The 230,686-nt window shown below is 72.7% G+C and carries 154 protein-coding genes, 2 tRNA genes, 3 pseudogenes and 1 riboswitch (1 of these 160 running past the window's edge); of the genes and pseudogenes, 59 read left to right on the plus strand and 100 right to left on the minus strand.

What is annotated here, in order from left to right; genetic code table 11:
* The 6 genes from P2424_RS28185 to P2424_RS28210 all read left to right on the plus strand — a co-directional run.
* Window positions 1-1,063, plus strand: partial view of a PH domain-containing protein gene (locus tag P2424_RS28185; RefSeq protein ID WP_276478484.1) — the 3' portion only. It extends 311 nt beyond the left edge of the window; only the last 1,063 of its 1,374 coding nucleotides appear in the window; its start codon lies beyond the left edge, outside the window; its stop codon occupies window positions 1,061-1,063.
* An 88-nt stretch (window positions 1,064-1,151) separates the two neighbouring features.
* Entirely contained in the window at window positions 1,152-2,081 is a 930-nt protein-coding gene (folP, locus tag P2424_RS28190) for a dihydropteroate synthase (RefSeq protein ID WP_276478485.1), read from the plus strand.
* Window positions 2,078-2,608, plus strand: coding sequence for a nuclear transport factor 2 family protein (locus tag P2424_RS28195; RefSeq protein ID WP_276478486.1), 531 nt, complete (start codon window positions 2,078-2,080; stop codon window positions 2,606-2,608). Before folP ends, P2424_RS28195 begins: the two co-directional genes overlap by 4 nt.
* A gap of 291 nt (window positions 2,609-2,899) precedes the next feature.
* On the plus strand, window positions 2,900-3,259 hold the full coding sequence (gene folB, locus P2424_RS28200; RefSeq protein ID WP_019355644.1) for a dihydroneopterin aldolase: 360 nt from the start codon (window positions 2,900-2,902) through the stop codon (window positions 3,257-3,259).
* Window positions 3,256-3,852, plus strand: a complete 597-nt coding sequence (gene folK, locus P2424_RS28205) for a 2-amino-4-hydroxy-6-hydroxymethyldihydropteridine diphosphokinase (protein WP_276478487.1) — start codon at window positions 3,256-3,258, stop codon at window positions 3,850-3,852. The genes folB and folK overlap by 4 nt, the downstream gene beginning before the upstream one ends.
* A 113-nt stretch (window positions 3,853-3,965) precedes the next feature.
* Window positions 3,966-4,454: a DUF3180 domain-containing protein gene (locus P2424_RS28210; RefSeq protein WP_276478488.1), complete on the plus strand. Its 489-nt coding sequence runs from the start codon at window positions 3,966-3,968 to the stop codon at window positions 4,452-4,454.
* A 146-nt stretch (window positions 4,455-4,600) separates the two neighbouring features.
* Here the strand turns inward: P2424_RS28210 and folE are convergent, their stop codons facing one another.
* The 6 genes from folE to dacB form a co-directional block, all read right to left on the minus strand.
* The gene (gene folE, locus P2424_RS28215) at window positions 4,601-5,206 is read right to left on the minus strand and encodes a GTP cyclohydrolase I FolE (protein WP_276478489.1); all 606 of its coding nucleotides are present in this window, start codon (window positions 5,204-5,206) and stop codon (window positions 4,601-4,603) included.
* Between the two features lie 158 nt (window positions 5,207-5,364).
* Window positions 5,365-7,386 carry an ATP-dependent zinc metalloprotease FtsH gene (ftsH, locus tag P2424_RS28220; RefSeq protein ID WP_020699826.1) on the minus strand — a complete coding sequence of 674 codons (2,022 nt, stop codon included), beginning with the start codon at window positions 7,384-7,386 and terminating at the stop codon, window positions 5,365-5,367.
* 182 nt (window positions 7,387-7,568) lie between these two features.
* On the minus strand, window positions 7,569-8,108 hold the full coding sequence (gene hpt, locus P2424_RS28225; protein WP_019355637.1) for a hypoxanthine phosphoribosyltransferase: 540 nt from the start codon (window positions 8,106-8,108) through the stop codon (window positions 7,569-7,571).
* 98 nt (window positions 8,109-8,206) lie between these two features.
* Window positions 8,207-9,436 (minus strand): tRNA lysidine(34) synthetase TilS, encoded by a 1,230-nt coding sequence (gene tilS / locus P2424_RS28230; protein ID WP_276478490.1) that lies wholly within the window; start codon window positions 9,434-9,436, stop codon window positions 8,207-8,209.
* 211 nt (window positions 9,437-9,647) lie between these two features.
* Complete coding sequence (locus P2424_RS28235; protein ID WP_276478491.1) at window positions 9,648-10,787, minus strand: zinc-dependent metalloprotease; 1,140 nt, start codon at window positions 10,785-10,787, stop codon at window positions 9,648-9,650.
* Between the two features lie 69 nt (window positions 10,788-10,856).
* The gene (gene dacB / locus P2424_RS28240; protein ID WP_276478492.1) at window positions 10,857-12,536 is read right to left on the minus strand and encodes a D-alanyl-D-alanine carboxypeptidase/D-alanyl-D-alanine-endopeptidase; all 1,680 of its coding nucleotides are present in this window, start codon (window positions 12,534-12,536) and stop codon (window positions 10,857-10,859) included.
* 153 nt (window positions 12,537-12,689) lie between these two features.
* Between dacB and P2424_RS28245 the strand changes: the two genes are divergently transcribed.
* Window positions 12,690-13,181, plus strand: coding sequence for an inorganic diphosphatase (locus P2424_RS28245; RefSeq protein ID WP_019355633.1), 492 nt, complete (start codon window positions 12,690-12,692; stop codon window positions 13,179-13,181).
* An 84-nt stretch (window positions 13,182-13,265) separates the two neighbouring features.
* On the opposite strand, the gene P2424_RS28250 is transcribed toward P2424_RS28245, so the two are convergent.
* The 6 genes from P2424_RS28250 to P2424_RS28275 form a co-directional block, all read right to left on the minus strand.
* Window positions 13,266-14,918: a threonine/serine exporter family protein gene (locus tag P2424_RS28250; protein ID WP_276478493.1), complete on the minus strand. Its 1,653-nt coding sequence runs from the start codon at window positions 14,916-14,918 to the stop codon at window positions 13,266-13,268.
* Between the two features lie 218 nt (window positions 14,919-15,136).
* On the minus strand, window positions 15,137-15,964 hold the full coding sequence (locus P2424_RS28255; RefSeq protein ID WP_276478494.1) for a MerR family transcriptional regulator: 828 nt from the start codon (window positions 15,962-15,964) through the stop codon (window positions 15,137-15,139).
* A gap of 93 nt (window positions 15,965-16,057) precedes the next feature.
* Window positions 16,058-16,663 carry a PadR family transcriptional regulator gene (locus P2424_RS28260; RefSeq protein ID WP_276478495.1) on the minus strand — a complete coding sequence of 202 codons (606 nt, stop codon included), beginning with the start codon at window positions 16,661-16,663 and terminating at the stop codon, window positions 16,058-16,060.
* A gap of 82 nt (window positions 16,664-16,745) precedes the next feature.
* Window positions 16,746-17,342 (minus strand): DinB family protein, encoded by a 597-nt coding sequence (locus tag P2424_RS28265; RefSeq protein ID WP_276478496.1) that lies wholly within the window; start codon window positions 17,340-17,342, stop codon window positions 16,746-16,748.
* 194 nt (window positions 17,343-17,536) lie between these two features.
* A complete protein-coding gene (locus P2424_RS28270; RefSeq protein WP_276478497.1) occupies window positions 17,537-18,994 on the minus strand; it encodes an aldehyde dehydrogenase family protein in 1,458 nt (485 codons plus the stop codon).
* A 56-nt stretch (window positions 18,995-19,050) separates the two neighbouring features.
* Entirely contained in the window at window positions 19,051-19,956 is a 906-nt protein-coding gene (locus P2424_RS28275; protein WP_276478498.1) for a helix-turn-helix transcriptional regulator, read from the minus strand.
* Window positions 19,957-20,233: 277 nt separating this feature from the next.
* On the opposite strand from P2424_RS28275, the gene P2424_RS31060 reads away from it, so the two are divergent.
* The gene (locus P2424_RS31060) at window positions 20,234-21,121 is read left to right on the plus strand and encodes an ATP-binding protein (protein WP_346660120.1); all 888 of its coding nucleotides are present in this window, start codon (window positions 20,234-20,236) and stop codon (window positions 21,119-21,121) included.
* On the opposite strand, the gene P2424_RS28290 is transcribed toward P2424_RS31060, so the two are convergent.
* Window positions 21,084-21,323 (minus strand): DUF397 domain-containing protein, encoded by a 240-nt coding sequence (locus P2424_RS28290; protein ID WP_019355625.1) that lies wholly within the window; start codon window positions 21,321-21,323, stop codon window positions 21,084-21,086. The genes P2424_RS31060 and P2424_RS28290 overlap by 38 nt on opposite strands.
* A gap of 190 nt (window positions 21,324-21,513) precedes the next feature.
* Between P2424_RS28290 and P2424_RS28295 the strand changes: the two genes are divergently transcribed.
* Together P2424_RS28295 and P2424_RS28300 are read left to right on the plus strand one after the other, a co-directional pair.
* Window positions 21,514-23,454: an ABC transporter ATP-binding protein gene (locus P2424_RS28295; RefSeq protein ID WP_276478499.1), complete on the plus strand. Its 1,941-nt coding sequence runs from the start codon at window positions 21,514-21,516 to the stop codon at window positions 23,452-23,454.
* A 218-nt stretch (window positions 23,455-23,672) separates the two neighbouring features.
* Complete coding sequence (locus tag P2424_RS28300) at window positions 23,673-24,806, plus strand: rod shape-determining protein (protein ID WP_276478500.1); 1,134 nt, start codon at window positions 23,673-23,675, stop codon at window positions 24,804-24,806.
* Between the two features lie 77 nt (window positions 24,807-24,883).
* Here P2424_RS28300 and P2424_RS28305 read toward each other — a convergent pair whose 3' ends face one another.
* A complete protein-coding gene (locus P2424_RS28305) occupies window positions 24,884-25,354 on the minus strand; it encodes a cyclic nucleotide-binding domain-containing protein (RefSeq protein ID WP_276478502.1) in 471 nt (156 codons plus the stop codon).
* A gap of 115 nt (window positions 25,355-25,469) precedes the next feature.
* Between P2424_RS28305 and P2424_RS28310 the strand changes: the two genes are divergently transcribed.
* A complete protein-coding gene (locus tag P2424_RS28310; RefSeq protein ID WP_019355620.1) occupies window positions 25,470-25,682 on the plus strand; it encodes a DUF2277 domain-containing protein in 213 nt (70 codons plus the stop codon).
* Window positions 25,683-25,706: 24 nt separating this feature from the next.
* Here P2424_RS28310 and P2424_RS28315 read toward each other — a convergent pair whose 3' ends face one another.
* From P2424_RS28315 to P2424_RS28325, 3 genes are all read right to left on the minus strand, one after another.
* Complete coding sequence (locus tag P2424_RS28315) at window positions 25,707-26,201, minus strand: MarR family transcriptional regulator (protein WP_276479161.1); 495 nt, start codon at window positions 26,199-26,201, stop codon at window positions 25,707-25,709.
* Window positions 26,202-26,558: 357 nt separating this feature from the next.
* On the minus strand, window positions 26,559-27,947 hold the full coding sequence (locus tag P2424_RS28320) for a carbohydrate-binding protein (RefSeq protein ID WP_276478503.1): 1,389 nt from the start codon (window positions 27,945-27,947) through the stop codon (window positions 26,559-26,561).
* A 227-nt stretch (window positions 27,948-28,174) separates the two neighbouring features.
* Window positions 28,175-29,146 (minus strand): LysR family transcriptional regulator, encoded by a 972-nt coding sequence (locus P2424_RS28325; protein ID WP_276478504.1) that lies wholly within the window; start codon window positions 29,144-29,146, stop codon window positions 28,175-28,177.
* 148 nt (window positions 29,147-29,294) lie between these two features.
* On the opposite strand from P2424_RS28325, the gene P2424_RS28330 reads away from it, so the two are divergent.
* Both P2424_RS28330 and P2424_RS28335 read left to right on the plus strand, forming a co-directional pair.
* Window positions 29,295-30,641 carry an ANTAR domain-containing protein gene (locus tag P2424_RS28330; protein ID WP_276478505.1) on the plus strand — a complete coding sequence of 449 codons (1,347 nt, stop codon included), beginning with the start codon at window positions 29,295-29,297 and terminating at the stop codon, window positions 30,639-30,641.
* A 590-nt stretch (window positions 30,642-31,231) separates the two neighbouring features.
* Window positions 31,232-31,636, plus strand: coding sequence for an SseB family protein (locus P2424_RS28335; RefSeq protein ID WP_276478506.1), 405 nt, complete (start codon window positions 31,232-31,234; stop codon window positions 31,634-31,636).
* Between the two features lie 100 nt (window positions 31,637-31,736).
* On the opposite strand, the gene P2424_RS28340 is transcribed toward P2424_RS28335, so the two are convergent.
* From P2424_RS28340 to P2424_RS28350, 3 genes are all read right to left on the minus strand, one after another.
* The gene (locus tag P2424_RS28340) at window positions 31,737-32,426 is read right to left on the minus strand and encodes a response regulator (RefSeq protein WP_276478507.1); all 690 of its coding nucleotides are present in this window, start codon (window positions 32,424-32,426) and stop codon (window positions 31,737-31,739) included.
* Entirely contained in the window at window positions 32,423-34,144 is a 1,722-nt protein-coding gene (locus P2424_RS28345) for a sensor histidine kinase (protein WP_276478508.1), read from the minus strand. The genes P2424_RS28340 and P2424_RS28345 overlap by 4 nt, the downstream gene beginning before the upstream one ends.
* A 251-nt stretch (window positions 34,145-34,395) precedes the next feature.
* Entirely contained in the window at window positions 34,396-35,904 is a 1,509-nt protein-coding gene (locus P2424_RS28350) for a citrate:proton symporter (RefSeq protein WP_276478509.1), read from the minus strand.
* 397 nt (window positions 35,905-36,301) lie between these two features.
* Between P2424_RS28350 and P2424_RS28355 the strand changes: the two genes are divergently transcribed.
* Window positions 36,302-36,955 (plus strand): alpha/beta family hydrolase, encoded by a 654-nt coding sequence (locus tag P2424_RS28355; protein WP_276479162.1) that lies wholly within the window; start codon window positions 36,302-36,304, stop codon window positions 36,953-36,955.
* Between the two features lie 76 nt (window positions 36,956-37,031).
* A complete protein-coding gene (locus tag P2424_RS28360; protein ID WP_276478510.1) occupies window positions 37,032-37,682 on the plus strand; it encodes a phosphoribosyltransferase family protein in 651 nt (216 codons plus the stop codon).
* A 158-nt stretch (window positions 37,683-37,840) separates the two neighbouring features.
* Here P2424_RS28360 and P2424_RS28365 read toward each other — a convergent pair whose 3' ends face one another.
* On the minus strand, window positions 37,841-38,779 hold the full coding sequence (locus P2424_RS28365) for a SigB/SigF/SigG family RNA polymerase sigma factor (protein ID WP_276478511.1): 939 nt from the start codon (window positions 38,777-38,779) through the stop codon (window positions 37,841-37,843).
* Between the two features lie 408 nt (window positions 38,780-39,187).
* Between P2424_RS28365 and P2424_RS28370 the strand changes: the two genes are divergently transcribed.
* Window positions 39,188-39,532 (plus strand): hypothetical protein, encoded by a 345-nt coding sequence (locus tag P2424_RS28370; RefSeq protein WP_276478512.1) that lies wholly within the window; start codon window positions 39,188-39,190, stop codon window positions 39,530-39,532.
* Window positions 39,533-39,700: 168 nt separating this feature from the next.
* Here P2424_RS28370 and P2424_RS28375 read toward each other — a convergent pair whose 3' ends face one another.
* Both P2424_RS28375 and P2424_RS28380 read right to left on the minus strand, forming a co-directional pair.
* Complete coding sequence (locus P2424_RS28375) at window positions 39,701-40,246, minus strand: ANTAR domain-containing protein (RefSeq protein ID WP_276478513.1); 546 nt, start codon at window positions 40,244-40,246, stop codon at window positions 39,701-39,703.
* A gap of 321 nt (window positions 40,247-40,567) precedes the next feature.
* Window positions 40,568-42,001, minus strand: a complete 1,434-nt coding sequence (locus P2424_RS28380) for a hypothetical protein (RefSeq protein WP_276478514.1) — start codon at window positions 41,999-42,001, stop codon at window positions 40,568-40,570.
* Between the two features lie 505 nt (window positions 42,002-42,506).
* On the opposite strand from P2424_RS28380, the gene P2424_RS28385 reads away from it, so the two are divergent.
* Entirely contained in the window at window positions 42,507-43,235 is a 729-nt protein-coding gene (locus P2424_RS28385) for an ABC transporter ATP-binding protein (protein WP_276478515.1), read from the plus strand.
* Window positions 43,232-45,604: an ABC transporter permease gene (locus P2424_RS28390; RefSeq protein WP_276478516.1), complete on the plus strand. Its 2,373-nt coding sequence runs from the start codon at window positions 43,232-43,234 to the stop codon at window positions 45,602-45,604. The genes P2424_RS28385 and P2424_RS28390 overlap by 4 nt, the downstream gene beginning before the upstream one ends.
* Window positions 45,605-45,626: 22 nt before the next feature.
* Here the strand turns inward: P2424_RS28390 and P2424_RS28395 are convergent, their stop codons facing one another.
* Both P2424_RS28395 and P2424_RS28400 read right to left on the minus strand, forming a co-directional pair.
* A complete protein-coding gene (locus tag P2424_RS28395) occupies window positions 45,627-46,811 on the minus strand; it encodes a GDSL-type esterase/lipase family protein (RefSeq protein ID WP_276478517.1) in 1,185 nt (394 codons plus the stop codon).
* 92 nt (window positions 46,812-46,903) lie between these two features.
* The gene (locus P2424_RS28400; RefSeq protein WP_276478518.1) at window positions 46,904-47,479 is read right to left on the minus strand and encodes a TetR/AcrR family transcriptional regulator; all 576 of its coding nucleotides are present in this window, start codon (window positions 47,477-47,479) and stop codon (window positions 46,904-46,906) included.
* Between the two features lie 71 nt (window positions 47,480-47,550).
* Here P2424_RS28400 and P2424_RS28405 point away from each other — a divergent pair, with 71 nt between their 5' ends.
* Window positions 47,551-48,042 (plus strand): FBP domain-containing protein, encoded by a 492-nt coding sequence (locus P2424_RS28405; RefSeq protein ID WP_276478519.1) that lies wholly within the window; start codon window positions 47,551-47,553, stop codon window positions 48,040-48,042.
* A 96-nt stretch (window positions 48,043-48,138) separates the two neighbouring features.
* Here the strand turns inward: P2424_RS28405 and P2424_RS28410 are convergent, their stop codons facing one another.
* A complete protein-coding gene (locus P2424_RS28410) occupies window positions 48,139-56,676 on the minus strand; it encodes an SDR family NAD(P)-dependent oxidoreductase (RefSeq protein ID WP_276478520.1) in 8,538 nt (2,845 codons plus the stop codon).
* A 725-nt stretch (window positions 56,677-57,401) separates the two neighbouring features.
* On the opposite strand from P2424_RS28410, the gene P2424_RS28415 reads away from it, so the two are divergent.
* Window positions 57,402-58,178, plus strand: a complete 777-nt coding sequence (locus P2424_RS28415; protein WP_276478521.1) for an SDR family NAD(P)-dependent oxidoreductase — start codon at window positions 57,402-57,404, stop codon at window positions 58,176-58,178.
* Window positions 58,179-58,312: 134 nt separating this feature from the next.
* On the opposite strand, the gene P2424_RS28420 is transcribed toward P2424_RS28415, so the two are convergent.
* The 13 genes from P2424_RS28420 to P2424_RS28480 all read right to left on the minus strand — a co-directional run bounded on the left by P2424_RS28420 (window position 58,313) and on the right by P2424_RS28480 (window position 117,287).
* The gene (locus P2424_RS28420; protein ID WP_276478522.1) at window positions 58,313-59,422 is read right to left on the minus strand and encodes an acyl-CoA dehydrogenase family protein; all 1,110 of its coding nucleotides are present in this window, start codon (window positions 59,420-59,422) and stop codon (window positions 58,313-58,315) included.
* Window positions 59,415-59,705 carry an acyl carrier protein gene (locus P2424_RS28425; RefSeq protein ID WP_276478523.1) on the minus strand — a complete coding sequence of 97 codons (291 nt, stop codon included), beginning with the start codon at window positions 59,703-59,705 and terminating at the stop codon, window positions 59,415-59,417. The genes P2424_RS28420 and P2424_RS28425 overlap by 8 nt, the downstream gene beginning before the upstream one ends.
* Complete coding sequence (locus P2424_RS28430; protein ID WP_276478524.1) at window positions 59,702-60,568, minus strand: 3-hydroxyacyl-CoA dehydrogenase family protein; 867 nt, start codon at window positions 60,566-60,568, stop codon at window positions 59,702-59,704. The genes P2424_RS28425 and P2424_RS28430 overlap by 4 nt, the downstream gene beginning before the upstream one ends.
* A gap of 127 nt (window positions 60,569-60,695) precedes the next feature.
* The gene (locus tag P2424_RS28435) at window positions 60,696-61,919 is read right to left on the minus strand and encodes a cytochrome P450 (protein WP_276478525.1); all 1,224 of its coding nucleotides are present in this window, start codon (window positions 61,917-61,919) and stop codon (window positions 60,696-60,698) included.
* Complete coding sequence (fabD, locus tag P2424_RS28440; RefSeq protein WP_276478526.1) at window positions 61,916-65,266, minus strand: ACP S-malonyltransferase; 3,351 nt, start codon at window positions 65,264-65,266, stop codon at window positions 61,916-61,918. Before fabD ends, P2424_RS28435 begins: the two co-directional genes overlap by 4 nt.
* Window positions 65,263-87,384 carry a non-ribosomal peptide synthetase/type I polyketide synthase gene (locus P2424_RS28445; RefSeq protein WP_276478527.1) on the minus strand — a complete coding sequence of 7,374 codons (22,122 nt, stop codon included), beginning with the start codon at window positions 87,382-87,384 and terminating at the stop codon, window positions 65,263-65,265. Before P2424_RS28445 ends, fabD begins: the two co-directional genes overlap by 4 nt.
* A 1-nt stretch (window position 87,385) precedes the next feature.
* Complete coding sequence (locus P2424_RS28450; protein ID WP_276478528.1) at window positions 87,386-95,821, minus strand: type I polyketide synthase; 8,436 nt, start codon at window positions 95,819-95,821, stop codon at window positions 87,386-87,388.
* A gap of 724 nt (window positions 95,822-96,545) precedes the next feature.
* The gene (locus tag P2424_RS28455) at window positions 96,546-97,667 is read right to left on the minus strand and encodes a DUF6421 family protein (protein WP_276478529.1); all 1,122 of its coding nucleotides are present in this window, start codon (window positions 97,665-97,667) and stop codon (window positions 96,546-96,548) included.
* A gap of 175 nt (window positions 97,668-97,842) precedes the next feature.
* Complete coding sequence (locus tag P2424_RS28460; RefSeq protein WP_276478530.1) at window positions 97,843-99,333, minus strand: tryptophan 7-halogenase; 1,491 nt, start codon at window positions 99,331-99,333, stop codon at window positions 97,843-97,845.
* 157 nt (window positions 99,334-99,490) lie between these two features.
* Window positions 99,491-108,832, minus strand: coding sequence for a non-ribosomal peptide synthetase (locus tag P2424_RS28465; RefSeq protein ID WP_276478531.1), 9,342 nt, complete (start codon window positions 108,830-108,832; stop codon window positions 99,491-99,493).
* A 15-nt stretch (window positions 108,833-108,847) separates the two neighbouring features.
* Window positions 108,848-114,598 carry a non-ribosomal peptide synthetase gene (locus tag P2424_RS28470; protein ID WP_276478532.1) on the minus strand — a complete coding sequence of 1,917 codons (5,751 nt, stop codon included), beginning with the start codon at window positions 114,596-114,598 and terminating at the stop codon, window positions 108,848-108,850.
* Window positions 114,599-115,824: 1,226 nt separating this feature from the next.
* On the minus strand, window positions 115,825-116,082 hold the full coding sequence (locus P2424_RS28475) for a hypothetical protein (RefSeq protein WP_276478533.1): 258 nt from the start codon (window positions 116,080-116,082) through the stop codon (window positions 115,825-115,827).
* A gap of 230 nt (window positions 116,083-116,312) precedes the next feature.
* Entirely contained in the window at window positions 116,313-117,287 is a 975-nt protein-coding gene (locus P2424_RS28480; protein ID WP_276478534.1) for an alpha/beta hydrolase, read from the minus strand.
* A gap of 266 nt (window positions 117,288-117,553) precedes the next feature.
* Between P2424_RS28480 and P2424_RS28485 the strand changes: the two are divergent.
* Window positions 117,554-118,138: pseudogene (locus P2424_RS28485) on the plus strand (TetR/AcrR family transcriptional regulator).
* Between the two features lie 262 nt (window positions 118,139-118,400).
* Here P2424_RS28485 and P2424_RS28490 read toward each other — a convergent pair.
* The 5 genes from P2424_RS28490 to topA form a co-directional block, all read right to left on the minus strand.
* Window positions 118,401-118,477: transfer RNA gene (locus tag P2424_RS28490), tRNA-Thr, on the minus strand.
* A gap of 81 nt (window positions 118,478-118,558) precedes the next feature.
* Window positions 118,559-120,124 carry an alpha/beta fold hydrolase gene (locus tag P2424_RS28495; protein WP_276479163.1) on the minus strand — a complete coding sequence of 522 codons (1,566 nt, stop codon included), beginning with the start codon at window positions 120,122-120,124 and terminating at the stop codon, window positions 118,559-118,561.
* A gap of 349 nt (window positions 120,125-120,473) precedes the next feature.
* Window positions 120,474-121,685 (minus strand): DNA polymerase III subunit delta', encoded by a 1,212-nt coding sequence (locus tag P2424_RS28500; protein ID WP_276478535.1) that lies wholly within the window; start codon window positions 121,683-121,685, stop codon window positions 120,474-120,476.
* 159 nt (window positions 121,686-121,844) lie between these two features.
* Complete coding sequence (tmk, locus tag P2424_RS28505) at window positions 121,845-125,156, minus strand: dTMP kinase (RefSeq protein WP_276478536.1); 3,312 nt, start codon at window positions 125,154-125,156, stop codon at window positions 121,845-121,847.
* Window positions 125,157-125,437: 281 nt separating this feature from the next.
* Window positions 125,438-128,356: a type I DNA topoisomerase gene (topA, locus tag P2424_RS28510; protein ID WP_276478538.1), complete on the minus strand. Its 2,919-nt coding sequence runs from the start codon at window positions 128,354-128,356 to the stop codon at window positions 125,438-125,440.
* Window positions 128,357-128,565: 209 nt separating this feature from the next.
* Here topA and P2424_RS28515 point away from each other — a divergent pair, with 209 nt between their 5' ends.
* Both P2424_RS28515 and P2424_RS28520 read left to right on the plus strand, forming a co-directional pair.
* A complete protein-coding gene (locus P2424_RS28515) occupies window positions 128,566-128,955 on the plus strand; it encodes a TM2 domain-containing protein (RefSeq protein ID WP_276478539.1) in 390 nt (129 codons plus the stop codon).
* 55 nt (window positions 128,956-129,010) lie between these two features.
* Window positions 129,011-129,436 (plus strand): DUF2752 domain-containing protein, encoded by a 426-nt coding sequence (locus P2424_RS28520; protein ID WP_276478540.1) that lies wholly within the window; start codon window positions 129,011-129,013, stop codon window positions 129,434-129,436.
* Window positions 129,437-129,569: 133 nt separating this feature from the next.
* Here P2424_RS28520 and P2424_RS28525 read toward each other — a convergent pair whose 3' ends face one another.
* The 5 genes from P2424_RS28525 to bldG all read right to left on the minus strand — a co-directional run bounded on the left by P2424_RS28525 (window position 129,570) and on the right by bldG (window position 136,675).
* Window positions 129,570-131,195: a methyltransferase gene (locus P2424_RS28525; RefSeq protein WP_276478541.1), complete on the minus strand. Its 1,626-nt coding sequence runs from the start codon at window positions 131,193-131,195 to the stop codon at window positions 129,570-129,572.
* Window positions 131,196-131,256: 61 nt separating this feature from the next.
* Window positions 131,257-131,829 (minus strand): small secreted protein, encoded by a 573-nt coding sequence (locus tag P2424_RS28530; protein ID WP_276478542.1) that lies wholly within the window; start codon window positions 131,827-131,829, stop codon window positions 131,257-131,259.
* A 509-nt stretch (window positions 131,830-132,338) separates the two neighbouring features.
* Entirely contained in the window at window positions 132,339-134,774 is a 2,436-nt protein-coding gene (locus P2424_RS28535; RefSeq protein ID WP_276478543.1) for a sodium-translocating pyrophosphatase, read from the minus strand.
* A gap of 846 nt (window positions 134,775-135,620) precedes the next feature.
* On the minus strand, window positions 135,621-136,196 hold the full coding sequence (locus tag P2424_RS28540) for an ATP-binding protein (RefSeq protein WP_276478544.1): 576 nt from the start codon (window positions 136,194-136,196) through the stop codon (window positions 135,621-135,623).
* 137 nt (window positions 136,197-136,333) lie between these two features.
* Complete coding sequence (gene bldG / locus P2424_RS28545) at window positions 136,334-136,675, minus strand: anti-sigma factor antagonist BldG (protein ID WP_016473000.1); 342 nt, start codon at window positions 136,673-136,675, stop codon at window positions 136,334-136,336.
* Window positions 136,676-136,864: 189 nt separating this feature from the next.
* On the opposite strand from bldG, the gene P2424_RS28550 reads away from it, so the two are divergent.
* Window positions 136,865-139,381 (plus strand): DEAD/DEAH box helicase, encoded by a 2,517-nt coding sequence (locus P2424_RS28550; protein ID WP_276478545.1) that lies wholly within the window; start codon window positions 136,865-136,867, stop codon window positions 139,379-139,381.
* A 243-nt stretch (window positions 139,382-139,624) separates the two neighbouring features.
* On the opposite strand, the gene P2424_RS28555 is transcribed toward P2424_RS28550, so the two are convergent.
* From P2424_RS28555 to ssd, 7 genes are all read right to left on the minus strand, one after another.
* Window positions 139,625-140,101: an Rv3654c family TadE-like protein gene (locus P2424_RS28555; RefSeq protein ID WP_276478546.1), complete on the minus strand. Its 477-nt coding sequence runs from the start codon at window positions 140,099-140,101 to the stop codon at window positions 139,625-139,627.
* On the minus strand, window positions 140,082-140,417 hold the full coding sequence (locus P2424_RS28560; RefSeq protein WP_276478547.1) for a TadE family type IV pilus minor pilin: 336 nt from the start codon (window positions 140,415-140,417) through the stop codon (window positions 140,082-140,084). The genes P2424_RS28555 and P2424_RS28560 overlap by 20 nt, the downstream gene beginning before the upstream one ends.
* A 121-nt stretch (window positions 140,418-140,538) precedes the next feature.
* The gene (locus tag P2424_RS28565; protein WP_276479164.1) at window positions 140,539-140,748 is read right to left on the minus strand and encodes a DUF4244 domain-containing protein; all 210 of its coding nucleotides are present in this window, start codon (window positions 140,746-140,748) and stop codon (window positions 140,539-140,541) included.
* A gap of 88 nt (window positions 140,749-140,836) precedes the next feature.
* Complete coding sequence (locus P2424_RS28570; RefSeq protein WP_276478548.1) at window positions 140,837-141,397, minus strand: type II secretion system F family protein; 561 nt, start codon at window positions 141,395-141,397, stop codon at window positions 140,837-140,839.
* A gap of 281 nt (window positions 141,398-141,678) precedes the next feature.
* Complete coding sequence (locus tag P2424_RS28575; protein ID WP_276478549.1) at window positions 141,679-142,689, minus strand: type II secretion system F family protein; 1,011 nt, start codon at window positions 142,687-142,689, stop codon at window positions 141,679-141,681.
* The gene (locus P2424_RS28580) at window positions 142,686-144,071 is read right to left on the minus strand and encodes a TadA family conjugal transfer-associated ATPase (RefSeq protein ID WP_276479165.1); all 1,386 of its coding nucleotides are present in this window, start codon (window positions 144,069-144,071) and stop codon (window positions 142,686-142,688) included. The genes P2424_RS28575 and P2424_RS28580 overlap by 4 nt, the downstream gene beginning before the upstream one ends.
* Before the next feature lie 35 nt (window positions 144,072-144,106).
* The gene (ssd, locus tag P2424_RS28585; protein WP_276478550.1) at window positions 144,107-145,261 is read right to left on the minus strand and encodes a septum site-determining protein Ssd; all 1,155 of its coding nucleotides are present in this window, start codon (window positions 145,259-145,261) and stop codon (window positions 144,107-144,109) included.
* Window positions 145,262-145,714: 453 nt separating this feature from the next.
* Between ssd and P2424_RS28590 the strand changes: the two genes are divergently transcribed.
* Window positions 145,715-146,560, plus strand: a complete 846-nt coding sequence (locus tag P2424_RS28590; RefSeq protein ID WP_276478551.1) for an HAD family hydrolase — start codon at window positions 145,715-145,717, stop codon at window positions 146,558-146,560.
* 502 nt (window positions 146,561-147,062) lie between these two features.
* On the opposite strand, the gene P2424_RS28595 is transcribed toward P2424_RS28590, so the two are convergent.
* Window positions 147,063-147,938 (minus strand): oxidoreductase, encoded by an 876-nt coding sequence (locus tag P2424_RS28595; protein WP_276478552.1) that lies wholly within the window; start codon window positions 147,936-147,938, stop codon window positions 147,063-147,065.
* A 106-nt stretch (window positions 147,939-148,044) separates the two neighbouring features.
* Here P2424_RS28595 and P2424_RS28600 point away from each other — a divergent pair, with 106 nt between their 5' ends.
* On the plus strand, window positions 148,045-149,040 hold the full coding sequence (locus tag P2424_RS28600; RefSeq protein WP_276478553.1) for an ATP-binding protein: 996 nt from the start codon (window positions 148,045-148,047) through the stop codon (window positions 149,038-149,040).
* 81 nt (window positions 149,041-149,121) lie between these two features.
* On the opposite strand, the gene P2424_RS28605 is transcribed toward P2424_RS28600, so the two are convergent.
* A complete protein-coding gene (locus tag P2424_RS28605) occupies window positions 149,122-150,363 on the minus strand; it encodes a hypothetical protein (RefSeq protein ID WP_276478554.1) in 1,242 nt (413 codons plus the stop codon).
* 261 nt (window positions 150,364-150,624) lie between these two features.
* Between P2424_RS28605 and P2424_RS28610 the strand changes: the two genes are divergently transcribed.
* The 6 genes from P2424_RS28610 (at window position 150,625) to P2424_RS28635 (ending at window position 159,197) form a co-directional block, all read left to right on the plus strand.
* Complete coding sequence (locus P2424_RS28610; RefSeq protein WP_276478555.1) at window positions 150,625-153,180, plus strand: SulP family inorganic anion transporter; 2,556 nt, start codon at window positions 150,625-150,627, stop codon at window positions 153,178-153,180.
* A 427-nt stretch (window positions 153,181-153,607) separates the two neighbouring features.
* Window positions 153,608-155,575, plus strand: a complete 1,968-nt coding sequence (gene acs / locus P2424_RS28615) for an acetate--CoA ligase (RefSeq protein WP_276478556.1) — start codon at window positions 153,608-153,610, stop codon at window positions 155,573-155,575.
* Window positions 155,576-155,785: 210 nt separating this feature from the next.
* Window positions 155,786-157,369, plus strand: a complete 1,584-nt coding sequence (nhaA, locus tag P2424_RS28620) for a Na+/H+ antiporter NhaA (RefSeq protein WP_276478557.1) — start codon at window positions 155,786-155,788, stop codon at window positions 157,367-157,369.
* 99 nt (window positions 157,370-157,468) lie between these two features.
* On the plus strand, window positions 157,469-157,939 hold the full coding sequence (locus tag P2424_RS28625; protein WP_019355556.1) for a phage holin family protein: 471 nt from the start codon (window positions 157,469-157,471) through the stop codon (window positions 157,937-157,939).
* Window positions 157,936-158,880, plus strand: coding sequence for an alpha/beta hydrolase (locus P2424_RS28630; protein WP_276478558.1), 945 nt, complete (start codon window positions 157,936-157,938; stop codon window positions 158,878-158,880). Before P2424_RS28625 ends, P2424_RS28630 begins: the two co-directional genes overlap by 4 nt.
* Window positions 158,881-159,011: 131 nt before the next feature.
* Window positions 159,012-159,197: a hypothetical protein gene (locus tag P2424_RS28635; protein WP_276478559.1), complete on the plus strand. Its 186-nt coding sequence runs from the start codon at window positions 159,012-159,014 to the stop codon at window positions 159,195-159,197.
* A gap of 101 nt (window positions 159,198-159,298) precedes the next feature.
* Here P2424_RS28635 and P2424_RS28640 read toward each other — a convergent pair whose 3' ends face one another.
* The 3 genes from P2424_RS28640 to nth all read right to left on the minus strand — a co-directional run bounded on the left by P2424_RS28640 (window position 159,299) and on the right by nth (window position 162,546).
* Complete coding sequence (locus tag P2424_RS28640) at window positions 159,299-160,498, minus strand: MarP family serine protease (protein WP_276478560.1); 1,200 nt, start codon at window positions 160,496-160,498, stop codon at window positions 159,299-159,301.
* Between the two features lie 210 nt (window positions 160,499-160,708).
* Window positions 160,709-161,401 carry a CoA pyrophosphatase gene (locus tag P2424_RS28645; RefSeq protein ID WP_276478561.1) on the minus strand — a complete coding sequence of 231 codons (693 nt, stop codon included), beginning with the start codon at window positions 161,399-161,401 and terminating at the stop codon, window positions 160,709-160,711.
* Between the two features lie 41 nt (window positions 161,402-161,442).
* Window positions 161,443-162,546 carry an endonuclease III gene (nth, locus tag P2424_RS28650; RefSeq protein ID WP_276478562.1) on the minus strand — a complete coding sequence of 368 codons (1,104 nt, stop codon included), beginning with the start codon at window positions 162,544-162,546 and terminating at the stop codon, window positions 161,443-161,445.
* A 265-nt stretch (window positions 162,547-162,811) separates the two neighbouring features.
* Between nth and P2424_RS28655 the strand changes: the two genes are divergently transcribed.
* Entirely contained in the window at window positions 162,812-163,486 is a 675-nt protein-coding gene (locus P2424_RS28655; protein ID WP_019355551.1) for a Crp/Fnr family transcriptional regulator, read from the plus strand.
* Between the two features lie 162 nt (window positions 163,487-163,648).
* Here the strand turns inward: P2424_RS28655 and P2424_RS28660 are convergent, their stop codons facing one another.
* The 4 genes from P2424_RS28660 to P2424_RS28675 all read right to left on the minus strand — a co-directional run bounded on the left by P2424_RS28660 (window position 163,649) and on the right by P2424_RS28675 (window position 166,258).
* A complete protein-coding gene (locus P2424_RS28660; protein WP_276478563.1) occupies window positions 163,649-164,479 on the minus strand; it encodes an MBL fold metallo-hydrolase in 831 nt (276 codons plus the stop codon).
* Complete coding sequence (locus P2424_RS28665; RefSeq protein WP_276478564.1) at window positions 164,476-165,360, minus strand: NUDIX hydrolase; 885 nt, start codon at window positions 165,358-165,360, stop codon at window positions 164,476-164,478. The genes P2424_RS28660 and P2424_RS28665 overlap by 4 nt, the downstream gene beginning before the upstream one ends.
* Window positions 165,361-165,635: 275 nt before the next feature.
* On the minus strand, window positions 165,636-166,100 hold the full coding sequence (locus P2424_RS28670; RefSeq protein WP_276478565.1) for a RidA family protein: 465 nt from the start codon (window positions 166,098-166,100) through the stop codon (window positions 165,636-165,638).
* Entirely contained in the window at window positions 166,097-166,258 is a 162-nt protein-coding gene (locus P2424_RS28675; RefSeq protein WP_019355547.1) for a DUF4177 domain-containing protein, read from the minus strand. Before P2424_RS28675 ends, P2424_RS28670 begins: the two co-directional genes overlap by 4 nt.
* 173 nt (window positions 166,259-166,431) lie before the next feature.
* Here P2424_RS28675 and P2424_RS28680 point away from each other — a divergent pair, with 173 nt between their 5' ends.
* Window positions 166,432-167,430, plus strand: coding sequence for an ArsA-related P-loop ATPase (locus P2424_RS28680; protein ID WP_276478566.1), 999 nt, complete (start codon window positions 166,432-166,434; stop codon window positions 167,428-167,430).
* A gap of 71 nt (window positions 167,431-167,501) precedes the next feature.
* Window positions 167,502-169,106, plus strand: coding sequence for an ArsA family ATPase (locus tag P2424_RS28685; protein WP_276478567.1), 1,605 nt, complete (start codon window positions 167,502-167,504; stop codon window positions 169,104-169,106).
* Between the two features lie 189 nt (window positions 169,107-169,295).
* On the opposite strand, the gene P2424_RS28690 is transcribed toward P2424_RS28685, so the two are convergent.
* Window positions 169,296-169,646 carry a WhiB family transcriptional regulator gene (locus tag P2424_RS28690; RefSeq protein ID WP_276478568.1) on the minus strand — a complete coding sequence of 117 codons (351 nt, stop codon included), beginning with the start codon at window positions 169,644-169,646 and terminating at the stop codon, window positions 169,296-169,298.
* A 479-nt stretch (window positions 169,647-170,125) separates the two neighbouring features.
* On the opposite strand from P2424_RS28690, the gene P2424_RS28695 reads away from it, so the two are divergent.
* The gene (locus P2424_RS28695) at window positions 170,126-172,483 is read left to right on the plus strand and encodes a transglycosylase domain-containing protein (RefSeq protein WP_276478569.1); all 2,358 of its coding nucleotides are present in this window, start codon (window positions 170,126-170,128) and stop codon (window positions 172,481-172,483) included.
* 387 nt (window positions 172,484-172,870) lie between these two features.
* Here P2424_RS28695 and P2424_RS28700 read toward each other — a convergent pair whose 3' ends face one another.
* On the minus strand, window positions 172,871-173,335 hold the full coding sequence (locus P2424_RS28700; protein WP_276478570.1) for a GatB/YqeY domain-containing protein: 465 nt from the start codon (window positions 173,333-173,335) through the stop codon (window positions 172,871-172,873).
* A 188-nt stretch (window positions 173,336-173,523) separates the two neighbouring features.
* Between P2424_RS28700 and P2424_RS28705 the strand changes: the two genes are divergently transcribed.
* Both P2424_RS28705 and P2424_RS28710 read left to right on the plus strand, forming a co-directional pair.
* Window positions 173,524-174,468: a metallophosphoesterase gene (locus P2424_RS28705; protein ID WP_276478571.1), complete on the plus strand. Its 945-nt coding sequence runs from the start codon at window positions 173,524-173,526 to the stop codon at window positions 174,466-174,468.
* Between the two features lie 106 nt (window positions 174,469-174,574).
* Window positions 174,575-174,648 (plus strand) — tRNA-Pro (locus tag P2424_RS28710).
* A gap of 74 nt (window positions 174,649-174,722) precedes the next feature.
* Here P2424_RS28710 and P2424_RS28715 read toward each other — a convergent pair.
* From P2424_RS28715 to P2424_RS28770, 12 genes are all read right to left on the minus strand, one after another.
* Entirely contained in the window at window positions 174,723-176,030 is a 1,308-nt protein-coding gene (locus tag P2424_RS28715; RefSeq protein ID WP_276478572.1) for a tyrosine-type recombinase/integrase, read from the minus strand.
* On the minus strand, window positions 176,018-176,248 hold the full coding sequence (locus tag P2424_RS28720) for an excisionase family DNA-binding protein (RefSeq protein WP_027760576.1): 231 nt from the start codon (window positions 176,246-176,248) through the stop codon (window positions 176,018-176,020). The genes P2424_RS28715 and P2424_RS28720 overlap by 13 nt, the downstream gene beginning before the upstream one ends.
* On the minus strand, window positions 176,245-177,615 hold the full coding sequence (locus P2424_RS28725; protein ID WP_276479166.1) for a replication initiator: 1,371 nt from the start codon (window positions 177,613-177,615) through the stop codon (window positions 176,245-176,247). Before P2424_RS28725 ends, P2424_RS28720 begins: the two co-directional genes overlap by 4 nt.
* 98 nt (window positions 177,616-177,713) lie before the next feature.
* Complete coding sequence (locus P2424_RS28730; RefSeq protein WP_276478573.1) at window positions 177,714-178,001, minus strand: hypothetical protein; 288 nt, start codon at window positions 177,999-178,001, stop codon at window positions 177,714-177,716.
* Window positions 178,002-178,015: 14 nt separating this feature from the next.
* Complete coding sequence (locus P2424_RS28735; RefSeq protein ID WP_027760578.1) at window positions 178,016-178,210, minus strand: hypothetical protein; 195 nt, start codon at window positions 178,208-178,210, stop codon at window positions 178,016-178,018.
* A 14-nt stretch (window positions 178,211-178,224) separates the two neighbouring features.
* On the minus strand, window positions 178,225-178,416 hold the full coding sequence (locus P2424_RS28740) for a mobile element transfer protein (RefSeq protein WP_027760579.1): 192 nt from the start codon (window positions 178,414-178,416) through the stop codon (window positions 178,225-178,227).
* Window positions 178,416-178,604 carry a hypothetical protein gene (locus P2424_RS28745; protein ID WP_276478574.1) on the minus strand — a complete coding sequence of 63 codons (189 nt, stop codon included), beginning with the start codon at window positions 178,602-178,604 and terminating at the stop codon, window positions 178,416-178,418. The genes P2424_RS28740 and P2424_RS28745 overlap by 1 nt, the downstream gene beginning before the upstream one ends.
* A gap of 19 nt (window positions 178,605-178,623) precedes the next feature.
* Complete coding sequence (locus P2424_RS28750) at window positions 178,624-179,247, minus strand: DUF2637 domain-containing protein (RefSeq protein ID WP_276478575.1); 624 nt, start codon at window positions 179,245-179,247, stop codon at window positions 178,624-178,626.
* Window positions 179,248-179,336: 89 nt separating this feature from the next.
* Window positions 179,337-180,659, minus strand: coding sequence for an FtsK/SpoIIIE domain-containing protein (locus P2424_RS28755; protein WP_276478576.1), 1,323 nt, complete (start codon window positions 180,657-180,659; stop codon window positions 179,337-179,339).
* A 2-nt stretch (window positions 180,660-180,661) separates the two neighbouring features.
* Window positions 180,662-181,012: a hypothetical protein gene (locus P2424_RS28760; protein ID WP_276478577.1), complete on the minus strand. Its 351-nt coding sequence runs from the start codon at window positions 181,010-181,012 to the stop codon at window positions 180,662-180,664.
* 313 nt (window positions 181,013-181,325) lie between these two features.
* Window positions 181,326-182,552, minus strand: coding sequence for a helix-turn-helix transcriptional regulator (locus P2424_RS28765; RefSeq protein ID WP_276478578.1), 1,227 nt, complete (start codon window positions 182,550-182,552; stop codon window positions 181,326-181,328).
* A complete protein-coding gene (locus P2424_RS28770; protein WP_276478579.1) occupies window positions 182,542-182,856 on the minus strand; it encodes an antibiotic biosynthesis monooxygenase in 315 nt (104 codons plus the stop codon). Before P2424_RS28770 ends, P2424_RS28765 begins: the two co-directional genes overlap by 11 nt.
* Window positions 182,857-183,086: 230 nt before the next feature.
* Between P2424_RS28770 and P2424_RS28775 the strand changes: the two genes are divergently transcribed.
* Window positions 183,087-183,500, plus strand: a complete 414-nt coding sequence (locus tag P2424_RS28775) for a hypothetical protein (protein ID WP_276478580.1) — start codon at window positions 183,087-183,089, stop codon at window positions 183,498-183,500.
* A 440-nt stretch (window positions 183,501-183,940) separates the two neighbouring features.
* Here P2424_RS28775 and P2424_RS28780 read toward each other — a convergent pair whose 3' ends face one another.
* Window positions 183,941-185,716 (minus strand): IS481 family transposase, encoded by a 1,776-nt coding sequence (locus P2424_RS28780; protein WP_276478962.1) that lies wholly within the window; start codon window positions 185,714-185,716, stop codon window positions 183,941-183,943.
* A gap of 551 nt (window positions 185,717-186,267) precedes the next feature.
* Between P2424_RS28780 and P2424_RS28785 the strand changes: the two genes are divergently transcribed.
* Entirely contained in the window at window positions 186,268-186,606 is a 339-nt protein-coding gene (locus P2424_RS28785; protein WP_276478581.1) for a hypothetical protein, read from the plus strand.
* A gap of 680 nt (window positions 186,607-187,286) precedes the next feature.
* On the opposite strand, the pseudogene P2424_RS28790 reads toward P2424_RS28785, so the two are convergent.
* From P2424_RS28790 to P2424_RS28800, 3 genes and pseudogenes are all read right to left on the minus strand, one after another.
* Window positions 187,287-187,541 (minus strand): annotated as a pseudogene (locus P2424_RS28790) (WbqC family protein); the annotation flags it as partial.
* Between the two features lie 46 nt (window positions 187,542-187,587).
* Window positions 187,588-188,256 carry a YdcF family protein gene (locus tag P2424_RS28795; protein WP_276478582.1) on the minus strand — a complete coding sequence of 223 codons (669 nt, stop codon included), beginning with the start codon at window positions 188,254-188,256 and terminating at the stop codon, window positions 187,588-187,590.
* A complete protein-coding gene (locus tag P2424_RS28800) occupies window positions 188,253-189,377 on the minus strand; it encodes a helix-turn-helix domain-containing protein (RefSeq protein WP_276478583.1) in 1,125 nt (374 codons plus the stop codon). Before P2424_RS28800 ends, P2424_RS28795 begins: the two co-directional genes overlap by 4 nt.
* 154 nt (window positions 189,378-189,531) lie before the next feature.
* On the opposite strand from P2424_RS28800, the gene P2424_RS28805 reads away from it, so the two are divergent.
* The 7 genes and pseudogenes from P2424_RS28805 to P2424_RS28835 all read left to right on the plus strand — a co-directional run bounded on the left by P2424_RS28805 (window position 189,532) and on the right by P2424_RS28835 (window position 196,004).
* Window positions 189,532-189,960, plus strand: coding sequence for a hypothetical protein (locus P2424_RS28805; protein ID WP_276478584.1), 429 nt, complete (start codon window positions 189,532-189,534; stop codon window positions 189,958-189,960).
* 8 nt (window positions 189,961-189,968) lie between these two features.
* Window positions 189,969-190,421, plus strand: a complete 453-nt coding sequence (locus P2424_RS28810; protein WP_276478585.1) for an ATP-binding protein — start codon at window positions 189,969-189,971, stop codon at window positions 190,419-190,421.
* 53 nt (window positions 190,422-190,474) lie between these two features.
* Entirely contained in the window at window positions 190,475-191,578 is a 1,104-nt protein-coding gene (locus P2424_RS28815; protein WP_276478586.1) for a radical SAM protein, read from the plus strand.
* Window positions 191,575-191,787: a hypothetical protein gene (locus tag P2424_RS28820; RefSeq protein ID WP_069735528.1), complete on the plus strand. Its 213-nt coding sequence runs from the start codon at window positions 191,575-191,577 to the stop codon at window positions 191,785-191,787. The genes P2424_RS28815 and P2424_RS28820 overlap by 4 nt, the downstream gene beginning before the upstream one ends.
* A 120-nt stretch (window positions 191,788-191,907) precedes the next feature.
* Complete coding sequence (locus tag P2424_RS28825) at window positions 191,908-192,732, plus strand: aminoglycoside phosphotransferase (RefSeq protein WP_276479167.1); 825 nt, start codon at window positions 191,908-191,910, stop codon at window positions 192,730-192,732.
* 196 nt (window positions 192,733-192,928) lie between these two features.
* Window positions 192,929-194,061, plus strand: a pseudogene (locus P2424_RS28830) (IS3 family transposase); the annotation flags it as partial.
* 485 nt (window positions 194,062-194,546) lie between these two features.
* Complete coding sequence (locus tag P2424_RS28835) at window positions 194,547-196,004, plus strand: hypothetical protein (RefSeq protein WP_276478587.1); 1,458 nt, start codon at window positions 194,547-194,549, stop codon at window positions 196,002-196,004.
* Between the two features lie 820 nt (window positions 196,005-196,824).
* Here the strand turns inward: P2424_RS28835 and P2424_RS28840 are convergent.
* A complete protein-coding gene (locus tag P2424_RS28840; protein ID WP_276478588.1) occupies window positions 196,825-197,700 on the minus strand; it encodes a sigma-70 family RNA polymerase sigma factor in 876 nt (291 codons plus the stop codon).
* 86 nt (window positions 197,701-197,786) lie between these two features.
* On the opposite strand from P2424_RS28840, the gene P2424_RS28845 reads away from it, so the two are divergent.
* The 5 genes from P2424_RS28845 (at window position 197,787) to P2424_RS28865 (ending at window position 204,183) form a co-directional block, all read left to right on the plus strand.
* Window positions 197,787-197,966, plus strand: coding sequence for a hypothetical protein (locus tag P2424_RS28845; RefSeq protein ID WP_276478589.1), 180 nt, complete (start codon window positions 197,787-197,789; stop codon window positions 197,964-197,966).
* Between the two features lie 425 nt (window positions 197,967-198,391).
* Window positions 198,392-199,225 carry a PIG-L family deacetylase gene (locus P2424_RS28850; protein WP_276478590.1) on the plus strand — a complete coding sequence of 278 codons (834 nt, stop codon included), beginning with the start codon at window positions 198,392-198,394 and terminating at the stop codon, window positions 199,223-199,225.
* A 162-nt stretch (window positions 199,226-199,387) separates the two neighbouring features.
* On the plus strand, window positions 199,388-201,124 hold the full coding sequence (locus P2424_RS28855) for a hypothetical protein (protein ID WP_276478591.1): 1,737 nt from the start codon (window positions 199,388-199,390) through the stop codon (window positions 201,122-201,124).
* Window positions 201,125-201,746: 622 nt separating this feature from the next.
* Complete coding sequence (metG, locus tag P2424_RS28860) at window positions 201,747-203,480, plus strand: methionine--tRNA ligase (protein ID WP_276478592.1); 1,734 nt, start codon at window positions 201,747-201,749, stop codon at window positions 203,478-203,480.
* A gap of 46 nt (window positions 203,481-203,526) precedes the next feature.
* Window positions 203,527-204,183, plus strand: coding sequence for a histone deacetylase (locus P2424_RS28865; protein WP_276479168.1), 657 nt, complete (start codon window positions 203,527-203,529; stop codon window positions 204,181-204,183).
* 87 nt (window positions 204,184-204,270) lie between these two features.
* Here the strand turns inward: P2424_RS28865 and cobN are convergent, their stop codons facing one another.
* Window positions 204,271-208,107 carry a cobaltochelatase subunit CobN gene (gene cobN / locus P2424_RS28870; protein ID WP_276479169.1) on the minus strand — a complete coding sequence of 1,279 codons (3,837 nt, stop codon included), beginning with the start codon at window positions 208,105-208,107 and terminating at the stop codon, window positions 204,271-204,273.
* A gap of 124 nt (window positions 208,108-208,231) precedes the next feature.
* Window positions 208,232-208,307: riboswitch (cobalamin riboswitch) on the minus strand.
* A gap of 183 nt (window positions 208,308-208,490) precedes the next feature.
* On the opposite strand from cobN, the gene cobG reads away from it, so the two are divergent.
* Genes cobG through P2424_RS28885 form a run of 3 tightly spaced genes read left to right on the plus strand, consistent with a single transcriptional unit; the run spans window position 208,491 to window position 212,340 of the window.
* Entirely contained in the window at window positions 208,491-210,005 is a 1,515-nt protein-coding gene (cobG, locus tag P2424_RS28875; RefSeq protein WP_276479170.1) for a precorrin-3B synthase, read from the plus strand.
* 17 nt (window positions 210,006-210,022) lie between these two features.
* Window positions 210,023-210,649, plus strand: a complete 627-nt coding sequence (locus P2424_RS28880) for a precorrin-8X methylmutase (protein WP_276479171.1) — start codon at window positions 210,023-210,025, stop codon at window positions 210,647-210,649.
* Complete coding sequence (locus P2424_RS28885; RefSeq protein ID WP_276478593.1) at window positions 210,646-212,340, plus strand: precorrin-2 C(20)-methyltransferase; 1,695 nt, start codon at window positions 210,646-210,648, stop codon at window positions 212,338-212,340. Before P2424_RS28880 ends, P2424_RS28885 begins: the two co-directional genes overlap by 4 nt.
* Window positions 212,341-212,412: 72 nt before the next feature.
* Here P2424_RS28885 and P2424_RS28890 read toward each other — a convergent pair whose 3' ends face one another.
* From P2424_RS28890 to P2424_RS28900, 3 genes are all read right to left on the minus strand, one after another.
* Window positions 212,413-212,907, minus strand: a complete 495-nt coding sequence (locus P2424_RS28890) for a multidrug efflux SMR transporter (RefSeq protein WP_276478594.1) — start codon at window positions 212,905-212,907, stop codon at window positions 212,413-212,415.
* Between the two features lie 90 nt (window positions 212,908-212,997).
* Entirely contained in the window at window positions 212,998-213,318 is a 321-nt protein-coding gene (locus P2424_RS28895; RefSeq protein WP_276478596.1) for a multidrug efflux SMR transporter, read from the minus strand.
* Window positions 213,319-213,483: 165 nt separating this feature from the next.
* Entirely contained in the window at window positions 213,484-214,080 is a 597-nt protein-coding gene (locus tag P2424_RS28900) for a DsbA family protein (protein WP_276478597.1), read from the minus strand.
* Window positions 214,081-214,193: 113 nt separating this feature from the next.
* Between P2424_RS28900 and P2424_RS28905 the strand changes: the two genes are divergently transcribed.
* Together P2424_RS28905 and P2424_RS28910 are read left to right on the plus strand one after the other, a co-directional pair.
* Window positions 214,194-214,553 (plus strand): MerR family transcriptional regulator, encoded by a 360-nt coding sequence (locus P2424_RS28905; RefSeq protein ID WP_276478599.1) that lies wholly within the window; start codon window positions 214,194-214,196, stop codon window positions 214,551-214,553.
* 215 nt (window positions 214,554-214,768) lie between these two features.
* Window positions 214,769-215,458, plus strand: coding sequence for an aspartate/glutamate racemase family protein (locus P2424_RS28910; protein WP_276478600.1), 690 nt, complete (start codon window positions 214,769-214,771; stop codon window positions 215,456-215,458).
* A 73-nt stretch (window positions 215,459-215,531) separates the two neighbouring features.
* On the opposite strand, the gene P2424_RS28915 is transcribed toward P2424_RS28910, so the two are convergent.
* Window positions 215,532-216,278 (minus strand): cobalt-precorrin-6A reductase, encoded by a 747-nt coding sequence (locus P2424_RS28915; protein ID WP_276478601.1) that lies wholly within the window; start codon window positions 216,276-216,278, stop codon window positions 215,532-215,534.
* 17 nt (window positions 216,279-216,295) lie between these two features.
* Here P2424_RS28915 and P2424_RS28920 point away from each other — a divergent pair, with 17 nt between their 5' ends.
* A complete protein-coding gene (locus P2424_RS28920; RefSeq protein WP_276478602.1) occupies window positions 216,296-217,483 on the plus strand; it encodes a cobalt-precorrin-5B (C(1))-methyltransferase in 1,188 nt (395 codons plus the stop codon).
* Window positions 217,484-217,498: 15 nt separating this feature from the next.
* On the opposite strand, the gene cobM is transcribed toward P2424_RS28920, so the two are convergent.
* Together cobM and cbiE are read right to left on the minus strand one after the other, a co-directional pair.
* Window positions 217,499-218,248 (minus strand): precorrin-4 C(11)-methyltransferase, encoded by a 750-nt coding sequence (gene cobM, locus P2424_RS28925; protein WP_276478604.1) that lies wholly within the window; start codon window positions 218,246-218,248, stop codon window positions 217,499-217,501.
* Window positions 218,245-219,552: a precorrin-6y C5,15-methyltransferase (decarboxylating) subunit CbiE gene (cbiE, locus tag P2424_RS28930; RefSeq protein WP_276479172.1), complete on the minus strand. Its 1,308-nt coding sequence runs from the start codon at window positions 219,550-219,552 to the stop codon at window positions 218,245-218,247. The genes cobM and cbiE overlap by 4 nt, the downstream gene beginning before the upstream one ends.
* A 205-nt stretch (window positions 219,553-219,757) precedes the next feature.
* On the opposite strand from cbiE, the gene P2424_RS28935 reads away from it, so the two are divergent.
* On the plus strand, window positions 219,758-221,599 hold the full coding sequence (locus P2424_RS28935) for a prolyl oligopeptidase family serine peptidase (RefSeq protein WP_276478605.1): 1,842 nt from the start codon (window positions 219,758-219,760) through the stop codon (window positions 221,597-221,599).
* Here the strand turns inward: P2424_RS28935 and P2424_RS28940 are convergent.
* The 9 genes from P2424_RS28940 to P2424_RS28980 all read right to left on the minus strand — a co-directional run bounded on the left by P2424_RS28940 (window position 221,505) and on the right by P2424_RS28980 (window position 230,685).
* A complete protein-coding gene (locus tag P2424_RS28940) occupies window positions 221,505-222,350 on the minus strand; it encodes an SURF1 family protein (RefSeq protein ID WP_276478606.1) in 846 nt (281 codons plus the stop codon). The genes P2424_RS28935 and P2424_RS28940 overlap by 95 nt on opposite strands.
* 109 nt (window positions 222,351-222,459) lie before the next feature.
* Window positions 222,460-223,815: a hypothetical protein gene (locus P2424_RS28945; RefSeq protein ID WP_276478607.1), complete on the minus strand. Its 1,356-nt coding sequence runs from the start codon at window positions 223,813-223,815 to the stop codon at window positions 222,460-222,462.
* On the minus strand, window positions 223,812-224,387 hold the full coding sequence (locus P2424_RS28950; RefSeq protein ID WP_063829223.1) for a SigE family RNA polymerase sigma factor: 576 nt from the start codon (window positions 224,385-224,387) through the stop codon (window positions 223,812-223,814). The genes P2424_RS28945 and P2424_RS28950 overlap by 4 nt, the downstream gene beginning before the upstream one ends.
* A gap of 407 nt (window positions 224,388-224,794) precedes the next feature.
* Window positions 224,795-226,075 carry an aspartate kinase gene (locus P2424_RS28955; RefSeq protein ID WP_276478608.1) on the minus strand — a complete coding sequence of 427 codons (1,281 nt, stop codon included), beginning with the start codon at window positions 226,073-226,075 and terminating at the stop codon, window positions 224,795-224,797.
* Window positions 226,076-226,727: 652 nt separating this feature from the next.
* Window positions 226,728-227,306, minus strand: a complete 579-nt coding sequence (locus P2424_RS28960) for a Uma2 family endonuclease (RefSeq protein WP_276478609.1) — start codon at window positions 227,304-227,306, stop codon at window positions 226,728-226,730.
* Window positions 227,307-227,362: 56 nt separating this feature from the next.
* Window positions 227,363-228,412: a hypothetical protein gene (locus P2424_RS28965; RefSeq protein ID WP_276478610.1), complete on the minus strand. Its 1,050-nt coding sequence runs from the start codon at window positions 228,410-228,412 to the stop codon at window positions 227,363-227,365.
* 371 nt (window positions 228,413-228,783) lie between these two features.
* The gene (locus P2424_RS28970) at window positions 228,784-229,452 is read right to left on the minus strand and encodes a DUF5063 domain-containing protein (RefSeq protein WP_276478611.1); all 669 of its coding nucleotides are present in this window, start codon (window positions 229,450-229,452) and stop codon (window positions 228,784-228,786) included.
* Between the two features lie 59 nt (window positions 229,453-229,511).
* Window positions 229,512-230,111 carry a recombination mediator RecR gene (gene recR, locus P2424_RS28975; protein WP_019354764.1) on the minus strand — a complete coding sequence of 200 codons (600 nt, stop codon included), beginning with the start codon at window positions 230,109-230,111 and terminating at the stop codon, window positions 229,512-229,514.
* 238 nt (window positions 230,112-230,349) lie between these two features.
* Complete coding sequence (locus tag P2424_RS28980; RefSeq protein ID WP_074998858.1) at window positions 230,350-230,685, minus strand: YbaB/EbfC family nucleoid-associated protein; 336 nt, start codon at window positions 230,683-230,685, stop codon at window positions 230,350-230,352.
* Window position 230,686: the final 1 nt, after the last annotated feature.

Consider the following 230,686-nt stretch of genomic DNA (forward strand, 5'->3'; position numbering starts at 1 on the left):
CCACATCCGGCTGGACCGCGTCCAGGCCGTCGACATCTCCCGGCCGCTGCCGGCCCGGATCGCCGGGGTGGCCAAGCTGAAGCTGGACGTCGTCGGCACCGAGGACAAGGACGAGCTGGCGTACCTGGGCGAGCGGCAGGCCGTCGCGCTCCGCGCCGAACTGCTCGCCCGCGCCGCCGGAATCGCCCCCGACGCGGCCCACGAGGCAGGCGAGGCGCCCGCCAGGGAGCTGCTGCGGGTGCCGCCGCGCACTCTGGTGGTCAGCGTGCTGCTGCGGGGCTCCGCCTGGGGGACGCTGGCCGCGCTGCTCCTCGTACCGACCCTGCTGTGGCTGGCGACGGAGAGCGTGTGGACGGTCCTGGCGGCGGCGGTGCCGCTCGCGGGCGGCTGCTGGGCGGCGAGCGGCGGGCGGGTCGTCAAGGAGTTCGACTGGACCGTGGCGGAGTCCCCCGACGGGCTGCGCCTGGATGCGGGCCTGCTGGACCGGCAGCACGCCACGGTGCCTCCCGGAAGGGTGCAGGCCCTCCGGATCGCGCAGCCGCTGCTGTGGCGGCGGCGGGACTGGGTGCGGGTCGAGATGGAGGTCGCGGGCACCGGCGGCGGTACCGGGGACGGCGTGCTCGTACCGGTGGCCACCTGGGGGCAGGCCGCCGCCGTGCTCGCACGGGTGCTGCCCGACGTGGACCCGGACGCCGCCCTGGCCGCGTCGACACCCGCACCCCGCCGCGCCCGCTGGTGCGCACCGGTGGTCCGGCGCGGCTACGGGCACGGGGTCACGCCCGGCGTCTTCGTCGCCCGCCAGGGGCTGCTGACCCGCCGCACCACCCTGGTGCCGCACGCGAAGGTGCAGAGCGTGCGGTTCGCCCAGGGGCCGTGGGAGCGCCGCCACCGGCTGGCCGACGTGTGCGTGGACCTCGGCGCCGGAGGCACCGCACGGGCGCGCCTGCGCGACCAGGAGGAGGCCCTGGCGCTGCTGCGCGCCCAGGCCGACCGCTCGCGCACCGGCCGCCGCTCGGCGCTGCCGGAGCGCTGGCTGACGGCGCCCGGGGCGGCCGCGGACTGAGCACCGGCCGCGGCCCCGGCACGGAGCCGGCCCGCGGCGGCACGGTGGCGGTCCCGCCCCGTGGGAGGCGGGCGCCTACCCTGGGCACATGGGTGCGAGAACGCGTGGCCGCGTGGACGGCCTCCCCGAATGGGACCGCTGCGCAGTAATGGGTGTGGTCAACGTGACCCCCGACTCGTTCTCGGACGGGGGGCGGTGGTTCGACACCGAAGCAGCGATCAAGCACGGGCTCGACCTGGTGGCGCAGGGCGCCGACCTGGTGGACGTCGGCGGCGAGTCCACCCGGCCCGGCGCGGCGCGGGTCGGCGAGGACGAGGAACTGCGCCGGGTGCTGCCGGTGGTGCGCGGGCTGACCGGCGAGGGTCTGGTGGTCAGCGTCGACACCATGCGGGCCTCCGTGGCGGCGCAGGCGGTGGCCGCGGGTGCGGTCCTGGTCAACGACGTCAGCGGCGGCCGCGCCGATCCGGAGATGGTGCCCGCGGTCGCCGACGCCGGTGTGCCGTTCGTGGTGATGCACTGGCGGGGCCAGAGCATCGACATGAACAACCGAGCCGTCTACACCGATGTCGTCGGCGAGGTTCTCGACGAACTGCGCACGGCGGTGCGGCAGGCCGTGGCGGGCGGTATCGACCCCGCCCGGATCGTGGTCGACCCCGGGCTGGGCTTCGCCAAGCGTGCCGAGCACGACCTCGCCCTCGTCGCGGCGCTCGCCGAACTGCGGGCCGGACTGCCCCACCCGATGCTGGTGGCCGCCTCCCGGAAGCGGTTCCTGGGCCGGGTGCTGACCGACGAGCAGGGCGCGACCCCGCCGCCCGCCCGCGAACGCGACGCGGCGACAGCCGCCGTCACCGCGCTGGCGGCCCGGGAGGGCGCCTGGGCGGTACGGGTCCACGAGGTGCGGGCCAGCGCGGACGCCGTCCGCGTCGTCCGGGCCGTCGACGCGGCCGGCGCGGCTCTCCCCGACGCACCCCGGGTCCCGGTCACCCCCGGGACGACGAATCCGGAGGCAGCGACATGAGCGGCGCGCGAACCGACAGCGAGGCGGTCGAGGCCGCCAACACCGCCCTCTACGAGGCGGTCGAGCAGGGCGACATCGAGGCCCTCTCCCGGATGTGGCTGGGTGAGGAGGCGGTCGATCCGGACGACCTCGAGGGCGGCGAGGGCGAGCACGGGGTCCGGGTCGTGCACCCCGGCTGGCCGGTGCTGACCGGGCGCGGCGAGGTGCTGCGCTCCTACGCCCTGATCATGGCCAACACCGAGTACGTCCAGTTCTTCCTCACCGATGTCGAGATCTCGGTGCTGGGCGACACCGCGCTGGTCAGCTGCACCGAGAACATCCTCAGCGGCGGCCCGGCCGAGGCGGACGGCTCCGCGGGACCGCTGGTCGGCGGCCTGGTGGTGGCCACCAACGTCTTCCGCCGCAGCGAGCAGGGCGAGTGGAAGCTGTGGTCGCACCACGGTTCGCCGGTCCTGGTGGAGCAGGACGACGAGGACGGGGACGGCGAGGGAGAAGGGGACCTGGGCCAGGGCGACATCGAGCTCTAGGCCGGGTCCGCACGACCCGGTACGCGCCCGGCCTCGGCCGCGCGCCGGGGACTTGATGCCGGTGCTCACCCCTTCCGACCGCACCCGGGCGCCGGGCTCCGGTCGGAAACCGTTACCTGCGGACCACCCGATCCGGCACATGACCGGGAATGCGCGCGTGGCCGCGAACGCTGTGGGGTAGGCGGCGCGGCGAGCCGTCATGCTCACGGGTAGATTTCGATCCGGTGCCGCCAGGGGCCGTCGGTGCCCCGAGAGCCGGTATACGTTCGCACGACCGACGGGAGTGATGAAGTGGATCGCGTCGCACTGCGCGGCCTCGCGGCGCGTGGGCATCACGGCGTGTTCGAGAGGGAACGCGAGCAGGGGCAGACCTTCGTCGTGGATCTCGACATGGGACTCGACACGCGGTCGGCAGCCGAGAGCGACGACCTGTCCCGTACGGTCCATTACGGAGTCGTCGCCGAAGAGGTCGTCGCGGTCGTCGAGGGGGAACCGGTCGACCTGATCGAGACGCTCGCCCAGCGGATCGCCGACACCTGCCTGCGGCACGAGGCCGTACGCGAGGTGGAGGTGGTCGTGCACAAGCCCGACGCCCCGATCGCCGTGCCGTTCGAGGACGTGACCATCACTATCAAGCGGAGCCGCGCATGACGCCGAACAGTGACCCGACCGTACAGCCGGTGCCCGCCTCCGTGGTGCAGCAGGTGGACGCCGCCGACACGACGCTGCACAACCCGAAGACCGCCGTGCTGTCGATCGGCAGCAACCTCGGCAACCGGCTGGAGTCGCTGCAGAGCGCCGTCGACGCGCTGGCGGACACCCCGGGGATGAAGGTGACGGCCGTCTCGCCGGTCTACGAGACCGAGCCGTGGGGCGTCGAGCCCGGCAGCCAGCCCGCCTACTTCAACGCGGTCGTCGTGGTCCGCACCACCCTGCCGCCCGGCTCCCTCCTCGAACGCGGCCACGCCATCGAGGAGGCGCTGGAGCGGGTCCGCGACGAGCGCTGGGAACCGCGCCCCATCGACGTGGACATCGTGGCCTACCAGGGCGTCGTCTCCGACGACCCGCAGCTCACCCTCCCCCACCCCAGGGCGCACGAGCGGGCCTTCGTCCTCGTGCCGTGGCACGACGTGGACCCCGCGGCCGAGGTTCCGGGCCGCGGCAGCGTCGAGGAGCTGCTGCGGACGCTCGGCACGGAGGACGTCACCGCCCGCCCGGACCTGGAACTCATCGTGCACGCCTGAGCGTTGGCTGCGCGTACCCATTGCCGTTCTGCCGTACCCCGTTGCCGTACCTGCCCGGCGTCCCCGGCCGACGCCCCGCACCGCCCGGACCGCACCCGCGAGGTGGAAGCTCGATGAACCAACTCCGTATCCGCACCCTCGCGGCGCTCTTCGTCATCGCGGGAGTGCTCTCGTGGGGCGGAGCGCGGCTGTGGGACGCGCTGGGCACGCTGCCGGGGGTGCCGTTCGCCGCGCCCATCGTGCTAGGCGCCATCGCGGCCGTGCTGCTGGCCACCGCCCTCTCGCTGCGCTCCCGGCTGAAGGCCCAGCGGGAGCGGGAGCCGGGCGCCAAGGGCGTGGACCCGATGATGGCGGCCCGTGCCGTCCTCTTCGGCCAGGCGAGCGCGCTGGTGGCCGGACTGGTCTCGGGCATGTACGGCGGCACGGGGCTGTTCCTGATCACCGAGCGCGCCGAGGTCCCGGCCCGCGCCCAGCAGGCGCTCTATGCGGGCCTCTCCGTGGTGGCGGGCATCGCGGTGATAGCGGCGGCGGTGCTGCTGGAGCGCATCTGCCGACTGCCCGAGGACGAGGACGAGAGCGGCCCCCCGACCGCCGCGGCCTGAGCCCGAACGGACCTCACTCCCGGCGGGCCTGACCTCGGCAGGTGCCTCGGGCCGGGGAACGGGTCGCCCGGAAGGGCCGGAGCACGGCCCGGACCGGCCGTCCCGCAGCCCGGAAGGGGCGGGACGCGTGATGCGGGAGCTCCGGCTCAGCGGGACAGTATCAGGCTCATCGCCTCGGCCCGGGTGGTCGCGTCGCGGAGCTGTCCGCGGACCGCGGAGGTCGTCGTCTTGGCACCGGGCTTCCGGACGCCCCGCACCGACATGCACATGTGTTCGCACTCGATGACCACGATGACCCCGCGGGGCTCCAGAATCCGCATCAGCGAATCGGCGATCTGGGTCGTCAGCCGCTCCTGGACCTGGGGCCGACGGGCGAAGACATCGACCAGCCGGGCCAGCTTGGACAACCCCGTGATCTTGCCGCTGGCGGACGGGATGTAGCCGACGTGCGCCAGACCGTGGAACGGCAGCAGGTGGTGCTCGCACTGGCTGACCACCTCGATGTCCTTGACCAGGACCATCTCGTCGTGACCCAGATCGAACGTCGTCGTCAGCACGTCCTCGGGACGCTGGTTCAAGCCCGCGAACATCTCCCGGTAGGCGCGGGCCACCCGCGCCGGGGTCTCCAGGAGCCCCTCCCGGTCGGGATCCTCGCCCACGGCGATCAGGAGCTCACGTATCGCGTTCTCGGCGCGCTTCTCGTCGAAGGCGCTGTTCGGGCTCTCCCCGTCCAGGGTCACCGGGTCGGTCATCTGGTCCCTCGTTCCTCGACTTCCACAGCCTGCGGACCGTCACCGTGCGTGACCGGTTCCGGCTGTCGCGTACACAGCGAAAAGCCGCGCCCCTCGACAGTAACCCGAGGGGCGCGGCTGACATTCCGTGGCGCGGCTCTCACCGCGCCCACCTGCGGTTATCCGTTGTCCGGATCCACGGGCTCGACGATGGCGTCCGAGTCCCGAGGGCCGATCTCCTTACCCAGGTTCGGGCCGGAGTTCCCGTTGGTCAGCGCCGCGGGCGGAGCCGACACCGGGGGCCGGGTGGAGGGAGTACGCCGCGAGGACCCCGTCCAGGCGGGACGGGCCGGACGCTTGACCACAGGGTTGAAGACCTCGGCGATCTCCTCCTTGTTCAGCGTCTCCTTCTCCAGCAGGGCCAGGACGAGGTTGTCGAGGACGTCGCGGTTCTCCACCAGGATTTCCCAGGCTTCGTTGTGCGCCGTCTCGATCAGCTTCTTGACCTCCTCGTCCACCAGTCCGGCGACCTCCTCGGAGTAGTCCCGCTGATGGGACATCTCCTTGCCCAGGAAGGGCTCGGACTGGTCGGAGCCGAACTTGATGGCGCCCAGCCGCTCGGTCATGCCGTACTGGGTGACCATCGCGCGCGCGGTGGCCGTCGCCTTCTCGATGTCATTGGCCGCGCCCGTGGTCGGGTCGTGGAAGACCAGTTCCTCGGCCGCCCGGCCGCCCATCATGTAGGCGAGCTGGTCGAGCATCTCGTTCCGCGTGGTCGAGTACTTGTCCTCGTCGGGGAGGACCATCGTGTACCCGAGCGCGCGGCCTCTGGAGAGGATAGTGATCTTGTGGACCGGATCGGAGTTGGGTGAGGCCGCCGCGACCAGGGCGTGCCCGCCCTCGTGATACGCGGTGATCTTCTTCTCCTTGTCGCTCATGATCCGGGTCCGCTTCTGCGGTCCGGCCACGACGCGGTCGATCGCCTCGTCCAGATACTTGTTGTCGATCAGCTTCTGGTCGCTGCGCGCGGTGAGCAGCGCCGCCTCGTTCAGCACGTTGCTCAGGTCGGCGCCGGTGAAGCCCGGGGTGCGCCGGGCGACCGCGCTCAAGTCCACGTCGGGCGCCATCGGCTTGCCCTTCTGGTGGACCTGGAGGATCTCCAGGCGGCCCTGCATGTCGGGGCGGTCGACGGCGATCTGCCGGTCGAACCGGCCCGGACGCAGCAGCGCCGGGTCCAGGATGTCCGGCCGGTTGGTGGCGGCGATCAGGATGACGCCGCCCTTGACGTCGAAGCCGTCCATCTCGACCAGGAGCTGGTTGAGGGTCTGCTCCCGCTCGTCGTGACCGCCGCCCATGCCGGCGCCGCGGTGCCGGCCCACGGCGTCGATCTCGTCGACGAAGACGATGGCCGGGGCGTTCGCCTTGGCCTGCTCGAACAGGTCGCGCACCCGGGAGGCGCCGACACCGACGAACATCTCCACGAAGTCCGAACCGGAGATCGAGTAGAACGGCACGCCCGCCTCACCCGCGACCGCGCGGGCGAGCAGCGTCTTACCGGTACCGGGCGGGCCGTAGAGCAGCACGCCCTTCGGGATCTTGGCGCCGACGGCCTGGAACTTGGCGGGTTCCTGGAGGAAGTCCTTGATCTCGTGGAGCTCCTCGACGGCCTCGTCGGAGCCGGCCACGTCGGTGAAGGTCGTCTTCGGGGTGTCCTTGGTGATGAGCTTGGCCTTGGACTTCCCGAAGTTCATCACCCGGGAGCCGCCGCCCTGCATCTGATTCATCAGGAACAGGAAGATGACGATGATCAGCACGAACGGCAGCAGCGAGATCAGCATCCCGACGAACGGGTTCTGCTTCTGCGGCGCGACCGTGTATCCCTTCGGGATCTCCTTCTGGTCGTACTTGCTCTGGAGTTCCTTGGCGATATCGACACCCTGGGAGTCGATGTAGCTCGCCTTGATCTTGTCGCTGTCCTCGACCTTGGCGCCGTCCTTGAGCTCGAGCTTGACGATCTGCTCGTCGCCCGTGGTGAGCTCTGCGGACTTCACCTTGTCCTGTCGGATCGCCTGTACGACCTGGCCGGTGTCCACCGTCTTGAAGCCGCCGGACGAGCCGACGACCTGCATCAACACGACCACGGCAAGGACGGCCAGCACGATCCACATGACCGGCCCGCGGAAGTATCGCTTCACGTCCATCCATACGGAGCGCGTGGGCCCCGTCCCTCCTGCCACAGTGAGTTGAAAAGCCTGACCTTCGGACGGTACCCCAGCATTGTCACCCGGCGCCGCCGAGGACGGTCAACCGCACCGCCCTCCGACCCTGCAACGAGGGACACCGGCCCTGTGTTCCCGGCCCGCACGCGCGTGCGCGACGGATGTCAGCCGCCGTACACGTGCGGGGCAAGCGTGCCGACGAACGGCAGATTGCGGTACCGCTCGGCGTAGTCGAGCCCGTAGCCGACGACGAACTCGTTCGGGATGTCGAAGCCCACCCACTTCACGTCGATCGCCACCTTGGCGGCGTCCGGCTTGCGCAGCAGGGTGCACACGTTGAGGGAGGCGGGCTCGCGGGATCCCAGGTTGGACAGCAGCCAGGAGAGCGTCAGCCCCGAGTCGATGATGTCCTCGACGATCAGGACGTGCTTGCCCTTGATGTCGGTGTCCAGGTCCTTGAGGATCCGGACCACACCCGAGGACTGGGTCCCGGCGCCGTAGGAGGACACCGCCATCCAGTCCATCGTCGCCGGGGTGGACAGGGCCCGCGCCAGGTCCGCCATCACCATGACGGCGCCCTTGAGCACCCCGACCAGCAGCAGTTCCTCGCCCGCGTACTCCGCGTCGATCCGCTCCGCCAGCTCGGCCAGCTTCGCGTCGATCTCTTCCTTGCCGACCAGCACCGACTGCAGGTCGGTGCCCATGTCTTTCTCGTCCACCCGTGCTGCTCTCGCTCGTCGCGGTCCGGTCGCCCCGGCCCGCCGCAGCCCTCCGGACGGCCCGGTGAGTGCCGGGGCGCCGGTCAGCTCGGTGAGCCGTGCCGGATGACCAGTCTGCCACCCTGGCGCGCGACCTCCACACGCCCGGGCAGGTTGAGGGCCCGCTGGCCGCGCCACGCGGTGATGAGCCGGTCCATCTCCTCGATGTGCCGGGCGAACAGCGACCCCGCCGGAGAGCCCGCCTCGATCGCCGCCCGGCGCAGCACCCGCCGCCGCACCGCGGGCGGCAGCGCGTACAGCCGTACCACGTCCAGCTCCACCGCTCCGTCGGCGCCGGGCGCGCCCTCCGTCCGGGCGACGGCCCGGTCGGAGGGCGCCGACCCGTCCGCCTGGTCCGGCACCCCGGCGTCCTGAGGACCGCTGCCGGGGGTGCGCACGACGGCGCGCTCGGCGTCGTCGGTCCACGCGTCCAGCGCGTCCGCGTCGTCCCGGGAGAGCTGCGCCGTACGGGCGAGTGCCTCGATGACGCCCTTGCCGAGCGCCTTCTCCAGGGCGGGGAGCGCCTCGTGGCGGACGCGGGAGCGGGTGTAGGCGGGGTCGGCGTTGTGCGGGTCGTCCCAGACGGGGAGCGACTGGACCATGCACGCCTTGCGGGTGGTCTGCCGGTCGACGGCCAGGAACGGGCGGCGGTAGCGGCCGCCGGGGCCGGAGACCGCCGCCATGCCGGACAGCGAGCGGGTGCCGGAGCCGCGGGCCAGCCCGAGCAGCACCGTCTCCGCCTGGTCGTCGCGGGTGTGGCCGAGCAGCACGGCGGCCGCGCCGTACCGCTCCGCGATCGCGTCCAGCGCGGCGTACCGGCCCTCGCGCGCGGCGGCTTCGGGGCCGGTGTTGGTCCGTCCCACCTGGATGGCGACCGACTCGACCGGCGTCAGGCCGAGCCCGGCGAGCCGGTCGGCCACGTCCTGGGCGCGCTCGGCGGAGCCCGGCTGCAGGCCGTGGTCGACCGTGACGCCGCCGGCCCGCAGGCCGAGGCGGGGGGCTTCGAACGCGAGCGCGGAGGCGAGGGCCATCGAGTCGGCGCCGCCGGAGCAGGCGACGAGGACGAGCGGTGGCGACGACTCGGCGGGGAGGTCGCCGGGGAGGGCAGCGCCGGGCTGGGGAGTCGCCGCGGGCTGGGGGGTCGCCGCGAGCTGTGCGCCGCGCGCGCCGCGCGTGCTCGCGTCGTGGGCGCTGAGGTCGTGGGCGCTGAGCACGTCGTGGAGTGTGCGGCGGACCGCCAGGCGTATCGCGGCGACCGCGGGGTGGGGACCCATGTCCGATTCACTTCCTCGTCAGGAGCTGCGCAGATCGCGGAAGGAGGCTTCCGCGGATCCGGGTGGGGGCGTCGAAGTCGGCAACTGTCGGCACTGCTGTCACGCTGTGTGTGTCGATGGTGACAGAGACGGACTGTGTTCCCCGAGCATCGCACGCGTACCCCGCCCGCACGGTCCCTCGGAAGGGTGATTGGCGAGGCTTCCGGCCGCCCTAATCGGCCTTGCGGTGCACCCTCGAGATCCACTCGGCGGGTTCGGCGATCTCCGCCTTCGTCGGAAGGGTGTTCGGTGACGTCCACACACGGTTGAAACCCTCCATGCCCACCTCGTCCACCACGGTGCGCACGAACCGCTCCCCGTCCCGGTACTGCCGCAGCTTCGCGTCCAGGCCCAGCAGCTTGCGCAGCGCCAGATCGAGCCGCCCGGCACCGGCGGCCCGGCGCTTCTGGAACTTCTCCCGGATCTCGGTGACGGTCGGGACGACCTGCGGGCCCACCCCGTCCATCACGTAGTCGGCGTGCCCCTCCAGCAGCGACATGACGGCGGTCAGCCGGCCCAGCACCTCGCGCTGCGCCGGGCTCTGCACCAGTTCCACGAGGCCGGGCCGCTCCTCCGCGCCGTCCTCCGTGCCGCCCTCGCCCGGCCTGCCGCCGGACAGCGACTGGACGGCCTCCCGCAGCCGCTCCACGAGCGTCGAGGGGTCGATGTCGGTCTGCTCCAGGAAGGACTGGATCTCCATCCGCAGATGGTCGCGCAGCCAGGGAACCGCCGTGAACTGGGTGCGGTGGGTCTCCTCGTGCAGGCACACCCACAGCCGGAAGTCGTGCGGATCCACCTCCAGCTCGCGCTCCACGTGCACGATGTTCGGCGCCACCAGCAGCAGCCGGCCGCCACCGTCGGCACCGCCCGGCAGGTCCCGGCCGGCCGGCGCGAACGTCTCGTACTGACCCAGCACCCGCGAGGAGAGGAAGGAGAGCAGCATGCCGACCTCCACCCCGGTGACCTTGCCGCCGACCGCGCCGAGCACGGCCCCGCCGGGGACGCCGGCGCGGCGCTCGGCCACCTTGCCCAGCAGCGGGGAGAGCAGCTCCCGGAATCCGGCGACGTTGGCCCGCACCCAACCGGGCCGGTCCACCACCAGCACGGGCGTGTCCCCCGCCTCGGCGTCGGCGGGGGACAGCCGGGTGAAGCCGCGTACGTGCTCCTCGGAGACCTTCGCGTGCCGCCGCAGCTCGGCGACGATGCCGCGGGCCTCCTCCCTGCTGACTTCCGGCCCCGGCCGTCCGAGCCGGGTCGCGGTCGTGACCGCGAGATTCCAGTCGACCATCTGCACACCACCGAGGCTCGTCATTCTTTCACCGTACGTGCAGTGCGCGCGGGGCGGGAGGAGAGCGCGAGGACCGTGCGCCCGCCCCGGGGATCAGCCGGCCGAGGGCGAATCCCGGCAGCCGCAGTTGGCCAGGGCCGAGGCGAGCCGGTCCAGGGATTGCTGGGCCGCGTCCCGCGTGGCGGCTCCCGTCGTCATGAACGCGAAGGCCAGCATCCGGCCGTCCGCGTCCACGACGGTGCCCGCCAGCGTGTTCACTCCGGTCAGGGTGCCGGTCTTGGCCCGCACCAGCCCCGCGCCGGGCTCGCCGCGCTCGCCGCCGTACCGGCTGCCGAGGGTGCCGGTGAACCGTGCGACGGGCAGCCCGGTGAGGACGGTGCGCAAGGCGGGCCGGTCCGGATCGGCCGCGAGGGTGAGCAGCCGGGTGAGCAGTGCCGGGGAGACCCGGTCCGCGCGGTCGAGGCCGCTGCCGTCCGCGAAGCGGGCGCCCTTGAGGGGCAGGCCGAGCCGGTCGAGGGTGTGCCGTACGGCGCGGCCCGCGCCGCGGAAGTCGGCGGGCTCGCCCGCGGCGAGGGCCGTCTGGCGGGCGAGCGCCTCGGCGAGGTCGTTGTCGCTGTGGGTGAGCATCCGCTCGACCAGCGCGGAGAGCGGTGCCGAGCGGTGCACGGCCAGCTCGGTGGCCTGCTTTCCGGCGGTGCGCTCCCGGGGTGCGCCCTCGACGGTGACGCCCTTGTCCTCGAGCGCGTCCGCGAACGCGTCGGCCGCTTCCCGGGCGGGGTCGGCGACGCGCGGCGCCGGGCCGTGGTCGCTGCCGTCCGTGCGGCCTTCCTCGACCATCAGCGGGGTGACCCGGGCCAGGTTCTCGTTGGGCCCGATGACGTGCCGCTCGGTGCCGGTGTAGCGGGAGGTGTCGTACCGGAGCCGGACGGTGTGCACCTCGCCCCCGTCCAGGGCCCGGGCGGTCCGCGCGGCCAGGGCCGTCAGGTCCTTCCCGGTGAGCGTGGGGTCGCCGCCGCCGACGAGGGTGACCCGGTCGTCCTCGCGGACCGCGCGGGTGGCGATGCGGTACGTCTCCCCGCGCGCGGTCAGCGCGGCGACGGCGGTGGCCAGCTTGATCGTGGAGGCGGGGGCCGAGACCGCCCGGGCGTCCCGGGAGAACAGCTGCCGTCCGGTGACGGCGTCCACGACGGAGGCGTGCCGTACGGCGCCGAGCGAGCCGTCCTCGATCAGCGGTTCGAGCGTGTCGGCGAGGGCCGAGGCGGTGGGCGGCGGCATCTGCTCCGGCCGGCTGTCGCCGCGGCCGGAGCCCTGCGGGCCGCCCTCCCCCGCGTCCTGCTCCGGGACGGGACCGGCCGCGGCGAGCACCTGGGGGGCGGTGGGGGGCCCGGACGGACGGTCGGGGGTGCCGGGGGTGCCGGGGGTGTGGTCCGCGCCACTTCCGCGTTCCTGACGGGCCGCCCGGACCCGCTCGGCCGTACGCTGACCCGAGTCCCACGGCCCCGCCGCGGCCACCGCCAGCAGCGCGGCCACGAGCCCCAGCGCGGTGGAGGCGGCGGTGAACCGGACCGTCAGCCGCTGCTGCGGAGAGGCCGCCCGCCAACGGCGCCGGGCCCCGTGCACCGTCGCGCGCCCGCGTGTGTTCGCGCGTACGGCGGTCGTACGAACGTGCGCCGCGAGGGCGTGCGCACGGGGCGCGACGGTCCGGGCGTACGCCGCCGCGGAGCGGGTCGCGCGGAGGCCGGAGCGGTATGCCCGGTTCGCGGTGTCACGCACCTTCGATCCGGTGTCATGCACCTCGACCAGCCCCTTTCGCGAGCACACATGTGCGTGGGGGACACTTAATCACCAGACTGGAGTTCTTCTGGGGGACGGCCCCCAGGGCACACGAGTGCTGATCTCATCATGATCTATACGGAGGAGCCTCCCTTGGAGTTCGACGTCACCATCGAGATCCCGAAGGGCTCGCGGAACAAGTACGAGGTGGACCACGAGACGGGCCGCATCCGCCTCGACCGGCACCTGTTCACCTCGACCGTGTACCCGGCGGACTACGGCTTCGTCGACGGCACCCTGGGCGAGGACGGTGACCCGCTCGACGCGCTCGTGCTGCTGGAGGAGCCCACCTTCCCCGGGTGCATCATCAAGTGCCGCGCCATCGGGATGTTCCGGATGACCGACGAGGCGGGCGGCGACGACAAGCTGCTGTGCGTCCCCTCCTCGGACCCGCGGATGGAGCACCTGCGCGACATCCACCACGTGAGCGAGTTCGACCGGCTGGAGATCCAGCACTTCTTCGAGGTCTACAAGGACCTGGAGCCCGGCAAGTCGGTCGAGGGCGCCGACTGGGTGGGCCGTGCCGAGGCCGAGGCCGAGGTCGAGGCGTCCATCAAGCGGCTGGCCGCCGAGGGCGGGCACTGAGAACCGTTTCTGCACGGGGCTGCGCCGCTGCCCCCGTTCGGGTGACGGAGGGGCTGCCCGGACGCCGGGCAGCCCCTCCGCCGTTCAGAAGCCCCTGGTGCGCTTGGCGGCGCGGCGGCCGGGCAGCGGCGTCTCCTGGCCCGGGGTCTTGATGAAGAGGCGGGCCAGCTCGCCGCCCAGGTTGACCCCGATGGCGATGGCCAGGGCCAGCGCGCCGGCCGTGGCCAGGTGCTCGAACCCCTTGTTGACGTCGCCCTGGGCGATGTTCAGCAGCCCGAAGTAGGTGTTGCTACCCGGCAGCAGCGGTCCGATCGCCGCCGTGATGTACGGCAGCGACGAGGCGAACTGGTACCGGGACAGCAGCTGGCCGAAGAGGCCGACGAGCCCGGCGGCCACCACGGTGGCCGGGACGGGTGTGACATCGGCCTTGGTCAGCACGCCGAAGATCAGCCAGGCGACGCCGCCGTTCATGGTGGCCAGCACCACGGTGTGGCGCTCCTGCTGGAGCAGCACGCAGAACGCGAGCGCCAGCAGCATCGCGGCCAGCAGCTGGGTGACCGGCCGGTCGCTGTGGTGCACGATGTCGGGCGTCAGCCGGGCGTTCAGCCGGGCGCCCACGTACAGCACCATCAGCACACCGGAGACGATGCCGACGATGAGGTAGATGACCTCCAGCAGCCGGGCGGCGGCGGTGATGTAGAAGCCGGTGAGTCCGTCGTGCACGGCGGCGACCAGCGCCCGCCCCGGGATCAGCGCGAAGAGCCCACCGGTGATGACCGCGGACGCCTGGATGCGGGTGTCGGTGTGCTGGGCGAGCAGCGCGACGGCCACGCCCATCCCGGCCGGGGGCATGGCGGCGGCCGCGAACTGGTAGAACTCCGGCAGTCCGCGCCCGGCGCACAGCCAGGCCAGCCGGTCGCCGAGCATGGCGCCGACCGCGGCCAGCACGAAGACCAGCCCGTCACCGCCCACCAGCAGCGAGGCCGCGCCGGAGAGGGCGCCGCTGGCCACGGTCAGCGCCCACTTGGTGTAGGGGTGCCGGTTGCGGCGCATCTCCGCGAGCCGCCGGTAGGCCTCCTCCAGCGACACCTCGCCCTGGGTGATGTCGGCGACGAGTGCGAAGACGGCCGACAGCCGGGTGTAGTCGGTACCCCGTCTGCGGACGGTCCTGCTGAGCGTGACCGGGTCGTCCACCAACGACGGCTGGTGGGTGATGGCCAGCAGGGTGAAGGTGACCTCGGGTTCGGTGCGGTCGAGTCCGTAGGCGTGTGCGACGCCGAACATGGCCGCCTCCACGTCCTCGGCGCCCTCTCCGCCCGCGAGCAGCAGCTCGCCGATCCGGAGCGTCAGGTCGAGGACACGGGGAACGGGGGGTCCGCTCTCCGCGCCCTCGTCGCCGCGCGGGGAGCGCTCGGGTACCGGACGCTCGGCGAGCGGCATCCGGACCATGGAGCGCATCCGGTCCTGCCAGGGCGAGCCCGGCTTGGCCAGCGGCCCGACGACGGGGATGCCGTCGGGTGGCGTGAAGGCGCTGCCGGGCTCGTACGACAGCGGGCTGACCAGCCCCTCCGGGATGGTGAACTCGGAGGTCGCGTGCTCCTCCTCCGGGATGGGGGGAAGCGGCACGCCCAAGGGCGCCGTGAAGGCGCTGCGTGACTCGTCGGACGCCGGTTTGGCGTCCTCCGGCTCACCACCCTGCTCCGCGGCGTCGCCGTTTCCCCGGGGCTGCCCCACCACTTTCTGTGCGCTCCTTACCCTCTCGCGCCTGATGCGCGTTACGTCTCAAGTTTCCAGCAGTGCCACACGACCGACGTGGTGTCCAACGGAAATGGTTCCACGAACCGGAAGCGTGCTACCTCACAGTGGAGCATGAGAAGTGATCCTCTCCCCAAAGATCCCCCTGTACAGGGGAATTAAAAGTGAGAGAACACGAGGGAAGGGGGTGCGGAGGGGGCTCAGGAGGCGGAAGAACCGCCCTCGCCCCGCTCCCTTCCTACTGCGTTTGCCGCGCGTGCGCGGGCGCGGTCACGTGCGGCTTCCTCATTGGCCGCGATCGCGTCCCGCAGATACCGGGCCAGCCCCGGCCGGATCGCGTCATAGGTGGCGGTGAAGCGCTCGTCCTGGACGTACATCTCACCGAGCCTGCTGTGCATCCCGTGGTCGCACGGGTAGCTGGTGCGGGAGATGAACAGCCGGTGCCGCTCGGCCAGATCGGTCACTCCGGGCGCGTCCGGCGCATCCCCGGCCGCCATCCGGTCGGCGACCGCGCGGTGGATCCCGTCCAGCTCCCGGGTGAGCGCCTTCCAGTCCTCCTTGGTGCGGGAGGCGGCCCGGCGCTGCGACTCCCGGTACGCCTCGGTGCTGCCCCAGCGGTGCTCCGCCTCCTCGGCGTGCGCCTCCGGGTCGAAGTCCCCGAAGACCTCGAACCGCTCCTCGGGGGTGAGACTGATGCCCATTTTCCGTGCCTCCATGGCGCGTTCCACGGCGGTGGCCATTTCCGTGAGCCGACCGATCCGCGCCGTCAGCACGGCGTGCTGCCGGCGCAGCAGGTCGATCGGGTCCGCAGCGGGGTCGTCCAGCAGGACGGCGACCTCCTCCAGCGGGAAACCCAGTTCCCGGTGGAAGAGGATCTGCTGCAGCCGGTCCAGGTCGGCATCGGTGTAGCGCCGGTGTCCGGCCGCCGTGCGCTCCCCGGGGACCAGCAGGCCGATCTCGTCGTAGTGGTGCAGGGTGCGCACCGTGATCCCGGCGAGAGCGGCGACCTGCCCGACGGAGTGGCTCATATCCGCCTCCTCGTTGGCTTGCGGCATCCACGGTGCGCCCTCACGTCACGTGAGGTGCAAGCCGTTCTTCCGGGCGCCGCTGCGGCGACGGACTCAGAACGGCCGCCGGTCCGTCAGGACGCTGAGGTCCCGCTCGCCCTCGCCCGCCATCACGAAGGCGCCGCCCTCCAGCCGGGAGATCAGGTCGCGGGCCCACGCCGCGTCGCTCTCGGCCGTGTGCACCCACAGCTTCATGATCTCCCCGATGTGCCCCCACTCCGGCGGAGCACCACCGTCCGGGGTCCAGTTCGAGGTGACCTCGTCGCGCCAGGACTCCAGCGCGGCGACCCGCTCCTCCAGCAGCGCGACGGCCTCCGCGCGGGGCAGGTCCACGAGGAACCCGACGGCGGAAGTGAGCAGCTCCTGCTTCTCCCGGGTGGCGGTCAGCGCGTGCCGCAGCAGCCGGAAGAACTCCGCCTCACCGGCCGCGGTGATCTCGTACTCGGTGCGCGGCGGGCCGCCCGCGGTGCTGGGGGCGATGGCGTGGGCGAGCAGCAGGTCCTGCTTGGCGAGCTGCTTGAGCGCGTGGTAGATCGAGCCGGGCTTGGCCGCCGACCACTCGTGCGCGCCCCAGAACTCCAGATCGTTGCGGACCTGGTAGCCGTGCGCCCGCCCCCGCAGGCGCACGTCCCCCAGCACCAGCAGCCGGATCGCCGACATCGCTCCCTGTCCCCGTCACACCGCCGTGGTTCTGTCAAGCACCACCCTATGCGGGGCCGCCGGGGCGGGGGCGGCAGCGGGGTCAGTCCCGCGGGGTGTCGCCCCCGCCGGGCGCGCCGCCGAAGGCCGACCAGTCCGGCTCGGGCATCGCACCCGTCTCGAACACGAGATCGAAGGCACCCTTGCCGTCGAGCGTCTCGCGGATGATGTCGGCGTGCCCCGCGTGCCGCGCGTACTCCTCGATCAGGTGCAGCAGGCCCCAGCGCCAGGAGAACTCGCCGCCCTTGTCCCACGGCGCGGGCGGCACGACGAAGGTCTCGTCCAGCGAGCCCAGCCCGGCGACGGCCCGCTCGGTCTCGGCACCGACCCGCTCGCTCTCGGCGAGCAGCACCTCGACGGTCTCGTCCTCGCCCGGCCTGAAGCTGGTCTCCCACTCCGCGCGCTTGACCTCCTCGGCGACGTCGATCCCACGGAAGGTACGCAGCCAGCTCGCCTCCGTCACGGTCACGTGCTTGAGGACCCCGGCCACCGACAGTTCGCCGGCCGTGGGGGTGCTGCGGGCCTGCTCCTCGGTCAGCCCGTGCACGGCCCGGCGGATGCCGCCGCGCTGCGCCTCCAGGAACGCCAGCAGGGCTCCGCGCTCGTCACCGGGGGCCTCTGCCTGGACGACTACCGGCATGCTGCTCGCCACCTCTCGGGTCGGTCCGGGGCCTCTCCCCGGCCGATGACCACAAGCTATGCGGCCTCGCGGTCAGGGTCTGTCCTCGATCGGGCACGAGGGGTGCGGCATTTCCCGGGGCTCCGCCCCGCCCCGGACGGAGACCGTGACGGGGCCGGGCGGAACGGCCGGAGCGGGCGGAACGGCCGGAGCGATCAGAACGGGAACTCGCTGCGCTCCCGCTGGATGGAGACCCAGCGGGTGGTGGTGAACGCCTCCACCACCTGCGGCCCGTTCAGCCTGCCCAGACCCGAGTGCTTCTCGCCGCCGTACGGCACGATCGGCTCGTCGGCGACCGTGGAGTCGTTCACGTGCACCATGCCCGCCTCGATCCGGCGGGCGACGGCGACACCGCGCTCGATGTCCGCGGTGTGCACCGCGCCGGCGAGTCCGTAGGGGGTGTCGTTGGCGATCCGTACCGCGTCCTCCTCGCCGTCGGCACCGATGATCAGTGCGACCGGCCCGAAGATCTCCTCGTGCCGCAGCGGGGAGTCCGCCGGCAGGTCCGCCAGCACGCTGGGCGAGACGAGGTTGCCGTTCGCCGAACCGTGCAGCAGCGCCGTGGCGCCCTCGGAGAGTGCCTGCTCGACGATGGCCGTCACCCGCTCCGCCTGGCGGGAGTTGATCAGCGGACCGATGTGGGTCTCCGGCTTCGCCGGGTCCCCCACCACCAGTCGGCCGACCCGGTCCACGAACTTCGCGGTGAACTCCCGCTCCAGGCCACGGTCCACGATGATCCGGTTGGCCGCCATGCACAGTTGGCCCTGGTTGACGAAGCGGCTGTAGACCGCGGCGTCCACGGCGTAGTCCACATCGGCGTCGTCCAGCACCACCAGGCCGCTGTTGGAGCCGAGTTGGAGTATCACCCGCTTGAAGTTCCGGCCCGCGACGGTGGCCACATGGCGGCCGACGCGGTCGGAGCCGGTGAAGGAGATGACCTTCGGCACCGGGTGCTCGATCAGCGTGTCACCGATCTCCGCACTGTCGGTGATCACGACGTTCACCAGCCCCGGCGGCAGCCCGGCGTCCTCCAGCACCTTGGCGACCAGGGTGCCCCCGCACACCGGGGTCGACTGGTGCGGCTTGAGGACGGTGGCGTTGCCCAGCGCCAGCGCGGGCGCCACGGACTTGACCGCCAGCAGGAACGGGTAGTTGAAGGGGGAGATGACCCCCACGACCCCCACCGGGTCCCGGTAGACGCGGTTCTCCTTGCCGGGCACCGAGGAGGGCAGGATCTCCCCGAGCGGGTTGAGCGAGAGCTGGAGGGCCTCCCGGAAGAACTCCTTCACCATGTGGATCTCGAAGGCCGCCTTGTGCCGGGTGCCGCCCAGCTCGGCGATGATGGCCTCGGTGATCCGCGGCTCGTTCTCCTCGATGACCCGGATCGCTCGCTCGAAGACCCGTCTGCGGGCGTACGGGTTGGTGGCAGCCCAGTCGCGCTGCGCGCGTTCGGCCGCGCGATACGCCTCGTCGACCTCGTCGCGTGTGGCGACGGTGATGGAGGCGAGCTTCTCCCCGTTGTACGGGTTGAAGTCGATGATGTCCCAGGAGCCGGAGCCGGGACGCCACTCGCCGTCTATGCACTGGAGTGCCAGGTCCGTGAAGTAGGCCATGCCATTCCTTCGGGGGGTTGAAGGAGATGCTGCTGCTTGGTCATCGTACCGACGTGTCACAGGAGTTGACCGATTCGCCACAGGAGATCCCGGGTGTCTTCGGGAGAAAGGCTGATATCCACCAGTCGCCGTAGCGCCTGGTCGTACTGCGCCACCTCGTCCCGCTTGTCCAGGTAGAGGGCACTGGTGAGCTGCTCGAGGTAGACGATGTCGTTGAGGTCGGACTCCGGGAAGCGCAGCAGGGTGAAGGCGCCGGCTTCGGCGGCGTGCCCGCCGACGGCGAACGGCGCCACGTGCAGGTGCACGTTGGGCTGGTGGGAGATCTCGGCGAGGTGGGCGAGCTGGGCCTCCATGACGGCCGTCGAGCCGAACGGCCGGTGCAGCGCGGCCTCGTCCAGCACGCAGACCAACTGCGGGGCGCTCTCGGCCAGGAGCAGTTTCTGCCGTTCCAGCCGGAGCGCGACGCGGCGCTCGGCGTCCTCCTCGGCCAGCGGGGCGCGGTGGCCGGCCGCGACCACGGCCCGGGCGTACTCGCCGGTCTGCAGGAGGCCGTGCACGAACTGCACCTCGAACGTGCTGATGTGCGAAGCGGCACCCTCGAGGCCGACGTAGGTCTGGAACCAGCCGGGCAGCACGTCGCTGAAGTTGTGCCACCAGCCCGCGACGCTGGAGTCCCTGGCCAGCCCCAGGAGGGGGGCGCGCTCGGCGTCGTCGGTGACGCCGTAGAGCGTGAGCAGGTCCTCCACGTCCCGGGCCTTGAAACTGACCCGGCCCAGCTCCATCCGGCTGATTTTGGACTCGGAGGCCCGGATCGAGTACCCGGCGGCCTCGCGGGTGACGCCGCGGGCTTCGCGCAATCTCCTGAGCTGCGATCCGAGCAGGATGCGCCGGACCATCGAGCCGCTGGAACTGTTCACTCCCTTCGCCGCTCCGAGGTCGCTCGCTGCCGATTCTGCTGCCATTTGATCAGCCCTCCACCCCTGCTTGAAGGGAAGTGTGCCATCCCCGCGCTCCGTTGCGTGCGCGGCCGATTACACACGATCGAAAGTCTCTCGTGCACGTGCATCTGCCCTTGCATCTGCTGTGAGCATTGGGAACCATGGGGAGGGCACAAGTGGACTCGCCGGTACGCAAGTTGGCCGCGTGGGTTGCACTGTGGCGCCCGCACCAGGCGGGGTAGCACGGCCGACAGGATCCGCGCAGGATCGAAACTGCCGCTGACGCCAGGAGTGGCCCTTGTTGGGGACCGAAGGATCGACGGTGCTGGAGCCCTTGGAGGGGCTCCGGACGCCGGATGCCGCCTCGGTCTCCGGCTCCGCTTCCTGCGCGCTCCCGCCGCGCCACGAAGCGGTCTCCAGCGCCCGGAACTTCACCCGCAGCACGCTCCGGCACTGGGAACTGGCAGAGAAATTCGACGACGTGGCGCTGGTGGTCTCCGAACTGGTGACCAACGCCATGCGGCACGGCCTCACCCCCGGCGCCGATCACGGGGCGGCGTCGGGGGACGAGGACGGCCTGCCGGTCCGGCTGCATCTGATGCGCTGGTCGGGCCGGCTGGTCTGTGCCGTACGGGACCCCAGCGACCAGCCCCCCGATGTGACGGCCGTGCAGGACGCCGCCGCACACCGGGGGGCGCACGGGGGATTCGACGACCGCGGGACACCCGCCGCCCCCCAGGGCCGGCCGGCACTCGCAGGCTCCATGGAGTACGGGGGCTCCATGGATCGAGGGGGTGCCTCGGCCTTCGGGGCCCCTCTTGAACCCGGGAGGCTCCTCGGCTCCGAGGGGCCTCCCGGGCACGGGGGAAACGGGGGACACGGGGGACACGGGGGCGCCGTGGAAGCCGGTGACGCGTTCGCCGCAGGCGACGCGTCGGGCGTCTCGTACTCCGAGGACGCGGAGTACGAGACGCCCGGCTTCACGGCGGAGTCCGGCCGCGGCCTGCGCCTGGTCGACTCCCTCAGCGACGCCTGGGGCTGGCACCCGCTCTCGGGACTGCTCGCCGGGAAGATCGTCTGGGCGCTCTTCCGGACCGGCCGCGAGGCGCCGGCCCTCGGCGAGGTACCGGCCCTCGGCGGAATACCGGCCGTCAGCGGGCTGTCAGGTCGTCGAACTCACCGTCCTTGACGCCGAGGATCATCGCCTCCAGTTCAGCGGACGTGTAGACGAGCGCGGGCCCGTCGGGGAAGCGCGAGTTGCGCATGGCGATCTCCCCGTTGGGCAGCTTGGCGAACTCCACGCAGGCTCCCTGCGAGTTACTGAAGCGGCTCTTTCTCCACACGACCCCCTGGAGGTCCCTGGCGGCCATGCCGTTGAACGCGTCGGGCACTTGGAACTCCTGAGGTGGTCGAATGTGCAGGACCGGGTCGCGCAGCCGTGAACTGCCAACTTCCCGGGATCATAACTTTGTTCACGTACGGATGCATGTGCCGATGCACGTGCACGACGGCGGGTCGCAAGGCCGTCACAGCTGGTCAGACCCTTGACTTAAACTTGGCTTCAAGTTCTAGCGTCGCGTCATGAGCATGGAGATGACGGCATGGCAGGCGCTCTACAACGCACGCCAGGCCCACCAGGACCAGCACCCCTTCTCCGCGGCCGCGATCGGCCGCATCGTCCGCTTCGCACACCGCCACCACCGCAGAATGCTCGCATTCATGCTGCTCAGCAGCGTGCTCGCGGTGCTCACGGTGGCCACCCCGCTGCTCGCGGGCCGGGTGGTGACCGCGATCGACCAACAGGCCGCCGCAGGCACCGTGCTGGGACTCGCCGGGCTGATCGCGGCCATCGCCCTGGCGGAGGCGGGCGTCGGCCTTCTGACCCGCTGGCTGTCCGCGCGTGTCGGGGAGGGACTCATCCTCGATCTGCGTACCGCCGTCTACGACCATGTGCAGCGGATGCCGGTGGCCTTCTTCACCCGCACCCGGACCGGCGCCCTGGTGAGCCGCCTCAACAACGACGTCATCGGCGCCCAGCGCGCCTTCTCCTCCACGCTCTCGCAGGTCTTCAGCAACGTCGTCACCCTGCTGCTGACCCTGGTGGTGATGTTCAACCTGTCCTGGCGGATCACCCTGCTCGCGCTGGTGCTGCTGCCCCTGTTCGTCCTCCCCGCCCGGCGGATGGGCGCCCGGCTCGCCCGGCTGGAGCGGGAACGGGCCGACCACAACGCGCGGATGAGCACCCAGATGACCGAGCGCTTCTCCGCACCCGGCGCCACCCTGGTCAAGCTGTTCGGACGGCCACGCGAGGAGTCCGAGGAATTCGCCGCCCGCGCCGACCGGGTACGCGCCATCGGAGTGCGCACCGCCATGGTGCAGGAAGTCTTCTTCACCGCGCTGACCCTGGTGGCAGCGCTCGCACTCGCCCTCGTCTACGGACTCGGCGGCTACTACGCGCTGCGCGGCAGCCTGGAGCCGGGCGCCGTCGTCTCCCTCGCCCTGCTGCTCACCCGCCTGTACGCCCCGCTGACCGCACTGGCCAGCGCCCGGGTCGCGGTCATGAGCGCCCTCGTCAGCTTCCAGCGCGTCTTCGAAGTCCTCGACCTCGAACCGCTGATCGACGAGAAGCCGGACGCGGAAGAGGTGCCCGCCGGCCCCGTCTCCGTGGAGTTCGACGACGTCCACTTCAGCTACCCCTCCCCCGACAAGGTCTCCCTCGCGTCCCTGGAGGAGGTCGCCACGCTCGACACCCGGGGCGGCGAGGAGGTGCTGCACGGCATCTCCTTCCGCGCCGAACCAGGACAGATGGTCGCCCTCGTGGGCTCCTCGGGCGCGGGCAAATCCACCCTCGCCTCGCTGCTGCCCCGCCTCTACGACGTGGACAGCGGCGCCGTCCGGCTCGGCGGGACGGACGTGCGCGACCTGAGCGCCGCCACGATCCGGCAGACCCTCGGCATGGTCACCCAGGACGGCCACCTCTTCCACGACACCATCCGCGCCAACCTGCTGCTGCCCCGGCCGGAGGCCACCGACGAAGAGCTGTGGTCCGCGCTGCGCCGGGCCCGCCTCGACGGGCTGGTCGCCGCCCTGCCCGACGGCCTGGACACCCTCGTCGGAGAACGCGGCTACCGGCTCTCCGGCGGCGAGCGGCAGCGGCTGACCATCGCCCGGCTGCTGCTCGCCCGGCCCCGCCTCGTACTGCTGGACGAGGCGACGGCCCACCTGGACTCCACCTCCGAGGCCGCCGTGCAGGAAGCGCTCGCCGAGGCGCTGCAAGGCCGCACCTCCCTCGTCATCGCCCACCGGCTGTCCACCGTGCGAGCCGCCGACCGGATCCTCGTCCTGGAAGAGGGCCGGATCGTCGAGCAGGGCACCCACGAGCAACTGCTGGCCGCGGGCGGCCGCTACGAGGAACTCCACCGCACACAGTTCCTCGCGGGCGACCACCCCGCCGAAGCGCACCCGGCGGAAGCACCGGCCGCGGGCGCACCCGGGAGACCGGAAGCGGTTCCCCACCGGTGAGCGCTCCGCACCGGCACGCACCGCGGACGCCACCGGGACACGGGAGGCCCCGGAGCGCACCCGGACGCGGCACGCGGGCCGGCCCGCGTCACCCCCGCGGACGCGCTCGGCAGGCGCGCCCCCGCGCAGAGGCACAGGCTGAGCCGTGGACCGTCCCACGGCTCCGTCCCGCGGCGGTCCACTGGTACACGCCAGCCTGCCGGAAGGACACGAGCGCCATGAGCTGCTCCAGCCTTGAGTCTCTGACCCGCTGCTCCGTCGCCGTCGACCTGGGAGCGGCCAGGACCCGTGTGTACGCGAAGGGTGCGGGGCTCATCGTCGACCAGCCGTCGGCCGTCGCGGTGAACACCTACTCCGGCAGCCTGATCGCGGTCGGCCAGGCCGCGGAACGGATGGCGGGGCGCACGCCGCAGCACATCGAGGTCATCCGGCCGATCGCCAACGGCCATGTGGTGGACATCGAGATGGCCCGGCGGATGGTGCGGACCCTCATCGGCGAGAAGCTGCCCCGGCTCAAGCGGCGCCGGACGATGCAGCGGGCCGTGGTCACCGTCCCGCACGACGCCGACCCCCTGACGCGCCGCGCCGCCGTCGAGACACTCTCCGGAGTGGGGGCGCGCCACGTCGAACTGGTGGAGGCCCCGATCGCCGCGGCGATCGGCTCCGGACTCCCCGTCGTCCACCCCGAAGGGGCGATGGTGTTGCTGTGCGGGACGACCAGCACCCAGATCGCGGTGGTCTCACTGGGCGCCATCGTGGCGGCGGGCACGGTCGGCCTGGGCGGGGACACCATCCACCACTCCGTGGTGCAGTACCTGCGCAACCGGCACGAGCTGCTGCTGCCCAGCCAGGACGTCCGCCCGCTCCATCTGGCGCTGCTCGGCAGCGGCGGCGTCGGCACCGGCGTCTACACCGGAACCCTCGAGGTCCAGGGCCGGGACGTGGTCTCGGGCCTCGCCCGCACCGTCACCATCGACCCGGAGGAGGTGCGCGGCGCCATCCAGACGCCGCTCACCGGCCTCCTGGACACGATCCGGATCGTGCTGCACCGCTGCCCGCCCGATCTGGTGGCCGACCTCGCCGAGCACGGCATGGTGCTGGCGGGCGGCACCGCGCTGCTGCCGGGCCTCGCCGACCAGCTGCGGGAGCACACCGGGATGGCCGTGCAGGTGGCGGAGGAACCGGAACTGTGCGCGGTCAACGGGCTCGCCGCGATGATGTCCGGCCGGATCACCCCGCACCCCACGGGCTGGGACTCCCCGGCGGCCGAGGGCGCGGCCGTCCCCGCGGGCGCCGGAGCACTCGCCGGGGGCGCGGAGGCCGTGCCGGTGCCGGGACAGGACATCGGCTAGCCGCCGACCGGGCGCACCGCCGCTGCCCGGCGTCCGGTCTCGGATCGCGTCGTGGCGGCACTGTGCGGCGTCCGGGTTCAGATCGGGTCGGTGGCCGCGTCGTGCGGCGCGTAGGGCCCGAACAGGTCCACCAGCCGGGCGCGGCAGCGCTGCAACCTGTCCGCCATCACCGCGGCCACCGATCTGGTCATCGCCAGGCCCAGCGCTTTGTCCTCGTCGCACAGCACCCGGACCGTGAGGGCGTCGAACTCCAGGGCGCGGACGGGACTGTCCGCCTGGGCCGCGAGCGACCACACATACGGCTGGAACATCCAGGACCATCCGAGCAGCTCCCCGTGCCGGACGTGGTCGATGGCCACGTCCCGGTGTCCCGGGATGTGCATGGCCAGGGTCGCCGAACCGGTGTGCAGTATCCAGAACCGGTCGGCTCTCGAACCCTCCTCGAAGATCCGTTCCCCGGCGTCGAAGCGCACTTCGGACCCCAAGGAGCGCACCCGCTCTCGCTGCTCAGGTGTCAGCTCGCCGAGCAGTCCCGTCGTGGTCTGCATGGCCCGCCCTCCCTTCCGGGAACGGAGCGACGTATTCCCACGTCACGGCCATTTCACGGTACCTCTCCTCACTCGAACAGGCGAGCCGGAAGAGACGCGGCGTACCGTCGGCGGTATGTGCAGAAGCATTCGGACCCTGCGTCCGCCCTACGCCGAGGCCGTCACCGAGCAGGACGTACGCGCGGCCGCACTCCAGTACGTCCGCAAGGTGTCCGGGTTCCGTGCCCCGGCAGCACACAACCAGGCCGCTTTCGACCAGGCCGTCGAACGGATCACCGCGGCGACCGAGGACCTCCTGGAGAGCCTGGTGGTCAAGGGCTCCCGGTGAGCGCCGGGCGCGCCGCGGCGCCGCTCAGCCCCGGGCGCCTGCCTCCTCACGGCTCTCCAGCAGCCTCAGCAGCTCGCCCAGCGTGCGGGCGAGCCCGTCGCGCTCCTCCTCGCCCAGCCCCGCCAGCAGCGACCGCTCGAACGCCACCTGCTCCGGCAGAATCCGGTCCACCAGCTCGCGCCCCTGCACGGTCAGCGAGAGATGGGCGACGCGGCGGTCCCGCGCGTCCGGGCGCCGCTCCACCAGACCCCGCTCCTCCAGGGTGCGGACCCGCTTGGTGACCGCCGTCCCCGAGGCGTAGGTCTCCCGCGCCAGCCGCCCGGGGGTCAGATCCCGGTCCTCGCGGCGCAGGGCGCTGAGGATGTCGAACTCGGGGCGCGAGAAGCCCTCCCGGGCCAGCGGCGCGTCCGACGACTGCCGCAGCAGCGCCGCGCACCGGGTGAGCCGGCCGATCACCCCGATCGGCTCGGTGTCCAGGTCGGGCAGCACCTGCCGCCACTGCCCCAGGACCCGCGCCACGACGTCACCCTCGGCCGTCCAGCCGTTCTCCCCCGCCGCTCCCGCTTCGTCGGCTCTTCCCCCGTCGGCTCTATCGCCGGGTGCGCCTTCCGCCGGCACGCGCTGCCCCTCTCACCCGAGCTCGTCTCTCCCGTACACCGCCCAATTCTGCCGCCGGGGGTGGGAGCGGTACGGGAGCGGGGTCCCGCCGGGCGCGCGTGGCGCCCGGCGGGACCCCGGGGAATGGCCGGCGGCCCTGCGGATCCCGCCGGTGACGGGGCCGCCGGCCGGCCACCGCGAGCTGGAGCCGGACGGACTCGCGGTCGGTTCAGGCGCGCCTCCGGGCCGGTTCGGCCCGGCTCCACAGGGACGGCGCCGTCAGGCCCGGCTCCACAGGGACGGCGCGTCCTGCGGGTTCCAGCCCGGCTGCGCGGTGTGGGCCTGGACGCAGCGGTAGGTCACTCCGTTGTAGGTGACCTGGTCGCCCACCCGGTACGCGGTGCCCGCGGCCCAGGTGCCCTGGTCGGGCGGGTCCGTCGGACCACCGCCGCCGCTGGTGACGAGGGTGAGGCCGTACGCCTGGAGCGCCGGGTTGACCGGGTGGAAGAACGTGGTGCCGCCCGAGGTGCAGTCGCCGGAACCGCCCGAGGTCATGCCCTGGGCCTGACTGCCGGAGATGAACGAGCCGCCCGAGTCCCCCGGCTCCGCGCACACCGTGGTCCGCGTCACCCCCGAGACGGTGCCCTGCGGATACGTGACGCTGGTGTTGCGCTGCTGAATGGTGCCGCAATGCCAGCCGGTGGTCGAACCCGAGCGGCACACCGACGAGCCCACCGGCGCCTCGGTGGAGCCGGCCACCGTCACATCACCGCCGCCGTAGCCGTTGACCAGCGGACGCGGCGTCCAGGAGGAGTTCACCGCGACCCAGGCGTAGTCGCGGCCGGGGAACGTCGAGCCCTGGAAGCTGCCCTGGGCCTGCTGGTTGTACCCGGAGGTGGAGGTGCCCGGGGTGCCGCAGTGGCCCGCCGTCACGAATCCGCCCTGGCCGCCGCGGGTGACGGAGAAGCCGATGGAGCACCGGCCGCTGCCGTTCATGTAGTAGGCGTCGCCGCCGCGCAGGTCGGCCAGCGGGCGGGGCTCGGCGGTGGTGCGGCGCACCGTCACCGCGTCCCGGTCCACACCGGCCCGCTTCAGCAGCGCGTGCGCCGCCGAGGTGCTGCGGGCCTCCACGACGACATCGTTGCGGACGGTGTCGATGTACCAGACGGGGACACCCTTCGGCGCGGAGCGGGCTGCCGCGCGGTCGAGGGCCTTCTGGACCCGGTCGAGCGCACCCAGGTCCCGCGCGACGACCCGCGCGGTGGCGCCCGCCCCGGTGATGCGCGACCGCTCGGCCGCGTCCGTGGTCGCGACCGTCAACCGCCCGGCTGTCCGGCCGCTGACATGGGCCCCGGCGAAACTGTCGCCGAGCGCGGTGCGCAGCGCCCGGGACGTGGCAGCCGCCGCTGCCTCGTTGCCGAGCCGGGTCTCGGCCTCGGACGCGGTGAGCCCGAGGTCGCGGCTCATCGCCCGCACCAGGTCGGGATCGGGGGCCGCGTGGGTGCCGGGGGCAGGTGCCCCCTCGGCGGCAGCGGCGGGGGACGGCTCGCTCAGCCCGGCCAGCACCAGGCCCGCGACGGCCAGGACGGCGGCGCCGGCGGCCGCACCCTGCCGCCGCACGGCGCGTGATCCGGGTGGGAGGCTTCCGGAACTCGTGGGTCTCGCCATGGAGTTCTCCTCTGTGGGGCGCTCCCGGCGGGGACGGGGAGCGGGTTGGCGAAACCGTAGACCGGACCACCATTGGTCCGGACCTCTCATCTCTCCCCCTGCCACGGCGTTATGGCGCCCGCGGCATGGCGCGGGCCCGTGCCATGGTCCGGCCCTCCGTGTCATGGCGCGGCCTCCGTGTCATGGTGGCGCCCGCCCCCTCACCCGGCCTCACCCGGCTCCTCACGTCATGTCGGCACCTGCCGCAGCCGGCGCCAGTGGGCATAGCTGGGGCTGAGCGCGGCGGCGCCGGCGTGCACGGCGCGGGCGTGCGCCACAACGCTCTCCGCGGTCTCGGCGGCCCGCGTGTCCGGGTACCAGCCCAGGACGTGCCGCCACATCAGCGGGGAGCCGAGCAGCGGACGCGTCACCAACCCGGGAGTCGGCGGGAACGTCGCCCGGCACAAGCCCACTGCCCGCCCCACCTGCACCAGATGCACACAGGAGGCGGTGTCCGTCTCGTACACCGCCTCCGGGGTGAACCCCACCCGCGCGCAGGCCGCAGCGAAGCACTCGGCGAAACAACCGTCCCCCGGGACGTTCGTCCAGCACGCGTCCGCCAACTCCCCCAGTGGCACCTCCTCGCAGGTCGCGAGTGGATGCCCCTCGGGCAGCATCACGAACACCGGGTCGACCGCCACCTCCCGCCACACCACCGCCACACCGCTCCCGGCGGCCGGCGGACGGCTCGGCCCGCACACCCCCGTCAGCACGTAGTCGATCCGCCCCTCGGCCAGCAGCCCCGCCAGCTCACGGGTCGACCACGAGGTGTACGTCGTCACCGACGCCGCCGGGCAGGCCGAGGCCAGCCGGTCCACCAGGCCGCCCAGCAGTGGTCCATGCGTCCCGCCCAGCCGGTAGCGGGTCCGCCGATCCCGGCCGGCCGCCCGCTTCCGGCTGAAGCTGCGCGCCTCCTCCTGGAGCTCCGCGACCGCCGGCACCAGCACCCGCGCCCGCTCCAGCACCAGCTCCCCCAGTTCGGTCGGCCGCACCCCGTGCGGACCCCGGACGAACAGCTCACCGCCCAGCGCCCGCTCCATCCGCTTGAGCTGCGCGCTCAGGGCCGGCTGCGCCAGCCCCAACCCGGTCGCGGCCCGCGTCAGACTCCCCGCCTCGGCGATGGCCGAGACGACCTTGAGGTGCCGGAGTTCCAGGTCCATTCCCATACGGTGCGGCGCCCGCCGACCGCCGACAAGAGGGCGGCACCCGGCCTTTCCGGCCCGACGGGGGACCGTGCTCCCGCACCTTCCGAGAGGTGAGTACTGTTGTCACACTGCAACTGTTCCGGGGGAGAGAGAAGGACACCCTATGGGCACGACGGGCGGCCTCGGCACCGCACGCGCTGAAGTCGTGCGACTGCCGCACGGAGACGGCCTGTGGGCGGTGCGCGCGGAAGGCGGCGTGACGGACGCCGACCACCCGGCGCTCCGCGCAGCCGTGCGCCCCGCGGTCGGCTGCACCGCCGTGGTGATCGACCTCGCCCTGGTCCCGTATGTGTCCCCGGCGGGCGTCCGGGCGCTGGCCGCCTGCGCGCGTACCCTCGCGGCCGACCACCGCGCACTCCTGCTGGCCGCCCCGAACGAACGGCTCCGCCGCGCACTCTCCGCGGAGGGAGACTTCCCCACAAAGGGCCGCCCGGTTGTGGTCCACTCCGTCGCGGAGGCGGCCGCGGACCGCCTGGCGAAGGCCGGTGCCGCCGCGGGGGCTGTCGAACGCGCCGCAGGGGCTGCCGGTGCCGCCGCGGACTGCGCGATGTCCGCCGCGCAGCCCGCCGCCACGTCCACCGGACCGACCGCGACCGCCGCACCCTCCGCGTTCGCCATCCGGCCGGCGGAGCAGGCCGCCCCACCGGGCGAACTGCTCCGGCTGCGCAAGGAGATACGTCACCTGCGGGCCAAAGCCCGCACCCACCCGCTGGTCTCCCGCGCCCAGGGCATCCTGGAGGAACGCTACCGACTGCCGGACGACCGGGCGGCGTTCTCCCTGCTGGAAGCCAGCTCGCAACGGTTCAACGTACGGCTCCGCACCCTCGCGACCGCCCTCGTCACCACCCCGGGCCCCCGCTCCTACGACAGCGTGTGGTTCCCGGCCCGGGAGCGGCTCACCGCGCCACGGCTGGCCTTCGCCCCAGGACTGCGGACGGCCTCCGCGAACACCGCGGAGGTGCTCTCGGCAGTACTGCGCCGCAGCATGGAGGTCGTCGGCACGGACATGGGCAACGTCCAGCTCGTCGACCCGGTGACCGGCGACCTGCGGATCGAGAAGCACCGCGGACTGGACGAGGACTTCGTGGAGTTCTTCGACCGCGTCGGCGAAGACGGCACCGCCTGCGCGCAGGCTTCGCAGCACGTCGCCCGCGTCACCGTCACAGACGTGGCCACCGACCCCGTGTTCGACGAGCCCGCCCGAGAGGCCATCCTGGCCGCGGGCAGCCGCGGCTGCCACAGCACACCCCTGGTGAAGCAGCCCTCGGACCGGCCCGAGGGAGTCGTCTCCACCCACCACGAACGTCCGGTGCGGGCACTCTCCGCCGCGGAGGCCCGGGCGCTGGACGAGATGGCAGCGCAGTGCGCGCAGTGGCTGGAGTGGTACCGGCACACCGTCGTCCTCGACGCGCTCGAAGACCTCCACTTCGCGGGCAGCACCTGGCGCTGACCCCTGCGGGGTGCCCTCGCGTTTCGGCTGCCGCCGGTGGGGGGTGCCGTGTGGTGGGGGCACGCCCCCTTTGTTTTCCGGCTGCCGCCGAGGGGTCGTGTCGGGGGGCTCCGCCCCCCGACGGCCCCCCGCTAGTGGGCTCCGCCCCCTAGGACCCCCGTCCGCATCTGCGGCACCGTCCGGCTCCGGGCACCGGGCGAGGTGCCTCCGCCTCGGGTTGCGGCCGGTGACAACCCTGCGGGTCGCGTCAGAAGGAAAGCGAACTCGTCTTTTGTGGGATCGGCCCGCGGGGTTGTCACCGGGGGTACCAAGGGCCCGGTGCCGCACGCCGCGGACGGGAGTTGAGGACGGCTCCGTTTCGCGGCCGGGGGTTCTAGGGGGCGAAGCCACCTGGCGGGGGGCGTTGGGGGGCGGAGCCCCCCAACACGGCCTGTCGGCGGCGGCCGAGAACGCCAGGGGGCGTGCCCCCACCACCCGGGAACCCACCACCGGCGGCACGGCTCCGCGGAATGCGGGTGTGTCCCATGGATGTGCGAATATCTGCCGGTCCGGCCGGACGAAGCGGCCGGGCAAGAGGGGGAGGGGGATCCATGTCGTTGCGCGATCTCGTCCACGACACCGCCGTGGCGCGGATGTCCACGTCCGAGCGGCTGGACCGGCTGCGTTCCGCACGTCTGTACTTCCAGCGTCCTGAGAATCCCGGTTTCCTGGTGGCCGAGACGGTGGACGGCCCGGTGGTGCCGGTCTTCACCTCCTGGGAGCGACTGGCCCTGTTCGCCGGAGCGTGCGACTGGGCTTCCACCACGGCGGAGGACTTGGTGGAACTGCTGCCCGACGGTGTCCGGGCACTGGTGGACCCGCTGGGCGAGCACCCCTTCCTGCTGGACGCGGACCGGCTGACGCCGCCGGAGGCGGCCGGGCCGGTACCGACGAAGCCCGGGTCACAGCCCCGGCCCGGCCGGCCACGGACGTCATCGCGTCGGGCACCTCGCTGAGTCCGGCGAAGCTTTCCCCTGCCGCTGGGCGACGTGGGGTTCCAGGTGCGGGACCTCGCGGGGGGGTCGAGTACCGCGGCAGCCCCGGCCGCCCCCGCACTCATCGCGCCGGGCCGCGCCAGCGGTAGAGGTGTACCGGGCGTCCGGTCTCGCCGTGTCTGAGGCGGTGGCGGACCAAGCCGGCGCTCTCCAGGAGTTTGAGGTAGCGCTGTGCGGTCTGGCGGCTGAGGCCGGCGCGGTCGGCGACCTCCTGGGCGGAGAGGGCGTCCGGGGCGCTGTGCAGCACCTCCCGCACCAGGTCGGCCGTCAGGACGGAGTGGCCCTTGGGCAGGGTCTCCGCGGAACCGGGTGGGGTGGGGGCGCCGAAGACGCGGTCCACCGTCTCCTGGGTGGCGCCGGACCGCGGGGCCGTCGCCAGCTCGTGACGGAGAGCGGCGTAGCTGTCGAGCTTGCCGCGCAGATGGGCGAAGGTGAACGGTTTGACCACGTACTGCAGTGCGCCGTGCCGTTGGGCCGCGCGCACGGTTCCGGTGTCGCGGGCGGCGGTCACCATGATGACCTCCGTCTCCACGCCGAGGTCGTGCAGGCGGCGGAGGAGGGTGAGGCCGGACTCGTCCGGGAGGTAGTGGTCGAGCAGCACCAGGTCCACCGGGTGCCGGCGCAGGAAGAGCAACGCGGCGGCCGCGCTGTGCGCGGTTCCGGCGACGCGGAAGCCGGGGACCTTGGCCACATAGGCGGCGTTGATCCGGGCCACGTCCGGGTCGTCGTCGACGACCAGCACGTCGATCATGTCCGGGGTCCCGTGTCGACTTGCGGCCCGGTGCGGGAGGCGGCGCAGTCACCCCCGCGGACGCGGTCGGGCGGCGCGTGGGCGGTGTCCGTCAGCGCCTCGGGCAGGACGACGCGGAACTCGGCGCCGCTTCCGGCCTCCGTGTCGCTCCCGGCGGCCCTGACCCCCACCTCGCCGCCGGCGCGTTCCGCGAACCGGCGGATCAGGGCCAGGCCGAGACCGCGGTGCGCCGTGCCGCCGGCGTCCGTGTCCGCGGCTGCGGCCTTCGTGGACCAGCCCTCCTCGAACACCAGCTCCCGGTGCGCGGCGGGGACGCCCGGGCCGGTGTCGCGTACGGCGAGCACCACCGTGCGGTCGTCCTCGGTGCGCAGTTCGACCTCGACCGCCGGGTCCGCGCTGCCCGCCGCGGCGTCCAGCGCGTTGTCCACCAGGTTGCCGACGACCGTGACCAGGCCGCTCGGGTCGGCCAGCCGGTCGGGCAGCAGGGAGCCGGGGTGGAGGCGGAGCGCGACGCCGCGTTCGGCGGCCACCGCCGCCTTGCCGACCAGCAGCGCCGACACCAGGGGGTCGTGCACGCGCTCGGTGACCTCTTCGGCCGTCGCGCGGTGCACTCCCAGCGCGTCGGTGACGTACCGCGCGGCGTCCTCGTGCAGGCCGAGTTCCAGCAGGCCGAGCAGGGTGTGCAGCCGGTTGGCGTGCTCGTGGTCCTGGGCCCGGAGGGCGTCGAGCAGACCGCGGGTGCCTTCGAGTTCGCGGCCGAGGCGTTCGAGTTCGGTGCGGTCCCGCAGGGTGGCGACGGCGCCGCCGTCCGCGGTGGGCATCCGGTTGGCGACCAGGACGCGGGAGCCGCGCACGGTGACCAGGTCGCGGCCCGCCACCCGGCCGGAGAGCACGTCGGCTGTCCGGCCCGCACCCAGGGCCTCGGTCACCGGGCGGCCGAGCGCGTCGTCACCGAGGCCGAGGAGCCGCCGGGCCTCGTCGTTGACGAGCCGTACCCGGCCGTCCGCGTCCAGCGCCACCACGCCTTCGGCGAGGCCGTGCAGCATGGCCTCGCGCTCGGCGAGCAGTGCCGAGATGTCGGAGAAGGCGAGCGCATGGGTGCGCCGGCGCAGCCGCCGGGCGAGAAGGTAGGCGGCCAGCGCTCCCACGGCCAGTGCGCCGCCCGCGTACGTCAGCAGTTCGGGGACGAGCGCCAGCAGGCTCTCGCGGACGTTCGCGTAGTCGATGCCGACCGAGACCGCGCCGATGATCCGGCCGTCGGCGTTCCGCAGCGGGGCTTTGCCGCGTGCGGTGCGGCCCAGGGTTCCCTCGTCGATCTGGGCGACGTCCCGGCCCGCCAGCACCGGTCCCGGATCGGTGGAGACGTGCCGCCCGAGGGCCGAGGGCGAGGGGTGGGACCAGCGGATGCCGCGCTCGTCCATGATCACCACATATTCGGCGCCGGTGGCGCGCCGGATGCGTTCCGCCTCGGTCTGCAGGGGGCCGCGCGGACTGGGGCGCTCGGCTGCGTGTGCGGCGGCGGTCAGCTCCTGGGCCAGCCCCGGCCGGGCGGCGGTGGTCTGGGCGATCGCGAGGGCGCGGCGGGTGGCCTGCCGGTCGAGCTGATCGCTCAGCGGGGCCAGGAACACTCCGCTGACCAGCGCGGTCACGCCGACGACGAGAGCGAGCTGGGCCGTCAGCACATGCGAGGAGACGCGGCGTGGTGGTCCGACACGCATCCGCCCCGCCTCCTCTCGTCCGTTGTCGTGGTCCGGTCGGGCCGGGTCCCGTCGTGCGTTCGTCCGGTCCGGCGGTCCGGCCTCGCCGTCCGGACCCGTCCGCCGGTGCCCCTGGATCCGTCCGGCCTCGGCTCCGCGATGCCGGGAGCCGTCCGCCGGGGGCGGCCGAGCCTGTCCGGAATCAGGCCTTCCGGTACTTCATGCCAGGAAGAGTAGAGGACGATCGCGGCGGGGCGTCCAGGAGAGTCCGGCTACATGATCCCGAAGAGCAGTCCCGCGCCCAGCACCGTCAGGGAGGTCAGCACCGCCCACTTGATCGTGAACCGGGTGTGCTCCCCGAACTCGACCTTCGCCATCCCGACCAGGACGTAGACCGCCGGGACCAGCGGGCTCGACATGTGCAGCGGCTGGCCGACGAGCGAGGCGCGGGCGATCTCCAGTGAACTGACCCCGTGCGCGGCCCCGGCCTCGGAGAGGATCGGGACGATGCCGAAGTAGAAGCCGTCGTTCGACATCAGGTAGGTGAACGGGATGCTCAGGATCGCGGTGACCACCGCCATGTGCGGTCCCAGCGCGTCGGGGATCGCGCCGACCACGGTGCGCGCCATCTCCTCCACCATGCCGGTACCGGTCAGTACGCCGGTGAAGACGGCCGCGGCGAAGACCATGCCCGCCACGTTGAGCACGTTCTCGGAGTGCGCCGCGATGCGGGCCTTCTGGTCGGCCATGTCCCGGAAGTTGACCGTCAGCGCGACCGCGGCGCCCAGCAGGAACAGGACAGGGATGGGGAGGAGCTGGGTGATCAGCAGGGCCAGGAGGGCGACGGTGAGGGCCGCGTTGAACCAGTAGAGCCTCGGGCGCAGTGTGGACCGGTGCGGGTCGAGCACCGCGGCCCCGCCCGCCGGGCTGCCGGAAGGTGCGGCATCGCCGCCGGTGCCGGGGTGCGCGGTGCCGCCGCTGCCCGTACCGGAGTGTGCGCCGCCGTCCGCGGCCCGGGCACCGGGACCCGCGGCGCCGCCGGGCCGCACCTTGCTCAGCGAGACCCGTCCGGCGCCCGCAGGGGTGCCCGCTCCCGCACCCACCAGCACGGTCTCCGCCTCGGCGCCGGGCCCGGATCCGGCGGTGTCGGCCCCGGTCCCGGACAGCAGGCCGAGGCGGCGGCGCTCCCGCAGGCCGAGGGCGTACGAGAGGACCAGGACGCACAGCAGGCCGACGGCGAGCGCGGGGATCATCGGGACGAAGATGTCGCCGGCGTCCACGTGCAGCGCGGTCGCGGCCCGCGCGGTGGGCCCGCCCCAGGGGAGGGTGTTCATGACGCCGTTGGCGGTGGCGGCGACACCGGTCAGCACGACGACGCTCATGCCCAGCCGCCGGTAGAGCGGCAGCAGCGCGGAGACCGTGATCATGAAGGTGGTCGAGCCGTCCCCGTCCAGCGAGACGATGGCGGCGAGCAGCGCCGTGCCCAGCACGATCCGCAGCGGGTCGGCTCGGCAGAAGCGCAGGATGCCGCGGACGATCGGGTCGAAGAGGCCGACGTCGATCATGACGCCGAAGTAGATGATGGCGAACATCAGCATGGCGGCTGTGGGGGCGAGGTCGCCGACGCCGTCGAGGACGTACTCGCCCAGGTGCGCACCCTGTCCGACCAGCACGCAGAAGAGCGCGGGGATGAGCACGAGCGCGGCGATGGGGGACATCTTCTTGGCCATGATCAGCACCAGGAAGGTGGCGATCATGACAAATCCGAGGATCGTCAGCATGGAAAACCAATCTCTCGCCCGCCGCGACGCGGCGGGGGAAGCCGCCCGCGCCCCTGCCGTGACGCGGCGGGGGCCCGGTGCCCGGTGACGGAGCGCCGGGTGGCGGCCCTGTGACGGGGCCCCGGCGCCCTGCGGTCGCCCGACGGTAAGCAGCGTCGACTCGTCGTCACAAGGGCGTCATCCGCGAGCAATATGCGCGAAACCCCAGCTCACACGGGTGGCTCGGCAATCCCGAGGGCCGGGAGTCCGGGTCCGCGGCCCCGGACTCCCGGCGGCCCCGGTCCGACGTCGGAGCCGTCCGGCCGGGACGGCGCCGACCTGGTTGGACGCGGCGGCGCTGGGCACCCGGGAAGGGCACGCGGTGTGAGGGGAGTGAGAGGGCGTGCCTACGGAAACCATGGAAACCGTCCGGATCAGGACCGGCGGCGGAACGGTGCTCACCGGTGATCTCCAGGTGCCGGACCGGGTGACGGGCGCTGTGCTGTTCGCGCACGGCAGCGGCAGCTCGCGCTTCAGCCCCCGCAACCGCGCGGTCGCCGCCGCGCTGCGCGAGGAGGGGCTGGCCACCCTCCTGCTGGATCTGCTGACCGAGGACGAGGAGCGGATCGACGCCGCGACAGCGGAGCACCGGTTCGACATCCCGCTGCTGGGTCGCCGTCTGGTGGCAGCCGTCGACGAGCTGACCCGCCACGGGCGGACGGCCGGACTGCCGGTGGGCCTGTTCGGGGCGAGCACCGGGGCGGCGGCGGCGCTGACGGCCGCGGCCGAGCGGCCGGGCACCGTGTACGCGGTGGTCTCCCGCGGCGGCCGGCCCGATCTGGCGGGTGACGCCCTCCCGGAGGTGCTGGCTCCGGTGCTGCTGATCGTCGGGGGTGACGACCACCAGGTGCTGCGGCTGAACGAGGCCGCCGCCGAGCGGCTGCGCGCCCCGCACCGGATCCACATCGTCCCGGGCGCCACCCATCTGTTCGAGGAGCCCGGAACCCTGGAGGAGGTCGCGCGGGTGGCGGCCGGGTGGTTCGCGCTCCCGCCCACCACGGACGGCGAATGAGGCGCGGCCCGGTACGGGCCGCACATCGGCCGGTGCCGGCCGGGCGTCGGCCGGATGTCGCGAGAAGGGAGCCGAGATGCGTTTCGCAGACCGCGTCCAGGCGGGCCGCGAACTCGCCGCGGAGGTCAGCCGGTTGCAGCGGACGGAGGAGTTGCGGGACCCGCTGGTGCTGGCGCTGCCGCGGGGCGGGGTACCCGTCGCCGCGGAGGTGGCACGCGCGCTGCACGCGCCGCTGGACGTGCTCGTGGCCCGCAAGATCGGGCTGCCGGGCCGGCCGGAGTACGGTGTCGGAGCCATCGCCGGGGAGGATCCGCCGGTCTACGACGCGACGGCCCTGGAGATGCTCGGGCTCACCGCGGACCGGCTGTCCTCGACCGTGGCGCACGAGCGCGCCGAGATGCACCGCCGCCAGAGCCTCTACCGGGGCGGCCGCCCCGAACCGCGGATCGAGGGCCGCACCGTCCTCGTCGTCGACGACGGGCTGGCGACGGGTGTCACGGCCCGGGCCGCGCTGCGGCATCTGCGGCGGCAGCGACCGGCCCGGCTCATCCTGGCGGTCCCGGTCGGTTCGCCGCAGGCCGTCCGGGAACTCAGCCGCGAGGCGGACACCGTGCTCTGCCCGAACCAGCCGGCCGTCTTCGAGGCGGTTGGCCTGTGGTACGAGAACTTCCCGCAGATCACCGACGCGGAGGTGACCGAGGCCCTGCACACGACAACGGCGGGCTGAGGCCCACCGGCGGGCCCGTACGGGCGGCGCCGACGGTAGGGGTACACCGCCGGCGCCCCGCGGCAGACCCGTGCCGGGGTGCCCGGAACACGCTTCGCGGGCACCCCGGCGGTGAGGCAGGGGGCTGACGGCTCCGGCGCCGAGGACGTTCGACGTCGTCAGGCGGCTGCCGCGGCACCGGGGGCGGCCGCCGAGGTACGGCGCCCGGTCTGGCCGGCACCGGTCGTACGGCGGCTGCCGCGCCCGCTCCGGCCGGTGCGGGCGGAGCCCGTCTCCGCCGGGCGGCGCGCGGCACGGCGCTCGTGTTCGACCTGGCGGCGGACCCGCTCGCAGCTCTTGGACAGCAGCCGGGAGACGTGCATCTGGGAGATGCCCAGCTCCTCGCCGATGCGCGACTGGGTCATGTCGCGGAAGTAGCGCAGATACAGCACCTGCCGCTGGCGCTCGGGCAGTTCACGCAGGCACGGCTTGACCGCCTCCCGCGCCACCACCGTGTCGTACTCGGGCTCCGAGGCCCCGAGCGTGTCGGCGAGCGAGAAGCCGTCGTCGGCGCTGCCCGCGACGGACGCGTCCAACGACAGCGAGCGGAAGCTGTCCAGCGCCTCCATCCCAGCGGCCACGTCCTCCTCGGACATGCCCGTGTGCTCGGCGATCCGCGCCACCGACGGCGGGCCTTCCTCCAGGCCCGCGGTCAATTCCCGGACGGCGTTCCGCACCTTGTTCCGCAGTTCCTGCACCCGCCTGGGGACATGCACGTCCCAGGTGTGGTCCCGGAAGTGCCGCCGGATCTCACCGGTCACGGTCGGCACGGCGAACGGCACGAACGGCGTCCCCTGCGCGGGGTCGTAGCGGTCCACCGCCTTGACCAGGCCGAGCGCGGCGACCTGCTCCAGGTCCTCCAGGGACTCGCCGCGGTTGCGGTACTTGGCGGCCAGCCGATGTGCCATCGGCAGCCACGCCTCCACCAGCCGGCTGCTCAGTTCCTCCCGCTCCGGACCCTCCGGGAGTGTGGCCAGCCGCGCGAAGTCCTCCGCGGTGTCGGGTGCGTCGTCGTGGCTGTGGCGGGTGCGCTGCGGACGGTACTTCACGGGGCACATGGGATCGGGCTCCTCCCGGTGTCGCTGACACGTGGACGATCGCGGGAGAAACGCCCGGGTGACACACCCGGGGGACCCTGGGGTCTCCTCCCGCGATGTGCCTGTACTCCCAAGCACGTGGAGTCTCGTGTATCCGACTCGGACTCCGGTAAACACCCCGACCTGTCAGGTGGACATCCGTTTCCTCCGAGCCGGTACGACTGCTGTCCGGGAGTTCCTGGGACTGTTCGGGGCTGCACGGGAGGGTACGGAGTTTGTGCGGATCTGTGCGGGACGGTCGGAGCCCGCCGCGGCGGCGGGCCCGCGTGGCGGGCCGACCGGGCCGGGGGCGTAAGGTCGGCGTCCGGCCATCTGCATCCCTGTGGATGGCCGGTTGTCTGCCCTTACCCTCACCAGGAGATTCCCCGCATGACGACCGACAGCGCCACCGGTCCGCCCATCTACAGCAGCCTGATCGAGGAGCACGGCGACGTGCCCGGTGATGTACGCCAGGCCGCCGAGGCACTCACGCAGGAAGCCGAGCAGGCGGTGGACTTCTCGCCCGTGCACCACCGCCACCCCAGTACCGGAAGACCGGAGTCAGCAGAGCCTCCGGCGGGTCGTCCCGCGCCTGCTCCTGCTCCTGCTCCTGAGCAGCCGCGCCGTAACGGACCGCCCGCGCCGAAGGCGCCGGCCGGGCCCGCCGGCCCGCGAGCCGGTCAGCTCCCCGGCCCCCCGGCCGGGGAGCGGCCGCAGCAGTACGCGACGGAGTAGTCGGGGCCCGGCGGCCCGGACCGGCACGCCCGCGGACCGGCGCCTTCCACGGAAGCGGTTCCGCGCCGGGACGGACCGCGCGGCTCACGGCGGTGCCGCCACGGTCGTCGGGCCGGTGCCGGTGGCCGGGTGACCCGCCGGTGCGTGCGCCGGGTCACCCGACCGGGGTCAGCGCTGTCCGCGCGACTCGCGGCGGTCCGGTGGGCCGCTTCCGGCGCGTCGGCCGGGCTCCGTCCGCACCTCGCGGAGGGCGGTGGCCAGGTGCTTGCGCACCGGCTTGGGGACGGCGGTGCCCTCGGCGCCGGACACCAGCGCGGCGGCCACGCTCCGCAGCTTGACGTTGGAGTGCTGGGACACCCGCACCAGGACCTGCCAGGCCGTCTCCGCGTCACACGGCGCCAGGGCCATCACCATGCCCCTGGCCTGGTCGATGGCGGGACGGCTCGTCAGCGCCTCCCGGAGCTGCCCGGCCTCCGTCTCGAGTTCGTCGATCCGCGCGGTCAGCTCCGCGCGCTCCCGCGCGGACAGCGGCCCGTCGCCGGGGTCCGCCGAGCCGTCCGGTTCCGCCCCGTCCACGTCGACGGGCTCGCGTTCGGCCTCGGTCCTGTGGGCCGGGGGCGCGGCCGACGTGGTCGCCTCGCCCAGCGGTACGGTTCTGGGCCGCGGGCATCCCGCGAGCGCAGCCGTACGCGCAGACCCGGTTGCGGCACTCATCAAGCTCTCCCAGCGTTCGGACGGCCCTTTCCGCGGAACCGCTGTGACAGCCGACCCGCGTACCGGGCTCCTCCGAGCGTGAACCCACCGGCCCGATACCAGCAACCCTGTGCCAACCGGGCATCGCAGCAGAAAAACGGCACCGGGGGCTGTGTCCCCAACCCGCCGGTGCCTCCGCGAGGCGAGCTCACTCCCGCGTACCGGTGCACGTTACCGCCGATCCGCAAGGGCAAACCCGACTGGGCCCGCGGCGCACCGGAAGTGGCAGCGGCCCACCGGGGGCGCCGGGTCGGAGTTCGGCCGGAAATCGCCCCTCGCCCCTCAGAATCCGCCCCCGAAGTCACCGCCGCCGAAGCCGCCGCCGCCGTCACCGAAGCCGCCGCCGAAGTCGCGCGGATCGGCGCCGCCCCCGGAGAAGTCACCGCCGAAGTCGCCTCCGCCGGAGGGGTCGCCGAGCCCGTCCGGGTACGGCCCGCCGAGCGCGCCGCCCAGCAGGGTGCCCATCAGCAGGCCGGGCAGCAGCCCCCCGCCGAAATACCCGGCGGCCCACGGCGCGTACACCGGTCCGGCTTCCCAGTACGGCCGCGGCCCCTGCGGGGTGCCGACCTCGCGGGTCGCGGGCTCCTCGCCGCCGGCCAGCCGGGCGGCGTCCGCCGCGCAGACGGGGACGGCCCGCTCGGTTCCGCCCGGCGGCGCCCATTGCACGTCCTCGACCGACGGCCCGTGCCGCGGGTCGAAGAAGCACGGGGCCCGGCGCTCGGGCAGGGCCGCGCCGCGCAGCCGGGCTTCCAGGGTGGCGAGGGCGAATCTGCCGTCCGCCAGCGCCCGGCTCACCTCGCGGACGTCCTGGGGGCGGCGCGCGTCGGCCATCCGGGTCTTGGCGTCGTCGTACGCGTCGAGTGCCCGCGCGTAGTCCTCGCGCGCGGCATCCGCTTCCTCGCCGCCCGTCTCGGCCCCGGTCCCGGCGGCAGCGGCGCCGGTGCCGTCCGGACGGGCGCGGGCGGTGGCGGTGGCCGGGTCGAAGCCGATCCGGCTCAGTTCCTCGCCGAACGCGGTGATGTCCTCGTCCACGACCGGGCGCAGCTTCTCCAGTCCGGCCCGCTCCAGCCGCGCCCGCCGCCTGCGGGAACCCCGGCTGACCAGGAAGGCGCCGCCTCCGGCGAGCAGCACCAGGACGCCCAGGGTGACGATCGCCGCGGTGCCGCCTCCGGTGCGGCCGCCGTCCCCGGCGGCACCGTCCCCGTCCCAGGCCGCGGGTGCCGAACCGGAGGCCTGCCGGACCGCCCGGTCGGTGAAGTCGGTGACCATCGCGCCGGGGTCTCCCGGGTGCGCGCGCCGGACCGCGTCGACCGCGTCCCGGACGGCGTCCCGCGACATGATCCGACTGTCGGCGCCCGCGTCGAAGCGGTCGCCGAGCGCGACCGCGTAGACGCCGGGGATGCCGGTCGCGGTGCGCAGCTGACGCAGCAGCGTCTTCCGGTCGAAGTCGCCGTCGGCGGGCAGCACGGCGACGAGGACCGGTTTGTCGGCCCGTTCGACGGTGCTTCGCAGCGCCTTGGCGGCCGCCGGGGGGAGCGCGTCGCGGGCGCGCGGGTCGACGTGTACGGGGCCGTCCCGCAGTGCGGCGGCCGCCGCGGACACTCCGTCGCCGTCCGCGGCGCGCGGCCCGCCGGGGCCCGCGGTCGTCAGCAGCAGCGCGACCAGTGCCGCGGTGAGCACCGACACGAGCCGCGCACCCCTTCGTACGGCGTTCATACGATCACGTTAGCGCATAACAGACATTCCTCACTTTGAGAAATCTCTGCCTCGCAACGGAAAGCCACCCCTGACCCGCCGTGAACTTTTCCACCGGACCCGGCATCCAACGCTGTACCGGCCTCCGGGTCCGGCTCCGGGGCGGAGGCCGGGCACGGAGGCCGGCCCCTGCCGGCCGCGCCTCCCGAGGCGCCGCGGACAGGTATACACCCCGTGTATACACATGATGTAGAGTCGTCGGCATGCCCATCCGCCACCCGTCCCACCGGCCGCCGCTCATCCGGCCGGCCGGCGAACGCCGGTGACCGGCGGCCCACGGCGGCGGACAGCACCGCACACCCACCACGACTCGATCCCGTCCGCTTCCGCCCCGGCGATCCGCGAGGCCACCCGCCGCGGCTTCCCGGAGGTCCCCGAGCGGTTCCGCGGCGGAAGCCGAAACGACCCGCGCCGGCCCCGGGACGGCCGCCGCCCCACCCACGAACCCACCCCGGAGGTGCGCCCCTTGCTCCCCCCACTCAGCACCGGCCAGGGGTCCGACCCGTCGGCCGGACCCCTGCTGCACGCCGAGGGCGTGCACAAGACCTACGGATCGACAGCGGCGCTCTCCGGTGCCGACTTCTCCGTCGCCGCCGGTGAAGTCGTCGCGGTGATGGGCCCCTCGGGCTCCGGCAAGTCCACACTGCTGCACTGCCTGGCGGGAATCGTCCCGCCGGACGCGGGCCGGATCACCTACCGGGGCCGCGAGATGTCGGCGCTCTCGGACGCGGAACGCAGCACGCTCCGCCGCGGTGACTTCGGGTTCATCTTCCAGTTCGGACAACTGGTGCCCGAGCTGACCTGCCTGGAGAACGCGGCCCTCCCGCTGCGGCTGGCGGGCGCACGCCGCAAGGAGGCCGAGGCACAGGCCCAGGAGTGGCTCGCCCGCCTGGAGGTCGACGACATCCGCCACCACCGGCCCGGCCAGGTCTCCGGCGGCCAGGGCCAGCGCGTCGCCGTGGCCCGCGCGCTGGCCGGATCCCCCCGCGTCGTCTTCGCCGACGAGCCGACCGGCGCGCTGGACTCGCTCAACGGTGAGCGGGTCATGCAGCTGCTGACGACCGCCGCCCGCGAGACCGGGGCCGCGGTGGTGCTCGTCACCCACGAGGCGCGGGTGGCCGCCTACTCCGACCGCGAGGTCGTCGTACGGGACGGCACGGCACGGGACATGAGCGGTGTGGTGGGCGCGGTATGAGCGACAGGCCCAGGGCGCACCGGGTGCGCGCGTGGACGCGGGACCTGGCCATGGGCGCCGGATTCGCCTTCTCCGGCCGGCAGGGCCGGCTCCGCACCCTGCTGACCGCCGTCGGGGTGGGGCTCGGGGTGGCCATGCTGCTGCTGGCCGCCGCGGTGCCGTCGATCATGAGCGCGCAGGAGTCCCGCCGGGACGCCCGCGCGGTCAACGGCTCGGCACTGGGGAACGCCACCTCGGCGGACGAGAGCCGGGCCACCGAGCGCACCCTGCTGACGGCCGTCGCGAACACCACCTTCCACGGGCGGGACATCGACGGTCGGCTCCTGCAGGCCGACGGCAGCCACCCGGTGACCCCGCCGGGCACCGAACGGATACCGGGGCCCGGCGAGATGGTGGTCTCGCCCGCGCTCAAGGAGCTGCTCGACTCCGCGGAGGGCGCTGAGCTCGCGAAGCGGCTGAACGCGCGGGTCGTCGGCGTCATCGGCGACGACGGCCTGCTCGGACCGGCCGATCTCTCCTTCTACCTGGGCAGTGACGCGCTGCGGGCGGGGGACGCACAGCGCGTGAAGTACTTCGGCCACGTCGAGGAGCACGGCGAGGTGGACCCGCTGCTGATCCTGCTGGGCGCGGTGGCGTGCGCCGTGCTGCTGATGCCGGTGGCCACCTTCATCGGGACGGCCACCCGGTTCGGCGGCGAGCGGCGGGACCAGCGGCTGGCGGCCCTGCGACTGGTGGGCGCCGACGCGGCCATGACCCGCCGGATCGCCGCCGGTGAGTCGCTGGCCGGAGCGCTGCTGGGGCTGCTGCTCGGCGGCGCGGTCTTCGCGCTCGGGCGCGGACTGGCCGCGGACGTCACCCTCTTCGACGTCAGTGTCTTCCCCGCCGACGTGGTCCCGGACCCGGTGCTGGGCGCGCTGGTGGTGCTCGGGTTGCCGCTGGTGACCGTCGGCGCCGCCGTGTTCGCGCTGCGGGGCGTGACGATCGAGCCGGTGCGGGTGACCCGGGAGAGCACGCCGCGGCCGCGCCGGCTGTGGTGGCGGCTGTTGCCTCCGGTGGTCGGGCTGGCGCTGCTGCTGCCGCTGGCCGGGGCGCTGGGCCCGGGGGGCGGCGAGGTGAACGAGTTCCGGGTCACCGCCGGGGTGGTGGCGCTGCTGAGCGGGGTCGCGCTGATACTGCCCTGGGGGGTGGAGCGGCTGGTCGGCAAGCTGCGCGGAGGGCCGGTCTCCTGGCAGCTCGCGGTGCGCCGGCTCCAGTTGTCCAGCGGCACGGCGACCCGGGCCGTCAGCGGAATCACCGTCGCCGTGGCCGGGGCCGTCGCGCTGCAACTGCTGTTCAGCGGGGTCGAGGCGGAGGCCACACACGACACCGGCCAGGAGAAGTCCGCGCAGCGGCGGGTGAACGTCATCGACCTCACAGCCGACACCGCGGGCGCCCGGAAGCTGGACCGGGCTCTCGCCGCCACCCCGGGCGTCGCCGGGACCGACGGGTTCCTGGAGAGCACCCAGGAGGTCGCGGGAGAGGCGGCGGGCACCGACGCTGCGCAGTACGCGCAGGTCATCGTGGGCGACTGCGCAACGCTGGGGAGGGTGGCGGAGGTCGGCTCCTGCCGCGACGGGCAGGTCTTCCGCGCTGCGGCCGACCCGCGGGACACGGACGAGGAGACCAGCCGTCCCGCCCCGCCGCACGCCGGAGCCGCCCTCCGGGTGGCCGGGCCCGACGGCCGCGGCACCGAGAACTGGCGGATCCCCGACGCCACCCGCACCGTGCCCGCGAAGCCGTCCGGCTGGGGCCCTCCGGTCACCGGGATCCTGGTGACGCCCGGCGCGCTCGCCCCCGACCGTCTCGACCTCCGGTACACCGGCTGGGTGCGGCTCCAGGACGACGAGCCGGAGGCGCTGGAGCACGTCCGCACGACCGTCTACCGGCAGAGCCCGGCGGCCGACGTGTGGCTGTCCCAACCGACGAAGATCTCCGCCGGGTTCGCCGAGCTGAGCCGGGTCATCTTCGCCGCGGCCACCGCGGTGCTGGTGCTCATCGCCGCCAGCATGGTCGTGTCGCAGGCGGAACAGCTGCGCGAACGCAGGCGGCAGTTGGCGGTGCTGGTGGCCTTCGGGACCCGCCGCGGCACGCTGGGCGCCTCCGTGCTCTGGCAGACGGCGATCCCGGTGGCCCTGGGGCTCGTGCTGGCCTCGGCGTTCGGTCTCGGCCTCGGCTGGACCCTGTTGCGGGTCATCTCGCGGTCCGTCGTGGACTGGAGCGTCATCTGGCCGATGTTCGCCGTCGGCGCCGGGCTGGTCGCCGTCGTGACGCTGCTGAGCCTGCCACTGCTGTGGCGCATGATGCGCCCGGCCGGCCTCCGCACGGAGTGACGGAGGCCGGCCGCGGGGCCGCTCACGCGGGCGCGGCGGCGAACGGGCCGCCGTCCGCGAACACGTGCGCGGCGAAGCGTTCGCCGATGCGGCGGTGGGCGGCCGCGTCCGGGTGGAGCGCGTCGGGCAGCGGCAGTTCGGCGGCGTCCGCCTCGCCGTAGAGCTCCAGGCCGTCGAGGTAGTACAGGTTCGGGTCGTCGGACGCGCGGGACCGCACCACCCGGGACAGCTCCTCGCGGATGCTCCGCAGGGTCAGCTTCCCCGCGGCCCGCTCCGCCGGATCGCCCATGGCCACGAACCGCAGCCGACCCTCCCCGAGGGCTTCCAGGTCCGGGAGGCTGGGGCCGGGGGTGTCCTCGTGGATCGGGCACAGGAGGGACGAGACGACCAGCAGCGGCGTGTCCGGGTGCCCCTCGCGGAGGGTGTCGAGGAAGCCGTGCACGGCCGGGGTGAAGGCGCGCAGCCGCATCAGGTCGCTGTTGACCACGTTGATGCCGATCTTGACGCTGATCAGGTCGGCCGGGGTGTCCCGCATCGCGCGGGCGGTGCCCGGGTCGAGCAGCGCCCCGCCGCCCAGCCCCAGGTTGACCAGCTCCACACCGCCGCGCGCGGCGGCGAGCGCGGGCCAGGTCGTGGTGGGGCTCGCCGCGTTGGAGCCCTGGCTGATCGAACTGCCGTGGTGCAGCCACGCCCTGCGGCCCCGGTCGGGCAGCGGATCGACGGGGGCGTCGGTGCGGAGGGCCAGCAGCTCGGTGGTCTCGTTGTGCGGCAGCCAGATCTCGACGTCCTTCATCCGGTCCGGCAGCCCGGTGAAGCGGAGCGTGCCGCCGTGGCCGGACGTGGTCTCGGCGGTCCCGGCCGCCATGTCGACGGTCAGGGTGTTGCCGCCCGGCACCCCGCCCTGGTCGGCCAGGCCGCCGTCCACGACCAGGTCGTACAGCCCGTCGGGGAGGGCCGGGAGGCCGGTGTAGGCCCGCTTGGTGGGCAGGGTGTCGAGTTCGACGGCGGTCGCGGCGGTACGGAAGGCCAGCCGCACCCCGGAGGGCTGGGACTCGGCCATGTGCAGCTGCCCGTCGTCGCACTGGGCCCGGGCCGCGGCGGGCAGCCGGTGCGGCAGCAGGCCGTGCTCGGTGCGCTCCAGTGCGGACGCGCCGCGCACGAGGTCCGCGGTCAGGGGTGTGGTGGTCCAGTCGTCCTCGGCGTGCATGTCCTCAGCCTGTTCGCGTCGTCGGTCGGTCGGATGGGTCCAGGGCGGTCCGGGTGGCTGCGGGTCGGTACGGGTGCGGGCACGGAGGGGCGTCACGGGCGGGGTTCGGGCCAGTTGCGCAGCAGCGCGTCGAGGGAGTCCAGCACCCGCTCCCACGTCTGCTGGGTGTCCGGGGCGCTGTGGCTGAACCCGCCGCCCATCTCCAGGCTCACGTAGCCGTGGAAGACGCTGCCCAGCAGCCGGACCGCGTGCGTCTGGTCCGGCTCCGGCAGGTCGTAGCCGCGCAGCAGCGCCCGGGTCATCCGGGAGTGCCTGATCCCCGCGCCGGCCGCCGCCGTCTCCGGGTCCAGCCTGGTCTGCGCGGCGGCGTAGCGCCCGGGGTGCTCCCGCGCGTAGTCGCGGTAGACGTTCGCGAAGGCCGTCAGCGCGTCCTTGCCCGAGCGTCCGGCGAGCGCCTCGGCGGCCCGGTCCGCCATCTCCTCCAGGGCGAGCAGCGCGATCTTCGTCTTGAGCTCCTGCGAGTTGCGCAGATGCGAGTACAGGCTCGCGACCTTGACGTCGAAGCGCCGGGCCAGCTCCGAGAGGGTCACCTGATCGAAGCCGACCTCGTCGGCCAGCTCCGCGCCCACCCGGATCAGTCGCTCCGTGGTCAGCCCCGCACGCACCATAACGCTCCTCCTGTCGACCTGAGGCCATTATCTATTTGCCTAACACCTTTAGGCAAATTAGCCTCACGTATATGCAACCGTTGACCGAGCGAGAGATCCGGGCCGCGTTCGTGAACTGCACGAAGGGCGAGGCCAAGCGGCTGTCCGTGCCACGCGACCTGGCCGAGCGGCCCTGGGCGGACCTGGACTACCTGGGCTGGCGCGACCCCCAGGCCCCCGACCGCGCCTACCTGGTCACCCGGCGGGGCGACCGCCCCAGAGCCCTCGCACTGCGCTGCCCCGCCCCGGCCCCCTGGCAGACCCGGCGCAGCATGTGCTCGATATGCCTGACCGACCACACGAGCGGGGTCTCGCTGATGGTCGCGCCGATGGCCGGCAAGGCCGGGAAGCAGGGCAACTCGGTGGGCACCTACCTGTGCAGCGACCTGAGCTGCTCGCTCTACGTACGGGGCAAGAAGGACACGGGCCTCGCCGTCCGGTACCGCGAGTCGCTCACCGTCGAGGAGAAGATCCAGCGCGCGGCGGCCAACCTCGACACGTTCCTGGCCCGGGTGACGGCCTGATCCCGGGGCGGCTCCGGGGCCGCCCCGCGGGCACGGCGACGGCGGCGCCCGGGCCGACGGGAGATCGCCGGTCCGGGCGCCGCCGCACTCCGGGTGTCAGCCCTGCCCGGCCGGCGCGGCCGCGGGCCCCGAATGCACCGCGTCCAGTTCCTCCTCACTCATCCCCTCGACGAGGGCGACGACGGCCAGACCCCGCTCGGCCACATCCAGGGGCCCGTCCAGCGGCTCGTCCGGCGAACCGTCCCGCGGGCCGGAAGCCGGTTCCGGCGTGGGCCGCGGCTCGGCAGCCCGGGCCGGAACCGCGGCGGTGTGCGGCGCGTCCTGCCGCGGGGCCTGGCCGGACGGCGCGGGCGTCCGGCCGATCCAGTAACTGCCGCTCTCGAAGGCCGTCGGGGGCAGCGGCGCGAACGGGCGGGGGCCGTCGTGCAGCCGCCGCCAGGGCACCTCGCCGCCCCGCACCCACAGCTCGGCCAGGTGCGCCAGGTTCCGGTCCTCGACCAGGCCGGCGAGGAAGTGCTCACCCTGGCTTCCGGCGAACAGCGCCCCCAGCGGACCGGGGTCCTCCTCGGCGTTGCCCGTGCGGACGGCGGCGCCGCCGGCATCCGCCGCGGGCGTCTCGTCGTCGGCGAGATATCCGGACAGCGCCGTCCGCAGCTCCGCCATCGAACCGGCGACCACGGCGAGCCGCTCGGGCTGGGCCTCACGGCCCAACTGGCAGGTGTAGGCCACATCGGCCAGGCTCACCGGGCAGTCGTCGTCCGCCACATACGCCAGCAGCCGCTCCACCGCCGTGCGCAGCCGCGGACGAGTCCGCGCGGACAGCACCACGAGCTGACTGCCGGAGGCGGACCCGTACTCGCCCGGCTCGGTGCCCGGCGGCGGCTCCTCGACGACGAGACTCACGTGGCTGCCACCCGGGGCGACCGAGTTGACCAGCGCACGGCGCGGAACCACCGCCCCCGCGGAGTCCTCCCCGCCGGCCACCCCATCGGGAGCGCCGCCCCGGGGCGTCCAGGGTGCGGTCCGCTCGCACAGCTCGAGCGGCGCTCCCGCCAGGTCGAGCCGCGGGTTCGGGGCTCCGGACGCGGTGAGGGGCGCGAGCTCGCCGTGCTGCAGTTGCAGGATCACCTTGGTCAACTGGGCGATCCCGGAGGCGGCTTCCGGATGGCCCAGCCCCGAGGCCACCGAACCGACCGGAACCGGCTCGGATACTCCGTCGAACACCTCGCGCAGCGCGCGCAGTTCAGCCTCGTCCGCCGCGGGGACCCCGTTCGCCGACGCCTCCACGCAGCCGATGGAGTCCGCCGCCGCACCGGCCTGCGCCAGCGCCCGCCGTACGACCTTCGCCTGAGCACGGCTGCCCGGCACCGTGAACTCCGCCGACCGGCCCCCGTGCCCGGAGGCGGTGCCTCTGATCACGGCGTACACCCGGTCGCCGTCGTGCAAGGCGGCGTCCAGCGGCTTGAGCAGGACGGCTCCGACCGCCTCGGCGGGCAGGTAGCCGTCCCCGTCGCGGAAGCTGCGGCTGCCCTGGCCGCTGCCCAGCAGCCCCAGCTCGGACAGCGCGAGGTACTTGTCCGTGTGCACCGTGAGGTTGACGCCCCCGGCCACGGCCAGCTCGGCCTCCCCGGACAGCAGATCGGCACAGGCGAGGTGGACGGCCTGCGCGGAGGAGGTGCACCTGCTGTCCACCGCCAGGCTCGGCCCCTCCAGGCCGAAGAACTGCGAGACCCGGTTGGCGATCAGGTTGTACGAGGAGGACGAGGCGAGCGCCGCCGGCACCGGGCCCGCGCCGTCCGCCCGGTAGAGCTGGTAGGACGCCCCCACATAGACCCCCACCCGACGCCGGTAGCGGCGCCCGAGTACCTCCTGGGTCACGCCGGCCTGCTCCAGAAGCAGCCACGCGGTCTCCAGGAACAGCCGCTGCTGCGGGTCCATCTGGGCCGCCTCCCTCGGGGAGACTCCGAACAGCAGCGGATCGAACCGGTCGATGCCGTCGAGGAACCCGCCCCAGGCCGACGCAGCCGTGTCCGGCCCGGCGGCCGCCGCGTCGGACGGCGCTGCGCGGCCCCGGCGCCCGGCGGGCAGTTCGGTGACGCAGTCCGTGCCCGTCCGGAGGTTGGCCCACAGGGTGCCGAGGTCACCGGCCTGCGGATAGCGTCCGCTGACGCCGATGACCGCCACCCCGCCGTCGGCGGGCCGGGCCGTGCCGGCACGCCCGTCCGCTCGCGGGACGGCCTCCGTCGGGACGGCGGCCGACGGGGCGGGCACCGCCGCAGCGGCGTCCGGCCGCGGCGCCTCGGGGGCCGGGTCCGGTGCGCTCGGCGCGTCCGGATCGGGCGCCGGTTCCGGGGTCGGTGCCCCGGCCGGCAGGGCGGTCTCCGGTGCCGGTTCGGTCGGAGGTTCGGTCGGCATACCGAGCAGCGCGCGCAGTTCCGCGGGGTGGTCGGAGACGAAGTACCGGGCCAGCTCCCGCACCGACTCGACCTCCAGCAGCAGCGTCCGGGACAGGCGGCCGAAGGACTCCTCCAACTGGGAGATGACTTCCACCGCGATCACGGAGTCCATGCCGTAGCGGTCCAGTGGCGCGTCCGGTGCCAGCCTCTCGGAGCCGAGCTTGAGCGCCTCGGCCAGTACCCGCCGCAGGTGGTCGACCGCACGGTCCTCCAGAAGGCGGCCCGGGGCGCTGTCCGGAGCCGCCGGAGCCGGAGCCGGAGCCGCCGACGCGCCGGCCCCGACGATGCCGCCCGTCCGGGCCGCGGAGTCCGCATCCGGCCCTGCCCCGCCCGGTGCCTCCGCCGCGGAGCGGAGGAGTTCGCCGAGCAACCGCCCGCGGTCCCCGGCCAGGACGAGCAGCCTGCCCTCCGGCCGGTCGCCGTCCGCGGTCAGGACGTGCCGCAGCACCGCCAGCCCGCGGGCGGTGTCCAGCGGCACGAGGCCGGCGCGGCGCAGCTGCTCCCGTACGGCGTCACCGCCCATGCCGCCCGCTTCCCACAGCGGCCAGCCGATCGACACCGTCCGGCCGGTGCACCGCCCCTCCTCGACCAAGCGGTTGCGGTAGCCGGCGTAGAGGTCCATGAACGCGTTGCCCGCCGCGTAGTCCGCCTGCCCCGCGTTTCCGAAAGCACCCGCGGTGGAGGAGAAGCAACAGAAGAACTCCAGCGGCTGGTCCCGGGTCAGCTCGTCCAGGTTGACCAGCCCCGGCACCTTCGGCCGGAGGACGCGTGCGAGATCTCCGGGGCTCTTGCGCAGCAGCAGTCCGTCCGCCAGCACTCCGGCACTGTGCACGACGCCGGTCAGCGGCCCGTGGTCCTCGGTCACCTGCGCCAGCACGCCCGACAGCGCCCGGCGGTCGGCCACATCGGCGGTCCGGTGGTCGACCGTCAGACCGAAGGCACGCAGCTCCTCCAGTTCGCGCTGCCGTCGCGGATCCAGCGGGGACCTGCCCAGGAGCACCACCGTGGCGTCCTCGACGGTGGCGGCGATGTCCTCCGCCACGAGGCGGCCCAGACCGCCCGCGCCGCCAGTGATCAGATACACGCCGCCGGTCCGCCACGGCGCGGGGCCGGACGGGGCGCCCTCCGCCTCCTCGGCGAGTCGCCGCACCAGCCTGCGGCCCGCCCGGTACCGCACCTCCGGCTCGGGTTCGGGGACGGCCTCGGCGGCCAGCCGGGCGGCCACCGCGGCGGGCCCGGCGCCGTCCAGGCATTCGACGTACTGGGTGCGCAACAGCGGCTGCTCGGCGGTGGCCGACCTCAGCAGCCCCGCCAGACCGCCCGCACACGCCAGGAGTTCCTCTCCGGAGGCGTCGCCGGGCGGTACGACTCCCGCCAGGACCACCTGGAGCAGCACCGGCTGCCGCACCCCCCGCGCCAGGATCTCCCGCACGAGGGCGAACACCCGCTGTGCGGCCTCGCCGTACCAGGCGTCCGCCGGGCCGTCGCCGAGCTGCACGGAGCGGCATTCGGCGCCCGCGGGCAGCGCGGTCCGGAGGGCGTCCCGCTCGTCCTCGGCCCACCGGCCGAGGACCACGACCTGCCGTGCGCGGTACGCCTCGCCCGCGGCATCGGTGGCGCCGTCCCGTCCGGCCACCGCCTCCCGCACCCGCCATTCCGGCCGCAGCAGCAGCACGCCGTCCCGCTCCGCCGGGTCGGTGGCTGCCGGTACAGGGGGTCGTGCCGGCGCGGCCGGGCGGCCCGGGAGCGGCTCCTGTCGCGCCCCGGTGCCATCGAGGGGATCGAGGTCGAACCAGCAGCGCTCCCGTGCGAACGGGTATCCGGGCAGCGCGACGCGTCGCGGGCGCGGGCCGGCGGGAGCCAGCTCCTCCCAGTGCACCGTCGCTCCGCGCGCCCACAGCCGCAGCAGTTCCGCCTGCTCGCCCCGCTCGGTCCAGGCCGCTGCCGCGTCGCGCAGTGCGGCTCCGCCCGCCTCCGCGGCCGCCTGCCGGCCGGGGCCGACACTTCCGCGCACCCAGGCGGCTCCGGACACCGGGTCCTCCGCGCCGGACAGGAACGCCTCCAGTACCGCCGCGGCCTCCTCCGTCGTGGCGGCGGCGAAGGCCAGCCGCTCCTCCAGCGCCATGCGCCCGACCTGGAGCGTCCACGCGACATCGGCCAGCGCGTACCGCGGCGATCCGGCCAACCGGGTACGCAGCCGACGGGCCTGCTCGGCGAGCTGCTCGGGGCTCTTCGCGGAGAGCACCAGCAGCGCGGGACGGTCCGGTGCGACCGGCTGCGCGGGGGGCGGAGCGGTTTGCGGCAGGTACTCGGCCAGCACGACGTGGACGTTCGACCCTCCGGCGCCGAAGCCGGACACCCCTGCCACGCGCGGGATCTCCCGGGTCGCGCCCGTCTCGTCCCGCACGGTGGGCCGGCGCCAGGGCTCGGTGTGCTGCTGGACCCGCAGTGGGGTGCTGTCGAAGTCGATGTGCGGGTTGAGGGTGCCGGAGTGCAGGCTGGGCACCAGCTCGCCGTGCCGCATCTGCAACAGCACCTTGGTGACTCCGGCGACACCGGCCGCGCCCTCGCAGTGCCCGATGTTCGACTTCACCGAGCCGATCGGGCAGGTGCCCGGCGCGCTGTCCGAGGCGGCGAACGCTCTGCTGAGGCCGGTGATCTCCAGCGGGTCGCCCAGGGACGTACCCGTACCGTGCGCCTCCAGATAGCCGACCGTCGCCGGGTCGACGCCCGCCGCGGCGAAGGCTTCGGCGACGACCTCGCCCTGCGCCGCAGGCGAGGGGACCGAGTAACCCGAGGTGCGGCCGCCGTGGTTGAGCGCCGTCCCCTTGACCACCGCGTGGATGTGGTCGCCGTCGGCCACTGCCCGCTCCAGCGGCTTGAGTACGACGACGCCGACGCCCTCGCCGGGAACGTAGCCGTCCCCGCCCTCGCCGAAGCTGCGGCAGCGTCCGTCGCTGGAGAGGAACCGGCGGCGGCTGAGCATGACGAACTTGTTCGGGTGCGAGTGCAGGTTCACCCCGCCCGCCAGCGCCGTCTCGCACTGGCCGCTGCGGATGGCCTCGCAGGCCAGATGGATGGCGGTCAGCGAGGAGGAGCACATGGTGTCCACGGTCATGCTCGGGCCGCGGAAGTCGTAAAGGTAGGAGACCCGGTTGGCGATGCTGGAGGCGCTGCCGGACAGGGCCGTGTACCTGCCCCGGTCCTGCGCCTGGGCACCGTAGAGCTGGTACTCCGCGTACATCGCGCCGACGAAGACCCCGACTCTGCCCGGGGGCGCGACGGCTGCGGCGGCGCCGTGCGGATCGGCCGCGGCACGGGCCAGCAGCTCGCCGGTGTAGCCGCTGTCCTCCAGCGCGTGGTGGGCGCACTGCAGGAACAGCCGCTCCTGCGGATCCAGCAGTTCGGCCTCGTGCAGCGAGATCTGGAAGAAGAGCGGGTCGAACCGGTCGATGTCGTCGAGGAATCCGCCCCACGCGCCGGTGGACGATCCGGTGCCGTCGGCGTACCTGCGGTGGTCCCAGCGCTCCGGGGGGACTTCTGTGATGCAGTCGCGGCCCGACCGCAGGTTCTGCCAGAACTCGTCCAGGTCGGCAGCCTCCGGATAGCGGCCGCTCAGCCCCACGATCGCGATGTCGGTGCCGGTGCGGTCGCCGCTTCCGGTCGACTGCCCGGTCGTTTCCGGGACGGCCGGGACGCCGGCGGGCGCGGCGGCCCGGGCGGGCGCGTACGGCTGCTGCCCGGTGCCCGCGGGAGCGGCCAGGGGGCGGGTGCTCAGCCCGGTCAGCTCGGCGCACACCCCGCCGTCCTCGTCGAGCACGGTGATGTCGACGTCCTCGGTGCTGCCGGGCCGGTACCGCAGCCAGGCATAGGCGTACGCCGGAGCCGCGGCGTACACCTCGACCCGTTCGACCGCGAACGGGAGGGCGGCACGGCCGCGTTCGCCCTGCCGGCCGTCCTGGAACGCCGACAGTCCTGCCACGGCCTGCAGCGCGCCGTCGGCGATGCTCGGGTGGAGCAGGCAACCGACCACCTCACGCGCCTCGGCCGGCAGCCGGAGCCGCGCCAGTACCTCGGGACGCCCGGACGCGCCGGTGCCCACGCCCAGTTCCGTGACCGAACGCTGCGCGGGCCCGTAGTCCATGCCGACGCCGTCGTAGAGGCCGTAGACGTCGGCGGCGGGTACGGTCCGCCGGGAGCACCGCTCCCGCAGCCGAGCCGGCGGCGGGGTCGCGGCAGCGCCCTCCCGCAGGCTCGCGCGGCCGCGTCCGCACAGGTCCGGCTTCCCGTCGCCGACGACGGCGTGCAGGGTGTAGTTCCAGCCGCCGGGGGACTCCCGCACGGCGACCCGCAGCTCCAGTCCCTCCGGCCCGCACAGCGCCGGGCGGAGCCATACGACATCGTCGAGCCGCACGGTGCCGGCTCCGGCCTGCGCCGCGCCCTCGACCGCGGCGCGCGCCATCTCCAACTGCGCGACCGCGGGCAGGATGCGGTCCCCGTGCACCCGGTGATCGCGCAGGAAGGGTTCCGCTCCGGAGAAGCGCGTGCGGTACTCCACCGCGCCGTCCCGGTGGACGAGGTGCTGCAGCAGCGGATGCGCGGAAGCCTCGTCGGACGCGTCGGCGGCCGGACGGACCCGGGCGGTCAACCGGTCGGCGACGGCGTCCACCGTGAGATGGTCGGCGAGCGACTCCGCGGCCGGTACCGCCCCCAGGCGCGCACCGAGCCGCTCCGCGAGCACGGCGCGGGCCGTCAGGTCGAGCCCGTACTCCCCCAGCTCCTGGTCCCCCGCGATCTCGTGGGGCTCCACCTCCAGCACGGCGGCGAGTTCCTCGATCATCGCGGTGTGCGCGGAGAGGTCTCCGCCACCGGGCGTCGCCCACTCCGCGCCGCGTGCGGGAGCGGACGGCTCCGGCGCCGAGCCGGACGCGGCCGGTGCCGGCGCGCCGCGTCGCCCCGCGGTCTGCTCGTCCAGCCAGGCCGCCAGATCCGCCGGGGACCGGTGCTCGAACATCACGGTGGGCGAGAGCGAGAGCGCCAGCCGCTCCTCCAGCTCCGGCACCATGGAGACCAGGTCGGCGGAGGCCAGCCCGAGGTCGTAGAACCCGGCGGCGGTGTCGACCCGCCCCGGTGGCAGCGACAGCCGGGCGCCGACCAGTTCCGCCACCAGTTCCGCGGCAGCCGGCCCGCCGGGGGCGCCCCCGCCCTGCGGCGCGCTCACCGCGTCCCGGCCCGCGACCGCCCCTGCGGTCACGGCCGCTGCGCCGGACGGCTCCCGGGCCGGGTCGGCCACCGCGCGGGCGGCCTCCTGACGCGGCTCTCCCGGCACGTCGAGAGTGGCCGCGGCGCGCACCCGCTTGGCGACGATGTGCCGCAGCTCGGCGACCTGCCGGCCCGTCTCGTCGTAGAACTCGACGGCGAGCCGCATCAGTTCCTCGTCCCGGTGCGCCGACTCCGCAGGCACCCGCACGAAGCAGCGGCTGCCCAGCGGCGCCGTGGCACGGAAGGACTCGAAGACCAGCGGCAGATAGAGGTCCTCGACCGCCCCGCCCTCGTGCAGCATGTGCAGGCCCACCCCGGCGCCCAGTACCCCGGCCTCGAACAGGGCCGGGTGGAAGGGGAATTCCGCGGCGGTGTGCCGGTGCGCCGGATCGAGCTCGACCTCCGCTATCCAGTCATCGGGCCGGTGGTGCACCTGACCGCCGACCTTCATCAGTCCCGAGTGGTGGAGGTTCCGCTCCCGCAGCCACGCGTACAGGTCGGACATCCGGGTGTGCCGGTGCGCGCCGGTGACCGGGGCCGTCAGCCGCCCCTCGAAGGCGGGCAGGGAGTGCCGGTGCGCGGTGACCGTCGCGTGCACCAGGTCGGGTCCGCGCCGGGGGCCGCCGTCCTGCCGGGAGCCGAGGATCTCGATCCGGCACCCGCCGGTGGCAACGGGCCGTCCCCGCACGGTGGTGGCCAGGCGTTCCCCGGGGGCGGCCACCAGCGGGGCGAGGATGGTGAGGTTGCGCAGCTCCACAGAGGAGGGCTGCCAGCCGTGCCGGGAGAGGACTTGCAGCACCAGGTCCACGTAGCCGACGCCCGGAAGCAGATGCCGCCCGTGCACGACATGGCCGCGCAGCAGCGGGTTGTCGGCGGTGACGGTGAAGGTCTCGTCGAAGGTCAGCGATTCGGGCATCGGTATCCGTCCCATGAGTCGATATCCGCCCCCGCAGGGCGATGGACCGGCGGGCGTTCCGCGGCGGCCGATCCGGAAGCCCTTCCTGGCGGGAAGGAAATCAGCGGCTCAGTCCTGTCGTGCTGCGTGACTGAAGAGAAAAGGCGAATCGAATGGCGCGTCATGCGCACAGTTCAAAGACCCTGTCGGACGGAGGGCCACCCGCGGGGTCCTCCGGACTTCGGCGAACAGGATCGAGCAATCGGCGCACCGAGGAGATCGGAGCCGACAGCTGCTACCTGTGAAAAATAGGTGACATCTCCCCGTGGTTCCCCCGTTGCGTTGCTGACGCGTGGTCGCCGGTGCGGAAGCCCGTATTCGATCCGTCTGCCGCGCATTCTCATCCGACCACGACCGTCGGCAACGTTAGCGAAGCCGGGCAAGGGGTGGCAACCCTCCCAGGAGCAGGATCCGGGGACCCGTCCCCGGATACCTCCGCGACGCGAGGCGCGCGCCGACGGGTGATCAGAAAGCAGGGCACGCCCGGACGTTGATTCTGCGCGCGATGCGCTTTCGGCACTCCGCGCCGACAGCGTCCGACCACCTGGTTCCGGAGCGCGGCACGGCGGTCGGGAACTATGCTGAACCGGCCGAGGCGAGCCGCCGCGGCCGCCGGATTCCGTACGGGTGAGTGGCCGTTCCTTTCGCCGCCGCCGTCCCGGCACATCACACAACAGGGGGAATGCGTGAGAATCGAAGGGAGTGTTGCGCTGGTCGCCGGCGGAACATCCGGCCTCGGGCTCGCTGCGGTACGCATGCTGCACGGCAAAGGCGCCTCCGTGGTCGTCATGGGCCGTACCGCCGAACCCGGCGGACAGCTCGCGAAGGAACTGGGTGAGCGAGTGGTGTTCTCGCCCGGAGACGTGACCAAAGAAGACGACGTACTCGCGGCCGTCGAACGCGCCGCACTTCTCGGCCCGCTGCGCATCGCGGTGAACTGTGCCGGAATCGGCAGCGCGGGCCGGACCGTCGGCAGGAACGGCCCCTTCCCGCTTGCCGCTTTCAGCAAAGTCGTCCAGGTCAACCTGGTCGGCAGTTTCAACGTCGCCCGGCTGGCCGCGGCGCAGATGTGCCGGAACACCGACGGCGCCGGTGCCGCCGACCCGGAGGAGCGCGGCGTCCTCATCAACACCGCGTCCGCTGCCGCGTTCGAGGGCCAGATCGGGCAGGCCGCATACGCGGCGTCCAAAGGCGGCGTGGTGGGCATGACCCTGCCGATCGCCCGCGATCTCGCGGAGTGGCGCATCCGGATGGTCACGATCGCGCCCGGACTCTTCCGCACCCCGATGTTCGACCCCCTGCCCGAGCCCGCGCTCGAGGCGCTCGGTCAGCAGGTGCCGCACCCCGCCCGGCTGGGGGACCCGGCGGAGTACGCCTCGATGGTCTGCCACGTCGTGGAGAACCCGATGCTCAACGGCGAGACGATCCGGCTGGACGGCGCCCTGCGGATGCCGCCCAGGTAGCCCGGCGGCCGGCCGGGGGCCGAACGCGCCTCCGGCCGGCCGCCGACGGGCCCGCGGCCGGACGCGCACTCCCGGTGGGCCGGTCCGCCGGCTCCGCGGCCGGTTCCCCGGCCGCGGACCGGCCGCCCGGTGTCTCACTCGGCGGTCGCCACCGCGTGCTCGGCCAGGATGAGCTGGCAGATCTCGCTGCTGCCCTCGATGATCTCCATCAGCTTCGCGTCCCGGTACGCGCGTGCCACGGCGTGTCCGTCCTGCGTCCCGGCGGACGCCAGTACCTGCACCGCCCTGGAGGCACCCTGGGCCGCGTGCCCGGCGCCGACGTGCTTGGCGAGGACGGTGGCGAGCACGAGGCCGGGCGAGCCGGCCTCCCAGCAGTCGCTCGCGTGCCCGCACGCCTGCGTCGCGACCTGCTCGGCGACGAACAGTTCGGCCAGGTGGCGCTGGACGAGCTGGTGTCCGCTCAGCTCCTTGCCGAACTGGGCGCGGGAGGCCGCGTGCCGGGCCGCCGCCCGCCGGCAGGCGCGCAGGATGCCCACGCACCCCCAGGCGACCGAGATCCTCCCGTAGGTGAGCGCGGCGGTGACCAGCAGCGGCAGCGGCAGTCCCGGACCGCCGAGGACGCTGGAGGCCGGGAGCCGCACCCCGTCGAAGCTCACGTGCGCGTGCCCGGCGGCGCGGCAGCCCATCGGGTCGGCGACGCGCTCCACCCGCACGCCGGGCGCCGAGGCGGGCACCACCACGGCGGCCGCGCCGCCCTCGCAGGTGGCGAAGACGACCAGCAGGTCCGCGTAGGACGCGCCGGTGACCCACACCTTCCGACCGGTCAGCACGAACCCGTCGCCGTCGGCGATGAGCGAGGTGCTCATCGCGGACAGGTCGGAGCCGGCGTCCGCCTCGCTGAACCCCACCGCCGCCAGCCGGCCCTCGACCAACTGCGGCAGCAGCGCGGCGGCCTGCTCCGGTGCGGCCAGCCGCTGAATGGTCCAGGCCGCCATGCCCTGCGACGTCATCACACTGCGCAGCGAACTGCACCTGCTGCCGGTGTGCGCGGTGAGCTCCCCGTTGTCATGGCTGGTGAAGCCGGGGCCGCCGGACGCGGTGCCGACCTGTGCGCACAGCAGGCCGCGGGCGCCCAGGTCGCGCAGCAGGGCGACCGGGATCTCCCCGGCGAGGTCCCAGGCCCCGGCCCGGTCGCCGACGAGTTCGTCGACGACCGCGGTCGCGGCGGCGAGCGGTTCAGGCACCGTCCGCCGCCCCGGACCCGCCGCCGAGCCGGAGCACGAGCTCGGTCATGCTCCGCACCGTGCGGAAGTTGTCCAGCCGCAGATCGGTGCCGACGATGGAGATCCCGTACTCCTTCTCCAGTTGGACCACGAGTTCCATCGCGAACATCGAGGAGACCAGGCCGGAGGCGAAGAGCTCCTGCGTCGGCGTGACGGAGGTCTTCGTCCTGGCCTCCAGAAAGCTCAGCAGGTCCCGCTCGACAGCCTGTGCGTCGATGCCGTCGGTGTGCTGTTCCGTCGTCACAGCTCGTCCTTTCCGTATCCGTAGAAGCCACGGCCGGACTTGCGGCCGAGGTCGCCGTCCCGCACCTTGCGCCGCAGCAGGTCGCAGGGCCTGCACTCGTCGGCACCGGTGCGCTCGTACAGGGCGTCGAGCGAGTCGACGAGGTTGTCCAGCCCGATCATGTCCGCGGTGCGCAGCGGGCCCGTCGGGTGCCCGAGGCAGCCCTCCATCAGCTGGTCGACCGCCTCGGCCGAGGCGGTGCCCTCGCCGACGATCCGCGCCGCGGTGTTGATCATCGGGTGGAGCAGTCTGCTGGTCACGAAGCCCGGCGCGTCCCGCACCGGCACCGCGCGCCGCCCCAGGTCGCCGAGGAGCGCGACCAGCGCCTCGACCGTCGCGTCGCCGGTCTGCGGGCCCCGGCTCACCTCCACCATGTCGATCAGGTAGGGCGGGTTCATGAAGTGGGTGCCCAGGAGTTCGGCCGGGCGCGCGGTCGAGGCGGCCAGCTCGCTGATCGGGATGCCGGAGGTGTTGGTGATCAGCGGAGTGCCGGGCCGGACCGCTGCCGACGCCTCCGCGAGCACCCGGGCCTTGGCCTCGGACGACTCGGTGACCGCCTCGATGACAGCGGTCGCCTCCGCCACGTCGGCCGTCGAGGTGCTGGTGGCCAGCTCGCCCGGGGCCCGGCCGGCGGGCAGCACACCCATCAGCTGGGCGTGCCTGAGCTGATGCGCGATCCTGCCGCGGGCGTCCGCGCATCGCGACTCGTCGGTCTCGACGAGTACCACGGGGATGCCGTGCCCGAGCACCAGGGCGGCGATGCCCGAGCCCATCACTCCCCCGCCGACGAGGGCCACCCGGTGGCCGGTCGGTTCTTCCGTCATGGTCGGTGCCACTCCTTCGTGCGCGCCGAGCGGTCGTGCCCGCCGGGCGGTCGTCGTTCGGATGCGGGCGGATACCGGGATACGGTGCCCGGCTCCGGTGCCCGCCCGCCGGCACCGGAGCCGGGACTCACACGCGGATCGGCAGCCGCTCCGCACCCCGGAGGGTGAGCAGGCCGTTCCACTCGACGGGGCCGTCCATCGCGAGTCCGGGGAAGCGGCGGACGAGTTCACCGATCGCCACCCGGCCCTCGATGCGTGCCAGTGCGCCGCCGAGGCAGTAGTGCATCCCGCCGCCGAAGGAGAGCTGCTTGCGCGCGTTCTCCCGCTCCAGCCGCAACTCCTCCGCGTCGGGGCCGAAGAACTCCTCGTCGCGGTTGGCCGCGGCCAGGTTGGCCAGGACCATCGAACCGGCCGGGATCTCGTACCCGCCGACGTGGTACGGCTCGAGTGTGATCCGGCGGCTGCTGTGCGTGGGCGGGTCGTAGCGCAGCATCTCCTCGACCGCGTTCTCGCCGATCTCGGGCTTGGCCCGCAGCAGCGCCAACTGGTCGGGATTGCGCAGCAGCGCCAGGGTGCCGCCGGAGATCAGGTTCACGGTGGTCTCGTAGCCGGCCACGAACAACGTGGTCACCTGGGCGACCAGTTCATCGTGGCTCAGTTTGTCCCCGTCGTCCTCAGCCGCGATGAGGGCGGTGAGCAGATCGTCGTCGGGTTCGCTGCGCTTCCGCGAGACGGCGTCGCTGACCACCTCGAAGATCTCCGCGTCGGCCGCCTCGATGACGCGCATCACCTCCGGGTCGGTGGTCAGTTCGACCGAGCGCATCAGCAGACTGGTGAGCATCCGCAGGTGCTTGGTGTCGATCGGCGGCATGCCGAGCATCCGCGTCATCACGGTGAAGGGCAGCGGGAAGGCCAGTTCCTCGACCAGATCGCCGCCTCCGGCCGCCGCGATGCCGTCGAGCGCTTCGTCGACCAGTTCGCGGACCATCGGCTCCAGTCCGTTGATGGCCCGGACGGTGAACGCCTTGGTGACCAGTTTGCGCAGCCGGGTGTGGTCCGGCGGGTCCAGGTCCAGCAGCGCCAGGCCCTTCAGCCGCGGCTTCTCCGAGACGCCGGCCTTCGCGTAGGCGTCCCGGAACGGTCCCGGGGCGACGTGCCGCTGGTCGACCGAGTGCTTGGAGCGCAGCAACGCGTCCACGTCCGCGTAGCGCGAGAGCATCCAGAAGCCGCCCGGATGCTCGTGCACCGGCACCTGCCGGCGCAGTTCGGCGTAGTGCGGGTAGGGGTCCTCCATGAACTCGGGGGTGAACGGGTAATAGATCAACGGCTGGTCCTGCGGCACGGTGCTCACCGCTGCACCGCCTCCTTCCGAACTGGTCGTCCGCTCGGGTCCGGCCGCTCCTGCCGCATCCCGCCGAAGCTCCGCAGCCGGGCTGCGACGTGTTCCGCCGCGCCGTCCATGAGGACGTCGCAGACGGCCTCGACCGTGCGGGCCCGCCACGGGTGCAGCGCGGTTCCGGCGACGGCCTGGTTGAAGGCGCCCATCGCCGGGCCGCAGTGGACCAGATGATCGGCCCGGTCCGCGGTGTCGCCGCGCACCGCGAGCCGGAAGCCGCGCGCGAAGTAGTTCCGGAACAGGTCCGCGAGTTCCGCCTTGGCGTCCTGGCCGGATGCCGGGGGCGGCGGATGCTCACCGCCCAGCCGGCGGTCGAGGATCCGGGCCCTGGTGGCCTCGTCGAGTTCGCCGAACGAGGCGTGCCGCCGCCACAGCTCGTACAGCTTCGCCGCCCGGGCCGGGAAGAACAGTCCCCGCTTCAGATAGCGTGCCTGGCCGCCCAGTTCGAACAGGTCGGCCCAGGGCGCGGTGGCCACGTCGTACTCGCGTGCCTGCTGCAGCAGATCCTTGACGTGGTCGCCGGTGCCGGCCTCCACCGTGCACTGGTTGACCGATCCGGTCAGGACGAAGTCCGCACCGAGCAGGAACGCCGCCGCGGCCGCTTCCGGGGTGCCGATGCCACCGGCGCAGCCCACATGTACCCGGGGGCCGGGCAGCGCCGCCTCGTCCCGCAGCCGCAGGACCGCGGGCAGCAGCGTGAGCAGATCGGCGCCGACGCACAGCCAGCCGCCGTCCGCCTCGACGCACAGGTCGTCGGCCATCGGTCTGGACGCCGCTGCCGCCGCCTCCGCCGCGGTCACGGCCCCGGTGTCCAGCAGCCGCGCGACCAGCCGCTCGGGAGGCGGCGCGAGGAACGCGGCGGCCATGTCGGTCCTGGACACCTTCGCCAGGACCCGGCCGCCCTTGAGCCGGAAGCGCACCAGGTCCTCGGTGAGCACCGGGAACCCGGAGGCCTCCACCAGGTCGACGCCGTGCCGCAGAAGCTGGTCGACCAGCTCCGCCTCCCGTTCCGGAGCGCCGTGCCGGTAGTGGAGGTTGGCCCCGACGGCGGCCCCCGGCTCCGCCTCACGGAGCTGCCGCTCCAGCTCGGCCCGGGTGAGCCCGCCGGTTCCGAGGAAGCCCAGCAGCCCGGCCTTGGCTGTCGCGCGGAGCAGTTCCGGTCCGGAGACGCCGCCGTGCATCGACCCCACGGCGTAGGCCCGCAGCAGTCCGTACCGTTCGCGGAAGCTCCCGGCTCCGAGGCCGTCCGCGGTGGCCGCGGCCGCCGGGTGCTGCTCCGCGCCTGCCGCCGGTGCCGTGGCGGCCGGCTCCTCGGTGGACGGTGCGCGGACCGGTTCGGGCACTGCGGCACCGCCGGACGGCGCCGGAGCCGGTTCGGCGGCGGTGATGCGCTCGACCAGTTTGGTGAGCACCCGGCCGGGGCCGAGTTCGACGAAGTCGAGGTCGCCGTCTTCCCGCACCGCGCGGACGATGTCGGTCCAGCGGACCGGCGCGGCGATCTGCGCCGTCAGCCGCTCCTTCAGCGTCTCGGGCGTGTACGGGCGGGCGTCGACACCGGCGAGGACCGGGACGACGGGCGGGCGCAGGTCGAAGCCGTCCAGGAACGGTCCGAACCGCTCGGCCACGCCGCGCATGTAGCGGGAGTGCAGCGGCGCGCTGACGTGCAGCCGGACCGCACGGGCCCCTGCCGCCTCGAAAGCGGTGCAGGCCGCGTCGATGCCCTCGGCCGGGCCGGAGATGACGAACTGGTCCGGCGCGTTGTGGTTGGCCAGGTCCAGGGCCGCCAGGGCGGGGTCGGCCAGCATCCGGGTGACGGTCTCCTCGTCGGTCCCCACCACCGCGGCCATGCCGCCGCCGTCGGCGGCGGCCATCAGCTCGCCGCGCCGCGCCACCAGCCGCAGCCCGGTCTCGAAGTCGAGGACCCCGGCCGCGAACAGCGCCGCGTACTCGCCCAGGCTGTGCCCCACCAGGAAATCCGGCGGCTCCGGGTCCCGGGCCACCCGGTCCAGGTAGCTCAGGGCGCTCACCACGTAGACGGCGGGCTGGGTGAACTCGGTGCGCGCGAGGCACCGTTCGGGGTCCCGGACGCACAGCTCCTCGATCGAGTAGCCGAGCACCTCGTCCGCCAGCGCCGTCTGCGCGGGGAACCGGCCGAAGAGGTCCTTGCCCATCCCGCGGCGCTGCGAGCCCTGCCCGGGGAAGCCGTAGACCTTCGTGGGGCGGCCCGCCGGGGGGCGGTCGGTGGTGTCCCGGACCGTCGTGGGGCTGTCCTCGGCGAGCGGGTCCGTGCCGCGAGGAGCCGTGACAGCGGCGGCGGGCTGCCGCCGGGTGACACGAGCGGCACGCGCGCGGACTCCGGCGAGCAGTTCGGTGTCCTTCTCGAACTGGCTGAGCAGCGGCAGCGACGCCGACCGGCCGCCCTCGGGCAGGAGCTGCCGGAGGAAGTTGTGCAGAGTCCCCGCGGGCCCGAGGTCCAGGTAGAGGAAGTCGCCCCGCTCCCGCAGCGCGGCCACCGCGCGCTCGAACTCGATCGGCCGCCGGGCGACCCGCCAGAAGTGGTCAGCGGTCACCTCCCGCACCGGGGCGCCGTCCACGCAGGAGGTCCAGGGGATGCGCGGCGGTGCGAGCGCCACCCCCTCGAACGTCGCCCGGCAGGTGTCCAGCGCCTCGTCCATGAGGCGGGAGTGGAAGGCGTACTCGACCGGCAGCCGGACGTGCAGCACGTCGGCGGCCCGCAGTGCCGCCTCGGCGCGCGCCAGGTCCGCCTCCGGCCCCGACACCACGAAGCTGCCCGGATAGTTGTGCGCCGCGATCTCGCACACCCGCAGTTCCGGTACCCGGTCCAGCACGTCGGTGCCGGTGAGCACGGCGAGCATGCCGCCGGGCGGGCTCGCGCCGACCAGGTCGGCCTGCTGGACCAGCAGCCGCAGGCAGTCCACCGGGTCGAGGCTGCCCGCGACGACGGCCGCGGTGTACTCGCCCAGGCTGCAACCGAGAACATGGTCGGGCTCGACGCCCTCGGCCCGCAGGGTCTCCGTCAGCGCGAGTTCGATCATGACGATGCCCGGATGGGTGACCCGGGTGTCCAGGAGCGGGTGGTTGCGCGGCTTCGCCGGGTCGAAGATCCGGGCGAGCACCGACTCGCCCAACTCCTGCGTCACGACGGCGTCGTAGCGGTCCAGCGCGGTGCGGAACACCGGCTCGGCGTCGTAGAGCTCCTTGCCCATGCCGTAGTACTGGGAACCCTGGCCGGCATACGCGAAGACGAGGGGCTTTCCGGCGGGCGGCTGAGTCGTGTTCATCGGTACTTGTCCCAGAACAGGCCGGTGGCCGCGGCCCCGGGTGCGGTGGTTCCTCGGATGACGGTCCTCCGGTTCAGTACGGGTTCCGGCAGCGGTGGCCGGACGCGGTGGCGGGTCTCGGGCGCGGGCGCCAGCACGACGTGCGCGTTGGTGCCGCCGTCGGCGAAGCAGTTGAGCGCGGCCAGCCGGGCCGACTCGGGCCACGGGCGGGGCCCGCGGGGGAAGTCCAGCGCGGAGGCGGCCAGGTCGAAGTGCTCCAGTGGTTCCTGTCCTGAGCCGAACGGCACCTGCTCGCCGTGGTGCAGCATCAGGACGACCTTGATGAGCGCCGCGATCCCTTCGGCGGCCAGCGGATGGCCGATGTTCGGCTTGACCGAGCCGAGCGAGAGAGGCCGCTGCGCCCCGGCGCCGGTGCCGTAGACCGCCTGCACCGCCTTGAGTTCGAGCAGGTCGGCGACGGTCGACCCGGAGCCGTTGGCCTCGACCCAGCCGACCTCCCGCGGAAGGCGGCCGGCGCGTGCCAGCGCCTCGGCCATCACCTCCTTCTGCGCCTCCAGGCTCGGCGTGGCCGGGCCGGCGGTCCGGCCGTCGTTGTTGATCGCCACGCCCTTGAGGACGGCGAGGACCCGGTCCCCTTCCTCCCGCGCCCGGGCCAGCGGCTTGAGGAGCACGCTTCCGGCGCCCTCGCCGAGGACGAGCCCGGAGGCCCGGCGGTCGAACAGGTGGAAGGCGGCGCCGGTGCTGAGCAGACCGCGCCGGGCGAAGATCCGGTGCGCCCGGTCGTCGGCGAGCAGGCTGACCCCCGCGACCACCGCCGCCTCGAGGCTCCCGGCCCGCAGGGCCTGCGCGGCCATGTCCAGCGCCACCAGCGCGGAGGAGCAGGCGGTGTCGACGACGACGCTGGGCCCGCGGAAGTCGAAGAACTGGGAGACGTTGGCCGACAAATAGTTCTGACCGGTGACCATCACCGGGTTCGCCGACCGGTCCACCAGCTCCTCGTCCGGCGCGCTGGTGGCCCGGCCGCCCACATACACCCCGACGCGCCGCGACTTGAGCTCCTCGGGCCGGTATCCGGCGTGCCGGACGGCCCGGTCGACCTCTTCCAGCAGCAGCAGCGCCTGCGGGTCCATGGCCTCGACGTCCGCCTCCGACAGCAGGAACGCCTCCGGGTCGAAGCGCAGCTCCTCGGGCAGCAGCCCCGCGTGGTAGCCGTGCAGTCCACCGAAGCGCTGCTCGGGAAGCGGCCGCAGCGCGCTGCGGCCCTCCCGCAGCAGCTCCCAGTACGCGTCGGCGGACCCTGCGCCGGGGAAGCGGCAGGAGAGTCCGACCACCGCGATGTCGTCCTGCCCGACGGAGTCCTCTTCGCGCGGTGCGGCCTGCCCGCGAGGGGCGGCCCGGTCCAGGAGTGTCCCGGATGCGGCGTCCGCCGCGGACTGCGGCGCGGCCGGGGCCTCGGGGGCGGCGGGTTCCTGCCGTGCCGCCGGCTCCGGGGCCGCGGTCGCGGAGGGGCCGAAGACCGCGGCGAGCTGCCGGGGGTGTTCCTCGGCGAGGTACGCGGCGAACTCGTCGGCGGTCGGGTACTCCAGCAGCGCCGTCGGGTCGAGCGAGACGTCGAGCTGCTTGCCGAGAGTCTGCACGAGCTGGGTGACCAGGATCGAGTCGATGCCGAAGTCCTGGACGGGTACGTCGGCGGACAGCTTGGCCCGGTCGAAGCGGAGCTCCAGGGCGAGCCGGTCGAGCAGCCAGGAGGCCACCGCCTCCCGCGCCGCCGGGAGGGCGTCCGACTCGGCGGGGGCGGGATCCGCGGCAGCCGACTGCCGGAGTGCTCGGGCACGGCCGGGGGCGTCCCGCCCCCCGGCGGGGGCTGCCGGGTCCGCCGCGGGCGCGGCCGCTCGCGCGGCCGGCGCTGTCGGCCGGCGGCCGGTCAGCAGTTCGGGGCGCCAGTCGGCGTCCGCGCGTACGGCCGCGGGCAGGATCACCCGCTCTCCGGCGGCCAGGGCACGGTCCAGCAGCGCGAGCCCCTGCGCGTCCGGGAGGGCCGCCAGCCCGGAGGCCCGGTAGGCGGCGCTGCGCACCTCTCCCATGCCGGTGTCCCGCCAGCTCGGCCACTGCACACTGATGAGGGGGAGCCCGTACGGCCGCGCCGCGGCGACCTCGTCCAGGTAGGCGTTGGCCAGCGCGTAGTCGCTCTGCCCGACGGCCAGCGCGGGGACCGCCGCGGTGACCGAGGAATACAGCACGAAGAACTCCAGCGGCTCCGCGCGGAAGCACTCCGTCAGCGCGTCGAGACCGAAGACCTTCGGACCGAGCACCCGGGCCATACCCTCGGGAGTCTTGCGGACGAAGGCGGGGTTCTCGGCGTCGGTGACGCCGGCGCAGTGGACCACTCCGCCCACCGGGCCCAGCCTGCGCTTCACGTCGGCCAGGGTCCGGGCGAGCGCCGCCGCGTCCGTCAGCGGAACGGCCGGCACCTCCAGTTGCACGCCCTGGTCGGCGAGGTCGGCCAGCGGGCGGAGCTTGCGGCCCAGCGCGGTGTCCGCGGCGATGTGCGCGGCCCACTCGGCGCGCGGGGGCAGTTCCTCGCGGCCGGTCAGCACGAGCTTGCGCACACCGTGCCGGGCGACGAAGTGCCGGGCGGTCAGCAGCCCGAGCCCGCGGGTGCCGCCGGTCACCCACAGGACGTGGCCCTCGGGGAGGCGCGGCACTGGCCGCGCCGCGGGCGGCAGCGTCCGCAGCGACGTCCGGTGGCGGACGCCCTCGCGGTAGGCGACCTCGGGCTCCTCGCTGTCGAGGGCGAGTTCGTCGGCAACCCGGGCGCACAGCTGCTCGTCCCCGCACCGGCCCACGTCCACGTGCCGGGAGCGCAGCTGCCGGTACTCGCTCTGGAGCATCCGGTACAGGCCCACCCGGGAGGCGCCACCGAGGCCGGAGTCCGGGCCCCGGGACACCAGCACCGCGCGCAGCTCGCGGCTGCCCCGGTCGACCACCTGCTGCAGCCAGCGCAGCCAGGCGTGGAGCGCCGGGCTGTCGACGGGCGGCGCGGACCCGGCGCAGCCCGCCAGGTCGACCACCGCGTCGTACCGGTCCCAGCGGGTGCCGGGATCGGCCAGCTGGGCGTCGAGCCGGGCGGTGCGGAGCACCTCGGCGGCCGGGAGCGCGGCGGCCAGCCGGGCGGCCAGCTCCTCGGTGCCGGGGGCGGCCAGTACCGCGGTGTACGCGGGCGGTGCGTCACGCCCGGCGGGCTCCGCGCGGACCCAGTCCCGGGTCAGCAGTACCTCCTCGGCGACGGGTTCGGCCTCCGGCGTGCCGTCCCCGGCTGCTGGGAGGGCCCGGGTTGTCGCCGACGCGGTGCCGGCCGCGGTCCCGGCACCGGCCGCCGGCGAGGCTCCGGTCGTCGGCGCGGCTCCGGTCGTCGGCGCCGCACCGACGGCGGCGAGTTCGGCGTCCGCCGCGGCCAGCCGGACCCGCTCGCCGCCGAACGGGTAGCCGGGCAGCGCCACCCGTCCCGGCGGCGAACCTCCGTGCAGCACGGCCCAGTCGACCGGCTGCCCGGACGTCCAGGCCGCGGCACAGGCGGCCGGATCGTTCCCCGGCGGTTCGCCCCCGGCGGGCTTGCGCGGGTCGACCACCCCGCTCCAGCTCTCCTCGGGCACCCCTCCGTCGGCGAACTCGGCCAGCCGCTCGGTGAGCTGAGCGAGCGTCTCGAAGCGGATCGCGAGCCGGTGCGCCATGGCCTCGCGTCCGGACTGGAGCGTCCAGGCGACCTCGTGTCCGGCCGATCCGGCGCCCTCGGCGTGCAGATGGGAGGCCAGACGGCGGGCCTGCTCCGTGAGCCGTCCGGAGTCCCGCGCGGAGAGCACCGCGAGCTGCGGACCGGCCGGGGCTGCCGGCCGCTGCTGCGCCGCGGGGGGCTCCTGGAGGATGAGGTGCGCGTTGGTGCCCCCGGCGCCGAAGGAGCTCACCCCGGCGGTCCTCGGTGCCTCGGTGCCGTCCGCACGCAGCCGGCGCGGCCAGGGCTCCCCCTCGCGCTGCACCCGGAACGGGGTCGCCGCGAAGTCGATGTTGGGGTTGAGTTCCTCCGCGTGCAGCGACGGGGCGAACTCGCCGTGCCGCATCTGCAGCAGCACCTTGGTGAGCGCCGCGATGCCCGCCGCCGACTCGGCGTGTCCGATGCCGGACTTGACCGAGCCGATCGGCAGCTCCTCGGGCAGGTCACCGTCGAAGGCCCGCAGCAGGCCGGTGATCTCCACCGGGTCGCCGAGGGCGGTGCCGGTGCCATGTGCCTCGATGTAGTCCAGGTCGGCCGGGCGCATCCGGGCGCGGTCCAGTGCGGTGCGCACCAGATCGCCCTGCGCCTTGGGGCTGGGCACGTTGAAACCGCGGCCGGTGCCGCCGTGGTTGACGGCGGACGACTTGACGACGGCCAGCACCCGGTCGCCGTCGGCCAGCGCCGCGTCGAGGCGCTTGAGCAGCACGGCCCCGGAACCCTCGGACGGGACGTAGCCGGTCCCGCCCTCGCCGAAGCTGCGGCAGCGGCCGTCCTCGGAGAGGAAGCTGCGCCAGGCCAGCTGAAGGTACTTCGCCGGGTGGCTGGAGATGTTGACCCCGCCCGCGACGGCCGTCTCGCAGTCGCCCTCGCGGAGGGCCTGGCACGCCTGGTGGATGGCGACCAGCGCGGAGGAGCACATGGTGTCCACGGCGACGCTGGGGCCGGTGAAGTCGAAGAAGTACGAGACCCGGTTGGCCACCGAGGCGTAGGACGAGTGCGGGGGCGGCCCCTCGCCCCGCAGCGCCTCCTGGACGCCGTAGAGCTGGTACTGGCCGTACATCATGCCCGCGAACACGCCGGTCCGGGAGCCGCGCAGGCTCTCGCGGGTGCATCCCGCGTCCTCCAGCAGGTGCCAGACGGTCTCCAGGAAGACCCGCTCCTGCGGGTCGGTGAGCTCGGCCTCGATCTGCGACATCCGGAAGAAGAGCGGGTCGAACCGGTCGGCGCCACGGAGGAATCCGCCCCACTTGCCGTACGTCCGGCCGACGGCGGACTTGTCCGCGTCGTAGAACGGGGCGTGGTTCCAGCGGTCGGCCGGGATCTCCTCGATGCAGTCCCGGCCGGCCCGCAGATTGCGCCAGAACTCGTCGACGTCATCGGCCTGCGGATAGCGGCCCGCGACGCCGATGATCGCGATGTCACCCCCGGCCCCGCCGTCGTCCGCCGGCCGGACGGCTCCGACCGCGCCCCGCGCCGCCGGTATGGCACCGGCGGTGGCTGTCCCGGCTTCCGGGGCGGCGGCCGGTACCGGCGCCGGGGCGGGCGCGTCCTCGGGCAGTGCCGGCTGCTCGATCCCGGCGAACGCGTCCGGGTGTGCGGTGGCCAGGTGGTCGATCAGCTCGCCTGCCGTCACATACTCGAACAGCAGGGTCTTCGAGAGCGGGCCGCAGTGCGCTTCGAGCCGCTGGGTCACGCTCATGGTCAGCAGCGAGTCCACGCCGTAGTGGTCGAAGGAGTCGGCGAGGTCGATCTCCTCCGCGGGGAGCCGCAGTTCCTCCGCCAGGATCCCCAGCACCACCCGCTCGGCCTGCTCCCGTACGCCGTCGCCCGGCTGCGCCGCGGCGGTGCGGGACGGCACCGCCGGTTCCGCGGCGCGCACCGCCGGTTCCGCGGCGCGCACCGGAGGGGACGGGGTGTGTGCCGAGCGGCCGTCGAGCGCGGAGCGGATCCGGGCGGGATCGCCCGGGGCCAGCAGCAGCCGGGGCGCGGTGCCGGCCAGGGCGCCCTCCAGCGCCTCCAGCGCCGGTGCGGTGCCCAGCGGCCGGATGCCCAGCACCCGCTCCACGTACTCCGCCGCGGCGGCGTCGATCCGCATGCCGCCGTCCGCCCAGACCGGCCAGCCGGCAGCGAGGGTGCGGCCCTGCCGGACGCCCTCGCGGCGCAGTTGCTCGCGCTGCTCGGCGAAGTGGTCGAGGAAGGAGTTGGCGAACGCGTAGGAGGTCTGCCCCGCGTTGCCGAACGCCGCCGCGACGGAGGAGAACATCACGAAGTAGTCGAGCGCGTCGTCCCGGGTGGCCTCGTCGAGCAGTACCGTCCCCCGCACCTTGGCGGCCAGCACCGCCTCCACCTCAGCGCGGTCCGTGCGCTGCAGCAGCCCGTCGCCGAGCACCCCGGCGGCGTGCAGGACGCCGGAGACCGTCCCGTGCTCCGCGCGGGCCCCGGCCAGCAGCGCGCGCACCGCGGCGCCGTCGGCCACGTCGGCCCGCACCACCCGGGCACCGGCCGCCTCGGCCCGGGCGCGGGCCTCGGGCCCCGGGGCGCTCCGCGCGGCGAGCACGATCCCGCCACGCGGCAGGCCCGCCGCGCGCCGCACCCCCGCGAGGTGCTCGGCGAGCAGCAGCCCGAGCGCACCCGTGCCGCCGGTGATCACATGGGCGCCCGGCCCGGTGAACGCCGAGGCGTCCACGGCCGGGAGCGGGACCTGCCGCCAGGAGCGACGGCTGCGGCCCGCGGCGGAGATCCGCACCTCGGGCTCGCCCTCGGCCCCGAGTTCGGCGGCCACCGCGTCCGCGAGCGGCCCGGCCGCCACGGCCAGCACCCCGAAGTCGACCGCCGGATGCTCGGCCCGTACCGAGCGGGCGAAAGCGGCCATGGCCGGGTGGGCGGGCGAGGCGGCCGGCTCGCGGTGCACGTAGAGGTAGCGCAGCGCGCCCCGGCGCTGCCGCTGCCACGCCTGGAGGAACGCCCTGGCCGTGTGGAAGCCGTGCTCCAGCGCGCTGTCCGGGTCGGTGTGCTCACCGGCCAACTGCACGACGTGGAGCGGTGTGCCGGCCCCCTCCCGGAGCGCGGTCCCGATGTCGAACCCGGAGTCCGGGACGAGGCGCCGCACGTCGGCGCCCGCCGCGGTCAGCGCGGCCTGCACGGCCGCCCCCTCGGAACCCGCGTCCAGCACCAGGACGCTCCCGCGCGGTACCCGCGCGGTCTGCGGTGCCGACTGCCAGACCGGTTCGAACGCGGTCACCGCGTCCGGCGCACCGGCGGCATCGGCGGTGTCGGCGGCATCGGCGGTGTCGGTGCGGGGCAGCTCCCGGAGGGTGAAGGCGTCGAGTGTGGCGACCACTTCGCCGGTGCGGTCCAGCAGCGCCACGTCGAAGCAGAGTGTTCCGGCCGGCTGCGGGCCCGCAGCGGGCGTGGCGTAGGCGAACAGTTCCGCCGGCAGCGCGGCGTGCAGCCGGAGCGAGCCCAGCGAGAAGGGCAGGTACGGCAGGGGACGAGCCGGGTCGTGCGCCGCGGACGCGAGCCGCCCCGCCGTCTGGAGTGCCGCGTCCAGCAGCGAGGGGTGGAAGACGTAGTCGCCCGCGTCCGCCGAGCGGTCGGCGGGCAGGCGCAGCACCGCCAGCGCCTCGCGCTCCCCGACGGCGAGTTCCTCGATCACCCGGAAGCTCGTGCCGTAGTCCAGGCCCAGCCGGGAGAAGTCCCGGTAGCAGCTCGCGCCGTCCTGCACGGCCGGGCAGCGGCCGCGTACCGCCGCGATGTCGACCCCGGCGGGCCGCGGGCCGGGCGAGCCGAGCAGCAGGGTGCCGCGCGCATGGGCCCGGGGGCCGCCCTCCGCGCTGTGCACCTCGAAGGCGGTGCCCGCGCGGTCGGTGGCGAGACGGATCTCGAGCCGCTGCCCGCCCGCCGCGGGCAACCGCACCGGCGCGGCCCACACCAGACCGTCGACGCCGCGCACCGGCCGCCCGGCGGACAGCTCACCGGCCAGCCGGGCGATCTCCGGATACGCCACGCCGGGCAGTACCGGCTCGCCGCCGACCACGTGGTCGCGCAGGAAGAACTCGGCGCCCGTGAGCGTCTTGGCGAACACCCGCTCACCGGGGTCGGAGACCTCGGCGGATGCGGAGACCTCGGAGTCCAGCAGGGTGGGGTGCAGCCGGGCAGCTCCCGGCTGCGATACCGGAGCGGGAGTCCGGGCCGGTACCGGGGCGGGGGCGGGGGCGAACCAGTGGCGGGTGCGGGCGAAGGGGTAGCCGGGCAGGTGCACCCGGCGGCGGGCCGCATCCCGATGCAGCGGAGTCCAGTCGACCTCGGCGCCCGCCACCCAGGCGTCCACGGCCGCGGTCAGGTCCCCGCCCACGGTGACGGTGTGCGGCGCGGCGTTCCGTCCGGCCCGCCCGGTACGCACCGCCGAGGGGCGGCCCGCCAGATACGCGGCCAACTCGGTCCGCAGCCCGGCCGCACCGTCCGCCACCACGGCGAGCCGGTGCGCCATCGGCTCCCGTCCCGTCTGCAGCGTGAAGGCGAGGTCGCCCGGCGGGGCAGGCCGGTCCGCCAGGTGGTCCGCGAGCCGCTGCGCTGCGCTGCGCAGCGCCTCGGGGGTGCGTGCCGACAGCACATAGGCGTGCTCGGCCGCGTCCTCCGCACGGGCGTCCGGCATCTGTGACTCCTCCAGCACGAGGTGTGCGTTGGCCCCGCCGAAGCCGAACGAGCTGACCCCGGCGCGGCGCGGCAGCTCGCATCCGGCGGCGTCGTACCGCCGCGGCCAGGGCCGGGTGGTGGCGGCCACCTCGAACGGGCCGCCGTCGAGTTCCAGGTGGGGGTTCTGCTCGTGGAAGTGCAGGCCGGCCGGGATGGTGCCGTGCCCCAGCGCGAGCACCGTCTTGAACATCCCGGCGAGGCCCGCCGCGGCCTCCAGGTGGCCGATGTTGGTCTTGACCGAGCCGAGTGCGCAGCCGGGCGCCGCCTCGGTGCCCTGCTCCGCGCGGAGTTGCCGGAAGGCCGCGGACAGCCCGGCCGTCTCGATCGGGTCGCCGAGCGCGGTCCCGGTGCCGTGGGCCTCGATGTAGCCGACGGACTCCACCGGGACGTCGGCCATCCGGTACGCCTCGACCAGCAGCTCGGCCTGGGCATCCGGGTTGGGCGCGGTCAGCGACGTCGTGCGGCCGCCGTGGTTGGCCACCACCGCCTTGACCGTCGCGTGCGCGGCGTCACCGTCCCGCCGCGCCCGGTCGGCCGGTTTGAGCAGCACCGCGCCGACGCCCTCGCCCCGGACGTAGCCGTCGGCCCGGCTGTCGAACGTCTTGCAGCGGCCGTCGGCGCTGAGCATCTCGCCCTGGCTGAGCACCTCGTACACGCTCGGCGTGAGGATCAGATTGACGCCGCCCGCGATGGCCAGGTCGCAGGTGCCGTCCCGGAGCGCGGCACACGCCTGGTGGACGGCGGTGAGCGAGCCGGAGCAGGCTGTGTCCACGGCCATGCTGGGCCCGCGCAGGTCCAGCAGGTAGGAGATCCGGTTGGGGATCACCGACAGCGCCGCACCCGTGGCGGTGTGCCCCTGGGGGCCGTGCCCGGCGGCCCGCTGGGCCTCCAGGTAGTCGTTGTTGGCGACGGCGACGAACACTCCGACGCGCTTCCCGGCCAGTTCGGAGGGGCGGTACCCCGCGTCCTCCACGGCCGACCACACCACCTCCAGCAGGATCCGCTGCTGGGGGTCCATCAGCTCCGCCTCCCGGGGGGAGATCCCGAAGAAGGCCGCGTCGAAGCAGTCCACGTCGGGGACGAAGCCGCCCCGCAGGGGCTGCGGCCCCTGCTGTCCGGCCCGCTGCCCGGGCCACCGGTCCGCGGGCACCTCCCGGACCAGGTCGTTCCCGGCGGCGAGGTGGTCCCAGAACGCGGCGAGATCCGGCGAGTCGGGCAGCCGTGCGGCCATGCCGACGACCGCGATGTCCGTGCTCGGCCGCTCCTGGACACCGGGCTCGGCGGGCTGCGGCAGCACGGCGGGGGCCGGTGCGGCGGCCGGGGCCGGTGGCTCGGCGCCGAAGTGTGCGCCGAGCCGCGCCGGATGCTGCTCCCACAGATGCTCGGCCAGCGCCCGCAGGGTGCCGCGGCGGTAGAACAGCGTGGGGCGGACGTCGATGCCGTAAGCGGTGCTCAGTTCGGCGCTGAGCGCGGTGAACGTCACCGAGTTCATGCCCACTTCGCCGAGCGGGGTGTGCGCCCCGATCTCCCCGGCCGGCACCCCGGCGAGCCGGGCCACCGTAGCGGCCAGTTCGGCCTCCAGCGCCGCGGCCCGTCCGCCGGGTTCCCGAACCGTCCCCGAGGGCGCCCCGGCCCCGGCCTCCGGCTCCCGGGCTCCGGGCGCGCCGAAGCGGGCCCGCACGGCGTCCGGCGACAGGGCGGCCAGCGTGGCCCGGTCCACCTTCTCGTTGAGGGTGTGCGGGAAGCCGGTGACCGGAATCAGCACATCCGGCACCATGTACGCCGGCAGCCAGACGGCGAGCTGCTCGGCGGTCGGGTCGGGGCCGCTGCCGGTACGCGTCCAGCAGGCCAGCAGCGAGCGGTCGCCGCCGCCGGTGCCGCGCGCGACGACCACGGCGTCGCGGACGCCCGGCAGGCGCCGCAGGGTCGCCTCGATCTCCTCCAGCTCCACACGGTGGCCGCGCACCTTGACCTGGGAGTCGATCCGGCCCAGATGCTCGATCCGCCCGTCGGGCAACCGCCGGGCCAGATCACCGGTGCGGTACATCCGCGCGTCGGATCCGGTGGCGAACGGGTCGGGCAGGAACCGCTCGGCGGTCAGTTCGGGCCGGTCCAGGTAGCCCTCGGCCACGCCGTGACCGCCGATGTACAGCTCGCCGGGCACTCCGGTCGGGACGGGCCTGCGCGCGCTGTCGAGCACGTACAGCGCCGTGTTGGCGAGCGGGGTCCCGACGGTCACCCGGTCGCCGGGGGCGAGCCGGGCCGCCGCCGACCAGATGGTGGTCTCGGTGGGGCCGTAGAGGTTCCACACCTCCCGATTGCCCGCGAGCAGCGCCTCCGCCAGTTCGGCGGAGAGCGTCTCGCCGCCGCACAGCACGGTCAGCCGGGGGTCCCCCCGCCATCCCGCGGCGAGCAGCATGCTCCAGGTCGCCGGGGTGGCCTGGAGCACGGTGGCGGCGCTGCGCTCGACCGCGTCGCGCAGCCGCAGTCCGTCCTTGGCGGCGGCGGCCGGCAGGATCTCCACGGTGCCGCCGGTGATCAGCGGCAGGTAGAGCTCCAGACCCGAGATGTCGAAGCAGACCGTGGTGAGCGCCAGCAGCGTGTCCCCCGGGCCGAACCCGGGCTCGCGCGCCATGGACCACAGGAAGTTGGTCAGTGCCCGGTGCGGGACGCGCACGCCCTTGGGCCTGCCGGTGGAACCCGAGGTGTAGATGACGTAGGCGGGGTCGGACGGCGCCGCGGTCCCGGGCGACGGGGCCGCGGGCGGCTCCGGTCCCTCGTCGAGCAGCAGCCGGGGCACCGTGTCCCCGCAGGCGGCGTCGACGGCGGAGCGGGTGAGCAGCAGGTGCAGTCCGGCGTCCTGGGCCATGAACGCGAGCCGCTGCTGCGGGTAGCCGGGATCCAGCGGTACGTAGGCGCCGCCCGCGGCCTGCACCGCGAGCAGGGCCACGGTCAGGCCCGCGTCGCGCGGCAGCAGGACGCCGACGGTGCGGCCCCGGCCGACACCGGCGGAGCGCAGTCGGGCCGCGAGTGCCTCCACCCGCTCCCACAGCGCGCGGTAGGTCAGCTCGCCCGTCTCGTCCCGGACGGCCACCGCTCCCGGCCGGGCCTCGGCCTGGCTCCGCACCAACTGCCAGACCAGGGTGTCGGCCGGGTACGCGGAGGGTGCGGGCGGCGCGAGTGCGGCCCGCTCGTCGGCCGTCAGCAGGTCCAGTGCACCGACCGCGGTCGCGGGTGCGGCCGCGGCGGAGGTCAGCAGGGTGACGAAGTGCTCCCCGAGGCGCTCGACCGTGGTCGCGTCGAAGAGGTCGGGGTTGTACTTGAGGGTGTACCGGCAGCCGTCGGGGTGGTCGACCAGATCCAGGGTCAGGTCGAACTCGCCTTCCTGGTGCACACCGTCGACCCGCTCTCCCACCAGGCCGTCACCGCGCAGGTCGCGGGTCCAGTTGTGGAAGTAGAAGGCGACGTCGAACAGCGGGCCCGCGGACGCGCCCGGGTCCTCGCGCCGCAGTTCCTCGGCGAGGGTGAGCAGCGGATAGGCGCTGTGCTCCAGCGCGCCGAGCACGGTGCGGTGGAGGCGCCGCAGCAGTTCGCAGAAGGACTCCTGCCCGTCGACCCGCTCGGCGAGCACGACCATGTTCATGAAGTACCCGAGCACGTCGTCGTAGCCGCTGGGCGGCCGGTTCGCGGTCGGGGTGCCGACGGCGATGTCGGCCTGGTCGCTGTAGCGGTGCAGCAGTACGAAGAAGGCCGCCAGCATGACGCTGGACAGCGAGGCGCGCTCCCCGGCGGCCAGCGCGCGGGCCCGCTCGGAGACCTCCGCCGGGAGGCGCCCCTCCACGACGGCGCCCCGGAACCCGGGTACCGGCGGCCGCGGACGGTCCAGCGGCAGCGGTACGGAGGTCCGGCGGCCCCGCAGCCGGTCGGTCCAGTACGCGCGCATCCGGTCGCCTGCGGGGCCGTCCAGCAGTTCGCGCTGCCAGGCCGTGAAGTCGGCGAAGGTGTGCTCCGGCCGGTCGGAGGGCAGCGGGCCCCCCGCGCGGAGCGCGCGGTAGCCGCGGTCGATCTCGCCCAGCAGCAGGGGGATCGACACCCCGTCGAGCACCAGGTGGTGCACGGTCAGCAGCAGCGCCTGGGCGCCGTCGCCGAGGGTGTACAGCGTCGCGCGCAGCAGTGGCCCTTCGGCCAGGTCGAACGGCCGGCGCAGGTCGGCACGCACCCGCTCGCGCAGATCCTCCTCCGCGACCGCGGTGAGGAAGACCTGCTGGAAGGGGAGTTCGGGTTCGTCCGCGATCCGGACGTGGGGGCCGTCCGTCCCCGTGCGGACCGTCGCGCGCAGTTCCTCGTGCCGGTCGAGCAGATCCTGCAGGACGACGCGGAGGGCGAGCACGTCGACGTCGCGGTCGAGCCAGAAGGCGAGCGGCAGGTTGTAGGCGTGGTTGCCCGGGGCGATCTGTTCGATCACCCACAGGGCGCGCTGGCCCTCGGAGAGCGGATGGCCCGTCCGCGCCCCGGTGCCACGCGGCCGCAGTACACGCGCGGCCTCCGCCGCGGCAGAGGACGCCTCGGCGGGGGGCGTCTCGGCGGGCGCGGCGTCGACGGGTGCCGCCTCGGCTGGTACGGGAGCGGACACCTCAGCGGCTGCCCGCACGGGGGCCGCGGACACGGCCGGGCCCGCGGCGGCCCGCTCGGCGGTCGCCGGTTCTGCGGTCGCCGCTTCTGCGGTCGCCGGTTCAGCGGTGGCGGTGAGCCACTCCGAGGTCAGGTGCGCGGTGAGTTCGCGCAGCGTCGGGCGCTCGAAGAACTCGTCCAGCGGCACCGCCACCCCGAACTCCTCCTCGACCGCGGAGACGATGCGCAGCCCGCTGAGCGAGTCGAAACCGTAGTCCGCGAGGGAGCGGTCGGGATCGATGGGGACGTCCAGCTTCAGGATCCGCTCCAGCAGCTCCCGGAGCCGCTCCTGCACCCCGTCGGCGGTCGCCGGCGTCGCCCTCGGCGTCTCCGCAACCGGGGCGGCCTGCGAAACCGCGACGGACGGGCCGGTCACCGCATGGGCGCTGCGGGCCACGAGCACCCGCTGGCCCAGCTCGGCCTCGTCCGCGCCGAGTGCGGCGACCTGTACGAACTCCTCCTCTTCCAGGAGCCGCGTCCACCGGTCGGGGGTGGCCAGCGGCGAGCCCTCGATGCGCAACTCACCGTCCTCGAAGGCCCACCAGCCCTCCATCACACCGCCGCCCACGGTCAGGTACGGGCGGATGACGGTCAGCTCGTTGAGCACCAGCAGGCCGCCGGGCTTGAGCAGCGAGCGGATCGCGCGCAGGGTCTCCCGCAGGTTCCTGGTGGCGTGGACGACGTTGGTGGCCACCACCACGTCAGCCGATCCCGGGGCGATCTGCTGCTCGGCCGGGTCGCGCTCCAGGTTGAGCAGGTGGAAACGCACCCCGGGGTGCTGCGCGGCGAAGCGTTCGCGGCCGTGGTCCAGGAAGCGCGGCGAGATGTCGGTGAAGGTGTAGCCGACCCGGTCGGTGTGCTCGGCCAGGACCGGCAGTACGCGCTCGGTGGTGGCTCCGGTACCGGCGCCCAGCTCCAGGATCTCGAACGTCTCGTGCTCGGCGAGCTGCGGCAGCCGGATCTCCAGATGGCGCCCGACGGCGTCCGCGACGAGCGAGTTGAAGAAGTCGGTCAGCGGGTTGCCCCGGTACAGATCCCGCACCAGCTCCATCGAGGAGTCGGGGAACATCACCTGGGTCCCCACCAGTTCGGCGCGCAGCAGCCGCGGATACACCCGCAGGAACTCCCGGTTGAGGGACGCGGTGGGCTCGATGTCGGGGAAGTCGGCCGCGGCCCGGTCCAGCGCGGCCTCCCACGCGTCCGCACGGCCGACCGCGGCGGTGGCGGTGAAGCAGCCGTCCTCGTACGTCAGATATCCGGCCTCCGCGAGCAGCCCGAGCAGCGCCTCGTGCAGGCGCCGGAACTTGTCCCGGATGCGGAGCGCGCCGCGCAGCTCCTCGGCGCGGTGCTGCTCGCCGGGACGCCGGAAGGCCCCCATCTCCTGGTAGGCGTGGAGCACTCCGGACACCGAGGCCGCATCCAGTGCCGCATACCCGGTCAGCACCCGGCCCACGGCGGGGGCGACGCCCGGACCGGCGCCGGAGCCGCCGGGTCCGTCCGCCGTGGGCGTCTTCGAGGTGTCGGCGGTCGGCGTGGCGGCGGGGTGCGGGCCGTCGGCGGGGGGCCGGGGTATCCAGCAGCGCTTGCGGGCGAAGGGGTAGCCGGGCAGCTCGATCCGGCGGGCGCCCGCCGGTGCGATCCGGGACCAGTCGACCTCGGTCCCGGCCAGCCAGCATTCCGCGACCGCCCTCCGGTCACCCCGGATCAGCGCCTGCTCCAGGGAGCGTTCCGCCTCCTCGGTCGGCCGCGCCCGGTGGGGCACGGCCCGCCCGGTGGCGACCCGGTCCCCGGCGCGGCCGGCCGCGTACGCCTCCAGCAGCTCCGCCGCCTCGGCCACCGATCCCGCGGTCAGCGCCAGCCGGAACTCGTGGGCGCTGCGGCCCGACTGCAGGGTGTGGGCGATGTCAGCGAGCCGCAGGTCCGGGTCCACGGCCGTCCTCGTGCGGGGCAGCAGTCCGGTCACCGCTTCGGCGACGGCGCCGATGGTGTCGGCGGCCGCCACAGACGGTGACAGCTCCGCACCCAACTCCTCGGACAGCAGGGTGAAGTAGTGGGCCCGCTCGGCCATGCCGAAGCCGCAGTCGACGAGGTCGTCCGCCGCGTCGAGGGAACCGGGCCGTACACCCGCCACCTCGGCGGCCAGCCGCACGCACAGCTCCTCGGCGTCCGCCGCGGCCCCGGTGTCCGGGCCCGGCCGGTCCGGGTCGCCGGCACCGCGCAGGAAGGCCGCCACGTCGGCCGCGTAGGCTCCCAGCCGCTCCTCGCTCTTGGCGGAGAGCACCAGCACCTGCTCCCCGGTGTCCTCCGGCGGTTCGGGCGCACCGGTCGGCACGTACTCCTCCAGGGCCACGCAGGCGTTCGCCCCACCCGCGCCGAAGGAACTGACGAGGGCCCGCAGCGGCTGCTCGGACGCCCCGTCGGCCGCGCCTCCGGCAGCGTCCTCGGTCCCGCCCTTCCGCCGCGGCCACGGTTCGAGGCGCTGCTGCACCTCGAACGGCGTGCTGCCGAAGTCGATCTCCGGGTTGGGGGCGTCCGAGTGCAGCGAGGGTGCCAGCTTCCGGTGCCGGAACTGCAGCAGCACCTTCGTCAGGCCGGCGATTCCGGCCGCCGCCTCCAGATGGCCGATGTTGGTCTTGACCGAGCCGAGGGCCGTCATCGGCCGCTGTGCCCGGTCCGCCGGGCCGAGGGGCCCGCCGAACGCCTCGACCAGGCCCGCGATCTCGATGGGGTCGCCGAGATGGGTGCCGGTGCCGTGTGCCTCCACGTAGCCGACACTTCCGGCGTCGAAGCCGGCCCGCTCCAGCGCCGTCCGGACCACTTCGGCCTGCGCGGACGCCTTGGGCACGGTGTAGCCGCCCGCGTCGCCGCCCGCGTTGACGGCCGATCCGCCGAGCACACCGAGCACGCGGTCGCCGTCGGCGACCGCCGCCGCCAACGGCTTCAGCAGCACGGCGCCCACGCCCTCGCCGTCGACGAAGCCGTCCGCGTCCGCCCCGAACGCCTTGAGCCGGTCGCCCCGGGAGAGCATCCCGGCCCGGGCCAGACCGCGCAGATGCTGCGGGTGCAGGATCAGGTTGACGCCGCCCGCCAGCGCTGTGGCGCACTCACCCGACCTGATGCTCTGGCAGGCCAGATGGACCGCGGTCAGCGACGCCGAGCAGGCGGTGTCCACCGCCAGGCTCGGACCGGTGAAGTCGAAGAACGAGGACACCCGGTTGGCGACCGACCAGTGGTGGGAATGCGCGTCGGTCGGCACGCCGAGCGCGTTGGCCGCACCGCCCATCCACGCGTAGTCGTTGCTCATCACTCCGGCGAAGACGCCGACCGGTCCCTGCGCCGCGAGCCGGTCGGCGGGGTACCCGGCGTCCTCCAGGACGGCGGCCGCCGTCTGCAGGAACAACCGCTCCTGGGGGTCCATCGCCTCGGCGTCGGCCGGGGAGATGTGGAAGAACAGCGGGTCGAACGCGTCGACGTCGTCCAGGAAGCCCGCCCACTTGCTGTAGGAACCCCAGGTGCCGGTCGGGTCGTGGTGGGCGTCCGCGTCCCAGCGCTCGGCGGGCACCTCGCGGATGCAGTGCCGCCCCCGGGCCAGGTTCTCCCACAGCTGCCCGACCGTCTCGGCCAGCGGGTAGCGGCCGGCGACGCCGACGATCGCGATCCGGTCCCCGGCACCGTCCGCGGCCCCGCGGCGGTCCCGGGCCGGTTCCTGCGCCGCGGGCCGGGGACCGGCCGCGTCCGGCGCCGCCGGCCGGTCCCCGGTCCCGGTGCGCGCCACCGCGGCCGTCCGCGCGGCATCGGCGAGTCGGCCGGCGAGGAAGGCCGCCAGCCGACGCGGCGTACGGTGCTCGAAGACCATGGTCGCGGGCAGCCGCAACCCGGTGCGGGCACCGAGCCGGTTGCGCAGCTCCAGCGCCCCCAGCGAGGTGAGACCGAGGCGCTGGAACCCGGCGTCGGGGTCGACGGCGTCGGCCGTGTCATGTCCCAGCGCCACCGCGGCCTCCCGCAGGACCAGTTCCCCGACGAAGCGCTCCCGCTCCTCCTCGGACATGCCCCTCGGGTCCGGGCCCTGGCCGACGGCGGGCGCCGGACCCGCGGCGGCGGGCGCGGCGGCGAACCCGGTGGACCGTCGGCGCCGGGCCACAGCCGGGGTGCGCAACAGCGAGGCGAGGGCGCCGGTTTCCCCGGCCGCGGGATCCAGCCGAGCCGCGACCAGGTGCGGCCGGTCGGTGCGCACCGCGGCGTCGAGCAGCGCCAGCCCGTCCTCGGTGGCCAGCGGGCGCACTCCGGCACCGGCCAGCCGCGCCAGGTCCGTGTCGTCGAGGCGGCCGGTCAGGGCGCTGCGCTCCGCCCACAGGCCCCAGCTCAGCGCCGGCCCGGGCAGGCCCAGGCCGCGGCGATGCTGCGCCAGCGCCTCCAGCGCGGCGTTGGCCGCCGCGTAGTTGCCCTGCCCCGCGGTGCCCAGTGTGGCGGCCACCGAGGAGAACAGCACGAAGGCCGTCAGGTCGAGGTCCCGGGTCAGCTCGTGCAGGATCCAGGCGCCGTCGGCCTTCGCCGCCAGCACGGAGCGCAGCCGCTCCGGGGTGAGCGAGCCGATCACTCCGTCGTCCAGCACTCCGGCGGCGTGCACGACGGCGCGCAGCGGACGGTCGCCGGGGATCGCGGCCAGCACGTCGGCGAGCGCCGCGCGGTCGGCGACGTCGCAGGCCGCGGAGGTCACCGTCGCGCCCTCGGCGGTCAGTTCGGCGGCGAGTTCCGGCGCCCCCCGACGGCTGAGCAGCACCAGGTCGCGCACGCCGTGCGCCGCCACCAGATGCCGGGCCACCAGTCCGCCGAGGGTGCCGGAGGCCCCGGTGATCAGCACCGTGCCGTCGGCGGGGAACGCGGGCCGGGCGGGCTCGGGCGGCGGCGGGGTGCGCACGAGGCGCGGCACCCGTATCCGGCCGCCGCGCACCACGACCCGGGCTTCGCCGGTCGCCAGCACGGACGGCAGTGCCTGCGGCAGCCCGTCGGGGTCGTCGGTGTCGACGAGGAGGATCCGGTCCGGGTTCTCCGCCTGCGCGGACTGTACGAGTCCGTGGACGGCGGCCGCGGCGGGGTCCGGCAGCGCGCCGGTTCCGGCGCCGGCGGCCGTCTCCTCGCCGGTCGCGTCCCCGTCGCCGGTCACCACTGCGTCGCGGGTCACCACCACCAGGCGTCCGCCGGTGGTCTCGGTCTCGGCCAGCCAGGTCTGCAGCTCGCCCAGCACCGCCGAGGTCACGGCGTGGATCCTGGCGGGCGCGGCGCCCTCGGCCGGCGGGCAGCGCAGCACCGTGACGTCGGCGGGAACGCCGTCCGCCGCCGCCCCGGCGGGGTCCGCGGAGGCCGCATCCGGCTCGGCCGGGTGCCAGGTCAGCTCGAACAGCGCCGCGTCGCCGCCCGCGAGGGCGCCCTGGACGGCGCTCAGCGGACGCAGCGCCAGGGAATCGGCGGACAGGATGCCGCGGCCGGCGCCGTCGGCGACCAGCAGGGCCACCGAACCGTCCGCCAGGAGCGTCAGCCGCACCCGCAGGCTGGTCGCCTCGGCAGCCGCGTCCCGGTCCAGCCACCGCACCCCGTGCCAGGAGAACGGCAGCGCCGGCTCGGTCTCCAGGTCCAGTGCCGCGTGCAGCGCGGCGTCGAGCAGGGCGGCGCGTACCGGTTCGGCCGGCGCCACCTCCGCGAACAGCTCGTAGTCGCGCCGCCACAGTGCCCGCAGGCCGCGGAAGCCGGGCCCGTACTCCAGGCCCTGTGCGGCCAGGTCCTCGTACCAGGTGCCCAGGTCGGCCTGCTCGGCGTCGGCGGGCGGCCAGTCGGCGAGGTCCGGCCCGACGGTGCCCGCCGGGCCGGTCGGCGCGCAGAGCGCCCCGGTCGCGTGCAGCCGCCAGTCGGTCCGCGCCTCCCGTGCGTACAGCCGCAGCGGCCGGCGGCCGCTGCCGTCGCCGGGCTCCACCTGGAGCTGGAGCTCGACCTCGCCGTCCTCGGGCACCAGCACGGGTGCCAGCAGCGTGAGTTCCTCCACCGCCTCCCCGTCCGCCCCGGCCTGCAGTGCCATTTCCAGCAGCGCGGTGCCCGGCACCACGCCTCGGCCCCGCACCCGGTGGTCCGCCAGCCACGGATGGCTGCTCAGCGAGAGCCGTCCGGTCTGCACGGTCCGCTCGTCGTCCGCCAGGTCGAGGGGGGCCTCCAGCAGCGGCCGCGGGGGCTCCAGCCAGTAGCGGCGCTGCTCGAAGGCGTAGGTGGGCAGGTCGACCGTGCGGGCGGCGGTGCCGTCGAACGCCCGGTCCCAGTCCACGGCGAGGCCGCTCGCGTGCAGCCGGGCCATGGACAGCAGGAAGCGGTGCGCGGCGTCCTCGTCCCGGCGCAGCGTGTCCGCCACCACGACTCCCCGGCCCGCGGCGGGGTCCGCGGTGTCCGCGGTGTCTGCGACGGCTGTGGTCAGCAGCGGGTGCGGGCTGACTTCCACGAACGTCCCGAACCCGTCCGCCACCAGGGCCCGCACGGTCTCCTCGAACCGCACCGGCTCCCGCAGGTTGCGGTACCAGTACGCGGTGTCCAGCTCCGTGCCCTCGAGCGGGCCCGCCGTCACCGTCGACCAGAACGGCACCCGGGAGGGGCCGGGTTCGACCGCGGACAGCACGTCGGCGAGTTCGTCCTCCAGGGCCTCCACCTGGCGGGAGTGCGCGGAGAAGTCCACGCCGGGCACGTTCCAGCGCATCACTCCGGCCTTCGCCAGCACCCGGCCGAGGTCCCGCAGCCCGTCGGGGTCGCCGGAGACCACCACCGTGTTCGGGCCGTTGACCGCCGCCACCGAGACCCGGTCGCCCAGCGGTGCGATCCGCTCCCGGACCCACTCCTGCGAGGCCACGACCGACAGCATCCCGCCGCTGCCGCTGAGGGCCCGCAGGGCGCGGCTGCGCAGCGCGGAGATCCGGGCGCCGTCCTCCAGGGACAGCGCGCCCGCGACGCACGCGGCGGCGATCTCGCCCTGGGAGTGGCCCACCACGGCGGAGGGCACGAGTCCCGCCGCACGCCACACCTCGGCCAGCGAGACCATCACCGCCCACAGCGCGGGCTGGACCACGTCCACTTCGGACAGCGCGGCCTCGTCCTCGAGGACCTCCGAGAGCGACCAGTCGACGTGCTCGTCCAGCAGCCGCTCGCACAGCTGTAGCCGGGCGGCGAAGACCGGCGACGTCTCCCGCAGCCGCCGGGCCATGCCCGCCCACTGGGAGCCCTGCCCGGGAAAGACCCACACCGTTCCGGACTCGGGCAGCACCGCGCCCTCGACCACCCGCGGTGACGGCTCGCCCGTTGTCAACGCCTCGAGTCCGGCCAGCAGTTCGGTGCGGTCCCCGGCGACGACCACGCCGCGGTGTTCCAGCGCGGAGCGGGTCGTCACGGTGGAGAAGGCGATGTCCAGCGGGTCCGCGTCCCGGTCGGACTCGACCTGCTCCAGCAGCCGGCCGGCCTGCGCCCGCAGGGCCGTCCCGGTCGCGGCCGACACCAGCACCGGAGCCGGGGTCCCGGCCGCGGAGCGGGTCGCCTCCGGCCCGGTCGGGTCCGGCTCGTCCGCTTCCGGCGCAGGCTCCGACGGATGCTCGAGGATCACGTGTGCGTTGGTCCCGCTGGCGCCGAACGCCGACACCCCGGCCCGGCGGGGCCGGTCGGCGGCCGTGGGCCAGGGGCGCTGCCCGGTCAGCAGCTCGACCGCGCCCGAGGACCAGTCGACGTGCGGGGACGGTTCCTGGATGTGCAGCGTGCGCGGCAGCACCCCGTGCCGCATCGCCAGCACCGTCTTGATCACACCGCCGACACCCGCCGCGGCCTGCGCGTGGCCGATGTTGGACTTGAGGGAACCGAGCCACAGGGGTTCGGTGCGCTCCTGCCCGTAGGCCGCCAGCAGCGCCTGCGCCTCGATGGGGTCGCCGAGGACCGTTCCGGTACCGTGCGCCTCGACCGCGTCCACCTCCGCGGCGGACAGTCCGGCCGAGGCGAGCGCCTGCCTGATCACCCGCTCCTGCGCGGGCCCGTTGGGGGCGGTCAGTCCACTGGAGGCGCCGTCCTGGTTGACCGCCGAGCCGCGCACCACGGCCAGCACCCGGTGCCCGTTGGCCCGCGCGTCCGCGAGCCGCTCCAGCACCAGCACCCCCACACCCTCCGACCAGCCCGTACCGTCCGCAGCCGCCGAGAACGCCTTGCACCGGCCATCCGGCGCCAGCGCACGCTGCCGCGAGTACTCCACGAAGGTCCGCGGGGTGGACATCACCGCCACACCACCGGCCAGCGCCAGCCCGCACTCACCCGAACGCAACGACCGCGCCGCCAGATGCAACGCCACCAACGACGACGAACACGCCGTGTCCACCGACACCGCAGGCCCCTCCAACCCCAGCGCGTACGCCACCCGCCCCGACGCCACACTCGGCAGACTGCCGGTGAACAGGTGCCCCTCGAACGCGCCCGCGTCGTGCGCCAGCCGTGCCGCGTAGTCGCTGTACATCACCCCGGCGAACACCCCGGTGGCACTGCCGCGCAGGGAGGAGGGAGCGATCCGCGCGTGCTCCAGCGCCTCCCAGCTCGACTGCAGCAGCAGCCGCTGCTGCGGGTCGGTCACCAGCGCGTCCTTGGGGGACATGCCGAAGACGGCGGGGTCGAACTCCGCCGCGTCGTGCAGGAACCCGCCGTGCCGGGTGCTGCTGGTGCCGGGCCGCTCCGCAGCCGGGTCGTAGAGGTCCGCCAGGTCCCAGCCGCGGTCGACGGGGAACTCGGAGACCGCGTCCACCCCGTCGACGACCAGCCGGTGCAGCTCCTCGGGCGAGGTCACCCCGCCGGGGAAGCGGCACGCCATACCGACGATCGCGACCGGTTCCCGCTCGGCCGACTCCAGCGCGTCCAGCTTCTGCCGCGTGCTGCGCAGTTCGCTGGTCACCCGCTTCAGATAGCCGAGCAGCTTCTCGTCGCTCATGTCAGGGCCTTCCCAGCTCATCGTCGATCAGGGCAAAGAGCTCGTCCGCGCTCGCGGCGGCGACCTCGTGGTCGTGGACGGGCACCGCCGTCTCCTGCGCGGAGCCGACCGCGGCCAGCAGCTCCCACAGGCGGGTGGTGACGGCCGATCGGAGCGCGTCGTCGGCGACGGCGGTCACGCTCTCCTCCAGCCGGTCGAGTGCGGTCAGCAGCGGCTGCTCCGCCGGCGGCCCGGCCGCGGGCTGCACGGCAGCCGCCGGCCCTGCCGCGGGCCGGGTTGCGGGCCCGGGCTCCCGGGGGGTGAGCCGCTCCAGCAGGTGCCGCGTCAGCGCGGACGGGCTCGGATGGTCGAAGGTGACCGTCGCGGTCAGCGTGAGCCCGGTGAGCCTGCCGAGCCGGTTGCGCAGCTCCAGCGCGGTCAGCGAGTCGAACCCCAGGTCCGTGAAGCCCCGTTCGGCGGACGCCTCCCCCGGCCCGGAGCGGCCCAGCACCGACGCGACCTCCGCCTGCACCATCCGGCGCACCGTCACCTCCCGGTCGTGCTCGGGCAGCGCGAGAAGCCGGTCGCGCAACGACTGCGCCTCCTCCGGCCGGCCGGCACCGGACGAGGACGCGGCTCCGGCCAGCGCGCGCAGCATCGCGGGCGGATCGCCGCCGCGCAGCGCGGTCGGATCGAACCAGGCGGGCACCAGGTGCGCCCGGTCCGCGTCGACTCCGAGGTCGAGCAGCGCCAGGCCACCGTCGGCGGGCAGCGGGCGCAGCCCCAGCCGCGCCATCCGCTCCCGGTCGGCGCCGGACAGTCCGGCGGTCAGACCGGTGGCCTGCTCCCACAGGCCCCAGCCGAGCGACACCGCGGGCAGGCCCCGAGCACGCCGGTGGTGGGCCAGCGCGTCGAGGAACGCGTTCCCGGCCGCGTAGTTCGCCTGCCCGGGCAGGCCGACCGTGGCCGAGACGGAGGAGAACAGCACGAACGCCGACAGGTCCGCGCCGGCCGTCGCCTCGTGCAACTGCCAGGCCGCGTCCACCTTCGCCGCCAGCACGCCACGGAGCCGCTGCGGCGTCAGCGACAGCAGCGCGGCGTCCTGGAGCGTGCCCGCCGCGTGCACCACGGCCCGCAGCGGCGCCGACGCCGGCACCGAGGCGACGACCTCGTCCAGCGCGGCCCGGTCGGCCACGTCGCAGGCGGCCACCGAGACGTCCGCGCCCGCCGCGGTCAGCTCCGCGACGAGGTCCTCGGCTCCCTCGGCGGCCGGACCGCTGCGGCTGACCAGCAGCAGACTGCGCACCCCGTGCCGGGCCACCAGGTGCCGGGCCGTGGCGGCACCGAGTCCGCCGGTACCGCCGGTGATCAGCACGGTGCCGCCGGACGCGAAGGGCGCCCGCTCCGGATCGGGCGCGGGTACCGACCCGCGGCCGAGCCGGGGCACCAGGAGCCGACCGTTGTGCAGCGCGACCTGGGGTTCGTCCAGCGCCAGCACGCGGTCCAGCTCCTCGGCGGCCGGCTCGCCGTCCGTGCAGGAGTCCACCAGCACGATCCTGCCGGGGTGCTCGGTCTGCGCCGACCGCAGCAGTCCCCACACGGCGGCTGCGGCGAGGTCGAGCCCGGTGTCCGGTTCCACGGCCGCCGCGCGCCGGGTGACGACCACCAGCCGGTCGTCGCCCTCGGCCTTCTCCAGCCAGGTGCGGACGTCGTCCAGCACGGACTCGGCGACCCGGTGGACCGCGCCGGGCACGTCCCCGGCGGCGGCGGGGACCGCCAGCACGGTGCGGGCGTCCCGTGCGGGTGCAGGCCCGTCGGGGACGGCGGCCTCACGCCAGTCCACCTGGTAGAGCTTGGGGTCGGCCCGCCGGGCGTCCAGCGGCCGCAGCGTGAGGGAGCCGACCGAGAGCACCTCGGCCCCGCTGCCGTCGGCCGCGGTCAGCGCCGCGCGGTCCGCGGCGTGCGGGCTGATGCGGACGCGCAGCCGGGCGGCGCCCGGCCGGACGAGCCGCACCCCGGTCCAGGAGAACGGCACCATGGGGGCGGCCCCGGCGCCTGCCTCCAGCACCAGCGGATGCAGTGCGGTGTCCAGCAGCGCCGGATGGACGCCGAAGGGGCCCGCCTCGTCGCTCAGTTCGAGGTCGACGAGGAGGTCGGCGCCGTCCCGCCACGCCTGCCGCAGATTCCGGAACAGCGGTCCGTACTCCAGGCCGCGCGCGGCGAGTTCGTCGTACCAGCCCGTACGGTCCAGCGGCACGGCGCTCTCGGGCGGCCATCGGGTGAGGTCGAGGGCGGCACCGTCGGTGCCGCCGGGGCCGGTCGTGCGCACCGTTCCGGTGGCGTGCAGTTGCCACCCCTCGCCGTCCGCCGCGGTCCGGCTGCGGATGTGCACGGCACGCTGTCCGGCCTCGTCGGGTGCGGCCGCCGTGAGCTGCACCTCGGCCTCGCCGCTCTCGGGCACCACCAGCGGCGCGTGCAGCGTCAGTTCGTCGACGGTGTCACCGACCCGCAGAGCCATCTCCAACAGCGCGGTCCCCGGTACCACGATCCGGCCGAGCACGCGGTGGTCGCCGAGCCACGGCCGGGTGCGCAGCGACAGCCGCTCCGTGCGGACGGTGCCGGAGCCGTCCGCGAGGTCCACGGCGGTGTCCAGCAGCGGCCGGTCGGCCGCTGCGTCCAGCCAGTGGCGACGGTGCTGGAAGGCGTAGGTCGGCAGCTCGACGGGCGGTGCGCCGCCCCCGTCGAACAGCGGGCTCCAGTCCACCGCGGTGCCGCGGGCCCACAGCTGCCCCACCGAGGTCAGGAACCGCTCCAGACCGCCCTCGTCACGCCGCAGCGAGCCCGAGACCCTCTCCTCCGCCGCCGCGCCCACCCGGCCCTCCAGGGTCTCCTGGACGCTGGTGGTGAGCACCGGATGGGGGCTGACTTCGACGAAGGTGCCGTAGCCCTGCTCGGCCAGCGCCTCGACGGCGGACCGGAAGTGCACCGGCTGCCGCAGGTTGCGGTACCAGTAGGCGGCGTCCGTCCGGTCCTCGCCCAGCCAGTCGCGCTCCACGGTCGAGAAGAGCGGCACCTGGGCCGGGAGGGGCCGCAGCTCGGCGAGGACCCGCGCCAGTTCGTCCTCGATCCGCTCCACATGGGAGGTGTGGGAGGCGTAGTCCACCGGGATCCGGCGGGCCCGGACCCCGTCCGCCTCGCAGGCGGCGCGCAGTTCCTCCAGCGCCTCCGGATCGCCGGCGACCACCGTGGCGGCCGGACCGTTGAGCGCGGCCACTTCGAGCCGGCCGTCCCACGCCTCGAGGCGGGCCGCCGCCTGCTCGGCGGACAGCCCCAGCGCCATCATGCCGCCGAACCCGGCCAGTCCCCCGGCGACCGCCTGGGAGCGCAGCGCGACCACCCGGGCCGCGTCCCGCAACGAGAGGGCGCCGGCCACACACGCGGCGGCGATCTCCCCCTGCGAATGGCCCACCACCGCGGCCGGTTCCACCCCGTAGGAGCGCCACAGCGCGGCCAGCGAGACCATCACCGCCCAGGAGACCGGCTGGACGACGTCCACCCGCTCCAGCGTCGGCGCCTCCGGCGCCTGCCGCAGCACGTCCTCCGGTGCCCAGTCGGTGAACTCGGCCAGCGCCGCGGCGCAGGCGCGGAAGCGCTCGGCGAAGACCGGTGCCTCGTCCAGCAGCCGCACGGCCATGCCCGCCCACTGGGAGCCCTGGCCGGGGAAGACGAACACCACCGGACGGTCGGTGCCGTGCGCCGCTCCGCGCACGGTGCCGGGAGCCTCCGCGCCCTGCGCCACCGCCTCCAGCCCGGACAGCAGCGCCTCCCGGCCGGTCGCCACGACGACGGCGCGGTGCTGCCACGCGGTGCGGGATACCGCGGCCCGGCCGACCTCCGCCGTGCGCAGGTCCGGGTCGGCGGCCACCCGGCGGCGCAGCCGGTCCGCCTGGTCCCGCAGCGCCGCCTCGGAGGCGCCGGAGACCACCACCGGGACGGGCGAGTACGGGTCGGGCGGCACCTCCCCGGTGGCTACGGGCGCGGTGTCCCGGGGCGGTTGCTCGACGACGACGTGGGCGTTGGTGCCGCTGATGCCGAACGAGGAGATCCCGGCCCGGCGGGGCCGGTCGGCGGCCGTGGGCCAGGGGCGCTGCCCGGTCAGCAGCTCCACCGAACCGGCCGACCAGTCGACGTGCGGGGACGGTTCCTGGATGTGCAGCGTGCGCGGCAGCACCCCGTGCCGCATCGCCAGCACCATCTTGATCACACCGGTCACCCCGGCGGCGGCCTGGGTGTGGCCGATGTTGGACTTCACCGAGCCGAGCCACAGGGGTTCGGTGCGCTCCTGCCCGTAGGCCGCCAGCAGCGCCTGCGCCTCGATGGGGTCGCCGAGGACCGTTCCCGTGCCGTGCGCCTCGACCGCGTCCACCTCCGCCGGGCGCAGACCGCCGCTCGCCAGGGCGGCTCGGATGACGGCCTGCTGGGAGGGTCCGTTGGGGGCGGTCAGTCCGTTGGAGGCGCCGTCCTGGTTGACCGCCGAACCCCGCACCACCGCCAGCACCCGGTGCCCGTTGGCCCGCGCGTCCGCGAGCCGCTCCAGCACCAGCACCCCCACACCCTCCGACCAGCCCGTACCGTCCGCAGCCGCCGAGAACGCCTTGCACCGGCCGTCCGGCGCCAGGCCGCCCTGCCGGGAGAACTCCACGAACATCCCCGGGGTGGACATCACCGCCACACCACCGGCCAGCGCCAGCCCGCACTCACCCGAACGCAACGACCGCGCCGCCAGATGCAACGCCACCAACGACGACGAACACGCCGTGTCCACCGACACCGCAGGCCCCTCCAACCCCAGCGCGTACGCCACCCGCCCCGACGCCACACTCGCCGCCCCTCCGGTCAGCGCGTATCCGCCGAAGCTGTCGGAGGTCTCGTGCAGCCGGGGCACATATCCCTGGTCCGAGATGCCCGTGAAGACGGCCGTCCGGCTGCCGCGCAGCGCGGCGGGGTCGATCCCCGCCCGCTCCAGCGCCTCCCAGGACACCTCCAGCAGTTGCCGCTGCTGCGGATCCATGGCCCGCGCCTCACGCGGGCTGATCCGGAAGACGTCGGCGTCGAAGTCCGCGGCACCGGACAGGAAGCCACCGCTTCTCACCTGCCCCGTCTCCGCCGGGTCCGGGCTCCAGCCGCGGTCCTCCGGGAACGGGGAGACCGCGTCGACACCCTCGGCCAGGAGCTGCCACAGCTCCTCGGGCGAGGAGACGCCCCCCGGCAGCCGGCAGCTCATGCCGACGATCGCCACGGCGTCGTCCGCGGAGCCGGGCTGCCCGCCGCCCTCCGCACGGTCCGCGGCGTCCCCCGCCAGCTCCCGGTGCAGGTGCCGCACGAGAGCGGCCGGGGTGGGGTGGTCGTAGAGCAGCGTCGTGGGCAGCCGCAGTCCGGTGGCCCGGCTCAGCCGCTTGCTGAGCTCCACCGCGGTGACCGAGTCGGAGCCCAGTTCCTGGAACGGGCGGTCCGGTTGGACGGCGTCGGGTCCGGCGTGCCCGAGGACGGCCGCCGCCTGGGAACGGACCAGGGCCCGCAGCTCCCGTTCCCCCGGAGCGGACGGGCCGGTGCCGTCGTCGGTACCGGCCCCGTCGTCGGTGCCGGCGGCGGGCTCGGGTTCCGGTCCGAGCTCCGGCGCCGGGGCCGTCACGGGGGTGAGGGCAGCGGGTCCGGCGGTGATCCAGTGGGGTTGCCGCTGGAAGGCGTGGGCGGGCAGCGGCACGGCCCGGGCACCGGTGCCCTCGAACACCGGCCGCCAGTCCAGTGCGACCCCGTTGACGTGCAGTTCCGCCATGGACAGCAGCAGCCGTCGCAGACCGCCCTCGCCGCGTCGCAGGGTGCCCTGCACCACCGTGCCCGGCACATCGCCGACCGTGTCCTGGACCGGCACGGTCAGCACCGGGTGCGGGCTGGCCTCCACGAACACCCCGTGGCCGGACGCGGACAGCGAGCGGACGGCCTCCTCCAGCCGCACCCGCTCCCGCAGGTTCCGGTACCAGTACTCGGCGTCCAGCGCGTCCGCGGACAGCCGGCCACCGGTGACCGTGGAGTGGAAGGCGATCCCGGTGTCCCGGGCCGTGAGATGTCCGGCCGCGCGCAGCACCTGCTCGCGGACCGCTTCCACCTGCGGCGAGTGCGAGGCGTAGTCGATCGGGACCATCCGGGCGCGCACGCCCCGCGCCGCGCAGTCGGCCACCGTCCGGCGCACGGCCTCGACGGTGCCGGACACCACGGTCGCGTTCGGGCCGTTCACCGCGCCGATCGCGACCTCGGTCAGCTCGACCTCCTCGGGCGGCAGCGCGAGTTGGGCCATCGCACCGTGCCCGGACAGCTCGGAGGCGATGATCCGGCTCCGCTCGACCATCAGCCGCAGAGCGTCCTCGAGCGGCACCATCCCGGCGGCACACGCCGCGGTGATCTCCCCCTGGGAATGGCCCACCACGGCGGACGGCGACAGCCCCACGGCGCGCCACACCTCGGCCAGCGACACCTGCACCGCGAACAGCGCGGGCTGCATGACGTCCATGCGCCGCAGCGCCGCCTCGTCGTCCAGCACCTCGCGCAACGACCAGTCGACCTCGTCGGCCAGCAGCCGGGCGCACTCCTCCATCCGGGCGGCGAACACCGTCGAGGAGGCCCACAGCTCGCGGGCCATACCGGCCCACTGCGGTCCCTGCCCCGGGAACATCCACACCACGCCCGGGGCGGTACCGGCCACTCCGTCCACCACGTTCGGCGCGGGTTCGTCCGCCGCCAACGCGGCCAGTCCGGCGAGCAGTTCCCCGCGGTCCGCCGCGACGACGACCGCGCGGTGTTCCAGCACCGCGCGTGTGGTGACGGTCGCGTACCCCACGTCCGCGGGGCGCAGGCCGGTGTCGGCGACGACCCGCGCCCGCAGCCGCTCGGCCTGGGCCCGCAGTGCCCCCTCGGTTCTGCCGGACACGAGCACCGGCACCGGGAAGGGGCCGCCGCCGTCGGAACCGGCGACACCGGAGCCGTCGCCGGGAGCGGTGTTCTGCGCGTCCGGGCCGTGGGATGCTTCCCCGTCCCCGGCGGGCTCCTCGTCCGGGGCGCGGCAGGGGGCTTCGGCCACCACCACATGGCAGTTGGTGCCGCCCAGTCCGAAGGAGCTGACCCCGGCGAGCCGGGGTCCGTCCGGCCATGGGCCGGTGGCGGCGTTGACCCGGATCCCCAACCGCTCCAGCGGAATGGCGGGCGGGGGCTCGGAGTGGTTCAGGCTCGCCGGGAGGGTGCGGTGGCCGAGGGACAGCGCGACCTTGATCAGGCCCACCACGCCGGCGGCACCGTCCAGATGCCCGATGTTGGTCTTCACCGACCCGACCGCCAGAGGCGGACCGTCCAGCGCGTCCGGCCGGTCCCGGCCGAACACCGCCCCGAGGGCCGCCGCCTCGACAGGGTCGCCCGCCTTGGTGCCGGTACCGTGCAGTTCGACATACCGCACCGCGCCCGGATCCACCTCGGCCCGGTCGCAGGCGTCGTGCAGCAGTGCGCGCTGTGCGTCGCCGTCCGGGACGGTGAAGCCCGCGCCGCCGCCGTCGTTGTTCACCGCGCTGCCGAGCAGCACACAGTGCACCCGGTCGCCGTCGGCGACCGCGTCCGCCAGCCGCTTCAGCACGACGATGCCGCCGCCCTCACCACGTACGGTGCCGTTCGCACGGGCGTCGAAGACATAGCAGCGGCCGTCCGGCGAGAGAGCCCCGGCACGGGCGAAGGCGAGCGTGCTCGCGGGCGTGAGGTTGAGGTGCACGCCGCCGGCCAGTGCCAGCCCGGTGGCGCCCGACAGCAGGCTCTCGCACGCAAGGTGCACGGCGACCAGCGAAGAGGATTGGGCCGCGTCCACCGTGAGGCTCGGCCCGCGCAGACCCAGTTGGTAGGAGATCCGGTTGGCGATCGCCCCGCGGCTGAGTCCCGCCAGCGAGTGGTGGGAGACGGCGCCCTCGCCGCTGCCGTGGACGAGCGCGGCGTAGTCGTCGCCGGTGGCGCCCAGGAACACCGCAGCGGAGCCGCCGCGCAGGGTCTCCGGCACCACCTGGGCGTGTTCCAGCGCGACCCAGCTCAGCTCCAGGGCCAGCCGCTGCCGCGGGTCCATCGCCGCCGCCTCGCGGGGCGAGATATCGAAGAATCCCGGGTCGAAGTCGGCGATCCCGTCCAGGAATCCGCCCCGCCGCAGCCCGGCCGGTTCACCGCCGTCCGGGAGGTTGCCGAGGTCCCAGCGCCCTTCCGGCAGGTCGCCGATCGCCTCGACGCCGTCGTGCAGCAGCTCCCAGAAGGAGTCGAGGTCGTCGGCGCCGGGGACGCGGCAGGACATGCCGACGACAGCGACCGCGCGACTGTGCTGCGGGCCGGACCCGGTGTGGCTGTCCCGGTGCTCACGACCCGGATGCTCCTGTCGCACGTGGCTCCTCATACGGACCTGCCCGTCCGCGCCCGGCCGGCTCCGGACCCGACCGGCCCCCGCGGCGGGACCGCTCCGCCGGATTCCGGGAACGCGAACGGGAGTCGGATACGGGAATTCACGGTGAGCGCGGTGAATGTTGGCGAGTCGACCATCGATATCCATCTCGGAACAGCATCGAAACCGACGGCGCGGCCCGGCCCGGCACCCGTCCAGCTGAACTACCGGTTCCGGCGGGGCGCATGCGGATTCACATGCAAACGATTCACTGCGGGCTCACGGAAAGCAGCACCTTCCGCTTCTCGAAAAGGCGGCTGATTCCCACCTCGAGGAGTCCCGCAGAACCCTAACCCTCAGGCGCAAGAGAAGGAGGCGGCCCGGTGCCTCCGGAATTCAGAATGGGGGAGCGTCGCCGCTGCACCCGTAAAGACCACTGACGTTCATCTGACCCCCGTCGAACGGGCCGCGGACTGCACGGCCACAGGCCCTCCGGGAGGGACCTCGGTCGCACCCGTCAACTCCCCCGGTGAGCACCAGTAATGCTATCGGACGCCACCTGCGGAAGGCAATGAACCAAGGGTTGCGATCCCCCCGGGCAGCCGATCGGGGGCGCCCCCTCCCCCACCGCTCCGGCCCCGGCGCGGCAATCCCGGCGCCGGCCCCGCGGGCTGCCGCTGATCCGCCGCGGGACGTTCGGATCGCGGCAGCCGCCCGGGCTCCGCCCTCAGACACCCAGGCGCTCCTTGACCTCGGCGAAGAACGGAATGTGCCGGTAGTCCTTCGCGTCCGGGTCGTAGTCCGTGTACTGATTCGTGAATTCCAGCAGGCTCTTCTGGACGGCCTCGACGGGCGTACTGTGGATCTCCCCTTCAATCCGCTCGATCTCACCGAGGAACTGCGCCAGCACGGCGGGCAGTTCGGAGTGCAGCCGGATCGATCCGCCGCGCAGCTCGATCCCGCCCTTCTCGGACAGGTAGTTGAACAGCAACTGCGAGGCGACGGCGTCGTAGTTGGGGCGCGGAATACCTTCCACCGCGTAGCGCAGCAGCCGCTCCGAGAGAATGTACTCGTAGGCCAGCCGGGCCTCCCGCGTGGGGAGGTCGGGGTCGTTCAGACACACCAGCATCGCCGAGACATCGACGCGCAGCTCCTCCAGCCCGGCCAGCGGCTTCTTCTTCTTGAACGGCAGGAAATCGGGAATCGGCATGTCTCCGTGCCGGTGGTGGTATTCGTGCAGCCGCACCCACCACGAGGAAGCCTGTTCGACCGTGGTGTCGTCGACGCCCTGAAGGAAGGGAAAGCTGCCCGGCGCCATGACCGCGTCGATCATCTTGCGGGTGATGCGGTTGTGCCGTTCCACGAATTTGTCGATGAAATAGAAGATCAGGTCGTCGCCCTGCTGGATGCCGTCGATGTGATTCTCCGGGAACAGTGCGACGACAACACGCGACGCGAATCCCTTGGAACGTGCGGTGATGTTCACCGGCATGGTGTTGCTGGCGTACCGGGTCGCCAGGTGCGGATTCGTCGGCAGCGTCTCGTACGTCAGATACTCCAACGAGAGGGAGGGAAAGTAGGAGGCGTCGAAGAGCGAGAAGATGTGGTGGTCGCGTTCTTCACTGATATGCGCCTTCACCGATTCCAGGCGCGGCTTGGACGAGAAGTTCCGCAGATCCTCGACCAACGCCCGGGCGGCCGGTTGCCGCCCCAGATGCGGCGCTTCGGATATGCGCTGCGCGAGCCGGTCCAGGAACTCCTGGTCGCGGAAGGAGTCGCGGGACCCTTTGATCTCCTCGCGCAGTCGGTCGACCTCGGCGATGAACTCGGGTGCCGTGCTGTTCGACATGGTGCACCTTCTTTCGGGCTCGTACGTGCTTCACCGGGGGCCGCACCCGCCGGGCCGGCGGCAGGGTGTGCGCCCCCTTGCCGCCGTGCCCCGCGGTGCCGCGCCCGAGCGTGATGTGGTCGAAGCCGCTGCCGACCCCGGCGGGCGGAGCGGGCCGGCAGCGGAGTGCCGGGCGTCAGTCCGCCGCGGCGCGGACCCAGGTCATACCGTCGGCCGAGGGGATCAGTCCGCCGTCGAACAGCGGCGTCTCCTCCTCGGCGTCCTCACCCAGCGCCGCGTGCATCTGCACCTTGGAGCTCTCGGTCATCGCCTCGCGCACGACGGACGACCCCAGCAGCGGTGCCCAGTTGTCGGTGTCGCCGTCGGCGATGGTCTCGACGGCGGAGGCGAACTCCCGGTTCTGCGTGTGCAGGCGCTGCTCGATCTCGTCGCCGCTGGTGAGCGCCGACTCACCGGAGGAGACACCGCCCACCAGGTCCACGAAGGACTCCATCTCGGAGCGGCTGTTCCGGGTGACCTTCTTGGCCTCCCAGAAGTAGGAGCCCTCTGCCTGGTGCATGTCGTAGAACGACATCAGGAACTCGTAGAAGACGCCGTACTCGCGGCGGTAGCGGGCCTCGAACTCGTTCATGGCCGCCTCCTCGTCGACCGTTCCGGCCAGCGTGCTGTTGATCGACCGGGCGGCCAGCAGCGCGCTGTAGGTGGCCAGGTGCACACCGGAGGAGAAGACCGGGTCGACGAAGCAGGCGGCGTCCCCGACCAGCACCATGCCCGGCCGCCAGAAGGAGGTGTGGTGGTACGAGTAGTCCTTGCGGACCCGCACCTCGCCGTACTGCCCGTCGGTGACCCGGCGGGCCGGGACGAGGTAATCCGAGATCATCGGGCACTCGTCGATCAGCGCCTGGAGGGCCTTCTCCGGGTCGCCCTGCACCTTCTCCGCCAGGTCCCGCCGCACGACGGCCCCGACGCTGGTGAGCGTGTCGCTCAGCGGGATGTACCAGAACCAGCCGCTGTCGAACGCCACGCACAGGATGTTGTTGCGGTTCGGCTCCGGCAGCCGCTTGCCGTTCTCGAAGTAACCGAACAGCGCCAGGTTGCGAAAGAACTCCGAGTACTCCCGGTGCCCGCCGATCCGCTGGTTCAGCCGGCTCTTGCTGCCGGAGGAGTCCACCACGAACCGGGCGGAGACCTCCCGCTGCGCTCCCCCGTCGTCCGTCCAGCGCACCCCGGTGACCCGCTCGCCCTCCTCCAGCACCTCGGTGACGGCGCAGCCCTCGCGGACCTCGGCACCGCACCGGCGCGCGTTGTCGAGCAGGATCTTGTCGAACCTGGAGCGCTCCACCTGGAACGCCGTCGAGGTCGGGCCCGCCATCCGCGGGGAGACCGAGAAGGAGAACGTCCACGGCTCGGGGTTGGCGCCCCAGCGGAACGTGCCGCCCCGCTTGACCGGGAATCCCGCCTTGAGCAGCTCGTCCGTCGCGCCCGTCAACCGGCATATGCCGTGGATGGTGGACGGCAGCAGGGACTCCCCGATCTGGTACCGGGGGAAGAACTCCTTCTCCAGCAGCAGCACCGAGTGCCCCTGCTTGGCCACGAGGGCGGCCAGAGTCGAACCGCCGGGGCCGCCGCCCACGACGACGACGTCGTATGTCTCGGTGCTGCTCACGCTGTTCTCTCTCCCGTTCGTTCGCCGCCGCTTCCGACGAGCTGTGCAGAATCTGCCGAACTCTTCTCCGAGCGCCCCGCCCGTTCCTCCGGTGTCCCGGTCGCCCCTCCCCCTGCCCACCGCCGGGGGCGCGGCGCGGCCGGCGCGGGCGGGGGCCTCAGCACGCCGCCTCCCCGTCCCCACCGCCGAGCGCCGGAGCCAACCCGGCCAGGTCGGCCTCCGGGCTGTGGACGATCCGCTCCAGCACGCCCGCGTAGTCCGCCGCCAGCCGCTCGGCGGTGCCCCCGGCGAACAGGTCGGTGCTGTACTCCAGATGTCCCTCCAGCCCGGATGCGGTCTCCCGCAACGACAGGCTCAGGTCGAACCGGGCCGTCCCCGATCCGACCGTCACGAGTTCGGCCCCCAGGCCGGGGACGCCGTCCCCCTCCTCGGCCGGCCGTGCGGCGACGGACTCCCCGCCGTCCGCGCCGTCCGCGCCGTCCACACCGACCGGTGCGAGCGCGGGCACCAGGTTGAACATCGCCTGGAACAGCGGCGAACAGGACGGGTCGGGCCGGGGCACCAGGGTGCGGACGAGATCGGCGAACGGCAGGTCCTTGTTGTCCTGCGCCGCCGCGACCACCTCCCGGGTACCCGCCAGCAGCTCCGCGAAGGACTGCCGCGGGGCAATGTCCAGCCGCATCACGAGCGCGTTCACGAAGTAGCCGACGACCGCCTCCAGCTCGGCCGCCGGCCGGTTGCCGGCCGGTGTGCCGATCGCCAGCTCGCGGTCTTCGGTACGGCTGCCGAGCAGCACCGCGTAGGCCGCGAGCAGGGTCATGTGCAGCGAGGCCCCGTGGTCGGCGCCGAGCTTCCGCAGCCGCTCCACCAGGTCGCCCGGAACCGAGAACGGCACCGTGCCGCCCTGGTAGGTCTTCACCGGCGGGCGAGGGTAGTCGGTGCGCAGCGACAGGCACGCGGGCAGCCCGGCGAGCTGCTCGCGCCAGTGGCCGCGCTGCCGGTCCAGCTCCGCCGCGTCCACCGTGCCGCTCTGCTGCCGGGCGAAGTCGGCGTACTGCAACGGCAAGGGCGCGAACCGGGGTGCCCGGCCCCGGCTCAGCTCCCGGTAGGCGGCGCTCAGCTCCCGCATCAGGATGCCGGTCGACCAGCCGTCGAAGATGCCCCAGGGCCGGGTCAGCACCAGGACGTGCTCGTCCTCGGCGAGGCCCAGCAGATGCGCCCGGAAGGGGTGCGCGTCCTCCGGTGCGAAGGGACGGGCCCGCTCGGCGCGCAGCCACGCGTCCAGCGCGGCGCCGCCGGACTCCGCCGGGATGTCCACCTCGGCCACCGTGAAGCCGTCGGCGCCGTTCACCCGCTGCGCCACGGCCCCGTCCCGGCGCAGATAGCTGGTCCGCAGGATCGCGTGGCGCTCGACCAGGGCGCGCACGGCCCCGGTGCACGCCGCCCGGTCCAGCGTGCCCCGCAGCCGCAGCGCGAGCTGGACGTTGTCGTGCGCGATCCCCAGGTGCCCCGGGGTGCGCAGGAACCACAGGTCCTGCTGCGCGGTGGACAGCGGGACCTCCTCGCCCTCGGCCACCGGCGCGGCCGGCCGTGCCGGTACCGGCTCCGCGGAGGCCGGCCCGGCCGGTTCCTCCTCCAGGGCCGCGGCCATCTCCGCCATGCTGGCGGCGGTCAGGATGAGCTGGAGCGGCAGGTCGACGGCCGTCTCCTTCTTGACCCGCAGATTGAGGCGGGTGGCCAGCAGCGAGTGGCCGCCAAGGTTGAAGAAGTTGTCCTGGAGACCGACCCGGTCCAGGTCCAGAACAGCACCCACGATCCGGCACAGAGTGCGCTGGGCCTCGGTACGGGGCGCGACGTACACCTCCTTGGCGACGTCCTCCTCGTCCGGCGCGGGCAGTGCGCGCTTGTCGACCTTGCCCTGCGAGGTGACCGGCAGCTCCTCCAGGACGACGAAGGCGCCGGGCACCAGGTGATCGGGCAGCCGCTCGGCGAGATGGTCCCGCAGCTCCCGCACCAGCGCCGAGCCCAGCCGGTCCACCTGCGGCGCGTTCGCCATCCGGGTGGCCCGGTAGGGGGAACGGGCCCGCGCCCGGGGCGCCTCGCCCCGGGCCAGGACCAGGTCCAGACCCTCCGGCCGGTCCTGCGACCAGGTGGCCGCCACCTCGTACCCGAGGTCCTCGGCGTGCGCCAGCACCGCCTCCAGGTCACGGACCGCCTGCCGGGCCCGCGGAGAGAGCCGCTCCCCGCCGGGCAACGGCTCCACCTGGCGGGACGACGCCCACCGGGCCAGCGCGGTGCAGACGCGCACGTCCTCCGCCACCCGCTCGTTGGTCAGCCCGGTGACGCCGAACCGCTCCGGAGCCCCCGCGTCCAGCAGGGCGTGCAGTTCGGCCGGGGTGGCGGCCTCCAGCCAGGGGTGGTCGGGCTCCGGCGGTGCGGCCCCCTTGGTCAGCACCACGTCGTAGCGGTAGGCGAGCATCTCGTTGTCGCCCACTCCCCGCTTGACCGCGATGTCGACGGCGCCCACCGCCGGGAACCGCTCCGGCAGCCGGGTGAAGTACGTCGGGCTGACCAGCAGTTCGGTCTCCTGGCGGCGGCGGCGCTGGATCTGCGCGTTCAGTGCGCCCGCCGTTCCGACCGCGCCCGAGCGGCTGCGTTCGATGGCCGAGACGTGCGCGGAGAACAGGTCGAGGTTGCGGATGTCACCCAGCAGGATCCGGCCGCCCTCCGCGAGCAGGGGCAGGATCCGCGCGACGACCTCGTCCAGGTACTGGCGGCTGGGGAAGTACTGGGCGACGGAGTTGAGCACGACGACGTCGAACCCGCCGGCCTCGTCACCGGCTTCCGGCCCGCCCACCGACAGCGCGTCGCCCTGCCGCAGAGTGACATGCGACCAGCCGCGCCGCTCCGCACCGCGCCGCACGTCCTCCAGCGCGGAGGCGGAGATGTCGATCCCGTGCACCTCCCGGCAGCTCTCCGCGTAGCGGAAGAGCAGCAGCCCGGTGCCGCAGCCGATCTCCAGCAGCCGTTCGGGCCGCAGCCGCCGGATCGCGGCGACCGTGCCGTCGATCCACTCCCGCATCTCGGACTCGGGAACGGGCTCGCCCGTGTAACTGCTCTCCCAGCCGGCGAGGTTCAGATCGTCGGGGACGCTCTCCTCCCCACTGCGTGCGTACTGGTCCTCGAAGAGCCGCTCCCACTGGCCGAGGTTCTCGTCGGTCTGCTCCTGCGCGGCCGCCTCCAGCCACTCCTCGGCGGGCCGCACATAGGCGCTGAGGCTGTGGGCCTCGCCGGTCGTCTGCGGCACCACCACGGCGCTGTGCACCGCGGGGTGCGCCTGCAACACCGTCTCTATCTCTCCGGGTTCGACCCGGAAACCGCGGATCTTGACCTGGTCGTCCACCCGGCCGCGGAACTCCAGGCTGCCGTCGGACCGCCTGCGCACCAGGTCGCCGGTGCGGTAGAGCCGGCCGTCCGGCGCGTCGCCGAACGGGTCGCGCACGAACCGCTCGGCGGTCGCCTCCGGCGCGTCGAGATAGCCGCGGGCCACTCCGGCGCCGCCCAGACACAGTTCGCCGATCACGCCGTCCGGGACCAGCCGGAGCTGCTCGTCGGTGACGTAGGCGGTGGTGTGCGGGACGGGCCGGCCGATGGGGATCCGAGCGTCCTCGGCGATGTCGCGGGGGATCTCGTAGTAGGTGGAGGCGATGCTGTTCTCGGTCGGGCCGTATCCGTCGATCACGGTCAGTCCGGGATGCGCCGCGTACAGCCGGCGCACGTCCCGCGCCGAGAAGGTGTCCCCCACCACCGCCAGGTGGCGCAGCGGAAGCGTGCGGCCGGCCGCGGCCTGCACGAAGGCCGGCAGGAACGCGGCCGACAGCAGCATCGTGCTGACACCGGTGCGTTCGACGCAGTCCAGCACCTGCCCGGGGTCCTTGGAATCCCCGTCGTGCAGCACCAGCCGGCCGCCGCAGAGCAGCGGCGTCAGCACCTCCTGGGAGCCGGCGTCGAACGAGATCGAGGAGTGGTGCAGCACCACCGTGTCGCTGTCGGCGGCGAAGTAGGCCGGGTTGCGCACGAGCCGGACCACGCCGCGCTGCTCCACGAGCACGCCCTTGGGACGACCTGTGGAGCCGGAGGTGAAGACCGCGTAGGCCAGGTGGTCCGGCGTGAGGCCGAGCCCGGCGCGCGAGGGGTCGTGCTCGGGGAGGTCCGCCAACACCTGCGTACGGTCGGCGGCCCGCTCCCCGGTGTCGAGGTGCACCACCTCGCCGACCTCCTCGAACAGCGCGTCGGGCAGCCGGGAGAGCCCCAGCACCGTCTCCACCCCGGAGCTCTCGAGCAGCGCGCGGATGCGCTGCCGCGGATAGTCCGGGTCGATGGGGACGTAGGCTCCGCCCGCCTTGAGGATGCCCAACAGGCCGGTCACCAGCTCGAGGGAGCGGTCGGCGCACAGTCCGACCAGGACGTCGGGCCCGACTCCGCGCTCGCGCAGGTGGTGCGCGACCCGGTTCGCGCGGGCGTTGAGCTGTCCGTAGGTCAGCTCCAGATCTCCGTGGCGGACGGCGACCGCGTCGGGGCGTCCGGCCGCCTGCTCCTCGAACAGCTCGGCGAGGCAGGCGTCCCGCGGATACTCCGGCGTCGCGCCGCGGGCGGCGGCCAGCAGCCGCTGCCGCTCGGCCGGGGGCAGCACCGGGAGGTCCAGCGCCCGGGTGCCGTTGCCGTCGTCGTCGGCGAGTGCCGCGACGATGCCGTCGAGTGCGGTCTCCACGTACGTGAGGAGCGTCTCGGGCTCGACCGCGTCCTCGACCTGGACGGTCAGGGACAGCTCGTCGCCGACGTCGTCGAGCGACATGCCCATGGGGTAGTTGGTGCGGTCCATCACATTCAGCCAGCCGATCCCCTGCTCCTCCAGGGACGGTGCCGGCGACTCGTCACGGGCGGGCTCGAAGTGCCGGAAGTTGATCGCGGCACTGAAGAGCGGGGTGTCGCTGTCCAGCCCGCTGCACCGCTGGGCCAGGCTCAACGAGGACTGCTCCCGCACGATCAGCTCGCGCAGCCCCGACGCCACCTCGTCCACCAGCTCGCGGACGCTGCGTCCGGCCAGCCGCACCCGCAGCGGCAGCGTGTTGATGAAGTTGCCCAGCATCCGCTCCACGCCGGGCACGCCCTGCAACCGCCCGGACATCACGGTGCCGAACACCACGTCGTCGCGTCCGCTGCTGGCGGCCACGACCCGGGCGCAGGCCGCGTGGAAGAGCCACGCCGGGCTCAGCCCCAGCCGCCCCGCCTCGGCCCGCAGCCGCGCGGTGAGGTCCGCGGACAGCGAGCGGCGCGGCTTGCGAGTGCGCCTGCCGTCCCCGTGCACATCGCTCAGCCCGAACGGCACGGTCGGCTCGGTGACATCACCGAGGGTGGCGCGGAAGTAGTCCTCGGCATCGCCCGTCCGCAACTGGTGCAGTGTGTGGGCGACGAAGTCGCGGTACGGCGGCGCCGGGGCGAGCAGGTCGGCGCGGCCCGCCATGAGGGCCGCCAGCTCGTCGAAGATCAGCCGCAGCGAGGTGGCGTCCTCGATGAGGTGGTGGAAGGTCACCAGCAGGAACCGGCGCTGCGAACCGGGTTCCGGCGCGACGCGGACCCGCATCATCGGCGCCTGGTGCGGCGGCAACGGCGGCGGGAGGTGCAGCAACGCCGCGATCTGCCGCTCCGCGTCCTCGCGCGCCGCCGGGGCGGCCTCGGAATCGTCGGCGGCGTCGCCCGCGTCCCCCGCCAGGCTGATGCGGTCGACGGGCAGTTCGGCGGAGCGCAGCACGACCTGCACCGGCTCCGGCAGCCCCTCGGTGAACACCGCGGTACGCATCACGTCATGCCGGTCGACCACGGTCTGGAGGGCGTCGGTGAACGCGGTGCACGCGGCCTCGTCCCGCGCGGTGAACGCCGCGGACATCACGTACGGGTCGTTCTCCGGGTCCATCAGGTGGTGGAAGAGGATGCCCTCCTGCGAGGGCACCAGCGGATAGATGTCCGCGATGTTGGCCGCGCCGCCGGGCACCCGGTCGGCGAGGGAGTCGAGGTGCTCCTGGCCCAGCCGGACCAGCGGCAGCAGCTCGGGCGTGAGCCGCTCGCACCCGTCGGGGACGGCGTTCGGCGGGACGGTCCAGACCTCGCCGGAGGCGTCGGGTGCCGCTCCCCCGGTGTGCGCGTCGATACGTTCCGCCAGGGCCGCCAGGGTGGGTGCGCTGAACGTGTCGCGCACGGTGAGCCGGAGTCCGGCCTCGTCCAGCCGGGCCACCAGCACGGTGATCAGCAGCGAGTGCCCGCCCAAAGTGAAGAAGTTGTCGTTGGCGCTGATCCGCTCCGGCTCGAAGCCCAGCAGCTCCGCCCACACGGCCGCCAGCGTCCGCTCGGTGGAGGTGGCCGGGGCGACGTGGGTGTCCTCCCGCTGCGCGTAGGCGTCGATGCCGGGGGCGGGAAGCGCGGCGCGGTCCAGCTTGCCGTTGGTGGTCAGCGGCAGGCCCGGCACGCACACATAGGCGCCGGGCTGCATGTAGTCGGGCAGGGTCCGCCGGGCGAGCTGGTCCAGTTCGGTGCGCAGCTCCGCTTCCGGCCGGTCGTCCGCGGGCACCAGGTAGGCCACGAGCTGCCGGTTGCCCGGCTGGTCCTCGCGGGCCACGACCGCGCAGGAGCGCACCCCGGGGTGTTCGTCCAGCCGGGCGGAGACCTCGCCCGGTTCGATGCGGTGGCCGCGGATCTTGACCTGGTCGTCGTTGCGGCCGTAGTACTCCAGCGACCCGTCCGCCAGCAGCCGCCCCAGGTCGCCGGTGCGGTACATGCGGGCGCCCGGACCGGGCCGGAACGGGTCGTCCAGGAAGCGGTCCGCGGTCAGCTCGGGCCGGTTCAGATAGCCGCGCGCCACGCCGGCGCCGCCCACGTACATCTCGCCGACCGCGCCGGTCGGCACCGGGTTCCCGTGCGCGTCCAGGACGTACACGGCCAGATCCGGCAGCGGGCCGCCGATCGGGCTGACCCCGCGCCCGGTGTCGGCCTCGGTCACCACCCGGTGGGTGACGTGCACCGTCGTCTCGGTGATCCCGTACATGTTCACCAGCTCGGTCGCGGCGTTGACCGGCCGCGCGAACCAGGGCCGCAGCGCCGCGGTGTCCAGGGCCTCGCCGCCGAAGACCACCGTGCGCAGGCGGTGCGGGGCTCCGTTCTCGCCCTGCGCCGCGATCAACTGGCCGAACGCGCTGGGCGTCTGGTTCAGGACGGTGACGTTCTCCTCGCACAGCAGCGCGTAGAACTCCCGCGGGCTGCGGGCCACCTCGTGCGGGACGACCACGAGGCTGCCGCCGTGCAGCAGGGCGCCCCACATCTCCCACACCGTGAAGTCGAAGGCGAAGGAGTGGAAGAGCGTCCACACGTCCTCGGGCCCGAAGCCGAACCGCTCCGCGGTCGCCGTGAACAGCCGGGTGACGTTCCGGTGCTCGACCAGCACGCCCTTGGGCCGCCCGGTCGACCCGGAGGTGTAGATGACGTACGCCAGGTTCGCCGGGAAGGCCCCGGCCACCGGCTGCAGGTCGTCGTCCGGCAGCCACTCCCAGCGGTCGCGTACGTCGACCACGGCGGCCCGGCCGACATCCAGTCCCGCCGGGACGCCGCCGTCCACCAGCACCACTCGCGGTGCGCTGTCCGCCAGCACGTGGCCGAGCCGTTCCGCGGGCGCCGACGGGTCCAGCGGCACATAGGCGCCGCCCGCCTTCAGCACCGCCAGCGCGCACACCACCAGCCACTCGCTCCGCGGCAGACACAGCGCCACGAGCGTCTCGCGCCCCACGCCCCTGGTACGCAGGAACCGGGCGATCCGGTTCGCGCGCGCGTTCAGCTCGCCGTAGCTCAGCGTCCGGTCCGCGCACCGCACCGCCACCGCGTCCGGCGCCTGCCGCACGACGTCCTCGAACCGCTCGTGCAGGCACTGGTCCGCCCACGGCACCGCGCCGCCCGGCGCCGCCTCCGCATCCGTCCCCCGGCCGGTCTCGGTGCCGTCCAGCAGTTCCAGCCGCGAGATACGGGTCTGCGGCGCCTCGGCGAGGGACTCCAGCAGCGTGGTGAAGTGCCGCACGAAACGCCGCACGGTCTCCCGGTCGAACAGCGCGGTGCTGTACTCGACGGCGCCGGTCAGCCCCTCCGGGGTCTCGCGCAGATCCAGGGTCAGGTCGAACTTGCTGATGCTGAAGTCCACATCGACGGACGTCACCTCCAGCCCGCCCAGGGTGAGCTTCGGCTCGGCCTGCTCCTCTTGGAGCACCAGCACCGTCTGGAACACCGGCGAGTGGCTGAGGCTGCGCTCCGCCTGCAGCGCGTCCACCACGGCCTCGAACGGCACGTCCTGGTGGTCGTATCCCTCCAGCGCCGTCTGCCGCACCCGGGCCAGCAGTTCGGCGAAGGCGGGGTCGTCGGAGAGGTCGTTGCGCATCACGAGGGTGTTGGCGAACTGGCCGATCAGGCCCTCCACCTCGGCCCGGTTGCGGTTGGCCACCACGGTGCCGACCGCGATGTCGGTCTGCTGCGTATAGCGGTGCAGCACCACCGAGTACGCCGCCAGCAGGGTCATGTAGAGGGTCGCGTCGTGCTGCTCGCTGATCCCGCGCAGCTTCCGGAGCAGCTCGGGTGAGGTACGGAAGAACTCCCGGGTGCCCTGGTGGTCGCGCACGGCCGGACGCGGGCGGTCCGCCGGCAGCGTCAGCCCCGGGTCGACGCCGTCCAGTTGCTTCTTCCAGTACTCGATCTGGCGCGTCTGCACCTCCCCCGCGAGCCACTCCCGCTGCCAGTGCGCGAAGTCGGCGTACTGCACGGGCAGCGGCTCCAGCGCCGCCTCCCGCCCCTGCCGGACCGCCTCGTACAGCTCGGTCACCTCGCGGAAGAAGACCCCGACCGACCAGCCGTCCGAGACGATGTGATGCATGGTCACCATCAGGACGTGCTCGGTCTCGCTCTGCCGCAGCAGCAGTGCCCGGATCAGCGAGTCGCGTGCCAGGTCGAAGGGCGCGAGCATCTCCTGCTGGCAGGTGCGGGCCACCTCCTCGTCGCCGACGAGTTCCTGCTCCCGCAGGGTGAATCCGGATCCGTCGTCGATGCACTGGTGCGGCACGCCGCCCCGGTCCTCGAAACGGGTGCGCAGCGCCTCGTGGCGGCGCACCAGCTCGGTCAGCGCGCGGCGCAGCGCGGCGCGGTCGAGCCGGCCGTGCAGCCGCATCGCCATCGGGACGTTGTAGTGCGAGCTGCTGTCCTCGAGCTGGGCGAGGAACCACAGCCGCTGCTGCGCGAAGGACAGCGGCAGCGGTTCGTCCCCGTGCCGCGGGAGGCGGGGGATGATGTCCAGCGCGGACAGGTCGACACCCTGTTGGCGCAGCAGCGCGATCACGGCGCGCTGCCGCTTGAAGGGCATGGACTGGATCTTGCGGATCAGCTCCTGCCCGCTCTCCTCTTGCGGCATGCTCATCGTCGGCCTCTCTGCCTAGCTCTGGGTGTCGGGGACGGCACTGCCGAGGTCCAGGGCGTCCAGCTCCGCGTCGCTCAGTCCCTGGACGAGGCTGATGCTCTCGCTGAGCGCGGTCAGGTCCAGCGCGGCTTCGGGCCCGGCGTCCGGAAGGCCGCGCTCCACTTCGGCGGCCAGCGCGGACAGCGTCTCGGCCGCGAAGACCGTCTGCACCCGCAGCTCCACGCCCGTCCGCTGCTTGATCATGTTGATCATGCGGGTCACGAGCAGCGAGTTGCCGCCCATGGAGAAGAAGTTGCTGTCCATTCCCAGGTGCCCGGTGTCGGTGCCCAGCAGTTCGGCCCAGACCTCGCAGACCACCTGTTCGGTCGGAGTGCGCGCGGCCGCGCCCGGCTCGCCGGACCGCTGCGGCAGCTCGGGTTCGGGCAGCGCGGCGGTGTCCAGCTTGCCGTTGCCGGTCAGCGGCAGCTCGTCCAGCAGCACATACCCGGAGGGCGCCATATAGGACGGCAGCGCGGCCCGCAGCGCGGCGTCCAACTCCTCCTTCAGCGCCCGCTCGTCCGGCCGGTGCGGCTGCGGAGCCGTTCCCTCGGCCGGGACGACGTATCCGACCAGGCGCCGGTCGTCGCCCTGGCCGCGCACCACCACGCGGGCCTCGGCGACCGCCGGGTGCTCGTTGAGGCGGGTGGCGATCTCCCCCAGCTCGATGCGGTACCCGCGGATCTTCACCTGGCCGTCGTTGCGGCCCAGGAACTCCAGCGTGCCGTCCGGCAGCCGCCGTCCCAGGTCGCCCGTGTGGTACATGCGGGCCCCGGGCGCGTCGCAGAACGGGTCGGACACGAAGCGCTCCGCGCTCAGCTCGGCGCGGTTGAGGTAGCCGCGGGCCACGATCCCGCCGCCGATGACCAGTTCACCCACCGCGCCGGTCGGCACCGGGTTCCCGTACCGGTCCAGGACGTACACGCTCATGCCCGGCAGGGGACGGCCGATGGGCCGGGTCGTCAGCCGGGTGTCCGGCTCGACCACCTCCCGGTAGGTGGAGACCACCGTCGTCTCGGTGGTGCCCCACATGTTGACCAGCGTGGTCCCCTCGTTGACGGGCCGCCGGAACCACGGCGCCAGCGGCGAGGCATCCAGCTCCTCCCCGCCCAGCAGCACCGTCCGCACCTGGTGCGCAGCGCCCTCCTCGCCCTGCGCCGCGATGAGCTGACCGAACCCGGTGGGGGTCTGGCCGAGCACGGTCACACCCTCCTCGCACAGCAGCGTGTAGAAGTCCGCCGGGCTGCGCGCCACGTCCTGGGTGACCACCACGAGCCGGCCGCGGTGCAGCAGCGCGCCCCACATCTCCCAGACCGTGAAGTCGAACGCGATGGAGTGGAACAGCGTCCACACGTCGCCTTCCCGGTAGCCGAACCACTCCTGAGCCGAGAGGAAGAACCGGGCGACATTCCGGTGCTCGACCATCACGCCCTTCGGCAGCCCCGTCGACCCCGAGGTGTAGATCACGTACGCCAGGTCGGACGGGGAGGCGCCCGGCACCGGCTCCGGATCGCTGTCCGGCAGCTCCGCCCAGCGGTCCGCGTCCCCCGGTACGTCCACCACGGCGGCGGCTCCGGCCTCCAGCCCGTCGGGGAGCGCGCCGTCCACCAGCACCACGCGCGGGGCGCTGTCCCGCAGCACGTGGCCGAGGCGTTCGGCGGGCGCCGACGGATCCAGCGGCACATAGGCGCCCCCGGCCTTCAGCACCGCCAGCGCGGACACCACCAGCCACTCGCTCCGCGGCAGACACAGCGCCACCAGCGACTCGTGTTCCACGCCCTGCTCGCGCAGATAGCGGGCCAGCCGGTTCGCCCGCGCGTTCAGCTCGCCGTACGTCAACGTCCGGTCCGCACAGCACACCGCGACCGCGTCCGGCACCTGGCGCACCACCTCCTCGAACCAGTCGTGCACATGCCGCTCGGCGTCGGCGTCGGTGACCCCGGCGGTCACCGGCTCCCAGGCGAACTCGGCCACCTCGCGGTTCCGCATCGCGGGCGGCAGCACGGACAGCTCACGGGCCGGCCGCTCCGCGCCCTCCTCGTCGGAGAGCGCGTCGACGAGGGAGACCATGGCCGCCTCCAGACAGTCGACGACCACCGCCGCGTCCTGCGCCCGATGGATCTGCGCGTCGATCTGGAACGCGTCCTCCAGGTCGTTGATCGAGACGGTCAGCGGATAGTTGCTGCGCTCGATCACCTCCGTCGACAGCGGAGTGACGCCCACCCGCCCCAGCAGCCGCTCGACCCCGTTGTCGCCCGGCATCTGCCGGTAGTTGAGGATCGCGTTGAACAACGGGACGTCCGCCCCGGGCAGTCCGCTGTGCGACCGGGCCTCGGACAGCGGGGTCTGCTCGAAGCGCGCCAGGCTGTGCAGCGCCTCGTCCGCCTGCCGCACCAGTTCCCGTACGCTGCGGCCGGACAGTCCGAACCGCACCGGCAGCGTGTTGATGAAGCTGCCGAGCATGCCCTCCATCCCGGCCGGCCCGTGCAGCCGCCCCCACATGACGGTGCCGAACACCACATCGTCGTGGTCGGTGCAGGCCGCCGCGGTCAGCGCCCAGCCGACGTGGAAGAGCGTCGCCGGACTCGTCCGCAGCTCCCCCGCGAGGGCGCGGATGCGCCCGCCCAGCCCGTCCTCCAGCGACCTGCGCACGTCCCGCACCTGCGCGCCGTCACCGTGCACGTCGTGCAGCCCGAACAGCACCGTCGGCTCCGAGACGTCACCGAGCAGCTCGGAGAAGAACACTCCGGCCGCGGCCAGGTCCTCGGGGCCGCGCCGGGTGTGCTCGACGAACGCCCGGTAGGGCACCGGATCCGGCAGCGCGTCGGCCCGCCCCTCCATGTGGGCGCCGATCTCGCCGAACAGCACGCCCAGCGAGGAGGCGTCGTGGATGGTGTGGTGCAGGCTGAGAATCGCGTGCCACACCCCGGTGCCGGGGTGCCGCCCGCGCCGCAGCCGGATCAGCGGGGCCTGGTCGAGCCGCATACGGGGAGCGTGGCGGACCAGCTCGGCCAGTTGCTCCTGGGCCGGGCTTCCCGCGTGCAGCTCGATCTCGGAGACGGTGAGGTCCACCTGCCGCAGCACGGCCTGGACCGGCCCGCTCAACCCGTCCGCCAAGAGCACGGTGCGCAGCGCGTCGTGCCGCGCCACGACCGCCCGCAGCGCATCGGCGAACCGGTCCAGACAGTCGCGGTCCGCGAAGGAGAACAGCCCAGAGGAGACGTAGGGGTCGTGCGCGCTCTCCTTGATGTGGTGGAAGAACATGCCCTCCTGCATCGGCGCGAGCGGGTACACGTCCTGGAGGTTCGCCTCCCCGCCCGGCACCGCGTCGACCACGGCCGCCAGCTCCTCCTCGGTCAGGGACACCAGGGGGAACGCGGCAGGCGTGAGGCGGGTGGTCTCCGGTGGGGCGGCGGGAGGCGCGGCGGCGGGGGAGGCCTCAGCGGTGGTCCGGGAGACCTCAACGGAGGCGGGGGCGGTCGGGGAGACGGGGGCGGTCGGGAAGGGTGTGGAGACCGGGGCGGCCTCCGCGGCCTCGGCGATGGCGGCGAGCGAGCGGGCCCGCAGGATGCCGGGCGGGTCGCAGTGCAGGCCCCGGTCCCGCAGCAGTGCCGCGAACCGGTGCGCGAGCAGGGAGTGGCCGCCGAGGGCCAGGAAGCTGTCCGCGGGACCGATGTCCTCCGGCCGGAAGCCGAGCAGTTCGGCGCAGGTCTCCAGGACGGCGGCCTCCTTGTCCGCCGCCGCCTTCTTCCGTTCCGTCCCCGCGGCCCGTTCCGCCGCTTCCGGCTCCCGGAGGGAGGGGGCGGCAGCACCCGGGCCCTCGGCAGTGGGCTCCGGAACCGCCGGGCCGGGGCCCGTAGTCGGCGCAGCGGACTCCGGGGCGTCCGGGCGGCCCGGATCCGGCGCCGGGGCCGAGATCTTCCCGGCGTGCGCCGCCCGGCCTGTGCTGCCGAGCCAGTAACGTGCGCGCTCGAAGGCGGTGCCCGGCAGCGGCACCAGCCGTCGGCCGCGAGAGTGCAGCCTGCGCCAGGGGATGCGCGCTCCGTTCACCCACAGTTCCGCCAGCCGCGCCAGGTCTCCGTCGGCGACCAGCGCGGAGAGGAACGCCTCGCCCGCAGCCCCGTCGAGCATGGACAGCAGCGGGCCCGCCCCGCCGTCCTCGCTGCTGCCCGTGTACACCGGGGCGGTACCGCGAGCGGTGTCCGGGCTGCCGGAGTCGTCGGCGGCCGCCAGGTATCCGGCCAAGGCACCGCGCAGCTCCTCGACGCTGCCGGCCACCACGGCGAACCGCTCGGGCATCGCCTCCCGGCCGACCTGGAGGGTGTACGCCACATCGGCCAGGCCCACCGCGGTACCGCTGCTCCCGAGGAACGCCTCCAGCCGCCGCACCGCGCCACGCAGCCGCGACCGGTCCCGGGCGGAGACCACCACCAGCTGCGGTCCCGCCTCTGGCGTGTCCGGCTCCTCCGCCGCGCTCCGCGGCGGCGCCTCGACCACGAGACTGACGTGGCTGCCGCCGGCCGCGACGGAGTTGATCAGCGCCCGGTGCGCGACGGGACGGCCCTGCACGTCCCGGCGCTCCGCCCACGGGGTCAGCTCCTCGCAGAGGACCAGCGGGCCCCCGTCCAGCGCGAGATGGGGATTGGGCTCACCCGTCCCGGCGAGCGGCGCCAGTTCCCCGTGCCTCAACTGCAGGGCGACCTTGGTGAGCTGCGCGACCCCCGAGGCCGCCTCCGGGTGTCCGATGTTCGACTTCACCGAGCCGACCGGCACCGGCTCGGGGACCCCGGCGAAGACCTCCCGCAGCGCGCTCATCTCGACCTCGTCGGACATCGCGGCGCCGTTCGCCGCCGACTCGACGTACCCGATCGACTCCGGCTCGGCACCGGCCCGCTCCAGCGCCCGGTTCATGACCGTCACCTGGGCCCGGCGACTGGGCGTCAGGAAGCCGCTGGCGCGGCCGCTGTGCAGCGAGGCGGTGCCCTTGACGACGGCGTGCACGGTGTCGCCGTCGCGCAGCGCGGCGTCCAGCGGCTTGAGCAGCAGGGCGCCGACCGCTTCCGCGGGCAGATAGCCGTCCCCGTCCCGGAAGCTGCGGCTGCCCGGGTGGCTGCCCAGCAGCCCCATCTCGGACAGCCCGAGGAACTTGTCCGGATGGGTGGCCAGGTTCGCCCCGCCCGCGATCGCCAAGTCGCTGTCCCCGCGGAGCAGATCGGCGCAGGCGAGATGGATGGCCATGGTCGAGGAGGTGCACATGCTGTCCACCGCCAGGCTCGGCCCCTCCAGCCCGAAGAAGTGCGAGACCCGGTTGGCGATGAGGTTGTACGAGGCCGCCGAGGTGAGGGCCGCGCTCACCGGATCCGAGGTGTCCGCCCGGTACAACTGGTAGGCGGCGCCCACATAGACGCCGACCCGCCGCTCGTAGCGCTCCTCAATGCTCTCCTGGGTGACGCCGCAGCTCTCCAGCAGCTCCCAGACCGCCTCCAGGAACAGTCGCTGCTGCGGATCCATCAGCGCCGCCTCGCGGGGCGAAATGTCGAACAGCGCCGGATCGAACCTGTCGATCCCGTCGATGAACCCGCCCCAGGCTCCTGCCGGCGGGCCCTCCTCCCACCGGTCGGCGGGCGGCTCGGTGACGCAGTCCCGCCCGTTCCTCAGGTGTTCCCAGAAGGAGTCCAGGTCCCCCGACCGCGGGTAGCGCCCGGTGATGCCGATGACAGCGACGTCCATGTATTCACCTCTGCTTTCGGCGCACCGGAGCGCGGCACGCTCCGGCACGGCCGCGGTCCCCGCGGCCCGGACGGATGGTGCCGACTGCGTCTGCGGATCCGGCCCGCACAGCGGGCGGACGCGCGGGCCACACCGGTAAGGCCCGGCGAAGCTCCGCACGGGCCGTCCGCGGGAGGTGCGGAACGTCCGGCTCGGGGGTGCCGGGCAGGGCACCGCAGGACACAGCGGGGGCGAGCTTCACGACAGGGGTCCCGGTGAGGGACTCGGAGAGGGTCTCGGTGGACGTCGGCGGGTCGGCCATCGGTATCCGTTCCAGAACAGCGTCGAGCCGGCAGTGAAGCCCGGACCGGACCCGTCACGAAGGGGATTCCGGCCAGGAAGAAATACGGATTCGAAGACAACGGCGCATCGCAGGACGAAACACACGAAGACCGATGGCCCTTTCACGGCACCATGGAATCCCGCGAGGCCGAAGAGCATGATGGAGCTCTGCGACTGAAAGAAGACAGCAGTTTGCCGCCGAAAACCGGGGGGCATAGCGCCGCACCCGTGAATACCTACATTTTTGTGCCCCCGTTGTGATCGACCGCGAATTTCACGGCCGCAGATACACGAGGGGACAGCTCAAACTACCCCGTCACCCCCGTGATCACAGATGACACTATCGGACACTCCCAGCGGAAGGCAATGACCCGAAAGGATGCGATCCGGTCAAGCAGGTAACTGGAGTGTAATATTCTTCCCGAGTACGTCTTGAGCTGCGGCGTTGTCGGGTAAGCGAGCGCCCGCGCCGGGCGGCCGCACGGCGGGTGGGCCACCCCGCACGCCGTCGCTGCGCGCACACGCGGGCGCCCCGACCGGTCCGGTCGCGCGCCGGGACACGGCTCGATCACCGTGCCCACACCTCCGGTTCGACGAGCCGAGCATCCGGCAAGGTCGGCCCACGCCCGCCCCCCCGGCATCAACTCACGCCCTTCGCAGCCCACATCGCCCCACCGGCACCGCATCACCCCTTGACGGGACCTCATGTCCGTTGCGCCGATGCCCCGTCCACACTCCACCGCACCTCGCTGCGGCGGACCGCATCACGAGGGCCCCGCACTCCCCGCACCCGACAACCGACCCGCACCCGACTTCCCCGGAGCCGGTGCTTCGTGGCGCATGCACAACCGGCCGTCGCGCGCATTCACCGAAAGAGAGCGCGCAGGAATTGAGAGCTGCGCGGCCTACCCGCTTCCCACTCCAAAAGGATCCGGACCGCCTACAGCGTCCTGAAGCACCGCACACATATCCTGAACGCTGTAGTAGGGCGGTCCGACGCCAGGACGGAAGAGCGACAGCGGTTCGGCGAGCTCCTCGAAGGCAGGCGACTCGGGGAAGTGCTCGACCAGGATCCCCTCGACCTTGTTGATCAAAGCCATGGATCGGTCCTCGCCCGACATGAATGCCCCGACGAGCGCGAGCAGCTCTTTCTCGGGATTCACTGGAATCGGGCTCCTCGGAACTCGCGACGGGCCGCCTGGAATCGTCTGCCTCCACAGGCTGATTCCGCCCCGTCTCCCGTGCCGAGGCGCATGACCGAGCGGCCTCCCAGGCTCACCCGGCCCTGCGGAGCCGACGTCATCGGAATCACTCCCGCACCCGAATGCCAGCGGCGCCCACATCAACCTGGACCGCAAGGCCGGCACCGTCAACACCGCTGGGTGCCAGCCCCTCAGGTCCCGTGCAGAGCCGCCTCCAAGGCCTCGACGGCGAGCTTCCGGGCGACGTTGGCGGCACGCGTGTCGCGCAGGCTGTCCAGCAGGAGGAAGTCGTGGACCATGCCCGCCACCCGCACCGCGGTGACGTCCACACCGGCCTCCCGCAGCCTGCCCGCGTACCGCTCGCCCTCGTCGCGCAGCACATCCGCCTCGTCGGTGATCACCAGCGTGGTGGGCAGCCCCCGCAGCTGCTCCAGGGTTGCCCGGAGCGGAGCGGCGTACACCTCGGCACGCTGACCGGGGTCGGCGGTGTAGGCGTCCCAGAACCACTTCATCCCGTCCCGGGTGAGGTAGTAGCCCTCGGCGAACTGACGGTAGGAAGGCGTGTCGAAGTCGGCGTCGGCGACGGGATAGAGCAGAACCTGCGCCTTGAGGTCGATCCCGCCGCGCTCCTTGTTCATCAGTGCGAACACCGTCGCCATACAGCCGCCCACCGACTCGCCGGTGACGGCGATACGCGAGGTGTCCAGACCGTGCTCCGCGCCGTGCGCCAGGACCCATTGGCCCACGGCATAATTCTGTTCCACCTGAGTGGGGTACTTCGCCTCCGGCGCCCGGTCGTAGACGGGGAAGACACCCGCGGCACCCGCCCCCACGGTGAGCTCGCGGAAGAGCCGGTCGTGGGTCCGGTCGTCGCCGAAGACCCATCCGGCACCGTGGATGTAGAACACCACCGGCAGCGGCCCGCTCGCCCCCTTGGGCCGGATGATGCGGGTGCGGACCGTGCCCCACTGCCCGGCGTCCACCTCGACCCACTCCTCGTCGACATCCGGGCGGGCCACGCTGGTGTCGCTCTGGAGGTCGAGCAGGATCTGGCGCCCCTGCTCCGGGGGGACCTCGTAGATCCGCGGATGCGGGTCGGTCGCCTCGGCCAACTCCCGTGCGGCGGGTTCGAGGTAGGGGGCGGCGGGCTGCGGCGTCTCGGTCATGACTGCTCCCTGTCCCGGGTACGTGCTCCGACGTGCGCGATGTCCGGCGCGCGCCATCCCGCACCTGTCGGACAGAACAGCGCATATCCCCCTCTTCTCATCGTCGCGCGTCACCCGCGACGCGCAACCCGTGTCACGACCCGGCGCCGGGCGGGCGCGGCACCCGGGACGCTGTGCGCCCCTGGTCCGTCGCCTCCCGGGGGGCCGGCGCGCCCCGGCCTGACGCGTACTGATCACGCGGCCCGGCTCGTCGTCGGCCCGGGTCCGTGTCCGTGCTCGCGTCCCGCCTGCGCGCCGCGCGAGAGCTGCTGGAGGAGGACGGCAGCGCCGCCCTTGTCGATGCGGGCCGTCGCACGGCGCGCGGGCGTCTCGCCGACCGCCCCTACCGCCACTTCCCGGAACGGGAGACGCTCGTCTCCGCGGTGGCCGCCGAGAGATACCGCGAACTCGCCGCGCACCTCGCCGCCGCCCACCCCTCCCCCACGTCCCCCGAGGAACTCGCGTCGGTGGCCGTCGCCTACGTCCGCTTCACACTCGACCACCCGGCTCTGTTCCGAGCGATGTTCGCCGAGCCCTGCGACCCCGACAACGAGGAGCGGGTCGCCGCGACCGCGACCATCGCCGCATACGTCCGCGACATCGCCCGCCGGGCATTCCCCGAGGCCGATCCGGAGGCGCTGTGGACCTCGGTGTGAGCACACGTACACGGCCTGGCGTTCCTGCACCTGGACGGCACATTCGACGCGGCCACCCCCGAAGCGGTCGCCGAGCAGGTCCGCACCACGGTCCTCACCCTGTGCACCGCCGCCCCGGCCCTCGCGCAGCCGACGCCCGCGGAGCAGCCCCGGTAGCGAGCGGAGGCCGTCACCGCACCCTGAGCGCAACGTCCGTCCCCTGGCCCGCGCCACCGAGGGGCATCAACTCATGGACGCAGGGCGGCACATCGGAAAGGTCCCGCTGGTGAACGGTCGGCCTCGCGCTCTCACAGGGTGCACCCCGCCTGAGACCAAGACTGAGACCGGGCGGACCCGCACGGAGCGGACGAAACGTCACCGTCGTATCCGCCCAACCACAAAACCCCAGGTCAGAATCCATCTGACCTGGGGTTCCAAGTGGAGCCGCCTAGGGGAGTCGAACCCCTGACCTACGCATTACGAGTGCGTCGCTCTGGCCGACTGAGCTAAGGCGGCAGTGCGTGCGGCCAGTCTGGGGGCCGCTGCGGCGATAAGTCTACAGGGTTTGCGAGGGTGGTCGGGACGGGGGTGGCGGGGTCAGCCGCAGGTGGTGCCGTCCTCGGGGGGCTTGCCCTGCAGCAGGTAGGCGTTGACCGCCTTGTCGACGCATGCGCTGCCGCGGAGGTAGGCGGTGTGGCCGTCGCCCTTGTACGTGAGGAGGCGGGCCGAGGAGAGCTGGCCGGCCAGGCCCTGGGCCCAGCGGTAGGGGGTGGCCGGGTCGCGGGTGGTGCCGACGACCACGATCGGGTCGGCGCCCTTCGCGGCGATGCGGTGCGGGGCGCCCGTCGGCTCGACCGGCCACTCGGCGCAGTTCAGCGCCGCCCAGGCGAATCCGCGGCCGAAGACCGGGCTGGCCTTCTCGAAGGAGGGGACGGCCTTGCGGGCCGCGGCCGCGTCGGAGAAGGCCGGGGGCAGGTCGAGGCAGTTCACGGCCGGGTTGGCGTACATGATGTTGCTGTACTCACCGTCGGGGCCACGCTCGAAGTAGTCGTCGGAGAGCGCCAGCAGCGGGGCGCCGTCGCCCTTGCCCGCCGCGGTCAGGGCCTCGCGCAGCATCGGCCAGGAGCCCTCGTCGTACATGGCGCGGATCACACCTGTGGTGGCGAGGGATTCGGTGAGGGTGCGCGCGGGGTCGTCGGTCTTGAGGGGGTCGCGGTCCACGCGGGCGAAGAGCGCGCTGAGCTTCTTGCCGGCCTGTTGGACGCCGTCGGTGCCCAGCGGGCAGTCGGACATCTTCACGCAGTCCCGCGCGAACGCCTTGAACGCCGTGTCGAAGCCCGCCGTCTGCTCGCGGTTGACGCGGCGCGCCGAGAGGGAGGGGTCCATGGCGCCGTCCAGCACGAGCCGCCCGGAGCGCTCCGGGAACAGTCCCGCGTAGGTGGCGCCGAGGTAGGTGCCGTAGGAGGCGCCGACATAGTTGAGTTTCCGGTCGCCGAGCACGCCGCGCAGTACGTCCATGTCCCGGGCGGCCTCTACCGTCGAGACGTGGCCGAGGAGCTTGCCGGTGCGCTTCTCGCACCCCTTGGCGAACTTCTCGTACGCGGCGGTGAGCGCGTCGGTCTCCGAGGCGTCGTCCGGCGTCTGGTCGACCCGGGTGTAGGAGTCCATCTGCTTGTCGCCGAGACACTCGACGGGCTCACTGCGGCCGACGCCCCGCGGGTCCATGCCGACCAGCCTGTAGCGCTCCCGCACCTGCTGCGGATAGGCCAGGGCCACCGACTGCTGCACGTACTCGATCGCCGAACCGCCCGGGCCGCCCGGATTGACCTGGAGCGAACCGCCCTCCGGCGGCTTCTTGCCGGACTGCTGCTTGGTGCGGGTCACCGCCAGGCCCGTGGTCGTCGCCTCGTCGCCGGGGTCGTCGCCCGGCTTGTCGTAGTCCAGCGGCACCCGCAGCGTGGCGCATTCGAACTGGGCCGGGCCGCAGTCGTGCCACGACAGCTTCTGCTCGTAGTACGGGCGCAGCTCGTCGGGGATTTTCGCGGGCAGCGGTTCGAGCGGGGGTGCGTCGGCGCCCGCGTGGGTGCCCTTCGCCGAGGGGTCGGTGCCCGGCTCGGACGCGTCGTCGTCCGAGCAGCCGGACAGGAGCAGGGCCGTGGCCATGAGGACCGCGGCGCTCCCGAGCCGGCCGCGGGACCCGCCGCCTCGGCGGCCGCGGGACGCGCCCCCGTAGCGGATACGGGAGGCGGGTGGCTGACTCATGGGGCATCCCTCCGGCGGCGGCACGTGCTGGGAGCGTACCCAGCCGTGCCCCGGGCCGTCGTCCGCGGGGGCGCTGTGGCGCGTCAGTCCGCCGGTCGGCGCCGCCCCCCGGCTCGTCTCCGTGCCGCCGGGCCGCGTCCCGACCGGCTCACGCCGCTCTCCCGGCAGTCCGGTGGGCCGCGGTCGTGCGGTGGACCGGGAGCCCTGACAGGCCACCAGGAGGCGTCAGGGGCCACGTCGGGATGGGGCGTCAGCCGGCCCGCAGCGCCATCGTCATCGCCTCCACCGCCAGCAGCGGGGCGACATTGCGGTCCAGCGTCCGGCGGCACTCCAGGATCGCCTCGATCCGGCGCAGCGTCTGCTCCGGGCGGGATGTCGCGGCCAGTTGACCGATCGTGCCGGCCGCGTCGTCGTGCGACAGGGCGACGGACGAGCCGAACTGGCGGGCCAGCACGTCCCGGTAGAAGGCCGTCAAGTCGGAGAGCGCCAGGTCGAGCGAGTCGCGCTGGGTGCGGGTCGCGCGGCGCTTCTGCTTGTCCTCCAGTTCCTTCATCGCCCCCGCCGTACCGCGCGGCAGCCGCTTGCCCTCCGCCGCGCCGAGGGCGGCCCGCAGTTCCTCGGTCTCCTTGGCGTCCAGTTCCTCGGCGACCTGCTTGGCGTCCTCCGTCGCGGCGTCGATCAGCTCCTGGGCAGCGCGCAGCGCACTGCCCACATCGTCGACCCGGGACGGCAGCTTGAGGACCGCCTGCCGTCTGGCGCGGGCCCGCTCGTCGGTGGCCAGCCGCAGCGCATGGCCGATGTGTCCCTGGGTGGCCCGTGCCGCGGACGCGGCCGCATCCGGCGCGATCCCGTCCCGCCGCACCAGCAGATCCGCCACCGCGTCGACCGGGGGCGTGCGCAGCGCCAGATGCCGGCAGCGGGACCGGATGGTGGGGAGGACGTCCTCGGTGGACGGCGCGCACAGCAGCCACACCGTGCGCGGTGCCGGTTCCTCGACGGCCTTCAGCAGCACGTTGCCGGCGCCCTCCGTCAGGCGGTCGGCGTCCTCCAGGACGATCACCTGCCAGCGCCCGCCCGACGGGGACATCTGCGCCCCGCGCACCAGCGCGCGCGTCTCCTTCACGCCGATGGTCAGCAGATCGGTGCGGACGATCTCGACATCCGCGTGGGTGCCGACCATCGTCGTATGGCAGCCCTCGCAGAAGCCGCATCCCGGGCTGCCGCCCAGCGCCCGGTCCAAGCTGACGCACTGGAGCGCCGCCGCGAACGCGCGGGCCGCCTGCTCGCGGCCCGCACCGGGCGGTCCCGTGAAGAGCCAGGCGTGGGTCATCGCGGAGCCGGAGAGGTCCGCGGAGCCGTGCGCCGCGGCCTCCGCCGTCACATACGCGTCCGCGTCCCCCGCGGCAGCGGCGAGCTGCTTCGCTGCCCTGTCCTGGCCCACCAGGTCGTCCCACACCGCCATGGGGACCATTGTCGCGGATACCGGTGACAGTCGGCTCCGCCGGATGCCGGCGTCGGGGCGGGGCGGGGCGGCGGGCCGAGGACCGGGTCGACGGGCCAGGCCCGTCGGCCGGTCGTCCGGCATCAGCCGTCACGCCTCCCGCCGTCACGCCGTCCGCCGTCAGCGACGTCGGCGGTCGTCGCGCTCCCCGTCCTCCTGCGGGTCGTGCGGGCCCAGAAGCTCGTCCGCCAATGTGGGGACGTCGTCCATCGGGGTGTCCTCCGCCCACGAGGGGCGGGGGCGCTCCCCCTCGTCGACCTGGGGCAGTTCCCGGGTACGGTCCTCGGCGTCGTCCGAACCGGAGGCGGAACCGGAGCCGGCGGCGGAATCCGCGTCCGCGTACCGCTCCCGGGGGTCCACCTGGGGGAGGACGGCCGTCTCCCCCGCGTCCTGGGACTCGGAGACCCGGGGCAGCACGGTCGTCTCGTCGTCGGACGCGCCGCTGCCGGGACGCGGCAACTGCGTGGTGTCCTCCGCATCCGGACCGGCGGCCTCGTCCCGCGAGCCCAGGTGCGGGATCTGCGCGGTGTCCGCCTCGGCCCCGTCCGGCGCGCGGTCCTCGGCACCCGACGTGCCGGAAGCGGAGCCCCCGGCTGCCGAATCGTCGCCGGGCGCTTCGGCGGACTGCGCGTCGGCCTCTTCCCGCCGCGCCCGCTCCGCGGCCTCCGCTTCCGCGTCCGCCTCGGCCTTGGCCTTGGCCTTGGCTTCGGCGGCCGCGGCGGCCCGCGCCTGCTCGGCCTTCAACAGGGCTTCCTCGGCCTTGCGCTGCCGCTCCAGGCGCCGCTCCTCGGCCTCGGCCCGGAGCCGCTTCTCCTCCTCGGCCCGCTTGCGCAGCCGCTCCTGCTCCTCCTCATGGGCGCGCTGCTCGGCCTCGCGCCGCTCGCGTTCCTCCTCGGCGATCCGGCGGGCCTCCTCGGCCTGCTTCCGGGCCTCCTCCGCCCGGCGGGCCTCCTCGCGCTGGCGCGCCAGTTCCGCTTCGCGGCGCTTGCGCTCCTCCTCCTCGCGGCGGAGCTTCTCCAGCTGCTCCTGGCGCTCGCGTTCCTTGCGCTCCTCCTCCGCCTTGCGCCGGGCCTCTTCCTCGGCACGCCGCCGCGCCTCCTCCTCGGCCCGCTTGCGGGCCTCTTCCTGGGCCTTCTTCTCGGCCTCGGAGAGCGGCAGCACCTGGTCGAGCCGGTGCCGGACGGCGGTGGTGACGTTCTCGGGCTCCTGCCCGGCGTCGACGACGAGGTAGCGGGCCGGGTCGGCGGCCGCGAGGGTGAGGAAGCCGGACCGGACCCGCTGGTGGAACTCGGCCGGCTCGGACTCCAGCCGGTCCGGCGCCTCCGTGAAGCGTTCCCGGGCGGTCTCGGGTGCGACGTCGAGCAGCACGGTCAGGTGCGGCACCAGTCCGTCGGTCGCCCAGCGGTTGATCCGGGCGATCTCCGCGGGGGACAGATCGCGGCCCGCCCCCTGGTAGGCGACGGACGAGTCGACGTAGCGGTCCGAGAGGACCACGGCGCCGCGCTCCAGCGCGGGGCGGACGACCGTGTCCACGTGCTCGGCGCGGTCGGCGGCGTACAGCAGGGCCTCCGCGCGGTGCGAGAGCCCGGCCGAGGAGACATCCAGCAGGATCGAGCGCAGCCGCTTGCCGACCGGGGTGGAGCCGGGCTCCTTGGTGACGACGACCTCGTGGCCCTTGGCCCGGATCCAGTCGGCGAGCGCGTCCACCTGCGTGGTCTTGCCCGCGCCGTCGCCGCCTTCCAGGACCAGGAAGAATCCGCTCCCGGCCGGGGTCTGCCGGGGGCGGCCGCCGCCGAACGCCGCCACCAGATCGCGCCGCAGCGGCACGCCCTGCCGGTCGTCGGTGCGGCCCAGCAGGATCGCTCCGACGGGCAGCAGCAGCGCGCCGACCAGCATCAGCGTGAACGAGGCGCCGCCGTGGTCGAAGACGAACGAGCCGTTCTCCACCCGGTGCGGGCCGATGAACGCGGCCAGTACGGGCGCCAGGATCACGCCCACGGCCAGCGACAGCCGGACCACCGCCTGCAGATGCTCGGTCGTCCGGACGCGGCGGGCTTCGTCGGTCTCCTGGTCGAGCAGGGTGTGCAGGGTGTTCGCGGCGACACCGCCGCCGAGTCCGGCCAGCAGCGCCAGCGCGATGACGGTCGCGGTGTCGGGCACCAGTCCGGCCGCCAGCAGCACGATGCCGGTCAGCCCGGTGACGAGCGCGAGCAGCCGGCGCCGCGAGAGGGACGGCACCGTGTGCGGCGCCAGCCGGATCCCGGCGACCGTGCCGCCGGTCAGCAGCAGCACCAGCAGCCCGAAGGCGACCGGCCCGCCCCCCAGGTCGGCGGCGTGCAGCGGGGCGAGGGCGACTGCCGCCGCGATGGCTCCGCCCACGGCGCCACCGGCGACGACGAGGAGCGGCACGGCTCCCGTGCGCCCCTTGTCGGAGCCGCCGTCCGCCGTACGGGGCCGGCGCAGGCCCTCCAGCGGAGACCGGGGGCGGGGGGTCTGCCCGTCGGGCAGTTCGAGGAAGTACACGACGGCGGCCGCCGCGGCGAACAGGCCGGCCGCCACGTACGAGGCGAGCGCGGCCTGGTGCGAGCCGAACCAGTCGACCCCCGTGGCGAGCAGATTGCTGACCAGGGTGACGACGACGAGCCCGGCCGCCGCGACGGGCAGCGCCACGAATCCGGAGCGCAGCCACAGCCGGCGCAGCGCCTCGCCGTGGTCCGGCAGCGGCCGCAGCGCCGTGCCCTCGGGCGGCGCGGCCGGCAGCAGCGCGGGGGCGGCGCTGTCCCTGGTCACGGTGGAGACCCGCTCGGCGACGCCCGTCACGAAGACGGTGATGAGCACGACGGCGAACGCGCTGGCGGGCGTCCAGTCGACCCACAGCGGGGCGATGATCAGTGCGGCGGCGCGCAGCGCGTCGGCGCCGAACAGCGTCCACCGCCGGTCCAGGATCTTCTTCCCGGCGCCGGACCCGCCGCCGCTTCCGCCGTTCTTCCCGGCGTCCGCCGCGGGGCTCGTTCCGGCGTCCGCTTCGGCGTGCGGTCCGGCGTTCGCCCCGGGGTCCGTTTCGGCCTGCGTTCCGGTTCTCGTTCCGCGGTTCTCCTTGACTCCGCTGACCAGCGCGGAGACCGGGCCCAGCAGGACGGCGCCGAACAGCAGCGTGGACAGCAGCCGGAGCCCGAAGACCGTGGCCACGACCAGTGCCATTCCGCGGTATCCGCCGCCGAATACCGGGTCGCCCGCCACGCCGCGCACGGCCGCCGCCTGCATCGCCAGCAGCAGCAGCACCAGGAGGCCCAGCATGTCGCCGATCCCACTGGTGAACTGCGCGGTCCACAGCCGCCGCAGCGGGGGGAAACGCAGCAGCGCGGTCACGGCACCCTCGCGGGATTCCGCTGCGAGGGCGTCGTCCGGGGCAGTTGGGGGCGAAGACTTCATCCCGCCAGCGTATAGGGAGGAGGCCGGCACCTGGATGCGTACCCGAACATCTGTGTGCTACAGCTCCGCAACCGCTGCGTCGTCATACCGCCGCAGCGCTCTTCGGCCTCTCCCCTGGCCTCACGTCCCCGCTTCCTGGCGTCCCCGCAGCCTGGCCCGCATCGCGGACCCCGGAGTCCGGGGCCCGCGACGTGCCACACCACACCGGCGTCCCGCGGCCGCCTCCCAGGGCGGCACCGAGACCAGTCGCCGCGCGAAGCGGCGAGCGGCGCCGGGCCGGCTCACTCCTCCGCGGACTTCTCGGTGGCCGTCTTCTTCGCGGTGCTCTTGGTGGCCGTCTTCTTCGCGGACTTCGCGGGCGCCTTGGCCGCCGCCTTGGTGGCCGTCTTGGCGGCGGTCTTCTTCGCCGCCGTCTTCTTGGCCGCGGTCTTCTTGGCGGGTGCCTTCTTCGCCGCCGCCTTCTTCGCGGGCGCCTTCTTCTTGGCGGGGCCCTTGGCCCGCTTCTCGGACAGCAGCTCGAAGCCCCGCTCAGCGGTGATCGTCTCGACGTCGTCGTCCCGCCGCAGGGTCGCGTTGGTCTCGCCGTCCGTCACGTACGGACCGAACCGGCCGTCCTTGACCACCACGGGACGCTCCGTCTCCGGATCGGTCCCCAGCTCCTTGAGCGGCGGCTTCGCCGCGGCCCTGCCGCGCTGCTTGGGCTTGGAGTAGATCTCCAGCGCCTGCTCCAGCGTGATACCGAAGATCTGCTCCTCGCTCTCCAGCGAGCGGGAGTCGGTGCCCTTCTTCAGATAGGGGCCGTAGCGCCCGTTCTGCGCGGTGATCTCGTTGCCGGACTCGGGGTCCACCCCGACGACCCGCGGCAGCGACAGCAGCTTCAGCGCGTCCTGGAGCGTGATGGTGTCCAGCGACATCGACCGGAAGAGCGAAGCCGTCCGCGGCTTGACCGCGTTCTTGCCCGTCTTCGGCGTGCCCTCGGGCAGCACCTCGGTCACATACGGCCCGTAGCGCCCGTCCCGTGCCACGATCGGGCGGTCGGTCTCCGGGTCGGTCCCGAGTTCGAAGTCGCCGCTGGGCTTGGCCAGCAACTCCTTGGCGTAGTCGACGGTCAGCTCGTCCGGCGGCAGGTCGTCGGGGACGTCGGCACGCTGGCCCGGCTCGCCCTCCTGCTGGCTGGGCCCTTCCACGTAGGGGCCGTACCGACCGACGCGGAGCATGATGCCCTCGCCGACGGGGAACGAGGACACGCCCTTGGCGTCGATGGCGCCGAGGTCGGAGACGAGTTCCTTGAGGCCGCCGAGGTGGTCGCCGTCGCCGTTGCCCGCCGTGGCGGCCGCGCCGGTCTCCTCCTCGCCCTCGCCGAAGTAGAAGCGCCGCAGCCACGGCACGGACTCCGCGTTGCCCGCGGCGATGCGGTCGAGGTCGTCCTCCATCCTGGCGGTGAAGTCGTAGTCCACGAGCCGGCCGAAGTGCTTCTCCAGCAGCCCGACCACGGCGAAGCTCAGGAAGGACGGCACCAGCGCGGTGCCCTTCTTGAAGACATAACGCCGGTCCAGGATGGTGCTGATGATCGAGGCGTAGGTGGAGGGGCGCCCGATCTCGCGCTCCTCCAGCTCCTTGACCAGCGTCGCCTCGGTGTAGCGGGCCGGCGGCTTGGTCGCGTGGCCGTCGACGGACATCTCCTCGGCGCGCAGCGGGTCGCCCTCGGCGACCTGCGGCAGCCGCCGCTCCCGGTCGTCCAGTTCCGCGTTGGGGTCGTCGGCGCCTTCCACATACGCCTTGAGGAAGCCGTGGAAGGTGATGACCTTGCCGGTGGCGCTGAACTCGGCGTCCCGGCCGTCCGCCGACCGGCCGCCGACCTTCACCGTCACCGACTGCCCGACCGCGTCCTTCATCTGGGAGGCGACGGTCCGCTTCCAGATCAGCTCGTAGAGCTTGAACTGGTCGCCGGTCAGGCCCGTTTCCGCAGGCGTGCGGAACCGGTCGCCGGAGGGGCGGATCGCCTCGTGCGCCTCCTGCGCGTTCTTGACCTTGCCCGCGTAGGTGCGCGGCTTGTCCGGCAGGTAGTCGGCTCCGTAGAGCTGGGTGACCTGGGAGCGGGCGGCCGAGACCGCCGTGTCCGAGAGCGTCGTGGAGTCCGTACGCATGTAGGTGATGAAGCCGTTCTCGTACAGCTTCTGCGCCACCTGCATGGTCGACTTGGCGCCGAACCCGAGCTTCCGGCTCGCCTCCTGCTGGAGGGTCGTCGTACGGAAGGGAGCGTAGGGCGAGCGGCGATAGGGCTTGGACTCGACGGACCGGACGGCGAACTCGGTGTTCTCCAGGGCCGCCGCCAGCGAGCGGGCGCCCTCCTCGTCCAGATGGAGGACGGCGGACCGGTCCTTGAGCCGGCCGTCCGAACCGAAGTCGCGGCCCTGGGCGACACGGCGCCCGTCGACCGTGGTCAGCCGCGCCCCGAATGTCGCCGGGTCACCGGAGGCGCCCTTGCCGGAACCCGCACCCGAGCCCGCCGACGCCGAGGCATCCCCCGCCTGCCCCGTCGCGAACGTGCCGGTCAGGTCCCAGTACTCGGCGGACCGGAACGCCATGCGCTCCCGCTCCCGCTCCACGACCAGCCGGGTGGCCACGGACTGGACCCGGCCCGCCGACAGCCGCGGCATGACCTTCTTCCACAGCACGGGCGAGACCTCGTACCCGTACAGCCGGTCCAGGATGCGGCGGGTCTCCTGCGCGTCGACCAGCCGCTGGTTGAGGTCGCGCGGGTTGCGGACGGCGTTCTGGATCGCGTCCTTGGTGATCTCGTGGAAGACCATCCGCTTGACCGGGACCTTGGGCTTGAGCACCTGCTGCAGGTGCCAGGCGATGGCCTCGCCCTCGCGGTCCTCGTCAGTGGCGAGCAGCAGTTCGTCGGATTCGGCCAGCAGCTCCTTGAGCTTCTTGACCTGGTCCTTCTTGTCGCTGTTGACGACGTACAGCGGCTCGAAATCGTGATCGACGTTGACGCCGAGGCGGGCCCAGGGCTCGCCCTTGTACTTCGCGGGAACCTCGGCCGCACCGCCCGGAAGGTCGCGGATGTGCCCGACGCTGGCCTCGACAACGTAGCCAGGGCCGAGATAGCCCTTGATCGTCTTGGCCTTGGCAGGCGACTCGACGATCACAAGTCGGCGCCCACCATTTGCTGTCTCGTGGGTCGGGGACAACTTCTGCTCTTCTCTCCGGTCGGTTTCGAGGAATCACTCCGCAGCGCTACCGCTGCGGAGTGTGACGGTACCTCCCGCCCCCATGTCAAACGGGAAAAGTCGGCAACGCCACTCGAACGGTAACCCGACAACCAGCCGTCCCGCCGCTCGGCGGCTCTGGCAACATGTCGGGGGCACATCACCAGGTACCGCTCGACCTCGGAGGTCTTGTGTCCGACCCGAATCAGCCCGGCTACGGCTATCCCCAGCAGCCGGGACAGAACCCTTACAACCAGCCGCCCGGCCAGCCGGCATACGGCTACCCGCAGCAGCAGCCGATGGGCGCCATGCCCGGCCAGTACACCGGGGACCCGAACGCTCCGTACGGTTACGACCCGTACGGACGGCCGCTCTCCGACAAGTCCAAGATCGTCGCGGGAGTGCTCCAGCTCTTCATCGGCGGCCTGGGCATCGGCCGGTTCTACACCGGCCACGTGGGCATGGGCATAGCCCAGCTCTTCACCTGCGGGGGCCTGGGCATCTGGTCGCTGGTCGACGGCATCATCTTCCTGACCAGCGACAGCCGCACCGACAGCGACGGCCGCGTCCTGCGTGGCTGAGGCTGCCGAACGCCCCGGGGGAGGGCGCCGCGACACGAGGGGAGGCACTGGCCACATGGCGATCATCGACGTCCCTGCTGCCGTGGGCCGACTCCGCGCCGCCCTCTCCCACCCGGCCGCCCCGCCGCTCGCCACGGCGGCGGCCGGCCTGGCAGGCGCCTGCTATCTGTGGGGCACCGACCCGCACACCTCGGGCAACCTGCTGCCCCGCTGCCCCTTCAACTGGGCCACCGGACTGCTCTGCCCCGCCTGTGGCGGCACGCGGATGGTCTACGACCTGATGCACGGCGATGTCGCCGCCGCCCTGCACGACAACGCCGCACTGCTCACCGTCGGCCTGCCCGTCGCCCTCTACCTCTCCGGCCGCTGGCTCTCCGAGGGGCTGCGCGGCCGGCGCTGGGCCCCGCGCATGAGCACCCGCGGCAAGGTGGCCGTACTGAGCGCCGCCGTCGCCTGGGTCGTGGCCCGGAATCTGCTCTGACGCCGGCGGGCCGTCTCGGCGGCGCAGGAGTCGTCCCCGCGCGGCCCGGCACCCGAGTCGTCCCCCGCGGCCCGGCACCCGGCTCCGGGCCACCGCTCGTCTCCGGGGCCCGGCAACTCGTCCTGGCGGGGTGTCAGTCCTGCACCGGGGCCAGGAACCCCTGTTCGACCAGGAGTCTGATCGATTCCGGTGTGCGCGCCCGCAGCTCGGCCGGGTCCTCGCCCAGCAGTTGGCCGATGGCGTCCAGGATGCGGCCCGCGGTCAGCGTCCCGTCGCACACCCCGGCGAATCCGGCGCCGACCGTGTCCACCGTCGTCGCCCGCCGCATTCCCCGGTTCTGCCGCAGCACCACGTACTCCGGATCCTCCGCACCCGGCGCCCCGACCTGTTCCTGGACCACCTCGTCCGCGAGGAGGAAGCGGTATTCCAACAGCGCCGCGTCGCTGGTCCGGCGCAGGAAGTCCTGTCGTTCGAAGTGCGTCCGGATCACCTCGCCCAGCGGTTGTTCGACCGGATGCGGCCACTCCTCGGCACGCACCGAGGGGGACTCGGCGTCCGTGCGCCGCAGCGTGACCCAGCCGAACCCGACCGCCTTGGTGCCGCGTGCCGCGAACTCGTCCAGCCAGGCGTCGTAGCGCGCCGCGTACGCGGCCGCGCCGTCCCGGTGGTCCCCCGCGTCGCGCAGCCACAGCTCCGCGTACTGGGTGACGTCCTGCACCTCCCGCTGCACGATCCAGGCGTCGCACCCAGGCGGCACCCAGGAGCGGACGCGGTCCCGCCAGTCCGCACCCTCCTGGTGCTCCCAGTTGGCCAGCAACTGGCAGTAGCCGCCCGGGGTCAGCTGGCGGGCGGCCTGCTCGACGAGGTGGCGGCACATGTCGTCACCCGCCATGCCGCCGTCGCGGTAGGTCAGCCGGGCTCCGGGAGAGATCACGAACGGCGGATTGGAGACGATCAGATCGTACGGCTCCGCGTCCGCCACCGGCTCGAACAGCGAGCCCTCGCGCAGCTCCGGCTCGGCGGCGCCGGACAGTGCGAGGGTCAACCGGGTGAAGCGCAGCGCCCGCGGATTGAGGTCGGTGGCGGTGACATGCGTGGCGAACCGGTCGGCGTGCAGCGCCTGGATCCCGGAGCCGGCGCCGAGATCGAGCGCACGGTCGACCGGGGTGGGCACCATGATCCCGGCCAGCGTGGTGGAGGCGCCGCCGACGCCCAGGACCACGTCCGCCCCGGGGCGCCCCGCGCCGGACCCCCCTTGACCACCGGGCTCGCCGGACTCGCCGGACTCGCGTGCGTCACCCGGGTCACGCGAGTCGCCCGACACACGGAGGCCGCCCGCACCACCCGCGCCGCCGACGGCGCACCCGCTGTCACTGACGACCCACCAGTCCTGGCCCTCCGGACCGCTGTAGGGGCGCACGTCGACGGTGGCGCGTACGGACTCCTCGGCCCCCTCCGCCGGGCCCGGCACCCGCTCCAGCCAGCGGTCGGCCAGAAGCGCGTCGACGGGCAGCACGGCATGCGCGCTCCGGTACGGCACGGCCTGCTGCAGCAGGAAGAGGCGGGTCAGCGTCGCCAACGGCCCCCCGTCCCGGGTGGCGCGCAGCGCCGGAACAGTCTCGCCGCGGGCGAGGGCCGCGTAGGCGGGGGCGCCGAGGAGGTCCAGGAGGCCGTCGGCGGTGAATCCGGCGGCGCCCAGTGCCTCCCGCACCTTGCGGGTGCTCTCGGTCGTGGGCTCGGGAAGTGCGTCAGTGCTCACCCGCGCCATTCTCCTTCGCTCCCGGGCCGCTCCGCCGCCGGGGGCGCGGGTCGCTGCATCCTCAGGAATTGCCCTTGGTCACACCCGTCTTCTTGCAGCTCTCCTGCTTGCCCATCGCCTTGCCGACCTCGCCCTTCTGCAGCTCCTGGAGGGCCTTGTCGCCGCTCTGGCCCAAGGACTTGAGCTTGGCGGCCACGGAGTCGAGCCCCTCGTCGAACTTGTCGTCGGTGGGGAGCTTGTCGGTGGCGACCTTGAGGTCGTGGTACTGGTCCGCGATGTGGTCCAGTTCCTTGACCGCGTCCTTCTGCAGGGTCTCTCCGTCGTCCACGGGGGGCGCCCCGGCCTTCTTCACCGCCGAGGCCATGGCCTGGTACGCGTCGGAAACCTTCTGGAACCCGGCGGAGTCGGCCTTCTTGACCTCTTCGGGGGACTTGGTCGCCTGAGACGCGTCGGCGATCGAGGCGTTGGCCTGATCGATCTTGTCGAGCTGGGGCTGGAGGTCGTCGCAGACCTGCTTGGCCCAGTCGTCGGTCTTGCCACTGTCGTCACTGCAACCAGTCAGCGCGAGTACGACCGCCGCACCGCCGGACAGCGCCGCCGCGAGCTTCTTGTTCACCGGATCGGTCCCTTCCATGGCTGTTCGGCCCGGAACATACACGCCAGAGCGGGAGTGACGGCGAGCCGGATGAACCTTATGCCTACTATTGCAGCCATTTGCACCAACAGTTCGGCGCGACATCCCACACTCTTCCGCCGCCGGCCCGCCCCGCTCCCGGCAGACGGGACACGGGCGGGCAACGGCTCGGAGGCGCCGGAGGCGGCGGCCGGCAGCGGGGACGGACAGCCGCAGATGCCGCCGCTCCGCAGAGGCCGCGAGGGGCCGCGGAGGCGCCCCGCGGCGTCGGCACGAGAGGACGGCGGAGTCGGAAGCGGCCACGGAAGACACAGCGAGCGGGCGGGACACCAACGCGTCCCGCCCGCTCGCCGGTTACGGCCACCGCACGCGCCGTCCGCGTACGGCCGGGTGGCGCTGCGGCCCTGCGGCCCTGCGGCCCTGCGGCCCTGCGGCAGTATCGCCGCGAACCGCCCTGCCGGCCGTCTGCTCCGGATCGGTTCCGTCCGGCCCGGTCCGGAGCCCAGGGTCTACGAGGCAGCCACCGGGTCCACCGGATCCGCCGGATCGACCGGCGGGTCGGAGGGCTCGGCGCGCCGTTCGGCGGTGTTCTCGTCCGTCACGGCGACGCCGCGGCGCTTGGAGACGTAGACCGCGCCGACGACAACCGCCACGGCGACCAGCGAGACCACCACCCGCACGCCGACACTCTTGTCCTCGCCGTAGCTGAACTGCACCACCGCCGGCGCGATCAGCAGCGCCACCAGGTTCATCACCTTCAGCAGTGGGTTGATCGCCGGGCCCGCGGTGTCCTTGAACGGGTCGCCGACCGTGTCGCCGATGATGGTGGCCTCGTGGGCCTCGCTGCCCTTTCCGCCGTGGTGGCCGTCCTCCACCAGCTTCTTCGCGTTGTCCCAGGCACCGCCCGAGTTGGCGAGGAAGACGGCCATCAGGGTGCCGGCGCCGATCGCCCCGGCGAGGAACGCCGCCAGCGCACCGACCCCGAAGGTGAAGCCGACCAGGATCGGCGCCATCACGGCCAGCAGCCCCGGAGTCGTGAGCTCCCGCAGCGCGTCCTTGGTGCAGATGTCCACCACCCGGCCGTACTCGGGCTGCTCGGTGTGGTCCATGATCCCCGGACGCTCCCGGAACTGCCGCCGCACCTCGAAGACGACCGAACCGGCGGAGCGGGAGACGGCGTTGATGGCGAGCCCCGAGAACAGGAACACCACCGCGGCCCCGAACATCAGCCCGACCAGCGTGCTGGGCTGGGCGATGTCCACGAGTTCCAGCATCTTGCCCGCGCTCTGGTCCGCGTCGGTGAGCGCTTGGGCCAGTTCGGTGCGGTACGAACCGAAGAGCGCGGCGGCGGCGAGCACCGCCGTGGCGATGGCGATGCCCTTGGTGATCGCCTTGGTGGTGTTGCCCACCGCGTCCAGGTCGGTGAGGACCTGGGCGCCCGCGCCCTCGACGTCGCCGGACATCTCCGCAATGCCCTGCGCGTTGTCCGAGACGGGCCCGAAGGTGTCCATGGCGACGATCACGCCGACGGTGGTCAGCAGCCCGGTCCCGGCCAGCGCGACCGCGAACAGCGCCAGCATCACCGTGCCGCCGCCCAGCAGGAACGCGCCGTAGACGCTCAGTCCGATCAGCAGCGCCGTGTAGACGGCCGACTCCAGACCGATGGAGACGCCCGAGAGCACGACCGTCGCCGGCCCCGTGAGGGAGGTCCGGCCGATGTCCCGCACCGGCTTGCGGGTGGTCTCGGTGAAGTAGCCGGTCAGCTGCTGGATGACGGCGGCGAGCACGATGCCGATCGCGACCGCCACGACGGCCAGCACGCGCGGGTCGCCGCTGTGCCCGAGGATCTCCTGCGCGTCGTCTCCCGAGACGCCCTTGAGGTCCGCGTAGCTGGAGGGCAGGTAGGTGAAGGCGGCGATCGCCACCAGCGCGAGCGAGATCACGGCCGAGATGAAGAAGCCCCGGTTGATCGCGGTCATCCCGCTGCGGTCGGCGCGGCGCGGCGCCACGGCGAACACGCCGATCATGGCGGTGATCACCCCGATGGCGGGCACGAGGAGCGGGAAGACCAGCCCGTCGTTGCCGAAGACGGCGGTGCCGAGGATGAGCGCGGCCACCAGCGTCACGGCATACGACTCGAACAGGTCGGCCGCCATACCGGCGCAGTCGCCGACGTTGTCGCCGACGTTGTCCGCGATGGTGGCCGCGTTGCGCGGATCGTCCTCCGGGATGCCCTGCTCGACCTTGCCGACCAGGTCGGCGCCCACGTCGGCGGCCTTGGTGAAGATCCCGCCGCCGACCCGCATGAACATCGCGATCAGCGCGGCGCCGAGGCCGAAGCCCTCCAGCACCTTGGGCGCGTCGGCCGCGTAGACGAGCACCACGCAGGCGGCACCGAAGAGGCCGAGTCCGACAGTGAACATTCCGACGACGCCGCCGGTGCGAAATGCGATCTTCATCGCCCGGTGGGAAACGGCGGTGAGATCGCCGGACGCTTCCTCGGCGCCCGGCGCCGGAGTCGCCTCACGGGCCGCGGCGGCCACGCGCACATTGCTGCGCACCGCGAGCCACATGCCGATATAGCCGGTCGCCGCCGAGAATCCGGCACCGACCAGGAAGAACAACGACCGGCCGATCCGCTGCTGCATATCGTCGGCCGGCAACAACATGAGCAGGAAGAAGACCACCACCGCGAATACCCCGAGGGTGCGCAGCTGCCGAGCCAGGTAGGCGTTCGCGCCTTCCTGCACGGCAGCGGCGATCTTCTTCATGCTGTCGGTGCCCTCGCCCGCCGCGAGCACTTGTCGTACCAGCACCATGGCGACGCCGAGCGCTGCGAGCGCGACAACCGCGATCACGATCGCGAGTCCCCGGTTGCCACTGGTCAGCTCTGCGGCGTCCGCGAGGTACTGGGGTTGGTGGAGTGGGCTGAGATGCCCCGCCATTCGTCCTCCTTGACGTTTGGCACATGGGCGCGCGCAAGCACGCTCAGGCGTCCTGCTGCAAAGATGTGGACGGATTGTAGGGAGTGCCACTAGATCAAAACAGAGCGCAGCAGCGAGAATTCGCCGGGATCGGCGAAGATCAGCCGCACAGGAAGCGGATAATTCGCTCGCACGAGGGAACCCGCAAATTCAACTGACCCCAGGAAAACGATCTATCGGGTGAACGAAGAGGGTCGGTGCAACCGGTTTAATGGCTGGTCAGAAATATCGAACCAGATCTTCGGAAGATCAGAAATGAAGATCACGAAAACCGGCACGGACGAGTGAACCGAAGATCGAAAATCTCCTCGGGATGTGGCGGGCTACGACGGGTGAGGATGTGGAGGTCCGGAAAGTTTTCCGGGGAGGACGAGTCCAGGGAACCGGACAGCTCCGGGGGGCGGACCGCGTGGAACAGCCGCGGGGCGCCGGGAGCGAGGCTCGGCTGCGGGTCGCCTCGCGGGTCGCGGGTACAGACCGTGTCGGGCCAGGCACCGGGCCCGGGGGTCGGCTCCGGGGCGCGAACGTCTGCTGCGGGCCGGAACGCCTGCTGCGGGCCGGGAAGACGCAGGGGAAGGGCACAGGGTCAGGGGCCCCACAGGAAGCAGACTCGGGCCCGGCGGGGGCGAGCGCCGACCTGTAGGAACTCGGCGGGCAGCTCCGGCCGGGGCGGAAAAGGACTCCGGCCCGGGCTCCGGCAGCCCGGTACAGATGTGGGTCGGCTCCACAGGAACAAGCCCGGCTCCCAGGCCGGGACAAGGCGGCCCGGGTAGGAGCAAACCTGCTCCGGGCCAGGAAAGCGCCCGTTCAGGGGAGGACGGGCTCCGTCGTGGGCCAGCTCATACGGATCACGCCGCCGTTCTCGTCGGTCGTCACCTCGACGTCGTCCACCAGCCCGCTGATCACCGCGAGCCCCATTTCTCCGTCGCCCTCGTCCTCCTCGGGGACCGGTTCGGGGATCTCGTCGCGGGCTCCGGGCATCAGCGCCCCCTCGGCCTCCACGAGCCCACCGGCCGCGCCGCCCGGGGGGCCGCTGCCGTTTCCGGCGGCCTTGGCACCGGCCGCGGCACCGTTCTGCGGTGCCGCCGAGGCTCCGGCGCCGAGCGTGCCGCCGGGCAGCGTGAAGCGCCGGTGCGGCGCCTCGTCCCCGACTTCGATCGAGAACTTCTTCTCGTCCTCGATGAGCGACACCCGCACCGGGCTGCTCAGGCCATGACTCATGTGCAGTCCGACGGCGCGGGTGCACGCCTCGCCGACGGCCAGCCGCACCTCGTCGAGCACGGCTTCGTCGACGCCGGCCCGCCGCGCCACGGCCGCAGCCACCAGCCGCGCCGTACGGACGTGCTCCGGCAGTGCGCTGAAGAGCAGCTCAACGGTGGCCATGCCATCCCCCTCGGTCTTCCCTGAAAGTCTGCGATGTCCGTCCGAGGACTCGGAGAGCCGGGCCCCGGCGCCCATGCGCCAGTCAGCCGATGAGCCGCCGGTCCGCCCCACTGGGGACGGACCGGCGGTCCGGCATGTCAGTCAGTGGCCGCTACGGCCTCGTCGACCGAGGAATGGATCGGGAACACCTTCGTCAGACCGGTGATCCGGAAGATCTTGAGAATGCGCTCCTGGTTGCAGACCAGGCGCAGCGAGCCCTCATGGGCACGCACCCGCTTGAGCCCACCCACGAGCACGCCGAGCCCGGTGGAGTCGAGAAAATCGACGCCCTCCATGTCCACGACGAGGTGGTAACTGCCGTCGTTTACGAGCTCGACCAACTGCTCACGCAGCTTGGGCGCGGTGTATACATCAATCTCGCCACCGACCTCGACGATCGTGCGATCGCCTACGGTTCGGGTCGACAGGGACAGGTCCACGGATCCTCCAGCACCTTGCTATCGAGCGGTCAGCCCCCTCGGTTCTCCCTCCCCCTGCCCTGACGGAGGGAGGTACCCCCAAAGGCAGGGGACGGATCGGCAGCCGCAGAGGCATTCAATCACTTACCAGCAGGCGAGGACGACGCCTTGCGGTCATTGTCCGCCTCGCCAGTGACACACTCGGTACCGATGGCCAACGAACAGCACACCCGGTCCGCGAGCGTACGCCCGCGAGTCGAGCCGCACCGCTCGGCCTCCCGCGGCGACCCTCGCGACGTGCTCGCTCGTCTCACCAGGGGGCCGGACCGCGCCGGGCGTGTCACCCATACGGAGCACTTGCCCCCGCGAAACGGTCGCCATGCAGAATGGCCCGACCGGATCCGGCCGGAAGTGATCGATGCCGTGCAGCAGACAGGCATCGACCGCCCCTGGGAGCACCAGGCCCGCGCCGCCGCCCACGCCCTCGACGGCGATTCCGTGATCATCGCCACAGGCACCGCCTCCGGAAAATCCCTCTCCTACCTCGTCCCCGTGCTCAGCACCCTGCTGGACGGTTCCGAGGCCCCGAACGGACGCGGCGCCACCGCGCTGTACCTCTCGCCCACCAAAGCGCTCGCGGCGGACCAGCGGCGCGCCGTCACCGACCTGTCCTCCCCGCTGGGCACCGGAGTGCGGGCGGCCGTCTTCGACGGGGACACTCCGGTGGAAGAGCGCGAATGGGTGCGGCTGTACGCCAATTACGTGCTCACCAACCCGGACATGCTCCACCGCGGCCTGCTGCCCGGCCACAGCCGTTGGTCCTCGTTCCTGCGGGCCCTGCGCTACGTGGTCGTCGACGAGTGCCACACCTACCGCGGCGTCTTCGGCTCCCACGTCGCCCAGGTGCTGCGGCGCCTGCGCCGGGTGTGCGCGCGCTACGGCTCCGAACCGGTGTTCCTGCTGGCCTCCGCCACCGCGGCGGCGCCCGGCGAGGGAGCAACCCGGCTCACCGGTGTGCGCCCGGTCGAGATCACCGAGGACACCTCCCCGCGCGGAGAGACCGTCTTCGCCCTGTGGGAGCCGCCGTTGACCGAACTGGAGGGCGAACGCGGCGCCCCGGTCCGCCGCACCGCCACCGCCGAGGCCGCCGAGCTGCTCACCGAACTGGCCGCCCAGGAGGTACGTACTGTCGCCTTCGTACGCTCCCGCCGCGGCGCCGAGCTGATCTCCCTCATCGCCCAGGACCGCCTCGCCGCCCTCCCCGCACCCCGCCGCCCCGGCCCGGCCGAGAGCCCGCCGCCGGAAGCGGCCCGCGACACCGCCGCGGCGCCCGGCAGCCCCCGGCTCGGAGCACCCCGCGCCGGGGACCGAGGGCCGGTCGCGGAACGGCGCGCCGGGCTGTCCGCGCGGATCGCCGCATACCGGGGCGGCTACCTGCCCGAGGAACGGCGCGCCCTGGAGCGGGCGCTGCACACCGGGGAGCTGCTGGGGCTCGCCGCCACGAACGCGCTGGAACTCGGTATCGACATCTCCGGACTGGACGCCGTCCTCATCACCGGCTATCCCGGCACCCGTGCGTCACTCTGGCAGCAGGCCGGGCGCGCTGGCCGGGCCGGTCAGGGCGCGCTGGCCATCATGATCGCCCGGGACGAGCCGCTGGACACCTATCTCGTCCACCACCCCGAGTCCGTCTTCCACACCCCGGTCGAGTCCACCGTCCTGGACCCGCACAACCCCTATGTCCTGGCGCCCCACCTGTGCGCAGCCGCAGCCGAGCTCCCGCTCACCGAAGCCGACTTCGCCCTCTTCGGCCCGGAGACGCCGGAACTGCTGGGCAAGCTCGAACAGCGCAAGCTGCTCCGGCGCCGCAGCTCCGGCTGGCACTGGACGCGCAAGGAGCGGGCCGCCGACCTGACCGACATCCGCGGCAGCGGCGGGAAGCCGGTGCAGGTGGTGGAGGACGGCACGGGGCGGCTGCTGGGCACCGTCGACGCCGGTGCCGCACACACCACCGTCCACGAGGGCGCGGTCCACCTGCATCAGGGCCGTACCTATGTGGTGCGCCGACTCGACCTGGAGGACTCCGCCGCGCTCGTCGAGGAGGCGTCCCCGCCGTGGACCACGATGGCGCGGGACACCACCTCTCTCGCCGTGCTGAAGACCGAGGCCGAGCATGCCTGGGGTGACGCCCGGCTGTGCTTCGGCTCCGTCGAGGTCACCAACCAGGTCGTCTCCTATCTGCGCCGCCGCCTGCTGACCGGCGAGGTCCTCGGCGAGACCAAGCTCGACCTGCCGCCCCGCACCCTGCGCACCCGCGCGGTGTGGTGGACCGTCACCGAGGACCAGCTCGACGCCGCGCGGATCGACCCGGAGATCCTGGCCGGATCGCTGCACGCCGCCGAGCACGCGGCCATCGGCATGCTGCCGCTGTTCGCCACCTGCGACCGCTGGGACATCGGCGGTGTCTCCATCGCCCTGCACCCGGACACTCTCCTTCCCACCGTTTTCGTCTACGACGGCCAGCCCGGCGGGGCGGGCTTCGCCGAGCGCGCGTTCCACACCGCGCGCGGCTGGCTGACCGCCACCCGCGACGCCATCGCCGCCTGCGAGTGCGAGGCGGGCTGCCCCTCGTGCATCCAGTCGCCCAAATGCGGGAACGCCAACGACCCGCTCCACAAGCGCGGCGCCGTCCGGCTCCTCACCGAACTCCTCCGCTCCGCCGTCTGAACCGCCGTCGGGCCCGCCCCCGAGGTGCCTCCTTCCTCCGGTTCCCCCCGGGCCTATCCCTGCCCCCGTGCGTCCGCCACGCTCTCGTTCCCGGCCCCCGCCCGGGCGACCGCGCGCCCAGCCCCCGGATCTCCTCGGCCGCCCGTCAGCGAGGACCTGCACGGGATCGGGCGCTGCACCCGGCGGCCGGAGCCCCGCCGCGGACGGCGCGGCCCGTGCATGGACGGGGGACGGACGACGGCATCACCGGTGAGCCGACCGACGGCAGGGGCGGGCGGGTAGTCGGCCACCGCCACCAGCCACCGAGCCCGGGGCACCGGCCACCGAGCGGGTGACACCGGCGGCACGCGGCGCGTCGGCGGACAGATCCGCGGTCGGGAGGCCGACCGGACCCGCACGGGCACGCGCACGCGCCGTGTAGGGCCCCCAACGCAGTCGTGTCTCCAGATCCGCGACCTCGCCCCGGACCGTGCAGCGGGCCACCCTCGTGTGCTGCGCCCGGGCCACCCGGCGAGCCGTCGCGCAGGCCCGGGCCGGGCCGTCGAGCGCACGGTCGGCCGCCGCGAGCGCCGCCAGGTCGGCGGCGGCGCCCACCCGGTGGCGTACCCAGACCGCCTGGCCGAAGCCCAGCACGCCGGCGAACACGCCGCACAGCACCACGACGCTCAGTGCCGCCCACACCGAGGCCGATCCCCGGTCCTCACGGAACCCCGCGGCCACCCGCCCTCCTCTCGTCCAGCGCGACCGCCTCCGAGCGCAGCCCCACGGTCAACGGGCCCGGGCCGACCGTTCGCGCCCGCACCGCGACCCGCACCAGTTCGCCCTCTCGTACCGTCTCCACCCGGGCGCCGGGCGGGGCGGCCTCCCGCGCGGCCTGCCGGACGGCGTCCTCGGGTTCGCCGCGGGCAGCCGCCCGTGCTCCGGCGCGCGCGGCGTCCACACACTGGATCCGGGCCACCGCGGCCATCAGCCCCCACAGCAATCCGGCCACCAGGAGCACCAGCGCCGGGATCACCACGGCGGCCTCCGCTGTCACATATCCGGCGCACCGATCGGTCCCCCGCTGCCGCCCTCGACCATCCGCGCCGAGACCTCGGGCCCGCTGTCCACGGCCGGGCTGTCCGCGGCCGAGCCTCCGGCCCCAGCACGGCGCCCGGTCAGAACGGCGCACGGAGCGCCCGTTCGACGAGACCTTGCAACTGGGCACTCACCGCACCACTGGTGACGACCTTGTAGAGCACTGCGGCCAGCGCGACCGCTGCGAGCGTGCCCATGGCGTACTCGGCCGTACTCATCCCCTCGTCCCCGCAGGGGCGCCGGAGCTTCGCGCGCTCCCACAGTCGGCGCAGCCTCGCCACTCCTGTCATCCGCTCGTCCTTCCTCACCCGATCTCCTCTCCAGATGTCCGCACCGAGCGGGCTGCTGGCAGCCCGCGACGGGCCCGTCTGCCGCCGCTCACCACAGCGCCCGGGCGAGCCCCAGCAGCACGGGTACGACTCCGACCACCAGGAACGCGGGCAGAAAGCACAGCCCCAGGGGCCCGGTGACCAGTACCGCCGCCCGTCTCGCCCTGCTGCCCGCGACCCGGGCCCGGCTGTCTCGCAGCTCGACGGCCAGCCGGGCGACGGACTCGACAGCGGGCACTCCGGCCGCCCCGGCACGCTCTATGCACCGGGCGAAATCCACACCCCAGGGCCGCTCGGCGAACCGCCCCCACACCAGTGCGGGTTCGGCACCCAGGCGCAGTTCCACAGCGGCCCGTGCCAGCCGCGTCCCCAACGGGCCGCCGACCGAGCTCCCGACGGCCTCGGCGGCGCGGGCAGGGCCGGCTCCGGCCGCCAGGCAGGCCGCAATCAGCTCGGCGACCAGGGGGAGCTGTTCCTCTTCGGCCCGCTCCGTGCTGTTCCGAGGATCCTGTGCGACGGCCCGCCGCCGCAGCAGGCGCCACGTTCCCCATCCGGCCGCGCCACCCAGCAGCCATCCGGCAGGGCCGCCGACCAGCAGAAGTCCCAGCACACCGGCGCCTGTCGAGGCGGCGCCCTCACGTACCTGCCTGGTACGCAGCCTGTCGGTGAACCGCTTTCCGGTCCCCGTCCGCCGATCCGTCGGCCAGGGACCGGCCCGGCCTGCTCTCCTCTCCACGGGTACTCCGCACAGGAGGTGTGCGCGGCGCCGCACCACGCCTTCCGTCCTGAGCGCCCCCAGCGCTTGCGCCATGCACCACGCTGCCGCCAGCGTCACCGCGGCAGCCGGAGCCCATGTCCACACCCTGGGGACAACGTCGGCCCATCCGGCGTTCACTTCGACCAGCTCCTGCCGGGCTGGGCGTACCGCTCCGCCTCGGGTGCGGGAGCCGGGGCGCCGGCGGGTGGTTCCGCCGCGCCTTCGGCGGCGCGCACGATGCGGGCGACCCACAGCAGTCCGGCCCACTCCAGCAGGGCTCCGACGACGAGGCAGCCGAATCCCGTCGGCGTGTGCAGGAGGATCCAGAGCGGATCGGCGTCCATCGCGGTGCCCAGGGCCAGTCCGAAGACCGGCAGCAGCGCCAGCACCAGGGCGGTGGAGCGGGGCCCGGCCAGCTGTGCCCGCAGTTCCGCACGTTGCTCGCCCTGGGCGCGTACCGCGCCGGCCACCCGTTCCAGCCCCTCGGCCAGCCCTGCTCCGCCTTCGACCGCCACCTGCCAGCAGGCAGCCGCCCCGGCCAGCCCCTCCGCTCCGGGCAGCAGCGCCGCCTCGCGCAGCGCCGCCGGTACGTCGCCACCGAACCGGGCCGCGGCGAGCATTGCCGCTCCCGCGTCACCCAGGCATCGCAGCGCCGCACGGTCGACGGCCAGCAGCGCGCCGTCCGGCTGCCTCCCGGCCCGCAGCTCGCCCGCCACGGCCCCGCACAGGCGGACCACAGCGGTCTCGCGCTCCTGTGCCAGCCGTCCCGCGGCACGCCGCCGCAGCCACCGCCGGACCAGGGGAACGGCGGCGAGCCCGGCCACCGCCGGAACCCAGGACCGGCCCAGCAGCGCTGCCAGCGCTCCTACGAGGAGGCACCACCACTCGTGCCCGGCCCGCACCGCGAAGCGAGCACGGGCCGCGGCGGTGGCTTCCCGCCAGCGGTCCTGCAGGGCGACGGCGGAGCGCCGCGTCGACGCCTTCGCTCCGCCCGCGAGCAGCAGTCTGGCCCGCCGGTTGCCTTCGTGACGCCCGGTCAGCGACCAGGCCGCCGCGCCGGCGCACACCGCTGCGGCGTACGCCGCGTGGGACGCCGCGGGCTCGCTCCCCGCCACCAGGGCCACCAGGGCTGCGGTACCGCTCATCGCGGGCTCCTCTCAGCGGGCCAGGGCCAGGTCGGTGCGGCCGGAACCGCCACGCCACCGGCCGCGGCCGGGTGCGGACCTCGGCCACGGCCTCCTGGGGCAGCGACGCATCCGCGGAGGTCCGCGCTCTCGCCGACCAGGCCCAGGCCGTCGCCGTCCGTTTCGTCGGCGTGCCGCCGCAGGCACAGCTCCTCCAGCCGCGGCCAGCCGCGCGCCCGGACGAACCCGGTTGCGGGACCGCGAGGGCGGCCCGCCCCCGGACCGCTCCACACGGCGGCCGGTACCGTCGCCACCAGACCGGCCGCGTCCCGCTCCAGCACGTGGATCTGCGCGATCCGCCGCCTGCCGTCGCGGCCCCGGACCACATGCACGATCAGATCCAGCGCCGCCGCCAACTGGCTGTGCAGCGCGGCCCTGTCGAGGCCCGCGGTGCCGGCCAGGGCTTCCAGCCGGGCCGGAACGTCCGCGGCGGCGTTGGCGTGCACGGTGCCGCACCCGCCCTCGTGACCGGTGTTCAGGGCGGCCAGCAGGTCGGTGACCTCGGGGCCCCGGACCTCTCCCACGACCAGGCGGTCGGGCCGCATGCGCAGCGCCTGCCGCACCAGATCGCGCAGTTCCACCCGGCCCACGCCTTCCTGGTTGGCCGGGCGTGCCTCCAGTCGCACCACATGGGGGTGGTCGGGGCGCAGTTCGGCCGAGTCCTCGGCGAGGACGATGCGTTCGTCGGGGCCGACCAGCCCCAGCAGTGTGGACAGCAGTGTCGTCTTGCCGCATCCGGTACCGCCGCTGACGACGAAGGAGAGGCGGGCATCCAGTACGGCTCGCAGCAGCCGTTCCCCGCCCGGCGGCACCGTCCCGGCGGTCACCAGCTCCGGCAGGCCGAAGGCGCGGGGGCGCAGCACCCGCAGCGACAGGCAGGTACAGCCCACGGCGACCGGGGGCAGTACCGCATGCAGCCTGGTGCCGTCCGGGAGCCGGGCATCGACCCAGGGCCGGGCGTCGTCGAGCCGACGCCCGGCGGAGGTCGCCAGCCGCTGCGCGAGCCTGCGCACGGCGGCGGCGTCGGGGAAGCGCACCCCGGTCGGCTCCAGACCCCGGCCCCGGTCCACCCACACCTGGTCGGGTGCGGTGACCAGCACGTCGGTGGCCTCGGGGTCGGCCAGCAACGGTTCGAGCGGGCCGACTCCGACGAGTTCGGAGCGGAGGGCCTCCACGACCCCCAGTACCGCGCTGTCGCCCATCAGCCGTCCTTGGGCCCGCAGCGCGGCGGCCACCCCGGCGGGTGTCGGCTCGGCGCCCGCTTCGGCGAGGCTGCGCCGCACCGAGTCCAGCAGCCTGGTGCCTGCGCCGGTCGCGCCTGTGCGGGGCGCGGCGCCCGTCATCGGCGCGGCCTCGCGCGCACCGTTGTCCTGCGAGGTCATGCGGCCGCTCCTGCTCCGCCGAGCGCCTGCTCCCAGAACCGGCCGCAGAAGCGGGCCAGGGCGCCGTCCTTCGCGGTGCCGGGCGGCCTGCCGCGGTCGACGGCCGCGAGCAGTCCGCGCTCCCAGGGGAGCTCACCGGCCAGTGGCAGCCCCAGCAGCCGGGCGACCTCGGTGTCGTTGAGTGCGGCGTCGTGCCGGGTGCGGCGCTGCGGGCCGCCCGGCGGCCGCACCACCGCCCGCAGGTCGCGGACCACCGGTCGGGTACGGGCGGCCACCCGGTGGGCCGCGGCGACGGCGCGCAGTTCCGCGGGGACGACCGCCAGTCCGAGATCGAGCTGCACCAGCGCTTCCGCCACCGTCGCGTCCACCTGCCGGGGGAGGTCGACGACGACCACTCCGCCGCGGCGACGCGCGGCGGAGAGCACCGCCTTCATGGCGTCGGCGGGCACCAGCGCCCGTTCGCCCCGGTCCCAGCTGAGCACGCTCAGGTCGTGCGAGCGGGGCAGGGAGTCGGCGAGGGCGGTGCCGCCGACCCGGCCGCGGGATTCCGCGAAATCGGGCCAGCGCAGCCCTTGGGTCCGTTCCGCGCCGAGCAGGATGTCCAGGCCGCCGCCGAGCGGGTCGGCGTCGACGAGCGTCGTCCGCTCTCCGGCGGCGGCCGCGGTGACCGCCAGGGCGCAGGCCAGCGTGGAGGCCCCGGCTCCGCCCCTGCCGCCGATGACTCCCACGGTCAGCGCCGTACTGCCGACCCCTTCCAGGGCGTCGGCGATGCGGCCGGTCAGCCAGCTCTCCGCGTCGGGCAGCAGGGCCACGCTCTCCGCACCGACGCGTACCCCGCGCTCCCAGACACCCGGGTCGTCCCAGTCCCGCCCGATCAGCAGCACTCCGGGCCGCCGCGGGACCGGTCCGTCCACGCGGGGCGTGCCGTCGTCGGCGGCGCCACCGAAGCCGGAGGCGCCGACGCAGTCGTCGCCGACGAGCACCAGGGGCGCCCGCTCCCAGGAGGCGGCGCCGCTCCAGGAGGCCCACCCCGCGCCGCTCGGCGGGCCGCCGTGAGCGACCTGGGGCTCCGTCCCGGCGGCTGCGCACAGTCGCAGTAGGTCATCGAGGAGTTCCTCATCCTCGGTGACAATCAGAATGTTTTCAGCCACGCTTCGGGCCCTCCCCGTCAGTTGGGCACTCGCGTCCGCAAACGCCTGCGGACACCGACGGGATTCACGGTGCAGCGAACCGGAAAAACTTGTGGATCATGGTCCAAAACTGTGGACAACCCGGAGACTGTGAATAACTCACTCACCCAAACCAGTGACCATCGGAGAGCAGTCTTTCGATTACTCTGTGTCACCGCGAGGAGGAATCAAGGAGTCCGCTCCCGGGAGATCGAAAAGGCCCCGACCACTGCGGGTCGAGGCCGGGAAATGCCCCTGGACATGCGACGACCCCCGCCGGGGGGGAGAGCGGGGGTCGTCCCCACGGCCGACTCGGGGGGGGAGGAGTCGGGCCGGGTTAGCACGGTCGCGAACGATCCGTGACTTCCATGGTGTACCCGAGAGCCTTCTCAGGCAAACCCACGCGCCCCAGCTTACGCCGAATGGTGGGCGCCTATGCTCGGTGCCGTGAAAAATCTCGCGATGCCCCGGACAGCCGCCTTCTTCGATCTGGACAAGACGGTCATTGCGAAGTCGAGCACGCTCACCTTCGGCAAGTCCTTCTACCAGGGTGGCCTGATCAATCGCCGCGCAGTGCTCCGGACTGCTTACGCGCAGTTCGTATATCTCCTCGGAGGCGCCGATCACGACCAGATGGAACGGATGCGCGAGTACCTCTCCGGACTCGCCCGGGGTTGGGACGTCGAGCAGGTCAGAGAGATCGTCGCGGAGACGATTCACGGCCTGATCGACCCGATCATCTATGACGAGGCCGCCTCCCTCATCGAGAAGCACCACCTGACGGGACGCGACGTGGTCATCGTCTCGTCCTCCGGCGCCGAGGTGGTCGAGCCGATCGGGCGGATGATCGGCGCCGACCGGGTGGTCGCCACGCGCATGGTCGTCGAGGAAGGGCGCTTCACCGGAGAGATCGAGTACTACGCCTACGGCCCGACCAAGGCGGAAGCCATCCGGGAACTGGCGGAGTCCGAGGGGTACGACCTGGCGCGGTGCTACGCCTACAGCGACTCGGTCACGGACCTGCCGATGCTGGAGGCGGTCGGCAACCCGCACGCCGTCAATCCGGACCGGGCCCTGCGCAAGGAGGCGCTCGCGCGGGACTGGCCGGTGCTGACGTTCTCCCGGCCCGTACGGCTCAGGCAGCGGATCCCCGCGCTGTCCATGCCTTCGCGGCCCGCGCTGGCGCTGACAGCCGTCGCGGTGGGCGCCGCCGCGGCGACAGCGGGCTTCGTGTGGCTCAACAACCGGAACCGGGCGGCCCCGCTCTTCCGCCGCTCCTGACCCCCGGACCCCGCTGGAGACCCGTCACACCCAGAGCCGCCGGCACCCGTCACCACGCGCGAGTGGACACGTCTTCCCCGTCAGAACGCCACAGAACGGGCAAAGTAAAGATCTGACGGCGGGACTTCCACTCGCCCCCGGCGGGGAGTACAAAGGAATCACGGCCCGCGAGACCGACGGCATCCGAGAGGATCCCGTTTCACGCACATGGCCCCACGGACCGCACGCATGAATACCGGGCACCCACGCGACGCAGAGCCCGCGATCGGGCAGGTCCCCTCAGGGACGGGCAAAGACTCCGCCCTGACGTTCGGACATCATCACGCACGCACTGGTAACCCGGTGGACATGCCAGCGACGGCCCCGTCTTCAAAGGCGGGGCCGCTCGCATTCCCGGCCCGGTCGCCGCGACGTCCCTGCGGCCCCACCCGGCATCCGGCCGGTCCGCCAGGTCACCGAGCACGGCGCCGACCCGAGGGCCGGACCCCTGATCCGCAGTCGCTCAGGCAGCTCCCCGCTGCATCGCCTCGCACACCGCGGTGCTCTCCCGGACGCCGAGTTCGACCGCGCGTCCGCAGTGCGCGATCCACTGGGTCACCCCTTCGGGTGTTCCTGAGGCGTAGCCCCGCAGGGCCGTCAGGTACGCCTCCCCGCCCAGCTCCGCATGGCCCACCTCGGCCGGGCAGACGGCCTTGGGGTCGAGGCCGCTGCCCACCAGTACGACGCGCTCGGCGGCACGTGCGACCTGCCCGTTGTAGGAACCGAACGGGCGCAGCACCTGGAGTTCGCCGTGCACGACAGCGCAGGTGACCAGCGCGGGGGCCGTGGTGCCGCCGGTGATGAGCTGCGCCAGCCCGTCCAGCCGAGCCGCGACCTCGTCGGCGCCGGGCAGCTCCAGGCCGAGCCGGGGGCCGTCGACCGGCTCTCCCGGACGACGCGGCCGGCCCACGGTGCCCTCGGGCGCCACGCCACCGGCGGCGACCAGGTGCAACCGGGCGAGAACACGCAGCGGGGACTGCTGCCAGATGTCGAGCAGCCGGCCGGCCTCGGCCGTCACCCGCAGGCCCGCACCGACCGTGCGGGCGTCGGGTTCCACGCCGAAGTCGCTGCGCCGACGTACCTCTTCGAGGGCCCAGTCGACGCCTTCCGAAGCGGCGGTGGCACGAGCCCCGCGCAGCGCGGCCTCCGCGCTGACCTCGCTGCTGCGGCGGCGCATGACACGGTGCCCGTAGACCCGGTCGACGGAGCCGCGCACGGACTCGACGGCCTCCGGCACACCCGGCAGCGCGGCGAGGGAGGCCAGCGGATCGGCCGCGGCGGGCCCGTGGGCCGAGGAGTTCGACGTGCCGCCGTCGTCGGGGCGAGCGGTGCTACTCATGCGTACGACCCTACGCATCCGGCCGGGCGGCCCAACCCCACGATCGAGTGGTCTTCTTCACTCACATCCGCCGGTGCGGTACCCCCGACCGCTTACGCTGTTGAACATGAAGATCGCTTTCGTAGGCAAGGGTGGCAGCGGGAAGACCACGCTGTCGTCGCTGTTCGTGCGCCATCTCGCCGCCCGGGGCACTCCCGTCGTCGCCGTCGACGCCGACATCAACCAGCATCTGGGCGCCGCACTGGGGCTGGACGACTCCGAGTCCGCGGCGCTGCCCGCGTTGGGGGCCCACCTGCCGCTCCTCAAGGAGTACCTGCGGGGCAGCAACCCGCGGATCGCCTCCGCCGAGAAGATGATCAAGACGACACCGCCCGGCGAGGGCTCCCGGCTGCTCCGGCTGCAGGAGGACAACCCGGTGTACGACGCCTGCGCACGCGCTGTCGCGCTGGACGGCGGGGATGTCCGGCTGCTGGCCACCGGCCCGTTCACCGAGTCCGACCTGGGCGTGGCCTGCTACCACTCCAAGACGGGAGCGGTGGAGCTGCTGCTGAACCATCTCGTCGACGCCCGCGAGGAGTACCTGGTCGTCGACATGACGGCGGGCAGCGACTCCTTCGCCTCCGGCATGTTCACCCGCTTCGACATGACGTTCCTGGTGGCCGAACCCACCCGCAAGGGCGTGTCGGTCTACCGGCAGTACAGGGAGTACGCACGCGACTTCGGGGTCGCCCTGCGCGTGGTGGGCAACAAGGTGCAGAGCGCGGACGACATCGACTTCCTGCACCAGGAGGTGGGCGATGATCTGCTGGTGACCTTCGGCCACTCGGACTGGGTGCGGGCCATGGAGAAGGGCCGCCCGCACCCCTTCGCCGAGCTGGAGGACGACAACGCCCGCTCCCTGGCCGCGCTGTACGAGACCGCCGACGCCACGTACGAACTGCGGGACTGGGGGCGGTACACGCGGCAGATGGTGCACTTCCATCTGCGCAACGCGGAGAGCTGGGGCAACGAGAAGACCGGTGCGGACCTCGCGGCCCAGGTGGACCCGTCGTTCGCACTGGGTGAGGGCCCGCGGAAGGCGGCGACGCCGCAGCCGGCCTGACCGCTTCGAACGCGTCGAGCACACATGGCCCCGCCGTGAGCTCCCGTTCCGGGCGACCGGGGCCCGGAACGGGAGCCGCGCTCAGCTCGCCTCGGCCGCGGTGGTGTCCTCGGCGAGGAACCTGCGCCAGCCGCCTGCGGGCTTCTCGCCGACCTGCAGGGTGCGCAGCTTGGCGAGCATGTCCGGGTCCTGTGCGTCGAGCCAGTCGGCGAGCTGGCGGAACGAGACGCACCGGACGCCGTCCTTGCGGCAGACCGTCTTCATGACGTCCTCGACGGCGTCCATGTAGATGCCGCCGTTCCAGTCCTCGAAATGGTTGCCGATGATCATCGGCGCGCGGTTGCCCGCATAGGCGCGCCGGAATCCCTGCAGCAGGCCGTCGCGCATCTGGCGCTTCCAGTGCGGCCGCTTCTCCACCGCGCCGTCGACGCTGCCGGACTGGTTCGCGAGGAAGTTGTAGTCCATCGAGAGCGTCTCGAACGCCCGACCGGGTACGGGGACCTGTTGCAGGGGCAGGTCCCAGAGCCCGTGCCGTTTGTCCGGCCACACCTGGGTGCCGTTGCCGCTGGAGTCGTAGCGGAAGCCCATCTGCGCGGCTGCCTTCAGCAAGTTGTCCTGCCCCTCGAGGCAGGGCGTGCGCCCTCCGACGAGTTCCCGCTTGTAGTCGAACGGGAGTGCGCGGCCCTTCTTCCACCCGGTGGTCGTCTTCCAGTTCTGGACGAACCAGCGGGCCTGCTCGATCTCGCTCTTCCACTGCTCGACCGACCACGCGCCCACGCCCTGGGGGCCGCAGAAGTGGCCGTTGAAGTGGGTGCCGATCTCGCTGCCGTCCAGCCACGCCTTGCGGACCTGCCGCAGCGTGGCGCGCACGTGCTTGTCGTTGAGATAGCCGATATCGGAGGCGCCCGGCGCGTGACCCGGCGGGGAGTAACGTTTCGCCTCATCTTCCGGCAGCGTGTAGATGCCGCTGAGGAAGTAGGTCTGCGCCGCCCCGTACTTCTTGCCGAGCTTCCGGAAGTGGGAGAAGAGTCCCTTGTCGTCCTCTCCGGCTCCGTCCCAGGAGAAGACGACGAACTGCGGTGGCTTCTTCCCGGGCTTCAGCTTGTGCGGCGTGGGCTGGAACGGCTGGCGGCCCGTCAGCGAGGTCGAACCATCCCCCAGGAGCTGGGGCTTGGCCTGGGGGCGGGCCCCGGGAGCCCCGCCGGGCGACTCCTCGACCCGCTGCGCGCTCCCGCCCCCGGAACAGCCCGCCGCAGCCAGGGACAGTGCCAGCACTGCCGGGACCGCGGTCGTGAGAGCGGGTCTTCTTCGCGTGGCTGCCATCGGCTCACCTCGTCCTGTCGCCTTGTCTCGTCGGTCACCGGGCGGGACCGGCGTTGCCACGCTCATAAAAGTGACATGAGACGTTAATCAGACAAATAGGACAAGCGGCTTTTTCAGCACTGTTCACTCGATGGGTGGAACCCCGGCCACCAGGCCCCACTCCGCACTTCGCCAAGCCTTTACTTGGCATTACTGTTCTTTTACTCCCGACGGGGAGTGACGAGAGCGTCGCGCACAGTGCCGACCTCGGGAGGAGTCGCGATGTCCCACCGCCCCCCGGTGCTCAGCGGTCCCACAGCCGCCCCGGACCCCCCGACCCCGCGTCAGCGCTGGTCGGCCGATCTCTCCGCGTCCGTCACGGTCTTCCTGATCGCGCTTCCGCTCTCCCTCGGCATCGCCCTGGCCGCCGGAGCACCCCTCCAGTCCGGACTGGTGGCCGCGGCGGTGGGCGGAGTGGTCTGCGGACGACTCGGGGGCGCCCCGCTGCAGATCACAGGACCCGCAGCCGGACTGACGGTGATCACCGCGGAGCTGATCCAGCAGTACGGCTGGCAGACCACCTGCGCGATCACCGTGCTGGCGGGAGCCGCCCAGGTCGGCCTCGGGTTCCTGCGCGTGGCCCGCTCCGCGCTGGCGGTGAGCCCCGCGGTCGTGCACGGCATGCTGGCCGGGATCGGGTGCACCATCGCACTGGCCCAGCTCCACGTGATGCTCGGTGGCGACCCCGACAGCTCGCCGCTCACCAACGCGCTGGAACTGCCCGGCCGGATCACCGCGGTGCAGCCCGCCGCGCTCTCCGTCAGCAGCCTGACCGTGGTCGTACTGCTGGCCTGGCCACGGCTGAAGCAGTACGGGGGCGCGTTCGGCGCGGCCGCGGCACGCGTACCCGCCGCGCTGGCCGCGGTCTGTCTGGCCACCCTCGCCGCAGTGCTGGCCGACGCCGGACTCCCCCGCGTCGACCTGCCCTCCTGGCGTTCGCACGCGCTCCCCGGGCTGCCGGAGGGCCCGGTGCTCGGGCTGAGCACAGCGATTCTGACGCTCACTCTGGTGGCCGGCGTGCAGGCGCTGCTGGCGGCGGTCGCGGCCGACAAACTCACGGCCGCCCGCGAGGCCGGGAACCGGGTGCCGCGCAGCGACCTGGACCGGGAGCTGCGTGCGCACGGGGTGGCGAACGCGGTGTCGGGCGCGCTGGGCGGGCTACCGGTCACCGGAGTCGCGGTCCGCAGCACGGCGAACATCGCCGCCGGCGCCGTCAGCCGGAACTCGGCCCTGCTGCAGGGTGTGTGGGTGCTGCTTGCGGCCGGGCTGCTGGTGGGAGTGCTGGAGCTGATCCCGCTGGCGGTGCTGGGGGCGCTGGTGATGGTCGTGGGCCTGCGGATGATCAACCTCGGCCACATCCGAAAGGTGGCACGGCATCGCGAGGCGGTGGTCTTCGGTGCCACCTCGGTCTCGGTGGTGCTGCTGGGCGTGCTGGAGGGGGTCGGTGTGGGCATCGCGGTGGCGGTGGTGCTGGCACTGCACCGGTTGGCCCGGGCCCGGATCGACGTGGCACACGACGCGGCCGGCGGACCCGGGGCCGCGGCGGCACGGTCCCGGGGCGGCTACCGGATCGTGGTGCGGGGGCAGTTGACGTTTCTCGCGGTGCCGCGGCTGAGCCGGGCGCTGGCCCAGGTGCCCGAGGGGGCGAAGGCAGTCGTGGAACTGGAGGGATCGTTCATGGACCATGCGGCGTACGAGGCGCTGGAGGACTGGCGGGCCACACATACCGCCGCAGGAGGCGAGGTCGAGGTCAGCGGGCGCGGCGGGGAGGGCATCGGCGAACCCGCGACCACGCATGTGTGCACGCCGTGGACGCCGTGGCGCAACCACCAGTGCACACGTCCGGCCCCGGTGGGGCCGGCAGACTCCTGCGACGGTCCGGGCCGCGGCGTGCCCCCTCTCGACCCGGCTCCCGGCACCGGCGCGGACTCCGGCGGCGGCACGGCGCGCGACGCGCAGGACGCGCCCCCGGCGGCGGGGGCGGGCGAAGCCGCGGGCTCGTCCGATGCGAGCGGCGCCCGGAGCGCGCCGGGGACGGGCGGCCCCGCTCGGGCGGGGCACCGGGATGACGACGCGCCCCTCTCCCACCGCGGGCAGTTGCTGGGCGGGGTGCGGAACTTCCAGCGCAGCACGGCGCCGCTGGTGCGGGACGAGTTGGCGAGACTGGCGCGCGAGGGGCAGCGGCCCTCGCAGCTCTTCCTCACCTGCGCCGACTCGCGCGTGGTCACCAGCATGATCACCTCGAGCGGTCCGGGAGATCTGTTCACCGTCCGGAATGTGGGGAACCTGGTTCCGCCGCCGGGCGAGGAGCGCGGCGACCAGTCGGTGGCGGCGGCGATCGAGTACGCCGTGGACGTACTGCGGGTCGCCTCGGTGACGGTGTGCGGGCACTCCGGCTGCGGTGCCATGCAGGCGCTGCACACCACCCCGGCAGCCGCCTCGGAGACCGCCGGGACGCCGCTCGGCCGCTGGCTGCAACACGGTCGTCCGTCCCTGGAGCGGTTCCGCACGGCGGCTCGGGTCGCCCCGCGCCTCGCGGACCGGGAGACGGCCGACCCTCTGGAGGCGCTCTGCCTGACGAACGTCGTCCAGCAGTTGGAGCACCTGGCGGCGCACGCGTGCGTGGCCCGGCGGCTCGGCGAGGGCACTCTGGAACTGCACGGCATGTACTTCCACGTCGGCGAAGCACAGGCGTATGTGCTGGACGCGCCGGCCGGGGGCGCCCTCGTGCCCGAGCCGGTGTTCGCCGCCGTCCGGCCCGACCCCGTCGTCCTGTGAGCCCCCGGTGATGTCCGCCGCCGCGACCGGGGCCGCCTGCCGTGCCGCGGGGTTCCGGAGAAGAGGCCGCGGGCTTCCGGCCGGGGGGCCGCGGACTTCCGGCGAGAGGCTGCGGCGTCCGCGTCGGGCTCCCCAGGCCGCCGGAGCCGCCTGAGAACTGCCGGTTCCCTGCCGGTGGGCTGCTGACGGGACAGCGCGCAACAGGGGGCGCCCCCGGGCGATTTCGCCGCGGGAGGCGCCCCGCGGCGTGCGAGAAGGCGGCACACTCCGGTGTGGTGCGGGCCGACACGCAACGACTCCCGGAATGCCGCTGTACCCAGCGGGGTCCGAGGTGCCAGGATCACTCGGGGGTTGACCGGGCTCCCGCGATCACTAAGCATGCCAGTTATCAGGTATTGGTCTACACCACTTGCCGACGGGAGCCGACATGAACGAGAGTCCTTCCCTCTCCAACCTGCTCAAGGAGGAGCGCCGGTTCGCCCCGCCCGCCGAGCTGGCCGCGAACGCCAACGTGACCGCTGCGGCGTACGAGCAGGCCGAGGCCGACCGGCTGGGCTTCTGGGCCGCACAGGCACGGCGGCTGACCTGGGGCACCGAGCCGACCGAGACGCTGGACTGGTCGAATCCGCCCTTCGCGAAGTGGTTCCAGGACGGCAAGCTCAACGTCGCCTACAACTGCGTGGACCGCCATGTGGAGGCGGGCCACGGCGACCGGGTCGCCATCAACTTCGAGGGCGAGCCCGGCGACACCCGCGCCCTCACCTACGCCGACCTCCAGCGGGAGGTCTCGCAGGCCGCCAACGCGCTGACCGAGCTCGGTGTGCAGGCGGGCGACCGCGTCGCGGTGTACATGCCGATGATCCCGGAGACGGTCGTCGCGATGCTGGCGTGCGCCCGGATCGGAGCGCCGCACTCGGTCGTCTTCGGTGGCTTCTCCGCGGACGCGCTGGCCACCCGGATCGAGGACGCGGACGCCCGTGTCGTCATCACCGCCGACGGCGGCTACCGCAAGGGCGCGGCGTCCGCGCTCAAGCCGGCGGTGGACGAGGCGCTCACCCGGCCGGGCACCGAGAAGGTCCGCAACGTACTGGTCGTCAAGCGGACCGGCCAGGAGGACATCGCGTGGCACGAGGAGCGCGACCTGTGGTGGCACGAGGTGGTCGGCCGCCAGTCCGAGCAGCACACGCCGCAGGACTTCGACGCCGAGCACCCGCTGTTCATCCTGTACACCTCGGGCACCACGGGTAAGCCGAAGGGCATCCTGCACACCACCGGCGGCTACCTCACCCAGGTCGCCTACACCTCCCACGCGGTCTTCGACCTCAAGCCGGAGACCGACGTGTTCTGGTGCACGGCCGACGTCGGCTGGGTGACGGGCCATTCGTACATCGTCTACGGCCCGCTCGCCAACGGCGCGACGGAGGTGCTGTACGAGGGCACTCCCGACTCGCCGCACAAGGGCCGCTGGTGGGAGATCGTGCAGAAGTACGGCGTCACCGTGCTCTACACCGCGCCGACCGCGATCCGCGCGAGCATGAAGTGGGGCGACGACATCCCCGCGAAGTTCGACCTGTCGTCGCTGCGCATCCTCGGTTCGGTGGGCGAGCCCATCAACCCCGAGGCGTGGGTGTGGTATCGGCACCACATCGGAGGGGACCGCACACCGGTGGTGGACACCTGGTGGCAGACGGAGACCGGCGGCATGATGATCAGCCCGCTGCCGGGCGTCACCGAGGCGAAGCCGGGTTCGGCGCAGGTGCCGCTGCCCGGTATCTCGGCGACCGTCGTGGACGACGAGGCCAACGAGGTGGCCGACGGCGCCGGCGGCTACCTCGTGCTGACCGAGCCGTGGCCCTCGATGCTGCGCACCATCTGGGGCGACGACCAGCGCTTCCTCGACACCTACTGGTCGCGCTTCGAGAACAAGTACTTCGCGGGCGACGGCGCCAAGAAGGACGACGACGGCGATGTGTGGCTGCTGGGCCGGGTGGACGATGTGATGCTCGTCTCCGGGCACAACATCTCCACCACGGAGGTCGAGTCCGCCCTGGTCTCCCACCCCAAGGTGGCCGAAGCCGCGGTCGTGGGCGCGACCGACCCGCAGACGACGCAGGCCATCTGCGCGTTCGTCATCCTGCGCGGCGGCACGGCCGAGGACGGGGAACTGGTCGAGGAACTGCGCGCGCACGTCGCCAAGCAGCTCGGCCCGATCGCCAAACCCAAGCGCATCCTGCCGGTCGCGGAGCTGCCCAAGACCCGCTCCGGAAAGATCATGCGCCGGCTGCTGCGCGACGTGGCGGAGAACCGGACGCTGGGTGACACCCAGACCCTCACCGACGCGTCTGTGATGGAGCTCATCCAGTCCAAGCTGCCGAACGCGGCCAGCGAGGACTGACACCGCCGACGCGGGCCGGGCAGTACCCGCACGGGGGCGTGCGGGCTCCGGCGCCGGGAGGGGCATCCGGACAACCGACCGGGTGCCCCTCACCCGTTTGGTTAGGCTGGCTGTGTCGCCTCCGCGAGGCGGCAGGTCCGTGGGCGAGCCGGGAAGTCTGGTCGGCACACACCACAGGTGTGTCCGCACCACCTCCCGGAGGCCCGCGCCATGACTCCGCCGCACCGCCCCGACCAGGACACCGATCCCGAGCAGCCGCGGCCGTCCCCCCGGCAGGACGCGCAGGTCACCGCGCGGTCCGAGCGCTCCGCCGGGCAGCCCGCTCCCCCCTCCGGGCCCGCCGGGCAGCCCGCCGCCGACCACGACGGGCAACAGTCCGCCAACCCCGCCGAAACGTCCGCCGGGCGGAACGGCGGCCACCGCTCGGTCTTCCTCGGCAGGCTCCCGCTGCGCGAACGTACGTTCCTGGCGGACGCGCTCCGCACCGAGACGGTCGGCGGCACCCTGCTGCTGGCGGCCGCAGTCGTCGCCCTGCTGCTCGCCAACACCGGAGCCGTCGGTTTCTACCAGGATGTCAAGGACTTCCACTTCGGCCCCGAGGCACTCCATCTGAACCTCTCGGTCGCCGACTGGGCCAAGGACGGCCTGCTCACCCTGTTCTTCTTCGTCGCCGGGATCGAGCTCAAGCGGGAGCTGGTCGCGGGCGAACTGCGCGATCCGCGGGCCGCCGCCCTGCCGATCGTCTCGGCCGTGTGCGGAATGGCCGTCCCGGCGCTGGTCTATCTGGCCTTCGCCGCCGGAGGCGGGGACCTCCGCGGCTGGGCGATCCCGATGGCGACCGACATCGCCTTCGCACTGGGGGTGCTGGCGGTGCTCGGCACCGGGCTGCCCTCCGCGCTGCGCGCCTTCCTGCTGACCCTGGCCGTCGTCGACGACCTGGGCGCCATCGTCATCATCGCGATCTTCTACTCGGCCGGCATCAGCTTCGGGGCACTGGCGGGCGCCGTCACCGGGCTGGCCGTCTTCTGGTTCCTGCACCACCGGGGGGTGCGCGGCTGGTACGTGTACGTCCCGCTCGCCCTCGTGGTCTGGGGGCTGATGCACGCCAGCGGAGTGCACGCCACGGTCGCCGGCGTCGCGATGGGCCTGATGCTGCGCTGCTCCCTGCGGCCCGGCGAGGAGACCTCACCGGCCGCCCACATCGAACACCGGATCAGGCCGCTCTCGTCCGGACTCGCCGTGCCCGTCTTCGCCCTCTTCGCCGCCGGGGTGACGGTCTCGGGCGGCGCGCTGGGCGACGTGTTCAGCAAGCCGGAGACGCTGGGCGTGGTGTTCGGTCTGCTGGCGGGCAAGACGCTGGGCGTGTTCGGCGGCGCGTGGGCCGCCGTGCGCTTCACCAAGGCCGAGCTCAACCGCGAGCTGGGCTGGGCCGACGTACTGGCCATCGCGGCGCTGTCCGGCATCGGCTTCACCGTCTCGCTGCTGATCAGCGAACTGGCCTTCACCGACGATCCCGTGCTCGCCGACGAGGCCAAGGCCGCCGTGCTGATCGGCTCCCTGCTGGCCGCGGTGTTCGCCGGAATCATGCTCAAGATCCGGGCCCGCAGGCACCGTTCGCTGGTGGACGCCGAGAACCGCGACGAGGACGGCGACGGGGTCCCCGACGTGTACGAGGAGCACAACCCCGCGTTCCATCTGCGGATGGCGGCGCTCTACGAGGCGAAGGCGGCGGAGCACCGCAGGCTCGCCGAGGTGGCCACACGCCACGACGTGACGGACGATGGTCCGGCATGATCGGAGCCTGACCGGCCACCGCGAGGGAAACCCGCACGCACGCCAGGGAACTCCGGGCCCGCACCGCGACGGGCCCTCACTACCGCAAGGGAGACAGCGATGAGCGCAGCCGACGACGGCCGCAGCCTCGGCCAGTTGGTCGCAGCGGCGACCGCGGAGATGTCCGCACTGGTGCACGACGAGATCGCGCTGGCCAAGGCCGAGCTGCGACAGGACGTCAAGCGCGGCGTGCTGGGCAGCGGCGCCGCCCTGATCGCGGGAGTCTTCCTGCTCTTCGCGCTTCCCGTGCTGAGCTTCGCCGCCGCCTACGGCATCCACAACCTGGGGCTCGGTCTCGCCTGGTCGTTCCTGATCGTGGGCGGCGCCTTCATCGCCCTCGCGCTGCTCCTGCTGCTGCTGGCGCTGGCCAAGTTCAAGAAGGTCTCCAAGAGCAAGAGCCCGCAGAAGTCGGTGGCTTCCGCGAAGCAGACCGCCGCGGTCCTCTCGCACGCCAAGCCGCACCCGCGCGCGGCCGGGGACGGCGGCGAGGAGCACCCGCAGCTCCAGGGTGTGACACGCTCGTCCGTATGACGCTCGCAGACAGCCCGGCGGCGGTGATCCGCCCCGAGGGCCCCTGGACGCACCGGGACGTGGCAGCCAACGGAGCGCTGTTCCACATCGCCGAGATGGGTGAGGGCCCGCTGGTACTGCTGGTGCACGGCTTCCCGCAGTACTGGTGGACGTGGCGGCACCAGCTCCCCGCGCTGGCCGACGCGGGCTACCGGGCTGTGGCGATGGACCTGCGCGGAGTGGGCGGCAGCGACCGTACGCCGCGCGGCTACGACCCGGCCAACCTCGCGCTCGACGTGACCGGTGTGATCCGCTCACTGGGCGAGCCCGACGCGGCACTGGTCGGACACGACCTGGGCGGCTACCTGGCGTGGACGGCGGCGGTGATGCGGCCCAAGCTGATCCGCCGCCTCGTCGTCGCCTCGATGCCGCACCCTCGCCGCTGGCGGGCCGCCATGTTGCGGGACGTCCGGCAGACGGCGGCCAGCTCCTACATCTGGGGGTTCCAGCGCCCGTGGCTGCCCGAACGTCGGCTCGTGGCGGACGACGGCGCTCTGGTGGAGCGGCTGATCCGGGACTGGGCCGGCCCCAAACCGCCCGGCCCGACCGCGGACGCGGGCGTGTTGGCGGTGGAGAACTACCGGCGGGCGATGTGCGTACCGTCCACGGCGCACTGCTCGGTGGAGCCGTACCGGTGGCTGGTGCGGTCGCTGGCGCGTCCGGACGGGATGCAGTTCTACCGTCGGATGAAGCGTCCGGTGCGGGTGCCGACACTGCATCTGCACGGTTCACTCGATCCGGTGATGCGGACTCGGAGCGCGGCGGGGTCGGGCGAGTACGTCGAGGCCCCGTACCGCTGGCGCCTGTTCGACGGGCTGGGGCACTACCCGCACGAGGAGGACCCGGCGAGCTTCACCGGTGAACTGGTGCACTGGTTGAGCGATCCGGAACCGGACCGCTGAGCCGCCGGCCCGGAACCGGGCGGTGCCACCGTTCCCGGCGGCCGGGCGGCCGCACACATGTGCCCGGCGCATAGGCCGATTGCCGGACCCCGGGGCGATTACTGACCTTGGGGCGGGGGCAGGGACCCGGTATGGGGTTGACGCACGACTTCCGTGACGTGGCACGTAACCGCAGCCATCTGAGGCACCCGCGTGGCCGGGCTTTCCCGCGCGCCGCGACCCGGCTGCATCCCACCGACGCAGAGCTGGGCATCCCCCGCATCCTGCGTCGCCGCGCACGCTGGGTCAGCGCGAGACTGCGGCATCACCGCTCCTGATCCGTCCGGCATCCCCGTCGCTGCCGTCTGCCGTCTGCCGGTCGCCGTCGTCGGCGTACTCATTGCGCCCCGGCGTGGTGCGGCAGGACGGGGCCGGGCCGTCAGATCGCGCAGCCCTGGGTGTCCGCCTTCCGCTGGTCCGTGCGCCCGCGGGTGATGTCCTCGCGGATCTCGTCGACGCTGAGGGCGTAGCCGGTGCGGTCGTCGTCCAGGGACTTGGCGAAGATCACTCCGTAGACGCGGCCGTCGGGGGTGAGCAGCGGGCCGCCCGAGTTGCCCGGCCGGATCGCGGTGTAGAGCGAGTAGATGTCCCGCCTGACGGTGCCCCGGTGGTAGATGTCGGGGCCTTCCGCCTCCAACCGCCCGCGCACCCGGGCGGAGCGGACGTCATAGCCGCCGTTCTCCGGGAAGCCCGCCACGATCGCGTCGTCGCCGCTGTGCGGATCCCGCTTCGCGAAGCGCAGCGCGGGCGCGTTCAGCTCGGGCACGTCCAGCACCGCGATGTCGCGCTTCCAGTCGTAGCGCACGACACGGGCGCTGTAGCGCCGCCCCTCACCGCCGATCTGCACGGTCGGCTGCTGTACGCCGCCCACGACGTGCGCGTTCGTCATCACCCTGCCCTTCGAGAAGACGAACCCGGTGCCCTCCACCTCTTTCCCGCAGCTCTGCGCCGTGCCGACGACCTTGACGATGCTGCGCTTGGCCCGCTCCGCGACGGGGCTGCCCGCCAGCTCGGGACTCGGCGGCGGAACGTCCTGGATCGGCTCCCTGGAGAAGGGCGAGAAGACCTGCGGGTAGCCGTTCTTGGCCAGAACGGAGGAAAAATCGTCGAACCAGGCGTTGGCCTGCTGCGGCATCACATGCGAGACGCCGAGCAGCACCCTGGAGTTGCGCACCTCCTTGCCGAGGGTGGGCAGGGAGGTACCGGCCAGCGCGGAGCCGATCAGCCAGGCGACGATCAGCATCGCGACGACGTTCACGAACGCACCGCCCGTCGCGTCCAGGGCCCGGGCCGGGGTCCAGGTGATGTACTGCCGCAGCCTGTTGCCCAGATGGGTGGTCAGGGCCTGGCCGACGGAGGCACAGATGATCACGATGATCACCGCGGCTATCGCCCACCCCGTCCCCGGCCTGTCGCCCGAGGTGAACTGGTCCCAGAGCAGAGGCAGGACGAGCAGCGCGATCAGACCGCCCCCGAGGAACCCCAGGACGGACAGGATGCCGACGACGAAGCCCTGGCGGTAGCCGACGAGCGCGAACCACACCGCAGCCACGATCAGCAGTACGTCCAGCACGTTCACCGAATCAGCCTCGCCTCGGGTCCATCCCGGCAGTCCATTCCCCCCGCTCCGGCAGCACTCGACACGCGGGCCGGACCGGTCCGAGCACCGCCCCTGCGCAAGGGCCGGGGCCGGGCGGTCGCCGTGCGGAGGCGGCACCCGGAGAGCGGAAGAGACACCGTCTCATGCGCACGCGGGTGCGAGGGGCACGCGGGTCGTCGATCGCGGGCGTCACGCCTTCCAGTCGAGCGGGACCCGGCGGTCGCGGTCCCAGGGGCGCTCCCATCCGGCGTGGTGCAGGATGCGGTCGATCAGACCGGCCGTGAACCCCCACACCAGTGCGGAGCCCACCAGGAAGGCGGGGCCTACGTGTCCGGCCGGATGCACGGCCATGACGCGGTTGCCGGGGTCGGTGAGATCCGAGACCGGGACGGTGAAGACCCGGGCCGTCTCCGCCGGGTCCACCGGCGCCACCGGCGTGCGGCGGCGCCACCAGCCGAGCACCGGGGTGACGACGAAACCGCTCACGGGAATGTAGAGGCTGGGCAGTATCCCGAACACCTGCACGCCCGAGGGGTCGAGTCCCGTCTCCTCCTCGGCTTCGCGGAGCGCGGCGCGCAACCTGCCGTCCCCTTCCGGATCGCCGTCCTCCGGATCCAGCGCCCCGCCCGGGAAGGAAGGCTGCCCGGCGTGCGAGCGCAGACTGGAGGCACGCTCGATCAGCAGCAGCTCGGGGCCGCGCGGACCGTCGCCGAACAGCACGAGCACGGCGGACGGCCGACCGCCGCCGTCGCGCGGCGGCAGAAAGCGGCTGAGCTGGCTCGCCTCGACCCCCTCCGCCGCGTCGCACACCGGGACGAGCCACTCCGGCAGACCCTCGCCGCTGACCTCGATCGGTGCCGAGGGCGCGGGGCCGCCCGCCACCGGGCACTCCGCCGCATGGTCCGAGGACCGACCGGAACCCGTCACCGGGCCGGCCCGGTGGCGGAATCCGCGGCGGGGCCGGAAGCCGAACCGGTGGCCGGGGCCCGGGAGGGCAGCGGTGGCGCAGGACGTCCCGGGTAGTCGGCCGGCGGCTTGAGCCGCTGCCCCGGCTGACCACCCATCTCGTACTTGAGCAGCTTCTTCGCCTTCTCCGGGTCCGTCTCGCCCTCCCCGTAGGAAGGGCACAGCTCGGCGATGGGGCAGGCGCCGCAGGCGGGCTTGCGGGAGTGACACACACGGCGGCCGTGGAAGATCGTGCGGTGCGAGAACATCGTCCACTCGCTCTCCGGCAGCAGGTCGTCGATCTCCTGCTCGACCTTGACCGCGTCCGTCTGCTCGGTGAGCTTCCAGCGGCGCACCAGTCGGCCGAAGTGCGTGTCGACCGTCAGCCCCGGTACGCCGAAGGCGTTGCCGAGCACGACGAACGCCGTCTTGCGGCCCACACCGGGCAGTTTCACCAGCTCGTCCACCGAGCCGGGGACCTCGCCGCCGTGATCGTCCCGCAGCGCCGCGGAGAGGCCGAGCAGGGACTTGGCCTTGGAACGGAAGAAGCCGGTGGGGCGGATCAGCTCCTCCAGCGCCTCCGGATCGGCCGCCGCCATGTCCTCCGGAGTGGGATACGCGGCGAAGAGGACGGGAGTCGTCTGGTTGACGCGCAGATCCGTGGTCTGCGCCGAGAGGACGGTGGCCACCAGAAGTTCGAACGGATTCTCGAAATCCAGCTCGGGGTGCGCGTAGTAGTAGACCTCGGCCAGTGCGCTGTTGATCCGCGCGGCCCGCTTCGCCCGGGCCGCCTGCGACTCCGGCTTGCTCCCGGACGCCTTCGCCGCGGCCTTCGCGGGGGCGGCCTTCTTGGCAGGGGCCGCCTTCTTCGCGGGGATGGCCTTCTTGGCAGAGGCCGCCTTCTTCGCGGGAGACGTCTTCTTCGCGGGGGCCTTGCCGGTCGCGGCCTTCTTCGCGGGGGTCGCCTTCTTCGCCGGGGCCCTACCGGCCGCCTTGACAGCCTTGGCGGTCCCGGTTCGCCCGGCAGTCTTCCCGGCAGCAGCCTTCCGTGCCGGTGCCGCGGCCGCCTCCTGTTCGCTCACAGCGGAATCCTCCGTCGCCGTCACCCGCCCAGCCCCCTCTCTGTCCGTGCGCTTCCCGGGGTATTGGACACTCGGCCAGCGTAAAGGGGCTCACCGACATTCGTGGCACAGGCGGCGGATCCGGGACCCTAGCGCGCCCCGCGTTGGGGGCGACAGCATGCGTGCGTCAAACTTATGGCTGATTGCTGTGACTGATCGCATGGTTTCACCGTCCGGCATCATGGGTTCCACGGATCCCATGGGCAGGTCGACAAGGAGAGAACTCGTGGACGACGTTCTGCGGCGCGCCCCGCTCTTCGCGGCGCTCGATGAGGAGCAGGCCGCTGAGCTGCGCGCCTCCATGACGGAGACGACGCTCGCTCGTGGCGAGGCCCTCTTCCACGAGGGTGACCCGGGTGACCGCCTCTACGTGGTGACCGAAGGCAAGGTGAAGCTGCACCGCACCTCCCCCGACGGCCGGGAGAACATGCTGGCGGTGCTGGGCCCCGGAGAGCTGATCGGGGAACTCTCCCTGTTCGACCCGGGCCCACGGACGGCCACCGCCTCGGCGCTGACCGAGGTCAGGCTGCTGGGTCTGGGCCACGGCGACCTCCAGCCCTGGCTGAACGCCCGGCCCGAGGTGGCCTCGGCGCTGCTGCGCGCCATCGCCCGACGGCTGCGCCGCACCAACGACTCCATGTCCGACCTGGTCTTCTCCGACGTGCCCGGCCGGGTGGCCAAGCAGCTCCTGGACCTCTCCCGCCGCTTCGGCGTGCAGTCCGAAGAGGGCATCCACGTCGTCCACGACCTGACCCAGGAGGAGCTGGCCCAGTTGGTGGGCGCCTCCCGGGAGACCGTCAACAAGGCGCTGGCCGACTTCGCCGGGCGCGGCTGGCTCCGGCTGGAGGCCCGTGCGGTGATCCTGCTGGACATCGAGCGGCTGGCGAAGCGCTCGCGCTGACCTACGGAACGTGGGGCCTGCAGGGCCGACGGACGGGTGAACCACGATCGACGGACCAGGACCGACGGACCGGGGCCGACGGACCGGGGGCGGCTCCGCCGGCCCGGCCGCGCGGAGCGCCTTCCTCGCGGTCCGGTGTCCGGTCGGCGGCGGCCGGGCACCTCACACCAACCCGTGTTCGAACAAATAGTCGAGCTGGGCCCGTACCGACAGCTCCGCAGCCGGCCACAGCGTCCTGTCCACGTCCGCGTAGACGTGAGCCACCACCTCGGCGGCCGTCCGATGCCCCTGCTCGACGGCTGTCTCCACCTGGGCGAGCCGTTTGGCCCGGTGCGCGAGATAGAAGTCGATCGCGCCCTGCGCGTCGTCGAGCACCGGACCGTGCCCCGGCAGGACACGGCTGACGCCGTCGTCCACCGTCAGGGAACGCAGCGCGCGCAGCGAGTCCAGATAGTCGCCGAGCCTCCCGTCCGGATGTGCGACGACCGTGGTGCCCCGCCCCAGCACCGTGTCGCCGGTGAGCACCGCCGCGTCGGCCGGGAGGTGGAAGGAGAGCGAATCGGCGGTGTGCCCCGGTGTGGGCACCACACGCAGTTCCAGTCCGCCCGTGGCCACGACGTCCCCCTCACCGAGCCCCTCGTCGCCCAGGCGCAGCGCCGGGTCGAGCGCCCGGACCGGCGAGCCGGTCAGCTCGGCGAACCGTGCCGCCCCCTCGGCGTGGTCCGGGTGACCGTGGGTGAGCAGCGTCAGGGCGACCCGCTTGCCCAGCTGCTCGGCCGTCTCCACGACCCGGCGCAGGTGCGCGTCGTCCAGCGGACCGGGGTCGATGACGACGGCGAGCGGCGAGTCGGGTTCGGCGACGATCCAGGTGTTGGTGCCGTCCAGCGTCATGGGCGACGGGTTGGGGGCCAGGACGCAGTGCGCACGGCTGCTCATCTGACCGCCCGGGGCGCCACCGCGCGGCCGGCCGGGGAGTGCTGCTGCGTCGGTCATGAAGGATCGATCCTCTTGGTGAACTCGTCGTGTCCTGGCCAGTTCAGTACGATCTGACCGTCCTCCAGACCGGCGCGGGCGAGCACGGGCGCCAGATCGCACCCTCCGGCCGCGGCCAGAGCCTCGGCCGCCGTCGGGTGCGGGGCCAGTTGGCGCAGGGTGGCGATGGTGGGCGGCATCATCAGCAGTTCCCCGCGGTCGTAGCCCGCGGCCGCCTCCTGGGGACGGACCCAGACCGTCCGGTCGGCCTCGGTCGAGGCGTTGCGGGTGCGCTGGCCCTCGGGGAGCGCGGCGACGAAGAAATAGGTGTCGTAGCGGCGGGCCTCGAACTCCGGTGTGATCCAGCGGGCCCAGGCACCCAGCAGGTCGTCCCGCAGGACGAGCCCTCTGCGCTCCAGGAAGTCGGCGAAGGCCAGTTCGTGGGCGACGAGCGCCGCACGGTCCGCCTCCCAGTCCTCGCCGGTGGTGTCGGCGACGACGCTGTGCGGGTCGGGCCCGGCCAGCAGGACACCCGACTCCTCGAAGGTCTCCCGGACAGCCGCGCACACGATCGCCCGCGCCGTGGCCTCGTCCGTCCCCAGCCGCTCGGCCCACGAGGCGGCCGACGGCCCCGCCGCATCCGCGCCGCGCGCGTCCCGCGGGTCGACGGAACCGCCCGGATACGCGTACGCGCCGCCCGCGAACGCCATCGAGGCGCGGCGCCGCAGCATATGGACGGCGGGCCCGTCCGGGGTGTCCCGCAGGAGCATCACGGTCGCGGCTCGGCGCGGGGTCACCGGGGTCAGCTCGCCCGCGGCCAGGGCGCGGATGCGCTCCGGCCACTCGGGTGGATACCACTGGCCGTTCCGGGCGGGCGGAGTGGACGACGACGAGGAGGACATGGCCGGATGCTACGGCCCGCCGCCCCGATGTTCGAGAGGCAGCGGGTCCACCTGCGACTGCGCACCGGGCACGGCGGCTGCCGGCCGGTGCGCCGGCCGACTGTCCGCCCGCTCCGGAGGCCCGAGTCGGCCGCCCGACGGCTCTCCTGCGGCAGCACGGCACGCCGACCCGGTCCGGCCCCCGTTGCGGTCCGGCCCCCGTTGCGGTCCGGCCCGCCGACGCGGTCCGGCGTGCCGACGCCGGTCCGGCTCGCCGAGCTGTCCGCGTGGCCGGTTCAGTCCGCCAGCTCGACCTGCATCTCGACCTCGACCGGCGCGTCCAGCGGCAGGACCGCCACTCCGACGGCGCTGCGCGCGTGGACGCCCTTGTCGCCCAGCACCTCGCCCAGCAGCTCGCTGGCGCCGTTGATGACGCCGGGCTGCCCGGTGAAGTCCGGCGCCGAGGCGACGAACCCGGTGACCTTGACGACGCGGGCTATCCGGTCGAGGTCCCCGGCCACGGACTTGACGGCGGCCAGCGCGTTCAGCGCCGCCGTGCGCGCCAGGTCCTTCGCCTCCTCGGGAGTGACCTCGGCGCCGACCTTCCCGGTCATCGGCAGGGTGCCCGACACCAGCGGGACCTGCCCGGCGGTGTAGATGTACCGGCCGCTCTGCACCGCCGGGACGTAGGCGCCGGCGGGGGTGGCGGTCTCGGGCAGCGCGAGCCCGAGCTGCGCGAGCCTGTCCTCGGCCGCGCTCACGCCTGCTTCTCCCGCTTCAGATAGGCCACGAGCTGCTCGGGGTTGTTCGGCCCGGGCACGACCTGGACCAGTTCCCAGCCGTCTTCGCCCCAGGTGTCGAGGATCTGCTTGGTCGCGTGCACGAGGAGCGGCACGGTCGAGTATTCCCACTTCGTCATGGGGAGACCCTAACGAACGCCGGGACCGGAGAAACCGCCGCGCGCACCCCGTTCCGGGGCATGCTGCCGCGCGGCCCCCGGGTCGGGCCACGACCGGCACCGGCACCCGCTCCCCCGGGGTCGTCGGCGACCGGTCTCGCCGGAGCCGCAGGCAACGAATTAGGCTCCCAGCCGTGAGCAGGCTCCACGTAGTGACCGGCAAGGGCGGGACCGGCAAGACGACGGTCGCCGCCGCGCTCGCGCTGGCGCTGGCGCAGGACGGGCGGCGCACGCTGCTCGTGGAGGTGGAAGGGCGCCAGGGCATCGCGCAACTCTTCGAGACGGAACCGCTGCCGTACGAGGAGCGCAAGATCGCTGTCTCGCACGGCGGCGGCGAGGTGTACGCGCTGGCGATCGACGCCGAGCGGGCGCTGCTCGACTACCTCCAGATGTTCTACAAGCTCGGCAGTGCCGGGCGCGCGCTCAAACGGCTGGGCGCCGTCGACTTCGCGACCACCATCGCGCCCGGGCTGCGCGATGTACTGCTGACCGGCAAGGCGTGCGAGGCGGTACGCCGCACGGACCGACAGCAGCGGCCCGGCTACGACGCCGTGGTGATGGACGCGCCGCCCACCGGCCGCATCGCGCGCTTCCTCGGCGTCAACGAGGAGGTGGCCGGACTCGCCAAGGTCGGCCCCGTGCACAACCAGGCGCAGGGCGTCATGCGGCTGCTGAAGTCTCCGGAGACGGCTGTGCACCTGGTCACGTTGCTGGAGGAGATGCCCGTCCAGGAAACGGTCGACGGCATCGCCGAACTCCGTGCCGCCGGGCTGCCCGCCACCTCCGTGCTGGTCAACATGGTGCGTCCGGCGCTGCCGGGCGACGAACAGGTGGGGGCGGCGCAGGGGCGCACGGACGAGCTGGCCCGCGCCTTCGCCCGCGCGGGACTCGGGGACGAGCACCGCACAGGGGTCGCCGAGCAGCTCGTGGCACCGCTGCTGGAGCAGGGCAGGGAGCACGCCGAACGCGTCGCGCTGGAACGCGGGCTGCGCGCCGAGCTGTCCGCGCAGGGGCTGCCGGTGCGGGAGCTCGGCCTGCTCGGCCAGGGTGTCGAGCTGGCGGGCCTGTACGGCCTCGCCCGCTCCCTGCATCGCCAGTGGCGGACCACCGGGACGGACGGCACGCACCCGTGAGCCCCGGGCACCCCCAGCCGCCGCAGCCCCCCGTGCCACCACCCGCGACCTCCGGGGAAGGAGAGGCATCCATGGCCATGCCGCTGGAAGCCGACGCGCTGGATCTCGATCCGCTGCTGGACGACCCGACGACCCGGATCGTCGTCTGCTGCGGCTCCGGAGGAGTCGGCAAGACCACCACGGCCGCCGCCCTGGGCGTACGCGCCGCCGAGCGTGGCCGCCGGACCGTCGTCCTGACCATCGACCCCGCCCGGCGGCTCGCCCAGTCCATGGGCCTGTCCGAGCTGGACGACATCCCGCGCGAGGTGCCCGGCGTCGACCGGACGGCGGGCGGCGAACTGCACGCCATGATGCTCGACATGAAGCGCACGTTCGACGAGATCGTCGAGACGCACGCCGACCCCGACCGCGCCACGGCCATCCTGGAGAACCCCTTCTACCAGTCGCTCTCCACCGGCTTCGCCGGGACGCAGGAGTACATGGCGATGGAGAAGCTCGGCCAGCTCCGCGCCGGCGACGAGTGGGACCTGATCGTCGTGGACACCCCGCCGTCCCGGTCGGCCCTGGACTTCCTGGACGCGCCCAAGCGCCTCGGATCGTTCCTGGACGGGAAGTTCATCAAGCTGATGATGGCGCCCGCGCGGGTCGGCGGCCGGGCCGGGATGAAGGTCGTGAACCTCGGCATGGCCGGGCTCTCGCTCTTCACCGGCGCCCTCGACAAGCTCCTGGGCGCCGGCCTGCTGCGGGACGTGCAGACCTTCGTCGCCGCCATGGACACCATGTTCGGCGGCTTCCGCACCCGCGCGGACGCCACCTACCGGCTGCTCCAGGCCCCCGGCACCGCATTCCTCGTCGTGGCGGCGCCGGAGCGGGACGCGCTGCGCGAGGCGTCGTACTTCGTGGAGCGGCTCTCCGCGGACCGGATGCCGCTGGCCGGGCTGGTGCTCAACCGGGTGCACGACAGCCGCGCGTCCTGGCTGAGCGCCGAGCGGGCCCTCGCGGCCGCGGAAAATCTCGATGACGGCGGCATTGTGGATCGCGAACGGGGGAAGAGTCTGCATCGCGGCGCTCCATCGGCCGGTCCGGCGGATCCCGAGGACGGCTCCCCCGCCTCCCCGAGCCCAGGCACAGCCGGATCCGTCACCGCGCTCGAGGCGACCGAGCGGAACGGGGCGGCGCGAGCCGGGGCGCAGCGGACCGGAGCGCGTACCGGAACTGTGGAGCGCGCGGTACCCGACGCGCGGTCAGCCGCCGGTCAGCCGTCGGACGGTGACGCACACCCGCACGAGGACGCGGATCGCGAGGATGCGAGCCGCGAGAACACGGGCCACGAGGTGATGCGTCGGGACGGCGGCCGGGACGAGGACCGCACCGGGAAGACCGAGGACGCCCGGAAGACCGGGGACACCGGGGACACCGGGGACGACGAGCTCGCCGTGCTGGCAGCGGGGCTGCTGCGGCTGCACGCCGACCGGATGCGGCTGCTGGAGCGCGAGCAGCGCACGCGCGACCGCTTCACCGCGGTGCATCCGGACGTGCCGGTGGCCGAGGTCACCGCCCTGCCCGGAGACGTGCACGATCTGGACGGTCTGCGCACCATCGGTCTCCGTCTCGCCCACCAGCGCGAACGCACTGAAGCGGGCGGGGCCGAAGCGTCCGGCGCCGCAGCGGACTGACGCGAGGGGGCCGGCGGAACGTTCCCGTCGGCCGGCACGAGCCGACCGGGACGGGCGGTCCCGAGGCGGACGATCCGTCTGCGGCAGACCACGGACCGGAGCCTGACCGTCCCGAGCCGGGCCTGACCGTCCGGAGCCGAGCCGGGCGGATCGACCGGGTGCTCGGCGCAGGACCGTTCCTCCTGGTGGTCAGCCCACCGCTGCGTACCGTTCGTGCTCCTCCGCCTCGAGCTCCATGTCGACCGGCAGCATCACACCGGTGCTGCGCTCGTACTCGGAGCGCGCCGTCTCCAGCAGGCGCCGCCAGGAGGTGACCGTGGGGCGGCGGCGCAGCAGAGCTCTGCGCTCGCGCTCGGTCATTCCTCCCCAGACGCCGAATTCCACGCGGTTGTCCAAAGCGTCGGCGAGACATTCCGTACGAACCGGACACCCTGTGCACACGGCCTTCGCGCGGTTCTGCGCGGCGCCCTGCACGAACAGTTCGTCCGGATCCGTAGAGCGGCAGGCAGCCTGCGCGCTCCAGTCTGTTACCCAGCTCATTGCCGGTGCCGTCCTCTCCCGAATCGAGGCTCCCCCACGGCGGCGAACGGCATATTCACCGTTGCCAGTTGAGGACGTTACGGAAGAGCACACAGCACGCAACACCCCCTTCGGGCCCAATCTTGGATGGCCCGAACGGACTATGCGTGCGCAGGACATCACCCAACGGAGTGATCTGGGAGCACTGCGGCGGACACCTGAGCGAAGAGCAGGTCGGGCGCCACCGACGCACCGTGCCGCGAGGGCACAGAAGGGAAGCGGGGGAGGGGGAGGGGGAGGCGAAGGGGAAGGGGAAGAAAGAGCAGGAAGGGGAGGCGGAAGGGACAGGGAGAGGAGCGAGGGAAAGCAGAGGGACGTGAGGTGACGCAAGGTGTCAGAGTGACAACGAACCCAGCGTAGGCGCCCTGCACGGCCCTGTCCGGCGTTTGCCACGCTTCCCCACCGGTGCCGCGCCGCCGACGCGTCGTACGCTTCTCCCCATGGCCAAGAAGCGCGCGGGCAGCGGAGTCAGCAAGCCCCAGCAGATCGCCAAGTTCGTCGGGGTGAGTGTGCTGGCGGGGATGGTGATGGCCGGGCTCGCGCTGCCCGCCGTCGGAACGATCGGACTGGCGACGAAAGGCACCGTGGAGGGCTTCGACGAGCTTCCGGTGAACCTCAAGCGTCCGCCGCTCAGCCAGCGCACCACGATCCTCGACAACGAGGGCGGCGAGATCGCCAAGGTCTACTCCCGCGACCGCACGGTCGTCGACCTGAAGGACATCTCGCCATACATGCGCAAGGCGATCGTCGACATCGAGGACGCGCGCTTCTACCAGCACGGCGCCGTCGACCTCAAGGGCGTCCTGCGGGCGCTGAACCGCAACGCGCAGTCCGGACAGGTCTCCCAGGGTGCCTCCACGCTCACCCAGCAGTACGTCAAGAACGTCTTCGTCGAGGAGGCCGGGGACGACGCGCAGAAGGTCGCCCAGGCCACCAAGCAGACGATCGGCCGCAAGATCAAGGAGCTGAAGTACGCGATCCAGGTCGAGGAGGAGCTGGGCAAGAAGAAGATCCTGGAGAACTACCTCAACATCACGTTCTTCGGCCAGCAGGCGTATGGCGTCGAAGCGGCGGCGCAACGATACTTCTCGCGCTCCGCCAAGGAGCTGAATCTCGAACAGTCGGCGCTGCTGGCGGGCATCGTCCAGTCGCCCTCCCGGTACGACCCGATCGTCAACGAGGACGAGGCGCTCAAGCGGCGCAACACCGTGCTCGACAGGATGGCCGTCTACCACGACATCACCCGCGAGGAGGCCGAGTCCGCCAAGGAGAAGCCCCTCGGGCTGGACGTCAGCAGCCCCAAGAACGGGTGCATCACCGCCACCATGGGCGCGGGCTTCTTCTGCGACTACGTACGCCAGGTCTTCCTCACCGACGAATCGTTCGGCAAGACCCGCAAGGAGCGCGCCAAGCGCTGGAACCGCGGCGGGCTCACGATCAGGACCACGCTCGACCCGAAGGCGCAGAAGTCGGTCCAGAAGTCGATCAAGTCCCATGTGAACCAGTCGGACAAGGTCGCGACCGCGGCGACGATAGTGCAGCCCGGCACCGGCAAGATCCTGGGCATGGGCCAGTCCCGCCCCTACGGCTTCAAGCCCAAGGAGAACGAGACCCAGATAAACCTCTCGGTCGACAGCTCCATGGGCGGCGGTGCCGGCTACCAGCCGGGATCCACCTTCAAGCCCGTGATCGCCGCCGCCGCGCTGGACGGGGGCATCAGCCCCTACAAGTCCTACCCCTCGCCCTACCGCATGCAGTACCCCTCCCCGGTCGACACCTGCAACGGCAAGTGGCGCGGCAAGGCACCGGTCGAGAACGAGAACAGCACCGAGGTCGGCCCCTACCGGATGAAGGAAGCGACCGCGAAGTCGGTCAACACCTACTTCGTCTCCCTGATAGAGGAGACCGGGATCTGCCCGGTGACGAAGATGGCGAAGAAGATGGGCATCGAACGGGCCGACGGCAAGAAGATCGACCAGGTGCCGTCGATCTCGCTCGGCACCCAGGAGATGTCGCCGCTGACCATGGCCGAGGGCTACGCCACCTTCGCCAACCGCGGTGTGCACTGCACCCCCGTCGCCATCGAGTCGATCACCGACGCGCAGGGCAAGAAGCTGGACGTACCCAAGACCTCGTGCAAGCGCGCGATGAAGACGAAGACCGCCGACACCGTCAACACGCTGCTGCGCGGCGTGGTCGAGGACGGCACCGGCAAGAAGGCCGGACTGAGCGGCCGCGACAGCGCGGGCAAGACCGGTACCACCGACCAGCGGTACGCCGCCTGGTTCGTCGGCTACACCCCGAACATGTCCGGCGCCGTCTGGGTCGGCGACCCGGCCCACCGCACGCGGATGGTCGACATCACCATCGGCGGCGTCCCGCACGCCAAGGTCTTCGGCGGCGAGGTCCCGGGCCCCATCTGGCGGGACGCGATGGCCGGTGCGCTGGCCGGGGAGTCCGCACCGGACTTCCACCACGTACCGATCCGGGACGGCGGCAAGAAGCACCGCACCCCCAAACCGCCGTCCCCGCCGCAGCCGGACGACAACGGCGGCGACAACAAGCCCCGGAACCCGTGGCCGGACATCACCGTCCCGCCCAACCTGATCGGCGGCGGTGACGCCAACGGCGGCGACGGCGGCAACGGAGGAGGCATCGGCGGGCCCGGCGGCGACACGGGCGACGTCGGAGGCGGCGGCCTCCCCGGCGGCAACGGCAACGGAGGCGGCGGCGCCGACGGCGGTGGAGCCGCCGACGGAGGTGGCGGCTGGGACGCGGGAGCGGGCGGCTTCCCGTAGCCGCGGGGCTCCGGCAGGGGCCGCGGCCGCCTCGGGTTCGGACCGGCTCCGGGCGGGTCGGCTCGGGGCGGGTCGGCTCGGGGCGGGTCGGCGGCTCACGCGGACACTCCGCACCGGCCCCACCGACAGGCCACCACGTGCCACGACGTAGGGGGCACCCTCCGCGGGAGGGTGCCCCCTACGTCGTGGTGACATAGCGGGCCCGGTCTCGTACTCAGGGCCGCGCAGGAGGCCGCCGCGCGGCGCGGGCCCGCCATCCGGCGTCCGGGCGCCGGATCGGGCAGGCGCCGCGAGGGGCGGGCACCGTAGTGGGCAGCCGCCCGACGAGCACAGCGGCCCGGGCCCGCCGACAGGCGCCCCGGCACCCGCGGGCCCATCCAGGTCCGGCTAGCCCGCGAGCCGCTTCTTGACCGCCCCCGCGACCCGGCCACCCTCGGCACGGCCCGCGACCTTCGGGTTCACGATCTTCATGACGGCCCCCATCGCCCTCGGGCCCTCCGCACCGCCGGCCCGGGCCTCCTCGACGGCCTCGGCGACCAGCACGTCCAGCTCCTCGTCCGTGAGCTGCTGGGGCAGGTAGTCGGCGAGCACCTCGCCCTCGGCCCGCTCCCGCTCCGCCTGCTCGGTACGGCCCCCGTCCGCGAACGCCTCGGCCGCCTCCCGCCGCTTCTTCGCCTCTCGGGTGATCACCTTCTGCACCTCGTCGTCGGAGAGCTCGCGCGCACTCGTACCGGCGACCTCCTCCTTCGTGATCGCGGCCAGGGTCATCCGGAGAGTGGCGGAACGGAGCTCGTCGCGCTCCTTGATCGCTGCGGTCAGGTCGTCCTGCAGCCGGGACTTGAGCGTGGTCATGGGGCCAGTGTGCCAGCACACGGCCGCGGAGCGCCGGGGATATCCGGGCAGCCGCAGCCCTCCCGGGCCCGCGGCGGGGACGACGGCGAGGACCGCGAGAGACCCGAGAGCAGAAACCCCGGCCGTCCTGCCGGGAGGGGCGCCTCACGGCGCCGCGACCCCGCCTGCGGGTCTGCGACCATGGGGCCATGCGCGCGCGATACCGGATCCCCCTCAAGACAGCCCTCGGCATCACGGCACTCGGCGCGGCGTGCGTCGGGTACGCGGCCGGTGTGGAAGCCCGCTCGTTCCGCCTGCGACGGGTCTCGGTGCCCGTGCTGCCCCCCGGTATGCATCCGCTGCGTGTCCTGCAGGTCTCCGACATCCACATGGTCAGCGGCCAGCGGAAGAAGCAGCGATGGCTACAGGAGCTCGCCGGGCTGCGGCCCGACTTCGTGATCAACACTGGGGACAACCTCTCCGACACCGAAGCCGTACCCGAAGTCCTCGACGCACTCGGCCCGTTGATGGAATACCCGGGCGCCTACGTCTTCGGCTCGAACGACTACTACGGCCCCAAGCTGCGCAACCCCGCCAAGTACCTCATGGAGAAGGCGTCCGGCAAGCACGGGCTGAACGGAAATCCGCCCGCCGTCGGCGTCGTCCACAACCCGTGGGAGGAGCTGCGCGACGCCTTCGACTCGGTCGGCTGGGTCGGCCTCTCCAACACCAGGGGCCGCATCAAGCTGGACGGCGGCCAGGAGATCGCGCTGACCGGACTGGACGACCCGCACATCAAACGGGACCGCTACGGCGAGGTCGCCGGAGGCCCCGAGGCGGACGCCGACCTCTCCCTCGCCGTCGTCCACGCTCCGTACCTGCGCGTCCTCGACGCCTTCACCGCCGACCGCTACCCGCTGATCCTGGCCGGCCACACTCACGGCGGCCAGCTCTGCGTCCCCTTCTACGGGGCACTCGTCACCAACTGCGACATCGACACCGACCGGGTCAAGGGCCTCTCCACCCACCGCGCTGGCGGTCACGAGTCGTACCTGCACGTCAGCGCGGGATGCGGAGCCAGCCGCTACACCCCGGTCCGCTTCGCCTGCCCCCCGGAAGCGACCCTCCTCACCCTCACTCCCCGCGAGAACTGACCGACCCCGCGCCCCTCCCCGGGCCGTCTCCCGGCACGGGACCACCTCCCCGCGAAACCCGATTTCGCCTCAGCGCTCCCCTGGGCTAAAGTAGTCGTCGTTGCTTCGGGGTGTAGCGCAGCTTGGCAGCGCGCTTCGTTCGGGACGAAGAGGTCGTGGGTTCAAATCCCGCCACCCCGACACAGGTCAGAGGCCCATTCGCTTGATCGCGAATGGGCCTCTGTCGTGCGTACAGCAGCGGAGTACAGCAACCGCTAAGACTCCTGCTGATCTTCTCCGGCCGAACCCTCGTCACCCTCCCCCGGCTGCGGCTCCTGGGAGCTCTGGCCGCCGAGGGCCGTACCGAGCTTCCGCAGCGCCCGGCGCGTCTCGGCCGAGGGCACGTGCGTGTAGACCTCCATCGTGACCGCGATCTCGGAGTGCCGAAGGATCTGCATCGCGATGCGCGGATGGACGTCCAACGCCGCCAGGAGCGAGGCACAGGTGTGCCGGGTGTCATGGACCCGGATCACCCGCACATCGGCCCGGCCGCAACGCCGCTCGAATTCCCGCGTGAAGTTCCGGGGCTCGATCGGTGTGCCGTAGCGAGTGGTGAAGACGAAATCCGAGTCGTTCCACAGTTCGCCGGCAGCCCGCTCGGCCGACTGCTGAGCTTCCTTTCGCGCCTTGAGAGCCGCGATACAGACGTCGGGGAGAGGCAGCACCGCCTCTGACGCCTCGGTCTTCGCGACGTCCGAGTGGAGAAGCTGACGGCGCACCCGCTGAAGCTGGTGGGCGATGCGCAGCTCACCACTGTCGAAGTTCACATCCGACCAGGTGAGGCCCAGCACCTCCCCCTTGCGCAGGCCCAGGACGAGCACCAGAACGTACGCGGCGTACAGGTAGTCGCCCTCGGCTTCCGCCCGCTCCAGGAAGTGACACGCTTCCTCCACCGACCAGGGGTCCGGACGCTTGCGCCGAGGCCGCTTGACCTTGATCAATTGGGCCACGTTCTTGGCGATCAGCTCCTCCAGGACGGCATTCCCGAGGGCGCTGCGGAGGACCGTGCGGGCATCGTTCACCGACCGAGCCGAGAGCGCCTTGCCGCAGCACCGCCCCTTCTCCTTCGCGCAGCAGCGGCGGCGCTTCTCCGGGCGCGCAGCATCCTTCCCCTGGGCGCAGCACTGGCAGGTAGCGGCCAGCCGGTTCAACCAAGTGCGGAGATCCCGCACGGTCAGCCGATCGAGCCGCTTGCCACCGAGGTACGGAACGATGTGGAGACGGGTGATCGTCTCGTACGTCGCAGCGGTGAGCGGCCGGAGATTGGGCTCCACCACCTCCCGCTGCCAGTACGTGAGGTACTGCTCCAGCGTCGGAATCTTGGTCGCCACCGGCCCCTTAATCGCCTCGGCGTGGAGCTTCACCCACTTCTCGTGGACTTCCGGGCGGGTCTTGCCGTAGACGTACTTGCGCTTGCGTTTGCCGTCCGGGGTGGTGACCCAGACGTACGCGGCGAAGCCGCCGTTGCGGTACGGGTAGATCGAACCTTCGCCATTGCCCCGCTTGCCGCTCACGCGGTCCACCCCCAGCGGTCGGCGCCGGCTTCGGCTTCCTCGGCACAGCGGTTCACGTACTCGTCCACCCAGGCCGGGAGGACGCGGCGGTTACGGCCGACCTTGACGGAGCGGATTTCCCCGGTGAGGACGAGCATCTTGGTCTTGGAAAGGCCGAAGCCGAGCATGGCGGCAACTTCGGCCGTGGTGTGCCACTTGGGCGTGATGGTGGTCGTGGTCGCCGTCATCGGGCGGCGTCTCCTTCCGCAGTGGGGATTGTTGGGGTGTCGGCGAGGGACGCGGCCAGCCACTGCTCCGTGGCGGTGAGACCGGTTCCCGCGTAGGCCCAGTGGGCGAGGACGAGGGTTGTCGTCTCGCCTGCGCCGTCCACAGGTTGTGGGTTGTCGCCGCGTGCGATGGCGGCTTGGAGGCGTTGCCATTGGGCGCGGGCGGTGCGGAGGGCGCCGAGGGTGGTGGAGTAGCGGCGGGTTTTGGTGGAGAAGTGGCCGCGGAAGCCGAGCATGTGGGCCCAGGCGCGGAGGCGGAGGTGTGCGAGGTCTTTGCGGGCGCCCAGGGCCCAGGCGGTGCGGATGAGTCGTTCGGCATGCTGTGGGAGGTTGAGGGTGGCCAGTTCGGCGATGAAGCGCAGGCGGCGGTCGAGGGTGCCGGTGGCTGTCTCGGCGCCTTTGGTGGCGTACTTGGCGATGTAGGCCGCAACGGCGCGGTCGGTGAGGGCGTGGCCGCCATCGAGGTCGGGTCCGTGGATGGTGCGGATGTCGAGCTGGCGACCGAAAGCGAAGGTGTGGGTGCGGCCGTCGAGGACGGGGCCGGGGACGACCGCACGGGAGGCAGCCGCGAGGATGGCGTCGGTCAACAGCTCGGCGGACGCCCAGTGCGGGGGCCGGGTCTCGCCGCCGGCCGGGCCGTCGAGTCGGATGACGGCGTGGAAATGGACGGCGCCGCGCTTCTGGTACTCGGCGACCTTCGCGAAGGACACCCGGGCCCTCTCGGGGAGCTCTCGTTGGGTCAGGCCCGCGCGGCGTGCGATCTCCCGGCGGAGGTGGATGGAGAAGCGGCGCCAGAGGATGCCTGCGTGGGCGTTCCAGAGCACTGCGGATTCGTAGTCGTACCGCTCCGGGTCCAGCGGCGTACCCAGCTTGGGGTCGTCGGCAGCGTGGTGGCGTCCGCAGCGGCAGGGACGGGTGCCGGGCCGGTTGTGAACTGGGCCGAAGCTCGGGGCGGTGAACGTGGCGAAGACGCGCGGGTGTGTCGTGACCTCTTCGGGGGTGCCTTTGCCGCCGCGTAGTCCGGCGGTGATGAGGTGGAAGGTGTCGCGGCGGTAGGTCTCGGCGCAGGCCGCACAGCGGGTGGTGCGGCGGTTGCCGCAGCGGACCAGGAGATCACCGGCCGGAAGGTCGCCCGAGTCGAGGCGGCGCAGGGCCGGGCCGATTTCGCCGGTGGTGGTGTCCAGGTTGTGTTCGGTGCGGTGGCCGGCCAGGCGGATGGGGTGGGTGCAGCCGCCCAGGCCGGAGAGCTGGCGGAGGATACCGGGCAGGGTGCCGGTTGCGGCGAGGTTTGCCAGGTCGGTGAGTGGGGCTGGGGTGGTGCGCGCGATGATGGTGCTTCTCCTTCTCTGACCTACGGGGTGGGGGAAGGGGCCGGGCTGCCGGGGCGGTGGATGCTTGGCGGTATCGAGACCGCCCCGGTAGCCACTCAGCGGTGGTGGATGCCGTTGCGGGAGCCGAGGAGCGAGCGCAGAACCAGCGCAGCCACGGCGACGGACACGGCCGTGACGACGACGGCGGCCAGGAGCGCAACGACGACCACACCGCCGACCACCACGGCCGCGACGGCCCCCGAACCGACCGAGGGAAACGCGCGCTGCGGCGGTGCAGCGAGGGATGCGGAGTGCTGGCAGCCGCAGACCGGAACGTGCGCGTGCTGGGCGGTCGTGGGCAGGTTCGGGGTGTGGGTGTCGGGGAGTTGGGGGCGCAGGAACATCGGCTTTCCTCCTGTCAGTCGTGGGTGCCGTTGACGGTTTCGACTCCGGTGCGGGTGCCGTTGTCGATGGCGGGGGCGAGGAAGGTGTCGGCGAGGTAGAAGCCGAACAGGGCGATCACGACGACGAGCCAGACGCGGACGCCGAGGAACTTCACAGCGCCCCACACCAGCAGGCCCAGGACGACGACCAGGGGGAGGTTCACGGACACGGGTGGCTCTCCTTTCAGCGGACGGGGCAGCGGTGGGTGCGGGCGGCCAGCTCTGCGGCGGCGCGTGAGTCGTAGTCGGCGGAGAAGCCGCAGCGCGGGGCGGTGCAGGCGGCGGTGTGCTTCTCGCGGCCACGGCCGTCGTGGGCGGTGCCGACCTGTACGGGGCCGATGCGGGTCACGGAGCGGAAGCGGCGGTTGAGCGGCATCAGCAGTCCTTCAGTCGCAGGGATGCGGGGCTGGGGAAGCGGCGCAGGATGCGGGCGGCTTCCTCGGGGTCCTCGGTGCGGGTGGCGGCTTCTTCCGCCAGCAGCCGGGCCAGGGCGGGGCGGCCGGTGTGGGCCATCTCGTGGGCCGCATCGAGGTAGTCGAAGCTGTCGGGCAGGTATCCGGGCATGGAGGTTCCTCCGGTGCGGTCAGGTGAGCTGGGCGGCGATCTGCTCGGCGAGCGGTGCAGGGACGCCGAGGCGAGCGCGGAGAGTCGGGGTGTCGATGGGTGTGCCGGTGCGCTCCTGATGAGCGGTCGCGATCTTGCGCGCGTGCTCGACCAGAGCGGCCGGAACAGCCGCGGTGGACGGCGCCGGGAGCTCCGGCGCGGCCGGTACGGAAGGTGCGGGCGCGGGCTCTGCGATCTCGGGGCCGGTCGGCTGCTCGGCGGCCGGCTCGGTTGGGGGGTCGTGCGTGGTGTGGGCGAGGAGGGTTCCGCCGAGGAAGGCCAGGGCAGGCCATCCGGCGACGAGGATGCGCAGCCAGTCGGGAACGTCGCCCAGGTCGAGGAGCCCGGCGGTGGCGATGTTGGCGCCGAGGGAGGCGGTGAGGGCGACGAGGAACCAGCACCAGCCCGCCGCCCGGTCACGACCCGAGCGAAGCCGACGCCAAGCAGCCACGAGCAGCAGGTCGACCGAGACCGGGTATGCCCAGGCTTTCCAGCCGTCTTGTCCGGCTGCCGAGGCCAGGTCGTGCAGGTGGGCGAAGGACAGCGCAGCAGCGATGACGGCCTGGACGAGCACGGCATCGACGCGGGCGAGGTGGACGCGCATGGATGGCACCTCCTTTCGGATTTCGGCATGGGAGGGGTAAGGACTTGGCGCGAGACGGACGCGCCGGCCGAATCGGAGAGAGCGGAACGTCAGGCGGTAGCGGGCCGGAAGGGCTTGAGTGCGGGCAGGTCCGGCACCAGGTGCACGGTCCGCTCACACGCGACGGCAGCATCGGCCAGGGACAGGTATGGGGTGCGGATTCGGGACCAGCCGCCGGAGGTGTCACCCACGACCGCGAGGCCGGGGCGTTCGGGGGCGATGGTGCAGGCGGCGCCGACCGCTTCGGGGGCGATGTCCCCAAGCGCCATCTTGGCCGAGGGTTCATCGTTGACGCGGTGGCAGACGCGGCCAGAGAGCTGGGCACGGAGCATGGTGGCGCCCTTGCCCAGCTCGGCACCGAACCGCTGCCCGCACACCTCCAGATAGATCCCCGCAGCCCTACCGAGCTGGGCAAGCCGGATCAACTGGGTGACCATCTCATCCCGCCGCTCCTCATCCTTCCGCGAAGCGACGAGGAACAGTTCGGCCACTTCATCGACGAACAGCACGATCGGCACCGGCCGTTCTGCCTCGGGCAGGCCCCACACATCCGAGGTGATCTCCTCATCAGGCGTGGACGGGGCGATGCCCTGCCGGGCACGGATGAGGTCGTATCGGTCCTCCATCTCCCGGACCAGGACGGGCAGCAGTTCGGCAGCCTCAGCCGGGTCGGTCGCCAGCGCCGAGAGCCGAGGAGCGAACGGCGCCAGCTCAACCCCTCGCTTGCAGTCGATGCCGGCCAGCGCGACCGGCTGAGCGGCGAGCCCGGTGATCAGGTGCCGCAGGTACATCGACTTGCCCGACAGCGTGGCGCCAAGGACCAGTTCGTGCGGGATGGCGCGGTAGTCACGGACAAAGGCGGTTGCATCCTCCCGCAGAGCCACCGGCACCCGCAGGAAGCCGCCGCCTGCCTTGCGCGGCATCCGTACTCGTTGCAGGACGTCGAAGCTGACCAGGCGCAGTTCGACCACACCGGGCTTGACCGGCTGCACGTACACGCCATGCACACCCCAGGCATGCCGCAGCCGCTCAGCAGAAGCAGCTATGTCGGCGGGCTCCTGCCCCGGAGCGAGCCGCAACCGGATGCGCAGGCCGGTCGAGGTCGGCCGCAGCAGGCCCCGACGAGGAGGCACCGGCCGCACCTCACGGCGAGTCGCAGCCCGCACAGCCAACGCCCGCAGACGGGACGGCTGCACCGTCAGCCCGCACGAATCCATGACCGACCCGTACGAACCCACCAAGCGGGCAGCCGAAGCAGGCATGCCCACGGCCGACCAGTACGCGGCAGGGTGCCGGGCCCGGAGGTAGGCAGCACCAGCACCCAGACCGGCCGCGGGGCCGCCTACCTCCATCAGCGTCATCAGCTCGGACACGGTCAGGCCCCCACACCCGCCGGAACAGCACCAGGTGCGACGGCGGCAGCCCGGTAGGCGATGCCGTGGCGCTGCTGCCCGTTGAACACCGAGTCCCACGGCCGAGCCACCAGGCCCGGCAGGGAGACCGGCGCCCCCAGCGCCAGCCCTTCGGAGATGCCGCTCTCGGGAACGGTGACGTGGATGAGCGAGGACTCGCCCTCATCGATGTAGACGACGCCGACCTTCATCAGCGACTCACCACTGGTGGCGTCCTTGGCGATCTCGCCCGTCTGGCGGTCCCGCACCTTCGGCTCGGGGATCTCGGTCAGCAGGACTGTCGCGGTGGACGTGTCAATACGGATCGTTCGCACGACGCAGTACTCCCTTTGCGATTGCCCCATTTCAGGGCATAGGACAACAACTAGTCACGCAACGGGAGGTTGACCGCTTACCGACTGGGCGCGATACGCTTCGAGAAGCGTTGATGCCAACGACGCACCCGGCCTGAGTGGGCTGCCTCCCGCTCAGGCCACATCTCTTCTGTGGCCTCTGAAGCGCATCGGTGCGGGTCTGCCTTCCCGCGTCGGTGCGCTTTCGCATGCCAACACCCCCTGCCCTGCTGGTTGCAGAGGGGCATGTTGACGCTCACCACAGTAACCCGTACTCCAAGTACTGTCTAGTACTTCACGTACTAGTCCGCACTTCTTGTACGCCCAGCTCGTTCGCCAGCCCTCTGAACTGGTCGGATGGTGGCTGGCTCATGGTCAGCAGGTCCGAAACGAGCTGCTTGACCAGAGGCATGGCGCGCACCATCTCCGGTGACAGTTCGCGCGCCTTGAGCAGCGCTTCGACCGCGGGTCCGACCTGTCGCCGCTGGGCTTGCGCTCTGGCGATGTCGAGGTTGAAGCGCGTCTGACGCTCCGAGGAGAGCGCGGAGGCGTCAATGTCCCGTGCGGCTCGCAACGCGACGCCGGCGTCGCCCAGGTCCACCGCCACCGAGACCTCATGCAGGCCGACGTTCGTCGGCCCGAACTCGGTGTTGTAGTCGTTGCGCCCCTCTCCGACCTGCTGCGCCATGGACCGGGCTTCGCTCAGGAAGTCGTACGCGGCGTCAGCGTCATTCAGGCGTGCGGCGGCGACAGCTCGCTGAAGCGTCAGAGCGCCACGAAGGGCCACCGCCGCGGCCTCCCCGGAGTCCGTGAGGGGGCGGAGTGCGTCGGCGGCGGTCCCGGAGGCTTGCGCCGCCTGTTCGAAGTGGCGGGCCCCGAGGAAGACGATGGACAACCGGAACTCCCCGGCCGCCATCAGGAGCGGATCATCAGCGCGCTCGGCAGCGACCACGGCGCGGTCAACCGCGATCCATGCCGCTTCCGCTTCGCCCATGTTGGCCAGGGCGCCGCTGCACGTGTGGTACATGGCGGCCATCAGCCGGAAGAGCTGCGGACGCTGCTCTTCGGGGCCGGACCGCACGGCCCCCTCCAGAGAGGGGACCAGCTCTTCCAGGAGTTCCGCCAAGTCCGCGTAGTTCCCGCCGTGCGCAAGGGACCACGCCCGGTCGACCTGGGCGCTCAGCGCGGGGACATCCGGGGGTTCGTGCCGGCCGAGGATGGCGGTCAGGGAGTGTGCGGCGCTCAGCACCAGGCGAAGCCGGTTGGCACCTGGGGGCTCGCCGTCTGCGACCGAGGCGACGATCGGAGCCTCGGCGGCCAGTTCCCCCACCGGAAGGTCGAGGGCGTCGGCGACCTTCTCCAGTACCGTCATGCGGTCGATCCGGCGCACTCCGCGTTCCACCTGGGAGACCCACGCTTCTGAACGCTCCAGGAGCCGGGCGAACTCCTTCTGGGACAGGCCGCGACGTTTGCGATTGAAGGCGATCTTCCGGCCGAGCGCCTTCGCGTACTCAGTGCTCAACGTCGACGCCCTTGCCGGACGTGAGGTCCAAGCGGTCCACCTGGACATCGGCTACGTACAGGTCCCGCTGAGCGAGGAACGTCTGGACGTAGTCCTGCGACTCGTGAGCCTCGAAAGCGCCCCGGTCGCGGTAGAGCTCGTAGAAGATCCGTTCCAGTGGCCGACCGTCTACGCGGTGAACCGCGTAGATCAGCGTGCCCGGCTCGTTCTCCTTGATCAATTCCCCAGTGCGCGAGACCAAGGCATCGAATTGCGCCGCGGCGTCCTCGTCCTTGCACGTGAAGCGCACCATCAGCCCGAACATGCGTTCTCCCTTCACTGATCACTCGTCTCGGCACCACACCTCAGCGTGAACCGTATGCGGCGATAACCCGCACGAAAAGTACAATCCCGCATTTGCGCTATCCGCACACGGGGTACGGTGCTGATACTAATTGTACGGCTGCGGCTCCTTCGCGTCAGCCGTACCCCAGCTTTGCCGTGCAAACGTGCAGGTCACCCCAGGGAGGGCCGATGTCACGCAACCTCCGAAGCTTGATCGTTTCGACGCACCCATTTCCGCACCAGGCACTCAAACATCAGAGCTGCACAGCGCCCCCTCAGCCAGCAAGCTTCCGCCGGCATCGCTCCGGCAGCGCGACATCGAAGCGCGCCTACCACTGCGAAGCAGCCGCCTACGCGCCGGCAACGGGCCGGTCCTTCGCGCTCGGGACATGCTCGGCACCCACTCCACGGCTGGCCCTGCGCTGGCTGCTCCACCGGGCAGGCCACATCGCAGACCAGCTCGACACCCCCGCAGCCAAGCCCGTACTCCACTGGCTCGGCGACCAAGCCGAGCACGAGCACGCACTCTCACTCCTGACGCGGGGCGAGACTTACACCTTCACCGTCTTCGACGACACCACCCGGTACGCCCTGTCCGCCCGCGCCACCAGGAGCGCACGATGAGCCCCGCAACCCTCACCCGGCACGGCTACTGGTGCGAATGCTGGACCCAGAGCCCGGCAACCGGAACCGCCCCCGCCCTACTCGGCTCCTTCGACGCCACCACCCCGCGGCAAGCCATCCACTGGGTACGCACCAGCCTGCTCACCATCGCACCCGCCCTGGACGACGAGCCCTACCGCCAAGCCCGCTACTGGGTGACAGACGGACAGACACACTCAGCCCAAGCACTGCACCACGGGCGCTCCTTCAGCCTCACGCTCACCCAGCACAGCACCCGCATCGCTTGGACTGCACGACCGGTCTCCTACCTGCCCCTACTCCACCGCCAGGGCAGGCAACTCCCGACCTGCGCCTACGAATTCGCACCCAGGCCACGAACCAGTTGTCGAGTCTCAGGTGATGATTGACGGGTTGGCGTCAGGTGATGCTTGACGCTTTCCCTAGACGATCTTCCGGCGGTTGTGTTCGCCGGACTTGCGGACCACCACCTCCTTCCTGGTGACACGCGGGACGGTGGTGATCAGCTCGCCGCTGTGGAATACCCGGATCGATGTCTCGTCCAGGTGGGCGGTGACGACCTGGTGCGCATAGCCGCGGCCGAGCTGGACGCGCTGTCCGGCGATCATGAAGCCGCCGACACTGCTGACCGTCCGTTCGGTGATCTGCTCGGCTGGCGGAGGCAGCAGCGGTGACGGCCCGGCCGGACGAGCACCTTGCAGGCGCCCGCATGCAGAGGGCGGCAGAGGGCTGGGCAGGGTGGCCTGCAAGACACGCTGCTCGTCCAGGACCTGAAGGACTTTCCCGTCGAGCCGGAGGGTGACCCGCTGTCCGGCGAACGGCCAGCCGATCAGGACCTTGTCACCGCCCAGGCCGACGTAGCCGACCGCGTTCACGGTCCGGTCCACCTCCACCACCCCCTTCGTGTCCTGCGCCGGTCTGGGATCCTCCGCCCAGGGCCCGGCGGGCCGGGCGCCCCCGCCTGCCAGCAGGGCTTTGAGGTCGCGGCCGGACAGCTTCGAGGGCAGCGTCTTGTGCCGACCGCCGCCGATCAACACGTGCAGCCGGTTCACGTCGATCCGCAAGGTCACCGTGATGCCGGCCAGTGCCGGACCGAACCAGACCTGCTGACCACGCAGGCTCAGGTTCCCCGACGCAGGCACCACCCGCTCCAGCTCGATCGCACCGACCTCTCCCTCCGCCATCGGCCAAACCGCCGCGACCGGCTCGGGAGGAGACACTGGGACATCAGGTTGGGGGACGGGGTCGAGGCGGGCGGGCAGCACCACCGGCAGCGCATCCTGCTCGGACCGCGGCCGGGAAACGAACCGGCTGGCCGGGACGGCCATCTCCAGTCCCTGGTGCGGCCGCATCCGGTTGTAGTCCTCCAGCCAGGCATCCACCGCCGCCTGCGCAGCCGCCAGGTCGACGAACGGATCACGCCGGTCGAGGAGTTCGCGCCGCAGAGTCTGGTGGAAGCGTTCGATCTTCCCCGTGGTCGTCGGGGACTGCGGCTTCGTCAGCCGGTGAGCGATGCCGTTCTCCCGGCAGATCCGGTCGAACATCGTCTCTCCGGGCTTGCCGGGACTGAAGCGGGAGGTGAACTGCTTGCCGTTGTCCGTCAGCACCTCGCCGGGCACTCCGAACCGCACCAGTGCCTCGCCGAAGGCCAGACACACCGCTCGGGCCGTGGCCCGCTGCACCACTTTCGCGATCACCATGAACCGGGAGTGGTCATCGATCCCGGTGACCATCTTGCACTCGCTGCCGTCCGCCAGCAGGATGTCGCCGACGATGTCCATCTGCCACAGTTCCATCGACGCCGACCGCTCCCACCTGCGGTAATCCGACCGGCGACGCTTACGCACCCCGGGCTCAACAAGTCCGTTGCGGACCAGGACTCGATAGACCGTCGCCCGGGACGGCACCGGCGTGATGCCCCTGCGTTCCACCTCGTGCACCAGCCGACGCGGGCCCCAGCCGCGATGCCGGCGCCGCAGTTCACACACCACCGCCTCCACCTCCGCCGCTATCCGGTGCGGGCACGAGTCCGGCCGGTGCGACCGGTCCGCCAGCCCCGGCAGACCCGACTGCTCGTACTTGCGCACCCACGAGTGCACTGACTGCCTCGACACCCCATACCGGGCGGCGACTTGGGTGACCGGAACCCCCGCGGCGACCTCCATCACCGCGTGATACCGCTGCTCGACCACGCTCAGCTCCACCAGCACGGCCCCGGCCCTCCCTGCACGCGGATACGACGCGCACAGCAAAGCCGAGACAAGCGGTGTCAAGCATCAGGTGAAGCCACAACGTCAAGCATCAACCGAGACAAGACAAGGCCACGAACCAGTCGCGCGTAACAACTTTCTCTACGACTTCAAGGCGGCCCGCTGACGCGGGCCGCGCGCGCTGGCGGCCCGTGGCCGCCGCCCGCTCCTGTCTCCGCCTCGCTCCGCGTCGACCTCGGACCGCTCAGCGCGCAACCCGAAACAGCAATCCGCCAGCACAAACACAGCCAAGCTCCCGAGACCAACAGCCGACAGGCCCGTGGCGCGGCGCCCAGTCTCGTCGCGGTCTGCGGGCCGGTCGCGCCATCGTGAAGTGGCCGGCTGGGGCTGCGCGGAGGCGCCTGCGGGTCAAAGATCAGAGCCCGAAAGCGTGGCTGATGCCGGTGGGTGGCTGAGGAGGCCACGTGACGGTGCTCAGGCTCCTGTCCCATCATCGGGGCTGACTTTCCCCGCCCGATGCCGTTTGCAAAGCTGACGTCATGAAGCGTGATAACGCAGTGGCCCCGAAGATGGTTGAACTCTTCGACCCAGAGCCCGAAAGGTGGGGGTTTCGTGGCGACCCTCACGTCTGGCGGGCTCTTCGCGACCACCTGTCGAAGACGGACGTCCCGGCATCGGTTGCCGAGGCGGTCAGCCTGTTGCGGGTGGCGTTCAGTGAGCTCGTGGGGGTTGACCTTGTCACCAATGCTGAGTCATCGGTGTACCGCGAGCAGTTCGCCCATGGTGGTATGTCCAGTGGGATGGTCTGTCTCGACACGTGGCGAGACAGATTGCTGCCCCTGCTCGCAGAGCGCGCGAAGGTGCTGTTGGAGCCCTGACTACAGCGGCCACGCCTCGAAGAACGCATCGAGGGCGCGGGCGGGGCACAACGGGGAGCACGGGCCAGCTGGCAGAAGAGCGAGTTGGGTTGCTGTACAGCAGCGCGGTACAGCAACCACCGCGGCCACCAGCAGTCTGCGCCAGCCGCAGCAGCCCTGCCACAGGCCCCAACCGACCTCACCACCCACCCCGCCCGTAGTTCGGGACGAAGAGGTCGTGGGTTCAAATCCCGCCACCCCGACAGTGAAGTACCAGGTCAGGGGCCTGATCCAGTAAGTGGATCAGGCCCCTGACGGGTTCCTGGAGATTGTTTGGGAGAAATCTGGGAGAAGATCTTGGTCGGCTTCTCCCAGGAACAGTCTCCAGTGCCGCAGGAAGAGCGGCGCCTACGCGCCCTCGGGTCTGCGCGTTCGCGAATCCAGGGCTCGTAGCTGACCAGGAACACCGCGGCGGGCCCCACCACCGGTCGATAAGGACACCGCATATGGCAGGTCATCGCTCAGCGCCTCCCCACGACCACGCCCGCGCGCTCGCCCAGCGAGTACGTGCGCGGCCTTGAACTCCGGCGTGAACGAGCGGCGAGGACGCGGCTTCTTCTTCCCCATGCTCTCCATGATGGACATCCTTCCGGGGCGACGCCCCTGATCTCGATGTCCGTCAAACCGAATCAAGCCCAGATCCCGTACTGCTGGCGCAGGATCGGTAAGGCTCTGCGTCGGGCCGCGGCAGGGTCGGCGATCAGGGTGTCTCTGATAAGGGTGACGCGCCCGGAGGGGCGATGAGTGGGGATGGTCAGCCACCGGTTCGGGCCAAGGCCGTCGAGTGTGGCGATGCGGGCGCGGTGCTGGTAGTCGCGGCGGGCGAACTGCACGTCGTCCAGGACGATCCAGTGGTCCGACGCGAACAGCTTGGCCAGCGTGGTCAGCCGGGGCATGAAGTTGGGCTGGTGGATGGCGCACAGGCTGCTCGGGGAGGAGAGTTCAGGAAGCGATGAGGCGGCTGGTGAAGTCGGCGTGGATGAGGGATTCGTACGCAGCATGCACGTCCTCCGGGACCTCCTGCTCGATGGCGAACCCGAGCTTCGGATACTCGATCACCCGCTGGAGGTCGCCGACGAGCATGTCCACCACGAGCTTCTCGTCGCCGATGGACTTGAGGTAGTCGTCGAACTCCAGGGTTTCCGAGGCGCACACCATCTCGACCTCGGGCCACAGCTTGCGGGCGGTGGCGTACGACCGCCGTTCCATGTAGGGCTTGGAGACCAGCAGCACCTTCTCCGGGGTGATGCCGGCGTCGGCCAGGACCTCGCGGGCGAGGGTGATGTTCTGCCCGGTGTTCGCGGCGTGGGGCTCCAGCAGGATCGCTGAAGCGGGGACGTCGAGGTCGATGGCGTGCTCGCGGAAGTGGACCGCTTCGCCGCGTGGGAAGACCTTGGCGGTGGTCGGGCTGTTGCCGCCGGTGAAGACCAGCGTGGGGAAGAGACCCGCGTGGTACAGCTCGGCGGCGCGCGTGGCCACCCCCAGGTCGTGGCTGCCCAGGCCGATCGCCACGTCCGCGGGGTGGGCCTGGTGGTGCATCTGGTGGTAGTCCCAGATCGCCTTGGCCTGGTGCCACTGGTCTTCGGTGATGACCTGCTGGCAGTCACTCATGCGTTCGTCTCCCTGATCACCGTCGGCGGGGCCCCGGGCGGCCCCTCACTGCTGGCCTTGACGCTCTCGATACTGCGCAGTTGGTGCACGAGGCCGTACTGCGCGGCCGTCCGAGCGGCCTGGCCGAGAACGCGTAACCCATCATCGCGGGTCGCCGCGTCGGACAGCAGGATGTGGCCGTGAGCGGTGTCCAGTCGTACGCGTTGCATCGGTGAGTCGCTGCTCCCACTGCTTCGGGCGATGTCGATGAAGTGCAGGGCTTGGGTGAGGTCCCCGACGCCCCGGCGGGCCAGGGCGAGCTTCTGATGGGCCACCGACCAGTCGTCGGGTTCGGTGAGGTCTTCGAATTCACGGGTCGCGGCCTGCATCACGCGGGTCGCGTAGTCGTGGTTGCCGTCCTTGCTGAGTGCGGTGCCCACCCACAGGCGGGCTCTGGCCCGGTCACGGCGAGAGAGCCGGTCGTCGACGGCGAGCGTCTCGTACGTACGGGCCGACGTCTCCAGGTCACCGGACATCTCCGCGACGACCGCGAGGGACAGATCGAGCTGGGCGACACGGCGGGGAATGTCGAGCTGGGTGAAGATCGAGCGCGCGCCCGCGTAGGAGTGGCGTGCGGACAGTGGTCCGAGCACCGCGCCCTGATCGCGCTTGAGGTCTCCGAGTAACGCGGTGGATCGGGCGTAGAGGTACAGGCCCTTGTCATCGAGTTCGGCGGCCGTGAAACGGTTGAGCCATCGGCCCAGCAGGCTGTCGGCGAAGGTGAAGTTCTGCCGGGACAAGGCGACGACGGCACGGTCCAGGTCGTCGGTCCACGACTCGTACTCCCAGGCTCTGGGCCCGGCAGCCGTCACCCGGCGTCCAGCTGCCACCTGCCCGGGGCCGGCCATCTCCGACAGGAGCGTTTCGAAGCGCAGGTGCACGGAGGCATCGGCGCGACCGAGCGCGGTGTCGAGAATGGCCTGCGTGTCGGGGCGGGGCTCGGTCACGGACCGGAGCTTTTCCCACTTCGAGATGGTCGCGACGGCGAGACCGAGGCGCTCGGCGAAAGCACGCACGCTCAGGCGGAGGGCGAGCCGTAGGGCTCTGGCCTCCAGGCCGGTCCAGTGGTGCACGGTCGCCACGCGTCGCTCCCTTCCACCAGCCATGGAAGCAGAAGCGTGCGGCCGGTGGGGCGGAAGTAGAGCGCAAGTGGAACAGCCGGTGATTCCCTGCGCATTGAGGTACGGCGACGCTCAAGGGGTCTCTTTTCGCCGAGTCCCTTGGACGGTCACCAGCATGGAACTCCTTACCGAGCACCGCCCGGTCAACGGGCCCGTCGTCTACGGCTTCCTGCGGCTGGCCGGAGTCTCCGCAGCCCGTCAAACGGCGTTACAGGCGTCACTGACGGAGTACTGCCGGATCCATGAGCTGCAGCTCTCCGGCGTCTTCAAGGACAGGCTCGCGACGACCGAACCGAGCTCCACCGCGTTCACCGGCTTGCTGGACGCGTTGGCCCTTCCTGACGTCTACGGCGTCATCGCTCCCGCCCTGTCTCATCTGGGGCCGAAGCACCTCGCCGCCGAACACACCCGCCTTATCGAGGCCGCCGGCGCCCGCCTGCTGCTGGCCCGCCGCCCGCGCATCGGGCCTGGCCACGTACCTCGTCAGCAGACCGCCCACCGCCGCTTCCCCACGCCACTCCTCCTCCTGAGCACGGAGTCATGAGGCACCCCATGCCCGAGTCGCTTCAGCAGTTCTTCGAGGCCCGCCGCCAGTCCGTACGCAAAGCACGGGAGTTCGCCACCAGAGCGCTGGACGGCTGGGGCCTGACGAGCCGCACCGAGGACATCCGCCTGTGCGTCTCCGAACTCGCCACGAACGCCGTTCTCCACGGCACCGCCCGCGGGCACGGCTTCCTCGTCCGGCTCGACATCGACGACAACTGCGTACGCCTGGAAGTGCACGACATCCGTCGCCAGCAGCCCGTCGTACGCGAGCCGGCCATCACAGACATCTCCGGGAGGGGCCTGACGTTGGTGGCCGCGCTGTCCGACGAGTGGGGAGTGAGCGACCGTACGCCGCTCGAGAAGATCATCTGGTCCTGCTTCAAGACCGCGGACGACGCTGCACAGTCGATCAGCCCTCCCGTCCCAAACCACGACGACCGCCCTCTGGAGGTCCGATGACCGTAACCGGCACACCGGATCGGGCGGCGCCTGCCGCGTCAAGCACGCGTCTCGTGGCCAGCCCGTTCCTCGCCCAGCACCTCCTTCTTCAGCCAGGCCGAGCGGTCGGAGTGCGCATTCCTGGGATTCGCTACGAGGAGCTGCGCGCCGCGAGCCACGTCGGAGGCCCTCTGCCGGCTTGGCTTGTTGATGCCGCGCGGCAGGCGTGGGGCACCGAGCTGCCTGACGGACCGGTCGGCGATTTCGTCCTCGTGCGCGAGCGATCGCCGTACGGGTACGCGAAGGCGTCCTGGGAAATCAACCTCGGCTGCGACTACGACTGCGAGTTCTGCTACCTCGGCGAGAAGCGCTTCGAGGGCCTGGACTGGGCGGGCAAACAGCAGCTCCTGCGGACGATGCGCGATGCGGGCGTGCTCTGGCTGCAGATCACGGGCGGCGAGGCACTGATCGACCGCGAGTTCGGCGCGGCCTACGAGTACGCCCACCAGCTCGGGATGATGGTGCAGGTCTCCTCGAACGGTTCGTCCCTGCGCAAGCCGCCGATCCGCGGGCTGTTCGCACGCCATCGCCCTTACCGGCTCACGCTCAGCGTCTACGGCGCGACCGCGGACACGTACGACAAGGTCACTCGCAACCGCGGCGCGTTCGGCCGGTTCATCCAGGGTCTGGACGCGGCCCACCAGGACCGGCTGCCGGTCCGGCTGAACGTGATCGTGTCGGACGACAACGCCCATGAGGTCGACGCGATGGTGGCTCTGTGTGAACGCTACAGCTTCCCGCACCAGGTCTTTACGAATATGTCGCCGACGATCGACGGTGAAGCGAACCCGCTGGCGACGCAGGCCAAGGGCCACATCAAGGCCCGGAGCGTCTTCACCGGCTGCAATGCCGGCCGGACGTTCTTCCACGTCAACCCGCACGGCATCGCGTCCGTCTGCAAGGTCGGCCGCGCCCCGAGCGTGAACCTCGTGACCGAGGGCGTCGCCGCCCTCACCCGGCTCGGCGCTATCGCCGAGTCCCTACAGCTCCGCACCGGTGGATGCTCCGGCTGCACGAAGGTCGGCACCTGCCGTACCTGCCGGCCGCTGGCCAAGCTCTACCAGGATGCGGGGGACCGACGAGAGCTCTATTGCCAACACGGAGGCTACGGATCATGACTCCACCCACCACAACCCTCACCCCGCCGCGCGAACCGATGCTGCTCACCATCGGACGGCGCCCCACCGATGGTGCAACCGGCACCCTGCCCGTGCCACTGCCGGCCGGGGCCATCCGCGACGACGAGGTCCAGATCATCACCGACCTGGACGAGGCCGCCGAGGGCGCCGAGTGCAGCTGCTCGGCCGGCGACGACCAGCCGTACTAGATACACCGCAGGCGGGCGCCGCACCGCTCGCGTACGCGCCCCATGAGTGCCGCCCCGGTCGTACCCTGGCCGGGGCGGCACTCCCTTGTCTCCGAGCCCCATGAGGAACCGCGCGTGTCCATGTCTCGCATTCCCTTCGATCAGCTCCCAGCCGACGTCCGCCAGGCTGTCACTGACAAGACCGGCCCCGTGCATCAGGCGGTGACCATGACCGGCGGCATGAACTCCGGCGTCGCCTCCGTCCTGGAGACCGAGAGCGGCAGCGTTTTCGTGAAGGGCATCGCGAGTGATCACGCGCAGGTCGCAGCACAGCGCCGCGAGGCGGAGATCGCCCCCCACCTGCCCACGTCCTGTCCCCGCCTGTACTGGCACCTGGAAGTCGGTGGATGGAGCCTTCTCGGATACGAGGTCCTCAGCGGTCGCCACGCCGACTACAGCCCCGGCTCGGCCGACTTGGAGCTCATAGAAGCCGCGCTCACCGAACTGCAACAGATCACCGCTCCGGCCGACATCGAGATCAAGGACGCGGTGGACCGCTGGGCGGACTGCGCTCCGCCCGGAACGCTCCAGCACTTCACCGGCAACACCCTGCTGCACACCGACTTCGCACCGCACAATGTCCTGATCGCCGACGGGCGTGCCCGCCTCATCGACTGGGCGTGGCCTACGCGCGGGGCGGCGTGGATCGATCCAGGCGCCTTGGCGCTGAGGCTCATGGAGGCTGGCCACCCGGCGGAGGACGCGATCGTGTTCGCAGGCCGCTTCCCGTCGTGGCGGAACACCGATCCGGAGGCACTGGCGGCATTCGGTTCCGCATCTGCGGCGCTGTGGCGAGAAATCGCCCAGGAGGATCCAACGCCCTGGAAGCAGCGGATGGCCAAGCGGGCCGCTGCGTTCAGGCTCGTGCTCCTCAGCGGGTCCACGCCCGCCGTCGGATCGTCTTGAACTCGATCTTTCCGGTACTCATGAGGAAGTTCCCACTCGAGTACAGCGAGGGTCGGGCCCCAACGTGGTTTCCGCTGTACTTCTCCACATGCCGGATCTCCACCCCGCCTGGAACATTGAAGTCGATCGGGTCTGATGCATGGTCTGGTGACATCTGATCTGGCTTGCCCGTGGGGCGGCCTGGAAGGATGTAGCCGTGCCAGTTCCCTACCCTCAAGAGTTCCGTGACGACGTCGTCCGCGTGGCCCGCAACCGCGAGAAGGGCGTCACTCTCGCGCAGATCGCGAAGGACTTCGGCGTCCATGAGATGACGCTGTCGAAGTGGATGCGCCAGGCGAAGGTCGAGGACGGCGAGGAGCCCGGCGTCACCAGGTCGGAGTCCGCGGAGAACCGTGAGCTGAAGAAGCGGGTGCGTCTCCTGGAGCAGGAGAACGAGGTCCTGCGCCGCGCGGCGGCCTATCTGTCGCAGGCTCACCTGCCGGCAAGAGGCTCTACCCGCTCGTGAGAGAGCTCGCCGCCGACAGCATCCCTGTCGCGGTTGCGTGCCGGGTGCTCACGCTCTCCCGCCAGCACTACTACCGCTGGCTGCGTCAGCCGGTCACGGATACCGAGGTCGCCGTGGCCTACCGCGCGAACGCCCTGTTCGACGCTCACCGCGATGACCCGGAGTTCGGCTACCGGTTCCTCACCGGTGAGGCCGAGGCCGTCGGGGAGCGCATGTGCGAGCGGACCGCATGGCGCATCTGCGGCGACCATGGCTGGTGGCCGGTGTTCGGGAAGAAGCGGCCGAAGAACGCCAAGAGACCCGGGCCGCCCGTGCACGACGACCTCGTCCAGCGGGACTTCACCGCTACCGGACCGAACCAGCTGTGGCTGACCGACATCACTGAACACCCGACCGGCCAGGGCAAGCTCTACCTCTGCGCGGTCAAGGATGCCTTCTGCGGCCGTATCGTCGGATACTCCATCGACCACCGGATGAAGGCCCGCCTCGCGGTGAACGCGCTGGACAGCGCGGTCGCCAGAAGAGGGGACGTGGCCGGCTGCACAGTCCATTCCGACCGCGGATCGCAATTCCGGTCAAGAAAGTACGTCCACGCTCTGCACCGCCACGGCCTGGCCGGATCCATGGGAAGAGTCGGCGCCGCCGGCGACAACGCCGCCATGGAATCCTTCTTCGCGCTCCTGCAGAACAACCTCCTCGACCGGCGCCCCTGGGCCACCCGGCAAGACCTCCGCACCGCGATCGTCACCTGGATCGAGCGGACCTACCACCGACGCCGCAGACAACTACGGCTGGGCCGTTTGACCCCCATCGAGTACGAGATCACCATGAAGCCCGCCGCAACCCCTCGCGGCATGAAAACCGACAGTCACCAACCCGTGCAGCAGACCCGTAGGAGTGCACCACGGGATGTTGCTGAGCCAGGCGGTGATCCAGTCGAACTGGGCGACAGGGCGGCGAACGCAGCGGGTCTGCCGGCCTGAGTCACAAGCCAGGACGTGAAAAGTCTTCGTCAGACCGAGTCATCGAATGGATCCACCACGCCGGCGGCCTCAGCGGAAGCCAGCCTGCCGCACCCACATTGGGACGTATCCGCCGAAGACGCCACTTGCCTGTCAGTGCTGAGCCATATCGTCATTTCTCTGCACTCCGACGATTGAGACAGATTGAGGACGGACACCGCCATGCTGGCTGAAAAAGCACCCTTCGCCGATCATATCGAGGCTGCCCGATGATTCCCCGTGGACCGGATTGCACGGTAACCACCCTGATCGAGCTGCAAGGCGGCAGGCCGCAATGGGACAAAGCAATGCGGCGGATACGGGAGCTGGGCTGGACGTGCCACGAGCTCAGCCCGAAAGAGCGACGCACGGTCCTCCGGGCGTTCGACTCAGATGTCAATTTCAGCGATTTCTGGTGGGTGGAAGTGCCGATCAAGGGCTCCACCTGGCGTGCCGACCGCGAAGCAGCTTGGCAGATCACAGAGTTGAGCCGGTCGGCACAGACTGTGATTTACGGTCGGTTGTTCCGGCGTGAGGAGATCGATCGGGTCCTTGAGCCCGAGTGGCAGGTGCACTCGGCAGATCACGATCCCGAAGGCACCGTCACGCCGGGCTTCCGTCGGCATTGGCGAACAGCCACGCGCTGGTGCGCGGCGCACACCGGGCTGCTCGACGTCCGCGTGCGCATCCATGCGAACAAGGACGCCGCCCGACACCTGGCCCGGCATCTGCGCACGGACGGGCCCCGAGCGGACCTCGACGTGCGGCCGCTCGACGGACGGGGGCGTACCGGGACTATCCGTCATGGAGAGGACGCCCTCAACAGGGCTGTGGCGCTCTTCGGCGGGCCACTGCTCGCCATGTCCCTCTTCTTGTCAACAGCTCAGCACTTGATACCCATTGCGGCCGCCGTGTGCTGGTTCCTCGCTGTCGTCTGTGCCGTCCCAGCCTGGTGGACGGCTTTCGCCGTGCCCCTGGCTCGCTCTCGGCTCCAGTGTCTAGTTATCTGCATCATCGCAACCCTCGTAGTGGCGGTCTACACGCTAGGCATCCCTGGACTCTTCGACGGCGTGGACTCCCGGTCCACCTGGGCGACGGCAGCAATCGGCTTCTACGTGACTGGTCTGATCCTGCTGGGGCGCCGCTGGCGATGGCAGATACTGGCCGCGACGGCGCTTCCCCTACTCGCCACACTGCTCGTGGCGGCGCTGCCCCTCACCGGCAGGATCCTGCAGGACGGCTATGCGGACGAGCTGTCTCTGTCACCGGAAGAGACGGCTGTCAGCGGGGCGTACCAGCTCATCTCGGCGGTGAAACTGCTGTGGCCCACCCTTGCGGCGATCCTGTTCATAGCAGCCGTTTGGGGCGTCCTGCGCTACTTTCACTTCATACGGCCGCGGAGCGTCTCCGCTGGCACGCTGGCCGCGCTCTTCCTAGCCCTTGGCTTGCTCACAGCCGCCGAGTGGACCTTCGCGTCACCGCAGCATGCGGCCGACAAGCTGAAACGAGCAGCAACTCATCACACCAAGGCCCCACCGTATTTCGGTATTTCAGCGGACTGGGTCTGCGTCCGTCCTACAGTCTCGGTTCACACCCTGAACGAGCAGGGCGGCACGCTTGTACCAAGCACCCCCTACCTTTCGTTCGGCGTCGCCGAAGGCAACGTGGTCCTGTGGAACGCCGCCGCCGACCGCCCACTACGTGTTCCGGCTGGACAGGTGAAGCTGCTTCCCGCCGGGAACCCTGGGCTCTCGTGCGTCACATGACTGGACAACACAGCCGAGAGAGGGAACCGAGCGAATTTACTTGCGCTACGCAGCTCGGAACCACGGCTTCGGGAGCACTGCACCCCTCGCTGGGAGATTCCTGGGAGATGATCTTCCCTCAGAGGCCAACCGGAACCTCTCCGCGCCGCTTCAGAACAACCACCTGACCTGCAATTTTACAAGATTCGCAGGTGTCGATCCTGCCCGACCCTCGTTCGGGACGAAGAGGTCGTGGGTTCAAATCCCGCCACCCCGACAGAGGAAACACCAGGTCAGGGGCCTGATCCGCATCGCGGGTCGGGCCCCTGAGCGGTTGTGGGAGCCGAACTCGGGACACGGCCCCCCGGTGGCATGCGGAGAGCGGCAGGCACATCCATGACCACGGCGGGATCTGGCGGTAGAGGAAGTGGTACAGGAACCGGACTCGGTCTCGGGTCCTGCGGCGCCGTCCGTGCTTACCGATCCCGCCTCATCACCCCGCGAGCCTGACCGCCGTGGGCCTTGGCGACCGCCTTGTGCAAGTGGACGTCGACCAGGCTGGGGTTGTCGGAGATCACGACTACCGGCCCGGCCCCAGGCAGCCCGTCCGGGCTTACGCAGAGAAGGGTGTGACAGGAGGTGGGCCACATGCGTCAGCCGAGATCGGACAGGGTGTCGCCGAGCCGCTCGGCGAGCCCACCGTCGTCACCGGCCACGCGACGCGGGGTGCCCCAGTACACCGGGTCGGTCAACGGACACGGTCGCCGAAATGGTGCGGGAGCAGAGGCGCCTCCATGGGCTCATAGGGTGGATCACTGAGGTTTTCTCAGAGGCTATGGAGTCACACCGGGTCCGGCAGGTCCATGAGCGCGAGTTTGGCCGGGTCCACCACGGCGGTGACCGCGGTGATGTGGCCATCGGCGACGGTGAAGGCGAGGAGGGAGAGCGGGGTGCCGTCTTCGCTCCAGGAGATGACGCCGGGGTGACCATTGACGGTCGCCGCATGTCCTCGTGCCGCGCTGCCGGCCACTCGCGCGCGGGTGGCGACTTCGGTGGCCCCGAGCGTGACGAACGTGCCGTTCGGGGTGTGGACTGTGAACTTCACGTCGGGGTGGAGAACCTGCAGCAGTTGATCAAACCGGCCGTCGTGGGCTGCGGCCAGGAAGGCTTGGACCACCTCGCGTTGTTGTCGTCCGACGCTTGCCGGCTGCTGGGTGGCCTGTACCTTCCTGCGGGCTCGGCTGGCGAGCATTTTGGCCGCGTCGGCGGACTTGCCGAGAATGGTGCCGATCTCCGCGAAGGGCACGGCGAATACGTCGTGCAGCACGAACGCCAGTCGCTCGTCCGGGCGCAGCGAGTCGAGAACCGTGAGAAGCGCGAGGCCGATGGAGTCCCCGATTGCCGCGAGGTCTTCCGGAGCGGGAGTGTCGTCGAGCGTCACGGTAAATTCGGGTAGCTGGTCGTCGAAGGAGACTTCTCGGCGCGTCCGGCCCGAACGCAGGACATCGAGGCTGATGCGGCCGACCACGGTGGTCAGCCAGCCGCCGAGGTTGTCGATGGTGTCGGTGTCCTGGCGGGACAGACGCAGCCACGCCTCTTGGACCACGTCTTCCGCGTCGGCATGTGATCCGAGCATGCGGTAGGCGACGGCGCGGAGCCGGTCACGGTGGGACTCGAAGGCATCGGCGATCGGGTCCGTGGGATGGGTGCCGGCCATGTCGCTACCTCTCTGGAAGCTGCTCCGTCATAGGGATGACGCGCGCAGGCGCCGCAACGTAACCCGATGAAGGAGAGCACTCCCACATGGAAAACCGGCTCAAGAAGAAGAACACGAACAACCCCGATGTGTGGACCGCGATCCAGCACCGGACCGCGGCGGAACTGAAGGAACGATGGCGAACCCTCAAGCACGTCACCCTCAGCCCCAGCAGAATCGGCGACATAGCCCGCACCGCACTCGTCCTCAACGGGCACTGGAAATGACCTTCACTGAGAAAACCTCACTGGGCCCGAGATCACTGGCATCACCTCGTCGACCAGGTCCTCCGGCAAGGTGTTGCAAGGTGACATAGCTGTGCAGTTGCTCACTCACCAGTAGTTTCGGGATCTTTCCTGTCTGCCTGCGACGAACCGGTGGGTAGCTGGGCACGCAGGGTCTCACGTCTCGCGTCGGAATCTCACCCCTGGTGCCGGATGGACGTCGGATCCGATCTGGCGCCGAGACGTGCGGCTGCGCCGGGAACAGCGGGGTCGGCCGGCGCTGTTGCATCATCCGAGGGACCGGCACCGCACGGGCGGGGAACTCGGAGACCACAGGGTCGTCTGCGCCGACAGGATCCGGGCCGCGGGATCGCGGCAGGCCCGCCGCGCATTCGGACCAAGACGTATTTCTGCAGGAGGACTGCTTGATGACTGGCCGGCCGTTGACGCTCATGGCGGTGCACGCCCACCCCGACGACGAGGCCACCGGAACCGGAGGGGTCCTCGCGCGATACGCGGCGGAAGGCATCCGCACGGTTCTCGTGACGTGTACCGACGGCGGTTGCGGTGACGGACCGGAGGGGGTCAAGCCGGGCGACCCCGGGCACGATCCGGCGGCCGTCGCACTGATGCGCCGTCAAGAACTCCAGGAGAGCTGCGGCGTCCTGAAGATCGGTGATCTGGAGATGCTGGAGTATGCCGACTCCGGGATGATGGGCTGGCCGACCAATGACGCTCCGGGATCCTTCTGGCAGACCCCCGTGGAGGAAGGCGCGGCACGACTCGCGGAACTCATGCGGCACTACCGACCTGATGTGGTCGTCACCTACGACGAGAACGGCTTCTACGGCCATCCCGATCACATCCAGGCTCACCGCATCACGATGGCGGCGCTGGAGATGACCGCTCTGACACCGAAGGTGTACTGGACCACGATGCCCCGCTCGGGGATGCGGCGGTTCGAGGAGATCATGCGCGAGTTCGATCCGGACATGCCGGAGCCGGATCCTGCCGAGGCCGCCGCGATGGCCGAGATCGGCCTCCCCGACGATGAGATCACCACGTGGGTGGACACCACCGCGTTCAGCAGTCAGAAGTTCGACGCGCTGGCCGCGCACGCCAGTCAGGGCGAGAACATCTTCTTCCTCAGGATGGGCAAGGAGAGATTCGGTGAGTTGATGGGCATGGAGACCTTCGTACGTGTCCAGGACGCCACCGACGCGGCCGTACCCGAGAACGATCTCTTCGCCGGACTGCGCTGATCCACACATCCGGAGCGGAGCCCCGGAGAGCTCAGCCGGCACCAGCAAGTGCGGGGTCAGTTCGGCGGATTCGAGCTGAACCGCAGGCGTTGAACCGTAGACTTCGGCAGTCGACGCCGACGAGGTCCGGCCGTTGCACGCGCCCGCGGGGGAGGAGATCGCATGCACGACCCTTCGAACTCGACGGAGATCACCGAGCCTGAGGACAACGGCCGGAGCAACTCGCCTGTTGTGGACGATTCGACGTCCGACTCGGACATCGACTCGGCGACGGCGTCGACGGCCCTGGTGGAGGTGCTCCCAGGGGTGGCTGTCGTCGCCGGTGAGGTCCCGCCGGCGCTGAAGCCCGATCTGATCGACTTCGGGATCGTGCCGGCGGCTGACCGCAAGCAGATCTCAGCGATCCTCGCCTCGATCGGGGACGCGGCGACCGTGGTCGGCAATCTCGGAAACGCGTTCGCCAGTGTGCAGGGGCTCTACAGGATCGATGCCACGACACAGGCCCTGCTGAACAGCGGCGCGACGCTCGCCGTCAAGGACGGCGGGAACCTCGGAGCGGTGATGGTTCCTGACCGCATCCTGCGTCAGGCCCGCTTCTATTCCGTGAATGCGGTGAGCAAGGCGCAGACCGCGGCCTCGATCGGGCCGGCGCTGGCCATGGTCGGCCTTCAGATGATGCTGAGTGAGGTCTCAGGCCTCGTCAGGACCAACCTCGCGGTGACAAGTCAGGTCCTCACCACCATCCGCAAGGATCAGTGGGCCGAACTGACGGGTCTCGTCGCCGCCATCGATCGCGCGGTCGACCAGGCGCGAGAGATCGAATCAGTCCCGACGTCCTTGTGGGAGGACGTCGCGGGCAGTGGAGCGCTGCTGCAGAAGCAGCTTGAGCTCTACCAGGAAAACGTCCGCGACCACATCAGGCAGATCGATCGGGCCGACGCACGCGGCCACCGTGAGTATCTGCAGACGAACGCCGAGGCGATCGCCTTCGACGCCTATGCCCTCCTGTCCTCCCTCAAGGCATGGACCGGGTATCACGCGCTCCGCGCCGCAAGGGCGAGAGCCGCTGGACGCGAAGACGCCGCCGAAGCGCAGTACGCCGAGGTCATCGCGCGCCATACCCGCGCGGAGTTCGACTCGGCACTCGCCGAGTCGACGCGCCTCGTCGACGCGCTGACGCGGGAGCTGCGGATCACCGCCGAACTCCCCGGGCCCGACGCATGGCCGATGCCGGGGAAGCGGAAGGATGTGAAGGCAGCCCGCGAAGCCTCCGCCCGTCTTCTGAAGGCGATCGAGCCTCTTGCCGACGCTCTCCGTCCGCCGACCCCTCCGCTCAAGACCCCGGACATCGTCTGCGCACCCGGATCGCTGGATCTCAAGCCGTACCTTCGCATCCTGCGATGGCTCCTCGAGGACGGCGAGACCCTCCGTGTCCTCGGCTTCCCCGACCAGGTCGATACCGTCGGTCCGCTTTCTGCGATCGTCGGCGGAGCGAAGGAGAAGTTGGCGGCAGCGAGGGACAAGGCTGCGGCAAAGACACTGGTCGCTGTCACGGACCGCCGCATCACCACGGCCAAGACGAACGCATTCCTTGAGCAAGCCGAGATCCGTCAAGACCTCCCGATCGACCAAGTGCGATACGTCCGAGCAACGACCACACAGGACAGAAACGCGCGCTTGGCGATCGACCTCATCACGCGCGACGAGAACATCCGGTGGCTCTTCCACTCTGACGTCGACAACACTCAAGTGGGCGCCCTTGCCGCCGTGCTTGCCGAGTCGATGACGATCCCGGACGGTGAACGCGACGAGCTGCAACGGCGACGCTACGCCCCCATCGCGGCGGGCAAGCAGAGCGAAAGTACTGGCATGGGGTCTACCGAACCGACTGGATCCTAGGCCACGACCTGCGATGCCGAGTAGGCCTCCCTTGCCGCGCGCTCGCCGGGCTGCCACAGCATCCGTCGCGAGCAGACGGGCGCAGGAGACGAGAGCCGACTCGTGGGGTGCGTAGAGGTACGGGGCGATGCCGCTCTTGCGCGGGCGGAGTCACGCCCGCCCGGCCTCGGGCGAGTGAGGGAATCCTCGTCCGCTGCCGCCGCGTCCTCGGGCTCCGGTGGGTGGCCGGCGCCCACGGGCACGTAACCTTCGCGTTCCTTCTCCCCCACCGGTCAGCTCCCGGCGCCGCACGGCTGCTGCCCCTTCCTCGGAATCACGCCGGCCCAGGCCGACGCCCTCCCGCCCCGGGCTCCGGGCTCCGGGCTCCGGGCCCCTGGCCCCTGGCCCCTGGCCCCTGGCCCCTGGCCCCTGGCCGGGAGAATCCTGATTCCGAGGGGCGGTGGCCAGTCGTTAGGATGGTGGCGGCCCGTAGTGGGGTGTCGTCACCGAGAGTGGACGGCTCATGGACGCGGCGTACATGGCGTACGTGCCGGTGCCGTGGGTGGTGGTGGCCCATGCGGCCGTCTGTCTGGACCCGTAGTGGCACCCGTGGGGGCCGCAAGATCAATTGGAGCATCCCGGGATGGCTCGACACCTCATCACCAGCGCGCTGCCGTACATCAACGGGATCAAGCACCTGGGGAACATGGTCGGGTCGATGCTCCCGGCCGACGTGTACGCGCGCTATCTGCGGCAGCGCGGTCACGAGGTGCTGTACATCTGCGCGACGGACGAGCACGGCACGCCGGCCGAGCTCGCGGCGGCCGAGGCGGGGCTGCCGGTGGCCGACTTCTGCGCCCAGCAGCATGAGGTCCAGCGGGGCATCTACGAGGGCTTCGACCTGGCCTTCGACTACTTCGGGCGCAGCTCCTCGCCGCAGAACGTCGAGATCACCCAGCGCTTCGCCCGGCAGCTGCACCAGAACGGGTTCATCGAGGAGCGTGCCATCCGGCAGATGTACTCGGCGGCGGACAACCGTTTCCTGCCGGACCGGTACATCATCGGCACCTGTCCGCACTGCGGCTACGACAAGGCCCGCGGCGACCAGTGCGAGAACTGCACCCGCGTGCTCGACCCCACCGACCTGGTCGAACCGCGTTCGGCGATCAGCGGCAGCACCGAGCTGGAGGTGCGGGAGACCAAGCACCTCTTCCTGCTCCAGTCGAAGCTGGAGGGCGAGGTCAGGAAGTTCGTCGACGCTCACACCGACGAGTGGCCGGTGCTCTCCTCCTCGATCGCCCACAAGTGGCTCACCGAGGGTCTCCAGGACCGTTCCATCACCCGTGACCTGGACTGGGGCGTGCCGGTGCCCGCGGACACCTGGCCGGAGCTGGCGGCCGAGGGCAAGGTCTTCTACGTCTGGTTCGACGCGCCCATCGAGTACATCGGCGCCACCAAGGAGTGGGCGGACGCGCAGCCGGACAGCCGGGACTGGAAGTCCTGGTGGTACGAGGCCGACGAGTCCGTGCGCTACACCGAGTTCATGGCCAAGGACAACGTCCCCTTCCACACGGTGATGTTCCCGGCGACCCAGCTGGGCACCCGCGAGCCGTGGAAGAAGGTCGACTTCGTCAAGTCCTTCAACTGGCTCAACTACTACGGGGGCAAGTTCTCCACCTCGCAGAACCGCGGCATCTTCACCGACGCGGCGCTGGAGCTGCTGCCCGCCGACTACTGGCGGTACTTCCTGCTGGCGGCCGCCCCGGAGTCGGACGACGCCTCCTTCTCCTGGGAGTTCTTCTCCTCCGTGGTCAACAAGGACCTCGCGGACACGCTCGGGAACTTCGTCAACCGCGTGCTGTCCTTCTCCCGCAAGCGCTTCGGCGACGCCGTCCCGGCGGGCGCGGAAGCGGGCGAGGCCGAGGAGAAGCTCGGCCGGGAGATCGCGGGGCTCCTGGCGGAGTACGAGGAGCACATGGACGCGCTCCGGTTCCGCAAGGCGGCGGCCGCGCTGCGGGCGCTGTGGAGCGCCGGGAACGCCTACCTGGAGGAGAAGGCCCCCTGGCTGGAGATCAAGACCGACCAGGACGCCGCCGCGCTGACCCTGCGGACGGCCATGAACCTGATCCACCTCTACTCCGTCGTCTCCGAGCCGTTCATCCCCAGCTCCGCCAAGGCCATGCGGAGCGCCTTCGCACTGCCGGACGACACGGCGGCCTGGGTGAGCGCGGACGAGGCCCGGTCCCTGTCCTCGGTGCCCGCCGGTACGGGCTTCACGGTGCCGCCGGTGCTCTTCCAGAAGATCACCGAGGACGATCTGGAGAGCTACCGCGAGCGCTTCGGCGGCGAGCCGGAGGCGGACGCGGACGCCCGATAGCGGCGCTGCCGGGACGTCCGGTGCCGGCGGCGACGGCGTGAGTCCCGTGCGGCAGGTGGAACGGAGGGCCGCGGATCGTACGGAGACGCCGCGGCAGCTCTGGTACGCCGCCTACGGTTCCAACGTCCATCCGGAGCGGTTGCGGGCCTACCTCGCCGGGGGGCGGCCGCGGGGTGCGAGCCGGTGGTATCCGGGGTGCCGGGATCGGGCGATGCCCGCGGAGTCGGTGCCGGTGGAGTTGCCCGGGGTGCTGTACTTCGCGACGACGTCGCCCGTGTGGGGCGGCGGACGGGCCTTCTACGATCCGCGTGCCGAAGGACGCACCCTCGCGGTGGCGCACCTGGTGACGGCGGGGCAGTTCTCGGACATCGCGGCGCAGGAGATGTACCGGGAGCCCGGGACGGATCTCGATCTGTCCCGGGTCCTGGCCCGGGGACGGGACCGGATCGGCGCCGGGCGGTACCAGACCCTGGTGTACGCCGGGGAGTTGGCGGGCCGCCCGGTGTTGACGTGCACCGCGCCGTGGCGTGTGGGAGAGGTGCCGCACCTGCCTCCGGCGGCCGCTTATCTGCGCTTCCTGGCCACCGGACTGCTGACGGCGGACGGCGGCTGGAGCGCGGCGGCGGTCGCGGAGTACCTCGCCGGGGCGCCGGGGGCCGAGCGGCAGTGGTCGGCCGCTGATGTCCTGCGGCTCATGGCGTAGTGCGCCGCTGACGCCGCAACGGCGTGTGCCGGCGGGGCCGAGGGGCCCGGCAGTCCTGTGGGGTCTGCCGGACCGGCCGCCGGATCGCTATTCGTCCTGTTCCAGTTCGCCTTCCGTCTCCAGGTAGATCTGGCGGAGGGCGTCGAGGGCCGTGGGATCGGGCTTGGACCACATGCCGCGGGACTCGGCCTCCAGGAGGCGTTCGGCGATGCCGTGCAGGGCCCAGGGGTTGGACTCCTGGAGGAAGGCGCGGTTGGTCTCGTCGAGGACGTAGGTCTCGGTGAGTTTGTCGTACATCCAGTCGGCCACCACCCCGGTGGTGGCGTCGTAGCCGAAGAGGTAGTCGACGGTGGCGGCCAGTTCGAAGGCGCCCTTGTAGCCGTGGCGGCGCATGGCCTCGATCCACTTGGGGTTGACCACCCGGGCGCGGAAGACGCGGGAGGTCTCCTCGACGAGGGTGCGGGTGCGCACCGTCTCGGGGCGGGTGGAGTCGCCGATGTACGCCTCGGGGGCCGAGCCGCGCAGCGCGCGCACGGTGGCGACCATGCCGCCGTGGTATTGGAAGTAGTCGTCGGAGTCCGCGATGTCGTGTTCGCGGGTGTCGGTGTTCTTGGCGGCGACGGCGATCCGCTTGTAGGCGGTCTCCATCTCGTCGCGGGCCGGGCGGCCGGCCAGGTCCCGGCCGTAGGCGTAGCCGCCCCAGACGGTGTAGACCTCGGCGAGGTCGGCGTCGGTGCGCCAGTCGCGGGAGTCGATGAGTTGGAGGAGGCCCGCGCCGTAGGTGCCGGGGCGGGAGCCGAAGATGCGGGTGGTGGCGCGCCGTTCGTCGCCGTGTTCGCGCAGGTCCTGCTGGGTGTGGGCGCGTACGTGGTTGACGTCGTCCGGCTCCTCCAGGGAGGCGGCCAGCCGGACCGCGTCGTCCAGCAGGGCGACTGCGTGCGGGAACGCGTCGCGGAAGAAGCCGGATATCCGCAGGGTGACGTCGATCCGGGGGCGGCCCAGTTCGGCGGCGGGGATCGGCTCCAGGCCGGTGACGCGGCGGGAGGCGTCGTCCCACACCGGGCGGATGCCGAGCAGGGCGAGGGCTTCGGCGATGTCGTCGCCCGCCGTGCGCATCGCGCTGGTGCCCCACAGGGAGAGGCCGACGGAGGTGGGCCAACTGTCGTTGTCGGCGCGGTAGCGCTCCAGGAGGGAGTCGGCGAGGGCCTGGCCCGTCTCCCACGCCAGGCGTGAGGGGACGGCCTTGGGGTCGACGGAGTAGAAGTTCCGGCCGGTCGGGAGGACGTTGACCAGTCCGCGGAGCGGGGAGCCGGACGGCCCGGCCGGGACGAAGCCGCCGGCGAGGGCGTGGAGGGCGTGGTCGAGTTCGGCGGTGGTGGCCGCCAGGCGGGGGACGACCTCGCGGGCCGCGAAGTCGAGGATGTCGGCGACCTGCTGCGGGTGCCCGGCGGCTGCGCGGGGTACGGCCGCGGGGTCCCAGTCCGCCGCCTCCATCGCCTCGACCAGGGCGCGGGCCTGCTCCTCGGCCTGGTCGGAGGTGGCGCGGGTGGCCGCCGACTCGTCCAGGCCGAGGGCTTCGCGGAGGCCGGGGAGGCTGGTGGTGCCGCCCCAGATCTGCCGGGCGCGGAGGATGGCGAGGACCAGGTTGACGCGGTCGGTGCCGCTGGGCGCCGCGCCCAGGACGTGCAGGCCGTCGCGGATCTGCGCGTCCTTGACCTCGCACAGCCAGCCGTCGACGTGCAGGAGGAAGTCGTCGAAGCCGTCGTCGTCGGGCCGTTCTTCCAGACCGAGGTCGTGGTCGAGCCGGGCCGCCTGGATGAGGGTCCAGATCTGGGCCCGGATCGCCGGAAGCTTGGCCGGGTCCATGGAGCTAATCTGGGCGTACTCGTCGAGGAGTTGTTCGAGTCGGGCGATGTCCCCGTAGGAGTCGGCGCGGGCCATCGGCGGCACCAGGTGGTCGACGAGGGTGGCGTGCACCCGCCGTTTGGCCTGGGTGCCCTCGCCCGGGTCGTTGACCAGGAACGGGTAGACGAGCGGCAGGTCGCCGAGCGCGGCGTCGGGTGCGCACGCAGCGGACAGGCCCGCGTTCTTGCCGGGCAGCCACTCCAGGTTGCCGTGCTTGCCGAGGTGGATCACCGCGTCCGCGCCGAATCCGCCGTCGGCCTGGGGCGCGGCGATCCAGCGGTAGGCCGCCAGGTAGTGGTGCGAGGGCGGCAGGTCCGGATCGTGGTAGATGGCGATGGGGTTCTCGCCGAAGCCGCGGGGCGGCTGGATGAGGATCAGCAGGTTGCCGTGGCGCAGGGCGGCCAGGACGATGTCGCCGTCCGGGTTGTGCGTGCGGTCGACGAACATCTCGCCCGGCGGCGGGCCCCAGTGCTCCTCCACGGCGTCGCGCAGCTCCTGCGGGAGCGTGGCGTACCAGCGGCGGTAGTCGGCCGCCGGGATGCGGACCGGGTTCTTGGCCAACTGCTCCTCGGTGAGCCAGTCCTGGTCGTGGCCACCGGCCTCGATGAGCGCCCGGATGAGCGCGTCGCCGACGTGTTCCTCCGGCCCGGCCTCGTCGCCCGAACCGGCCTCGTCGTCCGAGCCGGCTTCGTCGCCCGAACCGGCTTCGGTGGGTGCGGCCGTGTGGGCGGTGCCGGTGGCCGGGGTACCGGTTCGGGGGAGGCCGGGGATGTCCTCGTCGCCGAAGTCGTAGCCCTCCGACCGGAGCCGCTGGAGCAGCGCGACCGCGCTGGCCGGGGTGTCGAGACCGACCGCGTTGCCGATCCGGGAGTGCTTGGTCGGGTACGCGGACAGCACGAGCGCCAACCGCTTCTCGGCTGCCGGGATGTGGCGCAGCCGGGCGTGGCGTACGGCGATGCCCGCGACCCGCTCGGCGCGCTCCGGGTCGGCGACGTAGGACGGCAGGCCGTCGGCGTCGATCTCCTTGAAGGAGAACGGCACCGTGATGAGCCGGCCGTCGAACTCCGGGACGGCTATCTGGCTCGCGGCGTCGAGCGGGGAGACCCCCTCGTCGTTCTGCTCCCAGTCGGTCCGGGGCGCGGTGAGGCACAGCGCCTGGATGATCGGTACGTCCAGGCTGGTGAGGGCGCCCGCGTCCCATGCCTCGTCGTCGCCGCCCGCTCCGGCCTCCGCGGGTTTGGTGCCGCCCGCGGCGAGCACGGTCGTCACGATGGCGTCGGCGGCGCGGAGTTCCTCGATGAGGTCGGGTTCGGGTGCGCGGAGCGAGGCCACGTAGAGGGGGAGCGCCCGGCCGCCCGCCGCTTCGACGGCGTCGCAGAGCGCCGCGGCGAAGGCGGTGTTGCCGCTCATGTGGTGGGCCCGGTAGTAGAGGACGGCGATGGTGGGGGCCGTCCCCGGCGCCGCCGGGTCGCCGGGGGAGGCGTCGCGGTCCGGCCCGCCGGCCGGGCGGACGCGGGTGGACGGTTCGCGGTCCAGGTGGCCCCATGCCGGGGCGGGTGCCGGGGGCTCGAAGCCGTGGCCGGTGAGCAGCACGGTGTCGGACAGGAAGCGGGCCAGCTGCACGAGGTTGGCGGGGCCGCCGTGTGCGAGGTAGGCGTGCGCCTCGGCCGCCACTCCGATGGGGACCGTGGAGGCGGCCATGAGCTGGGCGTCCGGGGCCTGTTCGCCGGTCAGGACGACGAGCGGGACGCCGGAGCCGCGCAGCAGGTCGATGCCCTGCTGCCAGGCCCGGATGCCGCCGAGCAGCCGGACGACGACGAGGTCGACTCCGTCCAGCAGCGCTTCGAGTTCGGTGCCGAGGGCGTCCTCGGGTATGCGGCTCGGGTTGGCGTAGCGGTAGGTGAGCGGTGCGGTGGCGGGGCTGTCGGCGCCGTCGCCCGGGGCCGGCGCGGTGACCTCGGCGGAGGCGGCACGGGCGCTGAGGAGGTCCGTGTCGGAGGTCGACAGGAGCAGGATCACCCGGGGGGCATCGTCGGGCGTGGCGACGGTCGCGTCGGAGTCGGCGTTGTCGCGTGACGAAAGCGGCATGCTGCTGTCGGCCCTTCCTCGGGGTGTCCGCGCCCCGGGCGGTCTCGGACGGCGGGAGTTCCTGGCTCACCCGGCCGTGGTGGCCGGGCTCACAGTGGCGGGACCGCGCCGGATTCGCACCGGGCTTCCTCCCCTGTCGCCGTCGCTGGCGATGTGGGCGGACCGGATGGTCCGCCCACAGCATCCTACGGGGGCCCGCCGCGCGGCGGGAGGGCACCCGTCGGGGCGGTCCGGTGCTCCGGGAGGGGTCGACGGGGGTCGGTATGCTCGCCGACATGGTCATGCCCTCCAGTCGTCCGTCCGCGCACGGCGCCATGCCAGTTGCCGATGCAACTAGTTGCGCAGCCCCGCGCGAGCGGGCCGACGCCTGCCCGGGAGCGCTGCGGCTGCACCCGGCGGACGACGGCGGACTGGCGCGGGTACGGGTGCCCGGCGGGGTGCTCGACGTCGCGCAAGCGGCGGCCCTGCACACGGCGGCGACCCGGCTCGGCTCCGGCGACCTGCATCTGACCTCCCGCGGCAACATCCAACTCCGGGGCCTCCGAGACGATGCTGGCCCCGAGCTGGCCGGGCTGCTGAGCGGAGCGGGGCTGCTGCCCTCGCTCGCGCACGAGCGCGTCCGGAACATCGTGGCCTCGCCGCTTTCCGGCCTGGACGGCTCCGGGCACCGGGACATCGCCGGACGACTCGCCGAACTCGACCGACTGCTGTGCGAAAGCGAAGTGCTGCGCGAACTGTCGGGGCGCTTCCTGTTCGCCGTGGACGACGGCCGCGGCGATGTCGCCGCGCTCGGAGCGGATGTGACCCTGCTCGCCGAGCCGGAGGGCACGACGCTGCTGTACCTCGGCGCCGACCGGGACGCCGGAGTGCTCCGCGTCGCGGACGGACACGCCGCAGCCGCGGCCGTGGTGGCCGCGGAGATCTTCCTCGCCGCCGTACGGGAGTCGGGGCTCCGCGCCTGGCGGGTCGCCGACCTCGCGGTGACCGGCGCCGAGTTGGCCCGCAGGACCGCACTCCGGCTGAGAACTGGAGCGCGGGAGGCGCCGCTCGCGCCTCTCCCGGCGACCCCGGCGCTCGGCCCCCGCTCTGAACAGACCCGCGCGGGGAACACCGCTGCTGCTCCCGTGCCCGGCCCGGTCACCGGCCCATCCGGGGCGGTGGCGCTCTCCGTGCTCGCCCCGCTCGGCCGGTTGACCGGTCGGCAGTGGGAGCTGCTGACCCGTACCGCCGAACGCGAGGGCGACGGCACGCTGCGGATGACTCCGTGGCGGGGCGTCGTCGTGCCCGGTCTCACGCGCTCACGTGCACCCGGCGCCCTCGCGGCGCTCGGCGCCACGGGGCTGGTGACCGATCCCGCCTCGCCCTGGCGGGGAGCGGGCGCCTGCGCGGGGCGCCCGGGCTGCGCCAAGTCCCTGACGGACGTACGCGCCGACGCCGCGGCTGCCCTGGCCCGTCCTGCTGCCGCCTCCGGCCTCGGCACCGGAAGCGGCTCGTCCGCGCTGCCCGTGTACTGGTCCGGGTGCGAGCGCCGGTGCGGGCATCCGCGCGGCGACCGGGTGGAGGTCGTGGCCGGGAACGACGGCTACCGGGTGGCGGTGGTGCGCGGCACCGGCGAAGAGCTCCCCGTCCCGGTCCCCGCCGGCTCCGACCCGGGCGCGGCCGCCGCGGCGGCCCGCGTACCGGAGGGCCCCGGACGACGGCGGGACGACGGGACCGGGCACGGCGGCGGCGCGCTTCCGGGCGCCGCGACACGGGAGAGCAACCGACCGTCCGAGCACAGCGGGGCACAGGTGCCCGCGCGCGAGGACTCAGCGACGGCAAGCCCATGACGACGAGCGGGAACACAGTGTTCGAGTACGAGAAGGACGGCGCTGCCATCTACCGGCAGTCCTTTGCCACCATCCGCGCCGAGGCGGACCTGGCGGGGCTGCCCGCCGACGTCGCCCAGGTCGCGGTACGGATGATCCACGCCTGCGGCATGGTCGACCTGGTCCGGGACCTCGCCCACACTCCGCGGGTCGTCGCGGAGGCCCGCGCGGCTCTCCGCGCGGGCGCGCCCGTCCTCTGCGACGTCGCCATGATCGCCAGCGGCGTCACCCGCAGGCGGCTTCCGGCCGACAACGAGGTGGTGTGCACCCTCGCCGACCCGGAGGTGCCCCGGCTCGCGGCCGAACTGGGGACGACACGTACCGCCGCCGCCCTCGAACTGTGGCGCGACCGGCTGGAGGGGTCGGTCGTGGCGATCGGCAACGCGCCCACGGCGCTTTTCCGGCTGCTGGAGATGATCGAGGAGGGGGCGCCGCGGCCGGCTGCCGTGATCGGGGTGCCGGTCGGTTTCGTCGGGGCCGTGGAGTCCAAGGAGGCGCTGGCCGAGCACGCCTCCGGGCTGGAGCATTTGATCGTCCACGGCCGCAGGGGTGGCAGCGCCCTGGCCGTCTCCGCGCTCAACGCCATCGCGAGCGAGGAGGAATGAGGCAGGTGACCGGCAGCGCGGAGGAGGAGCAGGTGAACACCGTGTCCGACGATGCGGCAGCGCACGACGCGGCGGCGGACGGCGGGAGCGGCACGCCCGCGGGCGGGGCGGCGACGCACGGCGACCCGGCGACCGGCGGCCGCGCAGCGGTCGAAGCCCGGACCCCCGAAGCGACAGGAGCCGCGGGCACCGGCGGCGCCGGGCGGTTGATCGGCGTGGGGCTGGGGCCCGGTGACCCGGCGCTGATGACGGTGCGGGCGGTGGAGGCCATCGCGGAGGCGGACGTCGTCGCCTACCACAGTGCCCGGCACGGCCGGTCGATCGCACGCTCCATCGCGGAGCGCCATCTGCGGGCCGACCACGTGGAGGAGGCGCTGGTCTATCCCGTCACCACCGAGTCCACCGACCACCCGGGCGGCTACCGGGGCGCGCTGGAGGACTTCTACACCGAGGCGTCGGCGCGACTGGCCGCGCATCTGGACGCGGGGCGGACGGTGGCCGTGCTCGCCGAGGGCGACCCGTTCTTCTACGGCTCGTACATGCACATGCACAAGCGGCTGGCGCACCGGTACCCGACGGAGGTCGTGCCCGGTGTCACCTCCGTGAGCGCGGCCGCAGCCCGGCTCGGCACCCCGTTGTCGGAGGCCGAGGAGGCGCTGACGGTGCTGCCCGGCACGCTGCCCGAGGAGGAGTTGACCGCCCGGCTCGCCTCCAGCGACGCGGTCGCCGTGATGAAGCTGGGGCGCACGTTCCCCAAGGTGCGCCGGGCGCTGGAGCGGTCGGGGCGGCTGGCCGAAGCCCGCTACGTGGAGCGCGCCACGATGGAGGGCGAGCGCACCGGGCGGGTCGCGGACGTGGATCCGGACTCCGTGCCGTACTTCTCTGTCGCCGTGCTGCCGAGCAGGGTCGGCGCGCCGGCCCGCGAGTGCCGCGAGGACTCCCCCGGCGAGGTCGTCGTCGTGGGCACCGGCCCCGCCGGACCGCTGTGGCTCACCCCCGAGACGCGCGGCGCGCTGGCCGCCGCCGACGACGTGGTCGGCTACACGACCTATCTGGACCGGGTGCCGCGCCGGGACGGCCAGCGGCGGCACGGCTCCGACAACCGGGTGGAGGCCGAGCGCGCGGAGTTCGCCCTGGAACTGGCGCGGCGCGGGCGGCGGGTGGCCGTCGTCTCCGGCGGGGACCCCGGCGTGTTCGCCATGGCGACGGCCGTGCTGGAGGCGGCCGAGCAGGACGCGTACGCGGACGTCCCGGTACGGGTGCTGCCCGGGGTGACGGCCGCCAACGCGGCAGCGGCCCGCGTGGGGGCGCCGCTGGGCCACGACTACGCCGTGCTCTCCCTCTCCGACCGCCTCAAGCCCTGGGAGGTCATCGCCGGCCGGCTGCGCGCCGCGGCGGCTGCCGACCTGGTGCTGGCCCTCTACAACCCCGGTTCCCGCAGCCGCACCTGGCAGGTCGGCAAGGCCCGCGAGGTGCTGCTGGAGCACCGGGCGCCGGACACCCCCGTGGTGGTGGCCCGGGACGTCGGCGGGGAGGGGGAGCGCGTGCGCACCGTCCCGCTGGCCGAACTGGACCCGGACCAGGTGGATATGCGCACCCTGCTGCTCGTCGGCTCCTCGCAGACCCGGACCTTCGGCGGAGCGGACGGCCCGGCGCGGGTGTGGACCCCGCGGCGCTATCCCGAGGACTGAACCGCCCGCCGCCCGCCGCCCGCTGCGGGGCAGCGAGCGACGGGCGGCGGTCCCCGGCCGGTGGGCTGCTGCTCACCGGCCCGGCCGGGCGGGCAGCTCGTCGGCCTCGGGGCGCGGGGGCCGGTCGGAGAGCTTGAGCCAGACCACCCCGGCGATGATCACGGTCAGCCACACGGCCTTGACCGGGGTGAGGGTCTCGTCGAAGAAGACGGGGCCGAGCAGCGCGGCTCCGACGGCGCCGATACCGGCCCAGACCGCGTAGCCGAGGCCGACGTCGAGGGTGCGCAGGGCGAGGCTCAGGGAGAAGAGCGTCAGCAGGAAGAAGACGACAGCGACAAGCGACCAGGACAGCACGGTGAAGCCGTGGCTCCCTCCCACGGAGAGCGCGTAGCCGACCTCGAACGCTCCGGCCAGGAGGAGCACGAGCCAGGCTCGCGCCCGGCCGCTGCGGGTGGCGGCGTCGCCGCCGCCGCTGGTGTCGCCGTGGCGGACGGTGTCGTTGTTGCCGAGATTGGCGGTGTTGCCGAGGGTGTCGTTGTTGCCGAAGGTGGCGGTGTCGTTGGACATGTGCGGGCCCTTCTCATGGACGCGGGAACGCGTGAACGGAACGAACGGGTTGAACGGGGACAGAGGGGCGGCGGGCCGCGTGCCGGATGGTCAGGCTGCTCCGCTGAGCTGGAGGCCGACGACTCCGACGATGACCGCGGCGATGCCCAGGAGCTTGCGCCAGTCGAGGCGTTGGCCGAAGAGGAGGGCGCCGAGGACGACGATCCCGACGCCCGCGGCGGAGGTCCAGATCGCGTAGCCGACGCCGACGTCGAAGGTCAGCAGGGCCAGGCTGAGGAGGTAGGTGGCGATGCCCCCGCTGGCCAGGGTGGCCGCGGTCCAGCCGGGCCGGGTGAAGCCCTGGGCCTTGCCGGCGGAGAGGGCGACGGTGATCTCGAAGACGACGGCGGCGCCGAGGTAGAGCCAGTGCATGAGGTGTCCTTGGGTCGAAAGGGCGCGAAAGAGCGCGAACGGGAAGGGGCTTGAACGGATTCGCGGGGCGCGAGAAGGCGCGCGGGGGTCAGGAACGGGCGGTGGAACCGGGGTGCAGTTCGCGGTGGCGAGCCGGCGGGACTCGGAGCCGAGCCGGGTCCGCGGTCAGGCGGCGGCCGCCTCCCGCAGCGCGCGGCTGATCACGCCCTCGGCGGCGACGCCTTCGATGCGCCGGTCGCCGATGACGAGCGTGGGGACGACGGTGATCTGCATCCGGGCCGACTCCGCCAGTGCCCGCCGGTGCCGCTCGGCGTACTCCGGGTCGTCGAGGGCCGCGGTGTAGCCGGCCGGGTCGAGGCCCGTCTCCGCGGCGAGCCGGGCCAGGACCGCGCGGTCCCCGATGTCCAGGTCCTCGCGGAAGAAGGCCGCCTGCACCCGCCGGTGGTAGGCCCCGGCCCGGCCCTGCTCCGCGGCGTACTGGGCGCCGCGGAAGGCCGACTCGGTGTAGGGCTGCGGCGAGAGGTTCGGCAGCCGCATCGGCACCTGGTGGCGGCGTGCCATCGGATACACGGCACGCTGCCAGATGTCGGGCAGGTACGGGTCCTCCGGGCGGAGCGTGGGCGCCGGGCGGGGGCGCAGTTCGTGGGGGTGGTGGACGACCTCGATGTCGGACCGGTCACGGACCGCCCGCTCGATCACCTCGTCGGCGATCAGGCAGAACGGGCAGACGTAGTCCGACCACAGATGGATCCGCGCGGTCATGACGACCTCCGATTCCCCTGGGCACCCCCGGTGGGTGCGGCTCCCAGAGCGTGGAACCTCACACCGGTGTCAACTGCAAGACTGGAGTCCCACGGACGGCCTCGGGAGGTCTCATGCGGATCGGTGAGCTGGCGGATGCCAGCGGCGTCAGCGCCCGGTCGCTGCGGTACTACGAGGAGCAGGGGCTCATCCGCTCCCGGCGCACGCCCGGCGGCTGGCGGGACTTCGACGCGTCCATGGTCGAGCGGGTGGTGATGATCCAGCACCTGTTCGCCGCCGGGCTGAGCAGCGCCACCGTCAACGAACTGCTGCCCTGTCTGGAGGCACCGCTGGAGGAGCGCAACGGCGTCATGGAGCAGTTGCTCGCCCAGGAGGTCGAGCGGCTCCGGGCCAAACGGCGCGACCTCGACCGCGAACTCGACACGCTCCAGGCGCTCCGCAACGAGACGGCCGTGCCCGACGACGCCCAGTGATCCCTCGGTGTCCCCTCGGCCGCTGACACCTCTGCGCTCCTGCCCGCAACACGCCAAAGGCCGCCTTATGTGGTGGGCTGCCGGGCGGAGGCGCCGCGACGGGCGCGCACGCACGGCGCTGCGGCAACACCAGCAGCGGCAGCGGCAGCGGCAGCGGCAGCGGCAGCGCGCACGGGACGACGGTGCGGGACGGGACGAGGAAGGGCGGAGGCAGCGTGCGAACCATCGGGCTGATCGGCGGAATGAGCTGGGAGTCCTCGGCGGAGTACTACCGGATGCTCAACGAGCTCGCCAGGGACCGGAAGGGCGGGCTGCACTCGGCGCGGCTGGTGCTGTATTCGGTCGACTTCGCCGAGATCGAGGTACTGCAGGCGCAGGGGCGCTGGGACGAGGCGGGCGGCATCCTCGCGGCCGCCGCCCGGGCCCTGGAGGCGGCGGGCGCCGATCTGCTGGTGCTGTGCACGAACACCATGCACCGGGTCGCCGAGCACATCGAGGAGGCCGTGGAGGTGCCGCTGCTGCACCTGGCCGACGCGACGGCGCGGGCGGTGCGGGCGGCGGGGCTGCGGCGCGTCGGCCTGCTGGGAACCGCGTTCACCATGGAGCAGGACTTCTACCGGGGACGGCTGGCGGCCGGCGGTCTGTCGGTGCTGGTCCCCGGCTCCGCCGACCGGGAACGGGTGCACCGCGTGATCTACGAGGAGCTGTGCCGGGGAATCGTGCTGGACGCGTCCCGTGCCGCGTACCGGCGCGTCATCGACACGCTGGTGGCGGACGGGGCGGAAGGCATCGTGCTGGGGTGCACGGAGATCGAGTCGCTCATCGGGCCGCAGGACAGCCCGGTGCCCGTCTTCCCCACCGCCCGGCTGCACGCGGAGGCCGCCTTCGATGCGGCGGACCGGTGACCCGCGCGGCTCGGCGACACCCCCGAGCGGCGGGCCGCAAGAGCGGCGCAGGCGGCCGGTGAGGGGGTGCCGGTCACATTCCGCGGAGCGCCTCGGCCGCCTCCTCGGGGCTCGTCACCTCCCGTACGCCGGGCGGGACCGGCGGGCGGCGGACGACCACGACGGGCAGTCCCGCCTCCCGCGCCGCCGCGAGCTTGGGCGCCGTGGCCGCACCGCCGCTGTCCTTGGTCACCAGCACGTCGATGCGGTGGCCGCGCAGCAGCGCGCGCTCGTCGTCCAGCGCGAAGGGGCCCCGGCTGAGCAGCAGCTCCATCCGGGCGGGAACGGGCGTGCCCGGTTCCGGAGGGTCGACCGAGCGGGAGAGGAACCACAGCCCGGCGCTCGCGGGCCCGGCGAACGCGGCCAGTCCCAGGCGTCCGGTCGTCAGGAAGATCCGCCGTCCCAGCCGCGGCAGCAGCCGCGCTGCCTCCGGCAGCGAGTCCGCCAGGTGCCAGTCGTCCCCCGCACCGGGCACCCACCCGGGGCGGCGGAGGGCGAGCAGGGGAACATGGGCTCCGGCTGCGGCTTCGGCGGCATGGAAACTGATCTTCTCGGCGAAGGGATGGGTGGCATCGATGAGAACGTCCACATGGTGTGTACGCAGCCATTCCGTGAGCCCCGGCACGCCTCCGAAGCCCCCGACCCGCACCTGGCCCACCGGCAGCCGGGGCCCCGCGACGCGTCCGGCCAGCGAACTGGTGACCCGGAGGCCGGGGGTGCCCGCCAGCAGTTCCGCCAGGCGGCGGCCCTCCGTCGTCCCGCCGAGAATCAGTGCGTGCACGGGGTCCGGTTCCTCTCATGTCTGAGCCGAGCGAGGCCGCTGCGAGCGAGGCCGCTGCCGGCGGGGCCCCGGAGAGCGAGGCGGCAGGCGAGGCCAAGGGCGGGCGCGATGCCCAACTCAAGCACACCGGGCTGCGGCCGGGCTGGACGACCGGTGCCTGTGCGACAGCGGCCACGACCGCCGCCTACACCGCGCTGCTGACCGGCGACTTCCCCGATCCGGTGACGATCACCCTGCCCAAGGGCCAGACCCCCGCCTTCGCCCTCGCGTACGAGGATCTGCGGCCGGGCATCGAGGCCACGGCCGCGGTCGTCAAGGACGCGGGCGACGACCCCGACGTCACCCACGGCGCCCTGGTGCGGGCCACCGTGCGCCCTCTCGCGCCGGGTGCGGGCGTCGTCTTCCGGGCCGGGCCCGGCGTGGGCACCGTCACCCGCCCCGGCCTGCCGCTCGACGTGGGCGAGCCCGCCGTCAATCCGGTGCCGCGGCAGATGATGCGCGAGCACGTCGCCCGCGTGGCGGACGGGCACGCAGCCACCGGCGCCGACGTGGAGATCACCCTGTCCGTCGACAACGGCGCGGAGATCGCCCGCTCCACCTGGAACCCGCGACTGGGAATCGTCGGCGGGCTGTCGATCCTGGGGACGACCGGCGTCGTCGTCCCCTACTCGTGCTCCGCGTGGATCGACTCGATCCGGCGCGGGGTGGACGTGGCCCGTGCCGCGGGGCGGACGCATGTGGCCGGTTGCACGGGATCGACCTCGGAGCGGACCGTCGTCGCCGAGTACGGGCTCCCGGAGGACGCGCTGCTGGACATGGGGGATTTCGCGGGCGCCGTGCTGAAATACGTACGCCGCCACCCGGTGGACCGGCTCACCGTGTGCGGCGGTTTCGCCAAGCTGTCCAAGCTGGCGGCCGGGCATCTGGACCTGCACTCCAAGCGCTCCCAGGTCGACAAGGGCTTCCTCGCCGGCCTGGCCCGGACGGGCGGCGCCGACGAAGACCTGGCGGACCGGATCCGGGCGGCCAACACGGGTCTCGCCGCGCTCCAGTTGTGCGCCGCCGCGCACGTCCCGCTCGGCGACCTCGTCGCCGAGGCGGCGCGCGACGAGGCGCTCGCCGTCCTGCGCGGGGCACCCGTGCGGGTGGACGTCCTCTGCATCGACCGCGCGGGGACGGTCGTCGGACGCAGCGCCGTGCGCTAGCGCCCCGCGCGGCCCTCAGCAGGTGTGGCGGTCGCGTTCCGCGGAGTAGAGGTGGCTGTCGCGGAAGTGCTCGGCGGCCAGGGTGCGGCCGACCAGGATGACGGCCGTCCGGCTGAGCCCGGCCGCCGTCACCCGTTCCGCGATCTCCTCCAGGGTGCCCCGCAGTACGACCTCGTCGGGGCGGCTGGCGAACGCGACGACCGCTGCCGGGCAGTCGCCCCCGTAGTACGGGAGGAGTTCGGCGACCACCTCGTCCACGTACCGCACCGCGAGGTGCAGTACGAGCAGTGCGCCGCTGCGGCCCAGCGTGGCCAGGTCCTCGCCGTCCGGCATGGGGGTGGCCTGCCGGGCGACCCGGGTCAGCACGACGGTCTGGCCGACGGTCGGCACGGTCAGCTCCCGCTTCAGCGCGGCGGCCGCCGCCGCGAACGCGGGGACACCCGGTACGACCTCGTACGGCACCTCCGCGGCCGTCAGCCGCCGCATCTGCTCGGCGACGGCGCTGAAGACGGAGGGGTCTCCCGAGTGCAGCCGCGCCACGTCGTGCCCCTCGCGGTGCGCGCGGACCAGTTCCTCGGTGATGGCGTCCAGGTCGAGTTGCGCGGTGTCGACCAGCCGCGCGTCGGGCGGGCACTCGGCGAGCAGTTCCCTGGGCACCAGGCTGCCCGCGTACAGGCAGACCCGGCAGGCGGCCAGCGTCCGGGCGCCGCGCACCGTGATCAGGTCGGCGGCGCCGGGCCCGGCGCCGATGAAGTACACCGTCATCTCTCGTCTCCCCACGCGTCCTCGGGTCCCCGTACGTCTTCGGGCGGCTCGCCCGTCACCTCAGCGGCGCTCTTGCACACCGCCCACTGGGTCACCGGCATCGCCTGCCGCCAGCCGGTGAAGCCGCCCACCGGCACCCCGTGCGCGACGGAGAGCCGCACCAGTTCACCGCCGTACCTGCGGTACCAGCGCACCAGCAGCGCCTCGGACTCCAGCGTGACGGTGTTGGCGACCAGCCGCCCGCCCACCGGCAGCGCCGCCCAGCAGGCGGCCAGCAGACCGGGCGCCGTCAGCCCGCCGCCGACGAACACCGCGTCCGGTGTGGGCAGTCCGGACAGCGCCTCCGGTGCCGTACCGGTGACCACCCGCAGCCCCGGCACCCCCAGCCGGTCGGCGTTGCGCGCGATCCGCCCGGCACGCTCGCCGCTGCGCTCCACGGTCACCGCCCGGCAGGCCGGATGGGCCCGCATCCACTCCACCGCGATCGACCCCGCGCCGCCGCCCACGTCCCACAGCAGTTCACCGGGCGCGGGCGCCAGCGCGGCCAGCGTCGCGGCCCGCACATGGCGCTTGGTGAGCTGCCCGTCGTGCTCGTACGCGGCGTCCGGCAGCCCGGGTACCGCACCCGGCCGCACCACGTCGGCCTCCGGGCCGGCCGCACAGACCACGGCGACGATGTTGAGCGGGTCGCCCGGCGGATGCCGCCAGTCCTGTGCCGTCCCCGCGCTGGAGCGCTCGCGCGGGCCGCCGAGCTGCTCCAGCACCCGCATCCGGCTCGGTCCGAAGCCGTGCTCGCGCAGCAGCTCCGCGACCCGGGCCGGGGTGTCGGCCCCGGCGCTGAGCACCAGCAGCCGCCGCCCGTCATGGAGCGCGGCGGCGATCCGGGCGAGCGGCCGGCCGACCACGCTGACCACCTCGCACTCCTCCAGCGCCCAGCCGAGCCGCGCACACGCGTGGCTCACGGACGAGGGGTGCGGCAGCACCCGGAGGGACAGCTCCGGCAGCAGCTCGGCCAGGGTGCGGCCGATACCGTAGAAGTACGGGTCACCGCTGGCCAGCACCGCGATCCGGCGCCCCGCGTGCGCCGCGAACAGCCCCGGCACGGCGGGCCGCAGCGGGGACGGCCACGCCACCCGCTCCGCGGCGCACTCCGCGGCGGGCAGCAGGTCGAGTTGCCGCGCGCCCCCGAAGACCACCTCGGCGGCGCGCAGCGCCTCCCGGGCGGGCTCGGCCAGCCCCGGCCAGCCGTCGGCGCCGACGCCGACGACCGTCACCTCGGGCGGGACGGCGGCGGACGGGGGCATCGCAGACACGTCGGGGATCGCAGCCACCTTCACCTTGGAGATCGCACAGCTCTCGAACAGGGACGGCTCGAACTGTACTGTTCGGGACCCCGCACTCCGACCGCCGGTCCCCGCACCACCGGCCCCGGCAGCCGCCCCCGGTCCGCCGGCCCGGACCAGCGGTCCCCGGTCCGCCGGAGGCGGCCCCCGGGCCACAATGGGGCGCATGGATCAGAACGCACTGCCCGACCACGCCATGCCCGACTGGGAGAAGCGGTTCAGGGCGCCGCGCGTCTCCCTGCCCGAGTGGGCCGAGGACGCACCCGCCCGGTCGCTGTTCGTATCGAACGCGACGGGCACGTTCGAGCTGTACGCCTGGGACCGGACGACCGGCGAGCAGCGGCAGGTGACCGACCGGCCCAACGGGACCACGGACGGCACCCTTTCGCCCGACGGCGAGTGGATCTGGTGGTTCTCGGACACCGACGGCGACGAGTTCGGTGTCTGGATGCGGCAGCCCTTCGCAGGCGGCCCCGACGCCCGCGCAGTCGAGGGGCTGGACCCCTCCTACCCGGCGGGCCTGGCACTCGGCCGGGACGGCACCGTGGTGCTCGGCCGCTCCACGGACGAGGACGGCTCCACCGTCCATGTGCTGCGCCCCGGCTCGCCCGCGCCCGTCGAGATCTACCGGCACAGCGAGTCGGCGGGCGTGGGCGACCTCTCGCACGACAGCAGCCTGCTGGTGATCGAGCACACCGAGCACGGGGACGCCATGCACGCGGCACTGCGCGTCGTACACCCCGACGGCTCGACCGTCGCGGAGCTGGACGACAGCGAGGGCGGCACCGTGGAACTGGGGCTGACCGTGCTCGGCTTCGCCCCGGTCGACGGCGACCCGCGGCTCCTGGTCGGCCACCAGCGGCACGGCCGGTGGGAGCCGATGCTCTGGGACCCGGTGGCGGGCACGACCACGGAGCTGGCGCTGGACCTGCCCGGCGATGTCGCCGCCGAGTGGTATCCGGACGCCGCAGCGCTGCTGATCGCCCACAGCCACCAGGCCCGCGACGAACTCTTCCGCTACGACCTGACGAGCGGCACGCGCACCCGCATCGAGACGCCCGCCGGGTCCGTCATGGGCGTGACGGCGCGGCCGGACGGCGCCGTGGAGTACCTGTGGTCGTCCGCCGCCGAGCCGCCCCAGGTGCGTTCCGCGAGCGGCGCCACCGTGCTCGACCCGCCCGGGATGACCGCTCCGCGCTCGGTGCCCGTCGAGGACGCCTGGGTCGAGGGGCCCGGCGGGACCGTGCACGCGCTGGTGCAGAAGCCGGCCGGGACGGGCCCCTTCCCCACCGTCTTCGAGGTGCACGGCGGCCCCACCCACCACGACAGCGACGCCTTCGCCGGGCAGCCCGCCGCCTGGGTCGACCACGGCTTCGCCGTCGTGCGGGTCAACTACCGCGGCTCCACCGGATACGGCCGCGCCTGGACGGACGCGCTCAAGCACCGGGTCGGCCTGATCGAGCTGGAGGACATCGACGCCGTCCGCGCCTGGGCCGTCGGCTCCGGTCTCGCCGATCCGGACCGGCTGGTGCTGGCGGGCGGCTCCTGGGGCGGCTACCTCACCCTCCTCGGGCTCGGCGTCCAGCCGGAGGTGTGGGCGCTGGGGCTGGCCGCGGTGCCCGTCGCGGACTACGTCACCGCCTACCACGACGAGATGGAGGCGCTGAAGTCCCTGGACCGCACCCTGCTCGGCGGCACGCCGGAGGAGGTGCCCGAGCGGTTCGAGGCGTCCTCGCCGCTGACGTACGTCGACAAGGTGCGCGCGCCCGTCTACGTCTCGGCCGGGGTCAACGACCCCCGCTGCCCGATCCGGCAGGTGGAGAACTACGTCACCCGGCTCGAGGAGCGCGGCCACCCGCACGAGGTGTACCGCTACGACGCGGGACACGGTTCCCTCGTCGTCGAGGAGCGGATCAAGCAGATCCGGCTGGAGATCGACTTCGCGTTGCGTCATCTTCCGCGGACGGACGCGGAAGGCCGGCATCCGCTTCCGGACCGTCCGGCGTGAGTCCCAGCGCGGCGTCCGCGGCCGTCTCCGCCTCCCGGCGGAAGAAGCGGAACCACATGAACACCACGAACCCGGCGAAGACGAACCACTGCGCCGTGTAGCCCAGGTTCTGGAACGCCTTCATGTCGAGGCCGGTGTTGTCGGGCGCGACCGGCGGCACCGGTCTCAGCGGCCGCTGCGTGTGCTGCTCGGTGATCCAGGCGTCCCGCACCCCGTAGGGGACGACGTTGACGAGCGGCGCGGCGCTCACGAACCCCAGCTGCCCCTCCGGCAGCGCGCCCGGAGCGCCGGCATCGTGCTGCGACTCCGGTGCCTGGAGCACCCCGGTGACGGTGACCTCCCCCTCGGGCGCCGCCGGCACCCGGTCCGGATCGGCCGCGCCGGGCAGCCAGCCGCGCACCACGGGCAGGGCCTTGCCGCCGCCGTCGGGGCGCAGCAGGGACAGTACGTAGAAGCCCCGCTTCTCCTCGACCGTCCGGTCGGGGACGAGCAGCGGGTGCGCCGCGTCGAACCGGCCCGTCACCGTGGCCGTGCGGCCCACCGTCTCCTGGGTCACCGGGAGCAGCTCCCGCAGCGGCCGCGCCTCGGCGCGCGCCTCCGCGCCGGACTGCTCCCGCTGCTCCTGGTGCCGTTCGACGCGGTCGTCGAAGCGGCTGAGCTGCCAACTGCCCATCAGGACGCAGACCGGAATCGCCACCAGGGCGAAGAGGTTGATCGCCCACCATCGCGGCGTCAGCAGGAACCGGTACACACTCCCACAGTACGGCCACACACCGGCGCCGCTGCCAGGAGGGCCCGGCAGGCGGAGGTCCGCTGCGCGGGGGCCGCCGGGGCCCGGCCGACGAGGGCTCCGCGCCGGGTCAGTTCTGCGGGATCACGCCCGTGCGGTAGACCGTTCCGCTGCCGCACGCCCCGGAGACCTTCGTGCCCGCGGCAGGGGCACCGCCCTCCGGAGTGTGGGAGATCACGACATCGGCGTCGCCGCCACCCGGGTCGCCGCCACCGCCGTCGCCCTCGCCGGGCGTTCCGGTGCCGCCGCCGGAACTCTCCCCGCCGCCGTCCGCGGAGCCGTCGCCGCTGCCGGCGCCGGGGCCGGTGGTCTCGCCGTCGCCGCGGCCGCCCTGCGGCGTGGGCGAACTGCACCCGCCGCTGGGCACCCACGCGAACTTCACCACATACGCCTGGCCGGGGCGCAGCACGACCTCGTCCCGTGCGGCGGCCGGATCGCCGAGGCCGGGCGCCGGATCACCCGCGGTGTGGTCGACGACCAGGACCTGCCCGCCGCCGGCCCTGCCCTGCACGGAGGCGCCGACCAGCCCTTCGCCCTGGACCGTGCAGGGGTCGCCGGAGACGTTGGCGACCCGGAAGCTGCCGTAGACGGTCCCCTTGCTGTCGGGCGCCCCGGATTCCGCGGAGCCCCCGCCGAGCTGGTTGCTGCCGCAGGTGGGTGCGCTGGCGCTGAGCGTCTCGTTGGGGTCGGCGCTGTCGCCGGGGCCGCCGGTGGGCGCGGGGTGAGTTCTTCCGTCGCCCTTGTGCTTCTTGTCCTTGTCCTCGTCCTTGCCGCCGTCCCGGTCCTCCTCGCCCTTGCCGCCGTTGCCGCCGGTGCCGGCCTCGGGACCGCGGGTCTGGCCGTGGACGCTGCCCGCGGTCACCGGGTGGTCGTCCCCGCCGACGCCGGGTACGCCGCCGTAGACGAGCGCGGGCACGCCGACGAGGGCCACGAGGGCCGCCGCCACACCGCCGACCATCGCCTGGCGGCGGTGCGCGCGCCGTGCGGGCACCGCCCGCTGGAGGTGGTCGAGGGTGCGGTCGAAGCTCTCGGCGGGCGGTTCGATGCCGCGGACGCTGTGCTGCAGGAGGTCCCGGAGGGTCTCTTCCTCGGAGCTGAGCGCGGACTCGTCGAACAGGTCGAGCGACATCTCCTCGGAAGCGCCGGACTCCTGCCCGGAGCCGGACTCCTGCCCGGAGCCGGACTCCTGCCCGGAGCCGGACTCCCGCGCGAGGCCCGCCGCCCCGGCGGCAGCGCCCTCCTCGGCGGCAGCGCCCTCCTCGGCGGGGTGTCGGTCCGCGGCCCCTTCCGGCCCGTCCGCGCGCGAGTCCTGCGCCTCGGGGGGACCCGGCACCTCAGGCGAGCCGGGTGCCTGGGGGGAGTCCCCCGGCACTTCGTGCGACCCGCGCGGCTCCTCGCCGTCGGGGAAACCCAGTCCGTCACTCATGACGCCGCCTCCATGGCGGTGCGCAGCGCGGCGATCCCGCGCGAGCCGTATGCCTTCACGGAACCCAGGGAGAGACCGAGCACCTCGGCCACCTGAGCCTCCGTCATATCGGCGAAGTACCGCAGCACCAGCACTTCGCGCTGGCGCCGCTGCAGGCCGCGCATCGCCTTGATCAACTGATCCCGTTCGAGCTGCTCGTACGCCCCCTCCTCGGCGCTCGCCATGTCGGGCATCGGCTTGGAGAGCAGCTTCAGCCCGAGGATGCGGCGGCGCAGCGCGGAGCGGGAGAGGTTCACGACCGTCTGCCTGAGGTAGGCGAGGGTCTTCTCGGGGTCGCGCACGCGCTTGCGCGCCGAGTGGACGCGGATGAACGCCTCCTGGACGACGTCCTCGCACGAGGCGGTGTCGTCGAGCAGGAGCGCCGCGAGCCCGAGCAGGGACTTGTAGTGGGCGCGGTAGGTCTCGGTCAGGTGATCGACTGTGGTGCCATGTGCCATCGCCTCGTCAGCGTCCCCATGCTGTGTGAGCGGACGCGAAGGGCGCGCGGCGGGCCACGGCGCGATCACAGACATGCCTCCCGCCACTGGTAGCCCTCCGGCACCAGCGCTGGGGCGACCAGGGGCCGTTGCGATTCCGAGTACCTCTGCCACGCCTGTTTGACACGTTTCCCCCCGTCAGGGTTGTACGCGACAGGCACTGTGCGCGAAAACACACCACATGCCGTCATACACACATCTCTCAGTCTCCGTGAACGCCCCGTGTCTCCCAGGCCCTCCACCGCGCTCCCCGTGCGCGTCAGGCTCCAGGGACACAAAGACGCTCCCCGCCTGCCTGCCGGTTGCAGGGGCGGGGAGCGCCATTGTCCGTCAGCGCACACCACCGTGGCCAGTGGGTCCGGCGGACCGGTGGAATGCGCCGGTCAGCGAGGATGCCGGCCCGGTAGCGGCTCCGCCGGGTGAGGGCGGTGCCGCCGGCCCGGTCAGCGGCCGGTGCCGCCGTAGACCACGGCCTCGTCGGTGTCGCTGTCCAGCCCGAAGGCGGAGTGGACGGCGCGGACCGCGTCCTGCACGACCTCCTCGCGGGTGACGACCGAGATGCGGATCTCCGAGGTGGAGATCAGCTCGATGTTGACCTCGGCGTCGGACAGCGCCTCGAAGAAGGTCGCCGTCACGCCCGGATTGGTCTTCATACCCGCGCCGACGAGAGAGATCTTCGCGATCTGGTCGTCGTACCGCAGCGAGTCGAAGCCGACCGTGCCCTGCACCTTCTCCAGCGCGGCGATGGCCTTCTTGCCCTCGGACTTGGGCAGCGTGAAGGAGATGTCGGTGAGCCCGGTGGAGGCGGCCGAGACGTTCTGGACCACCATGTCGAGGTTGATCTCGGCGGCCGCGACCGCGCGGAAGAGCGCGGCGGCCTCGCCCGGCTTGTCCGGCACCCCGACGACCGTGACCTTGGCCTCGGACGTGTCGTGCGCCACACCCGAGATGATCGCCTGCTCCATCGACTCTTCCCCTTGCCCGTCCGGCTGCTCGTTCGTGACCCACGTACCCCTCAGGCCGGAGAAGGACGACCGCACGTGGATCGGGATGTTGTAGCGGCGCGCGTACTCGACGCAGCGGTGCAGCAGCACCTTGGAACCGGACGAGGCCAGCTCCAGCATGTCCTCGAAGGAGATCCGGTCGATCTTCCGCGCCTTCTTCACCACCCGCGGGTCGGCGGTGAAGACACCGTCGACATCGGTGTAGATCTCGCAGACCTCGGCGTTGAGCGCCGCGGCCAGCGCGACCGCGGTGGTGTCCGAACCGCCCCGGCCCAGGGTGGTGATGTCCTTGCTGTCCTGCGAGACGCCCTGGAAACCGGCGACGATCGCGATGTTGCCCTCGTCGACCGAATCCTTGATCCGGCCGGGGGTGACGTCGATGATCCGCGCCTTGTTGTGCGCGGAGTCGGTGATCAGACCCGCCTGACTGCCGGTGAACGACTGCGCCTCGTGACCGAGGGATTTGATCGCCATCGCCAGCAGGGCCATGGAGATCCGCTCTCCTGCGGTCAGCAGCATGTCGAACTCGCGGCCGGAGGCGACCGGAGACACCTCTGAGGCAAGATCGATCAGCTCGTCCGTCGTGTCACCCATCGCCGAGACCACGACGACAACCTGGTTGCCGTTCTTCTTGGCTTCGACGATCCGCTTGGCAACGCGCTTGATGCCCTCGGCATCGGCAACGGAGGAGCCGCCGTACTTCTGCACGACAAGGCCCACGTGTGCTCGCTCCTCGAATCATTTCCCGGGACCCCGGCGCTCCGTGCGACGCTGCCCGGAATGAGGGGATCCACTGGTCGGCTCAGTGTATCGACCGGACGGAACCCGGTCCCGTCCGCGGAGGCCCCTGCCCACCAGGGCCGAAATGACACGGAAACGTGAGTCTGTTCACGATCCCCCGCGGCACACCCCGGACGAAGAACCCCACTCCGGCATATCGTGCCGTATCAGGTTATTTGGCGCCTTTCATTTCTTCGCGTCCGCTGCTTTTCCGCTTTGCCGCTCCCGGCCGCCGCGTACTCCGTACTGTGCCGGACAGCAGCCCGGCCCGGCCTACGCACGGCCGTCGCACGGTGGGGCATGACCGTGACCTGGCGGAACGGAACCAGCCCGGCCTCCGGCCGCCCGAAGGGCCAGAGGCGGTACGAGGGGCGAGGGACGAGAAGCGAGGAGGCCGGCATGGCCATCGACTACGTGAAGCGGGCACCGGGGCAGTCGGGACAGCCGAGCCGACAGGGACAGCCGGACCGGCCCGCGGCGGGCGCGAGCCCCGCCGGGAGAGGCCCGGGGATCGGGGGACGGCGCCGGGAACCGGTTCGGGGCCGGTGAGGGCGACGGCTGCGGGACCGTCCGAACCGTTGCCTCCCGCGGCTCAGTGGACGTAGTCCTGCAGCTTCTCCGTCTCCAGCGTGACCCCCACCGGGGCCGGCAACCGGACGACAGCCCCGTAAGGGTGAGACGTGCGGCTCCGGTACGTCCCGTTCTCCGGCTCGCTGTAGCAGATGAGAGTGCAGGCGTCCCGGTCGACGAGCAGGTAGACCGGGATGCCGACGGCCGCATAGCCGTCCCGCTTCTCCCGGCGATCCCGCCGGTCGGTGTCCGGATCGTGAGAGGTCACCTCGACAGCCATCAGGACACCGTCAGGGTCGGCCCATTCGCCCTGTCCCACGAAGTGGTCCTCGGGCACCAGCGCGCCATCCGGCCGGGCACGGCCCTTGCGGCAGCCGCCCACCTTCAGTCCCTGCTCGGGATAAAGAGTCAGGTCAGGACGCTGCTGGAGGCACTTCTTGAGGAGCCACATCACAATGGCTCCGTGATCCCCGTCCGGCACCGGTTTGACCTCTAGTTTCCCGTTGATGAATTCCAGCGACACGGTTTCGGGCGCGGTCCGGGCCAGCGCCTCGAAGTCCTCGACAGGCATCTGGGGGTGGTCGGCAGTGCTGGGGGTCATGGCGTCGCCTCCTCCCCTCCATGCTGCCCCGGGCCCGGGATCCACGTCGTGCAGGGTCATGCGTCGTGCCCTGCTGCGAAGCGGGTCGGGCGAGGCCGGGCCGGCCGTGGCCGGATGGATGGTCGGGCCGCGGCCAGGCCGCCGCGTACCAGGGCCGCCCAGCGGCGGACGTCCTCGCCGGGCAGGCCGTCCCGCGGTGGGGCGGGTTCGGCTCGGCAGGCGCGGCAGAGACCACCGCGCAGGGATTCGGGGCTTCCGGGCCGGCCGCAGTCGGTGCACTCCGGGCGGAGCCGTACGGGCGCACGGCGTTCAGTCGCCGCCGGTACAGGCGGGAGTTTGGCCGTGAGACGGCTCCGCACCAGCCCCGCAGGGCTGTGGACGACGGGCGGCAGCCCCGCTGTCAGCGCGGACGCGAACCGTTCCGCGTCCGTGTCGCGGGCCAGCCACTCGGCTGCCGGTGCCGCCAGTTCCGCGCACTCCGCCGCCGACAGGACGAGCCGGGGATCGCGCCGGCCGAGCGCCGCGAGCGCCCTGTACGCCTCCGTGCGGCGTGGCGGTTCCGGGGCCGGGCTCACATCCGGAGCGGTGACGGGAACGGGGACGGGATCCGGGGCGGGACCGGAGACAGGGCCGGGGACGCGGCCGGGGTCCGGGGCGCGGCCGGGGTCCGGGGCGGGGCCCGGAAGGGGGCGCTGGTCCGCAGCCGAGGAGACCCGGCCGCCGAGGAACGCCGTCCACCAGTCCTCGTCCCGCGCCGCACGCGAGAAGTACGTCCGCGTCACATGCTGCGGGCACCCCTCCCCCACCAGTCCGCCGACCCGGCGCAGATGCCCCGCCCGGGACAGCTCGCGGAGCGCGGAACGGCACGCCTGCTGGCCGTAACGGGGCTGGGACTTGGCGAGGGTCTTCACGTCGATGGCGGCGCCCTCGGGCAGCCGGTCGATGAAGGACGCGAGGCAGGCGGCACGCTCCGGCAGATGTGCGAAGTCCGCCCGGGACGACGGGCCTTCCGGCTGGGCGGAATCGGGGGTCCGCTTCCCGAATCCCGGCTTGGCCATGGGATGTGCGGGGGCGGAGAAGGGAGCGTTAAAGTCGGCGTAAGCCATCAGATCAAGTTCCTGGTCTGGTGGTGAGACCCCGGCCGGTGTTGGTAGCACCGCGCCGGGGTTGTTGTTGTCGGTGTGAACGCTAACCACACCCTGTCACCCTCTGCAACGGCGCGCGGCACGTTCCGTCGCGCCCCCCTGCCGTGCTCGGTTTCAGGGGCGGGTGGGCGGGGAGAGACCCACCGCCCATTCCTCAGAAAGAGGGCTCGGAGCCCGGCGTCCGCCACCCGGCGCTCGGGACCCGGGGCCCGACGCCCGGGCGGGATCGCGGCGCGCAGCAGCCGACAGCCGCCACGACGTACCCGCCCCGGGACTGCCGGACCGCGTACCGCCCGAGGTCCGGCGTCCGGCCGCGCCGCCGCGGGCGGTGGCTACGCCTCGCTCTGCCGCATCCCCAGCGGACCGCCGATCTCGGCGGCCATCACGGCACCGGCCTCGGCCTCCAGCGAGCCGTCCTCGTCCGCGGCGTTGCTGTCGGTGTCCAGCCCGTCGAGCTCCTCCAGCGGGTTGTCCAGCCGGACGTGCGCCACCAGCGACTGCAGGGCACGCAGCGACGCCGAAGCGGTCGGCCCCCAGTTCGAAAGATAGGAGAACTGCCACCACCACAGCGCTTCGCTCACCCGGCCCGCACGGTAGTGGGCCATGCCGTGCCGCAGATCGGTGAGGACGTCCGAGAGATCGTCCGAGATCCGGCACGCGACCGGCGCGGAACGCGGCACATACGGGTCGAAGACCTCTGAGTAGACGTCGACCGGGTCCAGCAGCGCGGCGAGACGCTCGCGCAGCTCGTCCACGTCCGGCTCGGGGCCCACATCGGGCTCGTACCGCTCGTCCGGGAGGAAGTCCTCGTGCGCGCCCAGCCGCCCGCCCGCGAGGAGCAGTTGCGAGACCTCCAGCAGGAGATAGGGGACAGCGCTGTCCGGATCGTCGCCCTTGGCGACCTCGCTGACGGCGACCACGAAGCTCTCGATCTGGTCGCTGATCTGCACGGCGAAGTCGTCGGGACTGTTCTTGATGGAGTTCAGCGTCGCATCAGACATCGGGCAACCTCTCCCCTGTGGGCTCTTCGTGGCCCTGGCTCGCACAGCCTCGCACGGGCTCACACATCCAGGAGCCGCCTTCCTTCGAAGGCCCGCCCCAGCGTGACCTCGTCCGCGTACTCCAGGTCTCCCCCGACGGGGAGCCCGCTCGCCAGCCGCGTCACCTTCAACCCCATGGCGGAGACCATCCGCGCGAGATACGTGGCCGTCGCCTCGCCCTCCAGGTTGGGATCCGTGGCGAGGATCAGCTCGGTGACCGTCCCGTCGGCGAGGCGGGAGAGCAGTTCCCTGATCCGCAGATCGTCGGGGCCGACCCCCTCGATGGGGCTGATCGCGCCACCCAGCACGTGGTAGCGCCCCCGGAACTCGCGGGTGCGCTCGATCGCCACGACATCCTTGGGCTCCTCGACCACACAGATGACCGAGACGTCACGGCGCGGATCGGCACAGACCCGGCACTGCTCCTCCTGCGCGACATTGCCGCACACCGCGCAGAACCTGACCTTCTCCTTGACCTCCGTCAGCGCACCGGCGAGCCGGCGTACGTCGGCGGGCTCGGCCTGCAGGATGTGGAAAGCGATCCGCTGCGCGCTCTTGGGACCGACGCCGGGCAGTCTGCCCAGTTCGTCGATCAGGTCCTGGACCACGCCTTCGTACACGGATGGCTCCCGCCTGCTCTCTGTTCGTCCTCTGAGTACGTTAGTGGTCCGTACGGGCCACCACTAGCCGCTGACCGGGAGCCGGCCCCCGGGTGAACGGCCGTTCGACCTCCGGTTCCGGGAAGGTGCCCGAGCCGACCGGGCCGACCGGCCGATTCCCGTCGGCCGACCGTCCGGCCGGTAGGAATCCGCCGGACCGGCGTACCGGCCGAACCGGTCCTTCAGAACAGCAGGCCGATCAGAACGGCAGGCCGGGCATTCCGCCCATGCCCTGCGCGAGCGGGCCGAGCTTCTGCTGCTGGAGTTCGGCAGCGGCGCCGTTCGCATCACGGACGGCGGCGAGCACCATGTCCGCGAGCGTCTCGGTGTCCTCCGGATCCACCGCCTTCGGATCGATGACCAGCCCCTGGAGCTCGCCGGAACCATTGACGGTCGCCTTCACCAGGCCGCCGCCCGCCGAGCCCTCGACGGAGGTTTCGGCCAGCTCCTGCTGCGCCGCGGCCAGATCCTGCTGCATCTTCTGCGCCTGCTGCAGCAACTGCTGCATGTCAGGCTGCCCACCACCGGGAATCACG

Origin of the sequence: Streptomyces sp. WMMB303, assembly GCF_029351045.1 — a bacterium.
Lineage (GTDB): Bacteria > Actinomycetota > Actinomycetes > Streptomycetales > Streptomycetaceae > Streptomyces.

What these genes read in the sequence shown, in the direction of transcription:
- P2424_RS28535 (WP_276478543.1), bottom strand. Translation starts at nt 134,774, where the DNA reads ATGGCGGGGCATCTCAGCCCACTCCACCAACCCCAGTACCTCGCGGAC.
- P2424_RS28600 (WP_276478553.1), top strand. Translation starts at nt 148,045, where the DNA reads ATGAAGATCGCTTTCGTAGGCAAGGGTGGCAGCGGGAAGACCACGCTG.
- P2424_RS28820 (WP_069735528.1), top strand. Translation starts at nt 191,575, where the DNA reads ATGACTCCACCCACCACAACCCTCACCCCGCCGCGCGAACCGATGCTG.
- P2424_RS28465 (WP_276478531.1), bottom strand. Translation starts at nt 108,832, where the DNA reads ATGAGCATGCCGCAAGAGGAGAGCGGGCAGGAGCTGATCCGCAAGATC.
- P2424_RS28970 (WP_276478611.1), bottom strand. Translation starts at nt 229,452, where the DNA reads ATGTCTGATGCGACGCTGAACTCCATCAAGAACAGTCCCGACGACTTC.
- folK (WP_276478487.1), top strand. Translation starts at nt 3,256, where the DNA reads ATGACGCCGAACAGTGACCCGACCGTACAGCCGGTGCCCGCCTCCGTG.
- nhaA (WP_276478557.1), top strand. Translation starts at nt 155,786, where the DNA reads ATGACTCCGCCGCACCGCCCCGACCAGGACACCGATCCCGAGCAGCCG.
- P2424_RS28265 (WP_276478496.1), bottom strand. Translation starts at nt 17,342, where the DNA reads ATGCCGGTAGTCGTCCAGGCAGAGGCCCCCGGTGACGAGCGCGGAGCC.
- P2424_RS28400 (WP_276478518.1), bottom strand. Translation starts at nt 47,479, where the DNA reads ATGGTGCGTGCGGGGCTGACCACGGAGCGACTGATCCGGGTGGGCGCG.
- P2424_RS28665 (WP_276478564.1), bottom strand. Translation starts at nt 165,360, where the DNA reads ATGTCCTCCTCGTCGTCGTCCACTCCGCCCGCCCGGAACGGCCAGTGG.
- P2424_RS28405 (WP_276478519.1), top strand. Translation starts at nt 47,551, where the DNA reads ATGCAACCGTTGACCGAGCGAGAGATCCGGGCCGCGTTCGTGAACTGC.
- P2424_RS28885 (WP_276478593.1), top strand. Translation starts at nt 210,646, where the DNA reads ATGAGGCAGGTGACCGGCAGCGCGGAGGAGGAGCAGGTGAACACCGTG.
- P2424_RS28355 (WP_276479162.1), top strand. Translation starts at nt 36,302, where the DNA reads ATGGAAACCGTCCGGATCAGGACCGGCGGCGGAACGGTGCTCACCGGT.
- P2424_RS28330 (WP_276478505.1), top strand. Translation starts at nt 29,295, where the DNA reads ATGGGCACGACGGGCGGCCTCGGCACCGCACGCGCTGAAGTCGTGCGA.
- P2424_RS28270 (WP_276478497.1), bottom strand. Translation starts at nt 18,994, where the DNA reads ATGGCCTACTTCACGGACCTGGCACTCCAGTGCATAGACGGCGAGTGG.
- P2424_RS28565 (WP_276479164.1), bottom strand. Translation starts at nt 140,748, where the DNA reads ATGACAGGAGTGGCGAGGCTGCGCCGACTGTGGGAGCGCGCGAAGCTC.
- P2424_RS28770 (WP_276478579.1), bottom strand. Translation starts at nt 182,856, where the DNA reads ATGTTCGGGCTGATGGTGCGCTTCACGTGCAAGGACGAGGACGCCGCG.
- P2424_RS28370 (WP_276478512.1), top strand. Translation starts at nt 39,188, where the DNA reads ATGACGACCGACAGCGCCACCGGTCCGCCCATCTACAGCAGCCTGATC.
- P2424_RS28950 (WP_063829223.1), bottom strand. Translation starts at nt 224,387, where the DNA reads ATGTCTGTGATCGCGCCGTGGCCCGCCGCGCGCCCTTCGCGTCCGCTC.
- folP (WP_276478485.1), top strand. Translation starts at nt 1,152, where the DNA reads ATGGGTGCGAGAACGCGTGGCCGCGTGGACGGCCTCCCCGAATGGGAC.
- acs (WP_276478556.1), top strand. Translation starts at nt 153,608, where the DNA reads ATGAACGAGAGTCCTTCCCTCTCCAACCTGCTCAAGGAGGAGCGCCGG.
- P2424_RS28610 (WP_276478555.1), top strand. Translation starts at nt 150,625, where the DNA reads ATGTCCCACCGCCCCCCGGTGCTCAGCGGTCCCACAGCCGCCCCGGAC.
- P2424_RS28590 (WP_276478551.1), top strand. Translation starts at nt 145,715, where the DNA reads ATGCTCGGTGCCGTGAAAAATCTCGCGATGCCCCGGACAGCCGCCTTC.
- P2424_RS28325 (WP_276478504.1), bottom strand. Translation starts at nt 29,146, where the DNA reads ATGGACCTGGAACTCCGGCACCTCAAGGTCGTCTCGGCCATCGCCGAG.
- P2424_RS28255 (WP_276478494.1), bottom strand. Translation starts at nt 15,964, where the DNA reads ATGAGCCACTCCGTCGGGCAGGTCGCCGCTCTCGCCGGGATCACGGTG.
- P2424_RS28550 (WP_276478545.1), top strand. Translation starts at nt 136,865, where the DNA reads ATGGCCAACGAACAGCACACCCGGTCCGCGAGCGTACGCCCGCGAGTC.
- P2424_RS28675 (WP_019355547.1), bottom strand. Translation starts at nt 166,258, where the DNA reads ATGACGAAGTGGGAATACTCGACCGTGCCGCTCCTCGTGCACGCGACC.
- P2424_RS28890 (WP_276478594.1), bottom strand. Translation starts at nt 212,907, where the DNA reads ATGTCCAACGACACCGCCACCTTCGGCAACAACGACACCCTCGGCAAC.
- P2424_RS28835 (WP_276478587.1), top strand. Translation starts at nt 194,547, where the DNA reads ATGCGGCGGATACGGGAGCTGGGCTGGACGTGCCACGAGCTCAGCCCG.
- P2424_RS28495 (WP_276479163.1), bottom strand. Translation starts at nt 120,124, where the DNA reads ATGGCCACGGCCCTGCTCCTGTCCGGCTGCTCGGACGACGACGCGTCC.
- P2424_RS28750 (WP_276478575.1), bottom strand. Translation starts at nt 179,247, where the DNA reads ATGCGCGTCCACCTCGCCCGCGTCGATGCCGTGCTCGTCCAGGCCGTC.
- P2424_RS28310 (WP_019355620.1), top strand. Translation starts at nt 25,470, where the DNA reads ATGTGCAGAAGCATTCGGACCCTGCGTCCGCCCTACGCCGAGGCCGTC.
- P2424_RS28575 (WP_276478549.1), bottom strand. Translation starts at nt 142,689, where the DNA reads ATGAGCGGTACCGCAGCCCTGGTGGCCCTGGTGGCGGGGAGCGAGCCC.
- P2424_RS28470 (WP_276478532.1), bottom strand. Translation starts at nt 114,598, where the DNA reads ATGGACGTCGCTGTCATCGGCATCACCGGGCGCTACCCGCGGTCGGGG.
- P2424_RS28745 (WP_276478574.1), bottom strand. Translation starts at nt 178,604, where the DNA reads ATGCCCGGATACCTGCCCGACAGCTTCGACTACCTCGATGCGGCCCAC.
- P2424_RS28825 (WP_276479167.1), top strand. Translation starts at nt 191,908, where the DNA reads ATGTCTCGCATTCCCTTCGATCAGCTCCCAGCCGACGTCCGCCAGGCT.
- tmk (WP_276478536.1), bottom strand. Translation starts at nt 125,156, where the DNA reads ATGAAGTCTTCGCCCCCAACTGCCCCGGACGACGCCCTCGCAGCGGAA.
- P2424_RS28320 (WP_276478503.1), bottom strand. Translation starts at nt 27,947, where the DNA reads ATGGCGAGACCCACGAGTTCCGGAAGCCTCCCACCCGGATCACGCGCC.
- P2424_RS28195 (WP_276478486.1), top strand. Translation starts at nt 2,078, where the DNA reads ATGAGCGGCGCGCGAACCGACAGCGAGGCGGTCGAGGCCGCCAACACC.
- cobM (WP_276478604.1), bottom strand. Translation starts at nt 218,248, where the DNA reads ATGACGGTGTACTTCATCGGCGCCGGGCCCGGCGCCGCCGACCTGATC.
- P2424_RS28390 (WP_276478516.1), top strand. Translation starts at nt 43,232, where the DNA reads ATGAGCGACAGGCCCAGGGCGCACCGGGTGCGCGCGTGGACGCGGGAC.
- P2424_RS28305 (WP_276478502.1), bottom strand. Translation starts at nt 25,354, where the DNA reads ATGCAGACCACGACGGGACTGCTCGGCGAGCTGACACCTGAGCAGCGA.
- cbiE (WP_276479172.1), bottom strand. Translation starts at nt 219,552, where the DNA reads ATGCCCCCGTCCGCCGCCGTCCCGCCCGAGGTGACGGTCGTCGGCGTC.
- P2424_RS28345 (WP_276478508.1), bottom strand. Translation starts at nt 34,144, where the DNA reads ATGCGTGTCGGACCACCACGCCGCGTCTCCTCGCATGTGCTGACGGCC.
- P2424_RS28300 (WP_276478500.1), top strand. Translation starts at nt 23,673, where the DNA reads ATGAGCTGCTCCAGCCTTGAGTCTCTGACCCGCTGCTCCGTCGCCGTC.
- P2424_RS28295 (WP_276478499.1), top strand. Translation starts at nt 21,514, where the DNA reads ATGAGCATGGAGATGACGGCATGGCAGGCGCTCTACAACGCACGCCAG.
- P2424_RS28840 (WP_276478588.1), bottom strand. Translation starts at nt 197,700, where the DNA reads ATGGCCGGCACCCATCCCACGGACCCGATCGCCGATGCCTTCGAGTCC.
- P2424_RS28660 (WP_276478563.1), bottom strand. Translation starts at nt 164,479, where the DNA reads ATGACCGACGCAGCAGCACTCCCCGGCCGGCCGCGCGGTGGCGCCCCG.
- folE (WP_276478489.1), bottom strand. Translation starts at nt 5,206, where the DNA reads ATGACCGACCCGGTGACCCTGGACGGGGAGAGCCCGAACAGCGCCTTC.
- P2424_RS28685 (WP_276478567.1), top strand. Translation starts at nt 167,502, where the DNA reads ATGGCCATGCCGCTGGAAGCCGACGCGCTGGATCTCGATCCGCTGCTG.
- P2424_RS28500 (WP_276478535.1), bottom strand. Translation starts at nt 121,685, where the DNA reads ATGGCGGTGTGGGACGACCTGGTGGGCCAGGACAGGGCAGCGAAGCAG.
- P2424_RS28965 (WP_276478610.1), bottom strand. Translation starts at nt 228,412, where the DNA reads ATGGCTTACGCCGACTTTAACGCTCCCTTCTCCGCCCCCGCACATCCC.
- metG (WP_276478592.1), top strand. Translation starts at nt 201,747, where the DNA reads ATGGCTCGACACCTCATCACCAGCGCGCTGCCGTACATCAACGGGATC.
- P2424_RS28855 (WP_276478591.1), top strand. Translation starts at nt 199,388, where the DNA reads ATGCACGACCCTTCGAACTCGACGGAGATCACCGAGCCTGAGGACAAC.
- P2424_RS28785 (WP_276478581.1), top strand. Translation starts at nt 186,268, where the DNA reads ATGAAGCGTGATAACGCAGTGGCCCCGAAGATGGTTGAACTCTTCGAC.
- P2424_RS28895 (WP_276478596.1), bottom strand. Translation starts at nt 213,318, where the DNA reads ATGCACTGGCTCTACCTCGGCGCCGCCGTCGTCTTCGAGATCACCGTC.
- tilS (WP_276478490.1), bottom strand. Translation starts at nt 9,436, where the DNA reads ATGGGTCCCCACCCCGCGGTCGCCGCGATACGCCTGGCGGTCCGCCGC.
- P2424_RS28730 (WP_276478573.1), bottom strand. Translation starts at nt 178,001, where the DNA reads ATGTTCCTGCGCCCCCAACTCCCCGACACCCACACCCCGAACCTGCCC.
- P2424_RS28805 (WP_276478584.1), top strand. Translation starts at nt 189,532, where the DNA reads ATGGAACTCCTTACCGAGCACCGCCCGGTCAACGGGCCCGTCGTCTAC.
- P2424_RS28335 (WP_276478506.1), top strand. Translation starts at nt 31,232, where the DNA reads ATGTCGTTGCGCGATCTCGTCCACGACACCGCCGTGGCGCGGATGTCC.
- cobG (WP_276479170.1), top strand. Translation starts at nt 208,491, where the DNA reads ATGCCAGTTGCCGATGCAACTAGTTGCGCAGCCCCGCGCGAGCGGGCC.
- P2424_RS28350 (WP_276478509.1), bottom strand. Translation starts at nt 35,904, where the DNA reads ATGCTGACGATCCTCGGATTTGTCATGATCGCCACCTTCCTGGTGCTG.
- P2424_RS28480 (WP_276478534.1), bottom strand. Translation starts at nt 117,287, where the DNA reads ATGACCGAGACGCCGCAGCCCGCCGCCCCCTACCTCGAACCCGCCGCA.
- P2424_RS28210 (WP_276478488.1), top strand. Translation starts at nt 3,966, where the DNA reads ATGAACCAACTCCGTATCCGCACCCTCGCGGCGCTCTTCGTCATCGCG.
- P2424_RS28920 (WP_276478602.1), top strand. Translation starts at nt 216,296, where the DNA reads ATGTCTGAGCCGAGCGAGGCCGCTGCGAGCGAGGCCGCTGCCGGCGGG.
- fabD (WP_276478526.1), bottom strand. Translation starts at nt 65,266, where the DNA reads ATGAACACGACTCAGCCGCCCGCCGGAAAGCCCCTCGTCTTCGCGTAT.
- P2424_RS28455 (WP_276478529.1), bottom strand. Translation starts at nt 97,667, where the DNA reads ATGTCGAACAGCACGGCACCCGAGTTCATCGCCGAGGTCGACCGACTG.
- P2424_RS28365 (WP_276478511.1), bottom strand. Translation starts at nt 38,779, where the DNA reads ATGTGCCCCGTGAAGTACCGTCCGCAGCGCACCCGCCACAGCCACGAC.
- P2424_RS28740 (WP_027760579.1), bottom strand. Translation starts at nt 178,416, where the DNA reads ATGCCGCTCAACCGCCGCTTCCGCTCCGTGACCCGCATCGGCCCCGTA.
- P2424_RS28695 (WP_276478569.1), top strand. Translation starts at nt 170,126, where the DNA reads ATGGCCAAGAAGCGCGCGGGCAGCGGAGTCAGCAAGCCCCAGCAGATC.
- P2424_RS28810 (WP_276478585.1), top strand. Translation starts at nt 189,969, where the DNA reads ATGCCCGAGTCGCTTCAGCAGTTCTTCGAGGCCCGCCGCCAGTCCGTA.
- P2424_RS28520 (WP_276478540.1), top strand. Translation starts at nt 129,011, where the DNA reads ATGGCGATCATCGACGTCCCTGCTGCCGTGGGCCGACTCCGCGCCGCC.
- P2424_RS28260 (WP_276478495.1), bottom strand. Translation starts at nt 16,663, where the DNA reads ATGTCGGCGATCCGGCTGCTGGTGCTGGGGGACGTGCGCCTGCGGGGG.
- P2424_RS28540 (WP_276478544.1), bottom strand. Translation starts at nt 136,196, where the DNA reads ATGGCCACCGTTGAGCTGCTCTTCAGCGCACTGCCGGAGCACGTCCGT.
- P2424_RS28705 (WP_276478571.1), top strand. Translation starts at nt 173,524, where the DNA reads ATGCGCGCGCGATACCGGATCCCCCTCAAGACAGCCCTCGGCATCACG.
- P2424_RS28605 (WP_276478554.1), bottom strand. Translation starts at nt 150,363, where the DNA reads ATGGCAGCCACGCGAAGAAGACCCGCTCTCACGACCGCGGTCCCGGCA.
- P2424_RS28580 (WP_276479165.1), bottom strand. Translation starts at nt 144,071, where the DNA reads ATGACGGGCGCCGCGCCCCGCACAGGCGCGACCGGCGCAGGCACCAGG.
- P2424_RS28700 (WP_276478570.1), bottom strand. Translation starts at nt 173,335, where the DNA reads ATGACCACGCTCAAGTCCCGGCTGCAGGACGACCTGACCGCAGCGATC.
- ftsH (WP_020699826.1), bottom strand. Translation starts at nt 7,386, where the DNA reads ATGGACGTGAAGCGATACTTCCGCGGGCCGGTCATGTGGATCGTGCTG.
- P2424_RS28530 (WP_276478542.1), bottom strand. Translation starts at nt 131,829, where the DNA reads ATGGAAGGGACCGATCCGGTGAACAAGAAGCTCGCGGCGGCGCTGTCC.
- P2424_RS28945 (WP_276478607.1), bottom strand. Translation starts at nt 223,815, where the DNA reads ATGAGTGACGGACTGGGTTTCCCCGACGGCGAGGAGCCGCGCGGGTCG.
- P2424_RS28900 (WP_276478597.1), bottom strand. Translation starts at nt 214,080, where the DNA reads ATGACCGCGCGGATCCATCTGTGGTCGGACTACGTCTGCCCGTTCTGC.
- P2424_RS28720 (WP_027760576.1), bottom strand. Translation starts at nt 176,248, where the DNA reads ATGACGGCGACCACGACCACCATCACGCCCAAGTGGCACACCACGGCC.
- P2424_RS28360 (WP_276478510.1), top strand. Translation starts at nt 37,032, where the DNA reads ATGCGTTTCGCAGACCGCGTCCAGGCGGGCCGCGAACTCGCCGCGGAG.
- P2424_RS28850 (WP_276478590.1), top strand. Translation starts at nt 198,392, where the DNA reads ATGACTGGCCGGCCGTTGACGCTCATGGCGGTGCACGCCCACCCCGAC.
- P2424_RS28635 (WP_276478559.1), top strand. Translation starts at nt 159,012, where the DNA reads ATGGGGTTGACGCACGACTTCCGTGACGTGGCACGTAACCGCAGCCAT.
- P2424_RS28795 (WP_276478582.1), bottom strand. Translation starts at nt 188,256, where the DNA reads ATGAGTGACTGCCAGCAGGTCATCACCGAAGACCAGTGGCACCAGGCC.
- P2424_RS28410 (WP_276478520.1), bottom strand. Translation starts at nt 56,676, where the DNA reads ATGCCCGAATCGCTGACCTTCGACGAGACCTTCACCGTCACCGCCGAC.
- P2424_RS28630 (WP_276478558.1), top strand. Translation starts at nt 157,936, where the DNA reads ATGACGCTCGCAGACAGCCCGGCGGCGGTGATCCGCCCCGAGGGCCCC.
- P2424_RS28960 (WP_276478609.1), bottom strand. Translation starts at nt 227,306, where the DNA reads ATGACCCCCAGCACTGCCGACCACCCCCAGATGCCTGTCGAGGACTTC.
- P2424_RS28845 (WP_276478589.1), top strand. Translation starts at nt 197,787, where the DNA reads ATGGAAAACCGGCTCAAGAAGAAGAACACGAACAACCCCGATGTGTGG.
- P2424_RS28430 (WP_276478524.1), bottom strand. Translation starts at nt 60,568, where the DNA reads ATGACGGAAGAACCGACCGGCCACCGGGTGGCCCTCGTCGGCGGGGGA.
- P2424_RS28375 (WP_276478513.1), bottom strand. Translation starts at nt 40,246, where the DNA reads ATGAGTGCCGCAACCGGGTCTGCGCGTACGGCTGCGCTCGCGGGATGC.
- P2424_RS28380 (WP_276478514.1), bottom strand. Translation starts at nt 42,001, where the DNA reads ATGAACGCCGTACGAAGGGGTGCGCGGCTCGTGTCGGTGCTCACCGCG.
- P2424_RS28235 (WP_276478491.1), bottom strand. Translation starts at nt 10,787, where the DNA reads ATGACGAGCCTCGGTGGTGTGCAGATGGTCGACTGGAATCTCGCGGTC.
- P2424_RS28275 (WP_276478498.1), bottom strand. Translation starts at nt 19,956, where the DNA reads ATGGCAGCAGAATCGGCAGCGAGCGACCTCGGAGCGGCGAAGGGAGTG.
- P2424_RS28690 (WP_276478568.1), bottom strand. Translation starts at nt 169,646, where the DNA reads ATGAGCTGGGTAACAGACTGGAGCGCGCAGGCTGCCTGCCGCTCTACG.
- P2424_RS28445 (WP_276478527.1), bottom strand. Translation starts at nt 87,384, where the DNA reads ATGAGCGACGAGAAGCTGCTCGGCTATCTGAAGCGGGTGACCAGCGAA.
- hpt (WP_019355637.1), bottom strand. Translation starts at nt 8,108, where the DNA reads ATGGGCACCGACCTGCAGTCGGTGCTGGTCGGCAAGGAAGAGATCGAC.
- P2424_RS28625 (WP_019355556.1), top strand. Translation starts at nt 157,469, where the DNA reads ATGAGCGCAGCCGACGACGGCCGCAGCCTCGGCCAGTTGGTCGCAGCG.
- P2424_RS28395 (WP_276478517.1), bottom strand. Translation starts at nt 46,811, where the DNA reads ATGCACGCCGAGGACGACTGGACCACCACACCCCTGACCGCGGACCTC.
- P2424_RS28595 (WP_276478552.1), bottom strand. Translation starts at nt 147,938, where the DNA reads ATGAGTAGCACCGCTCGCCCCGACGACGGCGGCACGTCGAACTCCTCG.
- P2424_RS28935 (WP_276478605.1), top strand. Translation starts at nt 219,758, where the DNA reads ATGGATCAGAACGCACTGCCCGACCACGCCATGCCCGACTGGGAGAAG.
- P2424_RS28340 (WP_276478507.1), bottom strand. Translation starts at nt 32,426, where the DNA reads ATGATCGACGTGCTGGTCGTCGACGACGACCCGGACGTGGCCCGGATC.
- P2424_RS28905 (WP_276478599.1), top strand. Translation starts at nt 214,194, where the DNA reads ATGCGGATCGGTGAGCTGGCGGATGCCAGCGGCGTCAGCGCCCGGTCG.